Source organism: Drancourtella massiliensis (genome assembly GCF_016900655.1).
Taxonomy (GTDB): Bacteria; Bacillota; Clostridia; order Lachnospirales; family Lachnospiraceae; genus Sellimonas; species Sellimonas catena.
Genome location: NZ_JACJKH010000004.1, coordinates 1 through 174534, shown reverse-complemented (window position 1 = coordinate 174534; position 174534 = coordinate 1). Strand labels below are relative to the sequence as shown.

The window sequence follows — 174534 nt, the reverse complement described above, 5'->3', positions numbered from 1 at the left end:
AGATATTGCTTTTTCTTCAGATAGTTTTTCTTCCTCATGACTACACTCCCATTTCCAAAGAGGATATCTCCCCCTTGTTTATCCCTTTCTCATTTCTTTTTGATTTTCTATCGCTATCCCGCAGGGGATTCTCTCTCCCTCCGGAATTCTGCTTCCTTTGATAATTGCTCCACAGTCCAGATGAACGCCGTCTTCCAGCACACAGTCATGATCCGTCAGACTTCCGATCGAAAGAATACATGTTTTCCCGATGTGTGCTCCTGTATGTACAACAGCTTTTGGCAGAATCACTGTCCCCTCACCAATCGTTGCTGACGGACTGACATATGCTTCTGGATGAATCAAAACTGGAACTGCAAAGCCAAAGCGTTTTGCTTTCGCATACATTTCCAGTCTTTGCTCATAGTTTCCAACTGCCGGAAAAACTTCCTGATATTCTTTTTTTAATAATGGCATTTCGTTTAATTTACCAATCGCTTCTGGTTTTAGATCATCCAGAAAGCTGATTTTATCGTATAATGGATTACCTTCTGCATCGGTCATGGAACGTGCTGTTTCTGCAACCACATGTCCATGTCCGCCTGCTCCTAAAATCAGAAGATTCTTCATCTTCCTTCCCTCACTCCTTACTTTTTTACACAAAAATAAGGATCTCCTTGTTTGGAAATCCCTGCTTTGTTTTCTATCTTTTATTCGATCTTTTTTCTTCTATATATAATAACTTCGTAGCTTTCTACGTTTCCCCTTATTCTTCCCCTTTTAGCCGGATGCTAAGAAGAACCGTCCGTTTTTTCCCGAACAGTTCTTTTTCTATGACAACGTACCGTTTCCGGATCCTCTTTCTGACTACATTTCCGAGATACTGTGAAAGAGGGGCTCCGGCCCAGACGATATTTCCTTCTTCATCGGTTTCTATTTCTGACCGTTTTACGATGTACTCTTCTTTTTCCTCAGCCTGTTCAATCGTGATCAGGCTTTCCAGAAACTCCTGCTCATCCTCCCGGACCGGCAGGAATTCTTCTTCCCCGTCGCTTAACAATTTGGAAAGCTTCGGTACTTTTTTTAATTGATAATATAATGTTTCCGGAGTCTGTGTCTTGACAAACACATACCCCGGAAACAGGATTTCTTTCTGTATCTTGTGTTCGCCTTTCAATCTCCAGCATGTCTCCCGTTTGATCAAAAAGCTTTTTTCACATATCGTCTGTGGCAACATCTTATCCAGCACTTCTGTCAGTTCTTCTTCTTTCCCTGTCATGGTCTGTATGACATACCACATAACTTCTCCTCTCTGGGAAGCTTATCTGTTTTTGACATAGCTTCGCCATATCTGCAGTGAAAAATTTTTTTAAGTCTTTCACCCCAGACTTCTATTTTTCCTTTTTATCCGTTTTTTTCGCAGCCATGACTTCTTATCACAGCTGTTTTCCAAACTTCTTTTCCGTTTTCGCACTCCTTATCCAGGCGTGCGGTTTTTAGCTTTTTGATACAATTTCAAGGCCAGTCCAGAGTCCTTTTCTCTGATACTGATCCACCGGGCATTCCAGACGTGCCAGACGCTTATGTCGGTCAATTTTGCGGATCTGGCTTTCCCGCCCGCAAAGCGGTCCTTCTGTCACACAGGTCTGTCCTTCTTTTATATAGCCCCGTGACATCGGGATGTGGTGCTCCTTCCCGCCGATCTCCTCCAGAAATCTGGTTTCTTCCGTACCGACAGGAATCAGGCTCTGATCATCTTCCTTTTCCGGGATCATCTCGTCTTTGACCACCAGAAAGATGTACCCTGCAAAGAGAGGCTCCCGGAGCAGATGCCAGCTGCCTTCGTAGCGTTTCATCTTCTCATAGGTAAAGACAAAGGCCTCTCCGCCCTGTCCCGTAAGCTTTTGCTTCCACTTTTCTGCTGTTTTTTCTTCGTTTCCCGCTTCACAGCGCACTGCGTACCAGATGACGCTCACCACCTACTATCATTTCGCAGAGTGTGATACTCTGCGAACCCGTTATTTTTGTATACGAAATAGTGAAAACTTTAAGGCTGTTTTCACCTCCCTAATTATAACACAACAAACTGAAAATGCAATTCTATAATACTGGAAGATGTCGTAAAAGACGGGATTCCTTCGTGAGGACAGAAAAGTGGACAACCTTTTTTCTTTAAGATTCATCTTTCGACTTGTAGAATTTTCAAAATTATGCGTCAAATCTTTGGTCGAATACCATCTTTAGAGACAATTCTTTTTCTTTTTTTGCTTCTATTTAAGATTTTATTCCTGATTTTATTAACGTCAATATTCTTGTCAAAAATTTTTTATTCGGAAGAAACGCCCTATTTTCTGATCATTTCCATGTTGAATTTGTCATTTCCAAGAGTATCACACTCTGCGATTTTTTTATTATTCTACCGTTATTTCCTGCTGTTTTTACTGTTGAATGTAATATGGACTGGTTATTCCGCAATCAGCCCGGAGAGTTTTTCCATATTATCCCGCTTTAGCTCCATGGACGGATGCACATACCGGTTCAGCGTGATGTTAACGCTTGCGTGGCCAAGAATCTCGCTGAGGCTTTTGATGTCAAAGCCAAGTTCAATACATCTCGTCGCGAAAGTATGGCGCAGCGCATGATAATTTGCCTCCTCGATGCTTGATTTCTTCAGAACCTTTTTGAAATGATACTGGAGGGTGCGGGGCTCGACGTAACTGTTTTCTTTTCCCGTCAGGAGATATTCGTTTCCGTATCTCTGGTATTCCCCAAGTACTTCCGCTACACTTTCCGGGATCGGGATATGCCGGATTGACTTGCTGCTTTTTGGCGGAGTGATGATAATTCTGGTCCTGCTTCCCCACTCCAGCCGTGGTTTTTCCGGTCTTTTATTCTGAATGCGCTGCATTGTTTTCCGAATAAACACTTCTTTTTCGCGCAGATGAATATCCTCCCATGTCAGCGCGCAGAGCTCCCCGATCCGAAGTCCGGTAAATAAGGTCAGGAAGATGCCGCAGTTCATTGGTGACGGATACTCCCGCAGATACCGGATCAGCTGTTCCTGCTCTTCTCTGCTTAAAATCCGCATCCGGGTTTCTTCCTTTTTTATGGTGATCTGGGACAGATCACAGTCGACTCTCTGGAATCGTCCATTGATGTAGCGGATCACGTTTCGGACGACTCCCAGAATGTCTGTTACGGTTTTTGCTGAAAGGGGAGCTATTTCTTCTGTTCCCTCCAGAAGGGTATTGATAAACTGGTCAATGATGGCAGTATTCAGACTGCCAAGTTTGATTGCTCCGATTTCTTTGTCAATATGAAGTTCAATCAGATTTGCATACTTTACATAAGAAGATTCTTTGATGCGGGGCCGGATATATTCGAGCCACCGATAGAGAAATTCCGAAAATTCTTTTTCCGAATCAGGAAGATATTTCTTCTCTATTTCTTTTTGACTTGTTTCTTTTGCTTCCTGCAGTTTCTGTTTGGCCTGGGTATAGGTTTTTGCGTAGACAGAACGGTATACTGCTTTGCCGTCTTTTGATCTGTCTGCAATGTATCTGCCTTCCCAGCGTCCGTCTTTCCTTCTGTAAATATTTTCTCCTTTTCTTGCCATGTCCCTTTCCTTTCTCTTTTGCGATGCTTCCGATCGGATTCTTCTCCTGTTTCAATCGGATTGTTATCGCTCAGGACCGACCTTGTTTCCTTTCCTCCTCTCCCTTTTTCGTGTGCTGTATCCGCCCTGTATTCCAGCTCCCGGTGTCTGATTTCTGTCACTGAGCTTTTGTAGGAATCCGGCTGATGGATATGCATGTCAGCGAAATACAGCACGTTTTATCATATCCTTTTCATTATTACATAAAGCCGGGGCCGCTTGAAGTGGCTTCTACTGGAAAAAGCCCGGATACTTGGGAAGACTCTGTTCTTCTCGCAATCGTATCCGGGCTTCTTATTTTTACTGATTCAGATATTTTCGGATTTCCCTCTGAAAAATCTTCATACTGCTTTCTATATTCTTATTCTTTTCGAAGATCTCTGTAATTTCGGTGTTTGCCAGACTGATCATCTGTTCGTACGTCTCATATTGATAATATTTCGGTGTGATCGTTCCATGTTCAATGACATCACACAACAGTTCTCCACTGATAACCTGTTCTTCCTTATCCATATCTTCCTGAATAATCGAGGCCGCTTTCTCAGATCTTGCTACAGATTCCAGGACGGATACGCCTTGTGAGTACCGGAAAATATCGAGCTGGCTTTCGTATCCACAGACAAGTTCTTTCAAAAATTCCCACGCCAGTTCTTTCTCCGTACTATCATGATTGATTCCTATCAGAAGTGCGTCCACCTTGGAAATATTCTCTCCGTGGGTACGGCCTGGAAATGTCGTGCAGTCCCATTGGAAATTGGAATACTTCTTGATTTTGTATGGATAAGTTTTGTATGTCCGGTATTCTGCAAACGTCAGAGGCATGAAGGCGACTTTTCCTGCATCAAAGTCTTCCTGTGTCACATTTTCGCCCTGATTCAGAGCCAGTAGTTCTTTCATAAATTTCACCGACTCAATCACATACTGATTGGAAAAGTCTACATTTTGTTTTTCATTATCAAACGCGCTTCCGCCGCTTGTATACATCGCATCCTGCCAGGAATAATTATAAGTTCCGAACTGGTCAATCCGGCCGTCACCATCTGTATCTTTTGTCACTTTTCTGCAGATTTCCAAAAAATCATCCCAGATCCAATCCTGCTGGGGCATTTCGATTCCTTCCTGCCGAAGCAGTGTCTTATTGACAAACAGCATCGTTGGAACTACTTCATATGGAAGTGCATACTGGATTTCTTCCATGCCCTTTCCGATATCCATCGCTGTCTGGAAAATCTCTTCGCTTTGAAACTCCGGATCTAATTCCATAAACGTATTCAGTTCCTGCAAAATTCCAAGGGAACAGTACTGGTTAAAGTCCGTATCCAGAACCATAAAGACATCCGGCATTTCTCCTTCCAGAAGGCGCTTTGCACACCACTCGGAGTAATCCTTTTTTTCAATTCCCGAAGTATAGCGGACCGTTACTCCTGGATGGCTTTCTTCAAAACGCTCAATCGCCCTGTCGATAATAACGAAAGCGTCTGCGTTTTCCACGCCCCAGTTGCTTCCGGTAAACATGCCAAACTCCAGCTCCTGTGTCTGTGCCTGCGGTCTGCTCCAGAAATACATTCCTGCCAGAAGGAGCAGTGCTGCCGCTGCCTGTATCATTCTTGTTATCCATTTCCTGTACAATCTCATCTTCCTATTCTTCAGTCATATTCTTGTGTGCGTTCGTCTGTACTGCCCAGATTGCAAGCTGCGTCCGGTCTCTTAGATTCAGCTTGTTCAGAATCGTACTTAAGTAATTACGGATCGTTCCCTCGGAAAGGCTTAGTGTATCTGCAATTTCCTTGTTGCTTGCTCCTTTTTCTACCTGTGCAATGATTCTCCATTCTGTTTTTGTCAGCTGGCGGATATCTTTTTCCTCAACAGGAATGGTATAGTTGGTTTGCGCCATCTGCGAAAACAGTCTCAGCACTTTTGCCGCAATGTCAGGATTGATCATTGCTCGTCCGCTGTAAACAGTGCGTATTGCATCACTCAGTTCATCCATGGAGACACCTTTCAGAAGATATCCGCTTGCCCCATATTTCAGAGCGTTAAATACATACTCGTCATCATCAAAGGTTGTCAGAATGATGATCTTAATCTGCGGATAATTTTCCTTAATAATTTTTGTACACTGGACCCCGTCCATTTTAGGCATCCGGATATCCATCAGTATAATATCAGGCTTGTTTTTCCGAATACACTGAATCACTTCCTGGCCATTTGCAGCCACATCTGATACCTCAATGTCCTGTTTGCTGTTTAAAACAATCTGCAGACTCTGCCGAATCAGCTCCTGGTCATCTGCAATCAGTACTTTAATCATACTCTTCACCCCATCTTATCGGAATCCGGGCATCAATCAAGAATCCATTTTCTCCTGAGAAGTGGATCGAGCCGCCCAGCATGGCAACCCTCTCTTTCATATGTTTTGTTCCGAATCCCTTCTTTATCTCTTTGCATCCACATCCATTGTCCTGAATTGTCAGATGCAGTACTCCATCAATTTTTCTGGCGTCAATCTGAATTCTTGTTGCTTTCCCGTGACGCAGGGCGTTTGTAATGCCTTCCTGTATGATCCGGTAAACAACATTTTCTTCATCTTCACTGAACCGGAATGGTTTCACTTCTGAATGAAACACTACTTCCACCCCCGCAAGTGAGTTCATTTCTGCGATCATATCGCTTATGGCTTCATCCAGCTGAAAATGTTCCAGCGCATCTGCACGCAGTTCGGAAACAGAACTGCGAACGTCTTTAATCCCTCCTCGTACCGCCTTTGCAATCACTTCCAGCTGTTTTTTCGTCTGTCCCGGGTCAATGTCGACCAGGGCAATGCAGGCATCAACTCCGGCAGACACACCGGTCAAAGTATGGCCCAGCGTATCATGGATTTCTCTGGCCACCCGGTTTCTTTCCCTTGTTTCAGCCATTTTTTCTGTCATTTCATTGTATTCCTTCAGCCGGTCATTTGCATATTGAAGCTGTCTGGACCATTCATTCACTTCCTGAATGGTATTTCGCTGTTCATTAATGATGTTAATACAATACAGAATGAAAATCATAATATTCAATGATCCCAGTATATTGTAGACGGAAAACAACAGCTGCTGCTGTGTCTCGTTGTAATACTGTATGTAATCCCTGACGGAAAACAGATGATTGGATACAGAAATCAAATCGTAGTCCGCCACCAGATATCCAAGTGTCGCAATACCGATCAGAAGGTATTTTATCTTTGTATCATTGACAAATACAAGAATATTGGCGAAGACAAGCAAAATCACACCATTATAATTAAAGTCCAGAATCCAGACAAGAACGATGCTGCACACCAGATCTATTCCCAGTGTAATCGCAATGATTTTCCCACTTTGTTCTTTCCTCGTCTCCCGGATCAGCATGTCGCATCCAAGAAGAGCAATGAGAAGCAGTGCACTCCAGACAATCATTTCCGGATATTTGGGAATGGCATCTACCTGCCCCAGAAATACTCTGGCCTGATCATCCTCACAGATTTTCTTTGTCGTCATATAGATAAAAAGGCTGATTCCGCCCGCCTGTACCATGTTAATCAGAAAAAAGAGCAGTTTAATAATACTCATTGCTTTTCTTTTCATCCTACTGCCACCCATCTATGTCGTAATTCATCAGGTTTTCTTTTGTAATCAGCCTGCTTGGAAGCTTGACATATTTCTCCACTGCTTTTCCATCCAGTGCCTGATATGCCATTTCCGTCGCCGTCTTCCCGATCGTCTCCGGGCTCTGACTGCTTGTCCCGGTTACATACCCCAGATCCAGCATGGCTTTAAAATCAGGGGAGCCGTCTACTCCGTAAATCAGAATTCCTTCCTCTCTCCCTGCTTTCTGAAGAGCCGCAAGGGCGCCAAGTGCAGACGGATCGTTACCGCCAAATACAACATTAAAATCTTCGTCCAGAAGTCCGGATACTACTTCTGCTGAGATTTCAATTTCTCCGCCGCTGAAAATCTGCTGTACCACCTGATATTCCGGATGTCCTTCGATGGTGTCCAAAAATCCCTGGACTCTCTGGACGATAGAATCCTGCATCGGATTATCCAGAATGATAATTCTGGCCGAATCCACCCGTTTCATCATATCTTTTGCACATTCCTGTCCTGCCTGATAATTATCCGTCTCGATCGTGGACAGAACATAGTCCGTATCATCCACCTGGGTATCAATATTGATAATTTCTACGCCGGCTTCCTGACATGCCTTTAATGCCGGTTTGACTTTTACTTTGTCTACGGGATTGAGAAAAAGAATTTCTATTCCTTCATCGATCATATCGAGGATCTGCTGATTCTGCTTTTCCTGGTCCTGAAGCGGATCCCGGACAATCAGTTTGTCCCCGTTCGCTTCTATTCCCTCGGCAATCTCATCGTTCAGGACATCGAAATAGGGGTTGTTTCTTGTCATGTAAGTAGCCCCAAAGATGTGTTTTTCCTGATCTTGTTCTTTTGCGCATCCGCTGAAGAAGAGTGCAATGCACAGTGCTGCCGCAATCCATTTTGTTCTTTTCATTCTCTGCTCCGTTCACTTCTTCGTCACAATACTTATCTATCATGGTATAACTTTTAGTCTATTTTATCAAGCGTCTTTATCATAAAGAGACCGCTGCGAAAAAATGACGCACCAGTCTCTTTTTTATGATATTTCTTATTATTTTCTGTTTCGGATATAGTCAATAAATACCGCCAGGAGAATAACGACACCTTTTACTACGTCCTGCCAGAATGAATTTACATTCATCAGGTTCAGACCATTGTTCAGTACACCGATAATCAGAGCACCGATAATCGTACCTCCAATTTTACCGGAACCTCCTGCCATGGATGTTCCACCTACTACAACGGCTGCAATGGCATCCATCTCAGCGCCTTCTCCTGCCGTCGGCTGTCCGGAATACATTCTGGATGCCAGAATAATTCCGGCAAGTCCTGCCATAAGTCCCGCATAAGCGTGTACAATAAATTTGACTCTTGCTACCTTGATTCCAGAAAACTCTGCTGCCTGTGTGTTTCCACCTACCGCATAGATATGACGTCCAAGTTTGGTCTTATTCATCATCAATGCTGTAATAATGATGGCAATAATCATAATGATAACAGGAACCGGAACCGGTCCGATATAGCCTGCACCGATAAACTGCCATTCTTTTGTAACAACACGCACCGGAGAACCGCCGGTATATACTTTTGCAAGTCCTCTGGCGATATTCATGGTAGCCAGTGTAACAATGAATGGCGGAATGGTTGTCTTACAGATTACAAATCCGTTGAAAACACCGATTACAACACCAACCAGGGCTCCCGCTATGAGTGCTACAGCAATCGGAAGCTCGTATCTTGATACGCATCCTGCCGCGATTACTCCGGAAAGAGCAATGATCGATCCAACAGAAAGATCGATTCCTCCCAGAATAATTACCATGGTCATTGCACACGCAATCAGCATATTGGTCGAAATCTGCCGCAGAATATTAAACATATTCTGGGTCGATAAAAATGAACTGCTTGTTGCCGGCAAAACCGCAAGAAGAACACATAGCACCAGAAGTGCTATAATAATTCCCAGGTTCTCCCTCAAAAATACTGCTGCTTTATTTTCTGTAGCGGGCAGTTTTGCTTTATTTCCTTTTGTCTGAGCCATGTTTCGTTCCCCCTTTTCCTTCTACTTCGCCGCCAGCTGCATCACAGCTTCCTGAGTGACTTCCTCATGGGAAAGACATCCTGTAACACGGCCTTCTGACATGACATAAATCCGATCGCTCATGTTGATGATTTCCGGAAGTTCGGAGGAAATCATAATGATGGACATGCCTTTTTTCACCAGTTCATTCATGATCACATAAATTTCGGATTTCGCTCCTACATCCACTCCTCTGGTCGGCTCATCCATAATTAATACATCCGGATTGGTGGCAAGCCATCTTCCGATGATGACTTTCTGCTGATTTCCGCCGGAAAGGTTTCCGATTTTCTGTAATTGTGTCGGAGTTTTTGTAGACATCATGTCAATGTATTTCTGTGTGATTTCGATTTCTTTCTTTTCATTAACCCGGATTCCTTTTATGAATTGATCCATAATTTCAATGGTCATATTAAACCGCACACTTTGTACCTTATAGAGCCCTTCCTCTTTTCTGTTTTCCGGGACAAGGGCAATGCCGTTTTTCATTGCTTCTACAGGTGACGAGATCTTTGTTTTTTTCCCTTTCAGGTAGATATCTCCTTTGGCTCCTTTGGTCAGACCGAAAATGGCTTTCATTGTTTCACTTCTTCCAGCCCCCACCAGTCCGGCAAAGCCGATGATTTCTCCTTTGTGCAGATTGAAGCTGACATCACGTACCATATTACCGTCAGAAATATGTTCACACCGGAGTATTTCTTCCCCCGGTTCCTGATACTCTCTTGTGTAATAGCTTGTCAGTTCACGACCTACCATCATGGCAATCAGCTCATCTTTGTTTGTCTCTTTTACCACTTTGGTTCCGACATACTCACCATCTCTCATGACGGTTACTCTGTCACAAATTTCTTCGAGCTCGCTCATTTTGTGCGATATATAGATAATTCCAACGCCTTGTTTTGCCAGTTTCCTCATCGTCTCAAACAGGAATTCCACTTCTTTATCTGCAATCGAAGAGGTCGGCTCATCCATGACAAGAATTCTCGAATTGTACGAAATTGCTTTTACAATTTCTACCATCTGCTGCTGTGCTATTGTCAGCTTACCTACCAGAGTATCGGCTTTAATATGCACCTGATTGGCATCGAGAAGCTTCTGCGCTTCCTCGTTCATCTTCGCCCGGTTAATAAGAAAACCGCTTCCAAATTCTCTTCCGAGAAAAATATTTTCCGCTACTGTCATGTGCGGAACCAATACCAGCTCCTGATGGATGATCGCGATCCCATTGTCCTGGGCATCTTTTACGCCTTTGATTTCTACTTTTTTCCCATCAATCCATATTTCTCCCTCATCCGCAGAATAAATCCCTCCGAGGACTTTGATCAGTGTCGACTTTCCGGCTCCGTTTTCCCCAAGGAGAGCATGTACTTCTCCTGCGTGCAGTTCCAGGCTGATATCATTAAGCGCATGCACCCCTGCAAAGCGCTTATGTATATGTTTCATTTCCAACAGCACATTTTTGCTCACGCTTTCACCTACTTCCTGTTTTGCTTTTCCTCAAGTCCGGGGAACAGACAATCGTCCGTTCCCCTGAAATACATTCTTCTTACTGCCAGCCGTCTGTGCCGTATTCTTCTACATTGTCAGCAGTGATCAGGAAAGTATCAACCGGATAACGGTCTTCTACTTCTTTTCCTTCCATGATGTCATACATGATTTCTACTGCTTTTTCTGCGATCGCTATCGGGGACTGTGCTCCGGTACCTTCCATCAGAGAATCTCCTGATGCCAGTTCGGATTTCACATCCGGTGAACCGTCTACGCCGTAAATTAATACATCTTCAAGGCCTGCTGCGTTTGCTGCTGCTAATGCGCCAAGTGCTGTAGGGTCATTTCCACCGAAGATTGCTACAACGTCGCTGTTGCCCTGCAGAAGGTCTTCTGCGATACCCATGGATACTTCCAGATTTCCCTTTGCATCCTGCTGTGCTACGATTTCAAATCCGTGTCCTTCGATCGCATCCAGGAATCCATTTGTTCTGTCTGTAACGGAGTTCATTGTCGGGGAATCCAGTACGATGATTTTTCCGCCGTCCGGACATTTCTTTACGAGGTCATCTCCACAAACTTTTCCTGCGTTGTAGTTATCCGATCCTGTATAAGACGCTACATAAGACATATCCGCTACTTCTGTGTCGAAGTTTACGATCGGTACTTCTGCGCTTTTCAGTGCGTCAAGTGCCGGCAAAATTCCTTCTGCTTCAACCGGATTTAAGAAGATACCATCGATGTTCTGGGATACCATATCTTCTACCTGGGTAATCTGAAGAGAAACATCATTAGCCGGGTCTGTAGAAATCAGTTCATCGCCGTTTGCCTCTACCAGTTCTTTGATCTTGTCTTCGATTGTCACAAAGAACGGGTTTGTTCCGTCCATACAGGTATAGGCGAATTTGTAGTGTTTGCCGCCGTCGTCGGATGATCCGCCATTGTCCGATCCGCCGGAACCACTGTCTCCGCTGTTACATCCCATTAACATGGTTCCTGCCATCGCTGCCACAAGCAATACACTTAACACTTTTCTTTTCATAATCTTTCCTCCTTTTGCTTTGTGTATTTTTGATAGATTCATCATAGCAAAACGTGATTTTTTGTGCAGGTGTACAATGTAACGATTTCCACATGACATTTGCAATGTTTTAAATGACAAATGTAATATATTCTCAACAAAAATAGCGCTGTGCGTCAGACATCTTTCCAGGTTGTCTGCTTTGCACAGCGCTGATTTGTCTGTATTTTTACGGTGCCGGCGGATATTCATTGCACAGCAGCCGGTAAGGAGCTTCATCCTCTTCGATTTCCGGGAATCTTCCCATCGGCTCGTAGAAACGATTATCCGTGTTATCGTCATTGCACATGGAAACTTCTCCTAACAGAACTGCCCCGCTTCCTTTCTCCACTTCAAAGTCATGGTACATATACGGATATACCGTAATGCTTTTGCCCGGGGTCAGCCTGATCTGTGTTCCCGCCGGAACGGTATATTCCCTTCCGTCACTATGGATGGTAACATCGGTATCATCAAAAGATCCATCCTCTTTGGAATTATAAACACGGATCAGAACATTTCCACCTCCACGGTTTATGATGTCTTCCATTTTTGTCCAGTGGAAATGCATCGTTGCGGACTGATCTTCTTCCAGATAAAGAAGCTTTTCCGCATATGTTTTTTTATATTTATCCATATGCGTATTTCCATTTCTGAGAGTGATCAGAGAAAATCCGATCTTCTTGAAATTTCCAAGGCCATAGTCTGTGATATCCCATCCCAGCATATTATCACGGATTTCATCATATTCATGTCCTTTTTCTTTCCATTCATCCGGTGTAAAGTCACAGAATGGCGGAAGATGGAAACCGCATTTTCTGATCATCTCTTCCATATTTTTTAATGCCTGATTAATTTCGGAACGTTTCATTTCTTTATCCCTCCTATTTGCATCCGGAAAAAACACGCATGGCATGAAGAACATCCTCTTTCATGCAGTCTCTTGCCCAGCATGTGATATCATGGAAAAATACCGGTCCATCTGTTTCCATGCATTTCTGTTTTACATATTCACCGCCTGCTTTTGCGCGATAAGTATAATAATTTATTTTTCTTACACCCCGGTCAATGCATTTTCTGAAATCCTCATCGCTGACTCCGCTTCCGCCGTGCATGACAATCGGAATTCCAATCGTCTCCCGGATTTTCTCAATCCGGTCAAAATCCAGCTTCGGTTCCGCTGTATATAAGCCGTGGACGGTTCCGAAGGAACATGCAAGCGCATCGATGCCAGTCGCTTTGACAAAATTTCCCGCCTCTTTCGGATCTGTATAGCAGTCATTCTGTGCCTTTCCATCTTCACTGTTCATTGCGCCGATTTCAGCCTCCACAGACGCACCGTACATTTGGGCGATTTCCACTGCAGCTTTCGTATATGCACAGTTTTTCTCATACGGCAGCATGGATCCGTCATACATGACAGAGGAAAATCCCATATCCAGCGCCTCCCGGATCATATCAAAATTGTCGCAGTGATCCAGATGAACGCATACCGGTACTTTTGCCTTGTCAGCCATCAATACCATAATCGGTCCGAGCGTTTTCAAAGAGATATACTCTTCATGTACCGGAGCAAATTGAAGAATTACCGGTTGTCCCAGCTCTTCTGCCGCCCCCAATACTGCCTGGATTCCTTCCAGTTCTGTAACATTGAAGGCCCCAATCGCCATATTTTCTGCATCCGCTATGTCTAAGACGGTTTTCATGGATACAATCATTGTTATTTTCCTCCTATTCTTTCATAATCTTCTGCTTTTTCCAGCCATTTTGTATCTTTTCCCTTAATTCCGCGAAAGACTTTAAGCCGCTGATCGTATCGTATGTTGATACGCAGCACGCACCGGTCGCCGCAGCGTATTCAACACTTTCTTTTGGTGTACATCCCTGCATGGCAGCATACAGAAATGCCGCAATACTGGTGTCGCCCGCTCCGGTTCCGGACAAAATCCGTTCAGGGACGAAGCTGTCTTCAAAAAGTTCTGTATTTTCCCAGCCTTCCAAGTCAGCATCCACGTTCCTCATTCTCTCTTTTCCCGAAGTCTTTAAGTACATACCTGCCGCACCGCATTTTAACAAGACAGCACCGCATCCATAGGACAGTACTTTCTCAGCCAGAGGCCGGACATCTTTGCTAAGAGAAAGAATCGATACAATATCCTCGCCTTCTGCTCTTTCCTGCCATTCCTGATATTTTTCACGATCCACCATATAAGCAAGCTCTTCGATACTCGGCACGAAAAAGTCCACATATGGAAGCACTTGTTTTAAGATACTTTCCCAGTCACACTGTCCCGATTCGGATTCCGGGTCAACAGCTGCGAGGTCCAAAGAAGAAGTAAGACCTGCGGACTTTACCGCTTTATACAGCTTTACCAGTCCTGCCCCATCATTTTCATAAAACCGGCGCATCAAAGTCGGATACCCAAAGTGAAAATAATCCACCTTTTTTACTTCCTCCCAGTCCAAGTCGTCTGCACAGAACGTGTGATTACTGCCTGGATCATGCAGAAATGCCCTGTCGCTTCCTTTTGGAGCAAGCACAATCGTATAAGAAGTGGCTCCCTCTTCATCCCGGATCAAATGCATCGGGCATCCGTACTCCTCCAGCTTTTTCATCATGATATCCCCGAAAAGATCTGTCCCGATTTTTGCTGTCAGAATCACATCCGCCCCCAGCTTCTGCAAAGCAAGTCCGGTATTGGAAACCGCACCTCCCAATGTCATCTGGGCAGGCCCCACATTGACAAGCTTCCCCTGTCTTAGAATTTCCGAAAATTTTTGTGTTCCGGAATTGTGGAATTCTGGAGTAATATCGAGGGAAATATGTCCTGCTACCATGATTTTTTTCTTTTTCATAAAGCCCTCCTTTTCCGTCTGAATACTATCTTTATCATATCATTGGAATACTAAAAGTCAATTCGCTTTTGTAAGCTTATTACAATTATCATTCAAGTTGTGACATTTGTAATATACATTTTTCACAATTTTCATCCTGCTGTTTGAATACAAAAAGAAGAGTTCCGAACTTTCTTGTCCAAAACTCTTCCTATACTTATTTTCCTATTTTATTCTCTCAAATGCCGTCTCCAGATCTTCGATAATATCATCAATATGCTCCGTTCCAATGGAAAGACGGATGGTATTCGGACGGATACCCTGTTCTTTTAATTCTTCCTCATTCAGCTGTGAATGTGTTGTGGAAGCCGGATGGATTGCCAGTGATTTCACATCCGCCACATTTGCAAGGAGGGAGAAAATTTCCAGGCTGTCGATAAATTTCCTTGCTTCTTCTGCGCCGCCTTTGATTTCAAAAGTGAAGATCGAAGCGCCGCCTTTCGGGAAGTAGGCTTTATACAACTGTTTCTGATCTTCCTCTTCCGTCACAGCAGGATGATGGACACATTCCACCATCGGATGCTGATTCAGATACCGTACAACCTGCAGGGCATTCTCCACATGACGTTCCACACGGAGAGACAAGGTTTCCAGTCCCTGAAGCAGTAAAAAGGCGTTAAATGGAGAAATTGCTGCTCCCATATCACGCAGAACAATAGCACGAAGTTTTGTGATAAACGCCGACTGCGGCGCGGCTTTGGAAAATACCACGCCATGATAACTTGCGTTTGGCTCTGTCAGAGACGGGAATTTTCCGGATGCTTCCCAGTCAAATGCTCCGCTCTCCACGATAATTCCGCCAAGGCTTGTCCCGTGGCCTCCGATAAATTTTGTCGCCGAATGAACTACAATATCTGCTCCGTGTTCAATCGGCCGAATCAGATACGGCGTTCCGAACGTATTGTCAATCACAAGCGGAATCCCATGGGCATGAGCCGCCTCTGCCGCCGCCTTAATATCCGTGATGTCCGAGTTTGGATTTCCCAGAGTTTCAATAAAAACGGCCTTTGTATTTTCCTGAATCGCATCTTCAAACGCTCCTGTTTGAAATGGATCTACAAATGTCGTTGTGATTCCATATTCCGGCAGAGTATGGGCCAGCAGATTGTATGTTCCGCCGTAAATATTTTTTGCCGCCACGATGTGATCCCCCTGTCCGGCAAGGCCCTGAAACGTATAGCAGATCGCTGCCGCACCGGATGCAACCGCAAGCGCTGCCGAACCGCCTTCCAGAGCAGCCATTCTCTGCTCAAACACTGCCTGGGTCGGATTGGTCAGACGGCCGTAAATATTTCCTTCTGCTTTCAGGCTGAAACGATCCTCTGCATCCCGGCAGTCATGAAACACGTAGGAGGTTGTCTGGTAAATCGGCACTGCCCTTGCGTCTGTAGCCGGATCCGCCTGCTCCTGTCCAACATGAAGCTGCAATGTTTCAAATTTCAGGTTTCTTTTGTCTCTTGTCAAATTTTTTTCCATACTCTGTCTTTCCTTTCGCTGCTTTTTTATTTTCTGGCCTGTTATTCGGATTCTCTATGCGGTAAACAACGGAGTGGAGTAGTACCGGTCTCCTGAATCCGGAAGCAGGACAACAATCGTCTTTCCTTCATTTTCCGGCCGTTTCGCAAGCTTCACTGCCGCCGCAAAAGCCGCACCGGAGGAAATTCCCACCAGAACACCTTCCTTCTGCGCAATCTGGCGCGCACCGGAAAATGCTTCCTCTGAACCGATGGTAAGAATCTCATCATAAATTTCCGTATCCAGCGTCTCCGGGACGAATCCCGCGCCGATCCCCTGCAGTTTGTGCGGGCCCGGCTTTCCTCCGGAAAGCACCGGCGAATCCGAAGGCTCCATCGCCACAATCTTCACATTCGGATTTTTCTCTTTCAGATAGGTACCCACGCCTGTGATGGTTCCGCCTGTTCCAACACCTGCTACAAAAATATCAACCTGTCCTTGCGTATCCTCCCAGATCTCAGGCCCTGTCATCTCAATATGCGCCTTCGGATTCACCGGATTCTCAAACTGCCCCGGAATAAAACTGTCCGGAATCTCCTGCGCAAGCTCCTTTGCTTTCTCAATTGCCCCTGTCATTCCACGGGCACCATCTGTCAAAACAATCTCAGCCCCGTACGCCTTCAGGATATTTCTCCGCTCAACACTCATTGTCTCCGGCATTGTCAAAATCAAACGATATCCAAGCGACGCCGCCATCGAAGCAAGACCAATCCCCGTATTTCCAGAAGTCGGCTCAATCAACGTAGCCCCCTCCTTCAAAAGCCCCTTCTCTCTGGCATCCAGAATCATCGCCCTCGCAATCCGATCCTTCACACTTCCAGCCGGATTCAAATACTCAAGCTTCATCAGGATCTTCGCCTTCAGACCAAGCTCCCTCTCAAGATTCTTCGCCTCAAGAAGCGGAGTACCACCAACCATATCCAAAACACTACTAAAAACAGCCATCTAAATCCCTTCTTTCTATTTCGGGGACGTGTTCCGATGCACCGGAACCTGTCCCCAATGAGTTGATTTCCTATAAATTTTATAGGAATTATATGGTATCTGTTTCTCTTTGTCAAGGGGTTTTTGTTGTTTTCTATTGGAACGGGTAAAAGAAAAAGAGGACAAATGTCCTCTTTCTTTTACCCGTTCTTATTAGTACTTACTACTTCTGATTATCACTTATTAGTTCGTTTTAATTCTTATTGATCTTTATTTAATTTATTATTTATTTGCTTTTTTCCGCCATCGTGGTCTTTTTTTCTGTTAAATAATGTATTCGTTTCCTTTTTGTTTTTCCCATGTTACGAGATCGGCGAGTGTGTAGTGATCGATTACGCTTTTGACTGCGGTGTCGAGTTCTTTCCAGAGGCGGAGTGTGGTGCACGTTTCTGCGCGCGGGCAGTGGTTTTCTTCTGTTTCGAGGCAGTCTACCGGTGCCATGCTTCCTTCTGTCAGTCTCAGGATGTCGCCGACTTTATATTGTTCTGCACTGTATTTGAGAAAATAGCCGCCCTGTGCTCCCCGAAGGCTTCGGATGTACCCTGCTTTTGCGAGTACCCCTGCAATGCTTTCCAGATATTTGACAGAAATTCCCTGCCGTGCGGCTACGTCTTTGAGCCGGATTGGTTTTTCCTGATCATGGAGAGCCAGATCCAGCATCAGCCTGAGTGCATATCTTCCTTTTGTTGAAATTTTCATGCAATTCCCTCCCAATCTTCTCTGTTATCATACCTGTTGCCGAGGGAATTCGTCAAGTACAGACCCGTGATCTTTATACTCTTTTCTTTTTTTCTTCCGCCAGATAAGATGCGCCGAGTGCGCCTGCGTAGCGTCCATTTTCCGTCGGTTCTACTTTTTTGCCGATTTTTTTACTGAGAATATCTGTGAAATAGATGCTGTGGCTCAGTCCTCCGGTCAGGATGATGTGATCAGGAAGGTCCTTTCTCTGTGCCAGCTGGGCTACTTTTGCAGCCACCGAATCTACGACTCCGGCAGCGATATTTTCCCGTTTCTGCCCTTCACCAATGTAGTTAATGACCTCGGATTCAGCGAATACCGTGCACAGGGAACTGATCGGGAGGACCTCCCCTGCTGCAGCCATCTCAAACAGTTCGTCGATGGTCACGCCCAGACGGTTAGCCATAATCTCCAGGAATTTTCCGGTTCCTGCTGAACATTTGTCATTCATCAGGAAGTCCACAACCATGCCATGTTCCACCATGATGACTTTCGTATCCTGTCCGCCCACGTCAATGACTGCACAGTCTCCGTGTGCCAGTTCCCGTCCTCCTCTTGCATGGCATGTGATCTCTGTGATCACATGATCTGCAAAATCCACAGCCACACGGCCGTATCCGGTAGCAACAACGCGGGTGTCGTCGTTTTCCACGTCTGCTCCCAGCTCTTTTAAATGTTCTTTTATCTTCTTCGTCGTCTCCTTACTGCTCCATCCGGTCGGAAGTACGAAATGCGCATTTGCATCCCCTCTTACCACAACCTTGGAAGCGGTTGATCCGATGTCGATTCCTACGTAATTCATGTTTCATTCCCTCCACCATGATTTGGGGACGCTTATTTGCGTCCCCGCCTGTTTTTCAGCAATACCGGTCCCTGTTGGGATCGATATCCTTTTTGATTTCTGCAATCTGAAGAATTTCAATCTGTTTTTCTTTCACAATCTGCCTGATCTGATCCAGATCTTCTTTTTTTACAAGAAGTGAAATGCCGCAGCACTTGCTCGCCTCGCGCGGAGTCGGAGCAATCGTACATTTCAGGCCGTTTTCTTTCATTTCCCGGTAAAGCCGCATCCCATTATCGTGATTGGGAAAAAGCACATAATATGAAATCATTCCTGCACCAGCTTTCTTTAGCTGTTTAACATTTCAATAAATGCGCTGATTCTGGTACGAAGCTGCTGCGCGTCACTGTCCGTATAATCCGTTTCAATGCCAAGTACCGGGATACCTGCCTCTTTCAGCGCTTTTTCTACATGGTAGCCTTCACAGTCATACAGGCTGCAGAATTTCAGGTTCACGTCAATAATTCCGTCTACCTTGTATTCTTTTGCAAGACGGATAATATCGTCGATTCGTGCGGAGTTCGGTGTAAAGCATGCACAGTTGATGCCCATATACCGCTCTGCCAGATGGTCGATCTGCTCATCCACCGTTCCCTCTGCTTCGTCCACAAGACGTTCAAAGTACCGGGTACCTGTACACATTTCTTCACAGACTACCGCACCGCCGCTTGTTTCTATCAGGTTGTGAAGCTTCCAGTTCGGAATCGCAAGCGGAGTACCTGTCAGCATGATTCTCTTTGTTCCTTCCAGGAATACGCTGACGCCGTCTTTGACTCTCTGATCCAGCTCATCGCAAAGCTTGTTTGTCATCTCGGTAAACCGGGTCGGATCATCATAGAATGCAATCTGGGAAATCAAAAGGGCATCCTTTCCGCTGATCGGAAGTTTTTCATTTTTTCTTAAATCATACAGTCTGGAAAGTGCCCGTCTCTTATTATTGATCAGAACAATGGCATTGTGCAGAGATTCTGCCGTCACCTGATTGCCTGTCATCTCTTCAACTACGCCCCGGAAAATACGGATCTCATCTGCCCATGCTTTGATGTCCTTTTCCCGCTTCATCTGCGGAAGATCCATGACATGGACCGGCACATCTTCCGCCAGAATTTCCCATGCTTTCTTCTTTCCGTCGCAGGTCGTCTCACCGACATACATGTCCGCAATCCGGAAGAACGGACAGGTTCTATCCAGTCTAGCCCCTACAGAGGCCTTGATCAGCGGGCAGGTATTGGTCGGCAGCACCTTCTCACCGCCCGGAACCCAGAACTGGGAACCACCGCACAGTCCCGTTGCAATTGCGTCTGCCGCAAACACAATTTCATCCGGCACATAGACACAAAACGTTCCAAATACTTTTCCGCCCTTTTTCTGATGCTCAATGAGCTCTGCCGGACGAACACCGTGAATCTCCGCAACAACAAAATTATAATAATCCATTCCTTCCGGTCTGTTTTCCTGAGAAAGATACACATCTCCAAACGCCTGCGGAAGCACTTCGCAGAGCTGATCGTGGGTCTCTACGTCCATTCCAAGATCTTTCCACATCTGATGATAATCTGCCATTTCTTTTTCCTCCTTTGTCACGAAACAAAAACACGGCTGCTGGTAAGCCGCGCCTTTTGTCTGTCAATGATTCTCTTACGTTAAGGGTAACATGTTTCCGGAACTGCTTCAATTTCGCCCGGCAGATTATGCTATCGTTTTTTCACATAATTATAATTGTTTATAGATAATCTCTATTTTCAGTAATCCGCTTGACCGCTTCGATTCCTCTGGAAATTTCTTCTTCCGTATTTTCCTCACTGAACGAAAACCGCACCGTTCCTTTTGGAAAAGTTCCAAGACTCTGATGGGCCAGCGGCGCACAGTGCAGGCCGACCCGCGTCATAATCCCGTACTCCTGTTCCAGAAGAAATGCCGCGATCGCATTATCCATTTCTGGAAAATCAAGAGAGACCACCGCCGTCCGGTGCTCCATCGTCTGCTTTCCGATCACACGCACACCCGGGATCTCTCTGACTCCATCCAGAAACCGGGCGGTCAGCTGTTCCTTTTTCCTGCGGATCACATCGATTCCCGTTTCTTCCAGATAGGAAAGAGCCGCATGGAGCCCGATGATTCCCGGAAGATTCATCGTTCCGCTCTCGTACTTATCCGGCAGTTCTTCCGGCTGGGACAGCAGATCCGAATGACTTCCCGTTCCGCCGAGAATCACCGGCCGGACACAGGCATCCAGCTCCGGCGAAATCAAAAAGCCGCCGATCCCCTGCGGGCCTTTGAGCCCCTTATGCCCGGTAAATCCCAGAAAATCGATGTTTGCCTTCTGCATGTCAATGGAAAGTGCCCCCGCACTCTGAGCCGTATCCACCGCAAAAAAGACATCATGCCGTTTGCAGACCTCCCCGATCTCTTCAATCGGAAGCACCGTTCCGCACACATTGGAAGCATGCAGCACAAGCACCAGCCTTGTCTTCGGACCGATCTTCTCCTCCACGGCCTCAGCTGTCACCTCGCCCTCTGACGACGTCCTTGCCACATCATAAGAAATTCCCTTCGTCTTCCTCAGCTGTTCCAGCGGACGCATCACACCATTATGCTCCATGCCGGAGACCACCACATGATCCCCCTCCCTCAAAAATCCATTTAAAAACATGTTCAAAGACCATGTGATTCCCGGGGTAAAAATCACCTGTCTGGAACTTTCCGCATGAAACAGCTTCGCAAGCATCTCACGCGTATCCAGCACCCGGCCCGCCAGCTCATAAGCCCCCTCGTAGCCGCCACGATTAATATTAAACGCACCCCGCTCCAGAAACTCCGCCATCGCACGGGCCACACCCGGCGCCTTCGGAAACGACGTACTCCCATTATCAAAATAGATCTTCTCCATCGCTCCTCCTTTCCGGGGACGTGTTCCGATGCACCGGAACACGTCCCCAGTGAAAATTATCTGACAATTGGCTCCAGCCCTTGATTTTACTGGGCTGAAGGCCATTTTTTACTCATTTACGTCGTGTACCTTTGAATCGGAACACGTCCCCGATGAATATTGTATTTTTGCAAGTCTGAGGCCTTGTGGTGGTGCGGTGACGCCGGCTTCAGTTCGTTCTTTTGTTTCGAGGATTTCTTTGACTTGTTCTGGCTGATAGAATCCCCGGCCGACGCGGATGAGTGTGCCGGCGATGATGCGTACCATGTTGTAGAGGAAGCCGTTTCCGCTGATGTAGATGGTGATTTCTTCTCCGTCCCGGACAACGTCGAGACTGTAAATGGTGCGTACGGTGTCGTCCGTGTTTGTGCGGATATTGCAGAAGCTTTTGAAATCGTGTGTACCGATGAGGTAATTGGCCGCCTCCTGCATTTTGGCCTCATCCAGCGGGAAGGAGACGTGGCTTGTGGTCAGGCGTTTCAGCGGATCCGGGAGTGATCTGTTGAGAATGTGGTATTCGTAGTATTTTATGCAGTCCTGATACCTTGGGTGCCAATCCATAGGAACTTCCTCGGACTGTGTGACTACAATGTCCTCGGGCAGTCTCTGGTTGATGGCATAGGCAAACCGTTCCGGTGGAATTGTACTTGTTGTATCAAAAACTGCCACATTTCCAAGGGCGTGGACGCCGGAGTCGGTTCTGCTTGCTCCGATGATGTGAATATCTTCTCCGGTAAGTTTGCTGAGTTTTTTATTCAGTACTTCTTCAATTGTGATTCCGTTTGGCTGTACCTGCCAGCCGCAGTAGTTGGTGCCGTCGTATGCGACGGTCAGTTTGATTCGTTTCACGTTCTGATCCCCTTCGTCTGTTTGCTTTCTTCATTTTAACACACCGCGGCCAAAGAATCTGCCTTTTTCTTGTACATTTTCTTCATCCATGATAAGATAATCTGCGAGGTGAACGAACATGAATAAAAAAGAAATCGCAGAAATTAAAAAGCAGTTTTCTCCTGCCAACTGTGCCATTACGCGGATCTGTGGCTGTTATGTAGACGGGGAAAAGACGATAAAGACGAAATCAAAAGATGCGTTCCTTTCTCTCCCGGAGGAGGAAATGTTTAAATATTTTGATCTGTTTAAGAAGACGCTTTCCGGAGGAATCGGGAAAAATCTGATGGATATGGAGTTCCCGCTGGAGCAGGAAACTTCCGGCGGCACCCAGGAGTTTCTTCTGAGACTTCGGGACAGTAAGCTTCAGGACGATTCGCTTCTGGATGAGTTTTACCAGAAAATTATCGATTTTTATAACTATGGGGAAAATTATTATATTATTCTGATTCATGCAAACTACGATGTGCCTGGAAAATCTTCCGACGGGGAAGAAATGTTTGATGCTTCAGACGAAGTATATGAATTTCTCCTTTGCAGCATCTGCCCGGTGAAGCTTTCCAAGGCAGGGCTCTGCTATAATTCGGAGACCAATCATATTGAGGACCGGATCCGTGACTGGATCGTGGAAATGCCGGATATCGGATTTTTGTTCCCGGCCTTTAACGACCGCTCCACGGACATCCACAGTCTTCTGTATTATTCGAAAAACGCAAAAGAATTTCAGGATGATCTGATTGACAATGTCCTTGGCTGTCATGTGCCGATGCCTGCAGGGGATCAGAAATCCACCTTCCAGTATCTGGTCAGTGATACCCTTGGGGATTCCTGCAATTTTGACACGGTCAAGACACTTCATGAGAATCTGACAGAAATGATTGAAGAGCATAAAGATGAGCCGGAGCCGCTGCGTCTGGACAAGACGGATGTGAAGAAACTTCTGGAGCGAAGCGGCGCCAGGGAGGAAAATCTGGAACAGTTTGACCGGGAATTTGATGCTGCTGCCGGGGACACGCCGTCTCTTCTGGCGTCCAACGTGGCCAACACCCGAACCTTCGAGGTCAAGACTCCGGATGTGGTCATCAAGGTAAATCCGGACCGGACTGATCTAGTGGAAACAAAATTGATTGACGGCATCCCATACCTTGTCATTCAGCTCAGTGACAGTGTGGAAGTCAACGGCATTCCGGTTTCCAACCGACCGTCCGGATCTATTTCCGAATAAAGACACATACATAACAAAGGTGCCAGTTCTGCTGAGGTCAGAAATTCCCTTCTGCCTTGGCAGGACCGGCGCCTTTTTACTGGTTTAAGCGTTCTTCTGCTTTCCTGATCGTCTGTCGGAAGGTAGAATTTTTTGCATTCTTTCTTATAATCAAATGCCATCTTCGTATGCTCTTTTCAGATTCTCCATCCTCTGACGGATATCAGCTTCAAATTCCGCCTCATCCAATTCCGGATCCTTTGTTGTCCTCCAGATTTCACACGGCAGATCCTCACATCCGGCACAGCTGGTACGGTACTTTTTGTAAACGGCGCACCGGTAAATCGGGCAGGCCTTTCCCTTCGGAGCGTGGAATACTTTTCCGGAAAGCTCATTGCATCCCCGGCAGATGGAGCCATAACAGCTGCACGCATGGCAGTCTGCACCACAACAGGTGATACCCAGAATTTCCCGCTGCCGTTTCCGGCTGAATCCTTCCAGTACCAGGCGGTACGATTCATCCAGCATGTCTTTCATCAGGTCATCCGGCACCTCCCCGTCCGTGCGGATCGAGTTCCAGTTGATTTTGTCAGAATAGTATCCCGGCAGAATGTCTTCGTACTGGCCGCGGAAAATCTCACCCTTCACCGGTTCCAGTTTCAGATTAATATAATAAGGGCGCTTCTCCTGATCCAGACAGATGGCTGCAAACATTTTTCCGCCCACATGGTATCGGATCCAGTTCCAGACCGGCTGATAATCTTTCGTCACGCCCCGCTTTTTTAACAAGTACGCATCCATCCACTCATATCTCATCTTGTCTCCTCCTCTTTTTCCTTGACTATAGCACACAAAACATGACACCTGTCTATCATGTTTCCATTGTATCAAAAAAAGAATCTGTTTTACCGTTTTGCCGGTAAAAAGATTCTTTTTCTGATATATAAGTTTTATTCTTGTTTTGCACCCTCCCACTGAGAGTGCTTTCTTTTCCATTAAAAAATCCAGATATGAAACGGAAGAAATCTTCCTGCTCCCACCGCAACGACCATGTATACGATTACGATCACATACGCGCGGATATCCTGGCTGCTGTAGACAAGCGGCTTCATCTTTGTTCTTCCTTCGCCGCCACGATAGCACCTGGACTCCATTGCCATGGCAAGGTCATTGGCTCTCCGGAACGCCGAGACGAACAGCGGCACGAGAATCGGAATCATGGCCTTGGCCTTCTGGATAATATTTCCGCTATCCAGATCCGCTCCCCTTGCGATCTGGGCTTTCATAATCTTGTCCGTCTCCTCCAGAAGAATCGGAATAAACCGAAGTGCAATGGACATCATCATTGCGATTTCATGTACCGGCACATGCAGATGGTTCAGCGGACGCAAGAGACTTTCGATGGCATCGGTCAGTGCCGTCGGCGTTGTCGTGAACGTCATCAAAGATGCGCCCATGATCAGATAAATCAGACGGATTGCCATGTAAACTGCTGTCCGAAGCCCTTCTTCCGTCACCCGGAACATCCAGATGTGAACCAGAGTTCTGCCACCGGTTGTCAAAAACAGATTGAAGAGAATCGTAATCAGCAGAAGAATGAAGATCGGCTTCAATCCTTTGAGAATATATTTTACCGGAACTTTGGACAATTTGATGCATCCAAAGAGAAAGATCGTGGCAATCAGATAGCCCGGAATGCTCCGGAATAAAAATAGCGAAATCAGATACAACAGTGTACTGACAATCTTTACACGCGGGTCCAGTTTATGAACAGGGCTCTTCGCCGGATAATACTGGCCTATTGTAATATCTCGTATCATTGTTTTAATACCCTTTCTATTTCATCGGCTGCTTCCTCCACAAGGGTGATATCTGTGGAAACCGGGACGCCTGCTTCACGCAGTTCGTGCATAAGATATGTCACTTCCGGTGCGGCAAGTCCCACTTCCTCCAGCCGTTTATAATGTAGGAAAACCTGTTTCGGTGTGTCATCAAAAATCTTTTCTCCGTGATTCATGACAATGATCCGGTCCACATATTTGGCAACGTCCTCCATACTGTGGGAAACCAGAATTACTGTCATATGGGTGGTCTTCTGGAGCAGTGCAATCTGATCCAGAATGTCATCCCGTCCTTTCGGGTCCAGTCCTGCTGTCGGCTCGTCCAGTACCAGCACCTTCGGGCGCATGGCAAGGACACCTGCAATGGCCGCCCTTCTCTTTTGTCCTCCGGAAAGATCGAACGGAGATGCATTGTATAAAGACTCTGGAAAACCAACCATCTCCAGTGCCTCTTTTGCTCTCTTCTTACATTCCTCCTCGGAAAGCCCCTGATTTTTCGGGCCGAAGCAGACATCGCTTAATACATCCGCTTCAAAGAGCTGATGCTCCGGATACTGGAACACCAGTCCCACCTGCTGCCGGAGAGCTTTCATAGAGTAACCCTCTTTATAAATATTTTCACCGTCAAAATACAATTCTCCGCCGGTAGCACGGATCAGACCGTCCAGATGCTGGATCAGTGTAGATTTCCCTGATCCGGTATGTCCGATGATGCCAATAAATTCGCCCTGCCAGATATCCAGATTGACATCCTTCATGGCCTGCTTTTCGTAGGCAGTTCCCGGACTGTAGACATAATTCAGCCCGCGAAGACTTAAAATCGGCTCCCCGTCCGGTCGGGTACGCGCGTGATCTTTGACCACTTCCGGCGGCAGGGAATTCTGAAGAACTCCTCTCTCCTTTGCAAGGACACAAACCTCCTGACAAAGCTTCTGTCTCGTCAGCGTTCCCGCGGAAACCGGAAATCCTTTTTTAATCAGCGCATCCGCCACTGCTGTCGCCTGCGGCACATCCAGGCGGTAATGCTTTAACAGATCCACCTGCGAGAAGATCTGCGTTGGATTTCCCTGCATGACGACTTTCCCTTTATCCATTACATAAATATAGTCGGCATCCGTCACCTCTTCCATATAATGGGTGATCAAAATGACCGTCACCTTCTCCTGCCGCTGCAGATCCCGGACCGTCCGGATCACTTCCTTCCGGCCATTCGGATCCAGCATCGCCGTCGGCTCATCCAGCACAATACACTCCGGCCGCATGGCAACCACACCTGCAATTGCCACCCGCTGCTTCTGTCCGCCGGAAAGCTTGTTCGGCGAACTGTAACGATATTCCAGCATACCTACTTTTTCCAGAGCATCCTCTACTCTTTTCCAGATCTCCTTTGACGGCACCCCCAGATTCTCCGGGCCGAATCCAACATCCTCTTCCACCACCGTGGCAATGATCTGATTGTCCGGATTCTGGAACACCATCCCCGCACTCTGGCGGATGTTCCACAGCTCATCCTCATCTTTGGTATCCCGGCCGCCGACCCACATCGTGCCGCCTCCCGGAATTAAAAGCGCATTGATATGCTTTGCAAACGTGGATTTTCCGGAACCATTGTGTCCCAAAATGGCAATAAACTGCCCCTTTTCAATCTCCAGATCTACCTCATCAATGGCCCGCTGCTTCCCGATGACATTTCCTTCCTCGTCTCGTTTCTCATATTCAAATACAAGCTTGTCGGTTTTTACCATACTCATCTGCAGTCAACCTCTTACTTCTTCATTTTTCACCATATTTCGTATAGTGTACCACATTCCCGGTCATTAGTAAAATGGAAAAAGAGCTGCCGCCAGAACCAGCAACAGCTCACATCTCTCTCTAATCGTGCATTTCGTCTTCCTTTTCTTGCTGAAAACCTCTGCAGCACTCTTCTAGCAGCCGGAAAAAATTCTCTGCATGCCACCCGTCATTTACCGCATGGTGAAACTCTACTGTTACAGGCATTTTCATCCGTCCGTTTTCCTCATGATACTTTCCAATCATCACAAAAGGAATGTAACTGACATTGTCCGTTCCATACTTTGTAAAAGAATTCGGCTTGGCGTACGAAAGACTCGTGTAAACAGTATTCGGCATCGTGGAAATATGCACGTCATCCATCGCCTTTTGCTGATAGGCATACAGGCTGCTGCATTTTTCCGCTTCTTTCTTATCCTTTAAAAACGCCTCATAGAACTTCTGGAAATCCTCCTGGTATCCTGTCCGTTGATGTGTAAAAAGATGATCCGTGTTCTTGCGCATCAAAGTATAATGAGTATTCACATGATCCCATACGCAGACTTGACCGTCCACTTTTGCATACCGGTATCTTTCATCCAAATTGACTGTCTTGGTAATACAATAACAGATAGAAGGATAAAATTTCCATTGATGTTTATGAATCGTCTCCAGGAATTCCGTAATATCAATCTCAACTGTCAGATAAAAAAGATAGCCGTGAAACAATTCATAAATCTCTTTTCGATCCCAGTTTTCATAGTCGATTTTCTTTTTCATCTTCCTGTTCCTTTTAACCTAGATCGTTTCCGGTTCCGGATATTCTTCGCCGAATGTCTCCACCGTAACTTTTTTCATTCTCTGGGTTTCCAGCGGACGGTCACTGTAGTCTGTCGCTGTCTCAGCAATCTTATTGACCACGTCCATTCCCTCTGTCACCTTTCCAAATGCTGCGTAAGCGCCGTCCAGATGCGGAGCCGCTTCATGCATAATAAAAAACTGGCTTCCCGCAGAATCCGGATGCATCGCACGTGCCATGGAAAGCACACCCGGCGTATGCTTCAGATCATTTGTCACACCATTCTGCGCAAACTCACCCTTAATGGAATAACCAGGGCCGCCCATACCTGTACCATTCGGGCATCCTCCCTGAATCATAAATCCACGGATAACTCTGTGGAAAATCAATCCATCATAAAATCCCTTTCCTGCAAGAGACACAAAATTTCGAACTGTATTCGGGGCAATTTCCGGATATAACTCCGCCCTGATGATATCCCCGTTCTCCATCTCAAACGTAACTACTGGATTTGCCATATCATTTCTCTCCTTTATCTTTATTAGGCTAAAACGATTGTAACACACTCCTCTGCGGCAGGCAAGCCGCCACACTCTGACGTCAACCTCTTTTCTGTAATACAATCCGGAAGGTTCGGCCTGCATAATTCCGGCCATTACTTTTCGGACAGCTCATACAAAATCATACCGCCCTTCTCCTCACAGCCCGTATTCCAGATCTCGTGAAAGGAAAAAGCCTTCTTCTCTCCGTAAGTCGCCGTCTGAATCAGAAAATCCTTCTCCGTCTCCTCATATCCTATCACCATAAACCAGTGCCAGATATAATCCTCAAACACCTCCCGGTTTTGATGACGTAAAAGCAGAAACGGCACCGGATACCCTCTATCCATCCGCTCCTTCAAAGCCTCCTTCGCTTTTCCTTCCGGCTCTCCGCCCCACAAAATCTCCATCCGAAGTTTCGGCCTTTCCGGATCCGGATGATCCTCAAGATACCGTGAAAAACCATCCACAAACCACTCCGGATTCTTCACGCCTCCAACCCGCGGCTTGATATACGGCTTCATCATCTGGCTGAACACAACATAGTCATCCTTATTCAGATTTTCAATGTCAAACGGATACCATCCTGTATTTCCAAATCTCTTTCCAAAATAAATACACGTATCACAAGCCGCCGCTGCTGCACAGCCACCAATATGCATCACTACATTCGAAAACCAGTCCTGATTCCCTCCAACAGCACCATCAATCCCAAAATAATCCAGCTCCAACATAGTTACCATCACCCTTTTACGGGGACGTGTTCCGATGCACCGGAACACGTCCCCAAAATACAGTTGTTTTTTAATTATCTGTCAATATAGATTATTGCTTCGTACGGACGTAATATTCCGTCTGTGTTTTCTGTTTTATAGTTATGTATCAGTTTTTCTGTTTTATTCCATTTTTCTATCAGTCTGCAGGGTGCCGGTGTAGCTGTAAAGTTTGCGATGACGCACATTGTTTCTGTTTCAGTTGTGCGTGTGTATGCAAAAATCTGTGAGTCTTCTTCAAGCAGGAGATGGAATTCTCCTTCTGTGAAGATTTCGTTTGCCTTCCGTAATTTTATCAGCTTTTTATAGTAGTTGTAAATAGAATCTGGATCTTTGGTTTCATTTTCTGCATTGATTTCTGTGTAGTTTGGATTGACTTCGATCCATGGGGTTCCTGTGGTAAATCCTGCGTTTGTGCTGTCGTTCCACTGCATTGGTGTCCGTGCGTTATCGCGGCTTTTTGCGTAAATGGATTTCATAATATCTTCTTTTTTGTATCCTGCTTCCAGCCGCTCCTCGTACATATGGAGTGTCTCGATATCGCGGTAATGGGTAATATCCGGGAATCTTACGTTTGTCATTCCCAGTTCTTCTCCCTGATAAATATATGGAGTTCCCTGCATTCCGTGTAGAATGGTTGCAAGCATTTTGGCGGATTCTACGCGGTATTCTTTGTCATTTCCCCATCTGGATACGATTCTTGGAAGGTCATGGTTGTTCCAAAACAGGCTGTTCCAGCCGCTTCCGTGCAGTTCTTTCTGCCATTTTGCAAAGTTTTTCTTCAGTTCCACAAATGGAAGCGGGCTGAGGTCCCATTTTTCTTTTCCTTCTTCCTGATCCAGCATCACGTGCTCAAACTGGAATACCATGGAAAATTCGCTGCCGTCCGGATTGCTGTAACGTTTTGCCCGTTCCGGGTCCGCGCCCCATGTTTCACCGACCGTAATCAGATCTGCCTTCTGGAATGTTTCTTTACTTAACTCCCGCAGAAATTCATGCAGTTTTGGACCGTTTGTCGTGATTTTCTTATCTGGTTCTTTGGCAATCTGATCGATGACATCCAGACGGAATCCTCCAACACCTTTGTCCATCCACCAAAGAATCATATCGTAAATCTCCCGTCTGACCTTTGGATTTTCCCAGTTCAAGTCAGGCTGTTTTACAGAAAACTGATGGAAATAATACTGACCAAGCTCCGGTACCCATTCCCAGGCCGAACCGCCAAAGGATGCCTTCATATCATTCGGGAGCACTCCTTCCTCACCATCACGCCAGACATAGTAGTCGTGGTACGGATTATCCTTGCTTTTCTTCGCCTCCTGAAACCAACGGTGTTCATCGGAAGAATGGTTCAGCACCAGATCCATAATAATTTTGATATTTCTTTTTTTTGCTTCCGCAATCAACTGCTCCATGTCGTCCAGTGTTCCAAACATCGGATCAATATTTTGATAGTCCGAAATGTCGTACCCATTGTCGTCCTGCGGAGACTGACACACCGGCGAAAGCCAGAGTGCGTCCACTCCAAGATCCGCCAGATAATCCAATCTAGAAATAATACCCGGAAGATCACCGATTCCATCCCCGTTACTATCCTGAAAACTCCTTGGATAAATCTGATATACTACCTTATCCTGCCACCACTTTCTTGCCATAACAAAACTCCTCCTTTGACTTTTTTCAGTACCCTGGCATCTCCAAATCGCCGCCTAGAACTGTCACATTTTCTCATACAATATTAAAAACTCGCTCTATTCTGAAATTTTTCATTGGGGACAGGTTCCGTTGCATCGGTACACGTCCCCAACAAAAGGGTTAACTGTATTATACTTGCATTTTTTGTTTTTTTCTTGTATTATTATCTTACTATTTTGTACGATTCTGCTTTTCAGGTCCTATAAGCCCTAAAAAAACCTATAAGTGCTCAACAGGTTGGGAGGTGTATTGGATGTGTGCTGATATGGATCTTCGTGATCGTTCGTTTTTGATGAAGCGTGAGGGTGTGCGGCATGGGGACCGGCTGTTTCCGCTTGAGAAGTATGATGTGGTGTTGTCGGAGGAGTTTCCTCTGGTGCCGGCGCACTGGCATGAGGAGGCGGAGTTTACCTGGATCCGGTCTGGTTCGTGTGTGTATCATATTGATTTGTGTGATTATCCGGTTGGGGAGGGGGATGTGATTTTGCTGCCGCCGCGTGTGCTGCATTCTGCGGGTTCGTTCCCGGAGAGCCGGATGGTTTCGGAGTCCTTTGTGTTTCATATGAATTTTCCGGGTGCGGGTGGTTCGGATCTCTGCAGTATGAAGTATCTTCGTCCGTTTGCAAACCGGGAGGTGCAGTTTCCGTATGTGTTTTCTCCCGGCCATTCTGTGAATCCGCATCTGCGGGATCTGATGTCCCGTCTGAGCAAGTTGTATGAGTCCCAGGAGGAGGGCTATGAGCTTTTGATGAAGTCTTTGTTTCTGGAGTTATTTTACCGGATCTGGCCGTTCCGTCTTCAAAAGACGGCCTCCGTTTCTTCCAGGGAGCAAAGCGAGAAGCTGAAGCTGGTGCTGGACTACATTGATCTCCATCTGGAATCTCCCATTGCTATTTCCACGCTTGCCGAAATCTGCTGTTTCAGTGAATCGCATTTTATGCGGTTTTTTAAGACCCATGTGGGAATGACCTGTACGGAGTACATCAATGCGCTCCGCCTGGAAAGGGCCTGGCAGCTGCTGCAAAGCGGCAGGTATTCTGTCATTGATGCGGCCTTTTCCAGTGGATTTCACAACCTTTCTTATTTTTATCGGGTCTTTAAGAAAAAGTACCATATGACGCCAAAGGAGGCCTTAACCCAAGTGGAATAACGAAACCGGACGCCGGAAGTCTGCCCTTCAAAAGCGATCCTGTCGGATCGAATCGGGCGCCTCCCGGCGTCTTTTGTATCCATCCTGGCTCTTTATTCTTCTGTAATGGTAACGTTTGGCTCCGGTTCTGCGTCCGTCACCTGAATGCGGTACGTCTTCCCATCCTTCTCCCAGATGGTTTCGTACTGTCCATCCCTTCGGATTTCCTCCGTAATATCCCGCTCTTCTTCCCCAAGAACCAGTCCGATAGTCTGCTGATCTTCATGCCGTACCACAGACACGCCAAGTTTCTCTGCTTCTGTCATTTCTCTGCTGGTCCTGGTTCCTTCTTCCATATGGATCACATACTGATCCCCTTTTTTCTCCAGTCCGGCTCCAATCTGAAGGACTTTCCCGTCTGCAAAAAATTCCACCTGAAACTGTCTGGCCGCCGCTGTGCCTACGATCGAGCAGGCAAACATTCCAATGCAGGCCGCCGCAAGAACCACTGCCTTTCTCCGGGCCGGCCTTCTGGCCGCCCGCTTCCTCTGCATCACCTTGTTCACTGCATGTTGATCCGGCCTGAGCCTGGTGCATGCCATTTTATAAATTTCCATTTCTCTGAACCCGTCTGTCTGATTCATAACGTAATCTCTCCTTTCCATCCGCCATTTCCCATGTCTGCTTTAACTTCTTCCTCGCCCTCGCAAGCTGAGTCTGAATGGTGGATTCCTTTTTCCCAAGCATTCCTGCAATCTCTCTGATGGAATATTCTTCGTAATAATAAAGATAAATGACGACTCTGTATTTTCTTGGGAGCAAAAGTACATCCGCCAGAACTCCCTCCTCTGTCGTCAGATCCGCCGGACTTCCGGATACCAATGTGTCCGTTCCCGGATGCAGTTCTTCCAGAAGTGCTTCCCGTTTCCGGAAGGGCTTTGCAAACAGGCGCCTGGATTCCCGGACGGTCACCTGAATCAGCCATCTGCGCAGGTGCTCCACACTTTGAAATTCCGGTGCGAACCGGTACAGCCGAAGAAATACATTCTGCATGACGTCCTCTGCATCGGCATGATTTCTGCAGTCGTGGAGTGCAATCCGGTACACCATCGGGCTGTATGTTGTCACAATTTCGTTATATCGTTCGTTGTCCACTGTCTTCCTCCGCCGAAACATATTTTCTGAAAAGCTTTTTACTTATCATACCTGAAAAAAAGTGGAAAAATCCCACTTTTTCGGATTTTCTTTCGATCGTTCTCCTGCTATAATGGAAAGACAGTGTTTGGGATGGCCGGAAAAGAAAGGAATGATCATGATGAATCAGGATTATCAAGAAGAACTCCTGCATCTGGAAAGCTGTCTTTCCGTGATTCAGGAAAATATCCGGCTGTATGAGGCCAGAGAACAGGCCTCGCGAAAAGAGGTTACAGCGTTGTTTCAGGCTGTCCGCAAGGGGGAGGGGGATTCCTACGGTCAGCTGGTCGCAAGCCAGAATATTCTGGAGCATGTGCAAAATACCCTCCGCAAAAACAGATCGGCGCTGCATCAGCCGTATTTCGGGCGGATTGTCTACGACGATCTGACCTACGAGGCCTCGGAATGCTGCTATATCGGGAAAAACGGCATTTCGAAAAATCAGACCGATGTGATTGTCGTGGACTGGCGGGCTCCGGTGGCCAATGTGTACTATGAAAACAGTCTGGGAAACGGACATTACGCCGTTCCCGGATCCAGCGATGTGGAAATCGATCTCCACCAGAAACGGACCTACGACATTTCCGACGGCACGCTGCACGACTACTACGATGATGATATCGCCGCCAATGACGACCTGCTGGTGAAATATCTTTCTCAGAATAAGGACGCCGTGCTGGGGGATATCATCGCCACCATCCAGAAGGAGCAGAATACCATCATCCGGGATCTGCCCAGCAAAAATATCATCGTCCAGGGTGTGGCCGGCAGCGGAAAAACAACGGTGGCCCTCCACCGGATCTCGTACCTTCTGTACAACTACGAAGATCTCTACAAGCCCTCCGAGTTCTGCATCATCGGAAGCAGCGACATGCTCCTGCACTATATCCGGAGCGGTCTGCCGGAGCTGGATGTCCACCATATCCACGAAATGCGGATGGATGAAATCTTCCCGTATCTGATGGAGAAAGCCTGGAAAAAGCAGTATCAAATCGTTCCGGATTATCCGGAGGCGGAAATCAAGAGCCACCTGCCTTTTATCCGGGCACTGGACCGGTTTCTGGCAGAACTTACCGAGGAAGCACTGAACCTTTCGGATATCACGGATCCGGATCTGGGCGTGGTGCTCTCTCTGGAGAGCATGCTGGAGGCAAGAAGCTATCACCCGGAAGATTCTCTCTATCAGTTCGAGAAACACTTAAATGAACGGATTCTCTCCCGGCTGAAATTTCTCTGCACCGAGCGGTCATCCGATTTTAAGAAAGCCAAACGCCAGGCATTCCGGAAGTATTTTGACTCTTCCGTCCGCAAATGGACGGTTCCGGGACTTTACCTTGCATTTCTCACCGAATTGGAAGAACAGGATTCCTCTCTTGATTTTTCTGCGACAAAAGCCGGTGTTTCAAAAGGGAAAACCGATGTTTACGATGCGGCCGCCTTTGGCCTCATTTACCGCCGGATCTTCCAAAAACAGGATCAGGATGTATTCAGCCAGATCTTTATCGATGAGGCTCAGGATTTCGGTGAAACCGTCTATTATGTCCTCAAGCAGATGCTTCATGACTGTTACTTTACCATTATGGGGGACGTCTCCCAGAACATCCGCTACGAGACCGGCATGAACGACTGGGAACAGCTCAAAGAAGCCATGTTTGATTCTCCAAAGGACAGCTTCTACCTTCTGCTGAAAAGTTACCGGAATACCATAGAAATTTCCCGCTTTGCAGGGCAGGTCCTTCAGCGGGCTTCCCAGGGCGGCTACCAGATCGATCCGGTGATACGCCATGGTCAGCCGGTATCCATTCTGCAGGCAGAGCCTTCCGGACTCTTCTACCAACTGCAGGAGACTCTCCGGCACGTCCGGGAAAAGAAGTTTGAAACCATCGCCGTCATCTGCCGGACGCCGGAAGAGGCCGCAGAGCTGAAATCCGGCCTTGGCATCCCTCTGGAAGAGGACGACAACAGCTTCCACAACGGTGTCATGGTGCTTCCGGTCTCTCTGACCAAAGGTCTGGAGTTTGACTGTGTCATCCTCTGGAAGCCGGACGAAGACCACTATCAGGATCATCCAAAGGACGCAAAGCTCCTCTATGTGGCCATCACCCGTGCCCTCCACGAACTCTATCTTCTGACGGACCGGCCGCTTACTCCTCTCCTTTTGACTTCCACAGGCAGCGAAAGTGTGCTAAAATAAGGCCGTACAAAGGGAAACAGGACTCAGGGAGGGATACCTATGATCATCGAAGGAAATCCAAAACAAAAAGAAGCAATGGAAGCCTTTCACCGTGGCGACCGCGCCGAAGGACTGCGGCTTCAGGAGGAGTTTGCCTCCGCATTCCGGGAAGAATATAAGGACAAGGATCACTGCCCTTGCCAGAAAGCCTGCCGCTACCACGGCAACTGCAAGGAATGTGTAGCCATCCACCGGGCTCATCAGGAACATGTACCGAATTGCATGCGCCCGCTCCTAAATAAGAAAATCCGGGCACTTTCCGAGCTCACCGAGCACACGATCGCTCTGGAAATTGAGCCGCCAAAAGAAGTGCTGAGGAAAGAAATTCAGAAATAAAAACAGCCCCATGCTGCAGCTTTGTTATAGTTGCAGTATGGGGTATCTTTTCTGATTCTTTAATAGACGTCCGAAACAGACTTGATAAGCTCTCTTTGTCACCGGACTCCATGACAGCAGATCAATTCTCCAACTGGAGCCTTCAAAATCCCGGCGATTCTCTCACATTTTACCATCATCAAATGGTAAATGTTCTTGTCCGTGCATTCACTGAGACTTTCAAAATTGCCCTGACCTTTGCTGATAATAACATCCGCCTTTTCAAACACATTCCGAAATTGCAAAGAAGTATCTGACAGTACCGTACCAAGGGCTCCGCTTCCGTTCTCGATCACCTCTGCCACTCTTTCCATTCCTGTCATGCGGGCATCCAGAATCGTCACATCATTGACAATCGGTTCCCCTCTGACTCCATATGTAACGGAAAGATCTGGATACTGCTTCCGGATTTCTTCTATAAACAGTTTATCCAACACAATTTCTCCGCAGTTATCCCCTATATACAACACACTTTTTGCATCTTTCAAATCTTCAAAGAGCTGCCCGCTGTCATCCACCGCCAGCATTCCATTCATCCGATGGTATACTTCTTCCATCACAAAACGGACTTCTCTGCTCCCTGCAAAATCAATCTGATTTCCAGCGGCTGCCAGACGCAGGGCACCACAAAGCGGGTCTTCTGAGCGCTTCACCGACAAGCGAAGTTCTTCCTCCTCATCCATATCCAGCAGACGGATCACACGATACACCTGATTTAAATTACAGAGCATACACGCATGATGCATTAACATATACTTTCCTCTCCCATTTCTTCTGCAATGAATTCGTCCGCATCCAGCAGGTTGATATGGCAGTAGCCGGCCGGATTCTTATCCAGGTAATCCTGATGGTATTCTTCTGCATCATAAAAGCAGGCAAGGGGCATGCATTCTGTCACAACCGGATTTGCATACTTCTGCTTCTCCTTCTCGATTGCCGCCTCAATCACGGGCCGGTCCTCTACATCCACATAATAGATGCCGTTCCGGTACTGTTCCCCAACGTCACCGCCCTGCCGGTTGAGCTCCGTCGGATCCACAACCTTGAAAAAGGCTTTTAATAACAGTTCCAGGGAAATCTGTTCCGGATCATACACGACCTTCACCGTCTCCGCGTGCCCTGTCGTATTGCTGCAGACCTCCTGATACGTCGGATTCTCCGTTCTGCCATTGGCATATCCGGCCGTCGTCTCTGCAACACCCGGCAGCTTTTTCATAAATGCTTCCATTCCCCAGAAGCACCCTCCAGCAAAATAGATTGTTTTCATATTTATGTCCTCCTTATGCAAATTGTTCTCTTCCTGATGCTTTTTCCAGGAGCGCGGATAAGGTGTATTCGGACTCCCCATCAAAACCACATCCGGTATAAAAAACTCTTCGTTCTGTTCCTGATCCGTCCAAACCAATTTTAAAGAAGTTTTTGGAATTCCTCCACCGTCATTCCACATTCCACGGCCGCCTGTTCCACGGTCAGCACCTGCTTCTGATACAAATCAATTAATGTCTGTTGAATTCCCTGTTGAATTCCCTCCTGGATTCCCTGGCGCATTCCTTTTTCGTGTCCCTCCTTGAGTGCGCGCTCTGCTGCACGCTCTGCCGCATGTTTGAAATGCTCATAGTCGCGGATCGCCCGTTCCCTCGCTTCATATTCGCGCCTTTTTTCTTCATCCTGGCTCATTTCCAACAGGTCTTCGTATGCCTCTTCCAAATATGGATTTTCTTTTGCCAATTCTTCCATCTCCTTTTTGTCCGGCCCCCGGAAGAATTTCATCCATGCTACAATCCCGTCCGGATCCTGATAACCTTCCGGTATCTTGGGCAGTTCCAGAATCTGAATCTCCATCTTATCGCTGTACAGCTTCATGGTCTTGTTATCCCGAAAATTGATCACGTGGTAACTGATGTCATCATCATGGAAATATGTGAAATTCAGGATTCCGACCTGGATGCACTTCTGAAGTTTCTCATACCCTTCTCCTTTTTTCAGCTGATCGGCAAACATCTTGCACAGATAAAACATCTGCCGCTCGTCCCAGTAATCCACATAGGCAACCTGCATCTCCATGTCGATCTGAATTCCGTTCCGTAAAAGGACGTGTACATCCAGGATGCCCTGTTTTTCCTCTTCGGACCGCCGGGAAAGCTCATTTTTCAGCAGAATCGTCTCGCCGATTTCTTCGGGTGGGACTTTCAGCAGCACTGCAATAAATCCCTGTCTCGTCTTTGGATTGCGCATCAGCTCTTTGAAACACCAGTCCACATAGGGTTTCATGATAAATTCTTCCTGGCCGTTTGTGATTTTTTGATTGGTTTCATTTGTTCTCATAGACAGTCTCCTTTCTGAGATGGCTTTTGCATCTGCCTGATAAGGAACTGTTCTTCTTTCTACAGTGTACCATAATCCGTGAAAGCCGAAAAGGTCTGTTCTTTTCTGACAGATGTCTCTGCCGTATTCAGTTTGATTGATTGGATAATCCGGCGAACGCCGTTGAATGAGAAAAGCAGAATGCTTTTCAGATAGTGTTATCTTATCACAGTGACCTGGATAACTCCATAAAAAATCTGAGAATTCTTTCTAAACTTTTTAAAATATTCTACGTGTTCATGTATGAAAAAGACGGAACGGGCTGTCCCTTGTTCCGTCTTTTCAATAGACCTATGGCGTTTCTTTTCTGGCAGCTTTCCTTCCCTGCCGGATCTCCTCCATGAAATCGGTCATCTCTTCGGAGAGCTGGTCGAAGAGATAGGTTTTCCCTTTTGTGTCCTGGTGGTCCAGATACGTTTCCCTGATCTCGATACTGGCCTGTTCGATTTCTTCCTTCAGTCCTTTTGCAGAAAGCCTTCTTGCGCCCTGTCCCATGATGATGATCTGCTCCAGTCCGTCCGATGTGGCGACAGTCACCTGGTGGGTACGGCCGATTTTATGTACCGTCTTTTCGATATACTGATCCGCTGTCTCAGCTTCTTTTGTGTAGACGACATAGATATTGTGGTACTTCTGTACCTCACCCGGATGTCCTTCCACTTTGTAGGCGTCAAATACAAGGATCAGGGTCTGCTTTTTGAAACCCTGATAATTGCTCAGGATATCCATCAGTTTATCTCTTGCCGCCTGGATATTGATTTTGGACAGCTCTTTTAATTCCTCCCACGCAAAGATAATGTTATAGCCGTCTACAAGGAGGTATTCTTCCTCCTCCTTCTTTTTCGCGTAGACGGTCTTCGGCGCCCTGGAAAGGGTTTTGTTTTTTTGTTTCTGGTATCCGTATTTTCGTTCCTGGCCGGACCCGTAGGTACGGTTAAAGATCTCTTCCAGTTCTTTCTCGTCTCCCCAGCCGTAACTGGAGGTCAGGGTATAGGAACGGGGTGCGGCCGCTTCTTCCCAGGGTTTTTCTTCTTTCAGGCAGCTTTCCAGATGCATATAATTTTCTACCTGATCCCACTCCACATAAAATCCGGCACCATGGGCACAGAATACGGATCCCGCCGGGTTGTCCGCATCCAGCTGCGGCCGGTATCCTGCCGCCTCGATGATTCCCTCCGCATTGTGGCATGGCTCGTACCCTTTCAGAGTGCAGGACATCCTTCCAAGCCCTTTCGTATAGGCAATGACTTCCATCTGGTATCCCTGAAGCTCCGATACGGGAACGCTGCCGCGCAGGACGGCGTGGTCCATCTCCTGCTCCGGAGGCGCAAAGGAGCCGCCCATCTTCTGGATGTCCGTCATAGCTCGCCCGATGGATTCCTGCGGGACTTCCAGAATAAAGTCGTAGACCGGTTCCAGCAGGATACTTTCCGCCTTCATCAGTCCCTGCCGGACAGCGCGGTACGTCGCCTGCCGGAAGTCTCCGCCTTCTGTATGTTTCTGGTGGGCTCTTCCGGATGCCAGGGTGATTTTCAGATCGGTGATTTCCGATCCGGTCAGAACTCCTGGATGCTTCCGCTCTGCCAGATGGGTCAGGATCAGACGCTGCCAGTTCTTATCCAGCACATCGTCGCTGCACTGATTGTCGAGAACGAGTCCGCTGCCCCGCTCACCCGGTTCCAGAATCAGATGGACTTCCGCATAGTGGCGGAGGGGCTCAAAGTGGCCCACCCCTTCTACTTTCTTCGTAATGGTTTCCTTGTATACAATGCTTCCGGAGCCAAATTCGGCACGGACGCCGAACCGCTCTTCAATCATGCTTTTCAGGATTTCGATCTGAACCTCGCCCATCACCTGGACATGGATCTCTTCGGCCTGCTCATTCCATACGATGTGCAGTTCCGGTACTTCCTCCTCCAGCTGCCGGAGTTTCAGAAGCATCAGGTGAACGTCCTCCCCGTCCGGGAAAAGGATCTGATAGGAGAGCACCGGCTCCAGCATCGGCACCTGGGCGTCCTCCTCCATTCCAAGTCCTTCCCCGGACCAGCTGGAATCCAGTCCCGCCACGGCGCAGACCATCCCGGCGGAAGCCTCCTCCACCGCCTGATAGGAGGCACCGGAGTAAATCCGGATCTGATGAACCTTTTCCTCCCAGGTCTCTTCCGGGTCCTGCTGTTTTCTGCCCCTTAAAATGTCCTTGACTTTCAGTGTCCCGCCGGTGATTTTCAGATAGGTCAGGCGGGTCCCGGACGGATCTCTTGCAATCTTGTAGACCTTTGCCCCGAAGACATCCGGATAGGATGGTGCGGTTGTAAAGGTGTCAAATACCTGAAGGAATTCCTCCACTCCCTGCATCTTCAATGCAGATCCAAAGCAGCACGGGAACAGCTTTCTCTCCCGGATCAGAGTCCTTACCGCCTCATCCTCGATCTCTCCGGTCTCCAGATAATATTCCAGAAGAGATTCTTCGCACACTGCGATATTTTCCAACAGTTCCTCCCGGCTCTGGTCTTTGCCAAAGTCCACACACCGCTCGTCCAGCTCTTTCTTTAGTTCCTGCAGAAGGGCCGTCCGGTCCGTCCCCGGCTGGTCCATCTTGTTTACAAAAAGAAAAACCGGAATCTCATACCGGTCCAGCAGGGTCCAGAGGGTGCGCACCTGTCCCTGGACGCCGTCCGCCCCGCTGATCACCAGCACCGCATAATCCAGTACCTGAAGGGTTCGTTCCATCTCCGCGGAAAAATCTGCGTGGCCCGGCGTATCCAGGAGCGTCACCTGCCTGTCCCCGATCACGGTCTGTGCCTGTTTGGAAAAAATCGTAATGCCGCGGTCCTTTTCCAGCTCGTAGGTATCGAGAAACGCATCTTTATGATCGACTCTTCCAAGCGTCCGGATTTGTCCGCTCTGATATAAAATACTCTCGGCCAGCGTCGTCTTTCCCGAATCCACGTGGGCGACCAGACCGAGACAAATCTGTTTGTCTTTATTTCCAGACGTATCTTCCATATGAAAATACCCCTTTCTGTTCGATAGTACAGATACTATCATAACACAGAAAGGGGACGTCTATAAAGGGAATTCTCCCGCTTTTTCACCTCCGAATCCTTTTTCTTTTTCCCTCAGTATGATATACTGGGTATATGTCACCCGTTTTCCAGGGGAATGGAAGCGGCTGTGCGCAGAGAATCCTTCAGACAGGATTCTTTTTTGTGGAATGAAATACCTTACTTCGATTAGGTACAAAAGATATGAGGAGGTTTTTGAAATGGAAGAAAATGAAAAGATTGTGCTGTTTGAAAAGGCATCAATCCCCTCGGCAGTTGCCAAGCTGTCGGTTCCCATGATTTTCAGTTCTCTTGTCATGGTGCTTTACAACATGGCGGACACCTATTTCGTGGGAATGCTCAACAATCCGGTGGAAAATGCCGCAGTTTCCCTTGCCGCTCCGGTGTTGCTTGCGTTTAATGCCATCAACAACCTGTTTGGCGTTGGAACATCCAGCATGATGAGCCGGGCGCTTGGACGAAAGGACTATGAAGTGGTATCGGAAAGTTCAGCTTTTGGATTTTACTGCTCTTTGATCTGCGGAGTGCTATTCGGTCTGCTGTGCGGACTGTTTCACGGACCTTTACTGACCCTGATCGGGGCGGATGAGACGACACGTGCCGCCACTCAGGGATATATGTTCTGGACAGTTTATCTTGGAGCAGCCCCTTCCATTTTGAATGTCGTCATGGCCTATCTGGTCCGCTCGGAAGGTGCGGCCCTTCATGCCAGCATCGGGACGATGAGCGGATGTATCCTGAATATGATTCTGGACCCGATTTTCATTCTTCCGTGGGGCTTCCACATGGGTGCGGCAGGCGCCGGACTTGCCACCTGTATTTCCAACTGTGTGGCCTGCCTGTATTTTTTCGTTCTTCTTTATGTAAAACGGGGAAATACCTTTGTCTGCATCAATCCAAAGAAATTCCGGATCAAGCGCCAGATCATCAGGGAGGTCTGCGGTGTCGGCATCCCGGCTTCCATCCAGAACCTGCTCAATGTGACCGGAATGACGGTACTGAACAATTTTACATCCGCCTACGGGGCGGACGCCGTGGCCGCCATGGGAATCGCCTACAAGATCTACATGGTTCCGATGCAGGTGGCAATGGGATTCTCCCAGGGAATCATGCCGCTTGTAAGCTATAACTTTGCTTCCGGCAACCGGAGAAGGATGAAAGATACCATTCTCTTTGCCTTGAAGCTGATCGTCCCGGTCCTTGCAGTAGTGACGGTTCTTTATTATATCAATGCCGGACGGCTCATCAGCCTGTTTATGAACAATGAAGCGATCATCGCATACGGAACCCGGTTCCTCCATGGATTCGGACTTGGCATCTGCTTTATCAGCGTGGACTTCCTGGCAGTGGGTGTCTTCCAGGCACTGGGATTCGGAAGATATGCTCTTCTGTTTGCGGTCATGCGGAAGCTGATCCTGGAGATTCCGGCACTTCTGATCCTGAATATGATTTTCCCGCTCTACGGACTGGCTTACGCGCAGTGTACAGCGGAATTTATTCTCTGCATCTGTGCAATCCTGATGCTCCGGCACATTTTCCGGACCTATCATAATACAAACGAATACGATTCTTCCCGATAAACAAACGAGGAAACCGGTACATCCGGCTTCCTCGTTTTTCTTTTCTTATACTTCTTCCGCACTGTTTAAATGCATCTCCAGCTTACACTGTTTCCTCACAAAATAGAAACAGACTGCCTGCATGATGATAGTCAGAATCCAGGATGCCGGATAGGAAATGAACAGAAAGTACAGAGATCTGTGGTGCGGGAAGAACAGGTAAATCCAGACGATTCGTGTTCCCACCGTTCCGATGACGGATAAGATCATCGGCACCGCGGAGTGTCCCATTCCCCGCAGGGCTCCCGGGAACAGGTCCATGATGCCGCAGAGAAAATAAGGTACCGTTGTGATGGACAGTACTTCCAGGCCGCACTGAATGACTTCCGGCTCTGCCGTATAGATCTGAAGAAGCTGTCCTCCGAAAACGTAGGCCCCGATTCCCATGAGCGCGGATACGCTGACTGTCAAAATGATGCAGTCCAGAAGAACCCTGTCCATCCGTTTTTGCTTACCGACACTGTAGTTCTGGCTTGTAAAGCTCATGCATGCCTGGGTTACTGCATTGACTGCGGAATACAAAAATCCGATGATGTTGTTTGCCGCCGTGTACCCTGCCATGGCAGTGGATCCGAATGAATTGACCGAGGACTGCAACAGGGCGTTGGAAAAGTTGATGACGGTACTCTGGATTCCGGCAGGAATTCCCACCTGAAGGATCCGCACAAGATGCTCCTTTTTCACCGTCAGTCTGGAAAACCGCAGTTGGTAGCTTCCGTCGGACTGATGCAGGCACCGGATAACCAGAATACAGGAAATCATCTGGGAAGCCACCGTACCGATGGCAACGCCTGCCACATCCAGCGGGATTACGATAACCAGCAGAAGATCCAGCACCACATTGGTCAGCCCGGCCGCAATCAGAAAATACAGCGGTCTTCTTGTGTCTCCCACAGCCCGGAGGATGGAGGCGCCGTAGTTGTAAAGCATAAAAAACGGCATGCCCATGAAGTAAATCTTCATATACAGTACCGACTGGTCAATGACGTCGTCCGGCGTTCCCATCAGGGAAAGCGCAAGTCTGGACGCTGCCACTCCTACAAATGCCATAACGATTCCGCTGATCAGGGCCAGAGTAATAGCTGTGTGTACTGCTTCTGACATTTCCCGGTCTTTCCCGGCCGCATAATAACGGGCTGCAAGTACGTTGGCGCCCAGCGAAATTCCAATAAACAGGTTCGTGAAAATATTAATCAGTGCGGATGTGGAGCCTACTGCCGCCAGAGCCTGGCTTCCGCTGAATCTTCCCACTACAATGATATCTACTGCATTAAACATAAGCTGCAGAATGCTGGTCAGCATCAGCGGAAAGGCAAAAGTCACCAGCTTGTCCATAATGGAGCCATTGCACATGTCAATTTCATACTTGTTTTTCTTCAAAGTCCGTTCCCCCTTTTTGATGATGTCTCATTCCATAATACTGCCGCGGTCTTTTGACCGCGGCTTCCCTGATTTATTTCTTGTTTTTCTGATACAGAATCGACAGCCCCTTCAAGAGCAGATCGTCATCCAGAATGACCTCTCTTCTGCAGTGGGGCACGATCTTTTTTGCAAGTCCGCCTGTAGCAATGACTGTCACATCGGAGCCAAGCTCTTCTTTCATCCGGTCGATGATTCCGTCGATGGCCGCTGCACTGCTGTAGATAATCCCGCTCTTCATGCATTCGATCGTATTTTTCCCGATCAGATGCTCCGGCGCTTCCAGACTGATGCCGGACAGCTGTGCCGCCCTTGCCGTCAGGGAATCCAGTGATACCCCCACGCCCGGATAAATCATGCCGCCCTGATAGCAGCGGTTCTCATCGATGACGCTGACCGTTGTTGCCGTCCCCATGTCAAAGATCAGCATCGGAGGTTTATATTCCTGAAGACCGGCCACCGCGTCCACAACCAGATCGCCCCCAAGAGACGCCGGATTGTCCATCCGGATATTCAGTCCGGTCCTGATGCCGGCTCCCACAATCATAATCTCCTTCTTCAGGATCTTCTCGGCCGCAAGCCGGAAGGACTTTGTAATCTGAGGAACCACGGATGAAATGATTCCGCCTTCCAGCTCGTGCGGATTGATATGGTAGATGTCCAGGACATTTTTAATATCAATCGCATATTCCAGTTCCGTCTTCGTCCGGACGGTGGAGAGCCGCTCGATAAAGCTGCAGCGGTTTCCCTCCATACATCCGATGACGATATTTGTATTTCCTATATCAATCGCTAAAATCATACTCTAAACTCCCAGTCTGTCTCTGATATTTTTCTTCATCAGAATCTTTCCGATTCCAAGGGTAAAGACCGCCGCCACAATGGCCTCCGGCACCCCGTTGATTCCGATCACGGACAGAATAAATGTGTATACCGTGCTTTCTGCTACGCCGTTTGCCTTTGCGTAGGCGTCACGGAAAAATACAAAAATCAGATTCATCACAAGCAGCGTGTTAACCAGTGCTCCGGACATGCCTGCCAGAATCAGTCCCGGTGATGATACTTTCTCACTTCTGGTCAAAGCTTTCACTCCTTTATATACATAATATGGAACCACTCCGACCAGAACTCTCGGGATAAAGCAGATGATCAGGCTGCCGATCCCTCCGCTGAATTCTCCGAGGTTATAAAACGGTGTGAATACAAACGATGTCACCGTCGGGTTCATCGTGTTGTTGATAAAACTGGTCACGCCGAAAACAAATCCAAGTACCGCTCCCTTTTTCGGCCCCATCAGAATGGATCCGATAATCACCGGGATGTGGATGATGGTCGCTCTCGTAAATCCAAGCGGGATGTATCCGAGGAAAGGGGTGAATGCCAAAATCACGATAATTGCTCCGAATAATGCCACCTGGATCATGCTGCGCACGCTCATGGACGTGCCTGCGTTTCTGCTGTCTGCTCTTTGATTCATAATTGCCTCCTTGTTATCATTCTCTTCTGAGATACAATACGTTTGGCACAGAATAGCTTCTGTTTACCTTATTCTTTTGTTTGTTTCTTTTTCTGTTCTTTTAAGATCTGGTCGACGATGTGCACGGCCGTCTCCTCTTTTGTCATCTTTTCGAGTGAGATTTCCTCATCGTCTGTGATCATGGTCACCACATTCGTATTGCCGCCGAATCCGGCGCCTTCTACTTTCAGGTTGTTCGCCACGACCATATCCAGATGTTTCTTTTTCAGTTTCTTGCGTGAATTTTCCAGCATATGTTCGGTCTCCATGGAAAATCCGCAGAGGTACTGATCCTCTCTTTTATGTTCTCCGAGATACTGGAGAATATCATCGGTCCGCTCCATTTCGATGGAAAGTGCTCCATCTTTCTTTTTAACCTTCTCATCGCTGACGTACTTCGGCCGGTAGTCCGCCACCGCGGCTGCCTTGATGATGATGTCCTGCTCCGGTGCATGAGCGGTGACCGCCTCAAACATCTCCCGGGCTGTGGTTACCGTAAGGATGTTCACAAACTCCGGCTTCTTCGTCTCCGTCGGTCCGGTCACCAGCGTGACGTCCGCGCCCCGGCGCATACAGACTGTTGCAAGGGCATATCCCATCTTCCCGGTGGAATGGTTGGTGATATAACGCACCGGATCGATGGATTCCTGTGTCGGTCCTGCTGTGATAAGTACCTTCTTCCCCGCCAGATCTTTCTCATACTGAATCTCACGCAGGATATATTCCAACAGAAGCTCCGGCTCCGGCATCTTGCCCTGGCCAGTATCCCCGCACGCCAGATAGCCACTGGCCGGGTCCACTACTTCATACCCGAAACGGCGGAGCTTGTCCAGGTTGTCCTGCACAATCGGATTGAGGAACATATTCGTATTCATCGCCGGAACGATGATCTTCCTGCACCGGCATGCCATGATAGTCGTTGTCAGCATATCGTCCGCGATCCCGTTTGCGATCTTTCCGATCACATTGGCGCTGGCAGGTGCCGCCATTACCACATCCGCCTGTTTTGCCAGAGACACATGCTCCACACTGTACTGGAAATTCCGGTCAAATGTATCGATCAGACACTTATTGCCGGTCAACGTCTCAAATGTAATCGGATTGATAAAGTTCGTTGCATTTTCTGTCATCAGCACATGGACATCTGCCTGAAGCTTTTTCAGTGCGCTTGCCAGGGACGCGATTTTGTAGGCCGCAATACTTCCGCTCACGGCAAGTATCACTGTCTTTCCTTTCAGCATAGTCTTTCCCCTTTCTTTTCCAATGTTCCTGTATTATTATAATTTCTAATACATAAAAAAGCAAACCGTTTCTTACGGCTTGCTTTCTTTGCCTTGTTTCTTTTTTCGTACATTTACAGGACATCTGTTTTTTTGATATGGAACAGTCTGGAGAAATAGTCCCCCTGCTGCTCTCTTGCTACGCCTGCAAGGCCGGAAGAGCAGTCGGAAACACTTAATCCTGCATACATCAGCTCATCTCCATAATGTACGCCGCAGTCCATTTTTGCTCCGAAACATTCCTGTACGGAGTAGACTGCCGTTTCATCCAGCCCTTTGAAGCAGATCCGTTCAAATTTGCCCTGCGGCGGCTGCATCACGCGGAAGTAGGCCATAAGACCTTCGCTTCTGTCATCCGCAATCACTTCCCAGGCTGAGTGGTTGCCCTCGAACGGACTCTTGAGCCGGTAAAAGACGCCCTTCTGGATCAGATCCCGGTACTTCTTCATAAACGCAATTTGTTCTTTCATCTGTTCCAGCTCTTCCTCCGGAAGCTTTGTGATATCCAGCTCATAGCCGAATGTTCCAAAGTACGCCACATTTCCCCGCATTTCCAGAGATGTATTCCGGAATACCTGATGGTTCGGAGAAGCGGATACGTGGCTTCCAATGCTGCTGATCGGGTATACATAAGACGTTCCGTACTGAATTTTGATCCGTTCTACCGCATCCGTGTCATCCGACGTCCACGCCTGCGGCGCGTAATAAAGCATTCCCGGATCGAATCTGGCCCCGCCGCTTGCACAGGATTCAAACAGGATCTCCGGAAATTCCTGAATCAGCCGTTCATACAGGCTGTATACTCCAAGAATATATTTATGCCGTACTTTTCCCTGATAACTTTTGGAATTTCCATTGGAGAATACCTCGGAAAATGCACGGTTCATATCCCACTTCACATAGGAAACCGGCGCATCTTGCAGGATCTTTCTCATCTGTCCGTGGATGTGATCCACCACTTCCGGTTTGGAAAAATCCAGTACATACTGATTTCTGCTGTGGCAGTAGTTCCGCCGGATATCCGCCAGAAGCCAGTCCGGATGCTCCCGGAACAGGTCACTGTCCTTGTTTGTCATCTCCGGCTCAAACCACAGACCGAATTTCATGCCCAGATCTTCGATTTTTCCGGCAAGTCCTGTAATGCCCTCCGGCAGTTTTTCCAGATTCGGATACCAGTCTCCAAGAGACGCATTGTCCCAGTTCCGCTTCCCGAACCATCCGTCATCCAGAACAAAAAGCTCTATACCAATCTCTTTTGCCTTCCGGGCGATATTCAGTATCTTTTCTTCATTAAAGTCAAAATAGGTTGCTTCCCAGTTATTGATCAGGATCGGTCTTGCCTGATCTCTCCACTTTCCTCTTGCAAGTCTGGTACGGTACAGTTCATGGTAGGTCTGACTCATTCCATTCATCCCGTGTTCAGAGTATACCATCACCATCTCCGGAGTCTGGAAGGATTCGCCCTTTTCCAGTTCCCAGCGGAATTCATTTGGATGGATTCCCATTACCACTCTTGTCACGTCGAAGTTGTCGACCTCGACCTGCGCAAGAAAATCTCCACTGTAGACAAGACTGAACCCAATCACTTCTCCGGAAAATTCATCTGCCTCTTTTCGCTTCAGCATCAAAAACGGGTTGAACTGATGGCTGCTGCATCCACGCATACTGTATACTCCCTGGGTACCGTAACACAGTTTTCTCGTATGCGGATGACGCTCCCGGTTCCATGTCCCTGCAAGTTCGACCATTTCATATTCTTTGTCCGGCAGGTCAAGGCAGCCGCTCATACAGTTTAAAAGCGTAATTCCATTCTCATTTCCGCACGCAAAACGTGCATGCCTTGTAATCACCGGGCGTCCATTGAAAATCGTGTAGGACAGCACGATCTCTGTCTTTAAGAATGTATCTTCCAGAACAATTTCCAGAGTGTCAGCCTCGCTGTCATCTTCCACATAGACAGCCGGGAGTTCTTGAATTTCTTTCTTTCCGGAATAAATTTCGTGTGTTTTATATTTAAAATCTGCGACCCTGCTTCCATCCGCACTTTCCAGTTCAAAAGCCGGATATCTTGTATCGCCGGAGCCAAAGGTTGGATATTCCTGTTTCAGATGTTCCAGGGAAAAATTACTTCTCCCTTCAAACGGGTACGGAGCCATATCTCTTGTTGCATACTCCACCAGATAGCCAAAATCTTCCCTGTCTGTGAGATGTTTCCCGAAATATACATGGCCTAACTGGCCATTTTCCAGAACTTTGATAATATAACTGATCTGTTCATTGTAAAGATGAAATTCTTTTGAAGTTTGGTGAAATTGAATCGCCATTTCATTCTCCTTTTTCCTATTCCCATTTTTCTTTATCTTATCAAAAGAGGGAACCTTTTACTAGAAAAGATTCCCTCTGCCTTAAATCACTTAATGGCTCCTCCGGTTCCCTCAATAATATATTTCTGTGCAAATAAAAAGATCAAAATTGGCGGTACGATCATAATCACAGTAATACAGAGCATCGGGACAATTTCCTGAGAGTAAACACCCTTAAATGATGCAAGACCTAATGCCAGTGTGTACTTGGATCTTTCCTGCAGGAAAATCAATGGTCCTAAGTAATCGTTCCATGCGGCAAGCATATTCAGTACACCTACCAGAATTAATGAAGGTCTCATAATCGGAACATAGATTTTATAGAAAATCTGGAAAGCATTTGCTCCGTCAATTCTCGCTGCCTCCTCGAAATCTTTCGGTACGCCCATTAAGAACTGGCGCATCAGGAAGATATAATATGCAGATCCAAACCAGGACGGGACGATCAACGGTTTCAGCGTGTTCAGCCATCCAAACATATTAAATTCCATATACTGCGGGATCATTGTAACGTCCCACGGAATCATCATTGTGGAAAGCAACAGCATGAAGAGGATGTTTTTCCCTCTGAACTGGAATCTTGCAAATCCATATGCAACAAGCGCTGCGGATACCATGGATCCTAATGCGGATCCTACCGTTACAATTACAGAGTTCTTTAAAAATGTACCGAACGGCTGAGCGTTCCATGCATCCACGTAATTCTGCCAGTTCCAGATATCCGGCAGGAAACTTGGCGGGTAGGCAACTGCCTCTGTTTCTGACTTAAATGTGGAAAAGAACATATATACGAAAGGGAACAAAAAGTAAACTGCAATCAATGTCAAAATCACATACAGTACTACTTTTGTTTTTTTAGACATTTTCATTACTTTTTCCTCCTCTTCTTTTTCTTTTTCGATCCGGAGTTCATTTCATTCTCATAGAATACCCACATGGAGGATGATTTGAATACAAGAGCGGTCAGACAGAGAATAATGATGAACATTACCCATGCATTGGCACTTGCGTATCCAAGCTTATGGTGTCTGAACGCGTTGTTGTATGTCATCAGCCCGTAGAAATATGTGGATTTCATCGGTCCGCCTCCGGTCAGCAGCATTACAAGTGTTACCTGCTGGAAAGAACTGATGATTGAAGTAATCAGGTTAAATAATAATGTAGGCGTGATGATCGGCAGTGTAATGCTGAAAAACTGTCTGACCGGACCTGCGCCGTCGAGCGCTGCCGCTTCATAGAGTTCTGCCGAAATTCCTTTGATATTCGTATAGAACACGAGCATCATGGTTCCGACTCCAAAAGCACTTACAATAACGACTGCCAGAATCGCCCATGCCGGATCTACGAGCCATTTAGGTCCCTCAATCCCGATCAGTGAAAGCAGATAGTTCAATACACCATAGTCGCTGTTTAATACCCAGCTCCAGATTACGGATGTCGCAACACCGGACACAACGGCCGGGATATAAAAAATCGTTCTGTAAACCTTGATTCCTTTTAACGGCTGGCTGATCAGCATCGCAAGGAACAAAGCGATACAAATATTCAGCGGTACAAAAATAGCGGCATATTTAATACTGATAGTCAGGGATTTTATTACCTGCTTATCCTGAGTAAACATTTCTATGTAGTTTCCCAGTCCCACAAATGTACGTTCTCCGACAACCGGCCAGTCAAAAAAGCTGATGCAAAGAGAAAAGATCAGCGGTCCTAATGTAAAGACTAAAAAGCCGATAATCCATGGAAGAATGAACAGATATGGCGTGACCGTCTTCCATTTAAATTTTTTCATGTGACTCTCTCCTTATTTCGAGGAGGAGAAGCGCTCTCCCCCTCCCTTTGTCCGTTCTTTCATGTACGGACCGGATATTTTTATTCTACAACCTTATTCGTGTGCTTCAACAACTTCATTCAGAGTATCTTTTACATCTGCAAGGCTGCTTGGATTGATAATGCTTTCAAATGCAAGCTGAACATCTGCGTCAATCTCCGTCCATCCTTCAGTAATAAAGCTTGCCGGTACATAACCTGCACAATTGTCAAGCGCTGTATAGAATGGAGCATATTTTTCGTCTTCTCTCAGACCTTCAGAGTCAACAACAGACTTTAATGCCGGTAATTCTGTATTAATACGATATTTATTCATCTCCTCACCTGTCCAGAATTTCAGGAATTCCCAAGCTTCTTCTTTGTGCTTGCTGTCTTTGGAGATTGCAATACCAGATGTATTAATAACACTGATAGAATGTTCTGTTCCTTCAAATTTCGGAATCTGGGCAATACCATAATTCAGTCCTTCTTCATCAAACTGTTTGATCGGCCATGTACCATCTACGTACATTGCTGTTTTGCCGCCCAGCATTTCTGTCTGTCCACTTTCTTCAGATGCGTATAATACGCCATCTTTTTCCATATCCTGGAATGTCTGGAATACTTCTATAGACTTGTCACTGTTGATGTTGCCGTCCAGTTTTCCATCTTCGTCAACAAACGCGGTTCCATTGCTCCACAGATACATTTCCAGTGTGTATGGAAGTGTTCCGATCGGAAGCGTAAATCCATTTACATCATCCAGCTTGGACTGAATCTGCTTAGATGCTTCTGCCACATCTTCCCATGTCCAGTCATCTGTCGGGTATTCTACACCAGCCTGATCAAACAGGTCTTTGTTGTAGTACAGACAGGATGTAACTACACTGACCGGTACACCATAAATCTGATCATTCATAGAGTTGTATGGCCAAAGTGCTTCGAAGAAATTGTTCTTGTAATCTTCTCCTTCAGCTTCAATATACTCATCGAGTGGTTCCAGGCTTTCAGAATATGTCGGGTAATCCCACATATACATAACGTCCGGTGCATCTCCTGCTCCCATACTGGCTGTCATCTTTGTGTCGAAATCAGATCCCCATCCTTCCAGAACAACTTCGATCTTGTCCTGGCTCTCATTAAACTGATCAACACATTCCTGTTGGCTGTCCAGTGTATCTCCTGTCTCCCAGGATGCAAAACGAATTTTTACTTTTCCATCACTGGTTGTGTCGCTTTCACTGTCACTTCCGCTTCCACCTCCACATCCAAGAAGCATCGTACCTGTCATCGCTGTTACAAGCCCAACTGCTGCAAGTCTTTTCATTCTCTTTTTCATGTTACTACCTCCGTTTTTTATTTTTCTTTTTTTATTTCAATCCGCCCCGCCGTAGTACAAGGAATACTTTTGATGCCTGAAAGCATCATTCTTTCTTCCTTCACAACAGTTCCGAAACAGTCAATCTGAACGACTTTGACAGCTGTTTCATTTTCTGTTCTTACATAAATTTCTTCTGCCCTTGTTCCGTTCACAATGATGGAATCTCTCTGTTGTGAGCCGATAGTAACTACCCGGCCGGTTGAATACAATGCTACGATCTCCGTCTCGTCATCTCTTACGCTGACTTCCGGATATAAATTCTGCGGTTCTTCTGCCGTCACTGCGCTCTCCTGCAGTAATGCTTTATGTTCCCGCATAAACTCCATATAATTGCGGATCATTTTTTTATGTGCATCTGTCAGATATTCCGTCTTTACGGAAAACTGCAGCGTTGAAAAAAGTGCATTTACAATCTGCAGTGCTGCTGTCTCTGGTGTCTCTCCCTCATTCCAGACAATCGGATCGCAGTGAACTGCTGTATGTTCATTCATCAGTCTCAGATCAATGCTTCCGACTCTGTTTGCAAGTCCGGATTCCGGACAGTCACAGACTCTCAACATATTTCCGTATTTCTTGATAAACGGTCCGATGTAACGCTGTCTGAATTCAATCAGAATGTTTTCATCGATCTTTTTGAGTTCTTCCATCGTCTCACCAAGCAGCTTGTCAAGCGCTGTCTGGAGGCAAACACAGTCCATATCGGCATTCGCCTTTGGTGTATCTTTTCTCTCATAGAACTCATCGATGAAATCAAGTTTCAGACCGTCAAGTCCCCATTCACGTACAGCTTTCACATAAATATTTTTTAAATATGCTCTGACTTTTTGATATCTGATATCCAAAATTCCCGTATGCTGTTCTTCATCTACCGCGATCAGCTTATCATGGAATAATTCCCACATTTTTGAATACATACCAACATAAGGAACGCTGAACCACAGCAGGTATTTCATCCCCAGCTTGTGAACATTATCTACATGCTGCTGCATATTTTTGATTTTCTTTTCAGCGACTTCCCAGTCTCCGCAGTACCCATAACCACGATTTATGTCATCAGTCTGCCAGCCGTCATCTACAATTACGGTCTTAAATCCCAGTTCCTTTGCATTGCGGCATTCCTTTTCGATCTCTTCATCTGTGATTTCCTGATGGTAAGAATACCAGAAAGAGTACATCGGCTCTTTCGCGTCTTCCGGCACAAATGCCGGCTCAAATCCGCATTCTTTCTCCCACCAGATTCCAACTTCTCTGATTGCCTGTTCATACCTGATCTTTCTGTAATCCATCAGAACAGATACTTCATAATGATCTTCATCTGCCGCCCCCACATGAATATCCACACAGCATTTCATCGTTCCGTCTTCTTCATGAACACCCAGATTCATCCTGACAATCTTTTTCGCCTCGGAAACAGCAAATGTACCGCTGTTTTTTCCATCCTCGCTGAAAAATACTACCAATGGGGCTGATACAGAACTCATGGAAACCTCTCCATGCGCCCAGTCCGCTTTCACTGTTCTGTCATATCTGCAGTTCGGATGCCATTTCCCAGCTATATCGCAGATCGGAAAACTCCATTCACAGGTAATGACCGTCTGATCCGCTCCCTCCGGAATCTGATCCAGGGATATGTTGTAAACCTGACGTCCATCCGGTAAGGATCTGGAAGTCCAGTTCAATTCTGCTTTGATATTACTTACAACTTTCATTTTGATTCTCCTTGCCTTGACTTTTTTCTGAAATACTTTTATGCTATATTTATGTAATTTTAACTTCGCTTCAAAGGAGGGACTCATATGGAAACAAATGTATATCGTGATGTTGTCGGCTTCCAGTGTCTCGACCATATTGAACATCAAACCAACGATCTGTATCTGACAAGGTGCGGCATTCAGAAATGCCCTCCAAACTATACGTGGGGTCCAAAGCTCCGCCCTCAGTACCATATGCATTTTATTCTCGATGGAAGCGGCTACTTTGAAATTGATCATCAGATCCATCATCTGAAAAAGGGACAGATCTTTCTGATTCCTCCAAATACTCAAGCCCGCTATTATGCCGACAGCCAGACACCGTGGACCTACGCTTTTATCAGCTTTCTCGGAAACAAGTCCGCACAGTATATGGAACAGGCCGGCTTCGGCTCCTCCCCATATATCCGAGACTGCAACAGCGATCCGGAAGAATACGCTGATGTTATCCGGAAAATGCTGAAAACCCATCAGCTGACCATTACCAACGAACTTTGTCGTGTCAGTCTGTTGTTTTCACTCTTTTCCATGCTGACTGCTTCTTCCCACTCAGCCGATTCCCAATATCCTCAGAAGCATCACGACTACCTTCCTGAGACATATTTTGAACACGCCCTGCAGTACATACACTTTAATTACAATAAGAATATTCACATTCAGGACATCGCCGACTATATAGGTATTACACGATCTTATCTGTTCTACATTTTTAACAAGAAACTACAGATGTCTCCACAAAAATATCTCTTAAATTATCGGATTGAACAGGCCAAAAATCTGCTCGCCTCCACCGATATATTCATTAAAGATATTGCCCATAATGTAGGATATGAAGATTCCCTAGCGTTTTCAAAAATGTTTCGCAATGCAACCGGATACTCTCCATCTGCATATCGAAAACTTAAAACCGGTTCATCTGAAAACTAATATTACTTGTCTTCTTCGGGTGTAATTATACAATCCGCACCCTGCCTTATGAATGGAAGAATGACCAATTTATATGTCCTAATGTCAAATTTTTGAGCATATCGACATAAAAACAGGTCACATTCTTCCATTTTTACAGCACATTGATAGGGGACGTGTTCCGATACACCGGAACACGTCCCCTATTGAAAAAATATAAAGTTGTTTTTAAGTTTTCTTTTCATTTCTATCACATATTTCTTTTTATTTTGTAATATTTTATTTCGTTTTCCCGTGCTATCCTCCTGCTTTACATTGCATTCTCCCTATTTAATACTTTTGTAACTTCTAATCATCTACTAGATAATTTTATTTTTTTCTCTTATTGTCAGATTTTTTTCACAGGTACACGACGTGCTCTGTTTATTGATTTGATAAGTTTTGATACTTTTCCTTTCTATTTTTACTTTTCCCCAGTATTTTCAAGGGTTTCCAGGATTTTTGGTATTTTAAAATGTTGTTATTACAACGATTATCGGGGACGTGTTCCAATGCGTCGGAACACGTCCCCGATAAATTAATGTCCCCGATAAATTACGATAAGTTCTATCGTACAATGCGGTAGTACGTGTGTGAGGTAATGGTGTAAATGATAAAGTATATGGCCGCGAAGGTGAGTGTGACGGCTATGGTGCATTGTGCGAAGATAGTCTGGTTGATAAGGTTCAATGCGCGCATGATATCGACGAGTGCCGGGAAGGCTGCAGCGGTGTGCATTGCTGCCATCAAGAGCGGCAGGAAAAAGACCTGCAGGATTTGTCTTCGGATGGTGGATCGGATTTCGTCGTTGGTCATGCCGACTTTTTTCATGATCTGGTATCGTTCTCTGTCGTCGAATCCTTCTGTAATCTGTTTGTAGTAAATGATAAGTGATGCTGCGATCAGGAAGAGGATGGAGAGGAAGATTCCAATGAACAGAAAGGTGCCGTATTGTTCGTAATAGTGTGCCCTTGCCTGGTCAATGTTGTCGACTGTCATCAGGCGCTCTACGTCTTCAACGAGATTTTCTCTTAATGTTTTGAAAAAGGTATCTTTCTCTGCATCTGTCCCTTCTATATTATAGTAGTATTCGTAGGTAATTTCTCTGCTTCCCGCCCTGGTGTCTGCATAGCGTTCATTGTAAGCGTTCAGGACTGTTTCCATCGATTTCAGATCAGGCAGAATGACAGCCATGAAGTTTGCGTCTGACAGGTAAAGTGCCTCGTTCCAGATGCCGGGATCGTCAACGGTGGTTCTGACGTTCCAGCTTAATTGATCCAGTGTCAGCGTTTCTGAAACCTGGTTTTTGTTTTTTTCATAAACAGCCGCCTCTCCCTTCGCCAGGTCCAGTTTTTCTCCTGTGTTTTTGCTGTAATCGTCCTGTGTCAGGAATGCAAATACATAAAGTTTTGAGGCATCTGCCTGTTCTCCGTCGGACAGTGTAAATGTTCCGTTTGCTTCCTGAAATCCTGCCATCCACAGCTGCTTGTACCCGAATCCTTCCGTTACCTTGACACCGGTTCTGTCAGCATGTTTCTGGACAGCCTCCTGCAGTACCGTACCATTACTTTCCTGTCCGTCAAGGATACAGCTACTCATGTAATCTCTTGGAAAGCGTTTTTCCAGAATGTCTTCTTCGCCTAGATACAGGCTGAAGCTTGTGGAGATGGATACAATCACGGCTGTAGATAAAATACAGATCGTTGCAAGTCCTGCGGCATTTTGTTTCATTCGGTAAATCATTCCTGAAATCGTGATAAAATTTCTCGGCCGGTAATAAAGTCTCTCCTGTTTTTTCATCCATTTCAGGAATGCAATGCTTCCCGCAAGAAACAGCAGGTAGGTAGCTGCAATCACCAGTACGACAGCCGGCAGAAATATTTTGAGTGTCTCATAGACTCCCTGTGCTCCGATAGCAAATGTATACCCTGCCGCAAGGAGGACAACACCGAGGATTGCCGGCAGTTTCCGTACTTTTGGTTCTTTTTCCCCCTCTTTTGCCCCCTGCAGAAATTCGATCGGGTTCGTTCTTACAACAGATAAAATATTATAAATCAGAACAATCAGATACAGAATTCCGAAGGTCCGGCAGGTGCTTCCTACTGCATCGATCGGGATTTCAAACCGAAGGTCTGACGGAATGCGAAGCATGGACAAAAAGATCAGGAAGACAAGCTGGCTGAGCAATGCTCCGGCGATCATGCCGCCAACAAGTCCGCGCAGAGCTGTAATCAGGACTTCCCAGAACATCATCGTGGACAGATGGCGTTTTTCCATGCCCAAAACGCAGTACAGCCCGATTTCCTTTTTTCTCTGCCGGATGACAAAGCTGTTCACATAGAACAGAATAATGCATGCCATAATCACGGCCACAATCGTGCAGAAATTTAAAATCATATCCGAATTGGATCCTTGTGTCGTCTCGTATTTCAGCATCATGGAGCGGATGCTTTTTAAAATATAATACATGCTGACAATCAGTATATTTGCCAGCGTATACGGAAAATAAATCTGGCGGTTCTTTTTGAGGTTTGATCGTGCCAGTTTGAAATATAAGGAATTACGCATGTGTTTTCCCTCCCGACGCCATCACGGTCAATGTTTCGGAAATGCTTTTGAACATCTCCTCCCTGCTCTTATCTCCTCTGTAAATCTGATGATATACGATGCCGTCTTTGATAAAGAGTACCCTTCCGGCGTGGCTTGCCGCTTTTGTACTGTGGGTCACCATGAGAATCGTCTGGCCTGCCCGGTTAATCTGTTCGAACATGTTTAAAAGTTCATTAGATGCCCGGGAATCCAGTGCCCCGGTCGGTTCATCCGCAAGCACGAGCCTCGGTTCTGTAATCAGTGCCCTTGCAATTGCAGTTCTCTGTTTTTGTCCTCCCGAAATTTCATATGGAAATTTTTCCATCAGATCGTCAATCCGCAGCACTTTCGCAAGGGGCATCACCCGTTTTTTCATTTCTTCCGGCTTTGCCCCTGCCAATACCAACGGCAAAAAAATATTGTCTTTGACAGAAAGAGTGTCCAAAAGATTAAAGTCCTGAAAGACAAATCCCAGATTTTTTCTCCGGTAAGACGCCAGATCCTTTTCCCGGATATTCTGAAAGGAAAGTCCGTTTAAAATGATTTCCCCGCCCGTCGGCCGGTCAAAGGAGGCCAGCAGATTTAACAGCGTCGTCTTTCCAGATCCGGATTCCCCCATCACCGCAGTGAATTCTCCTTCTTCTATCGTAAAGGATACATCTCTTAATGCCTGCACCTGATTGGTCCCGAACCGGTTTGTATATGTTTTTTTCAGATGTCTGACTTCCAGTAATGCCATATCCATCCTCTCCCTTTCTTCTTTTTCTTTTCTGCCATTATTATAAGAAAAAAAGAAAGTGGATGCCATCGATCGGGCTTACACTTTCTCTTTCTATTCTTACACCGGTGTAAGATTTCTGTCACACCGTATCCAGCTGAACTCTTTTTGTATCGATCCGGACGGTCGTCCCTTTTCCTGCTTCGGAAGTGATCCGGACCGGATGTCCGAGAAGATCGGCTGCGGATTTCACAAGGGACAGTCCGATGCCGGTGGAACGTTTATCGAGTCTTCCATTATATCCGGTATATCCCCACTCGAATACCCGCGGAAGATCCTCAGGCAGAATTCCGATTCCGGTATCCCGAACCACCAGAGTGCCTTCTCCTTCCCGAAAAACGGAAACGCCACCCTGCTTCGTATATTTTACTGCATTCGTCAAAATCTGCTCCAGAATAAACACAAACCACTTCTCGTCCGTCAGAACATCAAAATCCAGATTTTCCCCGATCTGAAGGGAAATCTTCTTATGTATAAACAGTTCCGAGGTATTCCGGACCGCCTGTTTTACCAGATCCCCGGCCCGGTAATGGCTGAACCGCAAATCGTTTCCGCCCTTTTCCAGTTTCTGGTAGTGCAGAGCCATGGCAATATACTGCTCGATCTGTAACATCTCATGGCGCATGGCCTCCTTGTCCGGCTCCTCTTCCTGCAGCAAAAGCCCCATCACAGATACCGGCGTCTTGATCTGGTGGCTCCAGCGTGTATAGTAGGCATCCTCTTGTTTCCGCTTTGCCTGTTCCCTGCTTTCGTGTTCCCGCCAGAACCACTCCCGCTTCCTGATAATCTCCTGATACTGCGCTTCCACCCCGTTCCACGCCCGCGGGAATTCCACGCTTTCCATCTCTATTGTTTCTTCCAGCTGCTTCATCCATCTCCATTTTTTCCTGTAAGCAAAAAATCCTGCTCCCCAGACCAGAAGAAAGAATGCGGTGGAAAGAAGCATCGTATAGACGGCCGGTCCCCACGGAAGTCCGTAGAGGGAATAGACCGCCCACTCCAGAATCAAAATTCCGAAAAAGAAGGCTTCTGTCCTGCGCGCGGCATGCAGGTACGAGACAAAGCAGTTATTCTTCCACATAATATCCCACACCTTTCTTCGTGAGAATATAGTCTTTCAGGCCGATCTCTTCCAGCCTTCTCCGAAGTCTTGTCACATTTACAGTCAACGTATTGTCATCGATATAACTTTCTGTCTCCCAGAGATTTCGGATCAGTTCTGTCCGCTCTATGATCTTCCCCGGATGTTCCAGAAGCGTCCGCAGAATCCCGAATTCATTCTTTCCGAGTTCCAGTTTCTGATCCCCGAAAGCAAGTATCTGCGAATCCAGGTTCAGGGTCACTCCTTTGTGGGCCAACACCTCCGGGCTGGACACCCCGAATGTGTATGCCCTCCTGAGCACGGCCTGAATCTTTGCCGTCAATACATCCATCCGGAACGGTTTTGCGACAAAATCATCCGCCCCCAGTTGGATTGCCATCACAAGATTCATATCATCGCCGGAGGAGGACAGAAAAATCACCGGCACCTGACTCACTTTCCGGATTTCCCCGCACCAGTAATATCCGTTATAAAACGGAAGGGAGATATCCATCAGGACAAGCTGCGGTTCAAATGATTGAAATTCATCCATGACATTTTGAAAATCAGTAATCCCCCGGGCAAGATATCCCCATTTTTCCAGATTTCTCTTCAGGATTTCCACCATCATCTCATCATCTTCCACAAGCAGAATACGGTATTTCATACATTCTCCTCCCTTCTTCGTGCGTTTTTACTATAACATAGCCACTTCTGCTTTACAATGCAGGACTTGACAATCCTTTCCCGTTCCTTATATAATAGGTATGTTTTATTTGAATTCAAACTATTTCAATTCAAAACTTTTGTGTAAGTATACGAAAAACGAAAGGAGACTATTTCAAATGCCTTATTCATTTCATTATCTGATTATGGCCGAGCACTCAACCTTCCAAAAAGAACTTCTCTCCAGACTCAGGGACACCGGCCTGACAATCGGACAGCCGAAAATTCTTGATTACCTGAAAGATCATAACGGCATAAGCCAGAAAGAGATTGCCAAAGGGTGTCATATCGAGCCGGGCACACTTACTACACTATTAAACCGGATGGAAGAAGCCGGACTCGTTGAGCGCCGCATGCTGCATGGCAACCGGAGAAGCCTGTATGTGTTTCTGACCGAAAAGGGCAGCCTTTTGTCCCGGCAGGTCGATCATGCGTTTTCTGATCTGGAAGAGCAGGCATTTCGCGATATTTCATCGGAAGACAGGGAAAAATTTTTACGGATCTTTCAGCGTATTTATGAGAATACGGTATCTTGATATTCAGAGGAGGTCATCAAATCATGGAAAAATTGAAACGATATGCTGTATTTCTAATTGGACTTTTTATTAATTCACTGGGAGTCAGTCTGATTACAAAGGCAGATCTCGGGACATCACCGATTTCGTCGATTCCCTATGTACTCAGCCTGAACTTTCCGTTGACACTAGGGCAGTTCACAATCGCCTTCAGTCTGCTTCTGATTCTGATTCAGCTTGCCATTCTCCGCCGGAATTTTAAGGCAGAACATCTGCTGCAGATCCCGATCTCCATTCTGTTTGGATACTTTATCGATCTGACCATGGAACTGCTCTTCTTCATTCATCCTCAGACCTATATGGCTTCTGTCATTTATCTGTTAATCGGATGTGTCATACTGGGGTTTGGTGTCTACACCGAAGTGCTTGCTAATGTGGCCATGCTTCCGGGAGAATCTTTTGTCCGTGCAGTTTCTTCTACGTGGAAGACGGAATTCGGCTCTACGAAAGTGGCTTTTGATGTATCACTCGCAGTGATTGCCGGCATTCTCTCCCTTCTGTTTGCCCGCAGACTGGATGGAATCAGGGAAGGCACTATCATCGCCGCTCTGCTGGTCGGATTTATTGCCCGCCTGTTCGGCCGGAAACTTGCATGTCAGATGCATTCCATAAAGTTACGGAATTCCTGAACCGTTCCAATCGTAAACCCATTCTTTTTATTTTGGTTGACAATTGATGTATCTAACGGTATACTTCTCCTATACATATAAAACCCTACACATACAGAAAAGGAGAACTTTCATGAATCATACATCAACATCTTCCGTTTCAACCCGTTATCTTGTATTTACAGCACTGATGACAGCTGTCATCTGTATTCTGGCACCGCTTTCCATTCCCATTCCGGTAAGTCCGGTGCCAGTCACACTGACCAATCTGGTCCTTTATATCGGTCTGTTTATCCTGCCATGGCGCCAGCTGTTTGTAAGCTACATCGTATATATGCTGCTGGGCCTTTGCGGCCTCCCGGTTTTCTCCGGTTTTTCCGGAGGCATTGGCAAGCTTGCCGGACCGACCGGCGGATATCTGATCGGATTTCTCTTTCTGATCCTGATCGGCGGAGTTTTCCTGCAAAAAGGAGAAGGACGCCGCGGAATTGTCTTTGCTCTTACGGGTCTGATTCTCGGAAGCCTGGTCACCTATCTCTTCGGAACCATCTGGCTTTCTCAACAGATGAATCTGACTTTTGTGCAGGGGTTGTTTGCCGGTGTCATCCCATATCTTCCGGGAGATGCTCTGAAAATCATTCTGGCTCTTCTTCTTGGGCCGCAGCTTCGCAGACGGCTTCCCCTCATATAACCGGGGAACCGTCACCGAAACCTGAACCTCATAAATAAAACGATCCCGTGAAAACCAAGACCTTCAAAGTCTTCGATCATCACGGGATCGTTTTGTTCTATTTCCGTATCGACAGAATCAGTACTGCCGCCATAATGCAGAGAATTCCGAAAAAGTCCGAAAGTGTAAATGTGGCGTGCATCATCAGTACGGTCGCTGCCGTTGCTGTCACCGGTTCTACCGATGCAAAGAGACTTGCTCTGGATGCTCCGATCATCCGGACTCCTTCCATATAAAACGAGAACGACAGCACGGTACCTACCACCACGACAACCGCCATGGCTCCTACCGCCTGAAGATCCCATGTCCCGATCACATGCCACGGTCTCGTAAACAAGCACATCAGAATTCCTCCAAGCAGCATACCCCAGCCGATAACACAGAATGTCCCGTACTCTTTCATCAGTTTCAGCGGCAGCAGATTGTAGACTGCCATCATCACCGCCGAAGTCAGCCCCCAGACCAGCGCCTCCCTGGAAATGGCCAGAGAATGAATATTCCCGTGGGTCGCCAGGACAAACGTTCCAAACAACGCAAGAATCAACGCTCCGATCTCCAGAATCCCCGGCATCTTCTTTGCCCGCAGGGCAGTATAAAGCATAATAATGGCCGGAGCGGTGTATTGCAGTACGGTCGCAGTCCCGGCATTTGACATTTCCACAGCAGAATAGTAGGTCAGCTGGCATCCCGCCATTCCGAAAATCGCGAACAGCACAAGCCAGAAAACATCCTGTTTCTTCTTCCATATCCGCCACATATCGTTTTTCTGCTTTGCCAGTACGGTCGTAAGCAGAAGAAGCCCGGCCAGTACGAGCCGGACACTGACCAGCCAGCGTGCATTCAGGCCCTTGTATGTAAACAGATACTGCCCGAACACTCCTGCCAGTCCCCAGAAAATTCCCCCAATCACGGCAATGCACGCACCGCGCATCGCCTCTCTCTTCTCCATTTGATTCATGACAACTGTTTTCCTCTGAAACTTTCCATCATAATCGGCATATATTCCTTACTGTATTCCCCAAGAGAATAACTTCCCTTATTCAGACACCAGTCTGTGACAAGCGCCCGCTCACAGAGGGAGTAATACTTCACAACCTCCGCAATGCTTTTTCTTCTGTTGATTTCCCCCCGCTTTTGTCCTTCTTCGATGACGGACGCAATCAGCTTATAATATTCCCTGTTCTGATCCAGAAGGCTTCTCTCTCCTTTGGAAATCAACTGTGTCGAATACAAAGACGCAAGCAGATCAACTTTAATTGTCTTTTCCATGAACGTATGAGAACGGTAATTTAAAAACATCAGTTTCTCAAAGCTGTCCATATAAGGATCCATCTCTTCTTTCAAAGTCAGATACAGATCATCCAGCACCGATGACAACGTGTTTAAGAGAGCATCTTTCCCGTCAAAATAGTAATAGAATGATCCCTTGGATGTGTCAGACAGTCTGATAATGTCATCTACTGTTGTCGAGTCATATCCTTTCTCATAGAACAATTCCCAGGCTGCCGACACAATTCTGTCTTTTACACTCTTCTTTTTCTTTTCCATTGCTGCCGTTTTGCTCCTTCCTTCTGCATTGTATCTGTGCGGATCACGCACCTCTATTCTTCTGCCGGAATGTTGTCCTGATTTTCCGGTAGAACAAAAACAGCTCAGCTGTACTTTGACAACTGAGCTGTCTCAATTCTGTACTTTTACAGTATACCTGTTTTACATTCCCTTTGCAATATCTGTGCAGGCTTTCATTGCCTCAATCACAGAACTTCTGAATCCTGTACCCTCCAGAACTCTGACAGCCTCAATCGTTGTACCGGCCGGAGAACATACCATATCTTTTAATTCACCCGGATGTTTTCCTGTTTCGAGTACCATCTTGGCGCTGCCCATAACAGCCTGTGCTGCGAATTTATAAGCCTGAGCTCTTGGCATACCATCTGAAACAGCTGCGTCTGCCATTGCTTCGATCAGGATAAATACATATGCCGGTGAACTGCCGCTTACTCCTACGACTGCGTCCATCAGTCTCTCCGGAATCACTTCTACTTTTCCGAAACTTTCCAGAATGTGGCATGCATACTTCACTTCTTCTTCTGACAGATAAGAGTTCGGTGATGCTGCTGTCATCCCTTCCATGACCATAGCAGGTGTGTTAGGCATGGTTCTTACGATCTTGACTTTCTTTCCGAATTTCTCTTCCAGCCATGCAAGAGTTTTACCCGGTGCAATAGTGATGATAATCTTATCTTCTGTTACTTTGTCTTTGATCTCTGTAATTACAGACTCATAGAACTGCGGTTTTACAGCGAGAACAATCACTTCGGACTTTTCAACTACTTCCAGATTACTGTCTGTAATCTGAATCCCGTAAGTATCTCTTGCTTTTTCTCTGGTCGGTACAAATACGTCAGAACCGATAATCTCTCCCGGTTTGAATACTTCCTTTTTAATAATACCTCCCATGATGGCGCCCGCCATATTTCCACATCCGATAAATCCTAACTTCATGTGTATTACACTCCTTTTCCGCTATAATCAGTTTTGTATACATCTAAATCAGTTGTATACAATTTCTATCTATAAAATATCACTCTTCCACGTACTTGTCAATCATTCTTCGAAAAATAATCTACTATTTTTTATATCATTTTCCCTTGAATTTTCGTTATAAATTGTATACAATAATATTATTAGTATACATTAAAGGAGTGGTCCGCATGGCTGACAAAATTTCTCTGGCCGATCAGGCATATCATACGATCAAAGAGCGGATTCTGAATCTTACCTACCCTCCGGGCATGCAGCTTACGGAGACCATGCTCGCAGATGATCTTCACATGAGCCGTAACCCTATCCGTACCGCACTCAAATCCCTGCATTCCGAGGGACTGATTGTCCGGGACTATTATAAATCTATTACTGTAAGAGAAATTACCGACAGAGATATCCGGGAGATCTATCAGCTTCGGGAACTTCTGGAAGGTGCCGCGTTTAAAGAAATCTTCCAGTCCGGCAAAGCTGAAGAGTTTTCCTACCGGATTGAAGAGCGCGTTGTCCGTATGTGCGCTTGCGCCGGCGACATCTATCAGTGGGAGCTTGCCGATACACAGATGCACATGGAGATTGTCAGTGTATTTGAAAATGAACGGATCAACAGGATCTATGAAAACTATCTGAATGAAGTCATCCGGATGGGCCTTTATTCCGTACGGAACGGACTCCACATCAACAAGGCAAATGAAAATCTTAAAAAGATGATCCGCTACATGCGTTCCAACAATTACGAAAAGGCCTACGAGATTCTGCGAAACGATCATTTTTTGATCGGAAAAAGCAGTGCTTTAAAAAAATAAACAGATTCAAAATGGCAGCCAGCACAGAGAGCAGCAGAAGGAACAGTACTTCTGCCGTTACAAGTGCCGCTGCCATTCCTTTTTTCATGGCTGCCATTTGTTCTTCCTCCTTCTTCTGCCTCTATTATATAAAGTTCAGGTCTTCCCTTCCATCGAATCATCTTACACTTTCCCCTCCAGTCTTACAGTTTTGCAAGAAACGACACAGAAAAAAGCTGACACACCTTGTAAGTAAGCATGCCAGCCTTTCTGTCTGATTTTTATTTCGTAATCGGTTCTGTCTTCTTTTTCTTCATTACAGAATGTTCGATATCATATTCTTTCCGGTCTTTAAACTCCTGAATCTTTCCATCGTTCCAGTTCTGTACCGGACGGTAGTATCCGGTGATCCGGCTGTAAACCTCCGTCTTCTTTCCGCAGTGCGGGCAGGTATACTGTTCGCCGTCAATATAGCCGTGATCCTGGCAGATGGAGTAGGTCGGAGAAATCGTATAGTATGGAAGCTTATAATTCTCGGCAATCTTCCGTACAAGAAGCGCCGATTCCTTCCAGCCCGGAAGCTTCTCTCCCAGGAATGCGTGGAATACGGTTCCCGATGTATAGAGCGTCTGAAGCTCGTCCTGAATATCCAGCGCGTCAAAAATATCATCGGAAAATCCAACCGGAAGATGGGAACTGTTCGTATAGTATGGAGTACCGTTCCCTTCCGCTGCTGTGATAATATCCGGGAACTGCTCCTTATCATGTTTTGCAAACCGGTAGGTGGTGGACTCTGCCGGAGTTGCCTCCAGATTGAAAAGTTCCTCGTATTCTTCCTGATAATCGGAGAGACGGTTTCTCATAAAATTGAGTACCTTGACCGCAAACTCCTGTGTCTCTTTGTGAGTAATATCCTTTCTAAGCCAGTTTGCGTTCAGTCCTGCCTCATTCATTCCGATCAATCCGATAGTGGAAAAATGATTTCCGAAGCCTCCGAGATACCGTTTCGTATACGGATAGAGTCCTTCATCCAGCAGTTTGGAAATAACCTGTCTCTTAATATGAAGGGATCTTGCCGCAATATCCATCATATGGGCCAGCCTCCGGAAGAAATCATCCTCATCCTTTGACAGATAAGCCATCCTCGGAAGATTGATCGTCACAACGCCGATGGATCCTGTGCTTTCGCCGCTTCCGAAAAATCCTCCCGCCTTCTTCCGAAGCTCTCTCAAATCCAGTCTCAGCCGGCAGCACATGCTGCGGACATCGCTCGGCTCCATGTCGCTGTTAATGTAATTGGAAAAGTACGGTGTTCCATATTTTGATGTCATCTCAAAAAGCAGACGGTTGTTCTCTGTATCAGACCAGTCGAAATCCTTTGTAATGGAATAGGTCGGAATCGGATACTGGAATCCTCTGCCCTGGGCATCTCCTTCAATCATAACTTCAATGAATGCCTTATTTACCATATCCATCTCTTTTTTACAGTCACCGTAGGTGAAATCCATCTCTTTTCCACCTACAATCGCCGGCTTGTCTTTCAGGTCATCCGGCACGGTCCAGTCCAGTGTAATATTCGTAAACGGCGCCTGCGTACCCCAGCGGGACGGTGTATTGACCCCGTATACGAAGGACTCAATGCACTTTTTCACTTCAGTATAGGTCAAATGATCTGTTCGTACAAAAGGTGACAGATACGTATCAAAAGAGGAAAAAGCCTGTGCCCCCGCCCATTCATTCTGCATGATGCCAAGGAAATTAACCATCTGGTTGCACAGTACACTCAGATGTTTGGCCGGCGCGGATGTGATCTTCCCGGTGATCCCGCCAAGTCCCTCCTGGATCAGCTGGCGCAGCGACCATCCTGCACAGTACCCGGTCAGCATGGAAAGGTCATGCAGATGGATATCCGTATTTCTGTGTGCCTGGGCAATCTCCTGGTCGTACACCTCGGACAGCCAGTAGTTTGCCGTAATGGCACCGGAATTGCTGAGGATCAGTCCGCCTACGGAATAGGTCACGGTAGAATTCTCCTTGACTCTCCAGTCATTGACCTGCAGATAATTGTTCACCAGTTCTTTATAATTTAATGTCGCGGATTTCAGGTTGCGGATCTTCTCCCTCTGCTTTCTGTAAAGAATATATCCCTTTGCCACATCGGCATATCCGGCCTGGCTGAGCACCTCTTCGACGCTGTCCTGAATTTCTTCCACTTTGATCTTTCCGTCCGCAATCTTAGGCTCAAAATTTGCCGTCACTTTTAACGCAAGCATATCAATGATGCTCGGATGAAAATTCTTTCCCGCTGCTTCAAACGCTTTCTGAATCGCGGATCCTATTTTATGGATGTCAAATTCGGCAATCTGTCCATCCCTCTTTACTACCTGATACATCTGTCATACTTCCTTTCCTGTTCGTGTCGATGTCCTCATTATATCACCCTTCTCTTTTTGACGTCAATATACGGAAACAACATCTAGTTGTTTTTAGTAGTTTAACGCTAAACAAACACTAGATGTTGTTCTTCATGTGTTTTGCTATATCCCGCGGATTTCCGCGTCATTTACATATCTTTTCATAATTTCAAGAGCCTGTTCCAGCACAGGAGGATCATACGCGTGCAGTCCGTCCTGAATCAGTCTGCCCGAATTTTCAAACTGCTGCAAATAGTACTTGTCTGCCCCGCGGATCCAAAGCCCCATCTGTTCAAAATCCGATTTCTGATGAAACTCTCTTACGACCGTTGTCCGGAACGCATAAGGTACGTGCCCTTCCATCAGAAACTCCACACTTTCTTCAATCGGGCGGAGATCCAGCGAAGGAACTCCGACAGTCATGGCATACTTTTCTTTGGAATTCTTCAGATCCATCGCCACCTGGTCAATCAGCCCTTCTTCCGCAAACCGTTCCAGCCGTTCCGGAAAGCTTCCATTTGTATCAAGCTTAATCAGATATCCCATATCCCGTACTTTTTTCAGAAACTCATCCAGTCCCGGCTGTATCAGGGGCTCTCCTCCGCTGATACATACTCCGTCCAGAATGCCCCTTCTCTTTTTCAGGAAACTGAAAATCGTCTCCTCAGGAATATCTTCCTGCTCGTCTACTCCGGTCACGAGAGCCGCATTGTGGCAGAACGGGCACCGGAAATTGCATCCGCCCAGAAAGATCGTACACGCGGTTCTGCCGGGATAGTCAAGAAGCGTCAGCTTCTGTAAACCTTGAATTCTCATAGGTATCCCCTCCCTTTCTCAGCTTCTTTTTGATTTCTCTATGCTTCTTCCCCCGCTTTTTTCCCGATAAAAATTTTCCCTTTCACTTTATCATAAAATGACTTTGCACTGCCGACAAAAACAGTCAGATACCGCAGCACCGGTTCTGTCGCAATGGAAAATACTACAAAAAGCATAACACATTCCGCAGACATATCGGTAATGGCAAACAGCTGATTCAGCACCGTACTGCAGAACAGCAGGGCACAGATACATCCGGCCAGCACAGCCACACGGATCCTGTTCATCGGCTGGCTGATCCGGTAAAGGATCATAAATCCAACGATCGCAAGCAGCATCGTCGCAGCCGTCGAAATGTCCGTAGGACTTACACTGAACGTAGCTCCAAAAACTACAAGCGCCCCGACCGCCAGCACATCTGTCAATGCCGCCGGAAGAGCCTTCAGAAATACGTTTGTCAGGAAGTGTCCCTTGATAATATTCTTATTCGGCTCCAGCGCTAGGAAGAAGGCCGGAACACCGATTGTAAACATACTGATCAGAGATACCTGCGACGGCTCCAGCGGATAGGTAATCATAAAAACCGCCGAGAAGATGGAAAGCAGGAAAGAGAAAATATTCTTCACAAGGAAAAGACTTGCGGATCTTTGAATATTGTTGACGACCCGCCGTCCTTCCAGCACGACGCTTGGCATACAGGAAAAATCCGATTCCAGAAGCACAAGCTGGGAAGCCTGCGCCGCCGCATCGCTTCCGGATGCCATGGCAATGCTGCAGTCTGCATCTTTCAGCGCCAGTACATCATTGACACCGTCTCCGGTCATCGCTACCGTACGTCCCGCCCCTTTAAGAGCCTTCACGAACTGTCTCTTCTGAGCAGGTGTCACACGCCCGAAAACTGTATATTTCAGAACCGCCTGCCTGATCTCCTCTTCTGTAGTCAGGGTCGCAGCATCCACGTAGTTCTCCGCTCCCGTAATGCCCGCCTTTTTCGCCACCTCGGATACCGTCAGCGGATTATCTCCTGAAATCACCTTGACCTCCACTCCCTGTTCTTCAAAGTAGGCAAATGTCTTTGGCGCCTCTTTCCGGATCGGGTTCGCAAGCATGATATAGGCAAGCGGCGTCACCTTTCCCTTCAGCTCTCTGCCGTCCGGAGTTTCGTCACAGCTCCCGAATACAAGCACACGGTATCCCTTTGCGGCCTCTTCCCGGATCTCTTCCTCATACTCCGGATAATCCTCCCGGAGGACAAACTCCGGAGCCCCAAGCACATAGGATCCGTCCTCAAACGTTGCACTGCTGTATTTAAATTCCGAAGAAAAGGATGTGATCTTCTGTGCCCGTCTTCCGGTACGTTTCTGAAAATAGGTCTGCACTGCTTCCATCGTAATATTGTCCTTGCTCATGGACTGTGCAAAATCACCGATGATCCCTTTGAGCGGAGGCATTGTCTCCTTGTCATAATGTCTCGTGGCCCGAAGCCCCTGAACTTTCATTGTATTCTCCGTAATGGTACCTGTCTTGTCCACACAGAGCACATTGACTCTGGCCAGAGTCTCGATACTCTTCATGTCATGCAGAAGTACTTTCTGCTTGGCAAGACGCACTGCGCTTACCGCAAGAGCCACACTTGAAAGCAGATAAAGACCTTCCGGGACCATTCCGATGACAGCCGCTACCATGGCAGTGACACTTGAACGGAAACTTTCCTCATTTAAAAAGAAGCTCTGAATGAACAGAATCAGCCCGATCGGAATGATGGCAATACCAACGCACTTGACCAGTTTGTCCAGAGAGCGGATCATCTCCGACTGTTCACCGTCCTTCATGGCCTTTGCTTCCAGCGTCAGTCTGGAAATATAGGAATCCGCCCCCACCTTTTCAAGCCGGGCATGGCATTCTCCTGAAACTATGAAGCTTCCCGACATCAGAATATCGCCTTTCTTTTTCGTGATCTCATCCGCCTCACCTGTCAGAAGCGACTCATTGACCTGCACTTCCCCGTGCTCTACAATCGCATCCGCACAGATCTGATTACCCGCCTTGAAAATCACGATATCATCAATAACAAGATCCTCCACCGCAATCACCCGTTTCCGCCCGTTGCGTACTACCGTGGCTTTCGGTGCATGAAGCATCGTCATCTTATCCAGCACATTCTTCGCCCGGATCTCCTGAATGATACCAATCATGGTATTCAAAATAATTACCGGAAGAAATGTCAGATCCCGGAAGGCTCCCACCATAATCAGAAGCAGCCCGAGAATCGCAAAAATCAGGTTGAAATAAGTAAATACATTATCATGAATAATATCCCGCGTTGTCTTAGAGGGCGGATCCACCGGATCGTTCGTCCATCCCGCTTCCTCACGTTCGATAATCTCCTCCTCATAGAGTCCCATATGATAATCCGGCATACATCTGCGGATCGGAAGTCTCTCCGGTTCGTATTCCTCTTCTTCCTCCCGCCTTCTTCTCAGTATTCCGGCAAGTCGTTCTAGCATGCTGTCTCTTCCTTTCGTCTCATCTTTTGTCATTCTGTCAGTTTTTCATGTCTCCATTATACGCCCTGAAACTGTAAATGCCATAAAAACAATATGAAGAATTGATTAATTTTTTACACAATATTTTTGCATTATCATAGAAAAGCGCCTGCACAAAACAATTTCGTGCAGGCGCTTCCCTGTTCCGGACAGTATGTCTGTCCTTTTTTTCTTCTGTTCTTTTGCTTTCTTCTATCCGCTTCTACGCATTCTGCTGGGCATATGCTTCCGCAATATTTCTCATATGATCCCCGATTCTTTCATAATCAATCAGAATCTCCGAATACAGTACTGCGCTTTCGATCTCGCATGCATGGCTGTGAATCCGTTCCACCTGCCGATTCCGGCACCGCTCCGTGATATCATCCACCGCGCGTTCGAAGCTGACCGCATCCACCAAAAGCTGTGTCGGGTCGGTCTGCCCGGAAAGTTCCATGCGTTCAAATGCTTTCCGGCACTGCTCCCTCATTTCTTTTAATTCTCCAATCGTCTCTTCTGAAAGCTTCAGCCCTTTTTTCTTGATGGAAGCAGCGTGCTCTGCAAAATTCATGGCATGGTCCCCCACCCGTTCTACATTTCCGACAATCTGGAAAATGCTGTTGAGCTTCTTTGTCTCCGCCGGACTGTGTTCGATTGCGAGAACTCTGGAGAGACGTCTGGAGATATTTATGTTATAGAGGTCGATCGTGTTTTCCGTCTCTTCCACCTCGGCAAACCGGCTGTCATCACCGGTAAGGATCATGTCAAATCCTTTCACCACGTTTTCTCTGGCAAGAGTATACATACTGCCGACATTTTCCATCAGGCTGTTGACCGCGATTGCGGAGGATCCCAGTACGTGCTGGGAACTCATGATTTCGTTCAGCCACTGCTCGTCATCCGGCTGAATGCGGGCCTCTTCCTTCTGGTCCGGAAGAATTTTCTCCGCCAGAGATGCAAGTCCATTTCCAAACGGCATCAGAATGATAGTTGTTACGACATTAAACAACGTATGCATGTTTGCGATCTGGGAAGCCGGATGCCCCGGTGTCCATCCCGCCACTACATCCGTAAGCGGTGTTACCAGACAAAGTGTGACAAAGATAATGGTTCCGATGACATTGAACATAAAATGGATCACGGTTGTCCTCTTTGCGTTCCGGTTCATTCCGACCGAAGCAATAAGGGATGTGATACAGGTCCCGATATTCTGTCCGAACAGAACGAAAACCGCACTGTGAATGTCGATCAGGCCGCTTAAAGCAAGTGCCTGAAGAATTCCGACCGATGCGGACGAGGACTGGATCACCGCCGTGAAAACAGCACCCGCGAGGATTCCGATCAGCGGGTTGGAAAAACTCGTCAGCGCATTGACAAACATTTCCGAATCTCTCATCGGAACCATGGCATCACTCATCATGCCAAGTCCGATGAACAGTACACCGAGCCCCGCGATGATGCTTCCGACATTCTGCACGTTTCTCTTCTTTGAAAACATGCCGATTGCGATTCCGGCAAAAGCAAACAGCGGAGCAATCGTCCCGATGTCCAGCGCGACAAGCTGTCCGGTGATCGTGGTGCCGATATTGGCTCCCATGATAATCCATACAGCCTGTCTGAGAGTCATCAGCCCTGAATTGACAAAACCGACCACCATGACGGTCGTTGCTGATGAAGACTGGATCACCGCCGTGATGACAGCTCCGACAAGTACTCCAAGTATCCGGTTGGAAGTCAGCTTTTCCAGAATCCCTTTCAGACGGTCACCTGCCACTGCCTCCAGATTGCTGCTCATCATCTGCATTCCGCACAGAAAGAGTCCAAGCCCTCCGAGCAGCATAAACACATATTCCGGTTTCATTTGTGATGTTCCTCCTGATATTCTTTCTCCTTGTGCGTTCTGTTAAGCCGCACTGATTTTTATTGTATCGGAAAGAAATCAGGGGTGTCAATAGTTTTTGAAGTTTATGTTAAATCTTTGTAAAATTCATGTTAAACAGCCTTTTTCTTCTCCGGCAGCTGCGCCAATATGATGGCGATAAACATGAGAACACATCCGAGAATTTCTCTGGATGTCAGACTTTCTCCCAGAACAACCATTCCTGCCAGAACAGAAATTACGGATTCCAGACTCAGGATCAGGGACGCAATCGTCGGGTTCATTCCCTTCTGTCCGATGATCTGAAGTGTATATCCAACTCCGCTTGAAAGTGCTCCGGCATAAAGGATCGGAAGCCATGCTGCCAGAATATTGCCGAGATCCGGATTTTCAAACAGGACCATTCCGATTCCGCTGACAATTGCCGCCACAAAAAACTGGATGCATGACATTTTCACACCATCCACCAGCCCGGTAAAATGGTCAATCACAAGAATATGGATGGAAAATGCCAGCGCACATAAAAATACCATCGTATCTCCGTATCCTATGGAGAATCCTTCCGTGATGCAGAGGAAATAAAGCCCTGCCAGAGCAAATACAACTCCGATCCAGACATTCAGTCCGCACCGTTTCTTAAAGAAGAGTCCGATAATCGGTACGATGATAATGTAAAAGGTAGTGATAAATCCTGCCTTTCCTACTGTTGTATGCAAAATTCCGATCTGTTGAAGGCTGCTGGCTACCCCGAGGGCTGCTCCGCAGCAGATACCGCCGATCAGCAGTGTTTTCTGATATGCCTTTTTCTTTGTCTCATCCTGGCAGATCTTCTTTTCTTCCAGATTCGGATTTACTTTATTTAAAAACGCAATGCAAGGGATCAGCATTATCCCCGCGATCAGGGACCGGACACAGGTATAAGTGAACGGGCCGACATAGTCCATCCCCACACTCTGCGCCACAAATGCCGTCCCCCAGATAAATGCTGTCAAAAGCAGCAGCAGCGAATTTCTTACTTTATGTGTTTTCATATACTGTTTTTAGTCCTTTCTCCTACTTACGCTTTCTCTGATAATCAGTTTTGCAGGAACGGAAACATGCATGCTGATCTCTCTGTTTGTATTGATCCGTTCGGAAAGGAGACCTACCGCCGTTTCCGCCATGAAATCCACCGGTACATGAACAGTGGTCAGAGGCGGAACGAGATATTTGGTCATGGAAATGTCGTTGAATCCGACTACGCTGATATCATCCGGCACTTTCAAACCGGCTTCCTGAACCGCTTTGTAGCATCCGATCGCCAGAGAATCATTTGCACAGAAAATCGCCGTTGGACGGTCCTTTACCGACAATACTTCCTTCCCCATCCGATAGCCCTGTTTTGGCGTAAATCCTCCGATTTTGACATATTCTTCGCGTAACAGATTTTTCTCCTTTAAATAGGAAGCAAAGATCGGCATCCGCATATCCATAATCTCTTTTCCGTCAGAATCGATATCTCTGCCGCCGATAAACGCAATCTTCTCATGTCCGGCATCCACAAGATAGTCCATGACTTTTGTGACAGAATATTTCAGATTGACTACGATGGAATCAAACAGCTCTGCATCTCCCACCGCATCAATAAATACAGCCGGTCTGCCAAACATCCGGATTTTCTCCACCATGCTTTTGCTGAATGTGCCAATACAGATAATTCCGTCCAGCTTTGCCACATCCTCCACTGCATCCTCTGATGTAATCGTCACTTTCTTAAATCCTTCTTTGTCAAGTTTCTTCTCCACCGCGATCCGTATGGAAAGATAATAGGTATCCTCCAGTTCTTCTTCCGGTGAATAAGTACAAAGAAGCCCCAGTTTCAGTTTTCTCTTTTTCCTCTTTTTATCCTTGATCTGATATTCCAGCCTGTCCGCTGCTTCAAACACTCTCCGCTTTGTTTCGTCCTGCACATTCAAGGTATCATCAAAATTCAGGACACGCGAGACGGTTGTGACTGAAACCCCTGCAATTTCAGCAATTTCTTTGATCGTAGCCATGATACTCCAATCCCCCTGTATAAACTCTAGTCTATTCTAACACATCTGTTTTTCGGCCGCAACCGCCGTGTTTTCGCATGTCCTCTCGCATTTGTATTTTTTATTCCGCCTGATATGCGGTTAAAAACCGGGCAATCAGCTCAATACAGTTCTCCACATCATTCTCATCCGCCACTTCGCACGGCATATGCATATACCGAAGCGGAATGGATACAAGAACAACCGGAACCCCTTCATTTGAAAAATGAATCTTGTCCGCATCTGTATAACTGAGTCTGCTCGCCGCTTCTCTCTGAACAGGAATTCCTGCTTCTTTGGCACAGTCTTCCAGCTTTTGGTTCCATTCTTTTACAACAATCGGGCTGTTGCAGAGAACCGGTCCCTTTCCAAGTTCCACAGTTCCCATCTCAGCCGGATTCATGCCGATACAGTCGCTTGTGTAAGTCACATCTACGACAATAGCAAGTGTCGGACGGATTCTTGTGCTGCACCAGTAAGCTCCGGTCTTTGTCGTCTCTTCCCCTGTCGTGGAAGCCGCATAAACACCGGCCTTGCAGCCTCTTTCCCTGGCACGCTTCAATGCTTCCATAATAATGTAGACACCGATTCTGTCATCCAGAGCCCTTGCTGATATTCTTCCGTTTGCCAGTTTCCGGATATGGGTATCCAGAACGATCGGATCTCCCAGGTCTACATACTTCAATGCATCTTCCCGGTCTTTAGCGCCGATATCAATCACGAAGTCTTTTGTGCTCAGATCGCTTTTTTTCAAAAGATCCCGGTACGCCTCTACCACACCGTAAACATCGCCCTTTTGGGAATGTACAATCACCTGCTGTCCCGGATATGTATGAGTCACGATTCCGCCTCTGTCAATCACCTGAAGTGTCCCCTCTTCCGTGATATTGGAGATCATCAGACCGATCTCATCCGCATGGGCGGACAGCATGATCCGTACAGGATGTTCCGGATTTATCACACAGACAAGATTGTGCATCTCATCCTCCCGGATTTCATCCGTGTACTCCTTCATTTCCATTTTGACCGCCTCCTGCACCGGTTCTTCATACCCGGATACAGAAATGCTTTTTAGAAGCCTGTTTAAAAATTCCTCATTCATTTTCTTTCACTCTTTCTGTCTTTTAGGATTCCTGCACCACCTGAAGCAGATCCGCAAATGTGCTCAGATTGTGCTCTGCCATTCCACATTTTACCGCATCTCCGATCGCCGCGCAATCCATTCCGCCGGCTTTGGCTGCTTCCACTCCCGCCTTCGCATCTTCTACAACAAGGCAGACTTCCGGCTCTTTTCCGATAAACTGTGCTGCTTTTACAAACACTTCCGGATCCGGCTTGGATTTTGTGATGTTGTTTCCGTCAGAAACGGCATCAAAATATTCGCCAAGTCCCAGCTGTCCCAGGATAAATCCTGCATTTTTGCTGGAAGAACCGATCGCAAGCAGCAGCCCTTTTTCGCGGAGCGCATCCAGTGTGGATTTTACTTCTTCGGAAAGATCCGCCGGACTCATGTTCTTTAAGAGCTCTTTGTAGATCTCGTTTTTCTTTTCTGTCCAGGATACCTTTTCTTCCCGGCTCATCTCTTTATCATATTTTTCCAGAATGATCTCGAAGCTTTCCATCCGGCTGACGCCGCGCAGTCTGTGGTTGATCGTCTCGTTAAATGGGATTTTCAGTTCATCCGCAATTGCTTTCCATGCCTGGTAATGGTATGTATCTGTAGAACAGATCACACCATCCAGGTCGAAAATTACCGCCTGATATTTCATTAATGTTTCCTCCACTATACTTCTTCTGTAGTTCCGTTGATTTTCACCTGTACCGGATTTCCTTCCAGCCTCTTCACTGTTGCATTGTTTTCTCCATCCGTATGGATTTCCAGCCATGCATTGTCATAATGAAGTCTGAAGGAAAGGGAACTCCACTCTTTCGGCATGTTCGGTTTCACGCTTAAAATGCCATCCTTATCGATGGATACTCCTGCAAATCCGAAGACGATTGTCTGCCATACGCCGCCGGCATTTGCCGCATGAATTCCTTCTCTCGTATTCTTCTGCAGGTTCAGAAGATCGATGAATGCCGCACGTTTCAGATACCGGTATGCCCTGGAATCATCTCCCACTTTCAGTCCCATTACCGAATAGATACTCGGGCTTAAGGAAGATCCGTGCAGAGTACGTTTCTCATAGTAGTCGTAATTTTCCTTCATCAGTTCCGGTTCAAACTCTTCACCAAGCAGATGCAGAAGCAGTACGACATCCGGCTGTTTCAGAATCTGTGTCTCCTGTTTTTTGCAGGTATTAAGAATTGCCGGACGGATCGGCCAGTCATTTTCATCATACTGGTCAATGACAACGTCTTTTAACTGGAAGTAGCCTTCAAACTGTTCCAGAAGGTTGGTGCCTTCTTTTCTCGGAAGATAGATCTTGCTCTGTACTTCTTCCCAGAATGTAAGCTCTTCGTCTTTGAGTCCGGTCTTTTCTACGAGTGCAGCGTACGCTTCCGGTTTTTCTTCTTTCATCTTCCGGATCAGCGCCATTACATAGCGGAGGTTCCATCTTGCGAAATAGTTGGTATACAGGTTGTTGTTTACCGGTTCATGCCATTCATCCGGTCCGGTTACCTGATTGATCTCGTACCGGTCTTTTTCTGCAATATATTCGCAGCGGCTTGCCCAGAATCTTGCGGTCTCTGTGAGGATTTCCGCTCCTCTTCCATAGAGGAAATCCATATCTTTTGTGATCCGTACATAATCATAGATTCCGTAAGCCACATCTGCTGTCACATGGTGCTCATAAACAGCTACATAGCAGCGGTAGCAGGTGCCGTCCGGCTCGATCGTCCAGTCCGGGCACTGCTCGGTTCCGTCGTCTGCGGATTCCCACGGATACTGTGCGCCTTTATAGCCATTTTTCTTTGCATTGTCTCTTGCCGCATCCAGAAGGTGGTAGCGGTAGTTTTCCATGTTCTGTGCCATCTGCGGGAATACGTAGGAGAAAAACGGAAGCATGAAAAGTTCGATATCCCAGAATGCATGTCCACCGTACTCTTCCCCGGTCAGAAGTTTTGCTCCGACGCTGACTCTGTCATCCGTCTCATTTCCGGTACTCATCAGGTGGAAGATATTAAACCGTACTGCACGGTTCAGTTCCGGGTCGCCTTCAAAGCGTACATCCGCCTCTTCCCACATGTTGTCGTACACTTTGCTGTGTTTTTCCAGCTCCGCTTCAAATCCGTCTTCACTGAAACGGTCCACTTCTTCTTTGATGGTCGTATGGAGCGCATAGGTCGGGCACTCTCTTTCTGTATACATGGAAACATATTTCACAAGACGGATTGTCTCACCTTCTGCTGCTGTAAAATCTCCAAATTCCACAGCCTGCTCACCGAACGCATTGAACATCCGGTTTCTCATGATCTTCTCTTCTCCGCGGTACGCTTCCAGCACGCATCCGCATCCCACATGGAGATGACGGTCTCTCGTTGCGGATTCCATGTAAACACCGTGCTCGCCCAGCTTTTCATTTGCTGTCAGATACATGTGTTTTACTTTGAAACGAGGCGCATCATAGAAGTTGATGATCGTTCCGTCTATGATATTTTCCACTTCGATGATTCCTTCATAGTTCACCGGTGTCACAAAAAGCTCGATTGCCATTCTGTGTACATTGTTCCGGCTCACAAATCTGCGTCCTTCGATCTTTGTGATGCGTCCTTTTCTGTCTTTGAGCACATACTGCTTGGAAAGAACGGCATGCTTCATGTCCAGTACTCTGGAGAATTCCATGATCTCGCAGTTTTCGATGCCGATCAGCTCTTTTTCCACATAAAGGCGGATTCCAAGCCAGTTCGGCAGTGCTGCCAGCTCTCTCATGAATGTTTCTGATTTATCAAACACTCCATTGACATACAGATACGGAAGTGTGATCTTTGTTCCTTCTTCAAAACTTCCCCGAATGCCCAGATACCCATTGGAGAGGGCAAACAGGCTTTCGTTTTTCAGATTTTCCTGCGGATCATACTCGTCCTGGCAGATCAGCCACTCATCCGTGCTCATGTCATTTCTCAAGTTCTCTGAAAATCGGTCTCTGATCATTGTTTCTTTTCCCCTTTTCTAGTCCAGATATTGTTTTCCGGTTTCTTCCAGGATTTCATCCCGTCCGACAATTTCCAGTGTAAATGTCATGGCAAAATCCTGTCTTTTTACCTTATATTCTTCCAGCTGTTCTTCGCCGCAGCTGTTGCTTCCAAGTCCGGAGTGACGGTAGTCCAGATGAATCACCACATCGCTGCTTCTTTCGATTTCGTGCGGATAGCGCGCTTTTTCCAGACTTTCATCCGTACAGTTGGAAAGGTTCATTCCTAGTCCGCCTTCCGTCCGGCAGAGCAGTGTCTTTGTTTCATCAGACAGCGCAAACCATTTCACCTGTTCTCTGTGTCCGTTTTCCTGCGGATACACATAACTGGTCTGCATTCCGTCTACGGTGCTTTCGTAAATTCCCATGGATGCTGCCGCATGGCTGTCCGGATAATTTTCCTGTGGTCCAAGGCCGTACCATGCTGTGTTCTGAAGACTTCCGTCCGCCTCCATGATCACGCCGATCCGAGGAAGGAATGCCGGCTCTTCTTTTCCATTCTGAACAGTCTTTCCTGTAAGCTGTACCTTCACCTGTCCGCCGGAATATACGGTGTACACATAAGAGCACTCAAATCCCCAGGACTGATTCAGGCATCCGAAATACTTGTCGATCGTCACAACAACTGCATTTTCTTTCTTTTCCCATGAGAAGTCTTCTGTCTGTTCGCTTCCCTTCTGGATAAAGTACTTATTCATCCAGTCGTCTTTCTTGTACATATCATTGTCGATCGTTGCCCGGTACAGGTTCATAACCGGTCCTTTTGTCAGGTATGTCTTTCCGTCTTTTTCCAATGCGGCCAGAGTTCCGAATACCGTATGGAATTTTGCTGTGATCCGGTCGTTTGCTACGGTAAGAATGCCGTTTTCTTCAGTAACTGTAAGCTCATTTCCTGCAGCTCTTGCCGCAAATTCATCCTGACGGATCTCAAGATCAAACTGTTTTGCCGCGATTTCATGGCCTGCCGGTGCATAGTTTGTATCGTATTTCTGGCATACCTTGATATGAAGGTAGTAGTCTTTATTCTTCCGGATCTCGAACGGTTTGACCGGAATGTCCACTGTTTCGGATTCATGAGGAAGCGCAGATAACGTACGGATTTCTCCTTCCTGTACTACCTTTCCATTCTCCTCCAGTGCCCAGCAAAGTACTACATGATCCAGTGATAAGAAATCATAGTAGTTTTTCAGAAGGATCTGTGTCCGGCTGTCCGGTACCTTGTGAATCTCTACCGGAGCAATGACCTGCTTGTACTCCAGAAGGGCAGGTGACGGTGTCCGGTCCGGCATCAATACGCCGTCGATGCAGAAGTTGCTGTTGGTCGGAAAATCTCCAAAGCATCCGCCGTATTTATAATAGGAAGTTTCATTCTCTTCCACACGGATTCCGTGGTCATACCACTCCCAGATAAAGCCGCCCTGCAGCCTTTTGTATTTTCGGAACATATCCTGGTAGGCTTTCAGTCCTCCCGGTCCATTTCCCATTGCATGGCCGTACTCGCACATTACATGCGGTTTGTTCCCTTTCATCTCGGTTTCCGCAATTTCTTTGAGTCCCTTGAGTCTTGTATACATGGTGGAGTAAACATCTGTCACTTCCGCCTCAAAATCTCCTTCATAATGAATCAGTCTTGTGCTGTCCAGCTTTCTGATTTCTTCTGCCGCACTGCGGAAATTACATCCGAAACTGGATTCGTTGCCCATGGACCACATGATGATACAAGGATGGTTCCGGTCTCTTTTCACCATACGGACACTCCGGTCCACGTATGCTTCTCTCCAGGCCGGATCATCGGAAATCCATTTGTAGTTTCCTGTCCACTCAAATCCGTGGCATTCCAGATCCGCCTCATCGATCACATACAGTCCGTACTCATCGCACAGATCATAAAAATATTCGTTAGACGGATAGTGGGAGCAGCGTACGGCATTGATGTTGTACTGCTTCATCAGAAGAATATCTTCTTTCATTCTTTCATAGCTGACTGTCCGTCCTTCTTCCGGATCATAATCATGATGGTTTGCTCCATTGAGAAGGATTACCTGTCCATTTACAAGGAACTGATTATCCTTGATCTCTACACGGCGGAATCCAGGGCGGATTGAAACGGCATCTTCTCCTGCGGTCACCGTAAGATCATAAAGTTCCGGCGTCTCCGCTGTCCACTTTTGCACGTTCGGAATCTGCGCTTCAATGTGAGCCTTTCTATCTTCTGTTTCGTATGTTCCTTTCAGGACTTCCTCCCCATGGCGGGAAAGCACCCAGTATCCTTTTCCGGACGGCTGCTTTAAAGTGATATCCATGGTGAAGATTCCTGTCTCCATGTCATCATCAAGCCCTGCGTTCACGCGGCAGTCCAGAATCGACTGTTTCGGCTCGTTGATAAGCTCTACATCACGGTAAATACCGGAAAGCCACCACATATCCTGATCTTCCAGATAGGTTCCGTCCGACCACTTGTATACCCTGACTGTGATATCATTCTCCCCTTCTTTTACATAAGAAGTGATATCGAACTCGGAAGGCAGTCTGCTTACTTTGCTGTATCCGGCATGTTCTCCGTTCACCCACACATCAAACGCGCTGTCCACTCCGTGGAATTTCAGAATCGTATCATTTTTGAGCCATGCGGCATCCAGACAGATACTCTTTTTATAGATTCCCGTCGGATTTTCCGTAGGAACAAACGGCGGATTCACAGGGAACAAATATAAAACATCTGTATAGTGCATATGGTCGTACCCGCGAAGCTGCCATACAGAAGGGACGTCAATCGTATCCCAGCCTTCTGCCGCACCCGGTGTCTGGAATCCTTCCGGTGAAAGCTCCGGTGCGTCCAGATACAGGAAACGCCATTCCCCATTCAGGCTGATTTTTGTAAGAGAATCATCATAAAAAGCGGTTCTTGCCTCTCTTCTCCCCATGGATATCAGTTCCTGATTCTCCCATCTCTTTTTTCTTCTCTGTGTCATATGTCATACTCCTTTTGTCAGTTACTCGTTATGAAATACCAGTCAGGGCAGTCGGATAGAATATCCGGCTGTCGGCCGAAGCCTTCTATCAGGCTGCCCTTTTCTTATAAAAATGCTATTTGATGGAACCGCTTGTTCCTTCTACGATGTATTTCTGTGCAAAGATAAACACGAGAATCGGAGGGATAATCATGACTACCGTAATGCACAGCATTGGAATAATGGCCGTTGTATGTACGCCCTTGAAGGATGCAAGACCGAGCGCAAGTGTGTACTTCGTTCTGTCCTGCAGGAAAATCAATGGTCCAAGGTAGTCGTTCCATACGGTGAGCATGTTCAGAACTCCTACCATGATCAGACACGGTTTCAGAATCGGCATGAAAATCTTCCAGTAAATCTGGAAAGAGTTCGCGCCGTCCAGCCGCGCCGCTTCCTCATAATCCTTCGGAATTCCCATGAGGAACTGCCTCATCAGGAAGATATTGTAGGCAGACCCGAACCAGGTCGGCACAATCAGCGGAAGCAGTGTGTTGATCCATCCGAACAGATTGAATTCCATGTACTGCGGGATCATGGTAACATCCCACGGAATCATCATGGTTGCAAGAAGAATCATAAAGAGAATATTTTTCCCTTTAAATTTGAATCTCGCAAATCCGTAGGCCACCAGTGAACTGGACAGCACGGTTCCAAGTGTCGTCATAACAGTGACAATTACAGAATTCAGAAAGTAAGTTCCGAACGGCTGTGAAGCCCATGCTTCGCTGTAGTTTTCAAAATGCCACTCTTTCGGGAAAAGGCTCGGCGGATACGCGATCGCCTCTCCTTCTGTCTTAAAGGTTGTGAGCAGCATGTATAAAAATGGTGCCAGGAAGTAAACGGCAACGATAGTCAGAAGGATGTAGAGAACAACCTTCGATTTTTTTGACATCTTCATACTTATTTACCTCCCCTTTTTTTCTTCTTGTTATCTGCTTTGACTTCAGATTCATAGAATACCCACGCGGAAGATGATTTGAATACCAGAGCGGTAAGCAGAAGGATAATGATGAACATTACCCATGCATTGGCACTGGCATATCCCATCTTGTGGTGTTTGAAGGCATTGTTGTATGTCATCAGTCCGTAGAAGTAGGTGGACTGAAGCGGTCCGCCTCCTGTCAGCAGCATAACGAGCGTTACCTGCTGGAAAGAACTGATAATGGACGTAATCAGGTTAAACAACAATGTCGGCGTGATGATCGGCAGTGTGATGCTGAAGAATTTTCTCGCCGGACCCGCTCCGTCGATGGAAGCAGCTTCATAAATCTCAGTGGAGATATTTTTCATATCCGTATAGAAAATCAGCATCATGGTTCCGACACCAAACGCACTTGCCAGAATAACGGCAAAAATCGCCCAGGCCGGGTCAACCAGCCAGTCCGGTCCCTCGATTCCGATCAGTGACAAAAGATAGTTTAAAACACCGTAGTCACTGTTCAGAATCCAGCTCCAGATAATGGAGATCGCAACGCTTGAGATTGCCGCCGGGATATAAAAGATCGCACGGTAAACCTTCACGCCGCGAAGAGGCTGCGTAATCAGCATCGCCAGGAACAGGGCAAGAATCAGGTTGAGCGGAACGAAGATTGCCGCGTAACGTAAACTGATTCCAAGTGATTTGAGCACCTGGTCATCTTGGGTAAACATTTCAATGTAATTTCCAAGGCCGACAAATACTTTCTCTCCTGTCAGCGGCCAGTCAAAGAAGCTCATGATCAATGACAGCAAAAGCGGTCCAAACGTAAATACGAGGAATCCGATGATCCATGGCAGGATAAAGAAATAAGGAGTCGCTGTTTTTAAAAATTTCTTTTTCTTCATATCGATCTCTCCTAAATATGGGAGGAGGCTGTCCTCCTCCCATTGGTTTCCTATTGAACTGCGCTCTCCAGTGCCTTATCTACAGGCTGAAGAGAGCTTGGATTGAAGATCTGTTCAAAAGAAAGCTGAAGATTCTCAGCCACTTCAGACCAGCTATCAATCAGGAAGCTTGCAGGTGTGTGTCCCTGGCTCTGTTCCAGCATGGTGTAGAATGGAGCATATTCTTCCTGTTCCATGATTCCTTCGGATTCTACGACCGTATTCAGAACCGGAAGCTCTGTACCGATACGTGCTTTGTTGCATTCTTCGTTTGTCCAGTATTTAATGAATTCCCATGCGGCGTCTTTGTGTTCGCTGTCTTTGGACATGGACAGACCGGAAGAACTCAGGATGCTGACAGAATCCTGTCCTGCATCTGCGAATGCCGGAATTGTTGTCACGCCGTAGTTTACACCGTCTTCATTAAGTGTATTGATTGCCCAGGAACCATATACATACATTGCTGTGCTGCCGGCACGGAATTCGTCTGTACCGTCACCTTCTGTTGAAGTTGCATATTCATCTTTTTCCATATCCTGGAACATCTGGAATACTTCCTGTGATTCTTCGGAGTTGATGTATCCGTCCATTTCTCCGTTTTCATCACAGTAAGATGTACCATTGCTCCACAGATACATTTCAAAGTCATACGGGTCCGGTTTCATTTGGAAAGAGAATCCCTTTGCATCTGTCTTCTCGGAGATTGTCTTTGCAGCTGCCTGCAGATCATCCCATGTCCAGTCTGCTGTCGGGTATTCCACACCTGCTTCATCAAAGATGTCTTTGTTGTAGAAGAGACAATGTGTTGTGAATCCTACCGGGATACCGTAAGTGCTTCCGTCCATCATGTTGTAATCCCAGAGTGTGTTATAGAAGTTGGATTTGTACTCGTCTCCCTCTTCAGCGATGTAGTCATCGAGTGGTTCAAGTCCATCGTAGTATGCCGGGTAATTCCACATGTACATAACGTCCGGTGTATCCCCGGATCCCATTCCGGCACTGATCTTGGTATCGAAATCACTTCCGTACGCTTCCAGTGTCACTTCGATATCATCGTGCTCTTCATTGAACTTGTCCACAAGCTCCTGCTGTTTGTCCACGTCTTCTGCTACATCCCATGTGGCAAAACGAATTTTTGTTTTTCCCCCTGAGCTGCTGTCATCGCTGCTTCCGCCGCATCCGGAAAGGATTGTTGTAGCAGACAACATCATGATACAAACTACCGCCAATTTTCTTTTCATTTTGTTTTCCTCCCTTTCGCTTTATTAGGTAAAATTAATATAGCATTTTACTTGGTAAAAGTAAACATTATTTTACTCCAGCACACGCATTTTCTCTATATTAACTATTTTTTACTTTTCTATTTTGTACATTTTGCACAAATTTAGTTCGTTTTTATATTAACAATTCACGCATTTCTGTAGTAAACATATTTCTATTTCACTAGTCAACAAAGTATGCTCATATTCCATGAGATTCCCGGTAAATTTTCCGGTCTCCGTTTACTTCTCCTTCTCGCCCGGGTATAATAAGAATATCAGCATATTTTTTCCGATTTTTAACATAGAAAGGATGATCTTATGCCATTACCAGAAGAGCACAATTACACGATCAATGATATCTATTCCCTCCCGGAAGGAGAACGTGCCGAACTGATCGACGGCACCCTGTATATGATGGCTCCGCCCAGCCGGATACATCAGGAGATCGTAGGTGAACTCTTTGCCGCGATTCACAGCCACATCAAGGCAAACGGCGGAGACTGCAGATCATTTATCGCTCCGTTTGCCGTGCTTTTAAACGAAGATGACAAAACTTATGTGGAACCGGATATCAGCGTCATTTGTGATGCCGGCAAACTCACAGACCGCGGATGCGCAGGTGCGCCGGACTGGATCATAGAAGTAGCATCACCCGGCAGCCAGAAGATGGACTATCTGACCAAACTCTTCAAATACCGTACTGCCGGAGTACGCGAATACTGGATCGTAAATCCAATGCAGGAAACCGTGCAGGTCTATTACTTCGGCGATCAGGAAGACTCTGTACAATATGCCTTTGCCGATTTTATCGAAGCAAGGGTTTTGAAAGGTTTGAACATCTGCCTTGCAGAGCTTTTGTAGATGTAAAGAGCTGAAAAAAAAGAGAAAAGAAAAAAAGAGACACTCCTGCAGAATACAGGCTTAAAAAGCCCGAATTCTACAGAAGTGTCTCTTTCACTTACTGTAAATCTATCCTTCTTTTCCCGGAATCCTTAAAGTATCTCCAGTATTTTTTCTGTCATGCTCTCCACGGTTGCCTCTTCTGCCACAGCCGTGTGCATCCCCCATCGCTTTGCCTCTTCTTCGGTTTTTCTCCCGATACAAAGAGCAAAAATTCTACCGGGATCTACCTTTCCCTGCATCGTTCTTTCAAATCCCCGGACCGTGGAAGCGCTTGTAAATGTCACCAGATCAATCTTTCCTTCCTGAAACTGCGCCACAATCTTTTCGGTCCATGCATCGTCCGCCCCGGTCCCTGTTTCATAGACCGGAATATCCACGCACTCTGCTCCGGTTTTCAGCACCGGCGGAAACAGTTCTTCTGAGGCTTCCCTTGCCCGGAACGCAGTCACAAGGTCTCCCGGCTTCGTCTGTCCGGCAAGTGCCTCCCCAAGTTTTCCTGCCTCGTAGACGTCAGGCATCAGGTCCGGTCGGATTCCCCGCTTCCCAAGTTCTCTTCCGGTTCCGCTTCCGATCACGGCAAATCTGCTGCCCCAGAGTGTCCGGATGTCCAGATTCATTTCCTCAAGGAAGTTAAAAAAGCTCCTTACTCCTGCTGCGCTGGTGAACACGATCCAGGATGTTCCTGTTTTCCGGTTTCGGATCTCTTTCAGTGCCGTAAGGATCCTTTCCTTTTCTCTCTTTCCCTGCAGCGGCTCTACCTGGATCGATGGAAATTCAATGACCTGGGCTCCCAGTCCGCGAAGTGTCCTCGCAAATGTCTGCCCCTGGCTCCTTGGTCGTGTGATGAGAATCTGTCTTCCTCCAAGAGGTCTTTGCTCCGCCCACGAAAAGCTTTCTGACAGGGCACATACTTTACCCACTACAATCACCGCCGGCGCCTGAATCTTCTCTTCCTGCACTCTCCCTGGAAGATTTTGAAGATCCGAGACAACCTTTTTCTGACAGGCCAGCGTTCCCTCCTGGATCACCGCCGCCGGAGTGTCATCCGGCATACCCGCCATTCTAAGCTTTTCACAGATCTCCGGAAGTGCCGTAACTCCCATCAGAAAAACAAGGGTAGCATCCAGACGCGCCAGTGCCTCGTAATCAATTCTGGATTCTCCGCCCTTTCTTGCATGTCCTGTAATCACATGGAAGGATGACGTATAGTCCCGGTGGGTAACCGGAATTCCCGCATAGGCAGGAACCGCCACGCTGGAGGTGATGCCCGGCACAATCTCAAAATCGATGTCTTCCTGCACCAGAAATTCCGCCTCTTCCCCGCCTCTTCCAAACACAAAGGGATCCCCGCCCTTTAAGCGGAGTACCTGCTTTCCTTCTTTTGCGAGGTTAACCAGAATCTGATTGATCTCCTTCTGCGGAACCAGATGGTGGTCCGCCCGTTTTCCCACATTGATTTTCTCCGTCTTCTCCGGAATCAGGCTCAGTATTTCCGCACTGATCAGGGCGTCATAAACGACTGCATCCGCCTCTTTAATCAAGGATGCCGTTTTCACCGTCAGAAGTCCTGCATCCCCGGGACCTGCCCCGGCTATCCAGACTTTTCCGCATTTTTTCTCTTCCATCTTCTAAAATCTCCCTTTCAGACTTCTGGCAAGTCTCTCCGCCAGTATTTCGCCCTTGTGCTTTTCTCCGGAGATCATGCCCGCCTCGAACTGCCCGGTTTCTTCGTGATAGTAAAGCCCCCGGATCCGGATTTCATTTCCGGAAGTCTCGGCATAGGCTGCAACCGGAGACGTGCATCCTCCGTTCAGATACCGGACAAATCCGCGCTCCGCCTTTGCCGCAAACCGGCTGTCGGAACAGTCCACTGCCTCAATTCCCGGTATCTTTTCTCCTTTTCTCCCCTGCACTGCCAGAATCCCCTGTCCTGCGGAGGGAATCATTTCATCCACGGAAAAGATACGGGAGACAAGGCCCTCCATTCCCAGCCGTTTCAGTCCTGCAAGAGCCAGAATCGTCGCGTCATATTCCTCATGCTCCAGCTTGAACAGCCTTGTCTGGACATTTCCCCGGATATTTTTAAAACTGCACTTTGGATACAGCTTTCCTGCCTGCAGAGACCGTCTTCTGCTGGAAGAGCCTATGATTCCGCCTTCCTTCAGGTCCTGAATTCCCGGCTTTAAAATCAGGGCATCTCTCGGGTCCTCCCTTTTTGTATACGCAATGACAGGAAGCTCTTTTGGAATCTCCATCGGCATATCCTTCAGGCTGTGAACTGAAAGATCGATGTCCCCATTCAAAAGCGCCCGGTCCAGTTCTTTGACAAACAGACCTTTCCCCCCGATCTTTTCCAGACTTTTATGGAGGATCTTATCGCCTGTCGTTTTCATCGTCACAATCTCGATCGTAAGCCCGGGACTTGCTTTTTCCAGAGCTTCCTTTACAATCTGTGCCTGTCTGACCGCCAGAGCGCTCTCTCTGCTCCCTATTTTCAAGTGTGTTCTCATGCTTTTTTCCTTCTTTTATCGCTCTTTATCAATCTTATATAATAAGGCATTGAGGATGGCCGCCGCAACCGTGCTGCCTCCTTTTCTCCCTTTTGCCACAATATACGGCACGTCCACGGTCATGATCCGTTCTTTTGCCTGCACCACGTTGACAAATCCTACCGGAACTCCGATCACAAGAGCCGGATGCACACACCCTTCCCGGATCAGTTCTTCGATGGCGATCAGCGCCGTCGGCGCGTTTCCTACCGAAAAGATGATCTGCTTTCCGGTCTTCTGCGCCATGTCTGCCGCCTTTTTCATACTGGCAGCCGCTCTGGTTGTCCCTTCTCTTTTTGCTTCTTCGGCTACGTCCGGATCCGCCATATAGCAGACGGCTTCTATTCCCAGTTTCTCCAGAGACGCTTTGTGAATTCCGGAACGGGTCATATTGGTGTCAGTCACAATGACCGTATTCCCCCGGTCTGTCAATGCCCCAAGAGCAGAAGATACCGCATCCGGCGAAAATGTCATTGTATCCGCGTATTCAAAATCTGCTGTCGTGTGGATCACCCGTTTGATGATATCCTCCTGCCCCTCAGGGAAGATTTTTCCACCGAGTTCTTCTGTAATAATCTCAAAACTTCTGCGCTCGATCTCTCCCGGCAGAATCTGTTCCAGTTCCATTTTCATATCCTTTATACTCCTTCTTCCAGAATCCGGTATACCGCATCCATATCCAAATGTTCCCGGATCATCTTTGCAAGCTGGTCATACTGTTCCTCTTTGTATGCTTTGAAATCCAGCACTTTCAAATCCTCCACCTGAAGCCCTTTCCGTCTCATCAGAAGTTCCACCAGTTTTCCGGAAATCTCCGCCGAATCAAAAAAACCATGCAGATAGGTTCCGCAGACGCTGCCCTGAACACAGCCCTCCATACGTGCACCTTCTTCCTGCATCGTGCGGATTCCGGTAAACGAAGCACCTCCGGCAGAAATGGTTTCTCCCATGTGGATCTCATATCCTTCCAGCCGGCATCCGCCAAGTCCGCCCCAGAAATCATCCGAAGCAGCCACGAATCCTTCGGCTCTCGTTCTTTTTTTCTGTCCGGTAAAGATGGTTTCCACCGGAAGTAGGTCCAGTCCTTCCATCGAAATCGGAACCCCGTCCCCGGCTTCCATTCCCTGCGGATCTGAAAGTTTTTTCCCAAGCATCTGATAGCCTCCGCAGATTCCGATGACCGGAACATCCCGCGAAGCTGCCTGCTGGATTTTCCCGGCAAGCCCGCTTTCCTTCAGCCATTTCAGATCCGCCATCGTATTTTTGGTTCCCGGAAGAATCACCAGATCCGGATCTTTAAACTGTCCCGGCCAGTCTACATACCGGACCGATACACCCTCATAGCACGACAGCACATTCAGATCCGTAAAATTGGAAATCTTCGGGAACCGGACTGCCGCAATGTCGATTTTCCCTTTCTGCATCCGGCTCTGAAGGCGTTCGCTCAGGCTGTCCTCATCGTCGATATCCAGATACATATACGGGATCACTCCCCGGACCGGACACCCGGTACGTTCTTCCAGCATCCGAAGCCCCGGTTTTAAAATATCCACATCCCCGCGGAACTTATTGATCACAAGACCTTTTACCATCTTCCGTTCTTCCTCTTCCAGAAGAAGAAGGGTCCCGGCAAGCTGGGCAAACACACCGCCCCGGTCGATGTCTCCTACGAGAAGTACCGGAGCCTTCAGCATCTTTGCCAGTCCCATATTCACAATATCGTCCTGTTTTAAGTTGATCTCGGCCGGACTTCCCGCCCCTTCGATCACGATAATGTCATGCTCACCGGCAAGAATCTCGTAGGCATGCAGAATCTCCGGGATCAGCTGTTTTTTGTATGCATAGTATTCTTTCGCCGGCATGACGCCCCGGACTTTTCCATTTACAATGACCTGCGATCCGGTATCACTTGTCGGTTTCAGAAGCACCGGATTCATCTCCACCCGCGGAGCAATCCCCGCCGCCTCGGCCTGCATCACCTGTGCTCTTCCCATCTCCAGGCCGTCTTCCGTGATAAAGGAATTCAAGGCCATATTCTGGGATTTAAAGGGCGCCGTCCGATATCCGTCCTGACGGAACACTCTGCAAAGTCCTCCCGCCAGAATACTTTTTCCGGCATTGGACATGGTTCCCTGTATCATGATTGGCTTTGCCATGATGTTTCTTCCTTTCTTCGTTCGATAATCCGCCGGAAAGCACGAAGAAGCTTCTCATTGTCCTCCCGTCCTTTCACCGCGATCCGGTAGTAGCCTTTCCCAAGTCCCCGGTAGTTCCGGCAGTCACGAATCAAAAATCCTTCTTGTTTCAACTCTTCGTAAAAATCTATTTCGCTATAAAACAGAATGTAATTGGCACTTGCCGGATAATAGCGGATTCCCATCCGGGTAAATTCTCCCATGATATGGCGCCGCTCCTCTGCAATCAACTGTCTTGTGACCGCCGGAAGCAGATCGTCCGCAAGCGCCGCCGTTCCGGCCGCCTGCGCCGGGACAGATACAGCCCACGGCTGTCTGGACTTCTGCATCCGTTCCAGCAGTTCTGTATCCGAGCAGACTCCGTATCCGCTTCGTACACCCGGTATGGAAAACATCTTGGTAAATGCCCGAAGCAGGAACAGCATCCGGTTTTCCCGGATCAAAAGCTCATGGTGAATCCACGGTCCGTCCTCGGTAAAATCAAGAAAGCACTCGTCCAGTACAAGCCGGATCTGCTTCTTTTCACACGTTTCCACAATCTCCAGAAGCAGGGATTCTTCCACGCACCGGCCGGTCGGATTGTCCGGCGAACATAAAAATACCATATCCAGATCCTCTGTCAGTTCGTCCAGGTACCGTCTTGTCAGGGCAAATCCTTCTTCCTCTTTTCTTTCGTGAAACCGGATCCGGCAGTCCACCGTGCGAAGTGCCTTTTCATATTCGGAAAAGGACGGCGTACACAAAAGGGCCCGCTTTGGTTTTTCTGCAAGTACCATCGTATAGATCAGATCGGCCGCCCCATTCCCGCAGATAATGTGCTCCGAAACGGTCGCCTCTTTTTTGGCCGCCGCCTCCCGAAGCGCCCTGCATTTCGGATCCGGGTAGGCAGTCACGTTCTCCAGGCTCTTTTTCAGTGCCTCCATGACCTTCTCCCCCGGTCCCAGAGGATTGATATTTGCAGAAAAATCAACCAGTCCTTCGTTTGTATAAATATCGCCTCCATGCTCCTGCATGTTCTTCACCTCGCTTTTCTTTTATATAATCACAATCAGCCTTGCCAGCCCGAAAACCAGCAGCCCCAGTACGGCCGTTCCATAAAGCAGCCGGTTTGCCCGTCTGATATCCTCCCGTTCAATCGGGCGGATGTCATCCCCGATATAAGGTTTCTCGTACAATTTTCCAAAATACCACGCATTTCCTGCCAGGCGGACCGAAAGAGCTCCCGCACAGACCGATTCGGTCTGAGCCGCATTCGGGCTTTTGTGGTTGTGACGGTCCCTCTTGTAGATCTTCCATGCATTTGCCATGCTGTAATGTCTGCTGTCAAACAGTCCCAGAATTCCGGCCGCTCCGATCATCAGAAACGCCGAAAGCCTTGCCGGAATCAGGTTAAACAGATCATCCATTCTGGCTGCCGTCCGGCCAAAATCCAGATACCGGTCGTTTTTGTAGCCCACCATGGAGTCCATCGTGTTGACCGCTTTATAAAAAAAGCCAAGCCCTGCTCCTCCGATCATCATATAAAACAGCGGGGCAATAATTCCGTCGGACGTGTTCTCCGCCACCGTCTCCACCGCAGCCTTCACCACGCCTTCCTCTGTCAGGCTTTTCGTATCTCTCCCCACAATCATGGACACGGCCTTTCGTCCGTCCTCAATCGTCCCTGTATCCAATGCCTGTTTTACTTTCATGCTTTCTGTCTTCAGAGACTTTGTGGCAAGCAGCTGCCAGCACCAGAAACTCTGGAGCAGGAAATAAAGCACCGGATGAATCTGAAAGGCCGCCCACAAAAGGAGGCATGGAACGAGTGTTGCAATTCCCGCTGTTCCGATCCAGAGAAGCGTTCCCCTTCTTCTGAGACTCTCTGGAGAAGTTCCCTCTTTATACAGCTTCTTTTCCAGTCCGCTGATCAGATGTCCGATGATCCGTATCGGATGATAGATCCAGGCCGGATCTCCAAAGAACAGGTCCAGTATAAATCCTGCCGCGCATGCTGCCAAAATAATCATAGTTTTCTTTCCACCTTACATTGTTTCTCCCCGGTTTTCCACCGGTCCTCAAAAATACGGACCTGATATCCACATCCGTTTCCACAGCTCCACTCATAGTATCCCTGTTTTGGAACCGCGTATGCCGAAAGCACTGCCATCAGCGTGCCTCCGTGGGCGACGATGGCCGCCCGTTCGATCTTCTGTTCCATCAGCCTGTCCACGGCCCGTTCAAAGGTCGCCCGCGTCCGTTCGCAGAAAGATGCCTTTGACTCGCCTCCCGGAAACGGTAGTTCTCCTCCGGAATCGATCCACGCCTGATAGGAAGGATCTCCCGTCAGTTCCAGATAATTCTTCCCTTCAAAAGCGCCGAAATCACATTCCCGGAATCCGTCCCATACGGTCTGTTCCACCTCCGGATAAAGTAACTTTGCCGTCTGACGGCACCGTATCATGGGACTGGTCAGGACAATCTCCGCACGCGGCATCTTCTTTATTTCCGCCACCGGAAGAATCGGTTCGTCTGTCGTTCCGATATATCGTTTTTCCAGATTTCCGGCCGTTGCAAAATGCCGGATCAAGGTCAGTTCCATCGTTCTTCTCCGTTTCTGTTTCGTCTCTTTACGGACCGTTTTTCTCCATCAAAACCGGATCATCCAGGACCAGGCTGTCAGCACCGTCAGTACAGTAAGTTCAAAGACCTGGAGAAACCAGCCTGCCAGATCCCCTGTAATGCCGCCGAACTCCCGCACTGCCATCCTGAGATACCGGGCAAATACTGCTCCCGCCGTAAAAAGCAGAAGCACTGCCGGGATGACGCCGGATACTGCCACCAGAAAAATCACACCTGCTGCAAGATAGATTCCCGTGGAAATCCATACTGCCTTTTGTCTGGCAGATTCCCGGAACGCAGCCGCAAGTCCGTCTGATTTTGCTCCCTTTCCTACCGTCACGGAAAGGCCACTCAATGTTCTGGACAGAACCATGGCGCAGGCCATCCCCGGAAGGACTTTCTCATCTGCCGCCGACCAGAGGGCCAGACTCCAGAGTAGATATATGGCCGCACTCATCACCGCAAAAGCTCCGGTGTGCGGGTCTTTGAGAATCGCAAGCTTTTTCTCCCGTTCCCCGTAGGAATGCCTTGCATCCGAAGTATCCATAAAACCGTCCATATGAATTCCGCCCGTCACCAGAAGCGGAAGGATCGTCAGAAACACAGCCGGAAACAAGGCCGGAAGTTTCCCCGCATCCCGAAGGCCAAACAGCACAAGTCCGGTTCCCCACGTCAGTGCTCCGGCCACGGCTCCTACCAGAGGGAAGAAGCAGAAGGCATACTGCATGGACGGTTTCGTCCACTGGACTTTTGGCATGGGGATTTTGGAATACATGGAAAAGGCAATGATAAAGGATCGAATCCATTTCATGATGTGTACTCCTTATACTGTTCTACCTGAATGTCATCGAAGGAACTCATCTCCTCGTAAACCATCATGGCCATATCCAGAAGCGGGAAGAGGGCGCAGGCTCCGGTTCCTTCTCCAAGAGCCATGCCAAGATCCAGTACGGCTTCCATTCCAAGCTCCTCCAGAATCCGGTTATGAGCAGGTTCTTTCGACCTGTGGGAAGCAAACAGATATTCCTTCACCTTCGGTTCTATCCGCACCGCAGCAAGGGCAGCCACTGAGGAGATAAATCCATCCAGCACCGCCGGAACCTGATATCTGGCACATCCTAAGAAAACTCCGGTCAATCCCGCAATATCCAGTCCTCCGACCTTTGCCAGAATGTCCACCGGATCCGACGGGTCCGGATTTCTCTTTGCCAGTCCTTCTGTGATGACTTCCTTTTTCCGGATCAGGCCTTCATCGGAAAGCCCGGCTCCCCGTCCGGTCATCACTCCGCCAGCCTCCCCGGTAAGGGCACAGGCCACGGCGCTGCTGGTCGTCGTATTGCCGATTCCCATCTCCCCGGTAGCAAGGATCTCATACCCCTGCGCTTTCCGCTCTTTTACGATCTTCATTCCGGTCAGAATGGCACGGACGACCTCCTCCCTTGTCATGGCCGGCTCTTCCAGAAAATCCTTCGTCCCGCAGGATATCTTGTATTCTGCTTTCGTAAGTCCCTCCACGTCCGTCAGAATTCCAATATCGTAAGGCAGAATGTCTGCACCTGCCACCTTTGCCATTTTACAGACACTGGTCTGCCCTGTCAGAAAATTTCCCGCTACCACAGCGGTCACCTCAGCTCCGGTCTGGGAGACGCCTTCCTTTACAATCCCATTGTCCGCACAGAGCACCACAATCCCCTTTTTCTGTAAAGATGGATGAAGCCTCCCCTGAATTCCCGCGATCCTTGCAAGCATCATCTCCAGCGCCCCCATTCCATGAAGAGGCTTTGCAAGATGGTTCCACCGGGTAAGAGACGCTTTTCTTACCTCCTCATCCGGCAGTCTGATCTGTTTGATCTCATTTTCCCATATCGTCTCCGGCATTTCCTTTCTCTCTCCTTTCCAGACAGCATCCGACAAAGCGTTTGGCAAATGCCGGATTGGAGTCATAGCTGATATGTGCAAATCCCGCAAAGACCTGCTGCTTTTCTTCCATACACTCCCATGACCGCTGCCCATCCGGCTTCACAGCCAGACAGCGGTCTCCGTTTTCGGTACAGTCCCAGTAATGAAACTCATGGCCACGGATCGTCTCACCCCGTTTCAAAAACAAAAGCTCCTCTTTTGGCTCCAGAGTCAGATATCCAAATCGTCCTAATGTATGCGTCCGGTACCCTCTTCCTTTTAAAAATCCGGTCATCGGGTACATCATTCCGTCTTCGCCTTCCAGCTCCTCTTTCAGATAGAGAAACCCGCCGCATTCCGCAAGGCATGGAAGTCCTCCTTTCAGGCTCTGAAGCACCGATTCCCGCATGGACACATTTTCAGACAGCTCCTTTGCGTAGAGTTCCGGGTATCCCCCTGCCAGAATCAGGCCGTCGATGCCATCCGGCAGAACCGCATCATGAAGCGGAGAAAACGGTACAATCTCGCAGCCCAGTTGCCGCAGCAGTTCCAGATTATCTTTATAGTAAAAGCAGAACGCCTCATCCTTTGCCGCGGCAATCCGGAGTTTCGACTTTTCCGTCCCTTCTTCTTCCCCTGCTTCTTGTTCTCCCGTTTCCAGATCCGGCGCTTCTTCTGCAATCTGTAACAGCAGCTTCAGATCCAGCGTCTCTTCTGCCTGTCCTGCAAGCAGATCCAGTTTCTCCTGCAATTCCTCCACTTCCTCCGGAAGAATCAGCCCCAGATGTCTGCTTTTTAATTCTGCATCCGCCATCTTCGGGAGATATCCTGCCAGCCTGACCGCATGGCCGTTTTCCCGCAGCCACTGCTCCAGTACCGGCGCAAGCTTTTCATAGGTACGTCCGGTGATCCCGTTCAAAATGACCGCCCGGATCTGCCCCGCCGTTTCGTATTCCAGATAGCCTTTCAGAAGTGCCAGCACCGAATGTCCCATTCCCCGGCATGGAACGACCAAAGCTACCGGCATCTGAAGGACAGATGCAATCTCACTCGTACTCCCCTTCGGACTTTCCAGACTCATTCCGTCATAATATCCCATGACTCCTTCCGCCACTACCAGATCCGCACCCCTGCTGTGCCGTGCCAGAAGCTGCTTTTGCATCCCGGGCTCATGGAAGAAAAGATCCAGATTTTCAGAAGGAATGCCGAGAACCTTCTCATGGAAAAGCGGGTCAATATAGTCCGGGCCGCACTTGCATGCCGCCAGGGCAAGGCCCCGCTTCTGATATGCCCGCAGCAGCCCGCAGACAATGCTCGTCTTCCCGCACCCGCTTCCGGTTCCGGCAATCAGAAGCCGTCCTGTCTTCTTTGTATCACTCATGGTCCGCTTCCTTTCTTCCCTGAAACACAGCCATCCACACCGGATTCTGGGCTGTCATCAGATGGTAGGCTCCCATCTTCCGGCTGCCTGATGCCTGAATCTGCATCACCTCGGCTGTCTCCCACCGGCTGTCCTGCAAAAGTTCCGTCATCTCCCGGATCGTTTCCATGCTGACCGCAGTCAGCACAATCCGGACAGATGAATTTTTCGACAGACAGGTTTCCACGATCTCTTTCAGCCTGCTTCCGCTTCCACCGATAAACACATGGGTCGGCGCAGGAAGATCCGAAAGCGCCTCCGGTGCGTTTCCCTCTACAATCTCCACCTGATCGGTCCGCCATTTCCGCTTATTTTCCTGAATAAGAGCAATTCCTTCCGGATTTCTCTCCACAGCATAGACCCGGATGGAGCCGTCCTGAAGCGCAGCCTCTACCGACACGCTTCCGGTTCCTGCCCCGATGTCATAGAGAACCGCATCTTTCTGAAGCTTCAGTGCGGCAACCGCCATGGCCCGGACTGCCGACTTGGTCATCGGCACTTTTCCCCGGATCAGCTCTTCATCTTCCAGATGCCGTCCCACAAACGTGTCGTAGTCCGGGTTGTGTACCAAGAGTACGGAAAGCCCGGAAAGCAGCTCCGACGTCAGTTCCCGGATCGTTCCGCGAAAGAAAACTTCTTCTTCATACGAAAGATCCCGTCCTGCTGCGGCTTCCAGATGATCCAGCCCGTACCAGGACATCTTTTCCAGAAACTGCTCTGCTGTCTCCCTGCCGCCAAGAAGCAGGAAGGTGTGTTCGTGGGTACAGATCTCATAAACCGCATTCTGTCCGGTTCCGTGAAGGCTGACCAATGCCGCCTTCTCCCACGGCACCTGACAGCGTGCCGCCATGCAGATCACTGATGAGATACCCGGCAGCACCCGGATCTCCCATCCACTTCCTTCCAGGCGCTTTATAAGCTGTTTTGCACCACTGTAAAATCCCGGATCGCCGGAATATAAAACGGAGATTTCTTCTCCTTTTTCCTGCTCCAGAATCGTCATGATCTCCTCCGGACGGTAAGATGTATAGCATCTGGCCTCTTTCTTCCGGATTGATTCTACGCTTTGCAGCATCCTTTCGGCACCGATCAGTACAGTGCTTTTCCGGATCTGCTCCCTGGCTTCCTGTGTCAGGCTTTTGTTTCCGTCTGTTCCGATTCCAATCAGATTAATCTTCTTTTTCATATCGATATCCTCTCGGCGTCACCATCGCCTCCCCGATCACTCTTGTCTGGGAATTGCCGATGAACACCGTGGTAAACATGTCTGTCCCGGTTTCTTTCAGTCTTCCAAGGGTTGTCACATGCTTTTCCTGCCCGTCTCTTGCGATCTGGCGCACATAGCCGCAGACCGTATCCGGGCTCTGATATTCCAGAAGAATCTCGCAGGCCCTCCGGAGATAATCTTTTCGTTTCCGGCTGGATGGATTGTAAAGGCAGATGGCAAAATCCCCTTTTGCCGCAGACCGCAGACGCTCTTCAATCTTCTCCCACGGCGTCAGAAGATCGCTCAGGGAAATGACCGCAAAATCATGGATGAGCGGAGCTCCCAGAATGGCCGCTCCCGCAGTGGCGGCGGTAATTCCCGGAACTACCTCGATCTCCACTTCCAAATATCCGCGTTCTTTCCGGATCTCATGCATCAGACCTGCCATGCCGTACACTCCGGCGTCCCCGCTGCAGATCATGGCTGTTGTCCGGCCCTCCCAGGCTTCCCGGAGTGCCATCTCACAGCGCTCCACTTCCTTTGTCATCGGCGTAGTCAGAAATGTCTTCCCCGGGAACTGCTCTTTTACCAGATCCACATAGACGGTGTATCCGATGATCACCTCACAGGATTCCATCGCCCGTACGGCCCGGATCGTCATTTCCTCATAAGCGCCCGGCCCGATTCCTATGACATATACTTTCTTTTTCATTCTTCCGTCTCCCCGTCTTTCTTCGTTCCTTCCCGGAACATGGTGGTAAATTCCGGATCATACAGCTTCGACCGCTCATATCCGGTTTTCTTTCCGCCTTCCAGCACTTCTCCTACTACAATCAGCGCAGTCTTCGTCACATGGTTCGCTTTGGCGGTTTCGGCCAGCGTTTCCACAGTACACCGGTAGACCGCTTCTTCCGGCCAGCTTGCCTTATAGACGATGGCCGCAGGTGTATCTCCCGGATAGCCCCCCGCCATCAGTTCTCTGGAAAGCGGTTCCAGAAGTCCGGTGCTTAGGAAAAGCACCATGGTTGCCTGATGAGCCGCAAAGCTGCGGATCGATTCTTTTTCCGGAACCTTGGTCCGGCCTTCCATCCGTGTGATAATGACGGACTGGGAAATCTCAGGGAGGGTGTATTCCAGTTTAAGAGCTGCCGCCGCTCCGGAAAAGGAGCTGACTCCCGGACAGATCTCATAGGCAATTCCCCGTCTGTCCAGCTCATCCATCTGCTCTTTGATGGCTCCGTAGAGACTTGGATCTCCGGTGTGAAGCCGTACCGTCGTCTTTTTGTCCTTTTCTGCTGCTTCAAGCACTTCCAGCACCTCTTCCAATGTCATATAGGCACTGTCATATACCTCACAAGTTTCCTTTCTGACCTGTAACAGTTCCGGATTGACCAGTGATCCGGCATAGATAATCACGTCCGCCTCTTTCAGCAGGCGTTCGCCACGCACGGTAATCAGGTCGCACGCTCCCGGCCCTGCTCCGACAAAATGTACCATCAGGATCCCTCCTTTATCACAATCAGCGAATAATAGCTGGATTTCTCCGGCACATCGTCCGGATTTTCATAAATCTTTTCATTTTCCATCCCGCAGTTTTCCACCATCCAGAACCGGTCGTTTGACGCCTTGACCGTCTCTTTGACATAAGGCATCTTTTTCCCTGTTTTCATCAGAATTTTCGTTCCGGAAAGCTTCAGCCCCTCTTCAATTCCATAGGAGGCCGGCAGGATATGAATCTCCTCTTTATTTTCCGCAAGCCCCAGGTTCAGGGCCGCTGCCGCCGCGCAAAACGACGGAATTCCCGGTATGATCACCGCCTGGTACCCGTCTTTTTGCACCCGTTTATGAATGTACAGATAGGTAGAGTAAATGGACGGATCTCCAAGGGTCAGAAATGCAATGTTCATTCCTTCGTCCAGATATTCCTCCACCTTCTTCGCTCCCGCATCGTGGATGCGTTTCAGTTCTTCTTTTTCTTTCATCATCGGCATCGGAAGGCAGAGCACCGGCTTTTTACGAATCTCCGGCACTTCCGGCAGCACAATCTGATATGCCGCACATCGATCGAGATACGGCATCCCTTCCTCCCAGATACACGGCTCCTTCAGTGTACTGTCAGACACCGGAACCGCGATCATATCACAGGACCGGATCAATCGGACCGCCTTCAGCGTCAGAAGCTCTGCCTCTCCCGGCCCTGTTCCTGTTCCATATAAGATTCCACTCATTCTTTTTGTCCTTTCCGTTCCTCTTTGATCTGTTCGAGAAGCTCCATGGCGCCTTCCGTCTTTCCAAGGATCCCCCATTCTTTGGAGAAAGTCAGAAGTTCCACCTGGACTTCTCCTCTCGTCCTCTGATTGAGATACCAGGAGATACGCTCCATGATCCGGGACATCACGGCTTCCCGGATGCCAGCCCTCGTCAGAACGGCAAGCATCTCATCTGTGGTGACGCTCTCCTCAATCTCAGGCACCAGCCCGATCAGCTTTTCCATGCGCCCCGGATCTTCCTTTAAAGCCCCGGCCGCAAGATGGGAAAGCGCCGCAAGAAACACCTCCGCACGCGCGTCCGCTATCCTCGAGTGGGTATTCATGACACCTGCCGCAAGCTTGGCAAACTTTCCGATGTGCCCCACAAGAAGAACTCTCGGAAATCCAAGCACCACTGCCATATCCAGCGCCTCGCCCACATAGTTGCTGCATTTGACCGCCCGGTCCGGGGAAAAGGAAAGCTCATCTTTCAGAAAATCACTTCCGTAATTTCCCGGCACCAGACAGAGCGTCTGAATTCCTTCCTGTTTTTGTACTTTCATTTCCAGAAGGATGGTTTCCGTCAGAGCCTGCTCACTCATGGGTTCTACAATCCCCGTTGTTCCAAGGATGGAAAGACCTCCCACAATCCCAAGTCTCGGATTGAATGTCTTTTTGGCAAGTGCTTCCCCCTCCGGCGCAGAAATAGTCACCTTCAGTGTCCCGCAAAATCCGGCTTCCCCGGCCGCCTGCCGGAGAGCTTCCGTAATCATCTTCCTTGGCACTTTGTTGATGGCAGGCGCTCCCACCGGCTGCTCCAGTCCCGGCTTTGTCACCCGACCGATACCCTCCCCGCCTTCCAGCACAATCCGCACCGTCTCCGAATCTGGTTCCTGCCGTTTATCGGACTCTTTCTTTACTTCGGCAAAGACGAGCATTCCGTGGGTAATATCCGGATCATCTCCTGCATCTTTCCGGACCGCGCATGACACTGCATCGGAATGTCGCACGATCTCCTCCACTTCCAGAAGCAAGGTCTCTCCTGCCGGGGCAGTGATGCGGACTTCCCGGATTTCCTCTCCGGAAAACAGCATGATTGCCGCCGCCCTGGCCGCTGCCGCCGCGCAGGTTCCCGTCGTATATCCTCTTTTCAGTTCTTTTTGTCCCTTGATGACTGTCTGCTTTTCCATCTTTATCCTTTCGGACACTCCTTTGCTTCCCTGGCATGACGCGCAAACATCTGCCGGATGCCCGGAATCTCTCCGAGACCTTTTAAGACGGTGCGCACTTCATATCCTTCTCTTGTCAGAATCGATTTCCAGGAATCCGCATCCTCTCCTGCCATGTCGTTTTTCGCATGGTCGCCCGCCACAATCATGAACGGCATCAGAAGAATCTTTTCGGCCTGCTGCTCTTTCAGCTTTTTCAGTACTTCCTCCATCTCCGGGAAGCCTTCTACCGTGCCGACTACCACGTTTCGGTATCCTTTCGCCCAGAAGGTATAATCGAGGGCCGGATAGGCCGCATTGGTATGGTGCTCTGTCCCGTGGCCCATGAGCACTAATGTTTCGTCCGCTTTTAGTCCGGCATCCTCCATAATCAGGTGTACCGCCTCCTCATAATCTTCCATCGTGGCAAGAAGCGGTGCTCCGATGCGGATTGTTTCAAACCGTTCCCGGTACGGCTCGATCTGCTCTGTCATCTTTTCGTATTCAAATCCGTGGATGATATGGGTCGGCTGGATGAGAAGATCCTCAATTCCGTCCCGCGCCATCTGCTCCATGGCTTCCTCCACGTTGCAGATTTCCATCTGAAACTCCGATTTCAATTTTCTCAGGATCATTCCGCTTGTAAACGCCCGGTACAGCGTCCGGTCCGGGAATGCCTCCGCAAGCGCCTTCTCCACCGCTCCGATCGTCTTCTCCATTGTATCCAGGTGGCTCGTTCCAAAGCTCACCGTCAAAACTGCTTTTCTCATAATTGTCCTCCCATATGGGTCTGACATCGACGACTGACACCAAAAAAGGATATGGAAAAACAGACAGTCCTTCCTCTGCCTCTTTCTCCATATCCATTTCTATTTCCCTTTGACGTCCTCTGTGTTTCTCGTACTTGTCATAATCCCGTAACCTTTCCGAAGCATTTAAAAGCAGGTATTCTGACTTAAGGATCCGTGCTTTCCTCTCCCTTCCCATGCATCTGCACAGTGGCCCATTTAAGAAAAGCTCCCCTTATACAGCAACGGGTATTGTTCCGGATTCTCACCGGATTCCCTTTTACTCCTTCTGAAACTAAGGTACTTTTAAATGATTTCTCTGTTTGATTCCTGTTTATGATACCATCGGCAAAGACCCCTGTCAACCGATCCCGCCCCTCCGGACGGTCTGAAGAACATTATCCGATTACAACGTATGCCCGGCTTTCTCCACCTTTTTCTTTCTTTACGAGAATCTTTTTGTCGATCCGGTCCTTTAGCTCTGCCACATGAGAGATAATTCCCACAAGTTTGTTGCTTTCACTTAGAGAGGCAAGGGCGCGGACCGCCTTATCCAGCGCTTCCTCATCCAGTGTCCCGAACCCCTCGTCCACAAACATCGCTTCCATCCGGATGCCTCCGGCCATGGACTGAATCTCATCGGAAAGCCCAAGTGCCAGGGAAAGAGATGCCTGGAAGGACTCCCCGCCTGACAGTGTATGAATGCTGCGCTGTGTACCGTTGTAATGATCGATCACATCCATATCAAGGCCGCTCTGGCTTCTCCGGTTGTCCGCTGTCTTTTTGCGGACCAGCTCATACTGACCGTCTGTCATGACAAGAAGCCTGCGGTTTGCACGAATAAGAATCCGGTCGAAATAGGCCATCTGCACATAGGTTTCCAGCATGATTTTTTCCTTTCCTCCAAGTGTGCCGTTGACCGTATCGGAAAGAGCGCCGGCAATCCGGTATTCCTTCTCTGTCTCTTCCTGCTGCCTCACGGCCGCCCTCATCTTCTCAAGGGCGGACCTGTCTGCACTGAGCACCGGAAGGAGCTGTTCCTTTTCGGCAAGCAGACGCTGCTTTTTCAGGAGTGTCTCCTGTTTTTTCTGTTCCAGCTCCTCTTTTTCCCGGTGTTTCTCCTCTTCCGGCGTCTCCCGGTCTTTCTGCTGTTCCGTCCAGACACGGATGGATGCTTCGCAGGCAGAGATCTCATTTTCCGTGCTCTGGTATGCCGCTTTTGCCACTTCCAAAGCCTCTTCTTTTTCCTGTTTTTCCAGCTCCATCTTCCGGATCACATTGCGTGCCTCTTCATAGGAATCATACGGAAGGCTCTCCCCGATTTCCTGAATCCGTTTTCCTTCTGTTTCCTGTTCTGTCCGCATGGAGGCCGTCTCCCGTTCCAGATGAAGAATGATGCCTGTCTGTTCTTCTGTCTGTTGTTCCAGCTCTTTTTCCCGCTTCTGCGCATCCTGCTTCTGCTTTTGCTGTTTGTTCAGACTTTCTTCTTTTTGCTGCAGTTCCCGTCTCCGGTTTTCCAAAGTGCAGCCTTCCTCTTTCATTCTCTGGTACGCTTCCTTCAGACCCGCCGGTTCCTCATCCGGCCAGAGCAGTGCGGCCTTCTGCCTGAGCTGGCCTGCCGCCGTCTCAGTGCGGCCTTTGGCCTCGCCTGCCTTCCGGCTCTTTTGCTTATCCTCTTCCATGAGCATATCAAGTACTGTTTTTTTCTGTTTCAACGTCTGTTCATCAGGGATTTCTTCCGGCTTTTTCGCCGGATCCGGATGGTGCAGGGCACCGCACACCGGACAGGGTTCCCCGTCTGTCAATCCGGCTGCCAGGATCCCTGCCTGCCCGTCCAGAAAGGCCCGTTCCAGCTCCTGATACTCTTTTTGTGCCTTCTCTACCTTCTCCCGGACGCAAAGGTAGGCCTCCTGCGCAGTCTCCTGCTCCTTTCTTGCCTCCTGGTACTGCCCGCAGATCAGCAGAAATTCTTTCAGATTCTGATGTCTTTCTTCCGTCTGCTGTTTCTGCCGCAGAAGTTCTTTCCATGCCTCCTCCGGATCAGGAATCTCCGACAGTAAGGCACGGCACCGCTCGATTTCTTCTTTTGCCTTTCTCTGCTTTTCCATTACAGCTGCCAGACGGTCAGAAAGATTCTTGGCCTCCTTGCGTCTCTTCTCCCAGGATTTCTTCTTTTCCTCCAGTTCCCGGTAAGTCTCCAGCTGCATGGATTCTTTCAAAATCCGCTCCTGCACCAGTTCATTACCTTTTGCATTCTCCTGTGCCTTCCGAAGTGCTTCCTGGCAGACCGCCTTTTTCCGGATCAGCTGTTCCAGTTCTTCTTTCTGCTGTTTTTCTCCCCGCTTTGCTTTCAGCTCCTGAACAGCCTCATTCAGCCTTTCGCCATACTGCTGTGCTTCCTCTTCCGTCCGGCTGATCTCCTGTTCCAGACATTCTTCTTCCTTCTGCATGGTTTCAAGGATGTCCTCAATCGTCAAAAGCCATTCTTCCTTATCCGGACTTTGCAGGCTTTCCTCCCACTTTGCCCGGAGCGCTTCCTCTTTTTCCGGTATCAGGACGCCGTCGGCATACTGGCGGATACTCTGCTCCACCTCCTCGTATGCTCTTTTCAGGCCTGCCGCCTTCTGCTTCATCTTCTCCTGAAATACCTGATATGGCGCCGTGTGGAACAGCATCCGGAAAATCCGGCTCTTTTCCTCAGTGGAAGAAAAGAGCATCTTCTGGAACTCTCCCTGAGCCAGCATGGCAATCTGTGTAAACTGCTCTCTTTTCAGTCCGAGAATTTCCTCGCACTTTTCTGTAACAGTTCTGGCACCCGTCACCACACTTCCATCCGGCATCGTCAGAACGGCATCCGCCTTCTGGGTAATCCATCCCTCGCCCCGCTTTTTCGGGCGCTGGTATTCCGGATTCCGGTGAATCTGATATCTTGCACTGCCGACCGAAAATGTCAGCTCCACATAAGTTTCCTCCCCGTTTGCTGCATATTTGCTTTGCAGCATATCCGCTTTTCTCCGGTTTCCGGAAGGCTCACCGTAAAGGGCAAAGGTGATGGCATCAAAAATTGTCGTCTTTCCCGCGCCGGTATCGCCGGAGATCACGTAGAGACCGTGCTTTCCCAGTTTTTCAAAGGGAATCTCCTGTCTGGACGCATACGGGCCGAATGCGGATAAAATCAGTGTTTCCGGTCTCATCGTTCTCCCTCCCATACTTCTTCCATTATCTCTGTGACCAGTTTTCTCTGCGCGTCCGAAAGCGGTGTCCCGTTAACCATCTGATAAAAATCCGATACGACTTCATCCGGCCGTTTTTGCTCTACCGCTTCCATTTCTTCGTACTGCATCTGCGTGCGTACCCGCACATTGTCATAGTCAAGCTTCATCAGATTCGGATAAATCATCCGAAGTTTTCCGACCGCATCCATCACATCTTCCTCATCGGTAAGTGTAATGTGAAAGTAGGAATCCCGCTCCTGCGTCTCGTAAAACGGCCGGCTCGTCAGCTGTAAATATGTCCCTTTCAGTTCCTTCATATCCCGCAGAGGGGTAAGCGGAACTGTTTTGATCGCGGTCTCGCCTTTTTCTTTCAGCTCCACAATGGTCACGGATTTCTGATCGTGTACCTCGGAAAACGAATATTTCAAAGGCGTTCCGCAGTAGCGTACTGTCTCCCTTGTGACAGACTGGGGTCTGTGCAGATGGCCAAGGGCTACATATTCAAATCCGTCAAACACCGACACATCCACCTGATCCAGGCCCCCGATGGAGACCTCCTCCGACTCACACTGTACGGCTCCCGCCACAAACTGATGGGCTACCAGAATATTCCGCTTTGCAGGATCCAGATCTGCCTCTTCCAGCACTGCGCGCACTGCGTCCGTGTATGTCTGGATGTCTTTTTCCGGATAGACACTCCGCACCTGTGCCGGTTTTAAAAACGGCATCAGCCAGATGGAAAGTTCACCGTATTCATCCTCCCGGTCCACTTTTTCCAGAAATCCTTCTGATGCCATATACACGCCGCTTTTCTTAAACAGCTCCGCTCCAAAGGAAAGCCTGTCTCTGGAGTCGTGATTTCCACTTATGAAAAAGACCGGAATCTTCCGGTCCGCAAAGCTGCTCAGCAGATAATCAAGAAGCCGCACTGCTTCCGCTGGCGGAACAGGCTTGTCATAGACATCACCTGCAATCAGCACTCCCTGCGCCTGCTCCTGATCGGCAATCTTCAGAATCTGCTCAAGAATGTGGGCCTGATCCTCCAGCATGGAATACTCATTAACCCGTTTTCCAAGATGCAGATCCGATATATGCAGCAATCTCATAATTTTCCTCCTAATATTCAATTCCTTCCCGTGCAGGGACGCCACGCTCAAACGGATGGCGCACCGCCCGGATCTCGGAAATATAATCTGCCATTTCCAGAATCCGTTCATCCGGATTTCGTCCCGTCAGGACAACTTCCAGATGCTCCGGCTTCTCCTTGAGAAAGGAAAGTACACGCTTACGAGGAATCAGGCCGTGCCCGAACGCCGCCATAAACTCATCCATCACAAGGATGTCATAGCCTGCCGCCCGGCTCTCGATGTCTTCCCAGATCCGTTCGTACTCTTCTTTCATCCGCTCTTTTTCTTCGTCCGTCAAAGTCCAGTAAAATCCGTAGCCCTCCGGCATCCGGATCCGCTCGATCTGCGGGATCTGATCCAGAACGAAAAGCTCTCCGGAATCTTCATTCTTTAGAAACCGGACAAGGAGAATCTTTTTCCCTCTTCCGGCGGCCCGGATCATCATCCCGATGGCAGCGCTGGTCTTTCCTTTTCCATCCCCGCAGTATATATGAATCAATCCGTTTTGTCCCATATCCATGTTCCTTTCTCCATATGAAGATGTCCGCTTCCTTTCCAGAAATACGGCAGGCCGTACACCGCTTCAATAAACACATCGGATTTTGCCATCAGATAGCGGTTTACCCGGCCTGCTACAGAAAGGTACTGTTTCATTTCATCGTCTTTCGTTCCGTTTTGAAACATTTCGTTTGTCACAACGACAAGATGGTCCGCACTGTCAGCGAAATGTGCAATCCCGCGGATAATCCGCTCTGCCGTCTCTTCCGGATCCTGCATGGCAAAATTCTCCCCGCTGTAGAGTTCATTAGCCGTAAGATTGGAAACACATTCCAGCAGAATAAGCGCCGCTTTCTCTTCAAAATGAATCTCTTCCAGTCCGGACGGACATTCCAGCGTGGTAAACTGTCTCCCGGCCCGCTGTTTCCGGTGTCGTTCGATCCGTCTTCTGCTCTCCTCATCATACACCATCATCGTCGCCGCATAGATCTTCGGCCCGCTACACAGGCTCTGGGAGATATCTTCAGCCATTGCAGACTTCCCGCTTCCGCTTCCCCCTGTTACTGTAACGAACATGCATGGATCCTTTCTACTGTTTCCTCAAATGTACAGCCCTCTTCTTTTGGCCGTTCCACCACTACAAGGACCGTGCCGGTCTTTGCTGCGGCCCTTGCCTTATCTTCAAAACCGCCCGCGCTTCCGGACTCTTTTGTGATCAGCCAGGATGCCTTCACATGATGAATCGTTGCAATATTCATCTCCTCGGAATAAGGTCCCTGCATGGCAATCAAATGATCCCCTTCCAGTCCAAGGCGCACGCTCTCCTCCACGGATTCTTTCGTAGACAGCACTCTTGCATAACAGCGGTTCCGGTAATCTGTCAGTTCCGCATAGGCAGCAAGTTCCTTGCTTCCTGTAGTGATCAGGATATTCCCCTCTGTCTTCTCCAGAAATCCGACGCCTTCTTCGATCGAAGAGACATAGATGAGGCCTTCCTCTTTCTGCACCGGCTTTCTCAGAAGCCTGATATAAGGAACTCCCGTCTCCCGGCATGCCTCTTTGATATTTTTCGTCACTTCACGGGCAAACGGATGGGTGGCATCCACAACAAGATCAATCTCCTGTCTGCGGATATAGTTTTTCATTTCCACCTCTTTCATGCGTCCTGCGATGATATTTAAGTTTCCGGCCTGTACCTCCCCGTGTTTTGCATATGGTGCCCGTGCTTCTTCCGGTTCCTTTAAAAGACATTCTTTTCCGTATTCCGTGGCTACACTGACAAATACTTCCACCGGAAAGTGCTTGATCTTCTCCATCAGCTCTTTCCCTTCCGTCGTTCCCGCAAAGATTAAGATATGCTTCATGATTTTTCCCCCTTTCGTTCCTGGTCCTGCACCCGGCATGCAGTATGCTCTGTCCGTCCGAATGTTACTTCGTAATGCATCCGCACAACCGCAAGTGTCAGATCTTCGAACTTTTCTTTTTTATAAATCAGTTCTCCGGACCGTCCTGCAAGAAGGGCTGCCCTCTCGCACACGTTGTCCGTCCCTGTTATATTCTTTACAAAATCAGAAGAGGATGTCACCTGCTCCACCGTATTGAGCTCCCCGGCCGTATACGTCCGAAATGGAATCCTGTATTTTGACGCAAACTCAAGGATTCCCTCCTCATCTGCTTTTCGGTCGATGCTTGCGATCACCCCGATCTGGTCTATCTCCCATCCTCCGCGTTCCAGGACACTTCGGATCTTTTGTTCTATCTTTTCTTTTTTTACGCCTCTTCTGCATCCGATCCCCACACTTACTATCTTCGGGTACAGATACAGAACATTTGGCATCGCCTCCTCCGGCTTTTTTTCAAGCACTGCGATGCCGGGCACTGCTTCTCTCAGTTCCTCGTACTCTTCCTTTACCAGAAGTTCCTCCGGCACATTCCCCTTCACCGGAAAGTCCGAATAAAAACCGACTGTTCCTCCCTGCAAAATCCGGGCGGAAATCTCTTTTGCAAGAGTTCTGTCCGAAATCTGCATTCCGTTTTCCTTCGCAAACAGATCCACCGCAAATTTCCGGTTCAGATCGGTGGCTGTCGTGACCACCGGAACCGCTCCGGTAAGAGCGGAAATAATCCGGGCAGTCTCGCCTGCTCCTCCCAGATGACTTGAAAGCAGCGGAATAATATATCCGCCTTTTTCATCCATTACAAGCACCGGAGAGTCCGTGAACTTATCCTTTACAAGCGGGGCAATGCTCCGGACGGCGATTCCTGCCGCTCCGATAAAGAGATAGGTGTCTTTCCCCCATCCTTCCCCGACCCAGTCGTACATGGACGTCACTTCACAGAGCATACTGCCTCCCGGCGCCGTACCTTTCCGGTACCCTGCACAGGAAAGTCCCGCCTTCTCGAGCGTTTCTCTCAGGAGGTCATTTCGCCGGTGTCCTTCGGATGTAAAGCTGATGACGCGAATGGTGCCGCATTTATTTTCCCATGCTGATTTCAAGTCCGCTCACCCCAAAGTCCTCTGCCAGAGATTCCATCCCCTCTCCGATTTCTTCTCTCGTATACTGGTGTTCCTCCAAAAACTCCTCGTCCATATGTGCCAGATGAAGATAAAAGCAAAGTGCCATCTCAAACATCTGCAGATCCCCTGTCTCCAGCTCTTCCAGAAGAAGATTTTCCGCTTCATTGATCTCCCCTGCGTCCGCAAGAGAAAGGATCTTTCTGTAAAGGCGGTCCACCTCATTATCCATCGCTTCATATTCCGGAAGCTCATATTTCGCTTCCTCTTTTCCAAGAATCAGTCTGGCCAGAAACCTTCCCTGGTCTTCCAGCCTTCTCAGTACAAAATCCTGTTTCAGTCCCATTGCTGTCACCTCTTTTTAGTAGTAAATCATACGTCCAAATGCGCCGGCCGCCGCTGACGCAATCACAAGGAAACATCCGAGCACGAAAAATCCGACGGCTGCACCGATCAGAATGTAGAGATGTTTCTTTCTGTGTCCGCCAAACATCTTTCCTTCATATCCTTTTCTTCCCATGTGAATCAGGAAATTGCCCGCGTAAATCAGGACAAGGGCAATCCCGGTCATCGCAACATAGATCCCTGCCGACGCGAGGTTATAGGAAGAGCTGTAGGAACCCGTCTGTGAATATGCCGCGCTTCCGGCCACCTGATAAAGGCCGTCCATCAGCCACTGCATTCCGAACATCAGAACCAGCGGAAGCAGGTTGTTGATGGCATGGAACATGATATTGTAAACCATGTTTCCGGTTTCCGCCAGAAGATAAGCCATTGCCATCCCCAGAATGGCTGTCGGAAAGAAGCGCCAGATACTACCGTGAAATGCTCCGAAAATGCATCCTGTCAGCACAATGACTATCCACTTGTTTCCAATCGGCCAGAAGCTGTTAAAGACTATCCCCCGGAACACGGCCTCTTCACAGAATGCCGGCGTGATGGATACGATCAGTACGGCAACCAGCACCGGAACACTTAAGAATGTATAAGAAAGTCCTGCACTTGTTCCCATGATTTCATCCGGGAAGAAACATGCAAGCACTACGGTAAAGACCATAGCGATCCCGATTGTTCCCATCCAGAAGAGAAAAGTACCAAACAGGCCGTGCGGAGTCGGTTTATGAATCGGGAATACGTATTTCGGATTACCGCGGAACAAAAAGGTGCATCCTACCGCACCGGCAAGCATCAAAAGCTCACTGATCAAAGTCCCGTAAAGTCCCATATAATTACTGAGCACCGGACCGATCAAGAAGATGCAGACCGCAGTCAGGATCAGGACAATCAGTCCATGGTAAGGTTTTAGTGGTTTCGTTTGTCTGTTCATTGTTACCCCTTCTTTCCAAAATCAAAACGGGGGAGGATGCTCCCCCGCTCTTTTCTCCTGCAAAATCCCCCCTGCTCTTCCTTATCTGCCGCAGATCTCACAGCCAAGCGCACATCCGGTCGGTGTTCCCGCACAGCCACCCATGGCTGTCTCCCTGAGTTCAAATGGAAGACTTTTTCCTACATGATACATGGCCTCCGCCATCTCATCAAACGGAATCACACTTTTCACTCCACTGAGCGCAAGTTCCGCGCAGGTCAGCGCGTTCGCCACTCCGATGGCGTTTCTGCTCTGGCAAGGTGCCTCTACAAGTCCCGCAATCGGGTCGCACACCATGCCGAGAAGATTTGCCATCGCAATGGATGCAGCATCCAGACACATCTGCGGTGTACCTCCCATCATCTCCACTACTGCGCTCGCGGCCATGGCAGATGCTGCTCCGACCTCAGCCTGACAGCCCGCCTCTGCTCCGGACACGGATGCATTGCGCATCAGAATATAGCCGACTGCCGATGCATTGAGAAGTCCTTTTAAGAGCATCTCATCATCTGCCTCCTTTGTATCACGGATGGCAAGCAGAACACCCGGAAGAACACCGGCCGATCCTGCTGTAGGCGCTGCCACGATCAGTCCCATGGAGGCGTTGACTTCCAGTACCGCCATACTGTAGGCAATCGCTCTTGACAGCGGCGTGCCGCACACGGAAGAAGCGGCTCCCTCGTGGTCCGCCACAAGCTTTGCCTCCCCTCCGATCAGACCACCTATCGACTTTTTCGGATTTTTGATCGGCTCTTCCACCGCATTCTTCATAATTCCGAGTGCTTCATAAAGCTTTTCCCTGATCGTTTCTTCCTGCATTCCACCGCAGGTAATCTCTCTTTGTTTCATCACTTCCGAGATCGGAAGCTGTTCCTTTTCACACACTTCAAGAAGTGTCTGTCCTGAAATAAAATCCATCCTGGCTCCTCCTACATCTGTACAAGCATCAGATCCTGTACGTTCTCGTTTTTGTGAATTTCATCCAGAATCTCTTCCGGAATCTGCTCGTCCGACTCCACGATTGTAAAGGCGGTCGCTCCTTTATCCTCGCGGAACAGTCTCATAAACGCGATATTCACTTCATGCCTGCTCAGACACTGGGTAATATGTGCCACTACGCCCGGCTTGTCAATCTGTCGGACAATCAGCGTACTGTACTCGCCTGTAAATTCCACATCAATGCCGTTGATCTGGACAATCTTAATCTTGCCGCCTCCGATGGACTCTCCTCTGACAAACAGACGGTTCCCGTTTACTCCGGTAATATCCATATCCGCTGTGTTCGGATGATCTGTCCTTGTCTCTTCATCAATGACAAACTCGTATTCTACCCCCATCTTTTTGGCCCATTCAAAGGCATCGCGGATTCTGGCATCATCAGTGTCAAATCCAAGAACTCCGCCTAAAAGCGCCCGGTCCGTCCCGTGCCCATGATAAGTCTTGGAAAACGAACCATAAAGTGTAAAGACGACCTTTTTGATCGGTTCCGGACACATTTTGCGCGCCAGAAGCGCCATGGAACATGCCCCTGCTGTATGCGAGCTGGAAGGCCCGATCATATTCGGACCGATCACATCAAAAATACTCAAAAACTTCATACCCATATCCTCCGGTTACTTTCTTTGCTTTCCTTAATATAACATATTTCCGGATTCCTCAAAAGGGATTTCACAAAATCTGCATAGAAGATCGTGAAAATGATCGCACGGATCTTCATAATTTCTTAATTTTCCCCTGAAAATCTTTCGAATATCCTAAGAGTGGCTTTTGTTGTTCTTCGGTTTTATGTTTTACAATGGAACCATAAACAGGAAAGGAAAGAGAGGCGAAAAAGTTATGTTACAGAAATATATGATGGCAAAAGAAGTTTATACAACAGAAAAGGCGGGGCTCATTCAGCAGAGTATGCATCGGTACTCCATCTCTTCCTACATCCTGTTTTTCTTTACCTTTTCATTTGCAGGATGGCTGTGGGAAGTCCTTCTGCATGTATTTATCGATCATACTGTTGTAAATCGTGGTGTCCTCTACGGTCCGTGGCTTCCAATTTACGGATTCGGAGGAGTTTTGATTCTCCTCCTGCTCCGCCGCTTTGCCGAAAAGCCGCTTCAGGTCTTCCTGATGACCATGCTGACAGCCGGGACGATGGAATTCGTCACGGGAACCGTGCTGTGGAAGGTCTATCAGATGCGCTGGTGGGACTACCGGGATTCCCTCATCAATCTCAAAGGATTTGTCTGCCTGGAAGGGCTGCTTCTCTTTGGAGCCGGAGGGCTTGTGATCCTCTATTTTGCGGCGCCGAAACTAAGCGTTCAGTACCGGAAGCTTCCGGATACATTCCGGACGGTTCTTTGTATCTGTTTTCTTGGCATTTTCATCATCGATGTCGTCTTTTCGCTGATGCATCCAAATGCCGGATTCGGGGTGACAGTGCCAAGGCCATAATACGAACTCAGGGAAAAAGAAAAAGTTAAATCACAAAGAAAACCGCCTCACCTGCTGCAGTTCCTCCGCAGTCGTGAAGCGGTTCTTTTCTATTTTAATTACTGTTTTTTTAATGTGCGCAGTCTGCCTCGATCTTATCCAGATCTCCGTTGTTGATAAAGTATGCTTTATACCACATCAGGAACGTATAGACTACCCAGATCTGAATGGAATGGGTTACCTTTCCTTCTTTGTGTTCTTCCAGAAGCTGCAGAATTTTCTTACGGTTAAAGAATTTTCCTGCTGTCTCGCTCTTGAATTCTTTCTTGATCATATTGTAGTACTGATCTTCTCTCATCCAGTTCGGGAGCGGGCTCGGGAACATGAGTTTCTTTCTCTCCGCGCTCTTCTTGCTGAATTTTCGGTCTGCGAGGGCACGGAACGCAAGCTTCGTGTTGGAATCGTTGACCTTGCATTTTGCCGGAATCGTCCGGGCAGTCTTGAAGACCTCGATATCCATAAACGGAACCCGAAGCTCCAGAGAGTTTGCCATGGACATCTTGTCCGCTTTCAGAAGGATCTCCTGACGCAGCCACATATTGAAGTCCAGATACTGCATCTTGGACACATCGTCCAGATCCGGCACCTTGTCATAAAATTCCTTGGCAATATCCAATGGATTTCTGCTCTTGTATTTTTTCTTGAGGAATGCATCCCTCTCTTCGTATTTGAAGACGTTGCTGTTTCCGATATAGCGCTCTTCCACATCCTTGCTTCCACGGATCAGGAAGCCTTTTCCCTTGAATTTCGGAAGCGGTGTGACAACCTTTGCCACTGCCTTTCTGAACCACTTCGGAAGCTTCTGATATCCGCCAAGAGAGATATTCTCATGGTAGATATTGTATCCGCCGAACATCTCGTCCGCACCTTCTCCGGAAAGTGCTACCTTGAAGTCCTGAGAACAGCGGTTGGAGATGTAGTACAGAAGGTTCGCGCTCGGGTTGGCCAGCGGCTCGTCCATGTAATACTGAATCTTCTCCGCATCGTGGAAATATTCTTCAGCAGATACCTTCCGTCCGATATTGCGGATGCCAAGCTCGTCTGCCAGTTCCTTTGCGTGAGGCGCTTCGCTGTATTTCTGCTCTACAAAGTCGATCGTAAATGTCGTCAGATCCACCTTGTCCTTCAGTTCATATGCCACGTAGCTGGAATCCACGCCGCTGGAAAGGAAGGAACATACCGGCACGTCTGCGATGATATGTTTGTTTACTGAATCTTCCAGAACACCGTCCAGCTTATCCGCAACACTCTCGATGGTCTGATTTTCATTGATGTCAAAGGTCGGCTCCCAGTACATCTTCACGTTTACCCTGCCGTTTTCATAGGTAAAGTAATGTCCCGGCAGCAGTTTATATACATTCCTGAAGAATGTCTCTTCTCCAGGAATACATCCGAATGTCATGAAATCCGGAAGTTTCTCCTCGAACAGCTCTTTCTTGAAATCCGGGTGAGCCAGGAAAGACTTGATCTCGGAGCCAAACAGGAACGTACCGTCCTTATGGTAATAATAAAACGGCTTGATGCCGAAATGGTCTCTTGCTCCGAACAGTGTCTTCTTCTTTCTGTCAAAGATGACAAACGCAAACATTCCTCTCAGTTTTTTAAGCAGTCCTTCCTTGCCCCACTCTTCGTATCCGTGGAGAAGGATCTCAGAATCGGTATGTGTTGTAAATACATGTCCGGCCTGAATCAGCTCTTCTCTGATCCCCTGATAGTTGTAAAGCTCGCCGTTAAAGATCAGCACCAGATTTTTGTCTTCATTGAACATCGGCTGAGACCCGCCTTCCAGGTCGATAATACTAAGTCTGACAAAGCCCAGCCCGACTCCGCCTTCCACGAAAGCATCCTGTGAATCCGGCCCTCTGTGGCGAATCTTATCTGTCATCTTCCGGATCACGGAAGCATCGTACTCTTTCATTCCTGCATAACCTGCAAATCCACACATACTTTTTCTCCTTTATATAAATGTCTCCTGATATCAATATACTAACTTCATTATTTTAGCGAATTTCACTGTGGATTGCAAGAGATTTGTTCCATCACTTTTCCAATCGGTTCCCGGATCACAAGATCCGCCCGGACAGACCGCCCTGTTTCCGCCTTGTTGATCAGCACAAGATACTTTCCACGGAAGTAGTCGATAAACCCTGCCGCCGGGTAAACAACAAGGGACGTCCCGCCGATAATCAGCATATCCGCATGTGCAATCGCCTCCACGGAATTCTGAATGGTCTTCGTATCCAGCCCTTCTTCATAGAGCACGACATCCGGCTTGATCATTCCGCCGCAGCTGCATCTTGGAATGCCCTCACTGTTTTTCACATACTCTGCATCATAAAATTTACCGCACTCCATGCAGTAATTTCTGTGAATACTTCCATGCAGTTCATAGACCGTCCGGCTTCCCGCCTTCTGGTGAAGCCCGTCAATATTCTGAGTGACAACCGCGGAGAGCTTTCCTGCCTGCTCCAGTTCGGCCAGTTTCCTGTGGGCCGGATTCGGCTCCGCGTCCAGACAGAGCATCCGGTCCTTATAAAACCGGTAAAATTCCTCCGGATTTCTCAGAAAAAAGGTGTGGCTTATGATTGTCTCCGGTGGATATTTATACTTCATATTGTATAAACCGTCTTCACTGCGGAAGTCCGGAATGTTGCTCTCGGTGGAGACTCCCGCTCCTCCGAAGAATACGATATTCCTGCTCTCATCTATCATCTGCTGAAATTTCCTGATCTCTTCCATGTCCTTCTTCTCCTTTCGTTTCTTTCTCTGCTTTTCCTCGTTTTTCCTTTAGTATAGCACAGTTTCATCATACTGATAAGATTTCCTGATTTTCCGGAAATCTCTTGTTCCCCTTCTTTTCTTCCTGTATACTGATTCGTATCTGAAATAGAAAGGACTGACAGGTATGAATGAGAGCATTTCCAAAAAAGTATTGAATATTATTACAATCTTAATCGGCAACGCCATCTATGCGCTCGGTGTTGTCGTCTTTATTCTTCCAAATGACCTGATCACCGGGGGAACGACTGGTCTTGGAATTGCGTTTGAGCATTATTTTAATATCCCCATTTCCATGTTCGTCTTCTGTTTCAACGCCGTTATGTTCGTGCTTGGAGCAGTTGTCCTTGGAAAAATGTTTGCACTGACAACACTGATCAGCAGTTTCTTTTACCCGGTCATTCTCGGTGTATTTGAAAGGATTCCGCAGCTTGCTAATGTCACAAGCGACCGGATGCTCGCAACCGTCTGCGGCGGACTGATGATCGGATTTGCCATCGGAATCGTGATCCGGGCAGGAGCCTCCACCGGAGGAATGGACATCCCGCCTCTTGTCCTGAATAAAAAGTTCGGGTTTCCGGTGTCTGTCATGCTCTATCTCTTTGACTTCACAATCCTGATTCTTCAGATGCTCTTCTCCAACAAAGAGCAGATCATCTACGGAATCCTCCTTGTCATGATCTACACCGTCGTCCTGGACAAAGTACTCCTCACCGGACACGTTCAGACTCAGGTCAAGATCGTAAGCAAAAAGCACAAAGAGATCAATCAGATGATCGTCCAGAAGCTGGACCGGGGCTCCACTATCCTGTACGGGGAAACCGGCTATCTTCACACCGATCAGCCGGTAATTATGACTGTCATCTCCAACCGTGAGCTGACAAAGCTCAATCAGGAAGTCAATAAAATTGATCCGGAAGCCTTCATGATTATCTCCCGTGTCAACGAAGTCAAAGGACACGGCTTCTCCAGCGGCAAGATTTACCGGAACAAAAAGACTGCTGCCGTATCCGGAAAATAAAATGTTCTGAACTATTCTCAAATATACAAAATCCGGAAGTCGCTTTGAATGAGACTTTCCGGATTTTTATATTACTCTTTCATCAGTTTATGGAGGCTTTCTTCAGAAAGTTCCAGTTCCTTTGCAATTTGGCTGTCTTCCATGCCCTTCTTTCGCTTTTTTTATCCCAGAAGATCCTGCGATACTTCTGTGTAGGAGGACAGGTCTTCCGGCAGTGTGATTTCCACCTTTTTACCCGGATCTTTCAGGGTACTTGTCGTCTTTGTATTCACACTGACTTCGCTTCCGCTGATATTCATCAGCAGATCCATATCAACATTACTTTCGATATAATAGCCGTCCGGATTGATCAGATAGGATCCTCCTGCCTTCTCGATTGTAAAATCCGCCGTTTCTGTTCCGGTCTGCATATTGGAAAGAATCTCCTTTGTATAGTTGGTCATCTTCTCCGGATCTCCGGTAAAGGTAAGTCTCGTATTTTCTCCCTCTTTTTCTGCCGTCAGCTCCGTCATGGCTTCCGAGGATACTGTGCCGCCCATGCTGTTTTCCACCTGCTCCGTAATCGCTTCCAGATCGTACGGATATTTGAGCTTCTGGCCTGATGTCTCCATATAATAGTAGCCGTCTGCGTAAAATGCAGTCATCTCGATATTCTGCCCGAGGAGTGAGGTCGTCGTCTCCATCTGATACTGTAGATCCGATGTATTGTATCCGGACATCAGCATATCGACATTCATATCGATATCCACCGTCTCTCCGGCCTGCTCCAGCGTCATCTTCGTTCCCATTGTCATGTCCAGATCTGTCAGTTCCCCGTTTTTCTCCACTGCAGCCTGATAAAGTTCCTGTGGATCCGGTTCTTCCTGATTCTGACTGCATCCTGCTGCCGTCAGAAGACCGATGCAGCAGATTCCTGCAAGAATCCTTTTTCCCATCTTGTTTTCTGTCCGTCGTTTCAACGTCTCTTCCCTCCCTTTCTGATTTCAGGCCTTCCGGCCTTTCTAAAATCCTGTCCATATTTTCTTCCAGTTACGGAAGCAGCCGCAAAACAGCTCATAAAAGCTGCCCTGCGGCTGTTTTATTCAGTGTACCATCCGATACAAAAACATGTCAATACTGTTCCCGATAGGATTTGAAAAAGTCGGACAGACTGTCCAGCGTTTTGACGAGAACCGGAATCTCATCCTCTGAGAGGGCGGATACGACTGCTTCCGTCATCTTCCTGTGAAAATCTGCATGATGGTGGTACGCCTTTTCCCCCTTTTTTGTCAGGCGGATATTGACCACTCTTCGGTCCTGGGAACTCCTCTCCCGGACCACATACTTTTTATTGACAAGACTGTTCATGGAGGTGGTAAGAGATCCGACAGTGATTTTCAGTTTTTTTGCGATTGCCGACATATTGTTTCCTTCTCCGAGGCCCACCGCTTCAATAATATGCATATCGTTGTTCGTAATGTCCTTATATTCTTCTGTGATCACTGCTTTTCCTTCCAGCTCCCAGATTTCATTGAACAAATGAACCAGGATTTCGTTGATTGCCCTGTATGCGTCCACGATTTTTTGCTCCTTTACCTGTCTATCTTTCGTCTTGTCCCTATTCTTCTCCCATCAGTGAACCTATCACTTCCCTGACAGTCGTGATCTTCTGCTGTCTGTACGCCTCTTTTCCGCAGAAAAGAAGTGCTTCCTCCACATCCCCTCTGGCCGCTGCCACGAGGCGTTCTGTAATGCAGTACGGAATTTCGGACGGATTGCATTTATGAAGACATCCAAGGCATTTCTTCGGAGTAAATTTCTCCCCGTCCATCACTCTTTTCATAAATGGATTTAAGATTGCACGCCCCGGCATTCCTACCGGACTTGTCACAATGCAGATGTCCTCTTCTCCGGCGTTTATGTATGCTTCCTTATAACGGATATCCGCATCACATTCTTCTGTCGTCACAAAAAGGCTCGCCGTCTGCACGCCGTCTACGCCAAGCGACATGGCAGCTTCCACCTTCTCTTTTGTGTCAATGCCGCCGGCCAGAACAACCGGAATCTTTCTTTCATACTTTTCTTCGTACTCCCGCACGGCCTTTAAGATGGACTTTACTTCTTCATTGTATGCCTTATCGTCAAATATCTCAAGCTGTTCTTTCGTAAATCCAAGATGTCCCCCTGCCTTCGGTCCCTCAATCACAAGCAGATCCGGCACCCGGTTGTACTTTCTGTCCCAGTATTTCAAAATGACTCTCGCCGATTTTTCAGTTGAAACAATCGGTGCGATCTTCGTATCGGTTCCCTCCACATAGCGCGGGAGCTCTGTAGGCAGCCCGGCTCCCGAAATAATCAGATCACATCCGATGGCAGCCGCATGCCTTACATACTCCTCGTAATGCTTCAGCGCTACCATGATGTTAAATCCAATCACTCCGTCCGGCGCGGTCTTTCTGGCCTTTTGGTATTCACTTTCCATGGCCCGCAGGTTGGCCTGAAACGGATTTTTTTCAAAATCCGCTTCCCGGAATCCTATCTGCGCATTGGAAATGATCCCCGCCGCGCCCTCTTTTGCAACAGCACCTGCAAGTCCTCCCATGCTGATACCGACTCCCATTCCCCCCTGAATGAGAGGAATTTTGATTTGTTTATCGCCGAGCGAAATCGGCGGCCATTTTGTGTTCACTTTTCGTTCCTTTCCTACATCCGACGGAATCTCCGGTAACGTTTTTCAACCAGAGCATCTGCATCCATCTCCATGTACTCACAAATAAATTTCTTCAGACTTCTGTCCAGTCTGTCTGCCACTTCCTCCAGATTTGCGGAAGTGAAATTATCCGGCTCCGGAATCACCTGCTCGACAATCTCCATGCTCTTTAAATGGTTTGCCGTCAGCTTCATGACCCCCGCCGCCTCTTTTGCCCGTTTGCTGTCTTTCCAGAGAATGGATGCAAATCCTTCCGGAGAGAGGATCGAGTAGATCGAATTTTCCAGCATCCACACTTCATCCGCGGTCGCGATGGCAAGCGCCCCTCCGCTTTCTCCCTCTCCGATCACGATGGATACAACCGGTGTTTTCAAGCCGGACATCTCATAGATATTTCTCGCAATTGCCTCTCCCTGTCCTCTTTCTTCTGCTTCAATTCCGCAGAACGCTCCCGGTGTATCAACAAAACAGATGACCGGGCGGTGGAATTTCTCCGCCTGCTTCATCAGACGCAGCGCCTTCCGGTATCCGTCCGGGGAAGGCATTCCGAAATTCCGGAGAATATTTTCTTTTGTCGTTGTGCCCCGTTCCTGCGCAATGACTGTGACCGGCATTCCGTGGAATCTTGCGATTCCTCCGATAATCGCCTTGTCATCTTTGAAATACCTGTCACCGTGCAATTCAATAAAGTCGGTAAACAAGGTGTGAATATAGTCACTTCCTACCGGGCGGTCTTTTCTTCTGGAGATCTGAACCCGCTCCCAGGAGGTCAGCCCTTTATATGGAACACGTTTTTCCTCTCCTTCGTTCTGACAGCATTCCTGCCGCCAGTCTTCCCCGTTCTCTTCGATTTTATGCATGCTGAGAATAGATGCAAGCACTTCCTTCATCTCTTCCCGCTCTACAATCCGATCGATGAAACCGTGCTCCAGCAGAAATTCCGATTTCTGGAATCCTTCCGGCAGCTTCTGTCCGATCGTCTGCTCAATGACACGCGGTCCGGCAAAACCGATCAATGCGTTCGGCTCTGCCAGAATGACATCGCCAAGCATGGCAAAACTTGCCGTTACTCCGCCGGTTGTCGGATTAGTCAGGACCGAAATATAGAGAAGCCCGGCATCACTGTGCTTTTTCAGAACCGCAGATGTCTTTGCCATCTGCATCAGGGAGACAATGCCTTCCTGCATTCTTGCTCCGCCTGAGCAGGCAAAAATGATCACCGGAAGTTTTTCTTCGGTAGCCCGTTCTACGGCACGGGCGATCTTCTCTCCGACTGCCCATCCCATACTTGCCATCATGAAGCGTCCGTCACAGATGCCAAGTACCACTTCATTTCCATTGATCTGCGCTTTCCCGGTCATGACGGCCTCATCAAGATTTGTCTTCTCCTGGAGAGCCTTCACCTTCTCCTCATATCCCGGAAAGCTTAACGGATTGCCCGCATTCAGGCCGTGATCCCACTCTTCAAACGTCCCTTCGTCCACGATCATCTCCACTCTTCTTCTGGCATGTACCCGGAAGTAATTGTGGCACTTCGGGCAGATATAATAATTGTTCTTGACATCCTCTGTCACAATCGCCGCCTTGCACGCATTACACTTTTTCAGCAGACCTTCCGGCACCTCCGGTTTTCCCTTTTTATCTGAAGTATGAATCGTTATGTAGTTTTTTCGTTCTGTTTTTTTAAACATATTGGATAATTTCATGTCTTTTCACTCCTACAAACGCTCGATAAACTCAATATCAATATTTCCGCTCTGATAATCCGGATGGTTGATCAGTTCGTACAGATAGTCAATATTTGTATCGATTCCTTCGATGATAACCTCCCCGAGGGCACTTCTCATTTTGCTGATCGCTTCCGGTCTTGACTTTGCATGGACAATCAGTTTTGCCAGCATGGAGTCATAGTACGGCGGAACTGTATAGCCGCTGTAGATTGCGGAATCGATCCGCACTCCCTTTCCTCCCGGAAGGTAGATATCCGTGATGGTTCCCGGTGACGGGCGGAAGTTCTTTGCCGGGTTTTCCGCATTGATACGGCACTCAATCGCATGTCCGGTCAGTTTGACGTCCTCCTGGCTGATCTTTAAATGCTCCCCGGAAGCAATGCGGATCTGCTCTTTTACCAGGTCAATTCCGGTTACCCACTCGGTTACCGGATGTTCTACCTGAATTCTTGTATTCATCTCCATAAAATAGAAGCTGCCGTTCTTTTCAAGCAAGAACTCGATGGTTCCGGCATTTTCATAATTGGCCGCTTTCGCCGCCTTTACAGCTGCTTCTCCCATCTTCTGACGGAGCTCCTCACTCAATGCAAGAGACGGAGACTCTTCGATCATCTTCTGATGGTTTCTCTGGATAGAACAGTCCCTCTCTCCCAGATGGATAACATTGCCATAGTGGTCCGCCAGAATCTGAAACTCAATATGACGAGGATGTTCCACAAAATGTTCGATATACATCATATCGTCGCCGAAAGCTGCCTTTGCTTCTTTCTGGGCTGTCGTAAATGCCTTGGAAAACTCCTCCGGAGTCTTCGCTACACGCATGCCTTTTCCGCCTCCGCCAAGCGCCGCTTTTACGATGACCGGATAACCGATCCGATCCGCCTCTTTGGCACCTTTTTCTTCATCAAAAACCGGCTCCGTACTTCCCGGAATGACCGGAACTCCGGCAGATATCATCGTATTTCTTGCCTCAGCCTTGTTTCCAAGTTTCTCAATCACTTCCGCTTTTGGTCCGATAAATGTAATATTGCATTTTTCACAAAGCTCTGCAAACCTGCTGTTCTCGGACAAAAATCCGAATCCCGGATGAATTGCGTCCGCTCCGGTAATCATCGTCGCGCTTAAGATCTTGTCCATGCTCAGATAACTCTCCGAAGAAGGAGCCGGCCCGATGCAGACCGCCTCGTCCGCAAGCTGTGTGTGCAGTGCTTCCCTGTCTGCTTCCGAATATACCGCAACCGTTTCGATTCCCATCTCACGGCACGCACGGATAATCCGTACCGCAATTTCACCCCTGTTTGCAATCAAAACCTTCTTAATCATATCTGCCTCCGACCTCGTTTTTATCTTTTTCTCATCTAGCCGACCATGAAGGTCAGTTCTGCGCTCACAACGACTTTACCGTCCACGCTTGCGATCGCTTCCCCGACACCAACCGGTCCTTTCTGTTTGATGATCCTTGTTTCCAGTTTGACTTTGTCTCCCGGAACAATTTTTCCTTTAAATTTACATTTGTTGATTCCGCCAAAGTATGCGATCTTTCCTTTGTTTTCTTCTTTGCTCAGGATCGCAACCGCTCCGACCTGCGCCAGCGCCTCTACAGTCAGAACACCCGGCATTACCGGTTCCTGCGGAAAATGTCCCCGGAAGAAATCCTCCCGGAATGTCACACATTTATAACCTGTCGCGAATTCGCCCGGTTCGTAATCTTCGATATAATCTACCAGAAGAAACGGGTGGCGGTGCGGCAGAATTGCTTCGATCTCTTTAATTCCCAGATGTTTCATCCTGTTTCACCTCAATTATCTGATCCGGAACAGAGGCTGTCCATATTCTACGCCCTGTGCGTTTTCCACAAGAATTTCCTCCACTGTTCCGTCATATTCACTTTCGATTTCATTCATCAGTTTCATAGCTTCCACGATGGCAAGGACCTGCCCTTTCTTCACTGTGTCGCCCACCTTCACATACGGATCTGCATCCTCGGACGGTGCCGCATAGAAAGTTCCGACAAGCGGGGATGTTACAACCTTGCCTTTCTGCACATCCGGTTCTTCAGAAGCTTCGATCGCCGCTTTCGTTTCCTGTGCGGTAATCACTGCTCCCTGTACCGCAGCCGGGGCTGTCGTCTGCGCGTCAGCCGCAACAACCTTGACACTGCTTTCTTTTCCCATTTTGATACAGACACTCTCTGTCTCATATTTGAACTCTGTAAGCTTTGAATCCGAAACCGTGTTAATCAGTTTTAAAAGCTGTTCCAGCTCCATGTCTACACTCTCCTATTCTTCGTATTTTTTGATCAGAAGGGTCGCATTGTGTCCGCCAAATCCAAGAGAATTACTCATGGCATAGCGGATTTCCTTCTCAACCGGCGCACCAACTGCATAGTTTAAGTCACATTCTTCATCGACATTTTCTGTTCCCACTGTCTGGTGGATAAATCCTTCTTCCACGGATTTTACGATCGTTACGAACTCCACTCCGCCTGCTGCTCCGAGCAGATGTCCGATCATGGACTTGGTAGAGTTGACAACCACATCTTTTGCCGCATCTCCGAGCGCGGATTTGATGGCGATTGTCTCAAACAGATCGTTGTGGTGTGTACTTGTTCCGTGTGCGTTGATATAAGTTATATCCTCCGGTTTTACGCCTGCCTCTTTCATAGCATCTGTCATAGCACGTGCCGCACCGCTTCCGTCTTCAATCGGGGAAGTGATGTGGTAAGCATCGCCTGTCGCACCGTATCCTACCACTTCTGCGTAAATCTTTGCCCCCCTTGCTTTTGCGTGCTCCAGCTCTTCCAGAACAACAATACCGGCTCCCTCACCGAGAACGAATCCGCTTCTGTCCTTGTCAAACGGAATGGATGCCCGCATCGGATCATTGGATGTGGTCAGTGCGGTCAGAGCAGTAAATCCTGCCACACCTGTCGGACAGATGGCGCTTTCCGTACCGCCTGCAAACATCACTTCCGCATCCCCGTACTGAATGGCACGGAATGCATCTCCGATACAATGGGTTCCGGATGCACATGCTGTCACAACGTTTGTACATTTTCCTCTTGCACCAAGCTGAATGGAGACATTTCCTGCCGCCATGTTGGAAATCATCAGAGGTACCATCAGCGGATGTACCCTGTTTGGTCCTTTTTCCACAATCTTTGTATATTCTCTTTCTACAGTCTGCAGGCTTCCGATTCCGGACCCTACAATAACTCCGACACGGAACGGATCTTCCTGTTCCATATCGATGGCCGCATCTTTACATGCTTCCAGTGCAGCGGCCACCGCATACTGCGAAAATGTTTCCATTCTCTTTGCCGCTTTAAAATCCATATAGTTTTTCGGCTCGAAATCCTTAACCTCGGCCGCAATCTTTACTTTATAATCAGAAGTGTCAAACTTCGTAATCTCTCCGATTCCGACTTTTCCTGCTTTGACTCCTTTCCAGAATTCCGGTACGCTGTTTCCGATCGGAGTGATCGCTCCCAGTCCTGTTACAACTACTCTTCTCTTCATATTTCGTCTCCTTCTTCGCTTTTTACATTCCGCCGTCTACACAGATGACCTGTCCGGTGATATACCGTGCGTCATCCGATGCCAGAAACGCCGCTGTCTTTGCGATGTCTTCCGGCTGTCCGAATGTACCGAACGGAATCTGCGCTTTCGCTGTTTCTTTCACTTTCTCCGACAATACTTCCGTCATTTCTGTCTCAATAAATCCCGGCGCGATGGCATTGACCGTGATGTGGCGGGAAGCAAGCTCTTTTGCGCATGCTTTCGTAAGTCCGATGATTCCCGCCTTGGATGCAGCATAGTTTGCCTGTCCCGCATTTCCATACACCCCTACGACAGAGGAAAGGCTGATGATGCGTCCGCTTCTCTGCTTGAGCATCTGTCTGGAAGCAAACCGGATACAGTTAAACGCTCCCTTTAAGTTCGTGTCTACAACAGCATCAAAATCCTCTTCGCTCATCTTCATCAGAAGTCCGTCTCTTGTGATTCCTGCATTGTTTACCAGAATGTCTACCCGCCCGTAGGTGCTGATAATCTCCTGGAACATTTCCTCGCAGGCTTTAAAATCGGCTACGTTGCACTGTCTGATCTCGGCTTTATTTCCCTCCGCCTCGATCTGTGCCTTCACCTCTTCCGCTTTTTCTCTGGAGCCGTTGTAGTTGACAATCACAAGTGCCCCTCTTCTCGCAAGCTCCATCGCGATCGCCTTTCCAATGCCTCTTGATGCTCCTGTCACTACTGCTACTTTCTGCTCTGTCATACTCTATACTCCTTACGTATATCAAATTTCAGACCGCTTCGGATCTGATCTTATTTCAGCGCTTCTGCTACTTTTTCCACGTCTTCCCATGTTCCGATATTGTACATGGCAACGTCACGGCTGATCTTTCTCATAAATCCGGCCAGTGTTTTTCCCGGTCCGATTTCCACGAAAGTGTCTACACCTTCCTCGATCATCTTCCGGATGCTCTGCTCCCATCTTACAGATGAGGATACCTGCTGTCCCAGAAGGCCTTTGATCTCTTCTTCGTTTTGTACATATTCCGCTGTCACATTGGTCACATACGGAATCTCAAGCTTGTGGATTTCTACGTTTTCCAGTTCTTTTAACAGCTCTTCTCCTGCACTTTTCAGAAGCGGTGAGTGGAACGGTCCGCTGACATTGAGCATTACAACACGTTTTGCCCCTGCCGCTTTCAGCTTTTCTGACGCTTCTTCCACTTTGGCTGTCACTCCGGTAATTACAATCTGTCCCGGACAGTTGTAGTTTGCGATAGTTACGCCCTCGATGTCCGCAATCACTTCTTCGATCGCAGATGCTTCCAGTCCGAGAACTGCCGCCATGGCTCCCTCGCCTGCCGGCACTGTATTCTGCATCAAAATTCCTCTTTTACGCACTGTGCGGATTGCGTCCTCCTCAGACATGCCGCCTGCAATGGCAATAGCGCAGTATTCGCCAAGGCTTAATCCTGCTGTAACATCCGGCCGGATGCCGTGTTCGCTTACCACTTTTGTCATGGCAAGACAGGTTGTCACAAGCGCTGCCTGTGTATACTCTGTCAGATCCAGTCTGTCGTTCTCCTCGAAGCACAGTTCCTTCATGTCGAGATCCAGAATTTCGGATGCTCTGTCAAATACGGCTCTTGCGCTTTCGCTGTTTTCATAAAAATCCTTGCCCATTCCTGCTTTCTGGGCTCCCTGTCCAGGGTAGATAAATGCTATCTTACTCATAGAATCCCGCTCCTTTGATAAGTGCATCTGTCTCGCTTACCAACTTCTCGATAAACTCTTTACAGGTCAGCACTTCTTTGAACATCGCCGCGCTCTGTCCTGCCATCACGCTTCCTGTTACGACGTCTCCGTCTACGACTGCTCTTCTCAAGCCGCCCAGCGTCATCTGTTCCAGTTCCTCAAATGTCGCGCCTTCCTGTTCTTTTTTGATGTATTCTTTTGCCATCTGGTTTCTGAGTACACGTACCGGGTGTCCTGTGGAACGTCCGGTTACACGGGAATCAATGTCTTTTGCCTTGATAATGCTGTTTTTATAATTTTCATGAACCTGGGATTCTTTTGTAACAACAAATCCGGTTCCAAGCTGCATTCCTCTTGCGCCAAGCATAAATGCCGCTGCCATGCCGCGTCCGTCTGCAATTCCTCCTGCTGCGATGACCGGAATGTTGACTGCGTCAACCACCTGCGGCACGAGAACCATCGTTGTATTTTCACCGATGTGTCCGCCTGCTTCTGTTCCCTCTGCCACGATGGCATCTGCTCCGCAGCGCTCCATTCTCTTTGCCAGAGCCACGCTTGCTACAACCGGGATGACCTTTACGCCTGCTTCCTTCCACATTTTCATGTATTTTTCCGGGCTTCCGGCACCGGTTGTCACGACTTTGACGCCCTCTTCCACGATGACTTTTGCCACGTCGTCGGCATACGGGCTCATCAGCATGATGTTCACTCCAAACGGTTTGTCAGTCAGCTCTTTTGCTTTTCTAACCTGATCTCTTACCCAGTCTGCCGGAGCGCTTGCCGCACCGATCAGTCCAAGTCCGCCTGCATTGGATACAGCCGCTGCAAGTTTATGTTCTGCCACCCAGGCCATTCCGCCCTGAATGATCGGATATTCAATACCCAGGATCTCTGTAATTTCTGTCTTCATCCCAATATCCCTTCCTTATCTGTTTTCCAGCAATATGTTTCTGCCATCCGGCCTTCGCCAAAAAGGCACCTGACCGGATGGCAGTAAAGATGCGTTATTATTTGCTTAAGTAATCTACTACTTCACCGATCGTTGTAAGCTGCTCCAGATCTTCTGTAGGAATCTCTTTTCCGTATTCTTCTTCCAGTGCCATTACCATTTCAAACAGGTCCAGAGAATCTGCTCCAAGATCATCTTTGAAAGATGTCTCCTCTGTCAGTGTATTGATGTCTGCTCCAAGATTTTCTGCTACGATTTCTTTTACTTTTTCTAACATAGTGGTAGTCTCCTTTTACTTTTCATTTTCTTTTTTCATGTTTTCTATTGTAATCCGGCCTTGGCCGGTAATTACCTGTATTACCATTCCAGAATGGATGCTCCCCAGGAGAGTCCTGCTCCAAATCCTGCAATCACGATTTTCTGCCCTTTTTCAAGCCGTCCGTCCCGGTTCATCTCATCGAGGAGAATCGGAATGCTCGCGGATGAGGTGTTGCCGTACTCCTGCAGATTCATCGGAAATTTCCCGATGTCTGTCTTCAGGCGTTTTGCAACAGATTCCACAATCCTTTTGTTGGCCTGATGAAGGATGAACCAGTCGATATCCTCCGTTCCAAGCCCTGCCTTGTCAAGCACCTCCGTCACAATCTGCGGAACACTCTTGACTGCAAACTGGAATACGCCTCTTCCGTCCATACTGATGTAAGTATCCTTCGGTGTCTCTCCGGTCTTCTTAAACGCTTCCACAAACTCCGATGAAAATCTACTCCTGCAGACAAGTGCGTCTCCCCTACATCCATCGGAATGTGCTGCCGGAAGATATGCTGTTCCTTCCGCTGCCCGGATCACTGCCGCGCCTGCGCCGTCACCGAACAGGATGCAGGTACCCCGGTCACTCCAGTCCACCATAGAAGACAGCGTCTCAGTTCCAATAGCCAGAATCGTCTTGTAAAATCCTGCCGCAATGTAGGCCTGCGCGCTCTGGTATGCGAAGACAAATCCCGTGCAGGCTGCCTGCATGTCATATCCCGCCGCATTCACCGCCTGGATCTCTTTTTGCACCTCACAGGCCACGCTCGGGAAAATTACGTCCGGCGAAGAGGATGCGACAAGAATCAGATCGATCTCCTCCGGAGAGACCCCGGAATTTTCCAGTGCCCTCTTTGCCGCCTCCGCCGCCATGAAAGAGGCGGTCTCATGCTCTGCGATGTGGCGGTTTCTCACACCGGTCCGTTCGCGGATCCACTCGTCATTTGTCTCAACCATCTCAGACAGGTCATCATTGCTCAAAATTTTAGGCGGGATATAAGATCCCGTCCCGCATATTTTTCCTATCATATGTTTTCTCCAAACTTTTATTTTGAACTTAAAATACTTTGATAATCAAACTATATTACACGAATGCCCGGTTGTCAACCCTGTTTTTACAGCCTTTTTTCTGTCAATCGTTTTTTCGTCTGCTCTTCTTTTTGTATAATGTGTTAAAATACTCTTATACTATTTTCAGCAGGAAGCAGTACAAAAAACGCGAGGAGGGATGTTGTATGCGAAATCTCCGGTCTTTGGACAGTTCGGAACGCTTTCTTTTTTATACAGGGCTTGTGATGGCGGCAAGTGAAATCTGGAAGCAGTGGACGCTGACTTTCGTTCTCGGAGACGGGACTTATAACTGGTGGTATTTTCCGTTTCAGCTTTGTTCTGTTCCGATGTACCTGCTGCTTCTTCTGCCGTTCTTTCATGCTTCCCATATCCGTCGGATCTTCTATACCTTTCTGATGGATTTTTCTCTTCTGGGCGGAATTGCGGTTTTCCTGGACACAAGCGGAATGCACTATCCATTTTTGCCGCTTACCATTCATTCCTATCTGTGGCATCTGACTCTGATTGCCATCGGGCTCTTCTGCGGCCTTTCGGACATCAGCGATCATACGTGGCATGGATTTTCCTCCTCCGTCATCCTGTTTGCGGTCCTTAGCGGTGCTGCTACAGTCATCAATCTTACGATCGGGCGGACGCATGACATTGACATGTTCTATATTAGTCCGTACTACCCGATGTCCCAGGTCATCATCTCAGATCTGACCCGCCGATTTCCAAATCCGGTCCGGATCCTCTGTTATCTTGCCGTCATTGTTTTCGGCGCATTTCTCCTTCATCTGTTCTGGCAGCGTCTCTTTCTTCTGCGGAGCAGGAAAGAATAGCTGCCGGAGTCATCCAGGGTGCTCAAAAAATGCACCCGAAGCCCGCTCCAAAAAAATTTTTAAATTTTTTCAAAAAGTATTTGCAAAAAGAACAATTATATGATATAGTATCTTTTGTCAAGCGGATATGGCGGAATAGGCAGACGCGCTAGATTCAGGTTCTAGTCCTCGCGAGGGGGTACAGGTTCAAGTCCTGCTATCCGCATTGATTACAAAGAAGAGATAGTTGGTTGTCAGCTATCTCTTTTTTATATTCTTTACAAAAGTTTATATACAGAAGTAGAGCCAGAGTCTTTTCATTACTCTGGCTCTTCCTTATACATTCCGTCCCTTTCTTTTTTGACATGATTACAGCATAATTATGCCATAAAGTACACTCAATTATTCGCCTGCTCCCGTTTTTTATTTTGTGATTTCGATCTCTTATTTTTCTGTTTCAGTTCATTGCGGATTACAGATTTTTATAGAAGAATCCTCCGGAAGAAGTACTCCTGTTTTCCGCTCAATGATGTTCAACGATTCCATCCCGATCTGATATTCGTGATTGTAAAACCGTTTAATCTCCGTAAGCAGGGCATTCTGAATCGGAATCCCGCCTTTCGACCGCTGAATCGCGAAATGGATGTGGTCACAGAGATTCAGATACAGATAATTGCTGAGCTGCTTTCCAAGGGAAATCGTCGCATACTCCACGATCTCGTTGGTTGCCTGGATACATTCAAGGGGCATGGAAGAAAACAGTTCCTCCATGTGCTGTCTTTCCTCCTTCTGAAGCACATAAACTTTTTCCACTTTTCCGTCATCAATATACTCTCCCGGCTTTTTCTTAAAGCCGATTCCGCACCCCATTACAAGGACTTCCTGTCCTTTTTCATCATGGGATCTGATCAGATTGTTGTTAATCACTTTATCAACCTGCATTCTTACGATCCGCCCTCCTACATAAAATGCACAAAAAATAGGCTATACCGCTCCCACATTTTAACTCAAATGTGTACAATCGGTATAGCCTGCTTTACCAGTAACAATCCTTTTATACAAGGCCAGTATAGCATCCAACCTTGTTTTTATCAATTATGAATAAAAGTTTTATGCACCTTTTTACGCTCCGACTTTTCCAAGTCCCATTTCCTGTCCGATATTCAGAATATGATCTCCGATCCGTTCAAAATCCGTAAGCATCTCGGAATACAGAATACTGACCTCTTCATCCTGTTTTCCCTGCTGCATCCGGTCGATCTGTCCCTGGCGGAAGCTTTCTGTCATGTCGTCTATCCTCTGTTCCGCCTCTTCGATCCTCTTCACGATCTCTGTGTCTCCCTTCTTGACATCGCTTAAAATCTCAAGCGCATCAAGACTTGCTTTCTTCATCTGGCGGATCTCCTCCATCTCGGTACTGGAAAATACAATGCCCTTTTCTTCCATCATCTGTGTGTACTCACACAGATTTGTCGCATGGTCTCCAATTCTCTCCAGATTACCGCATACTTTGAACAGAGCACTCATGTATCTGGCATCTTTCTGGTTTGTCTCATTGACAATCGTCTTGGAAATATATTTGCAGATCTCTTTATTGAGGAAGTCGATGTACTCTTCTTTTTCATCTACCTGCGCAAGGAGGGCGGTGGAACCATCCAGCACCGCATCAAAACTCAAGTGCACGTTTTCCTTTGTCATCTGAAGCATCCGTTCTACTTCTTTCTGAACTCCTGTCAAAGCGATTGCGGAAGTACCGATATGGTTTTCCCTCTTCGTATCAACCGGGCGGATGTATTCCAGATGCATCCCTTCCACTTTCTCTTCTTTCTTATCCGGAAGAACCTTCTCGGCAAAGGATGCCAGATAGTTTCCAAACGGAATCAGAAGAATGGTGGTGACAATATTAAACAACGTATGCATGTTGGCAATCTGCCCCGCCACATTTGTCGGCGTCCAGCTTTCCACCAGAGACGTAAGCGGCGTCAGAATACAGACAGTTGTAAAAATGATCGTTCCGATGATGTTAAATGTCAGATGGATGATCGTCGTACGCTTTGCGTTCCGGCTTGTCCCTATGGATGCAAGCACCGCCGTAATACAGGTACCGATATTCTGTCCAAAAAGAACAAACACCGCGCTTGGAAGTCCGATCAGACCGTTTGATGCCAATGCCTGCAGAATACCGACAGACGCGGAAGAAGACTGAATAATCGCCGTAAACACCGCTCCGGCAAGAATACCAAGCACCGGATTTGAGAATTTTGTCATAAGGCTTACAAAAGCCTCCGAATCACGAAGCGGCATCATGGATGAGCTCATCATCTCCATACCAAGGAAGAGTACGCCAAGCCCCGCTACAATCAGACCGTAATTATGTACCTTCGGACTTTTAATGAAAAGAATCAAAGCCACTCCGAGAAAAGCAATCAGCGGAGCGATCGCCCCAATATCAAGCGCAATCAGCTGTCCTGTAATTGTCGTACCGATATTTGCACCCATGATGATCCATACTGCCTGTCTTAATGTCATCATGCCCGAATTTACAAATCCTACTACCATAACCGTTGTCGCCGACGAAGACTGGATCACGGCTGTCACTCCGGCTCCTACCAGAACCCCCAGAAAGCGGTTGGCGGTCAGCCTCTCCAGGATTCGTTTCATCTTGTTTCCGGCGGCTGCTTCAAGCCCGGAACTCATCATCTGCATTCCGTAAAGGAACAAGGCAAGTCCCCCCAGCAGGCCAAAAAAGTCTGTCAACTTCATTTCTCTTTTCCTCCATAAAAGTTGAATTTTCCTCTCGATTTTACAAAATGCTAACTTATTTTTAACATTCCATTTATATATTTACTAGAAACCGCGAAAATACGCAATAGGTTATACGAAAAATTAACATGATTTTACGTAGATTTTACCTGGATTTTACATTTTCTTTCCCATGAACCTGCTTCCAGAGAAAAAAATTCAAAAAGCAAAGACCGGAAAAACTCTTTCCGGCCTTGTTTTACCATATTTCAATTTCCTCCCGGTCTTTCGGGTTCAGGTACAGATCGATGGACTCAATATCCTTCTGCCTGTAGCTTCCAATCTTATGTTCTTTCAGATCACCCAGAATGATGTCCCTGAACTCCATCACATCCCGCACTTCGTCATAATTGATATACGGGAAATAAAATCCGAGTGTTTCGGCATCCTCCTGCCACGCTTCCGGCGCAACCCGCTTTTTGTTGTACTCAATACTGTAGTGCAGTGTGTTTTCCGGTACGGAGTCATCCCAGACAAGATTCAGATACGGCTGTCCGTAATCCATATATACATCCACTGTACCTCCGTCAGATGGCGGCGTAAAGCTCATCTCTCCTTCCATCACTGTCATCTCCGTCTCCCCGACAGTTCTCTCCCCTGCATAGTCCAGAGAAAAGAATTCCACGCATCCGATTCCTGCACCGATTCCGCTGATCAGTACCCCGCCCGCAAATATTCCGGCAAGTAATTTCCGATACTGCTTCATCTATAACACCTCCCCTGTCTGTTCTGCCTTCCTCTCACCCTCCGGTTTTTTTCTGTACTTTTTTCGAAGTCCGAATGTCAGAAGTCCGAGGGATGCCCCTGAAGCTGCTGCTCCAAAGCAGAAAATCTCCGCCCCAAGAAGCGGATATCCGGAAAACACCAGAGTCAGCAGGGCTCCAAAAGCAAACAGACTGACAGCCGCCATTCCCATCAGAAAGCAGGTAACAAGTATCCAGCTCAGATTCCAGATCAGAACGCAGCAATTGTGAAGCAGACGCCTGGACGTACTCCAGACCGGAATCTCTGTACTTTTCCTCCACAGGCTCTTTTTCTCCTGTCTGCCTTCTTTCTCTTCGCTGCCTTCCGGCCTCTGTTTGGATTTTCCGGAAAAAGTTCTCCATTTTCCGGCTATTGTATCTTTCATTTTCCGGATCTTTTCCAGAATTTTCCCGAAAAACGCAGCCGCCTTTCCCGCCAGTTTTCTGCTCCCCTCAGAAACTTTTTCCATGTCCGGAGTACGGATCACGATCCCCTTTGTCTTTTTTTCAAATTTCGGATCCACGTGATATGCCTCCAGAATTTCGGCTGCCAGCTCTGCGATATTACCAAAATCGCTGATCGCCTCTTCTTCGCTGAGCCCGCTTTTCATCTTCAGATCAATGTGCTGCGCATACTCATCAATAATATCTTCCTGTTCCCTTTCATCCAGCACTCTTAAATGATCTCTTAATTCTTTTAAAAACCCTTCTTTATTCATGCTTTCCCTCCTTTAGGAAACGGCACACCCGTTCCTGAAACTCATTCCATTCTGCCTCAAGCTGATCACGGTGGAGAATCCCTGCCGCAGTCAAATGATAATACTTTCTGGGCGGTCCTTCTGTGGACTCACGCAGATAGGTTTCAAAATAATGTTCGTTTGTCAATCGTTTCAGGAGCGGGTAAATGGTCCCTTCATTTACGTCAATGACCTTGGATACTTCTGTCACCAGTTCGTATCCGTACATGTCACGGTTCCGGACTGATTCCAAAACAATCAGTTCCAGAACTCCTTTTTTAAACTGTGGATTCATTCCATCACTCCTTCTGTTATTATACTATACCTACTACTTGATTATGTCAAGTACTGGATGAAAATTAATAGCGGGCAGTCTGCTGCTGCCCGCTGTTCACCTTAGACAAAGGTCGGTCTTCTATTCGGAGGACGAACCGCTCTCTGTATCTGTGCTTTCCTCTCCGGATGTACTGTCATCCGAAGAGCTGTCGTCTGCAGAAGCATCATCCTCTGTAGATTCTGTCTCCTCTTCTTCTTTCAGATTATCCGTGTTCATCTCCAGTACATTCGGAAGGGAAGAGGATACTGTATACACATTTTCCTTGTCCCCTGTTGTCATGTAATAATCGGAGTCTGCTCCGTCTCCGATATAAATGGTTTCTGTTGTGCCATCTTCTCCTGTCACGGTAATGGTATAAGCAGGGGAATCCAGTCCATAGCTTTCCAGAGAATCCGGATCCTCAATCTGCCGCTCAGCCTGTACATCGGATACTGTATCCGCGATATTCTCAATGGTATCCTGCACAAGAGCCGTCTCCGTATCATCTTTCAGATGCCAGGTATCGTCTTCTTTTACAAGAGATACGCTGCTTCCGTCTTCGGAAGAGTAGGTGATCTCCACCGGATTTTCAATGTCCACCACCTGGATCTTCTCCGCTTCGGCTTTGGCCTGTTCTGCTTCCTTCTGACTCTGATTGTAGCTTCTAAGTGCAAAGTAAACAATACAAAGTACAAGAAGTACTGCCAGAAGTATGATAAGTCCTTTTTTCTGTTTCATCTGTCCACTCCCTATGCTTTTCTACGTTTCATCCAGATCACAAATCCTCCGATCAGAACAACCGCCGGCACACCAAAGATCAGCGCTGTACTGATAGAACCTGCATGCCGCACGGTGTTCAACTCTACAGACAGGCTCTTCGCCTTGATGGAAAGATTTTCAACATCGTCAAAATTGTTCATAACGAGATTGAGGAAGAGTCTCGAATTATCCAGATTGGAAAAATACTCCGTAATCTGGGAATTGATCATGCTTTCCGAAGCAATCACGGTCAGCTTCGCGTCATCTTCCTCCGCGACAGCTGCGAGAGTATATTCTCCCTGTGTCTGTTCCTCTTCCGTCACTGCGTATCCTTCTGAGGATGTCGTCATCACCTGTGTCACAGAAAGCGTATCTCTTAAATCTTCCTGTACGGTAAATCCGGCTGAATTTACAAGAAGTACCATATCGCTTTCCAGACCGTCTCCCAGATCTCCCGATGCTGAGATTTCCGGGAAGATATAATAGTAATTACCCTGGTAGCACCGCTGCATATCCGCAATGTAGCCGTCCGTTTTTGTCATTCCGTACTGTTCCATAAACGCGTTCAGATTCGGCGTCTCCGTGGAAGCATCACCCATCACATAGATGACCTTTCCTCCTTCTGACATATAATTCAGAAGCATCGTTTCCTCCTGCTCGGAAATATCGCTCGTCGGCGCATCGATCAGGATCAGGTCGCAGTCTGAAGGGATCTCCTCTACCATCAGAAGATTCAGTTCTTCCGTTGTCACACTGGATTTCTCCAGCTCATCGCTCAGAGAAGTGGATAATGTCGTCTCGCCGTGTCCGGTTGTATAGTAGATTTTCTTCGACACATCCGTTGTAATCTGATTGATCGCACTTGTCAGCTGACCGTCCGCATCAAACTCCGAATCAGACGCAGACCCTGTCGTATAGTAGGAGCTGTAGTCCTGCACAATAATATCCGTAAACAGAACTGTAGCAGATTTTCCGGTCTCCTCGCAGGAAACGACAATGGAATTGGACTGTGCATCTTCATTCTCCTGAAGAGCCTGCGGATGATCCACCGGATTGATCCATTCTACACTGATCTTGTCAGTCAGTGCGGTATATCGTTCCAGGAATGTTTTGATTCTCTCGTCTGTAGATGATTTGTCTGCATATACCGTAAACTTGATATCGTATTCCAGATCTTTCAAAAGATTTCTGGATGTCTTGGAAATTCCGTAAATGTTTTTATTGCTGACATCAACCTGTCTGAATTTCTCCGGGAGCTGCCCGACAATCAGATTGATGACAACTGCGATCACGATGACAATCGCGATCATACCCACACTGTAAAATCCATAGCGGGTCTGAAGACTTCGGAATTTTTTCAGCAATTTCTTCATGTCTTACCCTCCTAACTGAATCTTCTTTTCTGTATTGACTGAACCGTCAGGAATAAAAACACCCCGATCAGAGTCAGATACATCACAACCCCGCCGATGTCCAGAAGATTATTTTCCGCGACACTCGTAAACGTCGAAACAAGCGCGAACTTTTCAAAGATTGTGGAAAGAATTCCTTCATATAAAGAAGAGTCTACAACATAGATCACAATAAGAACAATCGTACCGATTCCTTCAATTCCGACACTCAGCAGACCGTTTTTGGTCATATTGTAAACAAACAAAACGCAGAGGGTCAGCATCATCCAGATTCCTGCCATCCCTCCAAATGCGGAAGACGGAAGGAAGCTTAACAGTCCATCCCACAGATAAATCACCATCAGGACACCAAATGTTCCGATGGCCGCAATAATCTGGCTCTCCGTCATGGCGGAGATAAAACTTCCGATGGCAATATATACACATCCAAGAAGGAAGAATACAAGAATCGATGTATAATCATTCTTAAAATATGCCGTTCCCTGTGTACTGATAATCAGCGGATACGCACAGAACAGTACGCAAGGAATCAGAAATACCGTCACCATGGCAAAATATTTTCCCATTACCATCTTGCCCACGCTTACCGGGGAGGTCAACAGCAGCTGGTCGGTCCGGCTTCTCCTTTCCTCGGAAAAGCTTCGCATCGTAAGAATCGGAACCGCCACAAGAAAAATAAACATGACCCCTTCCAGCGAATAGGAAAAATACGGATATCCGTTGTTTAAATTGTATGCCATGAAGTAGATGCCTGTCATAAAGGTCAGAAAGGCGATGAAAATACTCCCCGTCATGGAGTAAAAATACGATTTAAACTCACGCTTATAGATTGCCAGCATGTGGACGTCCTCCTTCCTGGGTCAGCTGAAGGAAGATGTCCTCCAGTGTATTCTGTTTTCTGTACATGGAGATCAGCGCGCTGTCCTCTCTTGCAAAGGCACGGAAAATCTCCTCCCGGATGTCAACATCCTCTTTTGTCTCAATGACCGCCCTGGTGATTCCAGGATCGGACGACAGATAGCTGACTTTCTGAATTCCCGGAATCCGTGAGAGAATCTCTTCGGTTTTTTCCGGAAGCAGTCTTGTCTCGATCTCGGTCGGCGCATTCCCTGAAAATTTCTTTTCCAGGTTTTCCGGCGTATCACTTGCCACCAGTTTCCCCTGGGAAATAATGATGATGTAATCGCACACTTCCCTGATCTCCGCAAGAATATGGGAGCTTAAAATGACCGTATGATCTTTTGCAAGCTCCCTGATTAACTCTCTGATTTCGATGATCTGTTTCGGATCCAGGCCGACTGTCGGCTCATCCAGAATAATTGTCTCAGGGAATCCAAGCACTGCCTGCGCCAGACCCACTCTCTGGCGGTATCCTTTGGACAAATTCTTAATCAGCCTTTCTCTCACATCATAAATCCTGACCATCTTCATTATTTTTTTGACTTCAGCCTTTCTGTCCGCCTTTTTTACCTTTTTCAGCTCCGCCGCGAACATCAGATACTCCTGCACTTTCATGTCCATATAAAGCGGCGGCATCTCCGGGAGATATCCGACAGATTTTTTCGCCAGTTCCGACTCTTTTAAAATATCATGGCCGTTGATCAGAACTTCCCCTTCGGTTGCCCCGAGATATCCGGTCATGATATTCATGGTTGTGGACTTTCCGGCTCCGTTTGGCCCAAGCAGCCCATAGATATGTCCCTTCTCTATTCGAAAGTTCAGATGATCCACAGCAGTATGGCTGCCGTATTTTTTCACTAATCCGTTGACTTCGATCAATGTGCTTCCCTCCTCTGTTTTAGTCTATGCAATACCTTATCAGGAAATTGTGTCTATTCTGTGCCAAAACTGTGATGAAAAAAAGAAACACCGTCCTTGCCACCGGCACCGGAATATACTATAGTAGAGGATAGCAGCGGAAAAAAGGAGGAGGAAACACAGCATGGAATATGCAGAGGATTTACAGATGGACTCTCAGGAGTCCGCAAAAAGAATGGAGGAAGGACGTCTTTACCTTCCGTCCGACCCTGAAATTATGAAAAAACAGTTTGACTGTCTGGAAAAGCTGTATGATTATAATCAGACAAGACCGCATGACCAGGAACTGAGAGCCAGAATGCTCAAAGATATGTTTGCCGAATTGGGCGAGGGATGCTATATCGAGCCTCCGCTTCGTTCCAACTGGGGTGGATATCATACCCATTTTGGAGATCATGTCTACGCCAACTTCAATCTGACTCTTGTTGACGATGGACATATTTATGTCGGCAGCAAGACCATGATCGGACCGAATGTCACCATCGCGACCGCAGGTCATCCGATCGAGCCGAATCTCCGGTATCTGGAGATGCAGTACAACATGGACGTACATATTGGAAAGAATGTATGGCTCGGAGCAGGATGCGTCATCCTTCCGGGCGTGACAATCGGGGACAATACAGTTATCGGAGCCGGCAGCATTGTCACAAAGGACATCCCGGCCGGAGTAGTAGCTGTAGGAAATCCATGCCGGGTACTGCGTGAAGTAGGAGAACACGACCGGGAATACTATTACCGTGACCGGAAAATCGATGTACCGATCCCGGATGTGCTTTCCAAACTTGACAAGGACTGATCTTCAGGAACTGTTTCTATTGCACAAAAAGAGCTTTGCGCGGCCCTTTCTCCGGGCGTTGCAAAGCTCTTTTCTTCTACTCTTCTGTCTCATGTTTCTGTGGTCTTTCAAAATCCAGATCAATTTCCCTGACCTCCTGTTTTGTCGGGATCGACGCAGCCGCTCCAGGTCTTGTGACCGCAATGGCCGCCGCTCTGGAGGCCACGATCAGGCATTCTCTTACATCCATCCCGGATACCAGTCCGGCGATAAAATATCCGGTAAACGTATCTCCTGCTCCGGTCGTATCGGTCACCGGTACATGGAAGCTGTCCTGGAAAAACCGCCTCGATGCATCCTGATACACACATCCGTCTCCGCCAAGCGTCATCACAATCCCGGCCTTCGGATACAGTTCGGACAAAGTATCCAGAATTTCCCCCAGCTCTTCTTTTCCTGTCATCTGCGCGCCTTCAATCTCATTGACAAGGAAGAGGTTTACTTTGCCAAGATCACAGGATTTAAGCTGCTCATTATACGGGGACGGATTCAGGATGATCCGCATCTTCTTTCTGCTGGCCGCTTCGATGACATAATCTACGAGATTGATCTCGTTCTGCACAAGTACGATATCCTCCTCGCTGAAATCCGCCAGCACTTCATCGATATAATTTTTGGTAAATTTCCGGTTTGCTCCTCCATACAGAAGAATGCAGTTCTGTCCGCTCTCATCCACCTGAATGATCGTATGTCCCGATGGTCCCGGAACTTTCCATATATAATGCGTATGAATATTTTCCTTCCTGCAAAGATCCACCAGCATCTCTCCGTCTTCTCCGATCATTCCGGCATGGTGGACTTCCAGTCCGGCCCTTGCGAGGGCAATCGACTGATTCAGCCCTTTACCGCCGCAGAAAATCTTTCTCTCCACTGTATCCAGTGTCTCCCCCGGCTCCACAATATGGTCCACCGTGTAGGTATAATCCAGATTCAGCGATCCAAAGTTGATGATTCTCATCGGTCCGTTCCTCCTTCTAATCCTTGATTTTTAATACTTCCCTGTCATAGGTCCACAGCCCGTTTACTTCTTCTTCAATATCCGACAGCTGCGTGTAGACAGCCGCGCACAGCCCTTTTCGCTCCAGATTTCTGACTTCTTTCCAGATTTTTTCATAGGCATGGCACAGGCTCTTCTTCCCCGGGAAAATCCGGTATCCGTATATTGCCGGGCACGCACTGTGCCCTTTTTCTCTCATGGAAAATCCTCCAAATTCCGACAGAATGGAAGCCCGCTCTTTCTCCGTCTTCACTTTCAGCCGGAAGAAATAGTTGTGGGTACTCCGCACATCCCCGCATCTCTGGTCGAACCAGCCGCTGGCCGCATCTACCAGACGCGTCGGATCCAGACGTTTCAATTCCTTTGTAAGCCTTTTTGTATCAAACTGTCCCCATCCTTCGTTAAACAGCGTCCAAAGGACGATGGACGGATGCCCATAGAGTGTGCGTACTGTCTGTCTCATCTCATGTTCAAACTCTGCCCGGCCTTTTTCACTCTTTCTGGACAGAAGCCGTCTTACCTTGTCCGTGACCGTAATGTGCCAGATACTCATGGCAGTCGCCCCGTAAGTCACATACCAGTGATGGTACGCTTCTCCTCCGTTAACCATATCCTGCCACACCAGCATTCCCAGACGGTCGCAGTGATAGTACCAGCGCTGTGGCTCGATTTTGCAGTGCTTCCTGAGCATGTTATAGCCGAGATTTTTCGCCTGACTGATATCAAAAATCATCGCCTCATCGGACGGCGCTGTATAAAGCCCGTCCGGCCAGTACCCCTGATCCAGAAGTCCTCTCTGGAACAGAATCTCGTGGTTCAGGCAGATCCTTGGAATGCCTTTCGGATCCTTTTCCACCGTGATGCAACGCATCGCAAAGTAGCTTTTCACCTTGTCTTTTCCCATCCGTACTTCAAACTCATACAGATATGGATCCCACGGTGTCCAGCTCCGCTTTTCCCTTAACCGGATCCGGACAGGTTCATTCGTTCCTGCCTCACAGACTCTTCCCTCCAGAATAATCCTTGCCTTCTTTGCCACATTGGCAAATACGGTAATCTCCACTTCCCCGGTGTCATAAAACGGCCGGCACTTGATCTCTTCAATATAATTATGCGGCACTGCCTCCATCCATACTGTCTGCCAGATTCCGCTCTGAGCCGTATAGAACATACCGCCTTTTTGAATTTTCTGCTTGCCCTTCGCATGCCAGCTCTGGTCCGATATATCGCGTACCCGGACGCAGAGGTCATTCTCCCCTTCTTTCAGATACCGCGTAACATCAACGGTAAAGGGAAGATATCCTCCTTTATGACAGCCGGCGCGCCTTCCATTTATATACACGACACACATCTGATCGACCGCACCAAAATGCAGCAGAATCCGTTCCCCCGACTGCGCCGGATTTTCAAACGTCCGGTGATACCAGAGTGTTTCCTCCGGGCGGAGTCTCCGCTTCACACCGGACAGAACACTCTCCGGCGAAAACGGGACAAGAATCTTTCCTTCGAAGGAGGCAGGCGGACGCTTCCCGGATTCCCGGCAGATCCGGTAATCCCAGTATCCGTTCAGGTTAATATAGCTTTTTCGGCGCATCAGAGGTCTTGGATACTCTGAAAGGACATGCTCCGTATCCAGGTCTTTTCCCCATCTTGTATAAAGCGTTTTCATTTTGTCCGTTCTCCTTTCAGACTTTCTTCCATCTTCTGAAGCTGACGGTAAAAAGTTTCCAGCTCTTCCTCGTCAAACGCTTCCCACCAGATCTCATCCCCTTTTTCAAAAATCTCCTTCACCTGCTCCGACTTTTCCCTGCCCTCTTCGGTCAGACTGATCAGACAGGATCTGCGGCAGGACGGATCGATCTCCTTTCTCAGAAGCCCCGCTTTTACAAGCCGGTCCACCGTTCTGGAAATCGTCGTGACATCCACAAAACACCGGTCTGCAAGTTCTCTTTGTGTCATAGTACCATATTTTCTGAGAGAATTCAAAATTCTTGGCTGTCCCTGCCCTACTTTCAGGCCGATTTCCTGAAAATACGGCCGAAGCGCTGCCCTCCTGGCAGCATTTATCTGAAACCATAGTTCTCTGATCTTACTTTTTTCCATTTTCCATCTACTCCAGTTCAAACTGTCCTGTATAAAGCTGATAATAACGGCCTTTCTGTTCCAGAAGTTCCTCGTGATTTCCCCGCTCAACGATCTCTCCTTTTTCCAGTACCATAATCGCCTTGGAATTGCGTACCGTAGAAAGGCGGTGGGCGATGACGAACACGGTCCGCCCTTCCATGATGGCATCCATTCCCTTTTCAATCAGACGCTCGGTTCTCGTATCGATGGAACTGGTTGCCTCATCCAGTACAAGAACCGGCGGCTTGACGGCCGCTGCACGCGCAATGGAAAGGAGCTGCCTCTGGCCCTGGGAAAGGTTGCTGCCGTCCCCGTAAAGCATCGTGTCATATCCTTTCGGGAGCTTCCGGATAAAAGAATCCGCATTGGCGATCCTTGCCGCGTCCCGGACTTCCTCATCCGTGATTTCCTGATCTCCATACCTGATATTGTCTGCGATCGTTCCGGTAAACAGGTGGGTATCCTGAATGACCATTGCAAGAGATCTGCGCAGGTCATCTTTCCGGATCTTGCGGATGTCAATCCCGTCATACGTGATCATTCCGCTCTCGATCTCATAAAACCGGTTGATCAGATTGACAATCGTCGTCTTTCCCGCTCCGGTCGATCCCACAAAGGCAATCTTCTGTCCCGGTTTTGCATAGAGCGAAATTCCATTCAGAATCCGTTTATTCGGCACATAGGAAAATACGACATTGTCAAAACGCACATCGCCTTTCAGCGGTGTGAGCACCACCTGATCTTCCTTCTCTTCCCGCCATGCGTATTCTCCCGTCTTCTCTTCACATTCCACCAGAACATCCCCTTCTCTTCTTACATTGCAGAGGGTGATGGTTCCTTCATCAATCTCCGGTTCTTCCTCCATCATCTGGAAAATCCGCTCCGCACCGGAAAGGGCCGCCAGCAGGAAATTCACCTGCTGTGTAAACTGGTTCATCGGCATGGCGCTCTGGCGCACATAGACGAGATAGGAAGAAAGGCTGCCGATATCCAATAGTCCGGACAGGGCAAAGAGCCCGCCCACACAGGCCGAAACCGCATAATTCACGAAGGAAAGGCTTACAATTGTCGGCACCATCATTCCGGCAAAAGTCAGGGCATTCGTCGATTCCCTCCGGAGATTTTCATTCATCTCACAGAACTTCTTGAAATCAGCCTTCTCGTGGTTGAACACTTTCTCCACTTTCTGGCCCGCCGCCATCTCTTCTACAAATCCATTGATCTTTCCGATCTCCTCCTGCTGCCTTGTAAAGTATTTCCGGCTTCTGCTGCCGTTAAACTTGATAAAGGCAGCCATCAAAAGCAGAAAAACCACGACAATCAGCGTCAGCCGTACACTTAATACCAGCATCATGGTAATCGTTCCCGCCAGCATAAGGAAACTCTGAATCAGCATGGCGAAGCTGCTGTTCATCGCCTCCTGCACTGTGTCTACGTCATTGGTGAACCGGCTCATCAGCTCTCCGTGAGTATGGGCATCATAATATTTCAGTGGAAGCTTCTGCACGTGGGCAAAAAGATCCTGCCGGATTTCCTTGATGACCTTCTGTGCCGTGATGACCATCAGCTGGTTGTAACCAAATGTTGCCGCCACACCGCACAGGTAAAGGACGGCCATACCTGCTACCGCCGTCAGAAGCCCTTTCACATCCCCCGGAAGAATAAATTCATTGATAACCGGTTTCAGCAGATACGTCCCCAGAATATTGGCTCCGGTACTGATCAGCACAAGCACCGCCACCAGAAGGAACATCCACTTGTGTCCGCCAAGATAGTGCATCAGATGCCCCATTGTCCGCTTCAGATCTCTTGGTCTTTTATATCCCAGATATCTTGCCATTAAAGCTCCGCTCCTTCCTTTTGAGATTCATAAATTTCCTGATAGATTTCATTTCTTTCCAGAAGTTCTTCGTGGGTACCGATATCCGACACCTTCCCGTCATCCAGAATCAGGATCTGGTCTGCATGACGCACAGAGGAAATCCTCTGGGCGATGATGATCTTCGTCATCTCCGGAAGTTCCTCTTTTAACATCGTCCGGATTTTCGCCTCGGTTGCCGTGTCCACAGCACTCGTTGAATCATCCAGTATCAGTACTTTCGGCCGCTTCAGAATCGCCCGTGCGATACAAAGCCGCTGCTTCTGTCCACCTGACACATTGACACCGCCCTGCCCCATTTCCGTCTCATAACCGTCTGCAAGCCGGTCGATAAACTCATCCGCACAGGCAATACGGCAGGCCTGTTCAATCTCTTCCATCGTGGCATCTTCCTTGCCCCACCGCAGGTTTTCTATCAAGGTGCCGGAAAAAAGCGTATTCTTCTGAAGCACCACGGCAATTGCGTCCCGCAGATGCTCCACCTTGTATTTTTTCACCGGAATTCCATCGATCCGGACCTCCCCTTTTGTCGCATCATAAAGACGAGGAATCAACTGAATCATCGTTGATTTCGCTGAACCGGTCTGACCGATAATTCCAAACGTACTGCCTGCCGGGATTTTCAAAGACACATCCGACAGAATATATTCCGGTGCGTCCTTTCTATATTGAAAGTAGACATGGTCAAACTCAACCTCGCCGCGCTCTACCTCGTGGTCTTCCGCTTCCCGGTCGGTAATATCCACTTTTTCATCAATGATCTCCAGAATACGGCTTCCCGATGCCATGGAACGGGTCATCATCAGAAACACATTGGAAATCATCATCAGAGAATTCAAAATCTGCATAACATAGCTTAGAAAACCGGTCAGCTCCCCGACCTGCATTCCGCCGACCTGAATCATCCTGCCACCAAACCAGATGAGGCTCAGAATCGTGCCGTACATCACAATCTGCATGGCCGGCATATTCAGCGCCGCCAGACGGAACGCTTTTTCCGACTGGGTTTTCAGATTCCTGTTTACCTCATCAAACTTCTCCGTCTCGTATTCCCCTTTGACGTACGCTTTCACCACCCGAATCGCCGTCAGGTTCTCCTGAATAATCCGGTTTACCAGATCAATAGCCGTCTGCATCTTCGTATACAACGGCTGAACATGACTCACAATAGAAAACAGAAGCACCGCCAGAATCGGAAGTGCCACAAAAAACACAAGCGCAAGCTTTCCATTGATGGAAAATGCGACCGCCGTTGCAGCTACAAGCATTACAGGCCCACGGCAGAAAGGCCGAAGTCCCGTAGACACCGAATTCTGGATATTGGTCACATCACTTGTCAGCCTCGTCACGATCGACGACACCCTGAAATGATCAATATTCGCAAACGAAAATCCCTGAAGACTCTCATACTCCGCTTTCCTCAGCTCCGCTCCAAGCCCCTGGCCGGCAAGAGCCGAAAACCGCGAACTTCCGATCCCCAGAAACAATGCAAGCAACGCGCAGATAACCATCTGACCCCCCTTCATATAAATATAATGCCTGTCCCCGTTCACCACACCGACATCAATCAGGTCCGCCATAATCAGCGGCACAATGAGTTCAAACAACGATTCCGCCGTCACGCACAAAATCGCCAGCAGAGCATACTTCTTATACTTCCCCATATAAGAAAAAATTCTCCTCAGCACATCCCACACCTCCAAATACTTGTATATACAACTATTGTATGCTCATCATTCACCAATGTCAATATCGGCAACGTAACATTGGGGACGTGTTCCGATGCACCGGAACCTGTCCCCAATGAAAAAAAATCAGTCTTTTTTCTCTGTTGTGCTTAATTTGTATGCAATAAAGAATATGGCGGCCGCCGCAATCAGTGTGATGATAGCTGCCTGATATTGATCAAAGATCTGTGTGATTTTGTACCAGGAGCTTCCGGCCTTTTTCCCAAGGCCAAGGAGGAGCAGATTCCAGATTCCGCTTCCGATGGCTGTGTAGCACAGAAATTGAGCAAAGGGCATTCTGGTCATGCCTGCCGGTATGGAGATGAGGCTTCGTATGACAGGTACACATCTTCCGAGAAGGACTGCTTTGTTTTCGTGCCTGTCAAACCATTTCAGTGTCTTTTTGATGTCTCCTTCTTTGAAGCCTGCTTTCCTGATCAATCTGTTTGACAAAACATGATCCAGCCGGTTCAGTGGTATAATCCTCCCTGCCCAGTACAGAATCACCGACCCTGCCAGTGATCCTGCCGTCGACGCAATGAACATTCCCTGTAGATTCAGATCTGTATGCTCCGTCAGAAATCCGCCGAAAGACAGAACCGCTTCGGACGGAATCGGTGGAAAAATATTTTCGATCATAATCAGCAGGAACATTCCGAAATATCCGTATTCCGACAAAAGCTCAAGCAAGTGTAATTCCATTTTTCTTTCTCCCTGTTCACATGGCTATATGACACTTTATCGGTTTCTCTTTTCTTTTATGCGTTGTCCTGCTCGATTTGTTATTTCAGTCCGTAAAAGACCGCCGCAGGATTGGGGGCTTCCTTCTCCTTGCGGCGGTTTTTTCAATTTACCCTATATTATTTTGCAGATCCTCTTTTTTTCACGATCACCGCACCTGCGATGACTACAACAGCTGCTCCCATCACAATCAGAAGTGTTACAGTCGGAGCGCTGTCTCCTGTTTTGACAACGTCTGCTCCTGACTGTTTCTGAGTGGTTCCTTCATTTCCGGAGGTATTGGATGCTCCGGTCTGTCCGTCACCATTGCCGATGTACTGCTGATCAGCCAGCACAACCACATAGTCGGATGCATGACTGAATGTCAGAGATACATTTCCGCTTTCTGCTACTTTTCCACTGTTGATGTATACCAGTTTTCCATCACTGTCATAGTAATAAAGATTTCCGAATTTTCCTGCATACTGGCTTCCTACATTGAGTGTCAGTTTTGCCTGGAATCCGAAGTCTCCCTCATGCGCCAGCGAAAGCTGCATGGTCGGATTGTCCCCTGCAAGTTTCTTTACGACACTGCTTGGAATTGCGTTGGTATTCATGGTTACCTTCATGTCAATGTCTTTCAGATCAGAAGCTTTAATGTCTTTTCCGTTGATGGTCCATGTGTAGGATCCCATGTTGAGCTGAATATTCACATTTTTGCCTTTTGCGGCTTCCAGAATTTCCTTGGAAAGAACAGTTGCGTCTCCCATATCTACCTGTACTGTTGAACCAGCGGAAGTTCCTTTGATTTCCTGCACAACAGAATCCACGGTATCTGCCGGAATTTCTGTACCCGGATTCGACGGTTCCTCCGGTTTGGAAGGCTCTTCCGGATTAGATGGCTCTTCCGGATCTACTGGTTTTTCCGGATCAGTCGGCTCTTCCGGATCTACCGGTTTTTCCGGGTCGGATGGATCTGTTGCTGTCTTTTCTCCATATCCGCGGAATGTACGGTCATAATCAACTGTTATTTTTCCATCTTCCGGCCATGCTGTAATCCATGTAATATTCGTATATCCCTCAAATTCGGTCGGAAGTGTAATTGTATCTCCTTTTTCTGCAACAATGCATTGAATAAAGTCAAATTCTTTTTCATTGTCGCTGTATCCCCAGTCGTTTCCCGCATACATATCATCAATGATAAAACGCACAAGGTAATTAGAATACTCTGCTTCAGCATATACAACTGTTCCGCTTGACTCTACAACACTGCTTTCATCTTCTTTTCCCCATCCTGTAAATTTTAATCCAGGATAGGATTCCGGTTTCTCCGGAAGGCACTTTTCATAAATCGACTTGTAGCTTGTTCCTTTATCGACTACCAGCGCCTGTTCATTCACACGATACCTTCCATCAATTCCTGTATAACTGATATTCGCCAGTGCAACCGCTTTATCACCATAATCTGCCGTAACTCCCGTAGAGTTCATAATGGAGTGATCTAACGGGAGTTCTTTATCTTCCGGATTCTGCTCCAGCATATACGTCGGCAGCACCCATTTTTCTAACTTGATCTCATCAGAAAGATCATCCGGAACATATTTATATGCTTCTTGATAAAGGTCTCCATAAGTTGCTCCATCTTCATATAAATACAGCTCGTCCGAATAATCCCATTCTCCCTTATTATTTAAATATGAAAAACTAAGCGTAAATACATTTTCATCATATGAAGCAGTTACATGTACATACATTGCTCCGGAAATCAGAGCATCATCTCCGTTCTGTAAACTATACGTCCACTCCTTAAAGTTGAGTTTATCATAACTGTCTTCCGGTTCCGGAATTGTCTTAATGTATTCTTTCAGATCCCCATACGTAGCGTCTTTTTGCAACAGTACAAGTTCATCTGAACTATAAGTCCTCTCGCCGTTCTGATTCAGATATTCTTTGGAAATTGAAACCGGAGTCTTATCATATTTTGCATAAACAACAAAACTCGTTATCTGGTCCGTCACCATTGTGTTTTCATCAATCGGATTTCCGGCAGAATCTACCCATCCAATCTGTTTCGCGCTTTCAAAAGTATGGTTTGCTGCCGGGATTTCAATACCACTTTCTTTAAACGTAGCACGTTTTTCCAGATTTTCCTTTTCAATTTCACTTACCGTATCCCATATTCCATTTTCGTTTAAAACCCTGAACTCAATCCGACCAGTATACGTCTGATTTACAAACGTATCTTTATTAACAACCTGAACATAATACGGCTCTGATAAATAAAAATCCTGTCTGTACTTTATGACATCAGCCGAATTTCCAGCCTGATCTCTCATCGTTACAGTACTGAGATACCACTCGCAAGGATATGTGTTCTCATCTATTACAAATTCACCAATCCATGCGTCAGCTTCCTCATTATATTGAAGGTCAACATAAGTACTGTTATTGACAATATCCTGATCTGCGCTCATATAAGCATAGCAGTTATATTCATCCAGACCTACATTATCCGTTGCCTTGATCTTGATTGTTACCTTATCGCCAGCTCTTACAACTTCGCCATTCTTATCTACTTCGATCGAAGTAATAACCGGCTGTTCTTTATCGTTGACAACTTCTTCGGATTCTTCTGTATTGAACCAGTAGTTTTCAGGATGATCTACCTTGAATTCCGCCATATCTCCTGAACGGGAAAATCCCACCTGATCCAGGACCCATTTTCCGCCACTCGGATTATAAATCTGCGTGTTTCCTTCATACTTTCCAGTCTCCGGATTCAACTGCATCCAAATATTGATCGTAGAATATCCATTTTCGTTTTTAAAAATCACATTTACGTTACCCGGATCTTCTGTAATAGCCGGATCTGTCTCAAAGAATACAGATACAGTATCCCCATTCTTTAAAGTCTTACCCTGCTGATCCAGAACAAAATTTTTCACCGTATAGTTTACTTCTTCTTTTTTGAAAGAAAACGTATACATTTCAGTTGACGTTTCTTCATCCATCGATGACATGGTTACATAATTATCTGAATTGTCAATAACACGGATATCCGTAATATATCCGCTGTCTGTATTAACGTTTTCCAGAGAATATTCTCCCACGTAGCGCTTATTCACCTCATCATAGGTGAAATCCATGCCATTCCACACATTGCCTGACTCTGTCTTAAAAACCACATCAGCCTGTACTTCACGAATTCCACTGTCTGCGTCATATGCATAAATATAGAATTTTACTGTATCATTTACTGTCAGTGTCTGTCCCTGCTGCGGAAACTCAACTTTCTCAATTACCGGTTTTGTCGTGTCGTACTGTCCGTCTTTTGCTTCCTCTGTCGTCTCTGTTGTCTCATCAGCAGCTGCTGCCGCTTTTGCCGCATCCGCTTCTGTTTCTTTTTCCGCAGTCTCCGGCTCTGCCTCAGCTTCTTCTTTCTGTACTTCCGCACTTTCCTTTGTCTGCTGTGCTTCTGCACTGTCCGTCTGCGTCTCCGTGTTCTGCATTTCTTCCGGCTGTGCCTTAGTTCCCGGCTCGGCATCCGGTTTTGTCTCCGCAACCGGGTCTGCTTCCGTTTTTGCTTCTGTGCTTGTCTCAGCTTCCGGCTGTGTCTCCATGCTCTGCACTTCCGCCGTCTGCGTCTCTGTGCTCTGTGCGGTCTGTTCCTGTGCAGTCTGCTGCGGTTCTTCTGCCAGAACATTTGGAACGCACAACGATGCGGTAATTGCTGCCGCTGTCAGAAGAGCCCCCGCTCTTCTTGCCCATAATTTTCTTTTTCTCACGGTTTTCTGCCTCCTCATTTTCTGCTTTCCAGTAAAACTCTCGAAGTCCATTCATAGTCATTATATCTCCTCTATTTTCCTTCCACAAGGAAACCTGCACAAACAATCGGAGTGGACAGCCTTTTGGACAGTATTTTTTCATAACTCTTTTATATTTTTTCCATTTATTTGCACAAAATTATGGAAAGAATTCCAATAAAATTGTATAATAGTTGCAGAGCAAAAGAAAAGGGAGGACTCACAATGAAGCAAAACAGTATGTTAGCAATGATTTTAGCTGGTGGGAGAGGTACCCGTCTGCATGAGCTTACCACAAAAGTAGCAAAACCTGCCGTTTCATACGGTGGAAAATACCGTATCATCGATTTCCCTTTAAGCAACTGTGCAAACAGCGGCATTGATACTGTAGGAGTTTTAACTCAGTACGAATCCATTCTTCTGAACAGCTACGTTGCAGCAGGTCGTCGCTGGGGACTTGATGCAAAAAACAGCGGTGTTTATGTACTGCCGCCTCGTGAAAAAGCTGATGCGAACCTGGATGTTTACAGGGGAACCGCTGATGCGATTTCACAGAACATCGATTTTATCGACTCTTTTTCTCCGGAGTATCTCCTGATCCTTTCCGGAGACCACATCTACAAGATGAACTATGCAAAGATGCTGGCTTACCACAAAGAATGCAATGCCGACGCGACCATCGCCGTAATCGAAGTTCCATTAAAAGAAGCCAGCCGTTTCGGTATCATGAATACAGACGAGACCGGACGTATCTACGAATTTGAAGAGAAACCGGAGCATCCGAAGAGCACGCTTGCTTCCATGGGAATCTATATCTTTAACTGGAAGCTTCTACGCAAAATGCTGATCGCCGATGCGAAAGATCCGGATTCCAACCACGATTTCGGAAAGGATATTATTCCTCAGCTTCTTGCTGACGAGAAGCGTCTGTACGCTTATAAATTCAAGGGCTACTGGAAAGATGTCGGAACTATCGATTCTCTTTGGGAAGCAAATATGGATCTTCTTGACGCTCACAATGAACTTGATCTGAACGATTCTTCCTGGAAGATCTATACCGAAGACGCAACCACTCTCCCTCATTATGTAGGTCCTGATGCAGATATTCAGCGTGCATTCATTACACAGGGTTGTATAATCGACGGAACAGTTAAAAACTCTGTTCTGTTTACAGGTGCACGTATCGGTGCCGGTGCCAAAGTGATCGACAGTGTTCTCATGCCGGATGCAGAAGTCGCAGAAGGTGCGACTGTTGTCCGCTCTCTTGTAGCAGACGGTGTTAAAATCGGAAAAGATGCTGTTGTCGGAAGTGTTGACAGCGAACACATCGAATTAGTGGCGAAAAACGTAAAGGGGGCTGAATAATATGAGCAGAGCATTTGGAATTGTAAATTTTGCCGGAAATCATATCGGGGTTGACGGAATGACTGTATACCGTCCGATCGGAGCATTCTCCTTCCTTGGAAGATACCGCGTCATTGATTTTCCGATTTCAAACATGACAAACAGCGGAATTGACCACATTCATGTATATATTAGAAGAAAACCTCGTTCACTGGTAGAACATCTTGGAACAGGCCGTCACTACAACCTGAACTCCAAGAGAGGAAAACTTCTCACACTGTTCTCTGAATACAACGGTGAAAATGATGTTTACAACACAGATATCGCAGCATATCGTGAAAATCTGGAATGTATCGAAAACGCTCCGTATCCATATGTGATCCTTGCGCCAAGCTACATGGTTTATTCCCAGAATTTCGACACTCTGCTTCAGAATCACATTGATTCCGGAGCCGATATTACATTGCTCTATCACACAGTAGATACCGCAAAAGACGAGTTTTTAAAATGCGATATTCTGAATCTGAACAAACAAAAAGGTGTGCTCTCTATCGAGCCGAACAACGGAAACGCAAAAAACCGCAACATCTTCATGGATACCTATGTTATGAAGAAAGAGCTTTTCCTTGAACTGATTGCAAAAGCGAAAAAGCTCTCCTCCATTTACACCTTGTCTCAGATCGTTAATTTTGAGTGCGGCGAACTGGATGTACGCGGAGTTTCCCATCATGGATTTTTTGCTTCTATTACAGACTTCAAGAGTTACTACAATGCAAATATCAATCTGATCGATTTCAAAGCGGCACAGAATCTCTTTGAAAAGAACTGGCCGATTTATACAAGAACAAACGATTCCTGCCCGACACAGTACTTCGAGACAGCTTCTGTGAAAAATTCTGTTGTTTCAAACGGCTGTCTGATCGAAGGAACCGTTGAGAATTCCGTAATCGGACGTGGCTGCGTAGTGAAGAAAGGCGCCGTTGTAAGAAACAGCGTGATCCTTCCTGGCGCATCCATCGGTAAGGATATTACGGTAGAAAATTATGTCGTAGACAAAAATTCCAGTATCCGCCACGTTTCCAATCTGATTGGAACACCTGAAAACCCTGGTTATATCAAACGTGGTGATACCATCTAATTACAAAAATTTTCGGGGATGCTTCATGCATCCCCGTTTTTTATTTCTTAATTATAAAGGATAGGTGAATACAATTGTATCGTTAATGGTGTACCGATAACTGTTCTCTGCTGTCTTTTCTATATCCTTCTTCGTAAATTCTCTTGCTGCATCTGTCTGGAAATATACAGTATCATTGACATTAACTTCAACTGCCCCATTTTGTATCGTCCATGCCGATGATGTCAAATTATCTTCTCCTCTTAATATTTCAATATCACCTCGAAGCTGTGTTTATGTGGATGCCGGCACACCATACGATACATACTCTCCGCTCTCTTTATCCACCAGCATTTCTGTGTAAATCGTAGCTGTCAGAATCAGGTCGTCCCCGACATTCTTATCTTTCGTCCGTTCTTCGTATACAATATTACAGTCTTCTGCCTTTATTCCGTAGTATGCCAGTAAAAACTTACGCTGGTTTTCTACCTCAGCCGGTGCTTCTTCCACAAGAATACTCTCCTGCTTTGCATAGGCAGAAATAAAGTCTTCCCGGCTGATTTCTCTTGGTTCATAAATCCGCATCTGCGTTGCCGCCAACTTTTCATCTTCCGTCACCTGAGTGATTTTCCCGTCTGAATCGCGGGTAAATGTAAATCCCGCTTCTTCCTCTCTGCCGCCCTGCATATACTGGACATGGACAGTCTCTGTATATTCACTTCTGTCTTCCAGCGTTATCTCCTTTACCTGGAGCTTGGTTCCCTCTTCTTCTGCCATCAGAAGGAATTTCATAGCCGGGCCTGAAGTAAGAAAATCCTGCATGCCGTTTTCTGTAAAATAGTCTCCGATCTTATCTTCCCAGTTCTCCATGACGGAGGCATTCTCTCCTGCTGTTTCTCCCGTATTCTCCTGCGCCTGTGCAATGTCTACTCCTTCTCCCACTGCGGACGGCGTGAACAGAAGATCTGCATTTGGGCCTGTCATCATGGCCTCAATCACTGCTTTTGCTTCCGCGCTGACTTCCTCTTCCTTTACTTCGGTCTTCTTTGGATCCGGCTCTTTCTCTTTCGTCGTCTTATCCTCAGACTGACATCCAGCCAGAAGAACTGCCATCATTAACATGAGAGCCCAGATCAGTCTCCATTTCCTTTTGCTCCTCATACTTTTCCCTCCCTTCAAAAGAAAATAGTCTTTCTATTGTTTTAATTATATCATATTTTTATTTTTTTCTATTGCTCATTGCATTTTTTGTGAATCTTTGTGCGCTTTACACAAAAAGAGCGTCATGCTTTTCACACATCACGCTCTCATTCTTTCTTTCACTTCTTCGATTGTCTAAAACAGCGAGATCCCCATCTTGTTGGACAAGTATTCCAGGATCTTAATGCCCCCGGCACTGTTTCCCTTTTCATCCAGGGCAGGGCCGAATACGCCGATTCCCATCCGGTCTACAAGAGGAACTGCAATTCCTCCACCGACACCACTCTTTGCCGGAAATCCGACTGTCATGGCAAACTCACCGGATCCGTCATACATCCCGCATGTCAGCATCAGCGCGCGGATCGCCTTCGCATACTGCGGCTCGATCAGCTCTTCCTGATCCAGCGGATCCACACCATGATTGGCAAGCACCAGACTCATGTACGCAATATCGTGAGCGGTCACATTGACCGAGCACATCCGGAAATAAAAGTCCAGACACTCTTCCACATCACCTTCCAGAATCCCGGATGCTTTCAGATAATAAGCCAGCGCCCGGTTCCGGTCTCCAGTCTCTCTCTCAGACTCGTAAACGGCCTGATTCAGGCTGATTTCCTCGTTGTTGCAGAGTTTCCTCGTAAACTCCAGAAAACGCTCAAATTTCTCATCTGCATCCTTTCCCTTGATACAGCTTGCCACAGTAATGGCTCCCGCATTAATAAACGGATTAAACGGGCGGGTCTTTGTCTCCAGCTTTACAATGGAATTGAACGGGTCTCCGGTCGGCTCCACACCAACCTTCTCATGGAAAAGATGATCCGCTCCACAGTCCCGGATCGCAAGAATCAGCGATACCAGCTTGGAAATACTCTGGATCGTAAACGGAATTCTCGTATCTCCCGCTTCCAGCACATTGCCGTCCAGATCCATTGTGCAGACCCCAAGATAATATTTATTCACATCCCGCAGCTGCGGAATATACTGCGCTGTCATGCCCAGTTTGGTAAATGCTTTCCCATATTGCAGGGCATCCTTCAGAAGCTCTTCTGTCAGCATCACGCCTCTCCCTTCCTTTCTCATCCTGTCATTTCGATAAAATTATCCATAATTTTTCCGTCCATGTCAAGAAGAAAGAAACGCTTCACCGGCTTTTCCGGACTCTGTCCGTACAGCTTCCATAAAACGCTATCTATTGTATGCATCTTCGTACAGACGTTCCTGAGAATTCAAAGGCTCTTCGTCATTATGCACTCTATAGTACATACCGTCCTCATGCATCTCACGCGCTTTCTGATTGTCACGATTCATCGTGTCAAAAATGTATTCCAGCTTTTCCTGAATGGCCGGATCATAAACCGGAGATGCGACTTCCACACGTTTGACTGTATTTCTTGTCATAAAGTCCGCAGATGCTATGTAATATTTTCTCCGTTCCTTCGTACCGAACATATAAATCCGGGAATGTTCCAGGAAACGTCCTACAATGCTGATAATACGAATGTTCTCGGTCTTTCCTTTCACACCTGCCACCAGGCAGCAGATTCCACGGATAATCATCTCGATCTTCACGCCCGCGCAGGAAGCCTCAATCAGCTTGTCGATGATCTTCTTGTCTGTCAGGGAGTTCATCTTGATGCCGATGTATGCCGGTTCCCCCTTCTTTGCGTGTTCGATCTCCTCGTCCATCATATCCAGTACCCGGTTCTGCAGACAGTGCGGCGCCACAAGCAGATGCTGCATGTCTTCCACCACTTCCCCTTTTGCAAGGGCGCGGAATACCTTTGCCGCCTCAATACCGATATCGGTATTTGCCGTCATCAGGGAAAGGTCTGTATACAGTCTGGACGTCTTTTCATTATAGTTTCCGGTTCCGATCTGTGTAATGCACTCAAACTGCTTATCTGTCTTTCTTGTGATCAGGCAAAGCTTGGAATGTACCTTATAGCCGTCCAGGCCGTAAATAACCTGGCATCCGGCATTCTCCAGACGGCGGGACCATTCGATATTATTTTCCTCATCAAAGCGGGCACGGAGCTCCACAAGCACAACAACTTCCTTTCCATTCTCCGCAGCCTCAATGAGCGCCTCAATCACCTTACTCTGCTTTGCAAGACGGTACAGTGTCATCTTGATGGAAACCACGTTCTCATCCTCCGCAGCCTCGGTCAGGAGACGCAAAAACGGCCTGATTGACTCATATGGATAGGAAAGGAGCTTATCTCCCTCTTTAATCTGCTCAATAATGCTTCTTCCATCCCGAAACATCGGCGACTTCTGCGGAGTACGTTTTTCGTAAAACAGACTTTCATTTTTTCTCAGCATATCCTGAATCTGGAATACAAAAGAGAAATCCAGCGGGACTTCGGAATGGAACACATACTTCTCCTCCAGTCCCAGATAATTATCCAGCATCAGCATGCTTCCGATATCCAGATCTCCGGACATCTCAAGCCGGATCGGAGCAAGCTTTCTTCTCTGCTTCATCAGATCCGCCATAAATTCCCGGTAGTCCAGATCCTCATCATAAAGTGCATCCGCATCAATATCGGCATTTCTCGTCACACGGATCAGCGCTTTACCCTGAATCTTGTATCCCGGAAATACCTTGGATACAAAGTGAAGAATCAGATCTTCACCAAGAACATAAGATCCCTTTTCTCCCGGAATCTCAATCATCCTCTGGAAAATATTGCTTGCACACGGTACAATTCCAAGACGGACCTTCTTGCTGCTCTTTGTCGTCAGAGAAACAACCGCATAAATTTCATTATTTTTCAAAAACGGGAACGGCTGTCTCCTGCCGACCACGGTCGGGGAAATCAGCGGAAGAATCTCCGACTGGAAGAATCTTTCCATCTTCTTCTCATCTTCAATCTGATCCATGCGGTACAGACGAACGCCTTCCTTTGCAACTTTTTCAATCAGCTTCTGATATACCTTTTCTTTCCTTTTATTCAGCTTTCTGACCTCTTCAAGTATCGCGTCAATCTGCTCCTGTGAAGACATCTGTGTCTTATTGTCCCTGATATCCTGAGGCAGCAGCGTCTGGTCGTACAGGGAACCAACCCGGACCATAAAAAACTCGTCCAGATTCGTCTGATAAATCGATACGAAAGTGAAACGCTCACAGAGCGGTACGGACTTATCCTCCGCCTCTTCCAGTACCCTTTCATTAAATTTCAGCCACGAAAGCTCTCGATTCATATATTCGCTTCCCATATATTCTATACGCTCCTTCATTCCTTTTCTGCAGTACACTTTTCCTTATCGGCAGTTCCTGTATGGAACGCTGTGAAATACCTTCTTCGCATTCCCATCCACTTTTGTCTCCATGCAATAATAACGAACCACCATATCGTTTTTTATCTGTTTTCTACTGCGCTTTTCTCTTTTCATCATATACCCCTTTTCCTGAAAAATCAATTTATAGTTTCTGTTTGAGTATATAAACTTTATAACAAAAAAAGAATAACATATTGCCCCTGTAATCCGTGTCAAATCTACATTAAATTCATGTAAAACTGTGCTTCTCTTGCGTAAATCCAACGTAAAATCAATGTAAAAACAGACGTGGATCATACTACTGTATCTCCTACGTCTGTTTTATAATCCACTGATTTAATGTCACTTTTCCCCTTTATACCCCGGAATGATCATCACATCTTTTGTATACGATTTTTCTGATGGAATCGGTAGATAATTTAAATTCATCCGCAAGCGAATCTATACTATCTCCATTATGAAATTTATCCCGGATTCTTTCATTCCGTTCCTGATAATAGGTACGGGCCCCTGATACCGCTCCCCATCTTTTCTTTTCCTGCGAACGGGGAATATACACTGTTTCTCCCGACACATATTTTTGCAGTTCTTCAAGTAAATGATCCGGAATAATATCCCGAGCATTTCTATATCTCATGAAGAAATTCCTCCATGCTCTTATACTCGTGTATTTTTCCTCCCCCTTCTGTAATAATAGTTCGCATTTTCTCTTCCAGATGATCTGCATAGTCAGCAAATTCATTTAATCGATTCACATTATAATGTTCCATAAGCCCCATTCTCTTTATTCCAAAATCATCACATACAATGTTCAACTCTTGCTGAAGCAAAATTCCCCACATATAGGTCTTAACCGGATCATTCCTTCTGGAATAATATCGAATACGCAGCCATGTATAGGATAATTCCGCATACCAGTCAGCCAGCATCTGAAAGTCCGTATTGTAATTTAAACTATCTTTATCGACATTACTTTCCTTTTCCAGAAACTCCCGTACAACGCACACTGCCTCATGGCACAACTTTCTTTGAACTTCCACATCAGACTCATCAATTACATTGCGATATAACTCAAGAAATGTCTTTGGGACTTTTTTCATATCGGTAAGTTCTTCGATCTGATCGGTCTGAGATTTTCTAAAATATTGATGATTAGAAAAAGCTATAGCCTGAGCCAGATAATCCAATACATAACCTGCGCACATTTTCGCATCGCTTATCGCAGCAAACATCATTTCCGCAAAAATATTCTTTGCTTTTTCATAAGAACTCAAAGCACACTGCCTCATTTTCTCCGGATTTGAAAGATTTTCTGCCTGACGTCTTTTTAAATGATACATAAGAAATAAATGTAGAAATTCTTTCCTCTGAATAACAATTGATGCTGAAACTTGATTATATCTTTACTATACTTTACTAGTTTTTAATCACCCTGTCATAAAGCTGCAATGAAATAGCTGAAAAACAGAAAACACAGTAAAAAACTTCTATGACACATCGCATACGAATTCTAATCTGGTAGAAAAGAACCACACTAATAATTGGAAAATGACTAAATTAAACAAAGGGAAAAATATATGAAATACTATAGAACACAAAATAAAAAAGCCCGCTATTTCGGGCTTTTTCGACTGCGGATGACAGGAATCGAACCTGCACGTCATGGACACCAGATCCTAAGTCTGGCGCGTCTGCCAGTTCCGCCACATCCGCGTACATTAATCCGGCCTTATTTTGCAAGGCCTCAGATAAAAGAATAGACAAGCAGTACTGCTTGTCTAAAGTGAGCGTGCGGGGATTCGAACCCCGGACAACTTGATTAAAAGTCAAGTGCTCTACCGACTGAGCTACACGCCCGTATAATATAATTCAAACCTGGGCTAGTTGGATTCGAACCAACGAGTGCAGGAGTCAAAGTCCTGTGCCTTACCGCTTGGCGATAGCCCAACAGCCCATATTGGGACTAGGGTGGATACAGGGATTCGAACCCTGGGCCTCCAGAGCCACAATCTGGCGCGCTAACCAACTGCGCTATATCCACCATGAAACGTGCCTGCGGGGATTCGAACCCAGGACCTACGGCTTAGAAGGCCGTTGCTCTATCCAGCTGAGCTACAGACACATTGTATAGTTCTTAAAGCATATCCTGCTTTAAGAAAGCGGGTGATGGGAATCGAACCCACGTATCCAGCTTGGAAGGCTGGTGTTCTACCATTGAACTACACCCGCAGATCGCAATATTGATTCCTGTCTCTACCAGGAATCGGGGTGACAGGATTCGAACCTGCGGCCTCCTGGTCCCAAACCAGGCGCTCTAGCCAAGCTGAGCCACACCCCGTTTTTTCGTCTCATCTGTTTTTTCCTGACGACAAAAGTTATTATATATGAACTCCTGATATTTGTCAACAACTTTTTTCATTTTTTTCTACATATCTGATTTCACCCGTCACAGTGCCGTCTTCTGCCATCTCCAGAACAATATAACTCGGCAGCCGGTTCTCCTGCCGAGGGTAGGTAAGGCTGCCCGGATTCATGATAATCATGTCTTTTTCAAACTTCAGACAAGGCTTGTGTGTATGGCCGAAAATAACAATGTCCGCTCCTCTTGCTCTTGCCTCTCTTCTGAGATGATCCAGAGTCATGGATACAAAATAATGATGTCCATGTGTCATAAAAATCTTGTGCGTCTCCATCTGTATTTCCACTTCCGGCGGAAGCTCACCAAAGAAGTCATTGTTTCCGGCTACCACGTAGGCCGGGCATCCGCTTCCATACTGAATTTCCCACTCTCTTCCTTCAACATCACCTGCATGAAAGAGAAAGTCTACCGGTTTCTCCTGTTCCAGAACCTTCTCGAAATTCGTATGTATTTTATGAGTATCACTTACTACCAGGATTTTCTTTTTTTTCATCCACTATCTCTCCTCTATCATCTTCTTCATCTGCCGGAGCCCTCTTCCCCTGTGGCTGATTTCATTTTTCTTTTCCGGCGGAAGCTCTGCCGTAGTGCATCCGTACTCAGGCAGGTAAAAGATCGGATCATAGCCGAAGCCGTGTTCACCTTTGATTTCATAGCCGACTCTGCCCTCGATTATACCAAGTGTTGTCTTCTCCTCTCCATCCGGAAAGACTGCTGCAATCGCACATACAAACCGTGCGGTCCTCTTTTCATCCGGCACACCCTCCATACGTCTTAGGAGTTCACCATTCTTGATATCATAGGAAGTATCCTCCCCCATGTATCTGGCAGAATAGATGCCCGGCTCCTTGTTCAGATAGTCGATTTCAAGCCCTGAATCGTCCGCCATCACAATATCGTCCGGCAGAAGCGCATGAACTGCTCTCGCCTTAATCAGCGCGTTCTCCTCAAATGTGGATCCATCCTCAACGATTTCCGGGTTCACCCCTGCCTCTTTCATGGAAAGTATCTCCATGCCAAGGTCTTTTAAAATCTCCCTGATCTCCACCATCTTATCGGCATTGCCTGTGGCAAATACAATTCTGCTCATCTTACTCTTCCTTCTTTCTCCTGTTTTTATACACCCTGCTCCTCTTTTTTCCTTCTTGGCGGCTTCGGCCCCATAAACTGGTAAAAGTAGGTCTTGATCATTCCATTGTAAATCTTGCGGTTCTTATCCGCCTTTCTTCCAAACCACCGTTCTGTGTCCTCATAGCTTGTGATCATATAGGCCGACCAGTCTTTCAGCCCGCGGAAGCTCTCTCCAAAATCCTGATAGATCTGCGGGAGTGTCTCCTTTTCCTCCAGACGTTCTCCATAAGGCGGATTGGTAATAATAAATCCGTACGGCTTTGGATGTCTCAAATCCCTGACCGCCCTCTGCTGGAAGTGGATCAGATGGTCTACCCCTGCGTTTTCCGCGTTTTTCCGGGCGGTACGGATGACTTCCGCATCAATGTCATATCCCTGGATGTCTGCGGTCACATCCTGTCTGATCCTGTCCTGCGCCTCCGTAGACGCCTCATACCAATGCTTTTTCGGGATCAGATTGCCCCAGTTCTCCGCAGTAAACTCCCGGTTCATTCCCGGCGCAATGTCTGCCGCCATCATGGCTGCCTCAATCACGAAAGTCCCGCTTCCGCAGAACGGATCTACCAGAATCCGGTCTCTCTTCCAGGGAGTAAGCAGAATCAATGCCGCCGCCAGTGTCTCTGAAATCGGAGCCTTTCCGCTCTGCGGACGATATCCCCTCTTGTGCAGAGATTCTCCCGTCGTATCAATCCCCACTGTCACAACATCTTTCTTGATAAAGACACGCACCGGATATTCACTTCCATCTTCCGGGAACCAGTTCTTATGATAATGTTCCTTCATCCGCTCCACCATAGCTTTCTTCATGATAGATTGGATATCAGACGGACTGAACAGCCGGCTTTTGACCGATGCTGCCTTTGCGACCCAGAATTTTCCGTTCTCCGGTATGTACTGCTCCCACGGGATCTGCTTCGTCCCCTGAAAGAGCTCTTCAAATGTACCCGCCGAAAATTCGCCCGCCTTCAGAAGGACCCGCTCTGCGGAACGCAGGAACAGATTTGCCCGGCACAATGCCAGCTCATCCCCGTAAAAGGACACCCTTCCGTCCTCCACCTGTGAAATCTCATAACCGAGATCCCGGATCTCTCTTTTGAGTACCGCCTCCAGGCCGAAGTGGCACGGTACAACGTATTCTATCTGCATATTGCTTCTCCATTTCCGATTTTCTTCTTACTATATCTTACGTGCTGTCCGCCCGCTTGTCAATAAAGTCTTTTTTTTACCAGATGCTGCCGTTCCGGACTCCCCACAAAAAAACCTCCCCGCTTTCTTAGTGATGAAAGCGGGGAAATTCTGTTTCCTGAGACCATATTCCTAATAGTTGCTGTTGTTGTAATCGCTGTAGTCCTTGGTATGACAGTCTGTTGTCTTATTTGTGTTTTTGTTTTTTGCAGCGTTTTTCGTACGGTCTGTCTGTTTGCTGTTCTGAGTGTGCATATTTCCGTAAGAAGAGCTGTAAGAATTGTTCTCGCTGTTGTTTTTGTTCATATTATTTGTGTTTTTGTAGTTTTTTGCCATTTCCATGTCCTCCTTATTGAATTATGGTACGCTTTTAGTATGCTCGGTTTAAACTAGTTTATACACTTGCGTTTTTCCAAAAAGTGGACAGGAAAAATAAGATTTTCTTCCGATTCTTTAGTATTTTTTAACATTTTGCTTGCTTTTTTCTTTATCTTATATTATACTAACTTTTGTAGAAAGCAGGCTTTCTACACCCCTTATTAATTATTTATACTCCCCTCAAAAGACCGGTGGCTCCCCCATCGGTCTTTTATTTTAAGTTTCTGAAATAAGGAGGTACTGCCGCACAGACAGTACCTCCTGTTCTTTTGTTATCGCCCTCCCATGATGCGGAGAACGAGAATAAGAATCAAAAGCGGCAGTGCAAATGGCAGCACAGCAGCAATCAGGCCGGTCACAATCGATACGATAATCAGAAAGACAATGATGAGGCCGGCAAAAAACAAGAGTCGCTTCCACCATGTGTCAATCCCCATCAGGTGAAGAATCGGATGACGGATCTCCTTTTCTTCCTCTTCTTCTGTATACATACTCTGCCCGGAACCGTAGGCACCGGAGGTGCCGCCGTAGTAGTCCCGTTCATTTTCAGCGGAATTAATGATCGTGCGGGCAATCACCCACGGATCGCCGAGCATATCCAGTATCTCCTGCTCCGTTCTGCCGTTTTTTATCTCGCTTCTTATATAAGAATCATAGTATTCGATATTCTCCTGAACCGCCTGCGCATTCAGATCGTTTTCGAGAGCTTCGCGCAGTTTATTCAAAAATTCGCTTCGATTCATCTCTTATACCTCAAAAATCAAATCCCCGTAAGACGGCATCGGCCAGATTTCCTTATCCACAATCATTTCCAGTCTGTCAACCGGAATTCTGAGTGCTTCCATGGCCGGAACTACCTGTTCGTGGAAGTATTCTGCCTGTACCTTCCCTTCTTCTTTGGTGGATGCCTCCTGTGTCACCTGCTCCAGTGTGGTGAGTGCTGCTTTTGCCTCTTTTAAGAGGCTGCTTGTTTCAACCAGAAGATCTCTTTGCACCTCAGCGTCTACACCTGCCTGTACCACTGCGTTGACAGTCTCAGCCAACGTCTTTGTTCCGCGAATTACCGCTGGAATAATGTGTTTGCTTGCAATATCAATCATCGTACGGGCTTCAATATTCACCGCTTTTGCATAGGCTTCATATTTGATTTCCGCACGGGAATCCAGTTCCGCTCTTGTAAATACATGGAATTTTTCAAACATTTCCACGTTTTTATCTGCTACAAGCGCCGGAATCGCATCTACCATGGACGGGAGATTCGGAAGCCCTCTTCTTTCCGCCTCTTTTACCCATTCTTCTGAATAACCGTTGCCGTTGAACACAATCTTCTGATGCTCCGTCGCATATTCCTTGATCAGATCATGTACAGCCTGTTCAAAGTCCTCCGACTGTTCCAGAATGTCGCAGGCATCGCAGAGAGCCTCTGCCACAATCGTATTTAATACGATATTCGGCGCAGCCGCAGAATCTCTGGAGCCGAGCATACGAAATTCAAACTTGTTACCTGTAAAGGCAAACGGTGAAGTTCTGTTCCTGTCTGTCGCGTCCTTATTCAGACCCGGAAGCGCTTTGACGCCTGTCTGGAGCTTTCCGCCTTTAATACTGTGTGTCGCATTTCCAGAAATAACAAGCTGTTCCAGCACATCCTCCAGCTGTTCTCCAAGGAAGACGGAGATGATTGCCGGCGGCGCCTCGCTGGATCCAAGTCTGTGGTCATTTCCCGGATCTGCCGCAGACTCTCTTAAAAGGTCCGCATGTCTGTCTACCGCTCTGAGCACACAGAGAAGCATCAGAAGGAACTGAATATTCTCATGAGGTGTTTTTCCCGGATCCAGAAGATTTTTCCCGTCATCGGTTGTCAGAGACCAGTTGTCATGCTTTCCTGATCCATTCACTCCTGCGAACGGCTTCTCGTGAAGCAGGCAGTGAAGTCCCTGCCGTTCCGCTACCTTTTTCAACGTCTCCATAATCAGCTGGTTGTGGTCAACCGCCACGTTGCACTCTACATAAATCGGAGCCAGCTCGTGCTGGGCCGGAGCAACTTCATTGTGCTGTGTCTTTGCAGTCACGCCCAGTCTCCAGAGCTCCTCATTGACTTCTTTCATAAATGCCGCGATCCTGGCGCGGATGCTTCCGAAATAATGGTCATCCAGCTCCTGTCCTTTCGGAGGCATTGCTCCAAAAAGTGTACGGCCTGTAAATACAAGATCTTTTCTTTTCAGATATTTTTGCCGGTCTACAAGGAAATATTCCTGCTCAATGCCGACCGACGGCTTTACGCGCTTCGACGTCGTATTTCCGAACAGACGCAGAAAACGCAGTGCCTGTTTATTAATCGCTTCCATCGATCTAAGAAGCGGTGTCTTCTGATCCAGCGCTTCTCCGGTATAGGAGCAGAACGCAGTTGGAACATAGAGAATGCATCCATTCTCATCTTTTTTCACAAATGCAGGAGACGTAGGATCCCACGCAGTATATCCGCGGGCTTCAAATGTAGCCCGAAGTCCTCCTGACGGGAAAGAAGATGCATCCGGTTCCCCTTTGATCAGTTCTTTTCCCGAAAAGCTCATCAGCACCTTTCCATTCGCCATCGGTGCAGAAATAAAGGAATCGTGCTTTTCCGCCGTGACCCCGGTAAGAGGCTGAAACCAGTGCGTATAATGTGTGGCTCCTTTTTCTATTGCCCATTCTTTCATCTCATGGGCAATCACATCCGCTGTAGCAATATCCAGTTCTTTTCCCTCTTCGATCGTCCGTCTCAGCTCTTTGTAAATCTTCTTCGGCAGACGCTCCTGCATTACGGTATCGTTAAATACATTTTCCCCGAAAATCTCTGCTACATTGATCACCTTTTTGTTGTCCTCCATGCTTTCTCCTCCATATTCTTTATACAGAAAAAGGCACTCCATACAAGTGGAATGCCTTTTATTCTCTTGTTTCGATTATTCAGCTTTTCCAACAGAGCCGAATAATTCCATTTTTTCTTTTACTTTTTCAACGATAGCTTCTGTACCCGGTTTTAATAATTTACGAGGGTCAAAGCCTTTCTTTTCTTTGTCTTTACCTTCTTCGATGTATTTGCGTGTAGCTTCTGCAAATACAAGCTGGCATTCTGTATTTACATTGATCTTTGCCACTCCAAGGCTGATTGCCTTTTTGATCATGTCATCCGGAATACCTGTACCTCCGTGAAGTACCAGCGGCATATCGCCTGTAAGTTCCTGGATCGCATCAAGAGTTTCAAAGCTCAGTCCCTGCCAGTTTTCCGGATATACTCCGTGAATGTTTCCGATTCCGGCTGCAAGCATGTCAACGCCGAGATCAGCGATCATCTTGCATTCCTGCGGATCTGCACATTCGCCGGCTCCGACAACACCGTCCTCTTCGCCGCCGATGGAACCAACCTCTGCTTCCAGAGACATTCCTTTTTCCTTGCAGATGGCTGCAAGTTCTTTTGTCTTGGCTACGTTCTCCTCGATCGGGTAGTGAGAACCGTCAAACATAATGGAAGAAAAACCTGCTTCGATGCATTTCTGGCATCCTTCGTAAGTACCGTGGTCTAAGTGAAGTGCAACCGGAACTGTGATTTTCATCTCTTCCAGCATGCCGTTAACCATTCCGACTACTGTTTTAAAGCCTGTCATGTATTTTCCGGCACCTTCGGACACACCCAGGATAACCGGGGATTTTGTCTCCTCTGCCGCTGTCAGAATCGCTTTTGTCCATTCCAGGTTGTTAATATTGAACTGACCTACTGCATAATGTCCTGCTTTTGCTTTTTTTAACATTTCTGCTGCTGATACTAACATAATTTTTCCTCCACTTCTCTAAGATATGACCCCCAGGGGAATCGAACCCCTGATTCCACCGTGAGAGGGTGGCGTCTTAACCGCTTGACCAGGGGGCCATGTGCCAGTGAAGAACACGTCTGTGTTACCTCACTTGCTTATTGTATACTATTTTTCCGAAATATACAAGTCTTTTTTTTCGTTATTTTCATCATTATTTTCAGACAATTCTTCGTACGGATGATGAATCAGCTCCTCGGCCTTTTCTTCCGGAACCATAATACACAGTTCCTGCTGTCTATTTTTGATCCGTACCCTGTCAAATTCCCCTCCGAATTCTCCGTCCAGCGTCCATGGAATCTCTTCAAGGGACTCAAAAGTTATTGTTTTTGCTTTGATATTATAAATATAGGTGGAGTTTTTCTCCTTGCTCATCAAAGCGGCGACAATGCTCTGAAGCTCTAGAAGATTTTTCGGTGATCTGATAAGGGTTGCTTCAAATTCTCCGTCGTCAAACTCCACTTCGTGGCCGAACATATTGCGGAACCCTCCCATGGATCTGGAATTTGTCACGGAACAGAATAGAAAATCATCCTCGATCTCTGTCTCATCGTATGTCACCTTGACATGATAGGACGGAATATCAAACAGCCGTTTCGCACCTTCCAGCAAGTATGCCAGGTGTCCGAGCATGTTCTTCATTTCCTGCTTCGTCTGATAGGAGACGTCGGTAAACAGACCGAAGGCCGCCACATACACGAAATAATCATCGTTGAACTGGCCGATATCACAATGAAACGGCTTGCCGTTGACCGCTGCGTCAGCCGCGCTCAAAAGATCTTTTGGAATATGAAGACTGTTCGCAAAATCGTTGGTCGTACCTGTTGGAATGTATCCGACCGGTATCCTGCTTCCCCGCTTCATCATTCCGGTAACAACTTCATCCAGTGTTCCGTCCCCGCCGCTGCACACGACGATATCATAATCCTCTTTGAATTTCATGACTTTTTTGTATGCATCGTGATAACTCTGTGTCGGATAAATCACAACTTCACATCCGCTTTTTACGAACAGATCCACGATGTCAGATAATTTCGGCTTCAAAAGCCCTTTTCCTGCATTGGGATTATAAATAAATAAAATCTTTTTCATCTCCTGCTGCCACCTTTACTAAAACCTCTTGCCTGTTTGCTGAAACGACAGGAAAAGGATGTTAACCTTCTTGACCGGCAACACCCTTCTCATTCTCTCCTGTTTCTATGTATGTCACGGAACTATCTTGCATGTTCCAGGAATTTCTCAATGCCATTTGCTGCTGCTTCTTCGTCGACGCCTTCTGCAACCACCGTCAGATCTTCGCCCCCGCTTAATTTCAGGCTCATCATGCCCATAATGCTTTTCGCGTTGATCTTCTTGCTGCCGATCTCAATGAACACACGGCTTTCATACTGACTTGCCTCCTGTACAAGCAAAGCGATCGGTCTTGCATCCAATCCGTCGTCACATTTGATCTTCAATGGTTTCTTAATCATTTTGTACCTCCTTGAACTCCATTTGCTTTTCTTAACTTCTCAGCAATTTCGCCTAGACGGCGCAGCCTGTGGTTGACTCCGGACTTGCCAACCGGTTCCGGCATCAGCTCTCCAAGCTCTTTCAATGTCGCTTCCGGATACTGCAGACGGGCCATGGCCATATCCCTCAATCCATCGGAAAGCTTTTCAAATCCCATATGATCTCTGATATATTCGATATCTTCCATCTGCTTGACTGCAGCGGACACGGTCTTCTGAATATTGGCGGTTTCACAGTTCACCTTACGGTTTACCGAGTTCCGCATCTCTTTCAGAATCCGGATGTTCTCAAATTCCATGAGGGCAACCGGCGCATCCATCACATTCAGTGCAAGTGAGATCTGAGTGCCTTCTTTTAAATACACGACAAACGACTTCTTCCGTTTCACCACTTTTGCGTCCATCTCAAAGCCATGCATCATCTTCTGAAGAAGAGTCGCCTTTTCCCCGGACGCACATACAATTTCAAAATGATAAGATTTGTGCGGGTCACTCATGGATCCCGCTGTCAGAAAGGCTCCCCGAAGGAATGCCCTTTTGCAGCACCCGTTCTGGAAAACGAGACTGCTCACTCCGGAAAATCCCGCCTGTTTTTCTGGCTCCCTGACAAGCTTTGCTGCCTGCTGGATTCTGTCGGTATGTTTCCGGCCTCCTACTGTTATCAAATATAAAATACTTTTTTTGTCCTGATTTCTACGGATAGAAATTTCAGCCTTTATATTAAACGCTTTTTCCAATAATGTAAAGTACTTTCTTGCAACTGCAATATTTTCCGTGCTGAGCCTTAAGTATGTCTGCTCCCCCTCTTCCAGAGATGCTCCGGCCGAAAAACACAGAATTGCCGCGCATTCTGCAATCTGGCAGTGTCTTGCGCTGCTTATCTGTCCTGCCAGCTCCTCCTTTACCTTTCCTGAAAATGACATCTTTATATTCCTTTCACCCGGGCATCCTTTTCAATGTCCCTGTGCTCGATCTTCAGCCCGTATCCTTCTTCCTGTTCCAGGGCATAGTACAATGCGTTGGCAAGCGTAACAGACCTGTGTTTGCCTCCGGTACACCCGATCGCAATGACAAGCTGGTTTTTTCCCTCCGCCACATAGTTCGGAATCAGAAACTGTACCATGTCCGTCAGTTTATCGAGAAAAATCCTTGCAGTTTCGCTGTTCATTACATAGTCCCTGACCGGAGCATCATTTCCGCTCATCGGGCGCAGCTCCGTAATATAGTACGGATTCGGAAGAAACCGTACATCAAACACCAGATCCGCATCCCCGGGAATTCCATATTTGAATCCAAAGGAGAGGATCGTCACATACAGATTTTTATAGTTTTTGTTCTCCACAAAAATCTTATGGATTTCGGCGCGCAGCTCTCTTGTAAGCATCTGGCTTGTATCAATGATATAGTCCGCCTGCTGTTTCAGAAACACAAGCCGCCTTCTCTCTTCGTCAATGCCTTTATCCACCCTGCCCTCGCCGGCAAGCGGATGGCTCCGCCTCGTCTCCTTATACCGTTTGATCAATGCCTGATCCGAAGCGTCAAGAAACAGGATTTCGAATTTTACGCCCTTTTCTCTCAGCTTTTCCAAAGTCTCCTGAAGCTGTACAAATTTCTGACTGCTTCGGATATCAATTCCAAGCGCCACCTTCGTATATTCTGATCCCGGGAGGATCAGCATCTCCATAAATTTCGGCAGAAGCGGGACCGGCAGATTATCCACGCAGAAATATCCTACATCTTCCAGCATCTTAAGCGCTGTTGATTTGCCCGCTCCCGAAATGCCCGTCACAATTACAATCCGCATATTTCATACCGCCTTTTCTTTCTTGTGTCTCTTATCTTTCGTCCCGTCTGTTCCTGAATTCCCCAATCCTTCTTACTTCCGGCTCCAGCCTGACACCGAATTCCCGGTATACCCGGTCCGATACTTCCTGCATCAAACGGTTCACATCCTCAGCTGTAGCCCCGCCTTTATTGATCACGAAACCGCTGTGCTTTTCCGATACCTGCGCTCCTCCGACCGTAAATCCCCGAAGACCCGCATCCTGAATCAGTTTCCCGGCAAAATATCCTTCCGGGCGCTTAAATGTGCTCCCTGCGCTCGGGTACTCCAGAGGCTGCTTGGTGATCCTTCTCTGCTTGAAATCCTCCATTTTCATAAGGATCTCCTCCCTGCTTCCTTTTTCCAGACGGATGCATGCCTCCAGCACAATGCAGCCACGCTTCATCACGGCGCTTGTCCGGTATCCGAATTCCAGTTCATCCTGTGAAAGGACAATCGTATTTCCGTCCCGGTCAAGAGCCGTCACCTGTACAATAACATCTTTCATCTCCCCGCCGTAGGCTCCCGCGTTCATGACCGCAGCTCCTCCGATCGTTCCGGGAATTCCGGATGCAAACTCAAATCCGGCAAGTTCATTCTCCAGTGCCGCTGCCGCAATCTGGCTCATCAGGGCACCTGCCTGTGCCCGGATTTGCTCTCCCCGGACTTCAATTCCCGACATTTCCCTGCCGATCGCGATAATGACACCCCGGTATCCGTCATCGCTCACCAGAAGATTACTTCCGTTTCCAACGATATAATACTGGACTCCCTCTTTTTTACAAAGCTCTGTCAGCTTTTTGATTTCTTCGCTGTCTGATGGTGAAACAAAGTAGTCTGCCGGCCCGCCGACCCTGAAAGTCGTATGTCTTGCCATCGGTTCCTGCTCTTTTACCCGTTCCGGTGCCGTACATCCACACAGTTTCTCATAAAATTCTCTGTTCATATTCATCTGCCTATTCTCCAAAATGTTCTTTCCATCATAGTCTGTTTCCATTTCATTGTCTTATCATACATCAAAGACTGTTCAAATTCAATGAACTCTTGCAAATTCAGGAAAAATACGATAGTATAGAAATCAGTATTATTTATCAAAAGGAGTGAACTTTTCTTGGACTCGAGTACAGTCATACAAATTGTAATTCTCATATGTTTACTGGCGTTTTCCGCATTCTTTTCTTCCGCGGAGACATCTCTTACTACGGCTAACAAGATCCGTATGCGTTCTCTGGCAGACGAGGGAAACAAGCGTGCAAAAATGGTGCTCTGGCTTTCCGAGCATTCCCCTCAGATGTTGACTGCCATCCTGATCGGAAACAACGTCGTCAATCTTTCCGCCTCATCCCTTACTACGAGCATTGCTTATCAATTCGGCGGCTCCGCAATTGTCGTCGCCAATGCAGCGATCACCATCCTGATCCTGCTTTTCGGAGAGATTACGCCAAAAACGACCGCGACACTGTATCCTGAAAAGATCTCTTTGATTTACGCGCCGATTGTCAAATTTTTTACCAGAATCATGTCACCGCTCGTTGCCCTGATCAATCTGCTTTCCAAAGCAGTACTTTTTCTTCTTCACATCGATGCGAATGCTCAGAGCCGTACCATGACGGAGACTGAACTTCGTACCATCGTAGATGTCAGCCACGAAGACGGCGTCATCGAATCCGAAGAAAAAGAAATGATCTACAATGTATTTGATCTTGGAGACGCCAAGGCAAAAGATGTCATGGTCCCGAGAGTCCATGTGACATTTGCCGATATCAACAGCACCTACGATGAACTGATCGAGATCTTCCGCGAGGATAAATTCACACGGCTTCCGATCTATGAAAATACAACGGACAACGTGGTTGGTACTATTAATATGAAAGATCTTCTTTTATATGACAACACAAAAGAATTTCATGTCCGTGATATTTTGCGGGACGCATACTTTACTTATGAATATAAAAATATCTCCGAGCTCCTTGTCGAAATGCGGGAGGCCAAATTCAACATCGCGATCGTCCTCGACGAATACGGCGAGACGGCCGGCCTCATCACACTGGAAGATATCCTCGAGGAAATTGTAGGGGAGATTCATGACGAATATGACGAGGATGAAGAAGAGGACGTAAAAGAACTGGGAACTCATGAGTATATTGTAGAGGGCTCTACCAACCTGGATGACCTGAACGATGAGCTTGGGCTGAATCTGGAATCTGATGACTACGATTCTCTTGGCGGCTTTATCATCGAGCATCTCGATCGCCTTCCTGCTGCCGGTGACGAGGTCACGACTGCGGACGGCGTCCGCCTGGTAGTGGAAAAGCTGGATAAAAACCGTATCGAGAGTGTCCATGTCTATCTTCCGCCTCACTGGATCCATCCGGACAAAGAGGAAAACTGATAAATCAGAAAACAACAAAGGGATTATCGGTTAATACCGATTTTTAACCCCTGACATGAAAAGAAGAGGCAGTCCCAGAGAAATCAGGCTTTTTCAAAGTCTGATTTCTCTATGGAACTGCCTCTTCCTTTTTGTAGCCCCTATTTTAGGGCACAAAAACCCCTTGTTTGGATTTTTAGGTTTCGCTCCTCAGCTAAGCGGTTTTCTGCTCCTTTTTTCCTTCGTATTTCTTTAGCTCATCATGTAAAAAGCGATGGTATTTCATGATATTTCTGCCAATCGCATACAGCATGAATTCTTTATATACTTTTTCTTTTGAACGGTAGTGAAAACGCCGGAAGTCTTCGTTCTCTTTGATATCTCCAAAGTGTCCTTCTGTCTGGATTGACCGGATCTGTCGTTTCAGGATTCCTTCTTCGCTCTGGATATTGGCATTCGATTCTTCCTTTAACTCTTCCCATCGTTCATTGATCTTCATAACCTTATTCCGGTCTGAATCTTTTTCTGCATTGTATTTATAAAGACATCTGGATTTCTGCCCGCAGCCGCTGCAGTCCTCACATCCATACACTTCGAACGTCTGGGTATAGCCGTCCTGCTTTTTGTGTTCTGTCCGGATATGATGCAGTTCTCTTCCGTCATGACAGATATAATAATGCTCATCTTCGAAGACTGCGGATCCCATGTTGTAATATTTCCCGATGTCTTCTTTATAAGCGCGGGTTTTTCGCTTCTCATGATCCTGAAGTTTGATATAACTCCGGATTTTATTCTCTTTTAGATATAACAGGTTCTTTTCACTGCAGTAGCCGCTGTCGGCAGTCACCGCTTCCAACTGATCCCCAAATGCACTCTGATGCTTTTTCAGGACCGGGATCAGCGTGTTGTAGTCTGTCCGGTCATTGCTTACATATCCGTGGACAATAAAGTAATTCTCTACCGCGATCTGGACATTGTATGCCGGTTTTAACTGTCCGTTCATCATATGGTCTTCTTTCATCCGCATGAAGGTTGCTTCCAGGTCTGTCTTGGAATAGCTGTTGCGGTCTTTCCCCATAATCTCAAAACATTCCTTATATTTCATCAGGCGGGTTCCGCATTCTTCCAGTTCTTCATAAAGCTTCTGGATCTCCGGCTTGTGTTTCCCTTTCCCGTAAACGAATCCGATCCCCTCTCCTTCTGCAATCCGCATCAGGTTCTTCTGCAGCTTCAGGATCTCAAGCGGGGAACAGTGATCGATCTCAATGACGGTGTTATTGGAGATCTTTTTATGCTTTGTTAGTTTC

160 protein-coding genes, 9 tRNA genes, 1 pseudogene and 1 riboswitch are annotated in these 174534 nt (G+C 47.4%); of the genes and pseudogenes, 19 read left to right on the top strand and 151 right to left on the bottom strand.

Going from position 1 to position 174534, the window contains the following annotated elements; genetic code table 11:
- Window positions 1-78 precede the first annotated feature (78 nt).
- The 22 genes from H6A32_RS03725 to truA form a co-directional block, all read right to left on the bottom strand.
- Window positions 79-642, bottom strand: a complete 564-nt coding sequence (locus H6A32_RS03725; protein WP_204863793.1) for a PglB — start codon at window positions 640-642, stop codon at window positions 79-81.
- Window positions 643-745: 103 nt separating this feature from the next.
- Window positions 746-1279 (bottom strand): transcription termination/antitermination NusG family protein, encoded by a 534-nt coding sequence (locus H6A32_RS03720; protein WP_118635436.1) that lies wholly within the window; start codon window positions 1277-1279, stop codon window positions 746-748.
- Window positions 1280-1475: 196 nt separating this feature from the next.
- Entirely contained in the window at window positions 1476-1955 is a 480-nt protein-coding gene (locus H6A32_RS03715; RefSeq protein ID WP_204863792.1) for a transcription termination/antitermination NusG family protein, read from the bottom strand.
- Window positions 1956-2443: 488 nt separating this feature from the next.
- Window positions 2444-3595, bottom strand: a complete 1152-nt coding sequence (locus H6A32_RS03710; protein ID WP_204863791.1) for a tyrosine-type recombinase/integrase — start codon at window positions 3593-3595, stop codon at window positions 2444-2446.
- A 339-nt stretch (window positions 3596-3934) separates the two neighbouring features.
- Complete coding sequence (locus H6A32_RS03705) at window positions 3935-5269, bottom strand: ABC transporter substrate-binding protein (protein ID WP_204863790.1); 1335 nt, start codon at window positions 5267-5269, stop codon at window positions 3935-3937.
- Window positions 5270-5273: 4 nt separating this feature from the next.
- The gene (locus H6A32_RS03700) at window positions 5274-5945 is read right to left on the bottom strand and encodes a response regulator transcription factor (protein WP_087168533.1); all 672 of its coding nucleotides are present in this window, start codon (window positions 5943-5945) and stop codon (window positions 5274-5276) included.
- On the bottom strand, window positions 5938-7239 hold the full coding sequence (locus H6A32_RS03695; protein ID WP_204863789.1) for a sensor histidine kinase: 1302 nt from the start codon (window positions 7237-7239) through the stop codon (window positions 5938-5940). The genes H6A32_RS03700 and H6A32_RS03695 overlap by 8 nt, the downstream gene beginning before the upstream one ends.
- 1 nt (window position 7240) lies before the next feature.
- A complete protein-coding gene (locus tag H6A32_RS03690) occupies window positions 7241-8167 on the bottom strand; it encodes a sugar ABC transporter substrate-binding protein (RefSeq protein WP_191427186.1) in 927 nt (308 codons plus the stop codon).
- Window positions 8168-8305: 138 nt separating this feature from the next.
- The gene (locus H6A32_RS03685; RefSeq protein ID WP_171027856.1) at window positions 8306-9295 is read right to left on the bottom strand and encodes an ABC transporter permease; all 990 of its coding nucleotides are present in this window, start codon (window positions 9293-9295) and stop codon (window positions 8306-8308) included.
- A gap of 21 nt (window positions 9296-9316) precedes the next feature.
- The gene (locus tag H6A32_RS03680; protein ID WP_207738684.1) at window positions 9317-10777 is read right to left on the bottom strand and encodes a sugar ABC transporter ATP-binding protein; all 1461 of its coding nucleotides are present in this window, start codon (window positions 10775-10777) and stop codon (window positions 9317-9319) included.
- Between the two features lie 103 nt (window positions 10778-10880).
- Entirely contained in the window at window positions 10881-11864 is a 984-nt protein-coding gene (locus tag H6A32_RS03675) for a sugar ABC transporter substrate-binding protein (protein WP_087168537.1), read from the bottom strand.
- Window positions 11865-12072: 208 nt separating this feature from the next.
- Window positions 12073-12753 carry a D-lyxose/D-mannose family sugar isomerase gene (locus tag H6A32_RS03670; RefSeq protein WP_204863788.1) on the bottom strand — a complete coding sequence of 227 codons (681 nt, stop codon included), beginning with the start codon at window positions 12751-12753 and terminating at the stop codon, window positions 12073-12075.
- Window positions 12754-12766: 13 nt separating this feature from the next.
- Window positions 12767-13600, bottom strand: a complete 834-nt coding sequence (locus H6A32_RS03665) for a class II fructose-bisphosphate aldolase (protein WP_087168539.1) — start codon at window positions 13598-13600, stop codon at window positions 12767-12769.
- Window positions 13601-13613: 13 nt separating this feature from the next.
- Window positions 13614-14738, bottom strand: coding sequence for a carbohydrate kinase family protein (locus H6A32_RS03660; protein WP_191437051.1), 1125 nt, complete (start codon window positions 14736-14738; stop codon window positions 13614-13616).
- 204 nt (window positions 14739-14942) lie between these two features.
- Window positions 14943-16253 (bottom strand): O-acetylhomoserine aminocarboxypropyltransferase/cysteine synthase family protein, encoded by a 1311-nt coding sequence (locus H6A32_RS03655; RefSeq protein ID WP_204863787.1) that lies wholly within the window; start codon window positions 16251-16253, stop codon window positions 14943-14945.
- Between the two features lie 54 nt (window positions 16254-16307).
- Complete coding sequence (gene cysK, locus H6A32_RS03650) at window positions 16308-17237, bottom strand: cysteine synthase A (protein WP_204863786.1); 930 nt, start codon at window positions 17235-17237, stop codon at window positions 16308-16310.
- 303 nt (window positions 17238-17540) lie between these two features.
- On the bottom strand, window positions 17541-17975 hold the full coding sequence (locus H6A32_RS03645) for an RrF2 family transcriptional regulator (RefSeq protein WP_118635445.1): 435 nt from the start codon (window positions 17973-17975) through the stop codon (window positions 17541-17543).
- Window positions 17976-18048: 73 nt separating this feature from the next.
- Complete coding sequence (locus tag H6A32_RS03640) at window positions 18049-18816, bottom strand: acyl-CoA dehydratase activase (RefSeq protein WP_087168544.1); 768 nt, start codon at window positions 18814-18816, stop codon at window positions 18049-18051.
- A gap of 55 nt (window positions 18817-18871) precedes the next feature.
- Window positions 18872-19126 carry a DUF3343 domain-containing protein gene (locus H6A32_RS03635; protein WP_087168545.1) on the bottom strand — a complete coding sequence of 85 codons (255 nt, stop codon included), beginning with the start codon at window positions 19124-19126 and terminating at the stop codon, window positions 18872-18874.
- A 17-nt stretch (window positions 19127-19143) separates the two neighbouring features.
- A complete protein-coding gene (locus H6A32_RS03630; protein ID WP_204863785.1) occupies window positions 19144-20418 on the bottom strand; it encodes a double-cubane-cluster-containing anaerobic reductase in 1275 nt (424 codons plus the stop codon).
- A 160-nt stretch (window positions 20419-20578) separates the two neighbouring features.
- Window positions 20579-21745 (bottom strand): aminotransferase class V-fold PLP-dependent enzyme, encoded by a 1167-nt coding sequence (locus H6A32_RS03625; RefSeq protein ID WP_204863784.1) that lies wholly within the window; start codon window positions 21743-21745, stop codon window positions 20579-20581.
- Window positions 21746-21853: 108 nt separating this feature from the next.
- On the bottom strand, window positions 21854-22633 hold the full coding sequence (gene truA / locus H6A32_RS03620) for a tRNA pseudouridine(38-40) synthase TruA (protein WP_191427173.1): 780 nt from the start codon (window positions 22631-22633) through the stop codon (window positions 21854-21856).
- A 118-nt stretch (window positions 22634-22751) separates the two neighbouring features.
- Here truA and H6A32_RS03615 point away from each other — a divergent pair, with 118 nt between their 5' ends.
- Entirely contained in the window at window positions 22752-23897 is a 1146-nt protein-coding gene (locus H6A32_RS03615) for a DUF4317 domain-containing protein (RefSeq protein WP_087168548.1), read from the top strand.
- Between the two features lie 150 nt (window positions 23898-24047).
- Here H6A32_RS03615 and H6A32_RS16825 read toward each other — a convergent pair whose 3' ends face one another.
- From H6A32_RS16825 to H6A32_RS03580, 8 genes and pseudogenes are all read right to left on the bottom strand, one after another.
- Window positions 24048-24692, bottom strand: a complete 645-nt coding sequence (locus H6A32_RS16825) for an MmcQ/YjbR family DNA-binding protein (RefSeq protein WP_204863783.1) — start codon at window positions 24690-24692, stop codon at window positions 24048-24050.
- A gap of 179 nt (window positions 24693-24871) precedes the next feature.
- Window positions 24872-25696 (bottom strand): energy-coupling factor transporter transmembrane component T family protein, encoded by an 825-nt coding sequence (locus H6A32_RS03605; RefSeq protein ID WP_087168549.1) that lies wholly within the window; start codon window positions 25694-25696, stop codon window positions 24872-24874.
- Window positions 25693-26580 carry an energy-coupling factor transporter ATPase gene (locus H6A32_RS16820; RefSeq protein ID WP_346342236.1) on the bottom strand — a complete coding sequence of 296 codons (888 nt, stop codon included), beginning with the start codon at window positions 26578-26580 and terminating at the stop codon, window positions 25693-25695. Before H6A32_RS16820 ends, H6A32_RS03605 begins: the two co-directional genes overlap by 4 nt.
- A 39-nt stretch (window positions 26581-26619) precedes the next feature.
- Window positions 26620-27468, bottom strand: a pseudogene (locus H6A32_RS16815) (energy-coupling factor transporter ATPase); the annotation flags it as partial.
- 121 nt (window positions 27469-27589) lie between these two features.
- Complete coding sequence (locus tag H6A32_RS03595) at window positions 27590-28267, bottom strand: CatA-like O-acetyltransferase (protein WP_087168551.1); 678 nt, start codon at window positions 28265-28267, stop codon at window positions 27590-27592.
- A gap of 18 nt (window positions 28268-28285) precedes the next feature.
- Window positions 28286-28804, bottom strand: a complete 519-nt coding sequence (locus tag H6A32_RS03590; protein ID WP_204863781.1) for a peptidylprolyl isomerase — start codon at window positions 28802-28804, stop codon at window positions 28286-28288.
- Window positions 28805-28941: 137 nt separating this feature from the next.
- On the bottom strand, window positions 28942-29568 hold the full coding sequence (locus tag H6A32_RS03585; RefSeq protein ID WP_343215482.1) for a hypothetical protein: 627 nt from the start codon (window positions 29566-29568) through the stop codon (window positions 28942-28944).
- A 65-nt stretch (window positions 29569-29633) separates the two neighbouring features.
- The gene (locus tag H6A32_RS03580) at window positions 29634-31253 is read right to left on the bottom strand and encodes a glycoside hydrolase family 13 protein (protein ID WP_204863780.1); all 1620 of its coding nucleotides are present in this window, start codon (window positions 31251-31253) and stop codon (window positions 29634-29636) included.
- Between the two features lie 293 nt (window positions 31254-31546).
- On the opposite strand from H6A32_RS03580, the gene H6A32_RS03575 reads away from it, so the two are divergent.
- Window positions 31547-32443, top strand: a complete 897-nt coding sequence (locus H6A32_RS03575; RefSeq protein WP_204863779.1) for a helix-turn-helix transcriptional regulator — start codon at window positions 31547-31549, stop codon at window positions 32441-32443.
- Window positions 32444-32535: 92 nt separating this feature from the next.
- Here H6A32_RS03575 and H6A32_RS03570 read toward each other — a convergent pair whose 3' ends face one another.
- Together H6A32_RS03570 and H6A32_RS03565 are read right to left on the bottom strand one after the other, a co-directional pair.
- Window positions 32536-33066: a hypothetical protein gene (locus H6A32_RS03570; protein WP_087167237.1), complete on the bottom strand. Its 531-nt coding sequence runs from the start codon at window positions 33064-33066 to the stop codon at window positions 32536-32538.
- The gene (locus H6A32_RS03565) at window positions 33026-33577 is read right to left on the bottom strand and encodes an RNA polymerase sigma factor (RefSeq protein ID WP_281844496.1); all 552 of its coding nucleotides are present in this window, start codon (window positions 33575-33577) and stop codon (window positions 33026-33028) included. Before H6A32_RS03565 ends, H6A32_RS03570 begins: the two co-directional genes overlap by 41 nt.
- Window positions 33578-33734: 157 nt before the next feature.
- On the opposite strand from H6A32_RS03565, the gene H6A32_RS03560 reads away from it, so the two are divergent.
- Window positions 33735-35810, top strand: a complete 2076-nt coding sequence (locus tag H6A32_RS03560; RefSeq protein ID WP_204863778.1) for a HelD family protein — start codon at window positions 33735-33737, stop codon at window positions 35808-35810.
- Window positions 35811-35849: 39 nt separating this feature from the next.
- Window positions 35850-36185 carry an LPS biosynthesis protein gene (locus H6A32_RS03555; protein ID WP_204863777.1) on the top strand — a complete coding sequence of 112 codons (336 nt, stop codon included), beginning with the start codon at window positions 35850-35852 and terminating at the stop codon, window positions 36183-36185.
- Window positions 36186-36283: 98 nt separating this feature from the next.
- Here the strand turns inward: H6A32_RS03555 and H6A32_RS03550 are convergent, their stop codons facing one another.
- The 4 genes from H6A32_RS03550 to H6A32_RS03535 form a co-directional block, all read right to left on the bottom strand.
- Window positions 36284-36976, bottom strand: coding sequence for a damage-control phosphatase ARMT1 family protein (locus H6A32_RS03550; RefSeq protein WP_204863776.1), 693 nt, complete (start codon window positions 36974-36976; stop codon window positions 36284-36286).
- Window positions 36970-37491: a peptide-methionine (S)-S-oxide reductase MsrA gene (gene msrA, locus H6A32_RS03545; RefSeq protein ID WP_204229577.1), complete on the bottom strand. Its 522-nt coding sequence runs from the start codon at window positions 37489-37491 to the stop codon at window positions 36970-36972. The genes H6A32_RS03550 and msrA overlap by 7 nt, the downstream gene beginning before the upstream one ends.
- Before the next feature lie 140 nt (window positions 37492-37631).
- Window positions 37632-38549, bottom strand: coding sequence for an Rpn family recombination-promoting nuclease/putative transposase (locus H6A32_RS03540; protein ID WP_204863775.1), 918 nt, complete (start codon window positions 38547-38549; stop codon window positions 37632-37634).
- Window positions 38550-38879: 330 nt separating this feature from the next.
- Window positions 38880-41594 (bottom strand): translation factor GTPase family protein, encoded by a 2715-nt coding sequence (locus H6A32_RS03535; RefSeq protein ID WP_204863774.1) that lies wholly within the window; start codon window positions 41592-41594, stop codon window positions 38880-38882.
- Window positions 41595-41853: 259 nt separating this feature from the next.
- Between H6A32_RS03535 and H6A32_RS03530 the strand changes: the two genes are divergently transcribed.
- Entirely contained in the window at window positions 41854-43233 is a 1380-nt protein-coding gene (locus H6A32_RS03530) for an MATE family efflux transporter (RefSeq protein ID WP_118635461.1), read from the top strand.
- Between the two features lie 45 nt (window positions 43234-43278).
- Here H6A32_RS03530 and H6A32_RS03525 read toward each other — a convergent pair whose 3' ends face one another.
- From H6A32_RS03525 to H6A32_RS03485, 9 genes are all read right to left on the bottom strand, one after another.
- Entirely contained in the window at window positions 43279-44652 is a 1374-nt protein-coding gene (locus H6A32_RS03525) for an MATE family efflux transporter (protein ID WP_330616824.1), read from the bottom strand.
- A gap of 73 nt (window positions 44653-44725) precedes the next feature.
- Complete coding sequence (locus tag H6A32_RS03520) at window positions 44726-45493, bottom strand: type III pantothenate kinase (RefSeq protein ID WP_087167229.1); 768 nt, start codon at window positions 45491-45493, stop codon at window positions 44726-44728.
- A 3-nt stretch (window positions 45494-45496) separates the two neighbouring features.
- On the bottom strand, window positions 45497-46168 hold the full coding sequence (locus H6A32_RS03515) for an ECF transporter S component (protein WP_242958968.1): 672 nt from the start codon (window positions 46166-46168) through the stop codon (window positions 45497-45499).
- Between the two features lie 68 nt (window positions 46169-46236).
- Window positions 46237-47448: a bifunctional phosphopantothenoylcysteine decarboxylase/phosphopantothenate--cysteine ligase CoaBC gene (coaBC, locus tag H6A32_RS03510; RefSeq protein WP_204863773.1), complete on the bottom strand. Its 1212-nt coding sequence runs from the start codon at window positions 47446-47448 to the stop codon at window positions 46237-46239.
- Window positions 47449-47561: 113 nt separating this feature from the next.
- Window positions 47562-49811: an alpha-galactosidase gene (locus H6A32_RS03505; protein WP_204863772.1), complete on the bottom strand. Its 2250-nt coding sequence runs from the start codon at window positions 49809-49811 to the stop codon at window positions 47562-47564.
- An 86-nt stretch (window positions 49812-49897) separates the two neighbouring features.
- Window positions 49898-50719 carry a carbohydrate ABC transporter permease gene (locus tag H6A32_RS03500; RefSeq protein WP_087252677.1) on the bottom strand — a complete coding sequence of 274 codons (822 nt, stop codon included), beginning with the start codon at window positions 50717-50719 and terminating at the stop codon, window positions 49898-49900.
- Window positions 50719-51642: a carbohydrate ABC transporter permease gene (locus H6A32_RS03495; RefSeq protein WP_204863771.1), complete on the bottom strand. Its 924-nt coding sequence runs from the start codon at window positions 51640-51642 to the stop codon at window positions 50719-50721. The genes H6A32_RS03500 and H6A32_RS03495 overlap by 1 nt, the downstream gene beginning before the upstream one ends.
- Window positions 51643-51735: 93 nt before the next feature.
- A complete protein-coding gene (locus tag H6A32_RS03490; protein WP_204863770.1) occupies window positions 51736-52998 on the bottom strand; it encodes an ABC transporter substrate-binding protein in 1263 nt (420 codons plus the stop codon).
- A 17-nt stretch (window positions 52999-53015) separates the two neighbouring features.
- Window positions 53016-54749: a glycoside hydrolase family 36 protein gene (locus H6A32_RS03485; RefSeq protein ID WP_204863769.1), complete on the bottom strand. Its 1734-nt coding sequence runs from the start codon at window positions 54747-54749 to the stop codon at window positions 53016-53018.
- A gap of 87 nt (window positions 54750-54836) precedes the next feature.
- Between H6A32_RS03485 and H6A32_RS03480 the strand changes: the two genes are divergently transcribed.
- Entirely contained in the window at window positions 54837-55718 is an 882-nt protein-coding gene (locus tag H6A32_RS03480) for an AraC family transcriptional regulator (protein WP_087167222.1), read from the top strand.
- Window positions 55719-56303: 585 nt separating this feature from the next.
- On the opposite strand, the gene H6A32_RS03475 is transcribed toward H6A32_RS03480, so the two are convergent.
- From H6A32_RS03475 to H6A32_RS03460, 4 genes are all read right to left on the bottom strand, one after another.
- Complete coding sequence (locus H6A32_RS03475; protein WP_204863768.1) at window positions 56304-58304, bottom strand: ABC transporter permease; 2001 nt, start codon at window positions 58302-58304, stop codon at window positions 56304-56306.
- Window positions 58297-59064, bottom strand: a complete 768-nt coding sequence (locus H6A32_RS03470) for an ABC transporter ATP-binding protein (protein ID WP_087252750.1) — start codon at window positions 59062-59064, stop codon at window positions 58297-58299. Before H6A32_RS03470 ends, H6A32_RS03475 begins: the two co-directional genes overlap by 8 nt.
- Before the next feature lie 121 nt (window positions 59065-59185).
- The gene (locus H6A32_RS03465) at window positions 59186-60184 is read right to left on the bottom strand and encodes a sensor histidine kinase (protein WP_087167220.1); all 999 of its coding nucleotides are present in this window, start codon (window positions 60182-60184) and stop codon (window positions 59186-59188) included.
- Complete coding sequence (locus tag H6A32_RS03460) at window positions 60171-60851, bottom strand: response regulator transcription factor (RefSeq protein ID WP_087252670.1); 681 nt, start codon at window positions 60849-60851, stop codon at window positions 60171-60173. The genes H6A32_RS03465 and H6A32_RS03460 overlap by 14 nt, the downstream gene beginning before the upstream one ends.
- Before the next feature lie 178 nt (window positions 60852-61029).
- Here H6A32_RS03460 and H6A32_RS03455 point away from each other — a divergent pair, with 178 nt between their 5' ends.
- From H6A32_RS03455 to H6A32_RS03445, 3 genes are all read left to right on the top strand, one after another.
- Window positions 61030-61446 (top strand): MarR family winged helix-turn-helix transcriptional regulator, encoded by a 417-nt coding sequence (locus H6A32_RS03455; protein ID WP_087167218.1) that lies wholly within the window; start codon window positions 61030-61032, stop codon window positions 61444-61446.
- A gap of 23 nt (window positions 61447-61469) precedes the next feature.
- A complete protein-coding gene (locus H6A32_RS03450; protein ID WP_138372522.1) occupies window positions 61470-62114 on the top strand; it encodes a DUF6198 family protein in 645 nt (214 codons plus the stop codon).
- A 112-nt stretch (window positions 62115-62226) separates the two neighbouring features.
- Window positions 62227-62784: a biotin transporter BioY gene (locus tag H6A32_RS03445; protein ID WP_204863767.1), complete on the top strand. Its 558-nt coding sequence runs from the start codon at window positions 62227-62229 to the stop codon at window positions 62782-62784.
- 97 nt (window positions 62785-62881) lie between these two features.
- On the opposite strand, the gene H6A32_RS03440 is transcribed toward H6A32_RS03445, so the two are convergent.
- The 3 genes from H6A32_RS03440 to proC all read right to left on the bottom strand — a co-directional run bounded on the left by H6A32_RS03440 (window position 62882) and on the right by proC (window position 65334).
- Window positions 62882-63781, bottom strand: coding sequence for a DMT family transporter (locus H6A32_RS03440; protein ID WP_191426337.1), 900 nt, complete (start codon window positions 63779-63781; stop codon window positions 62882-62884).
- Entirely contained in the window at window positions 63778-64371 is a 594-nt protein-coding gene (locus H6A32_RS03435; RefSeq protein WP_087167260.1) for a TetR/AcrR family transcriptional regulator, read from the bottom strand. Before H6A32_RS03435 ends, H6A32_RS03440 begins: the two co-directional genes overlap by 4 nt.
- A 162-nt stretch (window positions 64372-64533) precedes the next feature.
- A complete protein-coding gene (proC, locus tag H6A32_RS03430) occupies window positions 64534-65334 on the bottom strand; it encodes a pyrroline-5-carboxylate reductase (protein ID WP_346342235.1) in 801 nt (266 codons plus the stop codon).
- A gap of 203 nt (window positions 65335-65537) precedes the next feature.
- Here proC and H6A32_RS03425 point away from each other — a divergent pair, with 203 nt between their 5' ends.
- The gene (locus H6A32_RS03425) at window positions 65538-66173 is read left to right on the top strand and encodes a GntR family transcriptional regulator (protein WP_204863765.1); all 636 of its coding nucleotides are present in this window, start codon (window positions 65538-65540) and stop codon (window positions 66171-66173) included.
- Here the strand turns inward: H6A32_RS03425 and H6A32_RS03420 are convergent.
- The 14 genes from H6A32_RS03420 to H6A32_RS03355 all read right to left on the bottom strand — a co-directional run bounded on the left by H6A32_RS03420 (window position 66134) and on the right by H6A32_RS03355 (window position 86091).
- Window positions 66134-66334, bottom strand: coding sequence for a hypothetical protein (locus H6A32_RS03420; protein WP_087167212.1), 201 nt, complete (start codon window positions 66332-66334; stop codon window positions 66134-66136). The two genes, H6A32_RS03425 and H6A32_RS03420, sit on opposite strands and share 40 nt — an antisense overlap.
- 99 nt (window positions 66335-66433) lie before the next feature.
- Entirely contained in the window at window positions 66434-68545 is a 2112-nt protein-coding gene (locus H6A32_RS03415) for a ribonucleoside triphosphate reductase (RefSeq protein ID WP_242958966.1), read from the bottom strand.
- A gap of 144 nt (window positions 68546-68689) precedes the next feature.
- The gene (locus tag H6A32_RS03410) at window positions 68690-69382 is read right to left on the bottom strand and encodes an anaerobic ribonucleoside-triphosphate reductase activating protein (protein WP_204863764.1); all 693 of its coding nucleotides are present in this window, start codon (window positions 69380-69382) and stop codon (window positions 68690-68692) included.
- A 38-nt stretch (window positions 69383-69420) separates the two neighbouring features.
- Window positions 69421-71889, bottom strand: a complete 2469-nt coding sequence (locus H6A32_RS03405) for a cation-translocating P-type ATPase (RefSeq protein ID WP_204863763.1) — start codon at window positions 71887-71889, stop codon at window positions 69421-69423.
- 241 nt (window positions 71890-72130) lie between these two features.
- Window positions 72131-73768 (bottom strand): Na/Pi cotransporter family protein, encoded by a 1638-nt coding sequence (locus H6A32_RS03400; protein ID WP_087167210.1) that lies wholly within the window; start codon window positions 73766-73768, stop codon window positions 72131-72133.
- Between the two features lie 131 nt (window positions 73769-73899).
- A complete protein-coding gene (locus H6A32_RS03395) occupies window positions 73900-74817 on the bottom strand; it encodes a DMT family transporter (RefSeq protein ID WP_087167209.1) in 918 nt (305 codons plus the stop codon).
- Window positions 74818-74826: 9 nt separating this feature from the next.
- Window positions 74827-75822, bottom strand: coding sequence for a LacI family DNA-binding transcriptional regulator (locus H6A32_RS03390; protein WP_087167208.1), 996 nt, complete (start codon window positions 75820-75822; stop codon window positions 74827-74829).
- Between the two features lie 100 nt (window positions 75823-75922).
- Window positions 75923-76942 (bottom strand): M20/M25/M40 family metallo-hydrolase, encoded by a 1020-nt coding sequence (locus H6A32_RS03385; RefSeq protein ID WP_204863762.1) that lies wholly within the window; start codon window positions 76940-76942, stop codon window positions 75923-75925.
- Between the two features lie 22 nt (window positions 76943-76964).
- Window positions 76965-77609 (bottom strand): beta-phosphoglucomutase, encoded by a 645-nt coding sequence (pgmB, locus tag H6A32_RS03380; protein ID WP_087252664.1) that lies wholly within the window; start codon window positions 77607-77609, stop codon window positions 76965-76967.
- 14 nt (window positions 77610-77623) lie between these two features.
- Window positions 77624-79936: a glycoside hydrolase family 65 protein gene (locus H6A32_RS03375; protein WP_191434005.1), complete on the bottom strand. Its 2313-nt coding sequence runs from the start codon at window positions 79934-79936 to the stop codon at window positions 77624-77626.
- 18 nt (window positions 79937-79954) lie between these two features.
- A complete protein-coding gene (locus H6A32_RS03370; protein ID WP_204863761.1) occupies window positions 79955-82948 on the bottom strand; it encodes a glycoside hydrolase family 2 TIM barrel-domain containing protein in 2994 nt (997 codons plus the stop codon).
- 115 nt (window positions 82949-83063) lie between these two features.
- On the bottom strand, window positions 83064-83885 hold the full coding sequence (locus H6A32_RS03365; protein WP_204863760.1) for a carbohydrate ABC transporter permease: 822 nt from the start codon (window positions 83883-83885) through the stop codon (window positions 83064-83066).
- A 2-nt stretch (window positions 83886-83887) separates the two neighbouring features.
- Window positions 83888-84811, bottom strand: a complete 924-nt coding sequence (locus H6A32_RS03360; RefSeq protein WP_138372530.1) for a carbohydrate ABC transporter permease — start codon at window positions 84809-84811, stop codon at window positions 83888-83890.
- Between the two features lie 50 nt (window positions 84812-84861).
- Window positions 84862-86091 carry an ABC transporter substrate-binding protein gene (locus H6A32_RS03355; protein WP_204863759.1) on the bottom strand — a complete coding sequence of 410 codons (1230 nt, stop codon included), beginning with the start codon at window positions 86089-86091 and terminating at the stop codon, window positions 84862-84864.
- A 339-nt stretch (window positions 86092-86430) separates the two neighbouring features.
- On the opposite strand from H6A32_RS03355, the gene H6A32_RS03350 reads away from it, so the two are divergent.
- Window positions 86431-86973: a Uma2 family endonuclease gene (locus H6A32_RS03350; protein WP_204863758.1), complete on the top strand. Its 543-nt coding sequence runs from the start codon at window positions 86431-86433 to the stop codon at window positions 86971-86973.
- A gap of 131 nt (window positions 86974-87104) precedes the next feature.
- Here the strand turns inward: H6A32_RS03350 and cobA are convergent, their stop codons facing one another.
- The 26 genes from cobA to sdaAB all read right to left on the bottom strand — a co-directional run bounded on the left by cobA (window position 87105) and on the right by sdaAB (window position 113450).
- Window positions 87105-88640, bottom strand: coding sequence for a uroporphyrinogen-III C-methyltransferase (gene cobA, locus H6A32_RS03345; protein WP_204863757.1), 1536 nt, complete (start codon window positions 88638-88640; stop codon window positions 87105-87107).
- Between the two features lie 3 nt (window positions 88641-88643).
- Entirely contained in the window at window positions 88644-89525 is an 882-nt protein-coding gene (gene hemC, locus H6A32_RS03340) for a hydroxymethylbilane synthase (RefSeq protein WP_204863756.1), read from the bottom strand.
- 15 nt (window positions 89526-89540) lie between these two features.
- On the bottom strand, window positions 89541-90197 hold the full coding sequence (locus tag H6A32_RS03335; protein WP_191426349.1) for a precorrin-8X methylmutase: 657 nt from the start codon (window positions 90195-90197) through the stop codon (window positions 89541-89543).
- 5 nt (window positions 90198-90202) lie between these two features.
- Window positions 90203-91720 carry a cobyric acid synthase gene (locus tag H6A32_RS03330; protein ID WP_204863755.1) on the bottom strand — a complete coding sequence of 506 codons (1518 nt, stop codon included), beginning with the start codon at window positions 91718-91720 and terminating at the stop codon, window positions 90203-90205.
- On the bottom strand, window positions 91702-92772 hold the full coding sequence (locus H6A32_RS03325; protein ID WP_204863754.1) for a pyridoxal phosphate-dependent aminotransferase: 1071 nt from the start codon (window positions 92770-92772) through the stop codon (window positions 91702-91704). The genes H6A32_RS03330 and H6A32_RS03325 overlap by 19 nt, the downstream gene beginning before the upstream one ends.
- Before the next feature lie 21 nt (window positions 92773-92793).
- Window positions 92794-93768, bottom strand: coding sequence for an adenosylcobinamide-phosphate synthase CbiB (gene cbiB / locus H6A32_RS03320; protein ID WP_204863753.1), 975 nt, complete (start codon window positions 93766-93768; stop codon window positions 92794-92796).
- Entirely contained in the window at window positions 93765-94340 is a 576-nt protein-coding gene (locus H6A32_RS03315; RefSeq protein WP_138372537.1) for a histidine phosphatase family protein, read from the bottom strand. The genes cbiB and H6A32_RS03315 overlap by 4 nt, the downstream gene beginning before the upstream one ends.
- A gap of 48 nt (window positions 94341-94388) precedes the next feature.
- Entirely contained in the window at window positions 94389-95171 is a 783-nt protein-coding gene (locus H6A32_RS03310) for an adenosylcobinamide-GDP ribazoletransferase (RefSeq protein WP_138372538.1), read from the bottom strand.
- The gene (cobT, locus tag H6A32_RS16265) at window positions 95168-96238 is read right to left on the bottom strand and encodes a nicotinate-nucleotide--dimethylbenzimidazole phosphoribosyltransferase (protein ID WP_243424848.1); all 1071 of its coding nucleotides are present in this window, start codon (window positions 96236-96238) and stop codon (window positions 95168-95170) included. Before cobT ends, H6A32_RS03310 begins: the two co-directional genes overlap by 4 nt.
- A complete protein-coding gene (locus H6A32_RS16260; protein WP_243424847.1) occupies window positions 96213-97640 on the bottom strand; it encodes a cobyrinate a,c-diamide synthase in 1428 nt (475 codons plus the stop codon). Before H6A32_RS16260 ends, cobT begins: the two co-directional genes overlap by 26 nt.
- A complete protein-coding gene (cbiE, locus tag H6A32_RS03300) occupies window positions 97633-98865 on the bottom strand; it encodes a precorrin-6y C5,15-methyltransferase (decarboxylating) subunit CbiE (protein WP_204863752.1) in 1233 nt (410 codons plus the stop codon). Before cbiE ends, H6A32_RS16260 begins: the two co-directional genes overlap by 8 nt.
- Complete coding sequence (cobJ, locus tag H6A32_RS03295; RefSeq protein ID WP_204863751.1) at window positions 98849-99598, bottom strand: precorrin-3B C(17)-methyltransferase; 750 nt, start codon at window positions 99596-99598, stop codon at window positions 98849-98851. The genes cbiE and cobJ overlap by 17 nt, the downstream gene beginning before the upstream one ends.
- The gene (gene cobM, locus H6A32_RS03290; RefSeq protein WP_087167196.1) at window positions 99595-100383 is read right to left on the bottom strand and encodes a precorrin-4 C(11)-methyltransferase; all 789 of its coding nucleotides are present in this window, start codon (window positions 100381-100383) and stop codon (window positions 99595-99597) included. The genes cobJ and cobM overlap by 4 nt, the downstream gene beginning before the upstream one ends.
- Window positions 100383-101114, bottom strand: coding sequence for a precorrin-2 C(20)-methyltransferase (gene cobI / locus H6A32_RS03285; protein WP_138372541.1), 732 nt, complete (start codon window positions 101112-101114; stop codon window positions 100383-100385). Before cobI ends, cobM begins: the two co-directional genes overlap by 1 nt.
- On the bottom strand, window positions 101111-102325 hold the full coding sequence (gene cbiD, locus H6A32_RS03280; protein WP_204863750.1) for a cobalt-precorrin-5B (C(1))-methyltransferase CbiD: 1215 nt from the start codon (window positions 102323-102325) through the stop codon (window positions 101111-101113). Before cbiD ends, cobI begins: the two co-directional genes overlap by 4 nt.
- 2 nt (window positions 102326-102327) lie before the next feature.
- Window positions 102328-103113, bottom strand: a complete 786-nt coding sequence (locus H6A32_RS03275; RefSeq protein WP_204863749.1) for a sirohydrochlorin cobaltochelatase — start codon at window positions 103111-103113, stop codon at window positions 102328-102330.
- A 153-nt stretch (window positions 103114-103266) separates the two neighbouring features.
- Window positions 103267-103454, bottom strand: a riboswitch (cobalamin riboswitch).
- 75 nt (window positions 103455-103529) lie between these two features.
- The gene (locus H6A32_RS03270) at window positions 103530-106325 is read right to left on the bottom strand and encodes an SbcC/MukB-like Walker B domain-containing protein (RefSeq protein WP_204863748.1); all 2796 of its coding nucleotides are present in this window, start codon (window positions 106323-106325) and stop codon (window positions 103530-103532) included.
- Entirely contained in the window at window positions 106322-107452 is a 1131-nt protein-coding gene (locus H6A32_RS03265; RefSeq protein WP_204863747.1) for an exonuclease SbcCD subunit D, read from the bottom strand. Before H6A32_RS03265 ends, H6A32_RS03270 begins: the two co-directional genes overlap by 4 nt.
- A gap of 10 nt (window positions 107453-107462) precedes the next feature.
- Complete coding sequence (locus tag H6A32_RS03260) at window positions 107463-107993, bottom strand: cob(I)yrinic acid a,c-diamide adenosyltransferase (protein ID WP_243424846.1); 531 nt, start codon at window positions 107991-107993, stop codon at window positions 107463-107465.
- Entirely contained in the window at window positions 107969-108547 is a 579-nt protein-coding gene (locus H6A32_RS03255) for a bifunctional adenosylcobinamide kinase/adenosylcobinamide-phosphate guanylyltransferase (RefSeq protein WP_087254982.1), read from the bottom strand. Before H6A32_RS03255 ends, H6A32_RS03260 begins: the two co-directional genes overlap by 25 nt.
- On the bottom strand, window positions 108532-109335 hold the full coding sequence (gene cobK, locus H6A32_RS03250; protein WP_204863746.1) for a precorrin-6A reductase: 804 nt from the start codon (window positions 109333-109335) through the stop codon (window positions 108532-108534). Before cobK ends, H6A32_RS03255 begins: the two co-directional genes overlap by 16 nt.
- Window positions 109332-110468 carry a cobalt-precorrin 5A hydrolase gene (locus H6A32_RS03245; RefSeq protein ID WP_087254987.1) on the bottom strand — a complete coding sequence of 379 codons (1137 nt, stop codon included), beginning with the start codon at window positions 110466-110468 and terminating at the stop codon, window positions 109332-109334. The genes cobK and H6A32_RS03245 overlap by 4 nt, the downstream gene beginning before the upstream one ends.
- Window positions 110446-110832 (bottom strand): DUF6483 family protein, encoded by a 387-nt coding sequence (locus H6A32_RS03240; RefSeq protein WP_087167187.1) that lies wholly within the window; start codon window positions 110830-110832, stop codon window positions 110446-110448. The genes H6A32_RS03245 and H6A32_RS03240 overlap by 23 nt, the downstream gene beginning before the upstream one ends.
- A gap of 15 nt (window positions 110833-110847) precedes the next feature.
- Window positions 110848-111813 carry a type II CAAX endopeptidase family protein gene (locus H6A32_RS03235; RefSeq protein ID WP_087254990.1) on the bottom strand — a complete coding sequence of 322 codons (966 nt, stop codon included), beginning with the start codon at window positions 111811-111813 and terminating at the stop codon, window positions 110848-110850.
- Window positions 111814-111894: 81 nt separating this feature from the next.
- Entirely contained in the window at window positions 111895-112770 is an 876-nt protein-coding gene (gene sdaAA / locus H6A32_RS03230; protein ID WP_118635497.1) for an L-serine ammonia-lyase, iron-sulfur-dependent, subunit alpha, read from the bottom strand.
- An 11-nt stretch (window positions 112771-112781) separates the two neighbouring features.
- The gene (gene sdaAB / locus H6A32_RS03225; protein WP_204863745.1) at window positions 112782-113450 is read right to left on the bottom strand and encodes an L-serine ammonia-lyase, iron-sulfur-dependent subunit beta; all 669 of its coding nucleotides are present in this window, start codon (window positions 113448-113450) and stop codon (window positions 112782-112784) included.
- A 238-nt stretch (window positions 113451-113688) separates the two neighbouring features.
- Here sdaAB and H6A32_RS03220 point away from each other — a divergent pair, with 238 nt between their 5' ends.
- On the top strand, window positions 113689-114297 hold the full coding sequence (locus H6A32_RS03220; RefSeq protein ID WP_204863744.1) for a putative ABC transporter permease: 609 nt from the start codon (window positions 113689-113691) through the stop codon (window positions 114295-114297).
- A 109-nt stretch (window positions 114298-114406) separates the two neighbouring features.
- Here H6A32_RS03220 and asnB read toward each other — a convergent pair whose 3' ends face one another.
- Window positions 114407-116281, bottom strand: a complete 1875-nt coding sequence (gene asnB / locus H6A32_RS03215) for an asparagine synthase (glutamine-hydrolyzing) (protein WP_204863743.1) — start codon at window positions 116279-116281, stop codon at window positions 114407-114409.
- Between the two features lie 65 nt (window positions 116282-116346).
- Window positions 116347-117075, bottom strand: a complete 729-nt coding sequence (locus H6A32_RS03210; protein WP_087167181.1) for an NAD-dependent protein deacylase — start codon at window positions 117073-117075, stop codon at window positions 116347-116349.
- A 166-nt stretch (window positions 117076-117241) separates the two neighbouring features.
- Here H6A32_RS03210 and H6A32_RS03205 point away from each other — a divergent pair, with 166 nt between their 5' ends.
- Window positions 117242-118135 carry a YitT family protein gene (locus H6A32_RS03205; RefSeq protein WP_204863742.1) on the top strand — a complete coding sequence of 298 codons (894 nt, stop codon included), beginning with the start codon at window positions 117242-117244 and terminating at the stop codon, window positions 118133-118135.
- A gap of 161 nt (window positions 118136-118296) precedes the next feature.
- Here the strand turns inward: H6A32_RS03205 and H6A32_RS03200 are convergent, their stop codons facing one another.
- The 13 genes from H6A32_RS03200 to H6A32_RS03140 form a co-directional block, all read right to left on the bottom strand.
- Complete coding sequence (locus H6A32_RS03200; protein WP_204863741.1) at window positions 118297-119094, bottom strand: DUF6612 family protein; 798 nt, start codon at window positions 119092-119094, stop codon at window positions 118297-118299.
- Window positions 119095-119245: 151 nt separating this feature from the next.
- Window positions 119246-119692 (bottom strand): MarR family winged helix-turn-helix transcriptional regulator, encoded by a 447-nt coding sequence (locus H6A32_RS03195; RefSeq protein WP_087167178.1) that lies wholly within the window; start codon window positions 119690-119692, stop codon window positions 119246-119248.
- Between the two features lie 40 nt (window positions 119693-119732).
- Window positions 119733-120803, bottom strand: a complete 1071-nt coding sequence (locus H6A32_RS03190; RefSeq protein WP_346342232.1) for an NAD(P)H-dependent flavin oxidoreductase — start codon at window positions 120801-120803, stop codon at window positions 119733-119735.
- Between the two features lie 14 nt (window positions 120804-120817).
- Complete coding sequence (locus H6A32_RS03185) at window positions 120818-122530, bottom strand: acetyl-CoA carboxylase carboxyltransferase subunit alpha (protein WP_204863740.1); 1713 nt, start codon at window positions 122528-122530, stop codon at window positions 120818-120820.
- Between the two features lie 12 nt (window positions 122531-122542).
- Window positions 122543-123877, bottom strand: coding sequence for an acetyl-CoA carboxylase biotin carboxylase subunit (locus H6A32_RS03180; protein ID WP_087255014.1), 1335 nt, complete (start codon window positions 123875-123877; stop codon window positions 122543-122545).
- Between the two features lie 35 nt (window positions 123878-123912).
- Entirely contained in the window at window positions 123913-124341 is a 429-nt protein-coding gene (gene fabZ, locus H6A32_RS03175; protein ID WP_087167175.1) for a 3-hydroxyacyl-ACP dehydratase FabZ, read from the bottom strand.
- A gap of 15 nt (window positions 124342-124356) precedes the next feature.
- Complete coding sequence (gene accB, locus H6A32_RS03170; protein ID WP_087255017.1) at window positions 124357-124821, bottom strand: acetyl-CoA carboxylase biotin carboxyl carrier protein; 465 nt, start codon at window positions 124819-124821, stop codon at window positions 124357-124359.
- A 12-nt stretch (window positions 124822-124833) separates the two neighbouring features.
- Entirely contained in the window at window positions 124834-126072 is a 1239-nt protein-coding gene (fabF, locus tag H6A32_RS03165; RefSeq protein WP_204863739.1) for a beta-ketoacyl-ACP synthase II, read from the bottom strand.
- Between the two features lie 22 nt (window positions 126073-126094).
- Entirely contained in the window at window positions 126095-126829 is a 735-nt protein-coding gene (fabG, locus tag H6A32_RS03160; protein ID WP_087255023.1) for a 3-oxoacyl-[acyl-carrier-protein] reductase, read from the bottom strand.
- Window positions 126830-126879: 50 nt separating this feature from the next.
- On the bottom strand, window positions 126880-127800 hold the full coding sequence (fabD, locus tag H6A32_RS03155) for an ACP S-malonyltransferase (RefSeq protein WP_087255026.1): 921 nt from the start codon (window positions 127798-127800) through the stop codon (window positions 126880-126882).
- Entirely contained in the window at window positions 127793-128731 is a 939-nt protein-coding gene (gene fabK / locus H6A32_RS03150; protein ID WP_087167170.1) for an enoyl-[acyl-carrier-protein] reductase FabK, read from the bottom strand. The genes fabD and fabK overlap by 8 nt, the downstream gene beginning before the upstream one ends.
- Window positions 128732-128828: 97 nt before the next feature.
- Window positions 128829-129047, bottom strand: a complete 219-nt coding sequence (acpP, locus tag H6A32_RS03145; RefSeq protein ID WP_087167169.1) for an acyl carrier protein — start codon at window positions 129045-129047, stop codon at window positions 128829-128831.
- 80 nt (window positions 129048-129127) lie between these two features.
- Entirely contained in the window at window positions 129128-130105 is a 978-nt protein-coding gene (locus H6A32_RS03140) for a beta-ketoacyl-ACP synthase III (RefSeq protein WP_204863738.1), read from the bottom strand.
- A 206-nt stretch (window positions 130106-130311) separates the two neighbouring features.
- Here H6A32_RS03140 and H6A32_RS03135 point away from each other — a divergent pair, with 206 nt between their 5' ends.
- Both H6A32_RS03135 and H6A32_RS03130 read left to right on the top strand, forming a co-directional pair.
- Entirely contained in the window at window positions 130312-130968 is a 657-nt protein-coding gene (locus H6A32_RS03135) for a YwaF family protein (RefSeq protein ID WP_191426381.1), read from the top strand.
- Window positions 130969-131089: 121 nt separating this feature from the next.
- A tRNA-Leu gene (locus H6A32_RS03130) sits at window positions 131090-131173 on the top strand.
- A 236-nt stretch (window positions 131174-131409) separates the two neighbouring features.
- Here the strand turns inward: H6A32_RS03130 and H6A32_RS03125 are convergent.
- The 9 genes from H6A32_RS03125 to H6A32_RS03085 all read right to left on the bottom strand — a co-directional run bounded on the left by H6A32_RS03125 (window position 131410) and on the right by H6A32_RS03085 (window position 139495).
- Complete coding sequence (locus H6A32_RS03125; protein ID WP_204863737.1) at window positions 131410-131889, bottom strand: CAT RNA binding domain-containing protein; 480 nt, start codon at window positions 131887-131889, stop codon at window positions 131410-131412.
- A gap of 180 nt (window positions 131890-132069) precedes the next feature.
- Window positions 132070-133710: a Na/Pi cotransporter family protein gene (locus H6A32_RS03120; RefSeq protein WP_087167162.1), complete on the bottom strand. Its 1641-nt coding sequence runs from the start codon at window positions 133708-133710 to the stop codon at window positions 132070-132072.
- A 238-nt stretch (window positions 133711-133948) separates the two neighbouring features.
- Window positions 133949-134455 (bottom strand): hypothetical protein, encoded by a 507-nt coding sequence (locus tag H6A32_RS03115; RefSeq protein WP_204863736.1) that lies wholly within the window; start codon window positions 134453-134455, stop codon window positions 133949-133951.
- Window positions 134456-135211: a DUF1700 domain-containing protein gene (locus tag H6A32_RS03110; protein ID WP_204863735.1), complete on the bottom strand. Its 756-nt coding sequence runs from the start codon at window positions 135209-135211 to the stop codon at window positions 134456-134458.
- Window positions 135204-135524 carry a PadR family transcriptional regulator gene (locus H6A32_RS03105; protein ID WP_087167159.1) on the bottom strand — a complete coding sequence of 107 codons (321 nt, stop codon included), beginning with the start codon at window positions 135522-135524 and terminating at the stop codon, window positions 135204-135206. The genes H6A32_RS03110 and H6A32_RS03105 overlap by 8 nt, the downstream gene beginning before the upstream one ends.
- Before the next feature lie 120 nt (window positions 135525-135644).
- Window positions 135645-136283: a DUF4340 domain-containing protein gene (locus H6A32_RS03100; RefSeq protein WP_204863734.1), complete on the bottom strand. Its 639-nt coding sequence runs from the start codon at window positions 136281-136283 to the stop codon at window positions 135645-135647.
- Between the two features lie 11 nt (window positions 136284-136294).
- The gene (locus tag H6A32_RS03095; protein ID WP_087255044.1) at window positions 136295-137677 is read right to left on the bottom strand and encodes a GldG family protein; all 1383 of its coding nucleotides are present in this window, start codon (window positions 137675-137677) and stop codon (window positions 136295-136297) included.
- A gap of 11 nt (window positions 137678-137688) precedes the next feature.
- A complete protein-coding gene (locus H6A32_RS03090; protein ID WP_204863733.1) occupies window positions 137689-138555 on the bottom strand; it encodes an ABC transporter permease in 867 nt (288 codons plus the stop codon).
- Window positions 138539-139495: an ABC transporter ATP-binding protein gene (locus H6A32_RS03085; protein ID WP_204863732.1), complete on the bottom strand. Its 957-nt coding sequence runs from the start codon at window positions 139493-139495 to the stop codon at window positions 138539-138541. Before H6A32_RS03085 ends, H6A32_RS03090 begins: the two co-directional genes overlap by 17 nt.
- A 163-nt stretch (window positions 139496-139658) precedes the next feature.
- On the opposite strand from H6A32_RS03085, the gene H6A32_RS03080 reads away from it, so the two are divergent.
- Window positions 139659-140330 (top strand): sugar O-acetyltransferase, encoded by a 672-nt coding sequence (locus H6A32_RS03080; RefSeq protein ID WP_204229633.1) that lies wholly within the window; start codon window positions 139659-139661, stop codon window positions 140328-140330.
- Window positions 140331-140406: 76 nt separating this feature from the next.
- Here the strand turns inward: H6A32_RS03080 and H6A32_RS03075 are convergent, their stop codons facing one another.
- From H6A32_RS03075 to H6A32_RS16255, 7 genes are all read right to left on the bottom strand, one after another.
- Window positions 140407-141327 (bottom strand): ribokinase, encoded by a 921-nt coding sequence (locus H6A32_RS03075; RefSeq protein ID WP_191426393.1) that lies wholly within the window; start codon window positions 141325-141327, stop codon window positions 140407-140409.
- Between the two features lie 16 nt (window positions 141328-141343).
- Entirely contained in the window at window positions 141344-143035 is a 1692-nt protein-coding gene (locus tag H6A32_RS03070) for a glycoside hydrolase family 2 protein (RefSeq protein WP_087167153.1), read from the bottom strand.
- Complete coding sequence (locus tag H6A32_RS03065) at window positions 143032-143469, bottom strand: MarR family winged helix-turn-helix transcriptional regulator (RefSeq protein WP_243424845.1); 438 nt, start codon at window positions 143467-143469, stop codon at window positions 143032-143034. The genes H6A32_RS03070 and H6A32_RS03065 overlap by 4 nt, the downstream gene beginning before the upstream one ends.
- Window positions 143470-143476: 7 nt before the next feature.
- Complete coding sequence (locus H6A32_RS03060; protein WP_204863731.1) at window positions 143477-145330, bottom strand: ABC transporter ATP-binding protein; 1854 nt, start codon at window positions 145328-145330, stop codon at window positions 143477-143479.
- The gene (locus H6A32_RS03055) at window positions 145330-147057 is read right to left on the bottom strand and encodes an ABC transporter ATP-binding protein (RefSeq protein WP_430749568.1); all 1728 of its coding nucleotides are present in this window, start codon (window positions 147055-147057) and stop codon (window positions 145330-145332) included. The genes H6A32_RS03060 and H6A32_RS03055 overlap by 1 nt, the downstream gene beginning before the upstream one ends.
- 126 nt (window positions 147058-147183) lie before the next feature.
- The gene (locus H6A32_RS03050; protein WP_204863729.1) at window positions 147184-147798 is read right to left on the bottom strand and encodes a DedA family protein; all 615 of its coding nucleotides are present in this window, start codon (window positions 147796-147798) and stop codon (window positions 147184-147186) included.
- 158 nt (window positions 147799-147956) lie between these two features.
- Window positions 147957-151601: a hypothetical protein gene (locus tag H6A32_RS16255; RefSeq protein WP_243424844.1), complete on the bottom strand. Its 3645-nt coding sequence runs from the start codon at window positions 151599-151601 to the stop codon at window positions 147957-147959.
- A 243-nt stretch (window positions 151602-151844) separates the two neighbouring features.
- On the opposite strand from H6A32_RS16255, the gene H6A32_RS03040 reads away from it, so the two are divergent.
- The gene (locus tag H6A32_RS03040) at window positions 151845-152984 is read left to right on the top strand and encodes a glucose-1-phosphate adenylyltransferase (RefSeq protein WP_204863728.1); all 1140 of its coding nucleotides are present in this window, start codon (window positions 151845-151847) and stop codon (window positions 152982-152984) included.
- A 1-nt stretch (window position 152985) separates the two neighbouring features.
- Window positions 152986-154101, top strand: a complete 1116-nt coding sequence (gene glgD, locus H6A32_RS03035) for a glucose-1-phosphate adenylyltransferase subunit GlgD (protein WP_087167146.1) — start codon at window positions 152986-152988, stop codon at window positions 154099-154101.
- 51 nt (window positions 154102-154152) lie between these two features.
- Here the strand turns inward: glgD and H6A32_RS03030 are convergent, their stop codons facing one another.
- The 27 genes from H6A32_RS03030 to murB all read right to left on the bottom strand — a co-directional run bounded on the left by H6A32_RS03030 (window position 154153) and on the right by murB (window position 171802).
- The gene (locus H6A32_RS03030; protein ID WP_204863727.1) at window positions 154153-154329 is read right to left on the bottom strand and encodes a hypothetical protein; all 177 of its coding nucleotides are present in this window, start codon (window positions 154327-154329) and stop codon (window positions 154153-154155) included.
- A 45-nt stretch (window positions 154330-154374) separates the two neighbouring features.
- Entirely contained in the window at window positions 154375-155241 is an 867-nt protein-coding gene (locus H6A32_RS03025; RefSeq protein WP_204863726.1) for a hypothetical protein, read from the bottom strand.
- 174 nt (window positions 155242-155415) lie between these two features.
- Window positions 155416-156360 (bottom strand): glutaminase A, encoded by a 945-nt coding sequence (gene glsA, locus H6A32_RS03020; protein ID WP_242959079.1) that lies wholly within the window; start codon window positions 156358-156360, stop codon window positions 155416-155418.
- A complete protein-coding gene (locus H6A32_RS16645; RefSeq protein ID WP_275950809.1) occupies window positions 156357-156482 on the bottom strand; it encodes a hypothetical protein in 126 nt (41 codons plus the stop codon). Before H6A32_RS16645 ends, glsA begins: the two co-directional genes overlap by 4 nt.
- Entirely contained in the window at window positions 156466-158499 is a 2034-nt protein-coding gene (gene ppk1 / locus H6A32_RS03015; protein ID WP_204863725.1) for a polyphosphate kinase 1, read from the bottom strand. The genes H6A32_RS16645 and ppk1 overlap by 17 nt, the downstream gene beginning before the upstream one ends.
- Window positions 158500-158917: 418 nt before the next feature.
- Window positions 158918-159199, bottom strand: coding sequence for a CD3324 family protein (locus H6A32_RS03010; protein WP_087167141.1), 282 nt, complete (start codon window positions 159197-159199; stop codon window positions 158918-158920).
- Window positions 159189-159836 carry a hypothetical protein gene (locus H6A32_RS03005; RefSeq protein WP_204863724.1) on the bottom strand — a complete coding sequence of 216 codons (648 nt, stop codon included), beginning with the start codon at window positions 159834-159836 and terminating at the stop codon, window positions 159189-159191. Before H6A32_RS03005 ends, H6A32_RS03010 begins: the two co-directional genes overlap by 11 nt.
- Before the next feature lie 358 nt (window positions 159837-160194).
- Window positions 160195-160275: transfer RNA gene (locus tag H6A32_RS03000), tRNA-Leu, on the bottom strand.
- Between the two features lie 71 nt (window positions 160276-160346).
- Window positions 160347-160419: transfer RNA gene (locus H6A32_RS02995), tRNA-Lys, on the bottom strand.
- An 18-nt stretch (window positions 160420-160437) separates the two neighbouring features.
- Window positions 160438-160509, bottom strand: a tRNA-Gln gene (locus tag H6A32_RS02990).
- A 20-nt stretch (window positions 160510-160529) separates the two neighbouring features.
- A tRNA-His gene (locus tag H6A32_RS02985) sits at window positions 160530-160603 on the bottom strand.
- Window positions 160604-160610: 7 nt separating this feature from the next.
- A tRNA-Arg gene (locus tag H6A32_RS02980) sits at window positions 160611-160684 on the bottom strand.
- A 36-nt stretch (window positions 160685-160720) separates the two neighbouring features.
- A tRNA-Gly gene (locus H6A32_RS02975) sits at window positions 160721-160791 on the bottom strand.
- Between the two features lie 34 nt (window positions 160792-160825).
- Window positions 160826-160900: transfer RNA gene (locus H6A32_RS02970), tRNA-Pro, on the bottom strand.
- Between the two features lie 64 nt (window positions 160901-160964).
- A complete protein-coding gene (locus H6A32_RS02965) occupies window positions 160965-161474 on the bottom strand; it encodes a metallophosphoesterase family protein (protein WP_087167139.1) in 510 nt (169 codons plus the stop codon).
- A 3-nt stretch (window positions 161475-161477) separates the two neighbouring features.
- Window positions 161478-162071, bottom strand: a complete 594-nt coding sequence (gene rdgB / locus H6A32_RS02960) for an RdgB/HAM1 family non-canonical purine NTP pyrophosphatase (RefSeq protein ID WP_118635512.1) — start codon at window positions 162069-162071, stop codon at window positions 161478-161480.
- A 26-nt stretch (window positions 162072-162097) separates the two neighbouring features.
- A complete protein-coding gene (locus H6A32_RS02955) occupies window positions 162098-163258 on the bottom strand; it encodes a THUMP domain-containing class I SAM-dependent RNA methyltransferase (RefSeq protein ID WP_204863723.1) in 1161 nt (386 codons plus the stop codon).
- A 171-nt stretch (window positions 163259-163429) separates the two neighbouring features.
- Window positions 163430-163633, bottom strand: a complete 204-nt coding sequence (locus H6A32_RS02950) for a hypothetical protein (protein WP_087255319.1) — start codon at window positions 163631-163633, stop codon at window positions 163430-163432.
- A 314-nt stretch (window positions 163634-163947) separates the two neighbouring features.
- Window positions 163948-164418 (bottom strand): DUF1700 domain-containing protein, encoded by a 471-nt coding sequence (locus H6A32_RS02945; protein WP_087167135.1) that lies wholly within the window; start codon window positions 164416-164418, stop codon window positions 163948-163950.
- Window positions 164419-164421: 3 nt separating this feature from the next.
- Entirely contained in the window at window positions 164422-166542 is a 2121-nt protein-coding gene (locus H6A32_RS02940) for a glutamine synthetase III (RefSeq protein ID WP_087167254.1), read from the bottom strand.
- Between the two features lie 75 nt (window positions 166543-166617).
- A complete protein-coding gene (gene fba, locus H6A32_RS02935) occupies window positions 166618-167484 on the bottom strand; it encodes a class II fructose-1,6-bisphosphate aldolase (protein WP_087167134.1) in 867 nt (288 codons plus the stop codon).
- A 26-nt stretch (window positions 167485-167510) separates the two neighbouring features.
- A tRNA-Glu gene (locus tag H6A32_RS02930) sits at window positions 167511-167582 on the bottom strand.
- Window positions 167583-167631: 49 nt separating this feature from the next.
- A complete protein-coding gene (locus tag H6A32_RS02925; protein ID WP_087167133.1) occupies window positions 167632-168615 on the bottom strand; it encodes a diacylglycerol/lipid kinase family protein in 984 nt (327 codons plus the stop codon).
- Between the two features lie 122 nt (window positions 168616-168737).
- Window positions 168738-168995: an HPr family phosphocarrier protein gene (locus tag H6A32_RS02920; protein ID WP_087167132.1), complete on the bottom strand. Its 258-nt coding sequence runs from the start codon at window positions 168993-168995 to the stop codon at window positions 168738-168740.
- Window positions 168992-169957: a DNA-binding protein WhiA gene (gene whiA, locus H6A32_RS02915; RefSeq protein ID WP_087167131.1), complete on the bottom strand. Its 966-nt coding sequence runs from the start codon at window positions 169955-169957 to the stop codon at window positions 168992-168994. The genes H6A32_RS02920 and whiA overlap by 4 nt, the downstream gene beginning before the upstream one ends.
- Window positions 169958-169959: 2 nt before the next feature.
- Window positions 169960-170838 (bottom strand): RNase adapter RapZ, encoded by an 879-nt coding sequence (rapZ, locus tag H6A32_RS02910; RefSeq protein ID WP_087167130.1) that lies wholly within the window; start codon window positions 170836-170838, stop codon window positions 169960-169962.
- A 31-nt stretch (window positions 170839-170869) separates the two neighbouring features.
- On the bottom strand, window positions 170870-171802 hold the full coding sequence (gene murB, locus H6A32_RS02905; RefSeq protein ID WP_204863722.1) for a UDP-N-acetylmuramate dehydrogenase: 933 nt from the start codon (window positions 171800-171802) through the stop codon (window positions 170870-170872).
- Between the two features lie 165 nt (window positions 171803-171967).
- Here murB and H6A32_RS02900 point away from each other — a divergent pair, with 165 nt between their 5' ends.
- On the top strand, window positions 171968-173248 hold the full coding sequence (locus H6A32_RS02900; protein WP_087167128.1) for an HlyC/CorC family transporter: 1281 nt from the start codon (window positions 171968-171970) through the stop codon (window positions 173246-173248).
- Between the two features lie 193 nt (window positions 173249-173441).
- Here the strand turns inward: H6A32_RS02900 and H6A32_RS02895 are convergent.
- On the bottom strand, window positions 173442-174534 hold a 1093-nt coding region (locus H6A32_RS02895; protein ID WP_204863721.1), incomplete at its 5' end, for a transposase.

What these genes read in the sequence shown, in the direction of transcription:
- H6A32_RS03720 (WP_118635436.1), bottom strand. Translation starts at nt 1,279, where the DNA reads ATGTGGTATGTCATACAGACCATGACAGGGAAAGAAGAAGAACTGACA.
- H6A32_RS03710 (WP_204863791.1), bottom strand. Translation starts at nt 3,595, where the DNA reads ATGGCAAGAAAAGGAGAAAATATTTACAGAAGGAAAGACGGACGCTGG.
- H6A32_RS03705 (WP_204863790.1), bottom strand. Translation starts at nt 5,269, where the DNA reads ATGAGATTGTACAGGAAATGGATAACAAGAATGATACAGGCAGCGGCA.
- H6A32_RS03700 (WP_087168533.1), bottom strand. Translation starts at nt 5,945, where the DNA reads ATGATTAAAGTACTGATTGCAGATGACCAGGAGCTGATTCGGCAGAGT.
- H6A32_RS03695 (WP_204863789.1), bottom strand. Translation starts at nt 7,239, where the DNA reads ATGAAAAGAAAAGCAATGAGTATTATTAAACTGCTCTTTTTTCTGATT.
- H6A32_RS03690 (WP_191427186.1), bottom strand. Translation starts at nt 8,167, where the DNA reads ATGAAAAGAACAAAATGGATTGCGGCAGCACTGTGCATTGCACTCTTC.
- H6A32_RS03685 (WP_171027856.1), bottom strand. Translation starts at nt 9,295, where the DNA reads ATGGCTCAGACAAAAGGAAATAAAGCAAAACTGCCCGCTACAGAAAAT.
- H6A32_RS03680 (WP_207738684.1), bottom strand. Translation starts at nt 10,777, where the DNA reads ATGAAACATATACATAAGCGCTTTGCAGGGGTGCATGCGCTTAATGAT.
- H6A32_RS03675 (WP_087168537.1), bottom strand. Translation starts at nt 11,864, where the DNA reads ATGAAAAGAAAAGTGTTAAGTGTATTGCTTGTGGCAGCGATGGCAGGA.
- H6A32_RS03670 (WP_204863788.1), bottom strand. Translation starts at nt 12,753, where the DNA reads ATGAAACGTTCCGAAATTAATCAGGCATTAAAAAATATGGAAGAGATG.
- H6A32_RS03665 (WP_087168539.1), bottom strand. Translation starts at nt 13,600, where the DNA reads ATGATTGTATCCATGAAAACCGTCTTAGACATAGCGGATGCAGAAAAT.
- H6A32_RS03660 (WP_191437051.1), bottom strand. Translation starts at nt 14,738, where the DNA reads ATGAAAAAGAAAAAAATCATGGTAGCAGGACATATTTCCCTCGATATT.
- H6A32_RS03655 (WP_204863787.1), bottom strand. Translation starts at nt 16,253, where the DNA reads ATGGAAAAAAATTTGACAAGAGACAAAAGAAACCTGAAATTTGAAACA.
- cysK (WP_204863786.1), bottom strand. Translation starts at nt 17,237, where the DNA reads ATGGCTGTTTTTAGTAGTGTTTTGGATATGGTTGGTGGTACTCCGCTT.
- H6A32_RS03645 (WP_118635445.1), bottom strand. Translation starts at nt 17,975, where the DNA reads ATGAAAATTTCAACAAAAGGAAGATATGCACTCAGGCTGATGCTGGAT.
- H6A32_RS03640 (WP_087168544.1), bottom strand. Translation starts at nt 18,816, where the DNA reads ATGAATTACGTAGGAATCGACATCGGATCAACCGCTTCCAAGGTTGTG.
- H6A32_RS03635 (WP_087168545.1), bottom strand. Translation starts at nt 19,126, where the DNA reads ATGATTTCATATTATGTGCTTTTTCCCAATCACGATAATGGGATGCGG.
- H6A32_RS03630 (WP_204863785.1), bottom strand. Translation starts at nt 20,418, where the DNA reads ATGGCAGATTATCATCAGATGTGGAAAGATCTTGGAATGGACGTAGAG.
- H6A32_RS03625 (WP_204863784.1), bottom strand. Translation starts at nt 21,745, where the DNA reads ATGGAGAAGATCTATTTTGATAATGGGAGTACGTCGTTTCCGAAGGCG.
- H6A32_RS03615 (WP_087168548.1), top strand. Translation starts at nt 22,752, where the DNA reads ATGAATAAAAAAGAAATCGCAGAAATTAAAAAGCAGTTTTCTCCTGCC.
- H6A32_RS16825 (WP_204863783.1), bottom strand. Translation starts at nt 24,692, where the DNA reads ATGAGATATGAGTGGATGGATGCGTACTTGTTAAAAAAGCGGGGCGTG.
- H6A32_RS03605 (WP_087168549.1), bottom strand. Translation starts at nt 25,696, where the DNA reads ATGATACGAGATATTACAATAGGCCAGTATTATCCGGCGAAGAGCCCT.
- H6A32_RS03595 (WP_087168551.1), bottom strand. Translation starts at nt 28,267, where the DNA reads ATGAAAAAGAAAATCGACTATGAAAACTGGGATCGAAAAGAGATTTAT.
- H6A32_RS03590 (WP_204863781.1), bottom strand. Translation starts at nt 28,804, where the DNA reads ATGGCAAATCCAGTAGTTACGTTTGAGATGGAGAACGGGGATATCATC.
- H6A32_RS03585 (WP_343215482.1), bottom strand. Translation starts at nt 29,568, where the DNA reads ATGGTAACTATGTTGGAGCTGGATTATTTTGGGATTGATGGTGCTGTT.
- H6A32_RS03580 (WP_204863780.1), bottom strand. Translation starts at nt 31,253, where the DNA reads ATGGCAAGAAAGTGGTGGCAGGATAAGGTAGTATATCAGATTTATCCA.
- H6A32_RS03575 (WP_204863779.1), top strand. Translation starts at nt 31,547, where the DNA reads ATGTGTGCTGATATGGATCTTCGTGATCGTTCGTTTTTGATGAAGCGT.
- H6A32_RS03570 (WP_087167237.1), bottom strand. Translation starts at nt 33,066, where the DNA reads ATGAATCAGACAGACGGGTTCAGAGAAATGGAAATTTATAAAATGGCA.
- H6A32_RS03560 (WP_204863778.1), top strand. Translation starts at nt 33,735, where the DNA reads ATGATGAATCAGGATTATCAAGAAGAACTCCTGCATCTGGAAAGCTGT.
- H6A32_RS03555 (WP_204863777.1), top strand. Translation starts at nt 35,850, where the DNA reads ATGATCATCGAAGGAAATCCAAAACAAAAAGAAGCAATGGAAGCCTTT.
- H6A32_RS03550 (WP_204863776.1), bottom strand. Translation starts at nt 36,976, where the DNA reads ATGTTAATGCATCATGCGTGTATGCTCTGTAATTTAAATCAGGTGTAT.
- msrA (WP_204229577.1), bottom strand. Translation starts at nt 37,491, where the DNA reads ATGAAAACAATCTATTTTGCTGGAGGGTGCTTCTGGGGAATGGAAGCA.
- H6A32_RS03540 (WP_204863775.1), bottom strand. Translation starts at nt 38,549, where the DNA reads ATGAGAACAAATGAAACCAATCAAAAAATCACAAACGGCCAGGAAGAA.
- H6A32_RS03535 (WP_204863774.1), bottom strand. Translation starts at nt 41,594, where the DNA reads ATGGAAGATACGTCTGGAAATAAAGACAAACAGATTTGTCTCGGTCTG.
- H6A32_RS03530 (WP_118635461.1), top strand. Translation starts at nt 41,854, where the DNA reads ATGGAAGAAAATGAAAAGATTGTGCTGTTTGAAAAGGCATCAATCCCC.
- H6A32_RS03520 (WP_087167229.1), bottom strand. Translation starts at nt 45,493, where the DNA reads ATGATTTTAGCGATTGATATAGGAAATACAAATATCGTCATCGGATGT.
- H6A32_RS03515 (WP_242958968.1), bottom strand. Translation starts at nt 46,168, where the DNA reads ATGAATCAAAGAGCAGACAGCAGAAACGCAGGCACGTCCATGAGCGTG.
- coaBC (WP_204863773.1), bottom strand. Translation starts at nt 47,448, where the DNA reads ATGCTGAAAGGAAAGACAGTGATACTTGCCGTGAGCGGAAGTATTGCG.
- H6A32_RS03505 (WP_204863772.1), bottom strand. Translation starts at nt 49,811, where the DNA reads ATGGCGATTCAATTTCACCAAACTTCAAAAGAATTTCATCTTTACAAT.
- H6A32_RS03500 (WP_087252677.1), bottom strand. Translation starts at nt 50,719, where the DNA reads ATGAAAATGTCTAAAAAAACAAAAGTAGTACTGTATGTGATTTTGACA.
- H6A32_RS03495 (WP_204863771.1), bottom strand. Translation starts at nt 51,642, where the DNA reads ATGAAAAAATTTAAATGGAAGACGGTCACGCCATATCTGTTCATTCTT.
- H6A32_RS03490 (WP_204863770.1), bottom strand. Translation starts at nt 52,998, where the DNA reads ATGAAAAAGAGAATGAAAAGACTTGCAGCAGTTGGGCTTGTAACAGCG.
- H6A32_RS03485 (WP_204863769.1), bottom strand. Translation starts at nt 54,749, where the DNA reads ATGAAAGTTGTAAGTAATATCAAAGCAGAATTGAACTGGACTTCCAGA.
- H6A32_RS03480 (WP_087167222.1), top strand. Translation starts at nt 54,837, where the DNA reads ATGGAAACAAATGTATATCGTGATGTTGTCGGCTTCCAGTGTCTCGAC.
- H6A32_RS03475 (WP_204863768.1), bottom strand. Translation starts at nt 58,304, where the DNA reads ATGCGTAATTCCTTATATTTCAAACTGGCACGATCAAACCTCAAAAAG.
- H6A32_RS03470 (WP_087252750.1), bottom strand. Translation starts at nt 59,064, where the DNA reads ATGGCATTACTGGAAGTCAGACATCTGAAAAAAACATATACAAACCGG.
- H6A32_RS03465 (WP_087167220.1), bottom strand. Translation starts at nt 60,184, where the DNA reads ATGTGGAAGAATAACTGCTTTGTCTCGTACCTGCATGCCGCGCGCAGG.
- H6A32_RS03460 (WP_087252670.1), bottom strand. Translation starts at nt 60,851, where the DNA reads ATGAAATACCGTATTCTGCTTGTGGAAGATGATGAGATGATGGTGGAA.
- H6A32_RS03455 (WP_087167218.1), top strand. Translation starts at nt 61,030, where the DNA reads ATGCCTTATTCATTTCATTATCTGATTATGGCCGAGCACTCAACCTTC.
- H6A32_RS03450 (WP_138372522.1), top strand. Translation starts at nt 61,470, where the DNA reads ATGGAAAAATTGAAACGATATGCTGTATTTCTAATTGGACTTTTTATT.
- H6A32_RS03445 (WP_204863767.1), top strand. Translation starts at nt 62,227, where the DNA reads ATGAATCATACATCAACATCTTCCGTTTCAACCCGTTATCTTGTATTT.
- H6A32_RS03440 (WP_191426337.1), bottom strand. Translation starts at nt 63,781, where the DNA reads ATGAATCAAATGGAGAAGAGAGAGGCGATGCGCGGTGCGTGCATTGCC.
- H6A32_RS03435 (WP_087167260.1), bottom strand. Translation starts at nt 64,371, where the DNA reads ATGGAAAAGAAAAAGAAGAGTGTAAAAGACAGAATTGTGTCGGCAGCC.
- H6A32_RS03425 (WP_204863765.1), top strand. Translation starts at nt 65,538, where the DNA reads ATGGCTGACAAAATTTCTCTGGCCGATCAGGCATATCATACGATCAAA.
- H6A32_RS03420 (WP_087167212.1), bottom strand. Translation starts at nt 66,334, where the DNA reads ATGATTCGATGGAAGGGAAGACCTGAACTTTATATAATAGAGGCAGAA.
- H6A32_RS03415 (WP_242958966.1), bottom strand. Translation starts at nt 68,545, where the DNA reads ATGTATCAGGTAGTAAAGAGGGATGGACAGATTGCCGAATTTGACATC.
- H6A32_RS03410 (WP_204863764.1), bottom strand. Translation starts at nt 69,382, where the DNA reads ATGAGAATTCAAGGTTTACAGAAGCTGACGCTTCTTGACTATCCCGGC.
- H6A32_RS03405 (WP_204863763.1), bottom strand. Translation starts at nt 71,889, where the DNA reads ATGCTAGAACGACTTGCCGGAATACTGAGAAGAAGGCGGGAGGAAGAA.
- H6A32_RS03400 (WP_087167210.1), bottom strand. Translation starts at nt 73,768, where the DNA reads ATGAAACCGGAATATGTGTTTATGCTGCTCGGAGGGCTTGGACTCTTT.
- H6A32_RS03395 (WP_087167209.1), bottom strand. Translation starts at nt 74,817, where the DNA reads ATGAAAACACATAAAGTAAGAAATTCGCTGCTGCTGCTTTTGACAGCA.
- H6A32_RS03390 (WP_087167208.1), bottom strand. Translation starts at nt 75,822, where the DNA reads ATGGCTACGATCAAAGAAATTGCTGAAATTGCAGGGGTTTCAGTCACA.
- H6A32_RS03385 (WP_204863762.1), bottom strand. Translation starts at nt 76,942, where the DNA reads ATGAATGAGGAATTTTTAAACAGGCTTCTAAAAAGCATTTCTGTATCC.
- pgmB (WP_087252664.1), bottom strand. Translation starts at nt 77,609, where the DNA reads ATGAAATATCAGGCGGTAATTTTCGACCTGGATGGTGTGATCTGTTCT.
- H6A32_RS03375 (WP_191434005.1), bottom strand. Translation starts at nt 79,936, where the DNA reads ATGATCAGAGACCGATTTTCAGAGAACTTGAGAAATGACATGAGCACG.
- H6A32_RS03370 (WP_204863761.1), bottom strand. Translation starts at nt 82,948, where the DNA reads ATGACACAGAGAAGAAAAAAGAGATGGGAGAATCAGGAACTGATATCC.
- H6A32_RS03365 (WP_204863760.1), bottom strand. Translation starts at nt 83,885, where the DNA reads ATGAAGATGTCAAAAAAATCGAAGGTTGTTCTCTACATCCTTCTGACT.
- H6A32_RS03360 (WP_138372530.1), bottom strand. Translation starts at nt 84,811, where the DNA reads ATGAAGAAAAAGAAATTTTTAAAAACAGCGACTCCTTATTTCTTTATC.
- H6A32_RS03355 (WP_204863759.1), bottom strand. Translation starts at nt 86,091, where the DNA reads ATGAAAAGAAAATTGGCGGTAGTTTGTATCATGATGTTGTCTGCTACA.
- H6A32_RS03350 (WP_204863758.1), top strand. Translation starts at nt 86,431, where the DNA reads ATGCCATTACCAGAAGAGCACAATTACACGATCAATGATATCTATTCC.
- cobA (WP_204863757.1), bottom strand. Translation starts at nt 88,640, where the DNA reads ATGGAAGAGAAAAAATGCGGAAAAGTCTGGATAGCCGGGGCAGGTCCC.
- hemC (WP_204863756.1), bottom strand. Translation starts at nt 89,525, where the DNA reads ATGAGAACACACTTGAAAATAGGGAGCAGAGAGAGCGCTCTGGCGGTC.
- H6A32_RS03335 (WP_191426349.1), bottom strand. Translation starts at nt 90,197, where the DNA reads ATGAAAATGGAACTGGAACAGATTCTGCCGGGAGAGATCGAGCGCAGA.
- H6A32_RS03330 (WP_204863755.1), bottom strand. Translation starts at nt 91,720, where the DNA reads ATGGCAAAGCCAATCATGATACAGGGAACCATGTCCAATGCCGGAAAA.
- H6A32_RS03325 (WP_204863754.1), bottom strand. Translation starts at nt 92,772, where the DNA reads ATGCAGGAGCATGGAGGCGATATTTATACAAACGAAGGACTGGTTGAT.
- cbiB (WP_204863753.1), bottom strand. Translation starts at nt 93,768, where the DNA reads ATGATTATTTTGGCAGCATGCGCGGCAGGATTTATACTGGACCTGTTC.
- H6A32_RS03315 (WP_138372537.1), bottom strand. Translation starts at nt 94,340, where the DNA reads ATGGAACTGACCTTGATCCGGCATTTTGCAACGGCCGGAAATCTGGAA.
- H6A32_RS03310 (WP_138372538.1), bottom strand. Translation starts at nt 95,171, where the DNA reads ATGAAATGGATTCGATCCTTTATCATTGCCTTTTCCATGTATTCCAAA.
- cobT (WP_243424848.1), bottom strand. Translation starts at nt 96,238, where the DNA reads ATGCCGGAGACGATATGGGAAAATGAGATCAAACAGATCAGACTGCCG.
- H6A32_RS16260 (WP_243424847.1), bottom strand. Translation starts at nt 97,640, where the DNA reads ATGAGTGATACAAAGAAGACAGGACGGCTTCTGATTGCCGGAACCGGA.
- cbiE (WP_204863752.1), bottom strand. Translation starts at nt 98,865, where the DNA reads ATGAAAAAGAAGATTAATCTGATTGGAATCGGAACAGACGGAAACAAA.
- cobJ (WP_204863751.1), bottom strand. Translation starts at nt 99,598, where the DNA reads ATGAAAAAGAAAGTATATGTCATAGGAATCGGGCCGGGCGCTTATGAG.
- cobM (WP_087167196.1), bottom strand. Translation starts at nt 100,383, where the DNA reads ATGGTACATTTTGTCGGAGCAGGGCCGGGAGCGTGCGACCTGATTACC.
- cobI (WP_138372541.1), bottom strand. Translation starts at nt 101,114, where the DNA reads ATGAGTGGAATCTTATATGGAACAGGAACAGGGCCGGGAGAGGCAGAG.
- cbiD (WP_204863750.1), bottom strand. Translation starts at nt 102,325, where the DNA reads ATGGAAAAGCAGACAGTCATCAAGGGACAAAAAGAACTGAAAAGAGGA.
- H6A32_RS03275 (WP_204863749.1), bottom strand. Translation starts at nt 103,113, where the DNA reads ATGAGAAAAGCAGTTTTGACGGTGAGCTTTGGAACGAGCCACCTGGAT.
- H6A32_RS03270 (WP_204863748.1), bottom strand. Translation starts at nt 106,325, where the DNA reads ATGAGACCGGAAACACTGATTTTATCCGCATTCGGCCCGTATGCGTCC.
- H6A32_RS03265 (WP_204863747.1), bottom strand. Translation starts at nt 107,452, where the DNA reads ATGAGATTGCTGCATATATCGGATCTGCATCTTGGAAAACGGGTTAAT.
- H6A32_RS03260 (WP_243424846.1), bottom strand. Translation starts at nt 107,993, where the DNA reads ATGGATATGGGACAAAACGGATTGATTCATATATACTGCGGGGATGGA.
- H6A32_RS03255 (WP_087254982.1), bottom strand. Translation starts at nt 108,547, where the DNA reads ATGTTCGTTACAGTAACAGGGGGAAGCGGAAGCGGGAAGTCTGCAATG.
- cobK (WP_204863746.1), bottom strand. Translation starts at nt 109,335, where the DNA reads ATGAAGCATATCTTAATCTTTGCGGGAACGACGGAAGGGAAAGAGCTG.
- H6A32_RS03240 (WP_087167187.1), bottom strand. Translation starts at nt 110,832, where the DNA reads ATGGGACTGAAACAGGATTTTGTACTGAGAAGGCTGGAAGACCAGGGA.
- H6A32_RS03235 (WP_087254990.1), bottom strand. Translation starts at nt 111,813, where the DNA reads ATGAACAGACAAACGAAACCACTAAAACCTTACCATGGACTGATTGTC.
- sdaAA (WP_118635497.1), bottom strand. Translation starts at nt 112,770, where the DNA reads ATGGATTTTATTTCAGGACAGACACTTCTTGAAGTGTGTGAAAAGGAA.
- sdaAB (WP_204863745.1), bottom strand. Translation starts at nt 113,450, where the DNA reads ATGAAGTTTTTGAGTATTTTTGATGTGATCGGTCCGAATATGATCGGG.
- H6A32_RS03220 (WP_204863744.1), top strand. Translation starts at nt 113,689, where the DNA reads ATGTTACAGAAATATATGATGGCAAAAGAAGTTTATACAACAGAAAAG.
- asnB (WP_204863743.1), bottom strand. Translation starts at nt 116,281, where the DNA reads ATGTGTGGATTTGCAGGTTATGCAGGAATGAAAGAGTACGATGCTTCC.
- H6A32_RS03210 (WP_087167181.1), bottom strand. Translation starts at nt 117,075, where the DNA reads ATGGAAGAGATCAGGAAATTTCAGCAGATGATAGATGAGAGCAGGAAT.
- H6A32_RS03205 (WP_204863742.1), top strand. Translation starts at nt 117,242, where the DNA reads ATGAATGAGAGCATTTCCAAAAAAGTATTGAATATTATTACAATCTTA.
- H6A32_RS03185 (WP_204863740.1), bottom strand. Translation starts at nt 122,530, where the DNA reads ATGAAATTATCCAATATGTTTAAAAAAACAGAACGAAAAAACTACATA.
- H6A32_RS03180 (WP_087255014.1), bottom strand. Translation starts at nt 123,877, where the DNA reads ATGATTAAGAAGGTTTTGATTGCAAACAGGGGTGAAATTGCGGTACGG.
- fabZ (WP_087167175.1), bottom strand. Translation starts at nt 124,341, where the DNA reads ATGAAACATCTGGGAATTAAAGAGATCGAAGCAATTCTGCCGCACCGC.
- accB (WP_087255017.1), bottom strand. Translation starts at nt 124,821, where the DNA reads ATGGAGCTGGAACAGCTTTTAAAACTGATTAACACGGTTTCGGATTCA.
- fabF (WP_204863739.1), bottom strand. Translation starts at nt 126,072, where the DNA reads ATGAAGAGAAGAGTAGTTGTAACAGGACTGGGAGCGATCACTCCGATC.
- fabG (WP_087255023.1), bottom strand. Translation starts at nt 126,829, where the DNA reads ATGACAGAGCAGAAAGTAGCAGTAGTGACAGGAGCATCAAGAGGCATT.
- fabD (WP_087255026.1), bottom strand. Translation starts at nt 127,800, where the DNA reads ATGAGTAAGATAGCATTTATCTACCCTGGACAGGGAGCCCAGAAAGCA.
- fabK (WP_087167170.1), bottom strand. Translation starts at nt 128,731, where the DNA reads ATGAAGACAGAAATTACAGAGATCCTGGGTATTGAATATCCGATCATT.
- acpP (WP_087167169.1), bottom strand. Translation starts at nt 129,047, where the DNA reads ATGTTAGAAAAAGTAAAAGAAATCGTAGCAGAAAATCTTGGAGCAGAC.
- H6A32_RS03140 (WP_204863738.1), bottom strand. Translation starts at nt 130,105, where the DNA reads ATGATAGGAAAAATATGCGGGACGGGATCTTATATCCCGCCTAAAATT.
- H6A32_RS03135 (WP_191426381.1), top strand. Translation starts at nt 130,312, where the DNA reads ATGCGAAATCTCCGGTCTTTGGACAGTTCGGAACGCTTTCTTTTTTAT.
- H6A32_RS03125 (WP_204863737.1), bottom strand. Translation starts at nt 131,889, where the DNA reads ATGCAGGTTGATAAAGTGATTAACAACAATCTGATCAGATCCCATGAT.
- H6A32_RS03120 (WP_087167162.1), bottom strand. Translation starts at nt 133,710, where the DNA reads ATGAAGTTGACAGACTTTTTTGGCCTGCTGGGGGGACTTGCCTTGTTC.
- H6A32_RS03115 (WP_204863736.1), bottom strand. Translation starts at nt 134,455, where the DNA reads ATGAAGCAGTATCGGAAATTACTTGCCGGAATATTTGCGGGCGGGGTA.
- H6A32_RS03110 (WP_204863735.1), bottom strand. Translation starts at nt 135,211, where the DNA reads ATGAATAAAGAAGGGTTTTTAAAAGAATTAAGAGATCATTTAAGAGTG.
- H6A32_RS03105 (WP_087167159.1), bottom strand. Translation starts at nt 135,524, where the DNA reads ATGAATCCACAGTTTAAAAAAGGAGTTCTGGAACTGATTGTTTTGGAA.
- H6A32_RS03100 (WP_204863734.1), bottom strand. Translation starts at nt 136,283, where the DNA reads ATGAAACAGAAAAAAGGACTTATCATACTTCTGGCAGTACTTCTTGTA.
- H6A32_RS03095 (WP_087255044.1), bottom strand. Translation starts at nt 137,677, where the DNA reads ATGAAGAAATTGCTGAAAAAATTCCGAAGTCTTCAGACCCGCTATGGA.
- H6A32_RS03090 (WP_204863733.1), bottom strand. Translation starts at nt 138,555, where the DNA reads ATGCTGGCAATCTATAAGCGTGAGTTTAAATCGTATTTTTACTCCATG.
- H6A32_RS03080 (WP_204229633.1), top strand. Translation starts at nt 139,659, where the DNA reads ATGGAATATGCAGAGGATTTACAGATGGACTCTCAGGAGTCCGCAAAA.
- H6A32_RS03075 (WP_191426393.1), bottom strand. Translation starts at nt 141,327, where the DNA reads ATGAGAATCATCAACTTTGGATCGCTGAATCTGGATTATACCTACACG.
- H6A32_RS03070 (WP_087167153.1), bottom strand. Translation starts at nt 143,035, where the DNA reads ATGAAAACGCTTTATACAAGATGGGGAAAAGACCTGGATACGGAGCAT.
- H6A32_RS03065 (WP_243424845.1), bottom strand. Translation starts at nt 143,469, where the DNA reads ATGGAAAAAAGTAAGATCAGAGAACTATGGTTTCAGATAAATGCTGCC.
- H6A32_RS03060 (WP_204863731.1), bottom strand. Translation starts at nt 145,330, where the DNA reads ATGGCAAGATATCTGGGATATAAAAGACCAAGAGATCTGAAGCGGACA.
- H6A32_RS03050 (WP_204863729.1), bottom strand. Translation starts at nt 147,798, where the DNA reads ATGGAATTACACTTGCTTGAGCTTTTGTCGGAATACGGATATTTCGGA.
- H6A32_RS03040 (WP_204863728.1), top strand. Translation starts at nt 151,845, where the DNA reads ATGAAGCAAAACAGTATGTTAGCAATGATTTTAGCTGGTGGGAGAGGT.
- glgD (WP_087167146.1), top strand. Translation starts at nt 152,986, where the DNA reads ATGAGCAGAGCATTTGGAATTGTAAATTTTGCCGGAAATCATATCGGG.
- H6A32_RS03025 (WP_204863726.1), bottom strand. Translation starts at nt 155,241, where the DNA reads ATGAGGAGCAAAAGGAAATGGAGACTGATCTGGGCTCTCATGTTAATG.
- glsA (WP_242959079.1), bottom strand. Translation starts at nt 156,360, where the DNA reads ATGAGAAAGGAAGGGAGAGGCGTGATGCTGACAGAAGAGCTTCTGAAG.
- H6A32_RS16645 (WP_275950809.1), bottom strand. Translation starts at nt 156,482, where the DNA reads ATGCATACAATAGATAGCGTTTTATGGAAGCTGTACGGACAGAGTCCG.
- ppk1 (WP_204863725.1), bottom strand. Translation starts at nt 158,499, where the DNA reads ATGGGAAGCGAATATATGAATCGAGAGCTTTCGTGGCTGAAATTTAAT.
- H6A32_RS03010 (WP_087167141.1), bottom strand. Translation starts at nt 159,199, where the DNA reads ATGAGATATAGAAATGCTCGGGATATTATTCCGGATCATTTACTTGAA.
- H6A32_RS02965 (WP_087167139.1), bottom strand. Translation starts at nt 161,474, where the DNA reads ATGAAAAAAAAGAAAATCCTGGTAGTAAGTGATACTCATAAAATACAT.
- rdgB (WP_118635512.1), bottom strand. Translation starts at nt 162,071, where the DNA reads ATGAGCAGAATTGTATTTGCCACAGGCAATGCCGATAAGATGGTGGAG.
- H6A32_RS02955 (WP_204863723.1), bottom strand. Translation starts at nt 163,258, where the DNA reads ATGCAGATAGAATACGTTGTACCGTGCCACTTCGGCCTGGAGGCGGTA.
- H6A32_RS02950 (WP_087255319.1), bottom strand. Translation starts at nt 163,633, where the DNA reads ATGGCAAAAAACTACAAAAACACAAATAATATGAACAAAAACAACAGC.
- H6A32_RS02945 (WP_087167135.1), bottom strand. Translation starts at nt 164,418, where the DNA reads ATGAATCGAAGCGAATTTTTGAATAAACTGCGCGAAGCTCTCGAAAAC.
- H6A32_RS02940 (WP_087167254.1), bottom strand. Translation starts at nt 166,542, where the DNA reads ATGGAGGACAACAAAAAGGTGATCAATGTAGCAGAGATTTTCGGGGAA.
- fba (WP_087167134.1), bottom strand. Translation starts at nt 167,484, where the DNA reads ATGTTAGTATCAGCAGCAGAAATGTTAAAAAAAGCAAAAGCAGGACAT.
- H6A32_RS02925 (WP_087167133.1), bottom strand. Translation starts at nt 168,615, where the DNA reads ATGAAAAAGATTTTATTTATTTATAATCCCAATGCAGGAAAAGGGCTT.
- H6A32_RS02920 (WP_087167132.1), bottom strand. Translation starts at nt 168,995, where the DNA reads ATGATTAAGAAACCATTGAAGATCAAATGTGACGACGGATTGGATGCA.
- whiA (WP_087167131.1), bottom strand. Translation starts at nt 169,957, where the DNA reads ATGTCATTTTCAGGAAAGGTAAAGGAGGAGCTGGCAGGACAGATAAGC.
- rapZ (WP_087167130.1), bottom strand. Translation starts at nt 170,838, where the DNA reads ATGCGGATTGTAATTGTGACGGGCATTTCGGGAGCGGGCAAATCAACA.
- murB (WP_204863722.1), bottom strand. Translation starts at nt 171,802, where the DNA reads ATGAACAGAGAATTTTATGAGAAACTGTGTGGATGTACGGCACCGGAA.